Here is a 230,686-nt window from a genome sequence, read left to right on the forward strand (position 1 = left end):
ATTCTCCATTGCCCACAGCGGTGAGCATCAGACCGGGTGTGTTGATACTGTCCATCAGGATGTAAGCATAACAAAGGGTATCATTATTCCCATTGCCTTCAAAGTAATAACAAGTTGAGCTGGAGCAACCACTGGCATCGGTTAAAGTCACGCAATAATTACCGGCCTGCTGGACCGAAATGGAAGATGTTGAGGCTCCGGTGTTCCAGGCATAAGAGAATGGAGCGACACCGCTTCCTGAAGCAACCAGGTTCCCGGTGTTGGTCTCTTCAATCTCTACGGAGCAATCCACATTACAGTATAAAAATGTCACGGTAACCGATCCTGCCGGAGACCAATAAGCCATTTGCCCCTGGTAACTGTTGTCGCAGTCAAAAATGCCGATAAACATGGCACCTTGCGTCATATCTTGCGGCACCTCGACACTGTCGGAAAAATAGCCGTCCGCATCGGTCAATACGTCATTGAAATAGACAAAGTTGGTATCGGTCGAATCAATAGTGATATACACGGTAACATTTTCCACGCCATCGCCGTTGGTATCTAAAACAAATCCGTTGACGTTAACGGTAATCTGGCTGAAAGCCATTACTGCAAAGAGCAATAATGCAAATGATAATAGCAATTTCTTCATGATAAAATTTTTCTGATTATTGGTTTGTTTTTTCTTATATCTTAACTCACGTAGAAATAGAGGGGAAGGTTGGGAAATTTGATATTTTTTTTACCCTGATGTTATTTTCGGTCAATTCTTATCAATAACCTATTGATAATCAATGTTAAAATTGAAAGAATAAAATTCTATTTTTTAGAAAAGCCTTCTGGTGAAAAAAATCACACCTTAAACCGGATGTATTTAATCGAATCATCTCCGGAGATATGTAAGCCTTCATAATAAGTTTTTAACCCCAATTCAGGTATCGGTAGTGGTTTAGAATAGATATCGGCGTCCTGATAGAGTATTTCTGCTCCTTCGTAAGATTCCAGCACCTCCAGGGTGAATTCATAGAGTTGTGGGGAATCTGTTTTCAAATGGATCACCCCATCTTTTTTGAGTATTTTTTTGTACTGTTCGAGAAAAACGGGGGAGGTGAGGCGTCGGTTGGATTTGCTCTTGCGCAAAAAAGGATCCGGGAAAGTGATCCAGATCTCTTCCACTTCTTCGGGACCAAAGAAGTGAGCGATTTGTTCAATACGTGTGCGCAGGAAGGCTGCATTGTTCAGATTTTCCTCCAGGGCAATTCCTGCTCCTTTCCAGATGCGCGCGCCTTTGACATCGACTCCGATAAAATTTTTATCCGGCATCATGCGGGCCATACCGAGCGTATATTCCCCCCGGCCGCAAGCGAGTTCCAACACAATGGGATTATGGTTACCAAAGTGTTCTTGTGCCCATTTCCCCCTCCTGTCAACAGGCTCGGCATTGAACCCTGTCAACTGGGGATTTTTTGCTTCAAAATTTTCATAAACATTGGGGTACCCCAGCAGTTCCGCAAATTTTTGAAGTTTGTTCCGCTTGCTCATTATTTTGTTGATCTTTCTTTATTGTGGCGCAAAAATAAAGACATTTACATCAGTATTTCTAATAGCAGGCAGCAATTAAGGCCAAAATCATTAATTTAGGTACTTTATTTAAAAACACTCAACCGCCCGAGCAATAATTACGTTAAATTTCTAAAGCAGGAGCTATGAATAAGTTATTGAATTTTGACTGGACCCGGCAGGTTGTAAAGAGAAGACCTCAGAAAACCATATCCAGTCATTGGGAAATATCCCTTTGGAGTATATTTATTATGCTCCTCTGCTTCCCCCTTTTGCTGACGAGCCAGCAAATTACTATTTCGGAGGAAATTCCCGTTTTTAATGATGTTTCCTATGAAATAATCGGGGAGTTGGCGGGACAGACACTGCTCTTCCGGGATCGTACCACACATGTAGAGGTGCAAGGATTCAACAGGCAACTCCACCTGTCATGGGAAAAAGTATTGGAACTGGACAAAAGAAATCCCAAAACAATGGGAATAACGGCTTCAAAATTTGATTTCACCTTGTTTTACTATTTTAAAAACAAAGGAAAGACCATTCTCAAAGCACATAAATACGACCCTGCCGCCAACCTGCGGGATTCCGTGACCATCAAAGAGCTTTCAGCTTATGCTTTCACACCTGAATTTGAAATCATCCAGTCACAGGACAAGAGCAAGGTACTGATCTACTACCTGGAAAGACAGGAAGCATTCCAGATGTTGTGTTTTGATGTGGACAGCATGAAACTGATGTGGGAAAAAAGTTTTTCTCCTGAAAATTATTACAGGGAACAGCATTTTGCACAAATACTATTGAGCAATGACGGAAAAATGTTCATGGTACGCAGTAAGGACAATTTTTTTTCCAGGAGAAAGGATCATTATTACTTAGTTTATCATTATGACGGCTCTCAGGAGGAAGTATCAGAAATAAAAATTCCTTTGAAAGATATCCTGACTTATGATGTATGGTTTTCTGTGGATGACCTGAACAGACGACTGTTGGGAGGAGGTTTGTATTCCGATAAAAACAGGGAAAAAGCCATTGGTTATTTTTACCTTAATCTCGATCCTGAGACCCCTGAAAACTATCTGGTCCATTACGAGCCCTTTGACAATGAATTCATGGCCCGCTTTATGGACAAAAAACCCAAAAAGAATGTGGGTATAACCGAGGCGGAACTCAGAGAGAGTGTAATCAGAAGAGACGGAGGAATCCTTATGTTCGTGGAAAAAGTCAAAGAGTTTACACGTACCTCCTCAAATTATCCCAGGGCCAGCAGGATTCCTGATGGGGATTTTCGACAACCCAGCCGGGATATGTATTATGACAACATAATGGTCCTGTCGATCCACCCCTCAGGAAAGCTCCATTGGAAAACCATTTTGTACAAAAAACAGTATTCCCAAAATGATCAGGGTGCCTATTCTTCCTACTTTTCTTTTAAAACGGCAGAAAATATTAAATTGCTGTTTAATGACGAGATCAAACAGGAAAATACCATCAGTGAATACATTATAGACGGGTTGGGCCATGCTGACCGGAACAGTGTTATGAATACGGAAAATCTGGAATTGCGCCTTCGCTTCCGGGAGGGCCTGCAACTAGACAGCAAGCGCTTCCTCGTTCCCAGTGAACGCCGAAGCCGGCTTAAGCTGGTTCGTTTTGAATATTAGATACTTATTTCATAAAGTTTATCAACATGCGGGTAGTGATACAAAGAGTCAGCGAAGCCTCGGTGACTATCGAAGGGGAAATAAATGCCAACATCGAAAAAGGGTTGTTGGTCTTACTGGGAATTGAGGATACAGATACACAAGAAGATATCGAATGGCTGTGCAAAAAGATCAGCAACCTCCGGGTCTTTGATGATCCAAACGGGGTAATGAATCTTTCGATATTGGACATTGAGGGGGACATTATCGTCGTCAGCCAGTTCACTTTGCATGCCAGCACGAAAAAGGGCAACCGGCCGTCCTACATCCGGGCAGCCAAACCTGATTTTGCCATCCCGATGTACGAAAATTTCGTACAACAGCTTTCTGCCTCCACTGGAAAAACCATCCAAACAGGAGTATTTGGCGCCGACATGAAAGTTCGCCTGTTAAACGACGGCCCTGTAACGATCATCATCGATTCAAAGATCAAAGAATAATCAAACACATGACGATAAAAGAAGCACAGGATACCGTTGATCACTGGATAAAAACAATAGGGGTCCGGTATTACAACGAATTGACCAATATGGCCATTCTGACAGAAGAAGTGGGAGAGGTGGCCCGATTGATGTCCCGCCTTTATGGAGAGCAATCGTTCAAAACAGCAGAAATGGAGGTTAACGCCAAAGATCACCTGGGAGAAGAGATGGCAGATGTACTTTTTGTGTTGATATGCCTCGCCAATCAAACAGGTATTGACCTCACAGATGCCCTGCGCAAGAGCCTGGAAAAAAAAACCAGTCGTGATGCAGATCGGCATGCGAACAATAAAAAGTTACAGTAATTTTAAAGATCGAAGATCAACCCTTTATCCTTTAATTGCTGGTAGCGTTCCTCGTCAAAGCAATACAATTTCGCCGGGCGGTGAGCCACGTTCTGCTGGGTTTGATTGATATCCTTGAGCAATTTCATATTCAGGATTTTCTTCCGGAAATTGCGCTTATCCAGTTCAACCCCAAGTATTCGTTCGTACAAATTCTGCAGTTGTGAAAGGGTAAATTTTTCAGGCAGCAGGTTAAATCCTACAGGCTCTTCCCGAACGTGTTTGCGGAGACTTTTTAAAGATTCTTCCAGGATTTCATTATGATCAAATGCCAGGTCAGTGATATCGTCAATACTGTGCCAGTGGGCTTCATTATAAATATTTTGCCATTCTTTTTCCAGGTACCTTGAGGTGGTACTAATTTTATAATCACTGATTTTAACCAAAGAGTAATAAGCGATTGAAATAACCCTGCCCAACGGATGGCGATTTATTGTACCGAAGGTTTTGACCTGATCCAGGTACACATTTTCAAGGCCCGTCCTGTATTGCAAAATTCTGTCTGCCGCCTCATTGAGGCCTTCATCAATGTGTACCATATCCCCAATTAATGACCAAAGGCCAACATAAGGTTCCATGTTACACCTCATCAACAAGACTTTCAATTCATTTTCATCAAAGCCAAAAATCACGCAATCCACGGATATGGCTGCTTTGAAATAAGAATCGATAATTTTTAGATCAACATTAATATTCCCTGTGCTCACCGAATTATTAGTTGGTTTGAATGTAGGGTAAAGGTATAAAAAAAATGCTGCTATTGAGGGCATTCATTCCCTAAATAGCAGCATTTTAAAGTCAAAAAGAACAACTTAGTGTAAAAACTACTTTAATAGTTCATTTTTAGACTCCCATATTTCAACCGCACCTTGATGAAGGGAGCGTCAGTGTTTTTTCCCTGCATTCCTTTTACGGTGTAGGTGGTTGGGTTTTCCTCTTTAAAAGTAACAGACATTTGTTTGGGATAATTGACTTTCGCATAATCGGCAAATGCATCCAACTGGTAACGGATATCCGATTCGAGGGTTATTTTAAAATCAGAATTCTTGCCAATGATCTTTGCCTCTTTAAAGTTGGTTGAAAGTTTATTGATATTGGCATTGCAGTTATCAAGATCCAGGATGAGATATTTATTAATTTCATTAAAAACCACGTTGGAATAACTGGATTCCATAAAAACATCATCTGCGAAGCCAATTTCAACATTATCGAATTTACCATCATTATGGAACTCCGAGATGGTCCCTATGGAATAATTGTCATAACTTGTATTGGAAACAATGAGTTTGGCTTTCCCGATGTTGATCGTGGCCGATTTGCTGCCGATTTCCATATTATTGACAGAACCGATGTTGATAGAACCATTTTTGATCTGCAGGTTCATATTATTGACACTTCCGATGGAACCATTGCTGTTTCCGAGGGATGAATTGGAATTTCCTGAAAGGGCATCAATGATAAAATTGACGTACTTCAACGATAGGTCCACATTGCCTGAAACACTGCTCACATATACCTCTCCGTATTTGTTTTCCAGAGAAAGATTAGCCGACGCAGGCATAAAAACCTGGTAATTGATGGCATAATCCAACTGTCCTGAAGACCAGTCCCACCATTTGTTTTTCGTTTCTTCAATAATGGTGGTGGCACTTACGTCCGTACCGCCCGTTTTAAATTCCACGTTTACCCTGTTGAAAACCTTTTGTGCATCTGATTCATTACTTGCATTGACGATTATTTCCACCGTTATTTTGACCCTGTTTTTTTCCCATGTTCGGATATCAACCTGCCCGTATTTATTACTGACATGGATATTGCCGTGTGGCGTGATATTAAATTCTCTTTTTATTTCCTTTGTATATTCACGAAAATTTCCATCCGCCCACACCTCTAATGGCATCATTGCTAAAAGTACTCCGATTAGGAAAAACTTAAATGCTAATACTCTTGCGCTCATCTGTTTCTGTTTTTTCTTCTGTTTGATCATTTTGCATCCTCTCAAGCACCAAATCAAGGATTTGAATTTTTAATTGATAATTTTTAATAAGATTGTCAATAATTCTTTCTTCAGAACCTTTAGGGGCTTTGGCTAATTCCTGCTTCAACTCTTCGAGGAAAACATCTACCTGACCGAGATCATTTTCGATGGCAGCATCATGAGGCATGCTCGTCAGCTTTGCATATTTTTTCTGGAACTGTTGGGAATAAAAATCTTCCATTTCCTGTAATTCAGGATTTAAGGCGGCAACTTCTTTATGATCCGTGGATAAATAATTTCCGACCACTCCACCGGTCATCAGCAGGAACATTACTGAAGCGGCGACCCGTAAGTACATCCAGATTTTTCTTCGGCCAGATGACTTTTGTTTTGTGAGCTGACTGTCAATATCGGCCCAAACCTTCAGGGAAGGAATGGCGTCATCGAAATTTTCCCGATGTTGTATGATAAAATCTTCAAGACGATCCTGTGGCATTATAAATTGATTTTTATCTTTTTAGTTTAAATGTTTATGTTTTTTATTTGGGTAAAAGCTTGTTTTTTATTTAGCCTTCCATTTTTGTCGTTTTATTATATCCACGTCCTCAATCATTCAATAGGTCCCGCAACTTCTTTTTCGCTCTCGAAAACTGGGATTTGGAAGTAGCTTCAGAAATCTCGAGAATCTCGGAGATCTCTTTATGATCATATCCTTCCAACAGGTAAAGCGAAAAAACGATCCTGTAACCGTCCGGTAATTGCATCATTGCTTTTTTGACTTTTTCAATGCTTAATACAGGAAAATCGGAATTTTCCTCCTCCGGGGTTTCAATGCTCAATACATTGGTATTCATCTCAACAATAGACAACCGGCGGCGTTTTAGGAAATTGATACAGTTGTTAACTACAATTCTTTTGATCCAGGCACCTATAGAAGATTGATATCGGAAAGTATCCAACTTCATAAAGGCATCGACAAAAGAAGACTGGAGCACGTCTTCGGCATCCGTCTCGTTTCGTAACATCCGCAAGCAAATATTGAACATGGCCTTGGAATAAAGCCGATACAATTCAAACTGGGCCTTTCGCTGGCCACGTTTGCACTCTTCAATAAGCTCCCGGTGTGTGTTATTGTAGTCCAATCTTTTAAGAATAAAAAGAGTCAGGTGATTTCTAACACTATAGACAGATATAAGTAAAAAGGGTTGCAGCAGGAATAATTATAAAAATTAAAAATAAAAACACAAAATCACAAATAACTGATAAACAATCATTTACATTTATTATTGCTACATTTTTTTTAAAGATAAGTAAAAAAACAGCTACCCTCCGAATCGTTTTCTCAAAAAAGGATAACTAAATACACTGGCAATAATGATTAATCCTCCCAGATAAAAGCCCGGTGTAACCTCTTCACCATCCTTTAGGATCAGCCAGGCCAGTATGATGCCGTAAACAGGTTCAAGGTTTATAGTGAGATTGGAGGCAAAAGCAGATAAATGATGTAAAGCCCTCAAGGCAAGTACATAAGCGAAAGTAGTGCACAAAAGCGCCAAAACCAGCAAGTAAATCCAATCTGAGGGAGAAGGAATAAATTGAACGGGAGCAGCTCCGTTAAAAGTCATTACCAAAAGTACTATCCCCAGGAAAACCCAGGCACTACTCATCTCGATGAGGGTGATATTCATTTCACTGGCATGGGTGATGAGTTTTTTATTCAATATAGAAAAAAGTGAGGCAAAAAGGGCTGATGCCAGGCCGACCCAGATACCGGCCATCATGGAAAACTCAACATTATTGGCCACCAGGATCATGCCGGGAACGATAAAAACACCGAGCACAATTTCGTAAAAGCGCACCTTCCTGCCCAGGATTAAAGGTTCGAGCAAAGCAGTAAAAAAAGAAGTCGTAGCCATACAAACCAACGCGATGGACGCATTGGCCAGTTTTATGGAACCGTAAAAAGCCAGCCAATGCAGCCCTACAATTACCCCAATACCCGCATATTTCAGAAGCATATCTCTCCGCATTTTGAGCAGCGGAGCCCATTTGACCAGAAAAAGAAGGCTAATAGAAGTGATTAACACCCGCCACCAAACCAATGTCAGGGCGGATAATTGGATCAGGTCGCCCAGTATAGCGGTAAACCCAAAAAGGAATACGGCAATATGTAGATCCCTGTATGCTATTTTTTGTGGTGACAAGACTTTATATAGTTTTTTAATCCCCAAACCGGGTAGTCTCCACAAAGCTAATTCTTTCGATAGAAAAATTTATACTATCAAATATTAAGATCACTAAACAAAACAGGCTAAATATAGTTCCCTTTAAAACTCTGTGTGAAATCAGGAAAGCTTTTGTTTAAATATAATGTCCATTGGTAGATTTTTTTAAACCGCTCGTTTAATTCCTGTTTACTTTCGCACCGAATTTTCGTTTACCAATTGAAACCACCCATTACACCTTAAAATAATAATGCTTTAAAACCATGCTTAAAAAGATTTTAAACTCATTGATTTTATTCACCACGGTGATTTCCTTGCTTCCGGCACAGAACATTACCGTAAGTGGCTCCCTCTCCGAGCAGGCCACTGGAGAAACACTGATCGGGGCTTCTATTTATATTCCCGAAGTAGGGCTTGGAACGACTACCAATGAATATGGCTTTTATTCTATCTCCGTTCCCCGGGGCGATTCAATTTCAATACAATTCAGTTACATCGGTTTTCAACCCATATTGGTGCGAATTGCCTCTAATAAAGATCAAATCCTCAATATTGAACTCGGTTCGGGCGTCAACCTTGAGGAAATCGTGGTAAAAGCTAATTCTTACAAAGAGCAACTCTCCTCCACTGAAATGAGTGTAGAAACGATCACCACCAAGGAGGCCAAATTACTTCCCGTGCTGATGGGCGAGAGTGATATCCTGAAAACCATACAACTCAAACCGGGTATTCCTTCCGGGTCAGAAGGCACTACAGGACTGTTTGTAAGAGGGGGCAGCTCTGATCAAAACCTGATTGTTCTGGATGAAGCCATTGTCTACAATGCCAACCACCTGTTTGGCTTTTTCAGCACCTTTAACACCGATGCCGTAAAAGATCTTAAGATCTACAAAGGAGGGTTTCCATCTCAATATGGCGGCAGATTATCTTCCGTAATTGATGTCAAACTCAATGAAGGAAACAACAAAAAATTCTCGGGTACCGGTGGTATAGGACTCATCTCCTCAAGGCTAACCCTTGAAGGTCCTATCAAAGAAGGAAAATCCTCATTCATGGTTTCCGGCCGCCGCACCTACATTGACCTGATCACCAGCCAGATCAATAAAGCCAATGTGGACAATGAAAATTACAACCAGATTCCGGATTACTATTTTTATGATCTGAATACCAAAATCAATTTTCAGGTCAGTGAAAAGGACAAAATTTACTTAAGCGGTTATTTCGGTCGCGATGTTTTCGGATTTAACAGCGAGTTCTTCGACTTTAATTTTAACTGGGGCAACGCGACAGGGACTGCCCGGTGGAACCATGTTTTCAATCCGAAATTATTCGCCAATACCACCTTTACTTTTTCTGATTACCAATACAATATTACCAATAAAATAACCGGGTTTTCTTTTGATATCGGATCTAACATCAAAGATGCCAATTTCAAATCCGACTTTTATTATGCCGTCAATAACAAACACACCTTGCGCTTTGGCGGAGGAGTCACCTTCCATCTTTTTGGAGTAGGACGCCTGAAAGCGGGCAGCGATGATGGGGCGATTTCCTTCGAATCAGGAAAAGACTATGATGCGCTGGAAGGAGGGCTTTATATTTCCGACGACTGGGAGCTGGGGCCCACTACAAAAGTAAATATGGGATTACGCGTCAGTGGCTTCAACAATGACAGTACTTTTTACGGAGGCATTGAACCACGGATCGCTTTCCGTCAAAGCCTGAGCGACAGGATGGCTTTGAAAGCCAGTTATGCACGTATGAAACAATACGTTCACCTGGTGGCCAGTGCCGGAACGTCCCTGCCTACCGACGTTTGGTATCCTTCGACCGCAAATGTCAAACCTCAGAGTTCTGACCAGGTTGCTGTAGGACTTTCGTATTTATTAAACAAAGGCATTTTCTTTTCAGTGGAAGGTTATTACAAATGGTTGGGCAACCAGGTGGATTTCATCGATGGGGCGGATCTCTTTGCCAATGACAATCTCGAACAGGAATTTGCATTCGGAAAAGGACGCGGTTATGGCTTAGAGGTAAGCCTTGAAAAAAAAGAGGGCCGCCTTACCGGTTGGATTGGTTATACGCTGGCCCGCATAGAAAAAGGAGAATTCGAGACGCTTAAACCCAATGCCAGTTTTCAGCAGGATGGATATTTTTCTCCCATTTATGATCGTCGGCATGATCTTTCAGTCGTTGCCATCTATGATTTGAGTAAGCGACTTACCCTTTCAGCTACTTACGTCTACGGTTCCGGAGATCTCCGCTGGATGGCTCCGGGGAGGTTTTCTTTCCAGGATGTTTATGGATTACCCTTTCAGGCCGTTGTTCCTGACTATAAAGATCGTAATAACTATCGATTGCCTTACTACAGCCGCCTGGATCTTGGGCTGGTGATCAAATTTTTTCCAAAATGGGGAGAGAGCGATCTGAGTATCAATGTGGTTAATGCCCTGGACAGGAGAAATGCTTTTTTCATTTATCTCGAACCGGAATTCAGGGAAGTGGATACCGGGAATGGAAATGTCATCCAGATTCCGGAGAAAATTTCCGCTAAGCAGGTATCATTGTTTCCGGTACTGCCTTCCATTTCTTGGAACTTCAAGTTTTAATGAATAATCTCTTTGAACCATGATAAAAAATAATAAAATGAACTACTTTAAAATATTGGCTTTCACCTTTATAGCTTTTGCCATAGCATCTTGCGACCTTGAAAGAGAAGTTGAAATCGACCTACCTGATTACGAAGGCAGGCTTTTCCTGGAATGTTACCTGGAACCGGGGCAGCCCATGAATTTACTGCTCACCCGAACATCTCCCTATTTCGAAGCCTTCCCGACCAATACCATCGATTACCTGAATGGCATCCTGGAAGAGGACGCCACCGTTTCCATTTCCTATAACGGACAGGTTTATGCACTCGAAAACAACCTGACTTTCAACCCTTCAATACAAAAGATCTTCAATTACACTTCTGATGAAATTGTTCCTTTTGATTTTGAAAATGATTTTGATTTGCTGATCACGACGAAAGATGGAAAAACCATCACCGGGAAGACGAAAATAACGAAACCCATGACCATTGACAGTGTGGTGACCCAATTTGCTCAAAATGATACGCTCGCCCGCCTGCTGATCTATATGACAGACGATCCGACAAGGGACAATTATTTCCGAAGAGTACTTCACGAAGGCAGTCTGGACAGTATTCCAATCTGGAGTTTCCCGATTGATGACCGCGCCTCAGAAGGCACCATCATCTTCGGTTCGTTTTTTGATTATTCAGAAGGGGATACCATCATCAATACGATTTACAGTATTGAAGAAGACTATTTTGAATTTCTCCAAAGTATTGATTTCGCCAGCCAGTCAAATGGAAATCCTTTCGCCCAGCCCAGTCCGATCGTTTCAAATATCGGGGGCACGGCCAATGCGATCGGCATTTTTACCGGATTCACTTATGACAGGCGATATACGATCATTGAGCGATGACGGGGAAGGTTCAAAGGATAAAAAAAAAGCCGGAAGAATGAATCCTTCCGGCTTTTTTTATTGCTCCAGATTTGAAAGAATTAGTTTCCTTTCAATCCACCCAAATCAGGGTTAGGCAATACAACAGTTCTTCTGTTTGCAGCTCTTCCTTCACTGGTTGCGTTATCACCAACAGGAACACCGTCAGCTCTACCGGCTACAGAAATCTGAGAAGCAGCAACGCCTTTGTTCAACAAACGACGAGCAACAGAATTGGCACGCTGAATACTGAGATTCCAGTTATCGCTACCTGTATCAGCTTTAAATTTCTGGCTGTCAGTATGTCCTTCAATAACAATCTTAACAGCAGGATTAGCTTTCAAAGTTTCAGCCAAAGCATCAATAGCATCACGCTGATCTTTGTTCAGTCTTGCTGAACTGCTTCCGTAGTTTACAGGAGAATTTGTTACCACGTACAATCTGCCGTCTTTGTCTTCAAGAGAAAGTCCGCTGTTTGTATAAGCAGCAAACATACCGTTGATCTGAGCTTTGAGTTTGTCCAGCTCAGCCTGAGTCATATTCAGTTTCTCAGTCATTTGACCCATTTTGCTTGTTGCATCATTCAATTTAGCATCAAGGTCTGAAATCTTCCCGTTCAGGTCTGTTTTAGTTGACTGGAGATCTGCTGCGAGAGCATCTTTTTCTTCAGACAAAGATTTAACCTGCATTTGAGTTTCAGCTAATGCCTGGTCAGTAGCTTCTTTAGCAGCTGTAAGTTCATCATATTTCTTCTTAGAAACACAAGATGACAACAAACCGACCACTAATACAAAGACGAACAATTTGGATATAATACGCATGTTCTAATCGTTTTTAGTTAATTAATTAAGTATAAGATGAATAAATTTTATCGGCCAAATATAATAAAAAAAAAGAGCTTAATAGCTATCAAGTGCAAAGCAATTATATTTTTTGAACAAAACAAAGATAAAAAGAGTATTTTTGCACCTTATTTTTATAAATTTTAAACTAAAAAAAATGAGATCATTCCTTTTTATGGTCGTTGTTTTGCTCGCATTGAGTTGTAATACTCAAAAAGGCATTCCCTCCAATGAAACTCCAATAGTCACTGAAATCCGGGACCTCGATCCTATTGTTGTTACAGCTCCTGCATACGATGGCAGTGAGGAGGATTCGGAAATCGAGTACACGCTTCCCAAATACAATGAAACTTTTACTCAGTCAAATGACTTGCTCCACACTAAACTGGACCTTAAATTTGACTGGGGAAATGAAAAAGTTATAGGAAAAGCAACCCTGAAATTCAAGCCCTATTTCTACCCTACGGATGAATTGGTGCTGGATGCCAAAAATTTTGAATTCAAGGCCGTTCGTTTTGCAGATCAAAAGGAAAATTTAATCTATACGTACGACGGTAGCCAGATCAAAATAAACCTGGGACGGCTCTTCACCAGGAATGAAACTTATTCCCTGTTCATTGATTATGTGGCCACCCCTTCAGCTTCAGGTGGTAGCAGTGCTATCACTTCCGACAAAGGGTTATATTTTATCAACTCTAAAGGCGATGACCCGGAAAAACCTACACAGATATGGAGCCAGGGTGAAACAGAGGCCAACTCCCGCTGGTTTCCAACCATTGACAAACCTAAGGAAAAATCTACCGAGGAAATATACCTGACAGTAGATGATAAATACAAAACCCTTTCTAATGGTAGTTTTGTTTCCTCCACAAAAAATGAGGACGGAACCCGTACCGATTACTGGAAAATGGACCAGCCTCACGCTCCTTATCTTTTTATGATCGCCGTGGGCGATTTTGCGGTGGTAAAGGACAGCTGGGAAGGCATCCCGCTGTCGTACTACGTGGAACCAGAATATGAAAAAGATGCCAAAGCCATCTATTCGAACACTCCGGAGATGCTGACCTTCTTTTCTGAAAAACTCAACTTCAAATACCCTTGGCCAAAATTCGACCAGATCATCGTTCGGGATTATGTTTCCGGAGCCATGGAGAATACGACAGCGGTTGTTTTCGGCGAATTCATCCAAAAGCACGAGCGCGAACTGATCGACAACAATAACGATCTCATTGTGGCTCACGAGATGTTTCACCATTGGTTTGGTGATTACGTGACCTGTGAAAGCTGGGCCAACCTGACCCTCAATGAAGGATTTGCCAATTATGCTGAATTTCTTTGGCTGGAACATCAGGAAGGAATTGATGCCGCAGATCACCATATGATGGATGAACGATCCGGTTATTTTAATGCTTCCTACCGTGATATGCATCCTTTGATCGACTTCGGATACGACGACAAGGAGGATATGTTTGATGCGCATAGTTACAATAAAGGCGGAGCGGTATTACACATGCTTCGTAGTTACGTTGGTGATGACGCTTTTTTCGCTTCCTTGAACAAATATCTTACCGATAATGCCTATCGGCCGGTGGAAGTACACGACCTCAGGCTGGCTTTTGAAGCTGTCACAGGAAAAGACCTCAACTGGTTTTTCAACCAATGGTACCTCAGCCAGGGTCACCCGGCACTCGATATCTCGTACGACTACGATGAAACAAATATGCAGGCATTGGTAACCGTAGAGCAAACGCAGGATCCGGAAAGTATGCCGGCCATTTTTGTGTTGCCCACTTTTGTGGATATCTATATCAGCCCTACTTCCGTAATTCGCGAACCTATTGTCGTGAACCAGCGCATTCAAACGTTCACTTTTGATGTTCCCGCTGCACCGCAATTGATCAATTTCGATCCGGATCATGCCTTGCTGGCTACGGTGGAAGACGATAAAACAGTAGATAATTATATTTTCCAATTGTACAATGCGCCAAGATTTGCAGACCGTTACGAAGCCGTTTCGAATCTTCGTACCGATGATTCAAAAATCGCCACAATGGCCGTCCGTTCGGCCATTACCGATCCGTACTGGTTTATCCGACAGATGGCTATTTATGAGCTTCCTTCTTACGATATTGAAGAAAAAGACGTACAGGATCTCTTGTTGAACCTCGCCGAAAATGACCCGCATTCCGCAGTAAGGTCTGCCGCACTGGAAAAATTACGTGCCATCGGACGCGATGCTGAAGTGATTGAGGTTGCCAAACGTATTATCGACAAAGAACGCGCCTACCCGGTTATAGGTGCCGCCCTGGAGCTGCTGAGTGAAAAGGATAAAACTACAGCTGCCCTGTATGTCAAGAACCTTGAAAATGAAGATAATTGGGATATCATCAATTCCATTGCCAAAATTTATGTAGAATCTGGTGATGCCTCTCATCTCCCTTTTTTCGAAAACAAACTGAGTGAAGCAAATGGTTTTGACGCTATTCCTTTTTTCGGTGCCTATATGCAGTTGGCGGAAAAGGCCGGAACAACCTATAGGGATGAAGCCCTGGATAAATTGTTCAACATTGCCACCGATATGACTCTATCCTTATGGGGCAGGGTTGGCGCAGCTGCGGCGATCAGTAATGTGAAAAAGAATTTACCCTTCACCGATACCGCCACAATGGATAAGCTCGACAAGATGCTTTCTGACATAAAAGCCAGGGAAACCAATACTCAACTAAAAGCGATTTACGACCAGCAGTTTTAATTGCCTTTTTTTTAAGTAAAAACAACATGAGACATCCCGAATTTTATCTGATCAGATAAAATTCGGGATTTTTCTTTTATACAAAGTGATAAACCGAAAACCCTTCAAATAATCATGGAAATTCCAATATTAGGTTATTTGTTGAAAATTCGGGACATTCCATGTGTTTTTATCCTTAATGTCCATATGAGCCCGCCGCCGGTCGATTATGCCTAAAATCCCCAAGTCTCCTGATTCTATTGCTTTCATTTGCAACCTTTCTTTTGTAAATTGCATTAACTTGTCATAAAACCGCTGCAATTGACTGAACAGGAATTGATCAAGGCATGCAACAATGGAGAACGGCACGCACAGGAGTTGCTTTACCGTCGCTATAGCGCCAAATTGTATGGGGTTTGCCTTCGTTATGCGTCTAACAGAGAAGAAGCAGAAGATTTCCTCCAGGAGGGCTTTATAAAAATTTACAACAATCTTTACAAATACCAACCGACGGGATCCTTTTCGGCCTGGATGCACAGGCTCATGGTGAACGTAGCACTGGAAAAGATTCGTCAGAACCAAAAAAGAAAAAATCAACTAAGCCTCGATGACCTAATTTACGACCCCGAAGATTCCGATGATATTTTTAGCGACTTTGGTGCCCGGACAATCATAGAAATGGTGCAAAAGCTTCCGGAAGGATACCGTATAGTCTTCAACCTGTATGTGGTGGAAGGGTACTCGCATAAAGAAATTGGAGAAATGCTGGAAATTACCGAATCAACCTCAAAATCCCAACTGTCGAGAGCAAAAGCAACATTGAGAAAATTATTGGAGAAAGTGGTCTGAAAATACACCTTAAAGCCCGATTTTAAATCAAATTCCAACCCGGGTGAAAAGGTTTTTTGAAGGAAACTTTTTATGAAAAGACAAATCAAATAGAATATGGCAAACCGCTACAATAATGATGATCTGGAAGGGTTTTTCAATCGTAGAATGAAGGACTATGAAGAAGTTCCCCGACCTGAAATGTGGGACCGGATCGGAGCCTCAATTCCCCCTAAACCGCCAATCGCCTGGTGGAAAAAACAGCAATGGTGGCTTGGAGCGGTCTTGGCTTTCATTCTCCTGCTGAGCCTTTGGCAATATCAACGCCTGCTGCAATTCGAAAAAATAATCGATCAACAAAGAGCCGATATCGAAGCCCTTAAAAATGACCGATCCTCCCGGCCGGAAAAGGGGATTTCCGGTTTTGATGAAGTCAATCCTGCTGCTTCTGAAAATTTAAATGAAGCCTCCTATGGAGAAGATAAATTGCTGGAATCAAATTCCACCAATGGAAATCGCTTTAATAACCCCGTGGCAACAATAGCTAATGAACCCGGCAATCTTAATTTTATCCCCCATAAAATTTTAATTGCTCAGGAAACCTCCTCTGTGGAAACCCTTCCGACAAAAATAACGGAACTTCAACCCCAATTACCTCTTTTGCCCGAATCAGTGAAAAAGACAGGAAAGGTTAATTTCCTGGGTACCCAAAGATTCGCCATGCTTGAAGCCCCCGTTTTGCCCTTTGACCAAAAAGTGAAAATTGACCCGGTAAAAAGTAAAGCCGGCTTTTATTTTTCTTTTAATGGAGGCTCCCTGGCTACTTTCTACAACAATCCGCTTAATAAAAGTAAAAATGAAGTTACCGCTTCAGATGTTCCAGGATTTCATCTTTCGAATACTGTAAGAGATGAATTTACGATCCTTGCCGGAATCCAGTTCACCAAAAAATGGAGCCTGGAAACAGGTGTCGGATACCGGAACAATCGCCTTGGCCTGTTTGATTCCCAACAGTTTAATTATTCCGGCGAACACACGATCTCTTATGATGTAGACGGAAATCCCGTTGGATCTTACACCAACAACACAGACCAGTCTCCCGTATTCAGATACCAAATTGTCAACAACCTGCAATCCCAGGGAATGGATATCGAAGACGGAGAAACGTTTCAACTGGATGCATTCTTCAAATACAACAACAGATATCTTAGTCTCCCTCTTTGGCTTAGATATCGTATTGGTAACAAAAGACTACACCTATATGCTAAAACAGGAATGGCCTGGAATATCCTTACGGTAAGCCATAAAAACCTTGGGGACTCCAACTTGTCCGATGAAAGGCTCACTCTGGAGAAGGTTCAAATAAAAAATGATGCCCTGAATGAGTCATTCCTTGAATTAGGGATGGCTTCCGGGGTGGAATACGACCTGGGATTAAGATCTTCCATAGGTATGGAAGCTCTCTATTATCACTCCCTGGCTTCTGTATTAACGACTAAGCAAAATGCTTTCGGTCTTTCTCTTGCTTTGAAGTATCATTTTTAAACACTCAAAAAAAGTGAATCAATACATGCCATCCGAATTATATAAAAAATTAATTTCTGCCCTTGGAATAAGTGTTTTGCTTGCTTTTTTTACCCCGATACATGCCCAGCATTCAGTGGGCCTGCATTTTGCTGTCGGAAAATCTTATTCTTTGGCCCCGGTGAAACCTGCCGGCGAAAAAGGATATTATTCCGTGGCTCCGGGATTTGACTATCAATTTGCTTTTACGGAAAAATTCTTCCTTTATTCAAGTCTGGGATTATTATCCACCGGCAGGCATACCATCGACTCTCTGAAATGGGGAAGCGAAACCGATAACATGGGTAACTACGTGCCCGATCCTTCCCTTCCACATAAATCAGATGCCAGGGTCTTTCAATTATTCGGGGCCGTACAGACGGGCATAAAATATTATTTGACCGAAAAAAGACTTCGCTTATTTATCCAGCCATATCTGGAAGGGGACGTTTTTTTGAGTAACAGAAATACCACCCTTTACTTCCTGGACAATGGTGACCTGGACACAAAAACATCCACCGCCGAACCCTTTATCCCAAAACGGAAATTTGTCTTTTCCGCAGGCTTCGGGATAGGCGCTGAATGGGCTTTAAGCGACTTGTTCTCGGTTTACCTGATTGCCGATGCCAAACTCATGACAACAGATGTCACGCCTCTTGACAAAGCCAATTCTATCATCCCGGCGATTAAAACCGGCTTATGGTACAATCTTTAACCCCAAAAAAAATGGTTCCTCAACAAAAGCCAGGAACCAAAAAGTATGAAAGGGAACTTTTAGTAGTTCGGTATAAAATCGTTTCAAACCGAAACTCCTAAGACATTATTCTATCAGACCAGGGACTCGGAAAGCATAATTCAACAAGTCATAAGTCGTGAGGATGCCCACCAGTTTTTGGTGTTCATCAACAACAGGTATCGCGTGGAATAAATTTTCGCGAAAAATATCCACGGCTACAGAAATGCTCTCTGTTGGTAATAGGGTAACCACCTGTTTTGTCATCGCATCACTTGCGAGTAATGACCGCATTATCGCATCATTGTAGGCCTGGCTCTCTTTTGATCTAAAAAGAGTGAATCCATGCTCCAACTTGTGATAATCCGTTTTACTAATGATGCCGACCACTTTGTTCTCCGGATTCACAACGGGTATATGGTGGATTTCCTTGGAATTGAAAATCAGGCTTACCCGATCCATGGTGTCTGTAGCTTTCACTGCAACCACCTCAGTTGTCATTACATCCATAATTTTCACTAAAACAGTCATCACTTTTATGCTTTTTAGAAATGAATAAAAATGCACTTTACAACGGCGATGAAAAACAATAGGACAAAAGATCGTGTGTTGTTACAAGCCCGACAAGGGCATTGTCTTCGACAACTGGCAAAGCATGAAATTTATTGGTCATAAATACATCTGCTGCCAAGCCGATAGTATCGTCAGGATCGAGTAACAGGGGAGACTTAGACATGATATCCTTCGCCCTCATCGGGCCGTGCTTTGCATTTTTTGAATCAAAAGCGAGCAACTGAACCACCTTATTGATATCCTCTCTGCTAATCATTCCAACAAGTACACTTCCATTATCAACTACCGGCAAATGATGAAAATCATTGGCTTCGAAAATTTGTCGAATACGATTGACAGAATCCTCTACCCGGGCCGTGATCAACTCCGAGGTCATTATTTCTTTTATTGGGCTATTCCGATTCATCATTCCTTGATTAAGGTGTGTTTACATGCTTAAAATCTATACATCAAATATAGTTTTGGTACAGATTAGTTATGGTGACCAGTATCATTAATAAAGATTGATTTTTCTCAGTACAAATAATCTATATTTTTTCGTACTGTAGGTATGGGATAAAAAATTTCAAAAATGAATCAATTCCAAAACTATGTATCATTATCGACATGGTTAAAACAGAGAGGATGCCTGCAAAATAGGGTAAATTAAAGGATCCGAAAAATCCACAGATTTTAAAACCCCAAGGGGTATAATATAAAATCCCGAATTTTATCTCATGACAAAATTCGGGATTAAATGAATTCCTAAACGGTTAGGAGCTCCTCAACACCACAAACTCAGGCTTCCACAAACACCATCGTTACCTGGCGACGGTGGAGATCCGTATCCACTACCCTGACCCTCACTTTGTCGCCCATTTTGATGACTTGCCCGGATCGCCTTCCGGTAATATGTAACCTCCCGTCAGAAAGGTCGTAGGCTTCCTTCATGGTTTCGAAGCTCACTCTTCCTTCACAAAAATTCAATTCCAGCTGGATAAAAATTCCGCGTTCGCTAAACCCGGAAACAAATCCATCAAATTCATCTCCTTTATGTTTTTGAAGGTATTCTACCTGTTTGTATTTGACGGACTCTCTTTCCGCCTCCATGGCCCGGCGCTCCATCCGGGAAATATGTAAACATTCTTCTTCGAGTTGTTCTTTATTGGCTCGCCATGAACCGCCTAGGTTTCGGGCCAGCACCCTGTGGGAAAGCACGTCAGAATATCGTCTGATAGGAGATGTAAAATGGGTGTAATAACTAAAACCAAGGCCATAGTGACCAATGTTTTTGGTCGAATACACCGCTTTGGCCATCGTCCTGATGGCAAGTGGCTGAAGTAATTTCAACCCAGGATCTTTCTCTGCAGCCTCGGCCAGTTTGTTATAGGCACTGGCCGTTTGCTGGGGGGTGGCAGCCTTCATTTCAAAGCCGAGTTCCGCCGCAAAACGCACCAGTTCGGCCACGCGTTCCGGGTCCGGTTCATCGTGAATACGATAGACAAAAGGAATTTCATTTTCCTCTGATTTTCCCTTATTAAAAATATAAATGGCCACTTCCCGGTTGGCCAGAAGCATAAAATCTTCTACGAGAAGGTGTGAATCTTTTCGTTCTTTGACATAAACCTCCATGGGGACTCCTTCTTCGTCGAGGCGAAATTTAACCTCCTCCGTCTCAAAGTTTATCGCTCCATGTTTGAAGCGGATCTTTCTAAGATGTTTTGCCACCTTATTGAGTTTTTTGAGCTCGTCAGCGAACTCTCCTGACCCGTTTTCCAGAATCTCCTGGGCTTCCTCATAGGTAAATCGCCTGTCTGAATGAATGATGGTCCTTCCAAACCAGCGGTCAACGATTTTGTCGTCCTTATCAAAAGTAAAAACGGCGGAAAAGGTGAGCTTATCTTCCAGCGGGCGCAAAGAGCATAATTCATTGGATAATTTCTCCGGCAACATCGGCAACACCCTGTCTACCAGGTAAACGGAAGTAGATCGTCTGTAAGCCTCTTTGTCCAACGCGGTACCCGGCAACACGTAATGTGAGACATCTGCAATATGGATACCTACTTCATACTGCCCGTTTTCGAGGTATTGAATGGATAATGCATCGTCAAAATCTTTCGCCGTTTCAGGGTCGATGGTAAACGTGATGACTTCGCGCATGTCCCTTCGGCTTTGAATATCCTCCTTCGTGATTTCTGTGGAGAGTGCTTCAGATTCTTCGACCACCTCCTCTGGGAATTCAAGATTGAATCCATTGTTAATGAGAATGGCCTTCATATCAATGTCACTGCTTCCTTCAGCCCCCAGGACAGAAATTACTTTGCCTTTGATAACTTTATTGCGGCCTCCAATCCATTCGGTGACCTTAACGACCACCACATTCCCTTGTTTCGCTCCTTTGGTGTCTTCCAGGTTCACGATGATATCGATGTCGGCGCTCCCCTCAGGGATGACTATGGCATTGCTCTCGTATAAATAAATATTTCCTATAAATTGAGAGGTTCCCCTTTCCTTGACTTCAATCACTTCTCCTTCCATACGCCTTCTCCCTCTGGGGCGCCATGCCCGGATCAACACCTTATCCCCGTTAAGGGCTGAATTCAGGTATTTAGGGGAGACATGCACATCCTCATCCAGGTTATCGCAAACAATATAAGCCGAACCTGTTCGGGTCATATCAACCATCCCTGTATAAGTTTCTCCGTTGGACGAAGTGTCCGAACGACCGTTGTACTGATATTTATTTTCTTCCACCTTCAGCAACAGCTCTTTCTTGACCAGTCGGTCCATGGCTGCGCCTACTACATCGCTGTTGTTTCCAATTTTTAATTTAAGAATGACCTGTCTGGCCGTCATCCTTTTTTTAGGATGATGTTTGAGCATTTTGAGTATTTCATTTTGCAATTGTCCGGGAGCCAGCTTTTTGCCTTTAATTGGTTTTTTTCTATTCTTTGACATTTTTTTTGTTTTCTGTTTAATAATATCCCTAAAAAATAATTTGGGGTTCTGTAGCTTTTCACAGTATTTTGCTGACTGAGAAAAGCCAAAATGGGGACCTCTTATAGGCAACTTCAAAACAGTTGATTCCCCACAAACCTGGTCAACCTTTCTTTATCGACTACTTAATCATTCACAAAAGTATTCATTCGATGAAGGTCCGTTGCAATAATGCGGCATCTATTTTTCGTGTCGTCCACAGGAAAACAACACTCAACGGAAAGGAAAAGGTTTTCAGGCCGTTTTTCGAAGCGGAAAATATTGTTTTAATCCTTAACCCCGAGGGTTCTATGGGTATTTTAGCCTGACTTTCACCCTCCCAAAGAACCGGCATATCACTGAATAAAGGATTTTTATCAAAAAAAGTTCATTTTTTTGATAAAAATCGAATTTTCAGACAACGTTTTCCTAATTTCTGGTATCTGTGAATTATAACCCCCGGGGACTAGGGACCTAAAAACCAACAAAAATCGTTGAGTACCTGTGAGAATTTGATTGCAGAAAAAAGGAAGGGTACTTGAAATTTTGTGATTTTTCTTAAAATATCACAAATACACAAATTTAAAAACACTGTTTTCCTTCAATATTCAATGACCGCCGACTTCCGGAGTTGGTGGTCATTTTTGTTTATACCTGTCCACGAAATTTTTTAATATCCTCATAGGATAAATGATATTTTCCTTTTTTACCTTTTCAATCAATTCTTCGGCTTCCTCCGGCAAGAAATACCCTGCATTATTATAAGTTTTGATTCTCAGAAGAACTCCATCAATATCTAACTCGGGGTGAAATTGAGTAGCATAAATATTGTGCTTCACCCTGATCATATGCACCGGGCATTTTGCCGAACTGGCCAGTAATACCGATTGATCGGGGATTTCCTGCCAGGATTCTTTATGTCCCAAAAAAGCCCGAAATTCCCTGGGAACGCCTTTTAACAGAGGGTCTGTCTCTCCATCAGCCGTAAGTTTGATGGTTTCTGCTCCTGCCTGTTCCCCGAATTTTTCTTTTGACACTTTAACGCCAAGGTACTTCCCCAGAATACCCAGCCCGTAACACGCTCCCAAAAACGGGAAATCTCTTTCAAAAACCTCTTCCAGCAATCTGACCAGCTTTTTCTCAAAAGCCTTCTGCACGAGCGGCTTGACGGAATCCTCATCCGAAACGTTAGATTCTCCTCCGCCGATAATCATCCCTGCATAATGGTTCAGGTCAATCTCGGGAAAACTTTGAGACTCCATACGTATTCTGCGAACTTCTTCCCTTTGGAGGTGTCCAAATTTCAGAAAGGCTTCAAATTCATTATCTGAAGCCTTATCGTTTGCTCGAAGCTGGAGGATCAAAAAGGGCTTCTCCATAAAAATATCAAGGCTTTATTCTTCCCCGGTAGAGATAATTATTTTATCGGAATGGTCTATATAATGGATGAGGTCTTCCAGTTTCCAGGCTTCCTCTATCCTAAAATCGTTCACCTTGGTTCTGCGCAGTGCCGAAAGAAAGGCACCGCTTTTTAGCGCAATTCCAAAATCATTTGCCAGGGAGCGGATATAGGTTCCTTTACTGCAAACCACTTCAAAATCGACTTCGTTTCCTTCTACCCGGGTGAGCTTAAAGTCATAAATAGTCACTTTCCTGGATTTGATCTCCACCTCCTCTCCTTTTCTTGCCCGTACATAAAGCGGAACACCATCTACTTTTACCGCGGAAAAGATCGGCGGATATTGTTCTATTTCTCCTAAAAAACGCTGACGGGCGCTTTCCAGCAGCTCGGGGGTAATATGATTGGTCGGGAAGGTTTCATTAATCTCTGATTCGGCATCAAAAGAAGGCGTGGTAGCCCCAAGCTGAATGGTTCCGGTATAAGTTTTGGGCAGCCCCTGGAATTCATTGAGTTTTTTGGTAAACTTCCCGGTGCAAATGATCAACAAACCGGTGGCCAAAGGATCCAGTGTTCCCGCATGGCCAACCTTAATTTTCCTGACTCCCAGGCGATGTCTTATCGTATAACGCAACTTGTTGACCACATCAAAAGAGGTCCACCCGAGAGGTTTATCCACGAGTAGAATAGTTCCGGCTTTAAAATCATATTGAGGAAGAGAATCCATTGTAAAATATAAAAGGTAAAATATAAAACCGATCGCAGGGAAATCCCGTTAACGGGAAGCCCAAAGGGCCGGGATGACTCATGTTTTTTTAGTTCAATAACCATTTAAAATGGCCGGCTTTTTTAAAAAACACCAAAAGCTGCTGCCAGGGCTATGCTTCCGACGACCAGGCAATAAATGGCGAAGTAAGACAATTTACTGTTCTTTACCACTTTAAGCATCCATAAACAGGCAAGAGTTCCTGTAAGAAAAGCGGCGACAAATCCAATTCCGAGCGCAAGGGCATCATCCCCATTGGTGGTAAAGGCTCCGTCTAAAAGATCTTTCCCCATTTTGCCCAAAATCAAAGGAACCACCATGAGGAAGGAGAAACGCGCCGCGCGCTCACGATCGACTCCCAGCAATACAGAGGTCGAAATGGTTGCTCCGGATCTTGAAATCCCTGGAATAATGGCAATAGCCTGCGCTATTCCAATGATGAATGCATTGAGGTAACTTACCTTATGGCCGGTTCTTTTTGCACGATCCGCGAAGAACAAAAGCCCTCCGGTAAAGATCAACATGGCACCAACCAGGCCTATACGGCGGGTAAAAAATTGCTCTATTTCAGCTTCAAAAAACAACCCGATACATGCCGCAGGAATCATGGACAAAATAATCTTGAGGGAGTATTTAAGTTCTTCGTTCCAGCTGAACTGAAATAATCCACGTAATATTTCCATGATCTCCTTTCGAAATACGAGTATTGTACTCAATGCGGTGGCGCCGTGAAGGGTGACCGTCATGAGCATACTCATGGACGCCGCATTGTCATCTTTAAGGAGGTATTTTGCCAGTTCGAGGTGCCCGCTACTGCTTACAGGAAGGAACTCAGTCAACCCCTGGATTATTCCGAGAATAATCGCTTCTATGAGATCGTTCATGCCTTTATTTCTTGAAAATAGCGTAGATTTCCATCACCAGCCCGCCAAGGATGACAACAGGTGCCAAAACGGTTCTGCGAAAACTGTATATAAGATCAGGATCCCATGTATTGGGATCAGGCATTTTACCCCCTGACATCAAAAACAACCCCAAAATAATAAGCACCGCTCCTCCTGCCATCCACATGTAGTTTACCTTATTGAACAGCAATTCCTGCGTCGAGGAATTTTTCATACTGCCTCCAGTGGATCCCGCGGAAGTGGTGACCACTACTCTTTTCTTTTGACTTTTACTCATTTTTTATGGTTATAAATGTTCAATACAAATCATCTTCACGCATTTTTAAATATTTTTTGACAACGCTGTGCGTGCTTAAAGCGTTGATCAGGATTCCGAGCACAAGAAGGGCCAGAAATAACACTGCAATAAGATTCCAGTCCTGAAGTTCGCCCAACGCGGGAAGGCTCACTTCTGCCCAAAATAAAACCAGCACCAGTAATACTGCAGCGATCAGCGCGCTTAACAGTCCATGTTGCATGGCTCTGTAGATGTATGGCCTGCTGATGAACTCCCAGGTTGCCCCCACCAATTGCATATTCTTTATCAGGAAACGGTTGGCATAAAGTGCCAGCCGAACCGTATTGTGAATAAGCGTAATGGCCACAAAGATGAAAAAAAGACCGATGCCCAGGGTGATCCAGCTGAGTTTTTTAATGTTATCAGCAATCTGGTCCACAAGGTTTTCCTGGTAAAAAACATCATTGACAGCCGGTGAATCTTTAAGCCCCCCTTTGATATTGATCAAACTATCCCTGTTGGCATAACCTGCATTAACATTAAACGTGAGAATATCGTAAAACGGGTTGGGCATATCCAATTTTAAGAAATCTTCTCCAAAAGTCTCCTTCATGTCTTCTTCCGCCGATTCCTTATCTATATATTCAACACTTCCTGCTTTGGTGTAAGGCTTTCCCGATAAAGACTCCCTCAATGCCCCTACATCCTCGTCAGAAATTTCATCCTTCAATTCGATCACGATAACCACCTTCTCCTTAAATGACTTTACCAGGCGCTGTCCATGGGCAATGAGCAGGGCAAAAAAGCCGAGTAAAAACAATACCAATGCTACACTCATGATGGAGTATAAATAGTTCGGTCTTGTTTTAATTTTTAGCTTGTCAGGAAATTCAGACATATATGGTGGATACAATTAGGGGCAAAATTAACACTATTGTTTCGTTTTGTATCTATTTTTGTATCCAAACTTAATTTATAAGCCTGACGTTATGTCTTTTAAAGGCCTTTATTGCTTCGCTTACGCACTTACAACTGGACTGATGAAAAAATTTAATGCCCTTTTTTATGCCCTAATTCTTGTGAACGTGCTGCCCCTGCATGCTCAAACGAATCTGATCAATCCTTCTTTTGAGGGAGAACCCCAGGATGCCACCGTACCCGTAGCCTGGCATGCCTGTGCTCTCGGAACCACCCCCGATATCCTACCGGGAGTTTGGGGCGTTTACACAGAACCTTCGGATGGAGACACCTTTGTGGGGCTGATTACGCGCGATGACGGATCCTGGGAAAGCATTGGTCAGCGCCTGACCTCCCCGCTTAAAAGCGGTGACTGTTACACCTTTTCAATCGACCTGGCCCATTCCAAAACCTATTCCGGGTACAACGAGCCCATCAAATTGCGCGTTTGGGGCGGAAATACCAAATGCGACAAAAATCAATTGTTACTGGAAACGGATTTCGTAGACCATTCGAACTGGAAAACTTATCATTTGAAATTTTCTACCAGGGAAGAGATCAGATACCTTATCTTTGAGGCCTATTATAAAGAAGGGCCCTTTTCCCGCAGAGGAAATATTTTGCTCGACAACATTTCAACGATCAAAAAATGCCCGAGGGTTTAAAATGCCGCAACCCTGTAATAAAATTGTTTCAAAAAAAGCGAAAAAAAATAACATGATGTATAAATCAATCGCAGCATTAATGCTCCTTTTTATGTTTGCCTGTTCCACTGACCCCAAAGTCTCCAATACTTCAACAGCAGACCAGCCTGTTGCGGAACAAAAAATGCAGCCAAATGATCCGGCAGTTTCAACTCCATCCGCAAAACCTGAACATGAGGATGGACCGGGATTAAACCTGTGGGTCGGCAGTGGATCCGTTGCGAATGGAGCGGAAGTTTGTATCGATGTGACCAGTTCAAAGATCACAGGTTTATTATCGATGCAATATTCGATGCGTTGGGATCCGAAATTACTCGAATTTACCTCCGTAAAAGGATTTACCATTCCCACCATGGACCTCAATGATTTTGGAAGTCACAAGGCCGCTGAAGGATTTCTGACCGCTGTATGGATAGACGACACCCTCAATGGCGTGAATTTGGAAAACGGCGACCTGCTGTTCCAATTATGCTTTAAGGCTATCGGGGCATCAGGGGAAGAAGCTCCTGTCAGGTTCTGGAGCAACCCTACTCCTTATGAGGTGGTCGTATTGCCGGAGCAGGTAATTCCTCTGACCGCACATAAAGGAATCATCAAAATACTTTAGCCTTAACTTAACCTTAATAAGCCTCCGGCAATATTTGACGGAGATATTTCGTATTAAAAGCGATCCGCAATCGTAAAAAATAACCTTGCTATGAAAAAATTCATTTATTCATTTACATTTCTGCTGTTCCTGAGCCTAACGGTCACGACAGGTTCCTCCTGCAACAGGGGATATGGCTGTCCTTCCAATGAACTTGGCGTGAAAACAACTCGCAAGGGAGGGCTTTCCACCAAAAAAGGCCAATCCAATTTATTCCCGAAGAAAATGCGCAAAAATTAAAGTAACCGGATAATGGCTACCGCTTCTGCCGTGTATCCATCGCATCGGTAAGGCCTTCCCCTATAAGGTTAAAAAGGGTAACGGTGACAAATATCGCCAACCCGGGGAAAAGCGCAACCCACCAGGCTTCAAAAGCATTACGGGCCTCATTAAGCATGGTGCCCCAAGTGACCATATCAGCGGGCAAACCTATTCCGAGAAAAGATAAAAAAGCTTCGATCAACACCGCATTAGCGATCCCAAAAGCGATGGAAATGAGTACCGGCCCCATAGCGTTGGGCAGAGCGTGACGCAGGATAATGTATTTTTCACTGAACCCCAATGCCCTCGTCGCCTGAATGTATTCAAGGTTGCGGATACGCATTAATTCTGCCCGGATAAACCTCGCGATTCCCGTCCACCCTATCAACCCTATTATGATCATAACATTAAAGATGGACTGCTTCTGGATAATGGCCACGACCGATAAAAGCAAAAGCAAAGCAGGAATGGAGTTCATAATTTCGATCAATCGCATGATCAGCAGATCCGCCGGGAGTCTGAATCTTTTTTTCACCGAAGGTAATTTTTCCAGACCGCTGGCCAATAGGTTGAACAACACCATAACCATCGAAAAGATCAAAATGCCTTTAAAAAGTTCCCATCCGAGTTTTCCTTCGCTTAAAGCATAACTCCTGCTCAAAAAACCATAAAAAAGAGCGAGAAAAAATCCGGCGATGTTCATGACGATCCTTACTCCCGAAACCTTTAGTTTATCATCTCCGAAATACCCGGCTACCGCTCCGAAAAATATGCCGATCAAAGCCGCTATACTCATGGCAATGAATCCGGTCAGCAAGGCGATACGGGTTCCGTGCACCAAGCCTGCCACCACGTCCCTGCCCAGGTTGTCCGTCCCCAGCCAATGTCGCCATCGGCGGGAATCCACCCTTTGTTTATCAAAAGGTCCGACAAAGCTATTCATAAGGTCCTGGGTGTTGTAGGAATATGGAATGAACGGCATTAAAACCCGCTCAAAATTCTGATCTTTCCAGTCCCTGGAAACAAATTGACTCTCCCAATTCCCTATCCCCAGGTCGACTGCCATCTGCTTAAAAACAGGGAAATAGGTTTGCCCTTCGATTTTGCAATACAACGGTCTTTCATTGGCCAGGAAACTGCCAAAAACAGCAATAAATATCAGTCCTTTCAATAAACGCAAAGACCATACAGCCATCCTGTTCTTGCGGAACTGGCTGCGCACCATCTGACCGTAACTCAGCCCTTCGGCTTCGGAAGTTGGCCTGATCGATATGTCTTCGTTCTTTTCTTGCATTAAATTGTTTATTTAATTTCTTTCGTCCGTTTTTTTTATCGCTTACCCAATCGTATCCGCGGATCTGCGAGGGCATAAAGTATGTCGGCAAGCAATATCCCCACCATGGTAAGCACACTGGCCAGCATCAAAACAGCATAAACCAACGGCCAGTCGTCCCTGAAAATAGAATCCACGACCACCTTACCCATCCCGTGTATATTGAAAATCACTTCTATTACTACTGAACCCGCAATGGAGGCCGGCAACACCGAAGCAAACATGGTGATGATCGGAAACAAAGCATTCCTGAAAGCGTGTTTCCAGACAACGGCCTTTTCTTTCAATCCTTTTGCCCTGGCCGTTCTTACATAATCCTGCCGCAAAACATCTACCATAGAACCTCTCATCTGGCGGGATATAAAGGCGAGGGCGCCATAACTTAGGGCAAACACCGGCAAAACCATATGCCAGCCTCTTATGCGAATGACCTCCCAAAACGATGCCCCGGTAGGGATATCGCCAAGGCCGAGGGTCGGGAACCAGTCCATGCCATATTCCGGCGTCGTAAAAAACACGATCAGTAAAGTGGCCACCCAAAAACTTGGAAGGGAATGGAGCATAAATAAAGCGACCGAAGTAATCCGGTCAAAAGGTTTTCCCTGGCGCGTGGCTGCTATCACCCCTATGGGAATGGAAAAAAGATAGGCGATAAAAATGGCCACTCCGTTGATCAACAAGGTCCATTTCAGGGCCGACCATATTTTTGTAGCGACCGGCTGCCCGTTCATATAAGAAATTCCAAAGTCTCCTTTCAAAAATTTTCCGGCCCAGTGATGGTACTGATTATCAAAACCGTACCAGCGAAAAGCAGGAATAAAAAGCTTCCCTCTTGAAGGGTTCAATTTAACGGCTTCGTATTTTTGTTTCAGTGCTGTGATTCCGGATAACGCCTGATTGCCCACCGTGGAATCGGCCTGCAAGGCATTTTCCATTCTCCTCAATCTATTGAGAATGGAAGGATCCTTAAAATCTGTTTCCAACAATTTTAACTCAGGCAACACCTTTGCCCTGGCTTTTTCGCCCACTCCACCAGGAAGCAGGGCCAATTGATCCTCAAAATGATTTATCTGCAGGTAATATTGTTCGATCAGGGGCCAGTTGCCGTATTGGCCAATGAGTTTTTGAATGGCCTTCCTTTTATATTTTTTCACGAATTTATACAATGTATCCGGATATGCCGTTGCCGTAAAATCAACATAAAACGCCGGTTTGTCGAGCCCCAGTCGCCCGGCAGCCTGCCGGTAGCTTCGTTCCGTATGGTTCATGTCATCAGGCATCATATTTTCCACAGGATCGCCCGGCGTACACTTACTCAACCCGAACGCCAGGAAGGAAATGACGATCAGGGTCGGGATAAAAAGCAATACTCGTTTTACAATATATTTGAACATGGTTGCTGGTTGCTGGTTACTTGGAGCTCGTTGCTGGTTTTAATATAATAAGAAATGGTTTACTGACAAACAAGTGCCCCGACCAGGTCTTTTGTGTTTCAGGCTGAGCACAGCGAAATCATACCATTAGATCGCAGCGTTTCAGGGGTTCGATTAGTTGTGGTTTAGCTCCTGATTCCAACTGGTAACGGCAAGTAAATTTAAATTTTTCGCATCATCATCAACCCATCCCGAATGGGCAGGAGTACATTCTCCACCCGCTCGTCATTTTGTATTTTTTTATTAAAATCATCGATAGCCTTTGTGTCGGTATCTTTTTCCGGGAGCAGCACTTTCCCGCTCCAAAGGGTATTATCAGCCAAAATGATACCGCCCGGACGAACTTTATCGATGACAAGGTCGTAAAAAAGTCCGTATTCCAGTTTTCCCGCATCGATAAAAACCAGGTCAAAAATAAGATTAAGTTTCGGAATGATCTCCTCTGCTTTCCCCAGGTGTGCAATAATCTTGTCTTGAACTCCTGCTTTGGCAAAATATTCATCACTGATATGTTTTATCTCATGATTGGGATCAATGGTGTGTAATACCCCACCTTCGACAAGGCCTTCAGCGAGGCAGATCGCAGCGTATCCCGTGAAAGTGCCGATCTCAAGAATGATCCGTGGGCGAAGCATTCGACTGATAAAGCGTAATAAAGTTCCCTGCAGATGTCCCGATAACATTTGCGGTGAAAGGGTTTTCAAATGCGTTGCCCTCTCCAACTGATGCAACACCTCTGCCTGAGATGTCGTATGAGATTCACAGTAGGCGTTTATTTCATCTAAGTTACCCATTGTTAAAAGCTATTTTTATAGCTTTGCCCAACTGTTTAGCGCACAAGTTTCTAAAATAAAAACGGTGCAGAAAGGTGCAAAGCCGATTCAAATTCAAAAAAGGTTACGCGCTGGGCTGAAAATTAGAAAATGAAATACAAATTCTCCCAAAGCCTGCCGGTAATTCTTTAACCAGGAGCCAAAATCACGGTTTTGATTTAAAAAAACGAAGTTACGATGTTTGTACAAATGACAAATTGTAATTTCATGCGTTCTATACTTATACCACAATAGAAACAAAGATGTTGTCTTATTATCAAATAGTTATTAAAAAAAGTTTTATGCCGCTGTTGTGCCTGGCCGGGCTGTTCACTTCCTGCGTCAACAAGACCTCAGACATTGAAGATCTGTTGGAAAAAATGGAGGTCGGGAAAGAATTCGCAGAAGAGGTGGAGATCCTGTACAGTGACTCTGCCATTGTCCGGGCGAAAATAGTCGCCCCGGTAATGGTCATGGATCTCGACAGGAATACCGAAAGCCAGGAATTCCCAAAAGGAGTAGTGGTCGACTTTTTTGACGACTTTCAAAAGGTCAGTAGCAACCTTTCAGGGCTTTATGCCATCCGTTACATAAGGAAAGGGCAGGTCGTCGTGCGGGATAGTGTGGTTTGGCAAAGTGTTTCCGGGGATAAGCTGGAAACCCAGGAGTTGATATGGGACGAAAAAGCCGAAAAAATATATTCCGATAAATTCGTAGTCATTTCCCGACCGTCAGAAATCATTTATGGTCATGGTTTTGAAGCGGGTCAGGATTTTACCAATGCCCGGATCAAAGCTGTGGAAGGAAGAATATTACTGGACAAAGAATAAAAAATTATGCTTAAAATTGGAGTACTTGGCGCAGGCCATTTGGGGAAAGTACACCTCAAGTGTATTGGATTGACAGAAAATATTTACGATCTGGTCGGTTTTTTTGATCCGGATGCTGACAATGCCCGGGAGGTGAGCCAAACGTTTGGACTGAAAGCTTTCCCTGATATAGCCAGCCTTTTAGACGCCGTTGATGTGGTGGATATTGTAAGCCCTACCAGCGTTCACTATGAACTGGCTGCCGAAGCGATCAAAAGAGGCAAACATGTCTTCGTCGAAAAACCTTTGACCCATACCCTTGAGGAAGCCCGTGAATTAATCCGGCTGAGCGAAAAACATGGTGTCAAGGTTCAGGTGGGGCATGTTGAAAGATTCAACCCGGCCCTGCTGGCATTGGACGATATGGAGATTGCCCCTATGTTTGTCGAAGGACACCGTCTGGCGGTTTTTAACCCCCGCGGAACCGATGTCTCCGTTATACTGGATCTGATGATCCACGATCTCGACATTTTGCTCAGCATGGTCAATTCTCCGGTAAAACAAGTATCTGCCAATGGTGTTGCCGTAGTGAGTAATACTCCGGATATTACCAACGCACGTATCGTTTTCGAAAACGGCTGTGTCGCCAACCTCACGGCAAGCAGAATTTCCATCAAACAAATGCGCAAGTTGCGTTTTTTTCAAAAGGATGCCTATGTTAGTCTGGACTTTCTCGATAAGGAGGCGCAGGTCGTACGGTTATATGACGAACAAAGCGTAGATCCTGAAATAGCGAAAAACATGATGCACCTGGATACTGCCACCGGCAAAAAACTCATTCATATCGACATGCCCTCTATTGAGCCTGTCAATGCCATAAAAATGGAATTGGAAACTTTTGCAGAAAGCATCAATAATAATACGCCGCCACGGGTGGGCATTGAAGACGGGTACAGAGCCCTTGAACTGGCCCACATGATTATTGCCGAGGTAGAAAAATAAACCCTTGGAAAATTAATATTAGGGATGAATTTTAAACAAAAACAAGTGAGGAGAAAATATCGAATTTTTAACAATATACAATGGTTGATTGCCCCGGGCCTTTTAATCATAATGCTGAACAGCTGTGATATCATCAACCCTGAAGAGGATATTCCAGCGTACATCCGTATAGAAACAGTGGATGTAAAGACCTATATCGGAGAAGGCACTGATTCTCATAATATCACCGACATCTGGCTGTCCATCGACGGCAACTTCCTTGGGGTGTACCCGATCCCGGCCACCATCCCTGTTTTGGAAAAAGGAGAACACCTGGTTTCTCTTCAGCCCGGCATCAAGGATAATGGCATCAATGGCACGCCGGAAATTTACCCTTTTTATGCTCCCATTGAGATCACCATGAACCTTGAAGACAATGTAACACAAACGTTAACCCCTGTTTTTGAATACAGCGATAACGTTCAGTTTTCCTTTATCGAAGAATTTGAAGGCACGGGACATATATTTCAGGAGATCAGGATCGGTAATGAAGACGATAAGATAACCCTGACCACCTTGCCTGAAGATGTTTTTGAAGGGAATCATTCTGCCCTGATCAAACTGGACACTGCCAGCAGGATAATCGAGATTGGAACCATTTCAAGATACCAGACCCTGGGGGACAACGGCTACCAAACCTACCTCGAAGTCAATTACAAATCAGATGTCCCTGTTTTTTTCGGTTTGATCGGTTACGAGACCGTGGGAAGCTTTGGCGGTACCTCTTTATATGAAAACGGTTTTGTAGAAAGCAGTGGATGGAAGAAAATTTATTTCAACCTTGCAAAGCCTGTCTTAACAGAGGGTTTTGAAGAATACCAGGTAGGCTTCCAGGCATTCATTCCCCAGGAGGATGGAAATTATACGCAGGATAGTGCACGAGTATTATTGGATAATATTAAATTGGTACATTTTTAAGCCTTATTTTTAGGCCGGCTGATAGCAACTATACAAATATGACCCGTAAACAAAGAGACATCCTACTTTATCAGGTTGCGGATTTTCTTAGCGCAATGACTGCCTGGGCATGTTTTTTTGTATATCGCAAACAGATCGAAGGCGTAAAAATTACGGGAGAAGTTTTCAATGATATTCATTTTTGGTACGGCGTTTTGGTCATTCCTTTCGGCTGGGTTTTTTTCTACGCCGTTTTTGACAAATACAAGGACATTTACCGGCTTTCTCGCCTGGCAACCCTCGCGAGAACATTCTTTCTAAGTTTTATCGGGGTACTATTCCTCTTCTTCACCTTAATCCTCGATGATTTTGTCAGTGACTACCGCACTTATTACCGCTCCATTCTAACCTTGTTTTCTCTGCATTTTTTTCTTACAGCCACCGTCAGGATGTTTATTCTGACACGGGCGAGCAGAAGGCTTAAGTCGGGGGCAGTCACTTACAATACGCTCATCATCGGGGGCAATGAAAAAGCCATTGATCTTTACCAGGAAATTACCAATCGGGAAAAAGGCCTGGGGTTGAAATTCGTCGGTTTTATCGATGCCAATGGCAACAGCGCCAACGAACTGGATGCTTATCTTCCGAAACTCGGAAAAATAAAGAACATGGCAGAGGTGATTCGTGAACGCAATATCGAAGAGGTCATCATCGCCATCGAAACCTCTGAACATAACCGGGTACGGGAAATTCTCAACACCCTTTTTGATTTTGACACCAAAATCCTGGTTAAGATCATCCCCGACATGTACGACATCCTGCTGGGCACTGTAAAAATGAATCACCTTTACGGAGCGGTGCTCATCGAAATAAAAAGGGAACTGATGCCTCCCTGGCAAACCATCATAAAACGACTGATCGATATTTTGGTTTCCATCATCATGCTGGTGATACTTTCTCCCGTTTTTGCCTATACGGCCATTAGGGTAAAATTATCCTCCAAAGGACCTGTTTTTTACAAACAGGAACGCGTGGGATTAAATCACAAACCTTTCAATATTTACAAATTCCGCTCCATGTTTGTCGATGCGGAAAAAAGTGGCCCCCAGCTCTCCCATGATCATGATGACCGATGTACTCCCTGGGGAGCCATTATGCGTAAATGGAGACTGGACGAGTTACCCCAATTCTGGAATGTACTCAAAGGAGATATGTCATTGGTAGGGCCACGCCCTGAACGACAGTACTATATCGATCTTATCGTCAGTGAAGCTCCGCATTACAAGCACCTTTTTAAGGTCAGGCCGGGCATCACTTCATGGGGACAGGTAAAGTACGGGTATGCCTCCAATGTGGACCAAATGATCCAAAGGTTGAAATTTGACATCCTTTACATAGAAAACATGTCCTTGTCCCTCGATTTTAAAATCATGTTTTATACCGTCCTGGTATTGCTGCAGGGAAAAGGGAAATAAACCCAGGGGCTATTTAAACAAAATCCCCACTGTCACGCTAAAAGACTGGTCAGGCAAAAGACTATCAGAAAACGGCAACCCGTTTTGGGAAACCAGCACCTGTTCATTTTTAAGCGGCACCTGCTTTTTCTTTCTGAAAATCTCTTTTCGTTCCCACAGCCATATTTCCTGACTTTGATAAAAAGGCAGCATATAGGTTCCACGGACATACAACTCACGGTCAGGATTGAGCTCAAGGGAAAATTCAGCCGATAATCCGAGGTTGTGAGACCTGCTTCCATAATACATATTGATGTCGTCTGCTTTAAATTTTTTACCGTTGGCTTTGAATTTTCCGTATTCATTTTGAGCCTGCCCCACCTTTCGTGCATACCTCAGATGCTCGTATGTCGCTATTGCCTTAAAATAAAAAGGACGTTGTCTGGAAAGGTTCATCTGTAATCCCATGCCCAGGAATTTATCTTTGTAAATACTGTTGTAAAAATCAAAAGCCGCACCAAAACGAATGAAATAATTTTTATGGACAAAAACGTCAAAATTCCAATAGCCGATGACCTCAAAATCTCTCTTCGGAATATTATTTTCGATGGAAATGATGGTCTGTGGAAAATCAGGATCATCGGTCTGATAGGCAATGCCGAGTTGTTGTGCCTTTGTTGGTATAAAATGGCTGCCCAGCCCCATCATAAATTTAACCCGATCGTAAGGGCGTTTTTTCTTTTTAAATCCCGGTTCCCCGACCTCAAACCCCAAATCACGCTCCTCCCTTAATTCTGCCTGAGTTTCGAGTGTTTTTATCCTTTGAATGGAATCTCGCTGCTGCCTGAGTGAAGCCATATATTCGTTATCAAAAACCTCCTCGGCCTTCCGGCTGTTTTTGAATTGCTGCAAACTTTCTGCAAGGCCCTCACTTACAGGAGTAACATTATAGGATTTCCAAAAATTTTCATCATACTCCCCCGTCATCCGGGTAAATTCAACACCACGATCTATCCGGTCGAGGTATTCAATGGGTTCTGATTTTTCGGTTTTGACCTCCGTTATTTTTATCTCATTGGAATAGATTCCGCCGCCACCATAAATACCTTCCCTCAAAGCATCGCTGAAGTACCACTTATCTCCCAGTTGTCTGTAGTTTACTACGTAGCTGTTTCCCTTCCAACTCCCTGCGTACAAAGGATAATAATCATACACTTCGAGGCCTTTCGGGGTCATTTCAAACTCTGCCCGGATAAAAGCATAAGATTCTTTGTCTATATAAATGCGGCCCTTCATCCTGGCCTCGATGGTTCGTTTTTTCTTTTGAAACATTCGGAGCACTTTCATCAGGCCCTTTTCACCATTGCTGTCTTCCACTTCAATTTCCCCTTGCGAACCCGATACATTTTCATCTTTATCAAACCCGATGATGTAAACTGGTCGGTCATTATAGGTGGTGATGCTCTCAATCCAGTAATTGTAAACCTTAAAGAACCTGGGATCAATGAAATCTGTCCGGTTCTGAACAAAATCAAAACGGTGGGGAGCCATATGTCCTGAAGAAAACCCTGAATGCACCGTAGTGTCGAGTGGATTACGCAGGTTGATCTTACGCCCCTGTACCAGGCTCACGTAGCCTTCTTTTTTGCTCTTGTAACTTCTTTTATAAATGTTGAGGACGCCTTCTGCCAGGTAAATATAATTCAGGCTGTCATCCGTCCGGGATTCCCGATAAAAACCAAGGTAAGTGGTGCCGTAAGTCGGGTAATTAATTTTGATATTATTAACGGCTTTTCGGATAATATTTTCGACTCCGCCATCTGCCATTACGACTACTTCTCCAAGCATACTGGTGCTCTTTTGCAATCGAACCGTTACTGATCCTTTGATTTCCCCGATAGGCTTACTATAGGTTTTGTAACCGATATAAGAGACGATCATCTGAGAATTTTGATATTCATCAGGCACTTTAAACGTAAAAGCTCCATTACCTCCGGTAGTGGTACCAATACCTTTTTCAGGAATACCTACATGCGCATAAGGAACTCCCAAACCCGTATCATCATCAATAACTGTTCCGGTGATCGTAAATAAATCCTGTGCGGGTAAAAGAGAGGTAAATAAGATAAAGAAAGAAAAAAGGGTTAACCTTGTGGCCATTGGTCCGATTTTTATGATGGATTTCAGTTAAGGAGTGCCGGTTGGGCTACTCATAAATTGCATTATCAAGACGTTTCGAAGCTGATTTTGTTACAACCAACATTATAGAGACATGTCGAGTCCCAAATGGTTGAAAACCTCAGTTTTTATTTTCTTTTTTGTATAGGAGACCGCGATCCTCTACCTTTGTCTTCAAAATCCAATAAGATATGCCAAAGTATTTGCCGATATTCCTCTTTTTAATTTTTTCATTACCCCTCATGGGTCAGGACAACAAAAATGTTGATACCTCGCTGGAAAACCCCAACAACAGCATGTATGTCCACCTGTATTATCTTCAAACGGATTCGTACAAACCCTCGTTGGCCGCAAAAGCCCTTTTTCCTGAAGGTGATTCGACAACCCTTATTAAAAAATCCATACAGCTCAAGCAAATTTTAGACGGTGCCGGTCTGTTTGTTCATTTCAATAAAATCCCCACCAACCCTGATTATATCGATACCCTGACGAAGCGGGCAATATTTACCCCATTCCCGGAGGAAATGCCCGAAATCTACCTCGAAAAAACGAACGGGAGATGGTATTATTCTAAAGAAACCGTCTCAAACATCCCCAGACTCCACAAAAAAGTTTTCCCTTTCGGAGCGGACCTACTGCTCAATTCTCTTCCAAAAATGGGACAAACAAAAATCCTGGGGATGGCCTTGTGGCAATACCTGGGACTGCTCATTTTGATGTCATTAGGCCTGCTCTCTCATCTTCTATTGAGCAGAATTTTGAATCCCATTATACGAAGAATGAGCCGCTCGAAGTCAGATTCCACGTTCATTCGACCAAAATTGATTTCCAGAATCGCCAGGTTAGCCAGTGTGCTGATCATCCTACGGTTGATCAAATTGTTTTTACCCGTTTTATTGCTGCCGGTGACTGCCGGAATATTTGCCATAAACGTCATAAAAATCTTCAGCACCATCCTGATCGTGTTGATCGCTTTTGGTGTTCTTGATATTTTTATCGCCTATATCCGGAGGTTTACCCAAAGTACCAAAAGCAAAATGGATGAACAACTGGTGCCCATCATAAAACGGTCGGTACAGGCAGTTATCGTCATCGGGGGAATTGCCCAGTTGTTACAGATATTCGATATCAATGTCACCGCCCTGATCGCCGGTTTGTCCATAGGCGGACTGGCCCTGGCCCTGGCGGCGCAGGACACTGTAAAAAACCTGATCGGATCGGCAATGATCTTTGTGGATCAGCCTTTCCAGATCGGGGATTTTGTTGAATATGGAGGGATGACCGGGACGATTCTTGAGGTTGGCTTCCGGTCAACCAGAATTCAGGAGGCAGACTCTTCGATCATCAGCATTCCCAATGGCGCGATTGCCAATGCCGCTATAACCAATAAAGGGGTTCGTATTTTTCGACTTTTCAACATCAACATTGGTCTCACCTATGACACCCCTGTGACCCTCTTGAAAATTTATATCGAAGGGTTGAAAAAGATTATCGAAATCCACCCAAAGGCAAGAACCAGCGACAGTTTCATCTACCTGAACAGTTTGGGCGATTCTTCCATCAACATCATGTTCCGGGTTCCGCTGGAAGTTACAGATTATGGTTCCGAACTCCAGGTTAAGGAAGAATTGCTCTTCTCCATTATAGAATTGGCTAATGAAATGGGCGTACGTTTTGCTTTCCCGTCCACAACACTTTATATGGAAGAATTCCCGGGCAGAGACAGTATGGCACCTACTTATGAAACGAACCATGAAACGCTGAAAAGGCGTTTTGATGCATTTGTGGAGAGCAAAAAAACAACCTTTAATTAAGCCGGTTTCGACTGAATTAAAGGCTGTGGCGCGGGATGGAAATGATGAAGTTATTTTTTGGACTGTTTTTTACTTCACCTTCAATTTCATGCCCAATACAATATTATTATTGGTCAGGTTATTGAGTTTTTTAATGGCGTCAACCGTAGTATTATACTTTTGAGAAATATTCCATAAGGTATCTCCCTGCTGTACGGTATGAAAAACAGCCGCCGGAGATTGAGGTGCCGGGATAGTATCCGTTTTTGGAACGACCGGCTCATCGGTAAAATCGGGGGTAGAGGTTGATCCTTGTGTGGCCTTGGGTTCATCTTGCGGCGTTTCTGTAACAGGAGGAACTTTCTCCGGTGTGGGGGTCGGCTTAATGATAACCGGTACATCTACTCTTGGAGTTGGAGGTGTCACGAGTTTTGTCGAATCTGCCTTAGGCAAAACTTTTACTTTGTCAACAGGCTCAGGCATCTCCGTTTCCTGCTCCATTTCGAGGTCGGGTAATGGCAATTCTTCTTTTACTTCAGAAGCCAGTTTAGGTCTTTCTTTTACTTTACATCCCCTTAATTTGATCTGGGCGCCTTCCGCCGGATCCATATTTTCTTCAAGTCGGTTTCGTTTGAGCAATTTACTGAGCTTCACCCCATACAATTGGGAAACTTCAAAAAGTTTCTGATCGGCTTCCATAACATGCCATTTCTGGTGTTTGGCACGATACGCACTTCGTTTGGGTTGAATATAGACCCGTTCGCCCTCTTTAAGTTCCTGGTTGCCGTCATGTAATTGTTCATTGTACTTGAGAAGGCTTCTCAGAGAAGTATCGGTTCGTCTGGCAATATCGGCTACCGTTTCATTGGCATTAGCCGTTGCATATTTCACATCATTATTGACAAAAATGCCTGCTTCCAATACATCAGCTACCGGTGCATCCAGATCGTCAGACAACATTTGATCGTATTTGAACAATTCGTAACGTTCGATGAGGCTGATCAATTTATCGGCATAGGTCGCACTAGTGGCATACCCTGCTTTTTTAAGTCCCTCAGCCCATCTTTTATAATCCATTGGATCAAGCCTAAACAAAAAGCCATAGCGAAACTGCTTACTGGGGTCCCTCAAAAATTCAGAATGGGCAATATAACAAGCCTCCACGGACCGAAAGGACCGAAAACAGGACTCGATAAGTTTGCCCTTGTCATCATATTCGTCATCTTTTTGGTAAACCGTTTTTCCTTTCCAGTTGTCTCCACATTTGATGCCAAAATGATTATTGCCTTTTCTGGCCAGGGAGCTTCGCCCTGCATCCGATTCAAGCAGGCCCTGCGCCAATTTTATGCTTGCGGGGATACCCGCCCGTTCCATTTCGCGCAAGGCGTAATCTTTATTTTTTTCAATATATTTGAGATAAGCTTCATCGAGCTTTTGGGCTGAAACGTTTAAAACGGCGCATACCAGAATCAAAAATGAAAAGAGTTGTTTGAACATATTTCCTGTTATTAATTTAAGGGGTAAAAATGTTGTTTTTAAACGAACGATCCGGTGAAAAAATTAGATAATCCTGAATTATTTTTAAGTGATGAAGTTATTATTTGACTGTTTCTAAGCAAATAATATCACCAAAAAGGTCCCTACGGTTACGACGAACCCCACCATGAAAATATTATAAGAAACGGTGAGGTACCGATATTTTTTATCCAGTACTTTGCCCAAAAAATAAAGATCGCGGGTCATATTCCCCAATAGCAATGGCCCGTCTCGGTACAATTCGTCCATAGCCTCCTCGTATTCTTCCAGTTTAAGGGTAACAAAATTCCCAAAGAAAATGACGTTTTTACGAATTTCCATCAAATCCTTTTGACCGGCATTAAACTTTGTCACCTTGGGCCTTGCCGACAACACTGCAAAAGTCAGGGAGGCCAGTCCTGTCACCAGGAAAATGACCACCGGCAACAGGATCATAGGCGTATTCGTTGAAATATTCCTGTAAGAAAGAAAAGTGATCAATACACTGATGAGGATGGAATTCACACTTATCATAATATTGGCCTTATTGTCCGCTAAGGCACTCAGGTTGATATGGGTCCTGTAATTGACCCGAAAGAAAGTCTGGATGGTGCGCAGCGGCAAATTTTCTTCAATATTTCCGAAAAGTTCACCATTGCCCACGGTATTTGTCTCCTTTTGAATATTGCGCACTTCCTTTTCGATCCGTTGTTTTTGCATCAAAATGCTTTGCGCCAGTCCGGATTCAAAATACTGCCGGGCATAACCCGTGTATAATTTTTGCTGTAATAATTCCTGCATCTGCATTTGAGCCCATTCGCCTCTTTCCACCGTGAGGTTTTGCATAAATTCCCGTTCCAGTTTAAGCAAAGGGTGACGTTCTGCGTAATCCTGTACATAAGTGACAATGGTAGTAGCATCGGCGGCAATCTGGTCCGGCAAAAAATCAGGTCTTGCCCTCCCTGCTATGGCATCAATACTTCTTAATACGGCTCCAATGGTTTCCGCAGGAGCTTGTTCCATATTCATAAAAAGCTGCAACTGCTTTTTCCCTGCCACCTCGGGCTGTGCATAATCGATGACGAACCCTGCAAAATAAAACCCGGTAGCCAGCACGGCTATTTCCATCACTTCCCTGCCGGCACCCTCATGAACCCCTATTTCTTTGGCCTGGTTGATGGCGTGATTCAACACTGAATAATTATGAAATACGAGCCGTGAATGCTTGCGCTGGTCAAAGATGGCCTTCAGGAATTCCTCCGCTTTTTGCAGTAAACTGCTATCGTCGTCCAAAAATTGAATTGATTGATTTTTTTCCATGGTTTGTAACAAAAATTGTCCTTTCCTCAAAGTTATTGGAAAAAGTATTGGCCAAGGCTAAGATACAAAAATTAAAAAATAATCGTTTTTTACATATCTTTGCACAGCCTGCTGCCGAATCTATTGAATTAAGCTCCTTTGCAAACTATCTTACAAATTATTTCCAAACATCCGAAAAATACTTTAAACCGTCTGCGTTTAGTCATGGGAAAGAATATTTATGGGATAATTTTAGTATCCGGCCAACCTGCTGGAATAATGGTTCGTGTACAATAAAAAAAGGTTTATTTTATGAACAAAAATGATACAATGAATAAAAATTCAAAACAACTCCGCGGACTCTTGCTCTTCTTTTTGATCGCACTGGCCGGAGCCTGTACCCAATTGGGTGATTTTGGCGATATCGAAACCGTCAACAGCGATCCGGAATACGCCCTGCCTCTTATTACGGCTCGTTTTTCCATTGGAGATGTCCTGGATGGTTTTGAAGAAAACAATGTACTTTTCATCGACCCGGATGGACTCATCCGTTTCAAATACAGCGGGGATGTGCTGACCAAAACAACCGATGAAGTGTTTGCTGCCATCAATGCGACCCTCGGGCAGGATATCATCATTCCGCTCACCCAGGATACTTTTGCTTTACCTTTTTCTTTTCCTGACGGGCTGGAAGTAGACAGAATGGATTTGAAAGCGGGTCAATTTCTCTATAGCTTTAAAAGCAAGCACCCTTCTCCCGTCACCGTAAAACTGCGTGTCCCTCAATTTACAAAAAATGGCCAGGAATTAAGTTATCAGATTGAATTTCCTGCCTACAGCGGGACAGGGGATGCCATTTGGATGACCAACATTTTCACCCCTACAAATCTGGACGGTTACGTTATCCAACCGGCAGAAGATGGTTATTTGTATGTTATTAAAGAAGTGATTGCCCAGGACGGGAATCCCCCGCTCATTACAGAAGCAGGAGTAGGGCTGCAGGATCTCGCCTTTTCTTACGCAGAAGGTTACCTCGGTAATAATACCTATGATGAAAGCCGTGACACCATCTTTATCGACTTTTTTGACAAGTGGATCAATGGTGATATTTATTTTGCTGATCCGAAAATCACGATATTTTTCGAAAATTCTTTTGGTGTGCCGACGCGCTCTGTCGTCAATGTATTTGAAGTCTTTACCGTAAGGCAGGATGTTCTTCCGCTGGAAAGCGAGTTTATTACCGAAGGGATTGACTTCCCTTACCCTGATTTGAATGAAATTGGTGCGGTCAAATACAAAGAATTCAAATTCACCAAGGAGAATTCCAATATTGATGTGATTTTAGGAGCCGGCCCCCTTGCGCTGGACTACGATGTCGATGCTTTCACCAATCCGGACAATGACCCCAATATCCGTGGTTTCATTACCGACAGCAGTTATTACAAGGTAAGAATTGAGGTAGAACTTCCGCTCTATGGAAAATCGGTCAACTTTGCGGTACAGGATACTTTTGAAATTGACCTTTCTTCCTTCGATGCCGTAAGTGAGGCAGAATTCAAACTCATAGCCGATAATCAATTACCCCTGGAAATTGACGGCCAGGTTTATTTCCAGGATGCCAACGGGGTGACCATTGATTCATTGTTTGAGGCCGGAGCAACCCGGCTCGTAGAAGCCGCTCCGGTAGATAACGATGGTAACGCCAGCGGAACTGCTACCAAAGTTAACTACATTCCCGTTCCACCTGCCCGGTTTGAATCACTAAAGATGGCCAGCAGGCTGATTTTACTTGCAGACTTTTCCACTTATAACGAAGGAGAGATCAGCGCCAAAGTCCTCGCCAATCAGGAAATCAATATTCGGATGGGGCTGAAAGTAAAAACGCAATAGATTAGAAAAACCCTCCCAACTAAAAAATCATGCAAAAAAATATATTCGTATTCTTCGCCCTGCTGCTTTCTTGTTTTTCATTATCGGCTCAACAAGAACTGGGCACTCATTTTTTAACAGGAACGTGGCAATCAGGTTATACCAATCCGGCCTTGCTACCCAATGCTAAATTTGTCATCAGCGTGCCCGGTTTTTATAATAACCTGTCGATTTCCAATATTACTTTCAACGACCTGGTCACGGAAGACAATTCAGGCAATAAGGTATTGGATATCAACGGAGCCATCAACAAGATGGAGGATCAAAATTTATTGCGTGAAGATTTCAGTTTTGAAACGCTCGGGCTAGGCTTGAAATTAGGCAAGCTTTCATTGAGCTTCAATCATGCTTTGAAGTTTAAAGCTTTCCTCGATTACCCCAAAACACTTCCGCAACTAATCTGGCAGGGCAACGCCCAGTTTATTGGTCAAAAAGTGGCCTTTGGTCCGGACGTGGAACTCAGCGCCTGGCATCATTATGCTCTGGGAGCCGGTTTTGAACTCACCGACAACATTACCATCGGCGGGCGGGTGAAATTTTTGAGTGGCATTGCCCACGCTTCAACTGAAAAACACGACCTTAGCCTCACCACCAGTGACGATATTTACCAGCTTCAACTGGATGCCGATCTTTTGGTCAACGCCTCCGGCTCATTGGAATTCCAGGATTTTGAAAATTATTCTTTCACTTTTGATCCCGCAGGAACAGGTTTTAAAAACCTGTTTTCAAGTAACAAAGGCATCGCTTTTGACCTGGGAGTCAGTGCCCAATTCGGAAAACTGGATGTAGCCGCCAGTATCCTGGACATCGGAAAGATCAACTGGGAAAAAGACGTAAAAAACTATGCGGTTCAGGGTATTTTTGAATACCAGGGACTGGAGGTGGCCCAGGAAATTTTCGCAGACTCTACGGAGATCGGTTCTGTTATTGATACGTTGAAAGCCATTTATATGCCGGTCACCACTTCCAATAAATTTTCAACAGCGCTGCCTACCCAATTCTACCTCAGTGCAGGATACCAGTTGGGTGATAACCTTCATTTGGGAGCATTGTTTTATGCAGAAATGTTTAGAGGGACCACCTATCCTGCCTTTGCCCTTTCCGGAAGGTATAAAATTTCCGGTACGTTTGAAGTGGGCGCTATTTACGCCATCCGCAACAAAACGTTTGACAACCTGGGAGTGAACGCAGTCATAAATCTCGGCCCCGTTCAACTGGTTGCCATGACGGATAATTTGCTCACCGCCATTAATCCAAAAAACAGCCATAGCGCAAATGTAAGACTGGGATTGAATGTTGTTTTGGGAAAAGAGAAAGGGAAAAGTGGCGGACCATTGAATTTGTATTGAAAAATTAAATTTTAGTTCCATACAACTGCATCAGCACCCGCTCCGGCGTCATGGGAGCCACAGCAAAATCAGATTTAATTTCAGGGTTGAAAGCCATCATCGCATTTTTCAATGAAAACCACCCGCCGATACCGTAGAGCAGGGGTGGTTCCCCCACCGCTTTTGATTTAAAAGCTGCCATATCCGTTCCCGGCGTATTCAAAAAATGAACTTCAATATTTCCCGGGACGGAATAGATGTCCGGAATTTTGTAAGTGGACAAAGCATTGGAGAGCAGCTTTCCGGATGCATCATAAACCACCTCTTCCATTGTCATCCACCCCAAACCCTGCACGATGCCCCCTTCGGTCTGCCCAAGGTCGATCATCGGGTTCATGCTGGCCCCGAAATCATGTACGACCTTTACACTATCAAAAGTATATGTTCCTCGCAGGCAATCGACGGTACTGACAAAAATGGCCGTTCCGTAAACATGGTAGGCAAAGGGATGTCCCTTTTCGATCGTTTTGTCATAATGGATGACAGGAGTGGCGTAATGCCCTTTGGCGCTGAGATTCAGCCGCTGTAGCAAGGCTTGTTGCACCAGGGTTTCCCATTCCAGGTCAGTAGGTTTTCCATTGATCCAAACAGTTTCTTCTTTAATATTGAAATCCGTAACGCTTTTTTCTTTTAAAATTACCGAGGCTGCGTCCTTCAACTGTCCCATTATCTGTCGGGCCGCATCGATTAGGGCTTTTCCATTGAGATCAGTGGTAGAACTCGCTGCTGAAGGAGACGTATTGGCTACCCGTGTGGTATTGGTGGTTTCAATTTTTATTCTTTCCGGCTTGATGCCAAACAGTGCCGCCGCCATTTGCAACAATTTAGTATTGACCCCTTGCCCCATTTCCACAGCTCCGGTACTCACGCCCACACTGCCATCTCCATACACATGAACCAAAGCCCGCGCATTATTCATAGGCGTGTTGGTAAAAGAAATGCCGAAACAAATCGGCATCAGGGCGATTCCTTTTTTCAGCAACCTGTTTTGTTCATTGAATGCAGTAACCTCTTTTTTTAAGGATGCGTAATCGTAACGGCCAACAGCTTCGTTCCAGCAATTTTGAGCCTCACAGCCTTCAGTAATTTGCCCATAAGGAAATTCATCACCATCCTGCAGCAGGTTCCTTTGCTGGATCTCAAAAGCCTCTACGCCCAATGCCTGTGCGGCATGAGCGATAGCCGCTTCCATCACAAACATGCCTTGTGGCCCGCCAAATCCGCGGAATGCCGTATTAGGCGGCAGGTTTGTTTTACAGGAATGAGCCGTCACCGTAACGTTTGGCACAAAATAACTGCTGGTGGCATGAAAAAGGGTTCTTTCCAGTATAGCCGGTGAAAGGTCCGCCGCGGCACCGCCATTTTGATAAAACACAGCTTCGTAAGCTATTATCTTCCAGTTTTCATCCAGGCCAATTTTATAGTCACTGGAATACGGGTGACGTTTGCCGGTCATACGCATGTCATCCACGCGGTTCAGGATACATTTAACCGGCTTTTGAATCAGGAACGCCGCTAAAGCTGCCATGGCGCCCCAGGCGGAAGCCTGATCCTCTTTGCCCCCAAAACCACCGCCCAGTCGGGTCACATCGACTTCAATGTGGTGCATCCCTATACCCAATACTTTAGCAATGGTGCGTTGCACGACGGTTGGGCCCTGGGTGGAACTGATCACCCTGAGGTTTCCGTGTTCCAGCGGATAAGCGTAGGCTCCCTGGGTTTCGAGGTAAAGATGCTCCTGTCCTCCCGATTCGGCCTGTCCTTCGAAAACGTATTTGCAGGATTGGAAAACCGCCTCCGCTTTCCCAAGTCTGAAGGTCCTCGAACCGGATAGTAAAAATCCTTTTTCAAAAGCTTTCCGGGGGTTGGTGATTACTTCCAAGGGCTCAACTTCCATTTCAACCCTCCTGGCGGCAGCCAGGGCAGCTTCTTCGCTATTTGCTACAACCAGCAAAACCGGCTGTCCCCGGAAATGCACCTCCTTTTCCGCCAATAAGGGTTCATCTGCGATGATTCCCCCAATCTCATTTTGCCCGGGAATATCTTTGTGTGAAATGATCCTGATTACCCCTTCCATCCTGGAGGCCTTTTCAAAATCCACTTTTTTAACGATTCCATGGGCATAAGGAGAAGCAAAAACCGCTGCGTACAATGTGCCGGATAAAACAGGAACATCATCCACGTACAAAGAGCGGCCGGTCACGTGATTATTGGAATCAATGTTTTTCATAATATGGCTTTTTAAATTGTCTTGCAGTTTTAGGGGTTAATCAGAAATCATTGCATCGTATCCAGATCAGGTTCCAATTTCAGTAAATGTGCAAAAACCAATTGCCTCAACAGCAATCTTTTGTATTCCTTCGATCCGCGAACATCACTTATGGGACTTACCTCTGATTGCAATAATTCATCGACTTTTCCAATGGCCAACTCTGCTACTTTTTTACCTTTGAAATAAGCTGCTGTTCGTTCGAGGCATTTCGGAACAGGGGCTATTCCACCTGCAGAAAGGTGAGCACTGGTTATGGTGTTCTGGTCATCGAATTCGAGCAGACAGGCAGTGTTGACCGACGCAATATCCAGGTGGGTTCTCTTACATACTTTTTCAAAATTAAAGCGGTACCATCCTTTAGGAATGTCAAAAAATACCCTTTCAACAAACTCACCTTCTTTTTTATCCAATTGCTTGTATCCCTGATAAAAATCTTTCAGCTTAATCGTGCGCCGGAGCCCGGAATCGTTTAAAATGATGGAACTGTCCAGTGCCAGGAAAAAAACGGTCATATCGCCGATAGGAGAGGCATTGACAAAATTCCCGGCCAGGGTGGCCATATTCCTGATGGGTGTGGAAGAAACCAGTTTGAGATGTACCTTAAGGTCAGGAAAAATACTTTGCATGACATCTGATTCAGCAATTTCCGAAACAGTAACCGAGGCACCCAGGAAACATTTTCCTTCTTTCTCCTCAATGCCTTTCAATGCTGGATCATCAAACACGGGTACAAATGCCTCATGAGTCATTTCCTCCTGCCTCTGAACATATAGATCCGTTCCCCCGCCGACGAAGGAAGCTGTTTCCTGTTCACTTTTATGAGCTTTTTCGAGTTGGGTCAGTTTAGACTTGATGTCCAGGAAATATTTGGGAATAAACTCATTTTCCACAAGCCATTCCAGGGAACCGGCGGAAGGCTTTTGTGCGATTTTATCCGCTATTTCCATCGCCGCTCTTTCTATCGATTTATACCCGGTACAGCGACAAATGTTCCCATCGATGGAGGCGATGGCCTTTTCTCTGCCTTTTCCCGTAAGGGCAAATCCCGTGAGTGACATCACAAACCCGATAGTACAAAACCCGCATTGGGTCCCTCCATGACTAACCAAAGCTTCCTGGACCGGGGTAAGATGTTTGCCATTCACCCCTTCAACGGTAACAATGTGTTTTCCGTGAGCGTTGGCCAGGGGCATGAGGCAGGAAGTCATACTTTGATAAAGTAATTCGCTCTTTTTCAATGCGCCTACTAATACGGTGCAAGCCCCGCAATCCCCTTCCCGACAGCCTATTTTGGTACCGGTAAGCTGCTGATGCTTTCGTATAAAATCGAGCACCGTAGTTCCAGGGTGCGCGGAGGTTTCAATTTTCTTATCATTTAGATACAATGTGATCATAATTTTTTTGTGTTAATGCTAAGCGACTTTGTTTGGGTGTAAGGATGAAAATATGAGTCATCCCGAATTTTGCCGACCGGCAAAGTTTTGGGTTTTTTTCAATAAACTGATTGTCAGATAATTATAACTTTTTATGGTTTTTAAAATTTGAAACAGGTTACATTCAACTCTTTCAGAGTTGGTTTTTGTCCCTTTTTGGGCAGTATTTCATACTGCGTTATTGATATTTATCCCCATTCGGGGATAAATTTAATCTTCTTTTTAAAAATTAACTCTATTCTTAATCCATTTCCCGAAGGGAATTAACCTGCCTGCCTGCCGGTATTAATGGCAATGTATGTAATCCATTGGAAATCAAACAAAAACAATCTCAACTCTACCTGGCGTCGCCGGAAGACAGGTAGAGTTGAATATATTGCAGCTAAATATTGTTAATATATTTTCAGCATCCATTTGAATTAAAAAATTCGGGATGAACTCATGTTTCTTATATAAACGGTTAAAACTATTTCGTCATCTCCTCAATAAGTCTTTTTATTAAAACGACTCCTTTTTCCATTTGTTCGATGGTTATATATTCATTTGCCCGGTGGGCCTGGGCAATGGACCCCGGGCCGCAAATTACGGCTTCAAATCCTCCTTCGGCAAACTGACCTGCTTCAGCAGCATAAGCTACGGTATGCAATTGATCGTTTCCTGAAATTTTTTTGATCAGAGCGACGATATCCAGATGTTCCGGAGTATCTAAAGGCGGAACGGGCGGGTGGTGTTCCTTGTTGACTATTTTAAACCCCGGGAAACGTTTTCGTACCACAGTTTCGCGTTCCCGGCAATAAGCTTCAAAATCCTGGACGATTTCCTGAACGGAATCTCGAGGAATGACTCGCACATCCCAGTGAAAGACACACTCGCCTGAGATCACATTTGGAGCTATTCCACCATGGATGGTTCCCACGTGAAGGGAAGTATGATTGGGCACAAAGCGATCATCAATATGTCCGTCTTTGATCAGTTGTTCCATTTTGTTTTCCAGCCAAAGGATGAGCCTGGTCGCTTCGTGAATGGCGCTCACTTCCTGTTTGATTCGACTGCTGTGTCCTGCGGATCCATTGACAATCGTTTCGTAGATACAAATCCCTTTCTGACCCACCACAGGTTCCATCATAGTAGCTTCGCCTATTAGGGCAAATTGGGGTTTTTCATCATAAGTTTTAAGTATATCCTGAACCAGAGCGGGGGCTCCGAGACAACCAATCTCCTCATCGTAAGAAAAGGCAAAGTATATCGGCTTCCTGAGATCAGCCGACAGCATTTCAGGAAGGCAGGTCATGCAACATGCCAGGAATCCTTTCATGTCACAAGAACCTCTGGCGTATAATTTTCCGTCCTTTTCCGTCAATACAAACGGATCCGTATTCCAGGGTTGACCTGCCACAGGAACTACATCCGTATGCCCCGATAAAATAACCCCTCCATCCACTGCCGGGCCAATCCGGCAATGCATATTGGCTTTATTGCCTTCTTTGTTATAATTTAGATGACAAGTCACCCCATAAGATTCAAAAAAATCTTTGAGGAAAGCAATGATCTCCAGGTTGGATTCCCCTCCTAAAACCGGAAATGAAACGAGCTTTTCGAGGATACTTCTTGCTGTGTGCATGGGTTTTTGATTCTGTAAGTTGGAAATTGTTTTTTGTAAGTTGGAAATTGTTTTTTGTAAGTTGGAAATTGTTTTTTGTAAGTTGATTATGCTGGTCCCCAATGGATAAAAACGCTGAACAAAAGGGCGATCCAGGACACCAGCATCACCATACCTACCAATGGAAAAATAAATCGCAGCCACCGGTCAAAAGGAACCCGGCAGATGCTCAGCATAGCGATCAGGCCGCCGAGGGCCGGGTTGAATAAATTGGTCACGCCGTCTCCGATCTGAAAGGCGAGTATGGTGGTCTGACGAGTCAACCCCAGCACATCTCCGACGGGAATCATGATGGGCAAAGTAGCCAAAGCCTGACCACTTCCCGACGGGATCATCATGTTGATCACGGACTGTGCCAGGCTCATGGCTACCGCAGAACCATAAGTAGGCAACGTAGCCAGCATCATGGACAATTCATGGGCAATGGTGTCGCTGATATTGCCCATTTCCATAACCACCTTGATCGATGTGGCATAACCTACCATAAAAGCTCCAGGTGCCACAACGGCGATGGATTTCAGGGCCGTTTCGCTGAATGCACCGGGTTTCATCCGGGCAGCTATTCCACATAAAATGGAGATCATCAAAAAGATGGCTGATATTTCGTTGATGTACCAATGATGGACAAAAATTCCGTATAACATTACCACTATGCCTCCCAGGAAGATGCTCAGGATCAGTAAATTATTCATGGAAATTGAATACGTTTCTATCGGATGCGTAAGCGTTAAACCATCGGTATCGAGCCCTCGTCCGATACTTTTGGATTCGTCGTTGAGGATCTTTTTAAAATAGCGCACATTATACCAGGATAAAATACTCAAGCCCGAAAAGCACAATATACTTCGCAACAAAGCCCCTGAAAACATAGGCATTTCTGCAATAGTGTGCCCCGTTCCGACGGTATAAGGGTTGATGGGCGACAATCCGAACCCTACGGTGATCGCCGCAACGGAAATACCGGCAGCAAGGATGAGATCCCCTCCCAGTGCAAGGCTGATAACGGCTGCGATAGGCACCATGGCGATATTGTTTTCATATCCAACGGCTACCCCGAGAAAACCATAAATGAAGGTCATCAAAACAACCAGGAAATATTTTTTATCCAGTCCCAATTTTTTAATGATGGTTCCTACCGTATTTTCGACCATGCCTGACTTTTCCAGCACCCCGAACATGATGCCGCTGGCCAGAACGACAAAAATGATCCTGGAAGCCTCTATAAATCCCATAGGAATAGCTTTAAACAAATCCATCAACCCTACCGGTGTAGAGGTTATGGTTTTATAAGACCCGGGGATGACCAGCTGGCGACCATCCACCAGTTTTCTTTCATAGGTGCCGGCAGGCAATATATAACTCAAAAAGGCTGTAAAAACGATTATGATAAACAGCATCACCACCGGATGTGGGATGCTTTCATACCATTTCTTTTTTAGTTCAATTGACATGCCGGAAGAAGTTTTAGGTGTTCGATACGCAGTAAAAATAAACATTATCACGAAACTACCTCCATTTTTTATGGAATGTGATAAACATTACCAAACATCCGGAAGGCAAAAAGGTATTTTTAGACTTTAAAATTAACATTATGACAGGCAATAGTACTTTGGTAAATATAGTGATGATCATCATTGTATTACATTTCGTGGTAGGTTTTGTATTTTTAGCCAAGAAACTCAGCGGCAAACCTCAGGAGCATGACGAAGATCAAAACGAAGAAACCTAATCATAGAAGTCGCTGACAAAAAAGACTTAAAGCAAAAAGACATGAGATTTGACGAAGCAGCCAAAACGTGGGACGACAGCCCTGAAAGGACCGAAAGGTCGGTATTATTTGCCGAGCGGTTATCAGAAATGATCTCCGCCAACGGATACCGTACCGGGATGGATTTCGGGGCAGGAACAGGTGTAACCAGTTTTATGCTTGCCGAAACCATGGATTCCATTATCCTCATTGATTATTCCATTGGCATGGTGGAACAAATCAACAGAAAACTGCGGGAACGCGAGGTTAACAATTTACAGGCACATTGTATTGACCTCCTCGATCCGGGAGTTTCCCTGCCTGGGCCATTCGACATTATTTACTCCATTATGACTTTGCATCATATCCACAATACTGAAAATCTGCTGGATATTTTCCATCAATGCCTTAATCCGGGAGGCATGATCGTTCTTGTCGATCTTGATGAAGAAGACGGGAGTTTTCATTCAAAATATCCTGATTTTGACGGGCACCGGGGTTTTGATCGGATGGATCTTGGTTTAAAAATTCAAAAAGCAGGATTCCGGTCTGTTGAGTCCGACGATTTTTTTACTATAATAAAAGAAACAGAGGGTGGAGCATCCAGGGCTTACCCTCTGTTTTTGATCAGCGCCAAAAAATAATATTACTCGGAGATTCCGACTTTAGGTGTCAGGCTGCTTTTATGGGTATTGATAAAGAAGACTCCACTTAACAGGAGCACCGCTGCGATCATTGACTGCATGGTAATTTGCTCATTATTGAACATCCAACCCAAAAACAATGCTACGACCGGATTGATCAGAGTAGAGGTGGATACTTTATCCGGCGTCACTTTATGCAGTAAATAATTAAAGCTCGAGAAGGCTATGATGGAACCAAAAAAGACCAGGTAATTCCAGGCGAGGATTCCCTTTAGCGTCAATCGTTCAACAGAAAATTCACGATATTCCAAAGTTACAAAACTATAGATCAGTAATATTATACCTCCTGCGATCATCTGAACAGCAGTACTCATGCCTTTGGTTCGGGGTAATTCCACCCTGCTCACATAAATGGATCCAAGCGCCCAGCTGACCATGGAGATGGAAATCAGCCAAAGCCCTGTTTTGCTTTGATCATCCCTGATGAACGTTGGCTGGCCGATCAAAACAGCCATACCCAAAACGCCTAGTAAGATACCAAACAAATTGCGGCCTCCCGGGCGAATGTCCACCAGTATCCACATCAGAAAAATCAAAAGCAAGGGATCAAACGCCACGATAAGGGAAGTCAGGCCAGAGTCGATATATTTCAGGGCCATAACCAGGGCACCATTTCCCAACGACAGAAAAAGCACGCCAATAATGGTTCCATTTCGCCAATGCCTGAGCGTTGGATGAGCCTTTCCCTGCAATAGCATTAACCCATAAAGAAGTCCCCCTGCCACCAAAAACCGGGTGCCTGCCATCAAAAATGGAGGGATTTCACTAACGGCAACAGCATTGGCCAGATACGTGGAACCCCAGATAATGTAAATAGCTCCAAATGCACCTATGATGAGCCATTTTTCACTCATGGCTATTGTTGATCTTCGTCAGGGTTGAGGACAAGATCTTCAAATACTGTCAACATCCTGTTTGAAAAAATGGCCATATTTCTGTACTCCGCCAGGAGATTGAGGTACAAAATACTGTTCCTCGTTCCAATTTCATGATTTTTGATGCGCTTGATCTGATTTTTTCTGGCCACCCTGATCTTCTTGACAAAAGAAGGAAGCCGGTCTTTTAACATTTGAATCTGAGCGGAATCAAAATTCTTGAAAATATTGATGGTGATGACGAAACGATCTTTAAGCTGCTCATTGAGCCCTTTAAGTTCTTCGATTTGTTCTTTTAACAGCGGTTTGTGATTATTGTCGACATGGGCCAGACTTGATTTGACGATATCAACGACCACATCCCCCAGTTCTTTCAAATAATCCGAAATAATGATATACATGTGTCCGGCTTCAAGTTCGTCTGCATCGATAAGGTCAATCTTCTTGTTCGCAGAAGCCCGGATCCGCTCGCACTCCCTGCTTGCCTTTCTGCTTTCTCTATAATCATTGTTGAGCCCAATAAGATCCTCTTTCGACAAATGATCCAGGGTATTATCCAAAATCTGACTAAAAACCCCAAGAACATTGGTCAGGTTTTTAGTGCTTAGGTCGATGGCTATGGCTTTGGTCAGACTTCCTTCTTCAATGGATTTTTCAAAAGCCAGTTGTTCTTCCATCTTATCTGTGTACAATCTGTGGGTTCTGTAAATCAACACTCCGGCCAGGATTAAAATTAGAATAATGGCAATCGTGCCGCCAAAGTAAAAAATACCCGCCAGGACAAAAGCCACCGTAAAGGCAGAAATGGCCGTAAAGAACCATCCACCGATCACGGATAAAACTCCTGATACGCGGTAAACCGCACTTTCACGCCCCCAGGCCCCGTCAGCGAGAGAAGTTCCCATAAACACCATAAAGGTGACGTAAGTTGTTGATAACGGCAATTTCAATGAGGTACCCAATGCAATCAGAATACTTGCCACTACAAGCGTTACCGCGGCACGCAACATATCAAAAGAAGGTGCTTCTTTTCCCAAATGCATGGTACTTTTGATGAATGGACTCTGATCAAAACTATTCTCTACTCCGCGTTTTATCTTTTCCGGCAAAAAATTATTAATGCTGGTCGCCATTTTACCAAAGTTGCGAACAATACTCCTGGAAACAGCATAGGAGGCAAAACGCTCATAACCTTCTTCCTGTCGCCCGAGGTCTAAAGACGTTTGAACCACCGACCGGGCCTTTTTGGAAGTCCACAGAGTAATCACCATTACCACACCTGCCAAAAGCAACAGCAAGGTAGGAGTGGGTACTTTTCCAGCCAGGCCATCCATCAGGAAGCTCCCTGCCGGCGAGCCGCCTTCAATGAAAAGCAGATAAGAATTATATCCGGCCAGGGGCACTCCTATAAAATTGACGAGGTCATTTCCTGCAAATGCCATGGCCAGGGCAAAGGTTCCGACAAGTACGATTATTTTGAGAATATCTATCTTCGTAAACCATATGATCAACTGCAGGATTATTGTCCAACCTATGAAACTTACAAAAATGATCCTCGATGCATTTTCATTAAAAGCTTTTACCATGTTATCACTTAAAAAAGAAGCCCCCTTGGCTCCTTTGACAAGCATGAAATAAGTAATGGCCGCGATGGCCAATCCGCCCCAAACCGATCCGAAATACTTGAGCCTGCTCTTATAATCAAATGAAAAAAGTAGCCGGGTCAGATACTGAATGATCACACCGGCGGTAAATGCTATCACCACAGACACCAAAATACCCGAAATGATAGCAAGAGCCTTTCCGGAGTTGATATATTCTCCAATAGGTAATGCATTGGGATCCGTATATATTTTAATGAGAGAAAAAGCCACTGCCGCTCCCAATAATTCAAAAACAATAGACACAGTCGTTGACGTTGGCATCCCGAAAGTGTTGAATACATCCAAAAGGATTACATCCGTAACCATTACCGCCAAAAACAAAAGAATGATCTCTGAAAAATAAAAATACTCAGGATGAAAAATACCCTTTCTAGCCACTTCCATCATACCACTTGAAAAGGTGGCGCCAAGCAGTATCCCTAATGCGGCTACCAATAAAATCACTTTGAAAGAAGCCGCTTTAGCTCCTACTGCGGAATTTAAAAAATTAACCGCATCATTGGCTACGCCCACTACTAAATCCGAAATAGCCAGAAAAAAAAGAACAATGACGAGAATTAAATAAAAAGTCAGCATAGATATTGTTTGTCTAAAGAGTTGGTTTATATTGTAAATTTACAATAATATTACGGCAAAGGGCGCTAAAGTAAGCTTCAAATATGAACTGAATGTTAAGTCTTATTGTTTTTTTTTAAAAAAACCATTTACCCGAATTGTTACCATAAATTTACCATTAAATAAATATAGTCTTAAAATATGATAGTTTTAATTTCTCCGGCAAAAAGTTTAAATGAAGCTCCTGTCGATTATCACGATCATTCCACCCCAAGAATGTTGGAAGAAAGTCAGGTTTTGATAGATGTGCTAAAGAAAAAATCTGCCAATAGCCTTAAAAAACTCATGGGGGTAAGTGATAAGATCGCCGAATTAAATGCAGAAAGATTCCGGCAGTTTGAAACTCCTTTCACCACTGATAATGCCAAACCAGCGATCTTCACCTTCAGCGGAGATGTTTACCTTGGATTACAGGCCGGTACGTTCTCTGAGGAAGAACTGAATTTTGCCCAGCATCACCTCAGGATCCTCTCGGGCCTTTACGGACTGCTAAAGCCTATGGATCTCATGCAGCCTTACCGCCTGGAGATGGGCCTTCCGCTCAAAAACAGGCGCAAAAAAAACCTGTATGAATTCTGGGATACCAAAATAACGGAATTGCTCAACCAGGACCTGGAAGAAAACAAGGATAACATCGTGCTCAACCTCGCCTCTCAGGAATATTTTCGATCCATTAAGCCGGGTGCCCTCAAAGGGAGGATTGTAACCGTGAATTTTAAAGAAAATCGAAACGGACAATACAAGATCATTTCTTTTAATGCCAAAAAAGCACGTGGAACCATGGCCCGACAAATCATTCTGAACCGACTGAATGATCCAGGGCAATTAAAAAGCCTCGAAATTGATGGTTACCTTTATAACGATTCCATGTCTAATGCAACAGAAATGCTCTTCACTAAGGAATAGCATTAAAAACAAATATTCTATTTTGAACGGTCGATTGTATTTGGTTAATAATTTCTTATGAAATGTCTTATATTACAATTGTTTGAACGGAACAATCGTTGTATGCTAAGTAGACAAAATCGTTTACTGTTGAGTATTTATAATGCCGAACAGGTTTTATAACTTATTGATATACCTGATTTTAAATCATCAGAATATCATTTGAAAAATAATAATGCCATGAAAAAGATATTTTTTTCTTCCTTTTCATTATTCATGACCATGAGTCTTTTTGCCCAGCAGGACGGCTTTACCTATATCGATGGCCAGAAAATGGAATATATCATTGACAGCTGTGGTGACACCTTACTCGTCGCCAACCTGGATGACATTTCCATTTCTTCCCCTGAGCGATTTGAAAACGATGAAGAGTTCAAACGGTACCGCAAATACCGGCGTTATGCAGTGATTGTGCACCCCTACGCGGTGGAAGCGATTAAAATTTTTAAGGAAGTAGAGTATGCCACCAATAATATGAAACCCAGGAAACGAAAAATTTACCTTAGAAAGCTGCAGAAAGACCTTAAACAAGAATTTGCCGATCCGCTCAAAAAATTGTCTAAAACTCAAGGGTATATTCTGGTCAAAATGATCGAAAAAGAGCTGGATACCCCAATGTTTGAGCTGATCAAAGATTTGAGAGGAAGTTTTACCGCTTCTTACTGGAATACTTTTGGCCGAACTTTTGGGTATCACCTTAAAGATGGCTATAAACCCGGAGAAGATTTGATCCTGGATGCGGTGCTCAATGATTTGAACCTTTAACGCGAAATGTCCCTTCCATAAAAAAAGGTGCGACCAGTATTTGGTCGCACCTTTTTTTATGGAAAAGAAAAAAATTCAAATCTTCCGTGCAACGTATGGATAAATTTTGTCGTTTCCTCTAAGTTATTGCCCTTTACAGAAAAACATAGCCTTTACTCACCATGATGCAACAGGAACGTAATTTAACTCAAGACAAAATCATTGATTTCGTAAGCTGGCAACTAAATGTGCCCACCACCAACATTTTTCCTTCAAGCAACCTGAGTGCAGACCTCAACCTCGATCCATTTGACAAAATGTTACTTATTGCAGAATTGGAAAGCAGGTTAAATGTGTACCTCACCCCTGAAGAAGCCGACAATATCGAAACCATTCAGGATGTCAGTCGTTTTTTCAACCAGCACGCTGCTTAAGCATTATTGCGCTGGTTGTAATTTTTTCAATTTGTCTATTGCCATTTGGTAGTCAGGCTTAAAAGTCAGCGCCTGAACGTAATTTTTCCTGGCCTGATCAATATCTCCCAATGCTTCGAAAGCCACGCCACGGAAAAAATATGCCTTGGCATGCACAGGATCCACTCCAATGGTAATATCAAACATCTTTTTGGCTTGCTCCACTGAATCGAGTTCCATATACATCAACCCTGCATTAAAAAAAGCTTCTTCATATTGCTGATCTATCGCCCCAATACGCCTGTATAGGGCAAGCGCTCCTTTAATATCATCCTGATCCCGCAGAAAATCGGCCTTGGCATGAAGGACCAGGGGATCATCAGGATCAATATCCATAGCCGTATCAAAAAATTTCCGCGCCATAGCCGGATCGATCTCTGCGTAGAGCTGCCCCAGATTAATCCAGGCGTCCAGGAGATCCGGATCGTATTCCACCGCTTTCTGAAAACTGTTGATGGCCCGGTTACGGTCGCCCAGATCTTTAAAATTGACCCCCGACATAAAAAAGGCTTCTGCATTCTGAGGATCGATCCGGAGAATTTTGTCAATCGTTCCCAAAGATTCTTTATACATGGTAAGAATATGGTAGTATTCCGTTAGTTTCAACAGCGTGGGAATGCTGTCTGGATACATGGCAGCTACGTGCTCCATGGTTTCCAGTGCTTTTTTTGATTTGAAATAGTCCAGGTAAATATCGGCGAGCAAATGATAAAATCCGGCATTGGTAGAATCCAGTTGGATGGCTTTTTTCATATCTTCTATGGCCTCATCAAAACCTTCATTTTCATAAAAAACGGTAGCCCGCTGAGCATACAACCCGGGATTGTTGGGCATTTGGGCAATTTCCTGCGACAACTTATCAATAGTAGGATTTCCTGTCAGGTGTATTTCCTGTTGCGAAGTATTCCCTTCGTTATTGCAGGCAACCATCATCAGAACAAACAACAAGCTCGCGAAAAGCGTTATAGTCTTAATTTGCATTATACTTATTTTTAGCATTCATAACTTCACAAAGATACTACCTTACAACTTATGAACGGAAAACGCGCTAAAAAATGATAACAGGACGACTGAAATTGAATGTTATGGCTTTTTTATGCGGGCTTGCAGGGGCCACTTTTTTGGGAAACACCCCGACGTTTTCACAAACGCCTGCCAGGGTGCTTCAAATTGGAGGGGAAGGCATTGACAACCTGAGTCACATGAAGATAATGGATGGTAGTGACCTCATTATCGCCGGTGTATTTGATGATGACCTTGCTTTGGGAGAGACCATCCTGGCTCCTGTTGGAGAAAATGATGTGTTTCTCGCCAGGATCAATGGGAACAATGAGACTATGTGGGCGATGAGTATTGGCAGCGATTTTGATGATGACATTACCGGATTGGCCCTCGGGCTGAATGATGATATTTATGCCACCGGGAGTTTTTGGCTCGAAGCCCAATTGGGGGATTTCCCCCTGACCAGTACCCAAAGTCCAAAAAGTATTTTCCTGACCAAAATATCAGCCTCCACGGGAACCGTTGCCTGGGCCCAAAAAATTGAAGGATCGGAGGTCAAAGTTTCAAAAGACATGCTGCTGAATCACGAAGAGGATATTATCTTAAGCGGATTTTTCTCCGGCACTCTTTTTATAGGTGATACGACTTTACAGGCAGCGTCTCCCACTGATTTGTTTGTTGCTTCTTTTTATTCTGACGGCAACCTGAATTGGGCCCTGAACCTGGGAATCTCTGGAACCGCAAAAGCATTGACTTCCTGCATTTTATCCAATGACAACATCGTCCTGGGGGGCATTTTTAACGATACCTTGAAGATCGCCAATAACTCAATGGTGGCAGAGACCAGTGATGACGATGTTTTTATCGCCTGTTTTTCTCCGGAAGGAGAAGCCCTTTGGGCGACCAAAGCAGGCGGCGTTCATGAAGAATTCCTGACGGCCCTACAGGCGGATGATCTCGACAATATTTATGCCAGCGGTCATTTTGTGGGCGTCATCAACCTGGACGACGGGTCTTCCATTCAGAGCAACACGGGCTGGGCTGACCTTTTTATATTAAAATTTTCGGCAGCAGGCGAGGTGCTGAATGCCAAACGATTTGGAGGCCCTGAACTCCAACACAATACAGCCATGGAAGTCACCGACGATTTTATTTTCCTTACGGGAAATTTCCAGGGCGCCATGACGATTGGAGACAATAACTACGACGCCGGCAACCAAACGGCCGGGTTCATCACTCGCCTGGATCACGACCTGATTCCCCAGACCGGATGGACGTTGAAATCTGAGGTCAATAACGTATTTCCAACCTGTTTGACTTCAGATCAAATGGATAACATCTTTATCGGAGGAGCTTACGGTCATGACATTTCCGGTATTGAAGCCCTTGGACCTCCACTTGGCTTATTTGATATTTTCATCCTCGGCTATCCGGCAGGAACAGTCAATGCCCTTCCGGGAATAATGCCCCTTCCGGAAATAACTGTTTTCCCCAATCCCGCGGCTGAAAAAATTCAGATACGCACATCACTTAAGCACTTTGATATTCAAATGATCGATATCAATGGCAGGATACTTTGGCAGGGAAGCAATGTTTTTGAGATAGATGTTTCGAACTTGGCGGCAGGGCCATATTTTATCAAAATCAGGAGTGGAATGATGGAATGGCAGGGGAAGATTTTGGTAAAATAACTTTTTTTTCAAAAAAATAACAAAATGCTCTTGAGTCAAAAGATCAAATCAAAACTTGCAAACTTCCGTTTTTTTTTTACATTTGAGTTTGTTAGATAAAACTTACATTTGAGTTTGATTCAAATTTTCCTCCCGAATTTGAAAAGGACAACCTTAAAGAAAGAACTGAAAACTACTCCCTTCTTTCAATTTGTTTTCCGGATTTTAATTCGCAATCAGGGATAGTCGATAGAATCAGCCACCTCAAATGAAGCACAAATAAAGGTAGTAAGTGTGGTTGGCAATGTATTAGAAGAAACGAATTTAACTACGTCCCCTGATTGTGACGATGTTGATCCTGTTTTTGTTGAAGGAGAAGACTGGTTGGCCCGATACGCCGCGGGAGAAGGCAGGTGTAATGGAACAATGCCGGAATCCAATGCAGCGGAAGAACTGGAAAAAAAGCTCAATTATTATTATCCTTTGGCTCATCCAATTGTCAGCCCTTATCCTAATGCTGTTTATCATGTTGGCTTTTTTGATATTGTAGATCATAGCTGGATACCTATTGATGCACTTGGTTATCCGAATGAGTTTGATGAAACACAAGGGGACAACCATAGAGGTTTTTTAATGTATTATTCTAGTTCAGATGATCCAAATTATCAAGAAGCTCTTTGTATTTATCATGGTGACATGAACTGGTATTATTGCCAAATGTGGGGAATTATTGAAGGTTTGACCCCGGCTGGTAAAGAGTTTATTTCCGTTAATGCCTGGGCTGACGCTATTTTTAATGGTACTACTTTTAATATTCACAGAATGAATCCCTCTTATGGAACACCTCTTTTTATATCTGATATAGGTTGGGGACCATCATCAGGGCCATTCATTGAAGCAATAGATTTAACAGAAAGGATTTTAGATATTCCCTAATTAAAAATAATTCTCCTTTGACAAATCCCAGGATCAGTCAAAATCGCGGGATTTGTCACAGGACAAAAAAAAATAAAAGGTTGTCTAAACTTCCAGCCTAGCTCTAAACTTGATACCATGAAAAAAACGATCTCTTTCCTTTTGTTCTGCTGTACCATTTTCCCCTTAGCGGGTCAGCAAGGTTTTGAATTTGCCTCTCTATTAAATCTCGATCAGGAAGCAGTAGTCGTTGCTGAAAATTTAGACGGGCACTTTATTTTGGCCGTAACTGCTGACACCTTAAATGACCAGCAAGTTAAATTCATCGAATTGGATGAAGAAGGACAGATACTCCATTCACAAACTTTCTTCGAAGAGGGATGTGTGCTACATATTGCCCAAATTTTTTCAATGCCTGACCACTACATCACATTTGGGTATAAAGATTGTGAAAATTCAGGCTCTCGTCCTGTCTGGATTTTGAAATTATCTCCTGAACTGGAATTACTGGAGGAACAAGTTTATGAAATTTTGGAGAAAGATGGGAAATTTATTAATCCACGTGCCCGGTTAATAAGTGATTCCACTATTGCATTTAGCGCTATTTTTAGACCAGGAGGCCTTTATCGCCCGATGGGAGGCATCATTCATTTAGAGGAAGAAAATTTTGAGTATTCTATTTGGGCTAACAATTCTGATTATATAAATGATTTTTCATTCCGTTCGGACTCAGCAGGTTATGTTTTATTCGGAACACGATTATATTTTACAGATGCTTCCTTTAATGTGAATTATATTAGAGAAAATGTAGATAATAATTTTAGTATTGGGCAGCAAGGTGCTATTGAACACATTAACGATACTTTGTTTTTACTTTCCGGTAGATATAATTCATTGGATAAGGATGGTATTATTGTTGGGATATTCAATCACGATTTTCAGGTAATCCAATACGATACTATCGCAACATATCCAGAAGATGCTCCCATTAACTACCCTGCCCCCAAAGCCAGCCTCGGCATGGGATCGTCAGGCGATTACTTTTACCTTGGCGGTATTCTCAATATAGATATTTTTAGTTTCCCGTATAGCAATCATCTTTCTTCGTTTGTCTTAGCCAAATACGATATGTCGCTCGATAAATACTGGGAAAAAACATATGGGGGTGATGCTTATTACTTCATGCGCGGCCTGATTGCTACTTCTGATGGAGGATGCCTGATGTACGGATTCCGCTATCAGACTGGAAGTTTTCCGGAAGCCTATGCACTAAAAGTGGACGGAAACGGATTAATCACCGGAACGACGAGGATTCCGCTGCCGGAAAGCCCTTTTAAAATATTTCCCAATCCTTTTCAGCATACACTCGTTATTGATACTCCTCTCGAACAGGATTTTACGATACAACTTTTTGACAGTTCCGGTAAATTGGTTTTAAAATCGAATTTTCATTCCACACAGACACTTGATCTGTCTTTTTTGGATTCCGGCAGTTATTTTTATCAAATTTGGAAAGGGCAGGAAATATTAAAAACGGGGAAGGTGGTTAAAGTGGAATAAGGACTCCAAATAATAATTTGCATTATTTCGAAACCTATTACTTTTGAGGCAACCTGGAGGATCTTCACCTTCCTTCAAAAACCGCCCACAATTTTCTATCCTTCCCAAAACATTCCACCCGTTCAAATGGTGGAAACTCCGGTGCGAAGCGTTCTACCATATCAAAAGAAAAACTTTTCAGGCGGCAATACAGGTTATCGATATAATGAATTTCGCCAAAGGTGTTTTCAGCCAGGCAGCCGTATTCGGCAAAGGCGTTGACGTTGTTCAATTGTGCGTCGAGAAAGGTGAGAATATTGATGGTTGTATTTTTTTGTCCAATGTCGGTGGCCCATTCGCAAATATCCTGCCCTTCAGCTTTGCAAATATTAGCCCCGTCGCTGACCAAAAAAATGCTTCGTCTGACAGAGTCTGAAACGGAGAACAATTCTTCGGATGATTTAAGAATATTCAGCAAGGGTGTCGTCCCGTCGGGCGTCAGGAACTGCATATCCCAGATGAGGTCTTTTCGTGATTTAGTGCCGGTTTGTATCCATAAACGGGGTTCCGTTCCACAATCTCCCCCGATCGTTCCCACCCCAATTTTTATTTCCGGATCAATATTGCGCAAAAGATAAAGCACTGTTTCCCGCATCACTTCAAATCGGGTCTTACCCATGCAGATCACATTTTCCATGACCATGGACCCCGAAATGTCGAGCATAAAAACGATCTCGTCAAAAGACTGGAAATCTATAGAGCGAAAAACATCTTGTGGCAAAGAAACATAGGCCTGTTCAGCGCGTCGTTGCTCCATGGCTGTGCTGTCAAAAACCAGCGGATATTTCAATCCCAGGGTATCCGTCATCAATTTAAGATTTTTCCGTGCCGCAACGTTGCCCGGATCGTACTTTAAAGCTTCCTGGAGGGTTTCCATCGCCTGTTCCATATCCGATTCCGAAATATGAAAATGTCGTTCCACGGCTCCTTTGTCGTTACTGTTGCTCGACTGATTCATGAATTGGGCATAAGCCAGGGCATTGTAAAGTGCCCCGATCAATTTTGTATCCCCGAGTTTGATTTGAATATCAAGGCTCCGTTTGAAATAACCAGTAGCGATATTGTATTTTTTTGCCCCACAATAAATCAGGCCGCCCGAAAAGGCAAGGGTCGCCTTTTTTTGGTCATAATCCGGGTCGCGTTTATTAAAAAGCTGGCTGCAGTAGTCGAAGATACTGATGGATCTTTCCACCTCTCCCGACTGTGCCAGGCTTACCGCATAAGAAAGAGCGATACTGTAATTTCGGGGGAGTATCTCATTGGCCTTCCCAAAATGGCGGCTAGCTTCCCGATAAAGACCTTCCTCATAACTGATGGTTCCTCTAAAAAAATGTTTATAGGCTCTCTTCTGGCTGCCGGGAGGGGACAGGAAAGCAAAACATACCATAACCATAAGCATCAAAGAGGATCTATTCATATTTTTTTCAAAATTGCACACAAAGGAACGCTTTAAAAATAAAATGACCTATTGGGGGGTGACTTCTCTTTTGGGACGGGGTGAAACGACGGCAAATAAGTCAATTTATTTTTATCAAATCTCAAAGATAACAGACTTCAGCAGTTGACAGTTTAGAAGGATTGTCTTTACCGAGGCTTTTAATATGAAATAATCTGATCTAATGAATGTGTTACAAATTAGTGGCTAAGCCTAATTGCGAAAAAATGATCTGAATGTTATTTTTACCATGGATCATTTCGGCATAAAAAATACTTTTTCCATCTTAATTTGTTGATACTTAGTTCTTTTGTTGGTCAGAATAATATTTTGCCGTAAATTTGCGCGCTGAACGAAAAACATAATGGCTTCCCAATTGAATATAGGCGGAGCCATTCTTTTTGTAAAAACTTGAAAATCTTTAAATTATGACTATTGCTTACGCTATTCCAGTATTTGGAATAATAGCCTTGTTGTTTACTTTCGTCCGCTCAGGATGGGTAACCAAACAGGAGGAAGGAACTGATCGTATGAAGCGTATCGGTAAAAATATTGCTGACGGAGCGATGGCTTTTCTAAAAGCCGAATATCGAGTGTTGGCCATTTTTGTGGTGGTGGTTGCTGTTTTATTAGGATGGAGTGGTAGCCGCACGGAGAATTCATCTTCGTTGATCGCTTTATCATTTGTTATCGGGGCTGTTTGTTCTGCACTTGCTGGTTTCATCGGAATGCGTATTGCCACCAAAGCCAATACCCGTACCACTCATGCCGCCAGAACAAGTTTAGGGAAAGCGCTTGAAGTGGCTTTCGCTGGAGGTTCCGTAATGGGACTCGGCGTTGTAGGTCTGGGCGTACTCGGTTTGGGTTCTTTATTCCTTTTATATTCCAATGGGATGCACTGGGAACCCCTTAAAGTCATTAACGTATTGACTGGTTTTTCTTTTGGGGCCTCTTCTATCGCTCTTTTTGCACGTGTTGGAGGTGGGATTTACACCAAAGCTGCTGACGTAGGAGCTGACCTTGTAGGAAAGGTGGAAGCCGGAATCCCTGAAGACCACCCTTTGAATCCTGCTACCATTGCTGATAACGTTGGAGACAACGTTGGAGACGTTGCCGGTATGGGTGCCGACCTTTTCGAATCTTATGTAGGGTCAATCGTTGGTACTATGGTACTCGGAGCTACTTTTATCAACCTTCCACAATTCCAGTCCGGAAACTTCGGAGGATTGAATGCAGTATTGCTGCCTTTGCTGATCGCAGGTTTAGGCATCATAGCTTCTATCATCGGTACTTTTTTTGTCAAAGTTAAAGAAGGCGGTGACCCTCAAAAAGCATTGAACCGAGGAGAGCTGATCGCTTCTGTGCTTATGCTGGTAGCGACTTATGTTGCAGTAACCTGGATGCTCCCTGAGAGCTGGGAAATTGCCAAAGGGGCGGCCACAGGAATTACCACTCCATTAAAAGTTTTCGGAGCCGTTATTATCGGACTTGTTGCCGGATTGGGCATCGGATATATTACTGAATATTACACAGGAACAGGCACAAAACCGGTTACCAGTATTGTTAATCAATCCGTAACCGGAGCAGCCACCAACATCATCTCCGGATTGGGAGTGGGCATGCAGTCTACTTTTATTCCTATTTTGATCCTGGCTGCAGCCATCATTGGTTCATACGAACTGGCCGGCCTTTACGGTATCGCTATTGCTGCGGTTGGAATGCTTTCCAATACAGGTATCCAGCTGGCGGTTGATGCTTACGGTCCTATTTCTGACAACGCCGGGGGTATTGCCGAAATGGCCAACCTGCCAAAGGAAGTTCGTGAACGTACGGATAAATTGGATGCTGTGGGCAATACGACTGCGGCCATTGGAAAAGGATTTGCTATCGGATCTGCAGCCTTGACGGCACTGGCTCTTTTTGCAGCCTTTATGGAAGTGGCCGGTATCAACTCTATCAATATTGCCAACCCAAAAGTAATGGCCGGTTTATTCCTCGGTGGAATGTTGCCTTTCTTATTCTCTTCCCTGGCTATGGGCGCTGTTGGACGTGCGGCCATGGACATGATCCAGGAAGTGCGAAGACAATTTAAAGATATTCCGGAATTAAAGGCAGCCTTAGAGGTTATGCGCAGAAACGGAAAAAATGAATATGAGGATTGGAATAAGGCAGATCAGGATACTTTTGATGCTGCTGACGGAAAAGCAGATTATACCAAATGTGTGGATATCTCAACAAAAGCCTCTATTCGTGAAATGGTTCTTCCCGGAATGGTAGCGATTCTCTCTCCTATTCTTGTTGGTTTTACCGGAGGCGCTGAAATGTTGGGTGGATTGCTTGCCGGAGTAACCACAGCAGGGGTGCTGATGGCTATCTTCCAATCCAATGCCGGTGGTGCATGGGACAATGCCAAGAAGATGATCGAAGGAGGAGTAACTATTGACGGTGCGCAATACGGTAAGGGAAGTGATCCTCACAAAGCTGCCGTTGTTGGTGATACTGTTGGTGATCCTTTCAAAGATACTTCAGGACCTTCTTTGAATATTTTGTTGAAATTGATGTCTGTTGTAGCTTTGGTGATTGCACCAATGTTGTAGGCATAAATTTTACTTAAATATTTTACATAAAGTAAAACGATAAACAAGAGACATCCCGAATTTTATCTGATTAGATGAAATTCGGGATGTTTCTTTTACAAAAAGAGATAAACCGCAAAATGTAAAACAAGTAACCGCAAAATTTAGAAGTGTTTGGGTCATGGGTTAGGTGTTTTGAGACAAAAATTGACTTTTTCTCCAAAACCCACACGTTTTGCCCACTCACTTTTACATTTTAAATTCCTTGTTTTACACCTGCCTTCCTGCGTCTGCAGGCAGGTTTTACATTTAAAAAATACTTCAAATAATCATATAATTTCCAGTTCAGACAGTTTTTGAAATTCCGGGATGACTCATGTTTATGTTACCGGCGTGATAAAACTTTCATAATTATCGCGATTTATGACTTTGAATTCATTTTCGGGATATGCATTGGTGAACGTTTTTGAAAGACGTACTTTTTTACGTTCATTCCATTTGAATTCATAGGCGAACAATTTTCCATCTCTTTCTTCCAAATAATCCACTTCCTGTTGATCCTGAGTTCTCCAAAAAAATGAATTTGCCCAAACACTTCTGTAGTTTAAATATTTAATCCTTTCGCTTATTAAAAAATTTTCCCATAATGCCCCTATGTCCGTTCGTAATTCAGGTAATCTAAAATCGGCAATTAGAGCATTTCTTATCCCATTATCATAGAAATAGATTTTTCGTGCCCGCTTAAGTTCTTTTCTTAAATTACGGCTGAATGCCGGCAGGCGAAAAATAATAAAAGTCTGTTCCAATAATTGAATATATTTTTCTACGGTTTGATTGTCCAATCCTATTGTTTTCCCCAGTTCATTATAAGAAACTTCGTTGCCAAGCTGGAAAGCCAGGGCTTGCATAAGTTTCACTAATTTTTCTGACTTTTTAATATTCTCCCAAAGTAAAATATCTTTATACAAATAACTGTCGGTCAAATGCCTGAGTACTTTTTTTTCTGTTCCTTTTGCATTGATTACTTCAGGATAATACCCGTAAACCAACCGATGAGGCAGCATACGATTTTCTTCTAAAAAACCATGGTGAGCGACCATTTCTTCAAAGGATATTGGAAAAAGTTTATACTCCCATTTTCTTCCTGTAAGCGGTTCATTTATCTTATTAGCTAAATCAAAAGAGGAAGATCCGGAAGCAATTAATTGGATTTCCGGTATTTGATCGGTAATGAGTTTGAATTTTAATCCAACATTTTCAATACGCTGCGCCTCATCCACCACCAAAATACTATACTTTCCAAGAATAGCCCTTAACCTGGACGAAGAAGTATTTTCAAAAATAGCCTGTGTATCAACTTCATCCCCATTTAACCAAAGTACATCTTCTCTATGTCCAAAAATTGCCTGGAGTAATGTTGTCTTTCCTGTTTGTCTTGCGCCTAACAGTATAATAGCTTTTCGGCTATCTGCATTTCCTTCAATTTCCTTACGGAGGATTCTTTCTATCATAATTTAAGTTATTTTGCGACTGTAATCGCAAAAATAACGTTATTTTTGCGATTACAGTCGCAAAACAACTTTATTTTTTACACCATTACTCCTACGCATTGAAATTGAAACATATAAAAGGCCTTAAAATTATGTAAACTTAAGATTGTATGGACGCTGCAACTGCTTTTCCAATTCCCCGATACTTACACCTCCACTAAATCGGTAAAACTCCTTCCCTTCAAAAAATACCAAAATAACAGGAACGGTGAAAACACTGTAACTTGCCGCAACAGCAGGATTGTGCTCCACATCCACATAAGCAAAGGTGAGTTTGGGAAAGTGCTCCATAAGCAGCATTTCCACCTTTGGGCGTAAAATCTTACACACCCCACAATCGTCATGGGAAAAATATAAAAGCCCGTTAAATTCACCAGGCATTTGACCCGCTTCCGGAACCAGGGTTATTTTTGCGTCAACATCCTTCATGTATAAATTTTTTCCAAAGGTAGTGATCCCCTTTTCATAAGTTTATCCAATCGGGTTATTTTCTTCTTCGTACATTCCGTATCTTTGCACCAGGATGCCCTAACATCCTGCCAACCAAATTGAGCCTATGCAAAAAATAGAACCATACCAGCCGAAGCACAAAATTCGAATCGTGACTGCAGCGTCCCTGTTTGACGGGCATGATGCTGCCATAAACATCATGCGCAGAATTTTACAAAGTTCCGGGGCCGAGATCATTCACCTCGGGCACAATCGTTCGGTAAACGAAATCGTCAATACCGCCATTCAGGAAGATGTTCAAGGCATTGCCATCACTTCTTACCAGGGCGGCCATAATGAATTCCTGATGTATATGTATGACCTGCTCAGGGAAAGAGGAGCAAGTCATATTAAAATTTTTGCCGGCGGTGGCGGAACCATCTTACCGACGGAAATCGATGCCCTCCAACAATACGGTATCACGAGAATATACTCTCCTGACGATGGCCGGGAAATGGGCCTTCAGGGGATGATCAACGAAGTTTTGGAGCAATGTGATTTCCCCTTGGGAGTTCATCTGAACGGTGAATTAAAAACCTTCCCTTCACAAAATAAGAGCCTCCTGGCCAAAATGATTTCTGCCATAGAAAACTTTCCCGAAGAAAGCGAACAGTGGCTTAAAAAATTGCGCGAAGATCAAAAAGACCAACCCAAAGTACCTGTGATCGGTATTACAGGTACGGGAGGTGCCGGAAAATCAAGCCTCGTGGACGAAATCCTGCGCCGGTACCTATTGGATTTTCCCGAAAAAACGATTGCCATTATCTCCGTGGATCCTTCCAAAAGAAAAACAGGAGGTGCGCTGCTGGGGGATCGCATCAGAATGAATGCAGCCAACAACGACAGGGTTTATATGCGCTCCCTGGCTACCCGACAATCCAACCTGGCACTGTCTAAACATGTCAGGGGAGCGGTGGATATCCTAAAGGCCGCCGCCTTTGATCTCCTCATCCTGGAAACTTCCGGAATTGGCCAGTCAGATACGGAGATCATCGATCATTCGGATCTTTCGATGTATGTGATGACCCCTGAATACGGGGCCGCTACCCAGCTTGAAAAAATTGACATGCTGGATTTTGCCGACATCATCGCCATCAATAAATTTGATAAAAGGGGCGCCCTTGACGCCATCAGGGATGTAAAAAAGCAATATCAGCGCAACCACCAGCTTTTTGACCGGGACATGGAAACCATGCCCGTTTATGGCACCATCGCCTCTCAATACAATGATCCGGGTACCAACCTTTTGTACACCAAATTGATCGAGATGGTCGAACATAAAACAGGGATTCGCTTTGACTCCAGTATGAAATTGGACTCAGGGGAGAGTGAAAAAGTTTACATCATCCCTCCACAAAGAGTTCGTTATCTTTCTGAAATCTCCGAAAATAATCGCCGATATGACCAATGGGTCAATGATCAGGCAGATATTGCCCGTCGCCTCTTTGGCCTCAAAACTTCAATAGACGAAATCGAAAAGCAAAAATTTCCTGAAGGGGAAGCTACCCTTAAGGGGCTGCGAAAAGCTTATGAAAAGCTGGAGCGATCTCTTGACGGTCAATGCAAACTCATTATAGACCAATGGGAATCCAAAAAGGCAACTTACGCAGCAGATGAGTTCGTCTATTCAGTCAGGGGACGTGAAATCAGGGTGCCTACTTTCACCACCTCTCTTTCCCATTCCAGGATACCCAGGATTTCCATGCCAAAATTTAAGGATTGGGGAGAAATTCTAAAATGGAGCCTGCAGGAAAATGTGCCGGGGGAATTTCCCTTTACTTCGGGTGTTTTTCCGTTTAAGCGAAAAGGGGAGGATCCCACGAGGATGTTCGCCGGGGAAGGAGGACCGGAACGCACCAACAGGAGATTCCACTACCTTTCCCTGGGAATGCCCGCCAGCCGTTTATCTACTGCCTTTGATTCCGTAACCTTATATGGAGAAGATCCTGACCAACGGCCTGATATATACGGGAAAATAGGTAATGCCGGGGTCAGCATCTGTTGTCTGGATGATGCTAAAAAACTGTATTCGGGTTTTGATCTTTGCAACCCGAAAACATCGGTTTCCATGACCATCAACGGACCGGCGGCGACCATGTGCGCCTTTTTTATGAATGCCGCCATCGATCAGCAATGTGAAATTTATATCCGGGAAAACGGACTGGAGCCTCTCGTTGAAGCCAAACTTAAAGAAATTTACGATGAGCAGGGGATCGGGCGACCGGTTTACCATGGTGAAATCCCTGAAGGCAATAACGGATTAGGTCTTTTGTTGCTGGGGGTTACGGGGGACCAGATCCTCGAAAAAAATATTTACGAAAACCTGAAGGCAAAAGCACTTTCCTCTGTTCGAGGTACTGTTCAGGCAGATATTCTGAAAGAAGACCAGGCGCAGAACACCTGTATTTTCTCCACAGAATTTTCATTGAAACTGATGGGGGATATGCAGGAATTTTTCATTGATAAAAACATTCAAAATTTTTATTCTGTCTCCATTTCAGGTTATCATATTGCCGAAGCAGGTGCCAATCCAATTTCTCAACTTGCTTTTACCCTATCCAATGGATTCACTTTCGTCGAATACTACCTGTCCAGAGGGATGCATATCGACGACTTTGCCCCTAACCTTTCTTTCTTTTTCTCCAATGGGGTCGATCCGGAATATGCCGTAATCGGTAGAGTGGCACGACGCATTTGGGCCAAAGCCATGAAGCTGAAGTACGGGGCGAAAGAACGTTCCCAGAAATTGAAATATCATATTCAAACTTCAGGACGTTCCCTGCACGCCCAGGAAATTTCCTTCAACGATATACGCACCACCTTACAGGCATTGTATGCTATTTTCGATAATTGCAACTCTCTTCACACCAATGCTTATGATGAGGCCATCACCACGCCTACCGAAGAAAGTGTACGCAGGGCCGTGGCCATTCAACTGATCATCAACCACGAACTGGGCCTTGCCAAAAATGAGAATCCTCTTCAAGGAGCTTTTATCATTGAAGAACTCACTGAACTTGTAGAGACCGCCGTATTGCTGGAATTTGATCGCATCACCGACAGAGGGGGCGTTATGGGAGCAATGGAAACCATGTACCAGCGCACCAAGATCCAGGAAGAAAGCATGTATTATGAGGGACAAAAACTATCCGGAGAATTGCCCCTCATTGGCGTAAATACTTTCCTGGACAAAGAAGGTTCCCCTACAGTCATTCCTGAAGAGGTTATTCGTTCGACTGATGAAGAAAAAAAGGCACAAATCCGAACCCTCGAAAACCTTAAGGGAGCGATGGAAAACAGGGCCTCCGATGCCCTTAAAAAGCTTCAGCTGAAGGCATTGAACCACGATAATATTTTTGAAGAATTGATCGAATGCGGCAAATACTGCTCCCTGGGGCAAATCACCAACGCTTTGTATGAAGTCGGAGGACAATACAGAAGGAACATGTAAGAAAAATTATTTTCATACCTGTTATCATGCCAAAAAAATGTATTATCTTGCTCCTTATATACTGTATATATCACAAAATAAAAACAAAAAAAATGAAAAATTTACTACGATTGACACTCATTTTAGGCTTGTTTTTTGGTGGATTGGCCACTGTCGGCGCACAGGATTATTCCTCCTCTGTTGGTTTACGACTGGGCGCTCCTGCCTCCATTTCCTACAAAATGTTTTTAGGTGGCGGAAGCAATGCCATTGAAGCTTTTGCCAGTTACAGGAGAAGAAGTTATCTTAGTTCCTACAACTGGACTCAAATCGGAATTGGGGCCGGATATCAGATCCATAAAGATATTCCTTCCGTTGACGGTTTGATGTGGTACTTTGGCGCCGGAGCAAGTGTATTCTTCTGGAATTACAGTGATGCGGTTTACTTTGGCGATGCCAGTACCACTTCTTTTGGAATTTTGGGATTCCTTGGGCTGGATTATGCCTTTTCTGATGTGCCGGTCAACCTGAGTATTGACTGGGTTCCTACTTTCTTCATTAATGGTTACACCAATGGATTTGGTGCTGGTGGAGGTGCCCTCTCTGTCAGATATATTTTAGGCCGTTAAGAAGCCTTGTGGTCAAAAAACATGAGTCATCCCGAATTTCATCTAATCAGATTAAATTCGGGATTTTTCTTTTACAAGAGAAATAAACCGCAAAACCTGCCTTCCGTCGCGGCAGCAGGCAAGGTTTAAAACAAGGAATTTAAAACCTGCCTTCCTGCGTCTGCAGGCAGGTTTTACATTTAAAAAATACTTCAAATAATCAAAAAATTTCTATTTTAGACAGTTTTTGAAAATTCGGGATGAACTCATGTTTATTCCGCTGGTTTTACAGGAAAAAATTAGGCCTCTTTTTCATCATCAGCCTCTTCTTTTTCTGCTTTTTTCTTTTCTTCTTTAAACTCCTCTACGGCGTCTTCTATCTTATCTTCAATCACTTCTGCCGCCGCTTTCACATTTTCAACAACGTCACCAGCGACTTTTTTCAATTTGCCCAAAAAGCTTTCCTCCTCTTCTTGCCCAACAGCAGGCTCCTGATCTTTTTGTGAAGCTTTGGCCGCTTTTTCCTTTTTTACATCATCCGTGAATTTTTCTACCGCATCTTCCAATTTATCTTCGAAGACTTCAGCTGCCGCTTTCACCTTTTCAACAGCCTTGCCCATCTTATCCATAAAACCGCTGCCTTCTTTTTCAGAATCGTCCGATGCATCTTTTTTCATTTTATCTTCAATGTCATCGACCACTTTTTCAATCTTATCTTCCACGACCTCCGCAGCGGCTTTGATATTCTCAACGACATCACCAGCCATTTTCTTAGCCTTGCCCATCACGCTATCTTGCTCTTCGGCTGCCGCCAGGGGCTCATCATCGGCTACTTTCTTGGATTTACCTTTGAAATCCTCTACGGCCTTTTCTACCTTATCCTCCACCACTTCAGCAACGGCCTTCACTGTATCCACTGTATCTTCAAAGGCATCTTCTACCTTAGCCCTGGCAGATTCGAGCATTTCCTCCACTCTTTCCCCTGCTTTCTTTTTATCTGATTTACCTTTCTTCTTATCCTCGGCAATCGCTTCGGCCGCTTTTTCCAGTTGCTCGGCATTCCCCTCCATTTCCTTTGCTTTCTCTTTTATCTCCAGTGCGATTTTTGCTTCAGCTGCTTTTTTGGCCGCTTCCACATGCCTGCGTTTTTCTTCTTTTTCTTTTTCAGAAGCCATACGTTGCTCAAGCATATCTTTGGTTTTATACATATCCTCGAGTTTCTCTTCTTTCGATTTGACGCGCTCGTCAATCATGCGAATCTTAGCCTCGCGGATTTGAGCCTCCAATTGTCCATCCGTATCTTCTATCCTTTTATTCTGAAAATCGAGTTCTTCTTTATCGCGGCCGATAGACTGTTCCATTCTACCGATTGCAGACATCAGTCCATTGTAGCGTTTTTCAAGTCTGTTCAAATGTGACTGATCTGAATTATCACTTTCTCCAAAACGTTTTTCCTTTACAAGCTTAAAGCAGGCATCGAGTTTTGCCCATACTTTTGCACGATCCTCCCGAGTGAATTTAAAGTCGTGATATTTTCTCTGCAGATTTTTTAATTCATCGAACATGGGCTTTAAACGAAGGCCACTTTTTGCCTTTTCCTCTATTTCCTCAAGGGTCGCCATGAATTTCTTCATTTCAGCTTCAGAACTTTCCTTGAATTCATCCTCCACCTTATTTCTTAACTCTTTCATTTTGGAGAAGAGTTCGTTGGTGGAATCTCTCAGACCCCAAAAATGGTGTTTAAACAAATTACGATCACGGACTTGTGCCTGGACTTTAGCCCAGAAAGAGCGAAGGTTCTCCCAAACTTCCCCATCAAAACCCTTTAGATTGTCGATTTTTTCCTGTAATTCTTTCAACTCTGATTCATAAGCGGCATGTAATTTACTCGACAGCACCACAAAATTCCATTCCGTTTGTGCCCTTAGAATTACATCTGTTCTTTCGACTTTTATCTCATCAGGTAATATCCCCTCAGTTATAGTTAATTCCCTTTCGTATAATGTGTGATTTTCCGGAAAAGCATATTCATTGTCATCCCTCCATTCACTCATCATTTTCTGGTATTCTTCTTCAGTGACTTCACTTTCCGGAAAGGTATATACTTTAACCTTATTTTCGGCAATCACCAATTCTACTGCAACTAAAAGGCGTTCGTCCTGGGCGTTTGCTCCCCAAAGTACAAGCTTCGTCTTCATAATTTTCGCTGTTTCGTTATTATTATGCAATGTGACCGGGTAGTTTTATTAAAGCCTCAGGTGAAAAATTGCCTTAAGCGTCAATAAAATTCATTGTCCCTGTGTTATTCTAATTTTTATTCCTTATTCCATCGATTTCAAAACCTGTCAGATTATTTTTTTGGATTGCAAATACTCCGCGATCTGGATGGCATTGGTCGCCGCTCCTTTTCGAAGATTATCCGCAACAATCCAGAGGTTCAGGCCATTCTCAATCGATTCATCTCTTCTGATTCTTCCTACAAATACATCGTCTTTATTTTTAGCAAACAAAGGCATCGGATATTTGTTTTGTTTTACATCATCCAATACTGTCACTCCGTCTGCCGCTTCCAAAAGACGACGAATATCCTCGATTTCAAAGCTTTTCTCAAATTCAACATTCACCGACTCCGAGTGTCCTCCGTCTACAGGCACTCTCACTGCGGTGGCTGTAATCCTGATATCATCATCTCCAAGTATCTTCCGCGTTTCATGAACGAGTTTCATTTCCTCTTTAGTGTAGTCATTCTCGAGAAAGACATCACAATGAGGCAAACAATTTTCAAAAATAGGATAATGATAGGCCATTTCCTCTTTTTCCGGTTGTTCGCCCCGGGCCTCCGTTTTGTACTGATTGACCGCTTTTACTCCTGTTCCGGTAAAAGATTGATACGTTGAAATTACAAGGCGTTTAATTTTATAAACCTTATGTAATGGCGCCAATGCTGCAACCATCTGGATGGTTGAACAATTTGGATTGGCAATTATTTTATCCTCCGGCGTCAGTATGGATGCATTCACTTCCGGAACGATCAAGCGTTTCCCGGGGTCCATTCTCCATGCAGAGGAGTTATCGATTACGGTTATTCCTGCTTCCGCAAACCTTGGAGCCCATTCCTGGGAGGTGCCGCCTCCTGCAGAAAAAATAGCTACATCGGGTCTCCTGTCAATGGCATCCTGCATTCCGATAACGGAATAGGTCCGGCCTCTAAAAACAACCTCTTTTCCAATCGACCGGGCCGAAGCCACGGGAATAAATTCTTCCACCGGAAAGTTACGCTCCTCCAATACCCGGATCATTACTCCGCCTACAAGTCCCGTAACTCCAACTACTGCTACCTTCATTTTTTGGCTATTCATTTTTTTGCAGCCGCATAAAAATTATTAATTAAAATTCGCGGATACAATCAATTAAAGCCTGCAAATTTAAAACAAAAATACGGGCATTGTCACTTTATTGCTACTTTTGGCTATCTAAATATAATTTATTTGAAGAATGAAAGCAATTTTTTTTCTTTTTCTTCTCTTTTTCACCCTCAATCAGGGGGCTGCGCAGTTAATGGATGATTTTTCAGACAATAACTTTAGCGAAAATCCATCCTGGCAAGGCAATACGGATCAGTTTACCGTCAATGCCGGGGAACTTCAATTATTTGACCCCGCACCGGCATCCTCCAACACCTCTTTTTTAAGTGTTCCCGCCCTGACCTCCACCTCAGAAGCTACGACCTGGGAATTTTATTTCAGAATGGAGTTCGCTCCCTCAGCAAGTAATTTCGCACGTATCTACCTGAGCGCTTCAAACAGTGATCTAAGTGGCAGCCTGGAAGGTTATTATGTCAAGGCAGGTGGCATAACAGGAAGTGACGATGCAATCGAATTATACCGTCAGGATGGCAATAACAGCACATTGCTCTTTTCAGGCATCGCCGGCACCCTAGGCAATGCCCCCGCGACATCCAGTGTAAAAATCGTACGATCCACCGAAGGGGAATGGTCCGTTTTTACCGACTACAACGGGGGAACCGATTACCAGCTGGAAGGAACGTTTACGGATTTCACCTATCTGATGGGTAATTTTTTTGGTTTTTATTGCGAATATACCAGCACCCGAAGCGAAGATTTTTTCTTTGACAATGTTCTCATCGATCCACTTTATGAGGATGTTCAGCCCCCCTTGCTGATGGAAGCAGCAGCGCAATCGGCGACGAGCATTTTAGTGACTTTTAATGAAAATGTAAGCGTGTTAACTGCGGAAAATCCAGCCAATTATTTTATTGACAATGGCATTGGCAACCCGGTTCAGTGCACCCTGGTTCCGGGAAATCCCAACATGGTTTTGCTGGAAACCGCTACGCCCTTGATCAACCTGGTCAACTATTCCGTCACCGTTTCGAACATTGAGGATCTGGCAGGAAATGTTTTGACGAACCAAGCAACTGAATTTACTTTTTTAAATATTCAGCCTCCCGCAGAAAATGAAATCATTATTACTGAAATCATGGCAGACAATTCTCCTGCGCCCGCCGGTCTGCCCGGAGCTGAATACATCGAAATATTCAACAACAGCAACCAGGTTTTTCAATTATCGGGATTGAAATTTTCCGTGAACGGTTCACAAAAATCATTGCCTGAACATCTCCTGATCCCCGGGCAATATGTAACCATTTGTGATGATGAATTCCTGTCTGCTTTCGAAAATTTTGGTCCTGCCGTAGCTTTGGCCTCCTTTCCTCCGCTCACCAATGGCAGCGGGCAACTTTTGATCCTCGATGAAAATGGCGCCATTGTTTTTGAAGTCAACTATTCCGACACCTGGTACGGCAATAGCGGGAAGAGCGATGGCGGGTGGTCGCTGGAAATGATCGACCTGAATAACGTTTACGATTGTAGTGGCAACTGGAGGGCTTCCAATGATCCCGACGGCGGAACACCGGGCAAGGAAAATTCCCTTTTCGGCCAGCCCCTGGAAACCGAAGGCCCTGTATTGCGAACCGCCTTCGCGGAAAGCGGTTTCGAGCTGTTGGTCACTTTTGACGAAGCGATTGACGAAACCACCGTTTCTCCGACTTCTTTTTCCATTTCAGACGGCATTTCCATTTTTAATGCTTTTGTGCAGCATCCGGAAACCAATACTATTGTACTCACCCTGAGTACACCGCTTTCTTTGGGCGTGGTTTATTCCCTTACGGCTGCGGGAAGCATCGCCGATTGCCTGGGCAATGCCTTACAATCTGAAGGTCCTGTTTATTTTGGATTACCACAGGCTGCCGAAGCCAACGATATCGTTGTCAATGAAATACTCTTTGATCCGGAAACCTTCGGCGCGGATTTCCTTGAATTATACAATCGTTCCGATAAAATTTTTGACCTCGACGACATCTACCTGGTCAATTTTCAAAAAGAAGATACCGCTTATGTGGGAAGACACCTTTTGTTTCCTGGCGAATACGTTGTCTTTTCGGAGGTCCCCGAAGATATTCAGGAACGCTATTTTGTGGAATTCCCGGATCGTTTGGTAAAAAACGATTTGCCGGGCTTTGATAACGATGCCGGAAATGTGACGATAAAATACAACGACATCACCATCGACTCTTTTGATTACAATGCAAACATGCATTTCGGTTTACTGACAAATAAAGAAGGGATCTCCCTTGAACGACTCAGCCCGGAAGCTCCTACCCAAAGTTTCGGCAACTGGCACTCAGCCGCTTCGTCAGCGGGTTATGCGACGCCAACTTATAAAAACTCACAGTTTTCGGTTCCTGTTGAACCGGGAAGCAGTATCCTTTCCATTCCCAATACCACGTTCTCTCCTGACAATGACGGTTACGAAGATATCCTGCAGATCAGTTACGCTACCGATCAGCCAGGCTTTTTCATCAACCTGCATATTTATGATGCCCTCGGCCGGCCGATCCGGCAAATTGCAGCCAATGAATTGCTCGCCGCTGAAGGAGTTTACAAATGGGACGGCACCACTGAAGACGGCCAAAAGGCTCGTTTGGGCATTTATATCGTCTGGGCCGAATTATTTACCTCAGAAGGCAAGGTGGAACAATTTAAGGAAACCTGTGTCCTGGCAGGGCAATTGGATTGAGATAAGCCAGGAATTGTGTCCATTTAATATTTTTATTTTCCCCGGGTGATTTTTTTTTACGCCCAAACCCTACCACAAACCTTCAGAATGTGACCATTCCCTAATTGGCTCATTTTTTTTTCAAAACGGCAATACTTTTATAAAATAAGGGCCGTTTTACCATTCAAACGATTCAATGCGAATCACTACACATCCAATGTTTGACTTCCCCGGATGTGCGCTTGGGAAAAGCAAGAAGTTTTAACTTGTTACTTTTCTATGGTGCATGAAATGACTTCTTTTGCAACGAAGTCATGCAACCGAAATCCCCGCAAAATTATCCCCACACGTAAGCGTACATATTCTCAATCAGGAAATGGACTTAGTACACCCATTTTCAAGCAACAGAACCTCAACCCTTTTGAAAGCTGACTTTCTTATCTACCGGTGTATCCATTACACTGAAGATAAGGCGATTGAAACTTTACATTTATTTATTTTTTTGGAGATACTCGTTCGAGCTGAATGCAGGTACCATGGGCTTGCGTGGGCAAAAATTGGTTTTCTCCGTTTTCTCAAAGGGCAGCTTTTGAGCCGGCCCGGCAATGCAACTATTTATTTAAACAGGCTTGCTGTACAAAAAAAACACTTAGTTAATGGTCTTTTTTTGATCATTACCAAACAAAACGGCACAGCCAAAAACCGATTTAAGTATGAGATCTTTAATTTTATTCCTGCTGGGGATGACCCTGGCCTGGACGGGTATTGCACAATCTGTATACACGTCACTGAAGCCCGCCGAAATGATCCTCGAAAGTAAAAATGAGGGAAAAACTTTCAAGGCAGCTTCTCTTTTTGAGCCGGCTGCAAAACAGAAAACAGTCAATGGTGCTTTAAGCAAATATGAATCTTTAACCCTGGATATTGAAAAACTTCAGCGCCTGGCTTTTGAGGCTCCGGAGCAGATGAGTTTCATCATTCCCGCTGGTCAAAGAAATTCGATCGAGCTGGAATTGGTACAGGTAGACCTTTTCGATGGCCAGTTTTCGGTGGTCGAAAGTTCCTCCAACCGACCCATAAAAGTTGATCGTGGCTTGCATTACAGGGGCATTATCAAGGGAGATCAACATTCCATTGCCGCCGTCAGTATTTTCGAGGGAGAAGTCACCGGACTGATCAGCTCTACGGCAACCGGCAACCTTGTTCTTGCAAAGCTTAATCAAAAAAACAATCAAAGTGATTACGTTTTGTACAATGATGAGGATGTCGTCGATAGAATGGGAACTTACTGCGACACTCCTGATGACGGCCCCGGTTATACACGTGAGCAACTGGATTATAGTCCATCTGAGGACCGTGGCCCGGGAGACTGTGTGCGCATTTATTTTGAGGTAGATCATGACATTTATACTGACAAAGGAGGCACTACGGGTGCCGTGAATTACATCACGGCTATTTTCAACCAGGTGGCCACCCTTTATGCCAATGAAAATGTAAGCCTGGTGATTTCCGAAATATTTGTCTGGAATACCACCAGCCCTTATTCCGGTACCTCCAGCGGTACATTGCTCACGCAATTCCAGAATTATCGCACCAGTTTTAACGGCGATCTGGGGCAACTCATTTCCTACCAGGCCAGCGGTGGCATTGCGGTGTTATCAGGATTGTGTCACCCCTATGTGGCCGCGCGAATGAGTTTTGCCAGCGTCGGCAACTCTTTTTCAACCGTGCCCACTTATTCTTTTACCGTGATGGTCATGACCCACGAACTGGGTCACCTGCTGGGATCCCATCACACACATGCCTGCGTATGGAATGGCAACAATACGGCTATCGACGGATGCGCCGGGTACACTGAAGGCAACTGCAGCAATCCCGGTTATCCATCAGGCGGGGGTACTATTATGTCGTATTGCCATATCACCACCGCAGGCATTAATTTTAATCTTGGGTTTGGCATTCAACCTGGAAATGTAATCCGGAATATGATTGACAATGCCTCTTGTACACAACCATGCAGCAATGGCGGCGGTGGCGGTGGGGGCAACGACAACCCCACCGTATGTACAGGCAATGAACTTTTTGTAACCATCGTGCTCGACAATTACGGCTCCGAAAATACATGGGAGCTGAAAAACGGAGCAGGGACCGTAATGGCTACTGGCGGACCGTTCCCCAAGGCAAGTTCAGGGCTCATCGTCAGAGATACCGTCTGTGTTCCTGATGGTTGTTACACCTTCACCATGTTTGATAGTTATGGCGACGGCATGTGCTGTGATTATGGCCCGGGGTCTTACACGCTGAAGGATGCCGATGGAAATATGCTCGCCGAGGGTGGTGAATTTACCCTGGCTAAAATTACGGATTTCTGCGCTCCATTTCAGAGCGGTGGCGGTAATGAAGACTGCCTGGAAATCGATTTCAACACCTACCCAATCGTGACTTACGGAGGAAGCCAGGATGTCGGTTCGTATCAACTGCTGAGCAGCAACACCATACTGAAATTGGAAAATAATTCATGGAAAGCCGTTATGCTGGATTATACCGTTACTGAAAATACCATGGTGGAATTTGAATTCAGGTCAACCGCTGAAGGCGAGATCCACGGGATCGGGTTTGACAACAACGGGACTATTTCCTATAACCTGACCGTGAAGGTTCACGGCTCCCAGGCATGGGGTATTATGAATTATGATAACTATTCCGGAAACGGGGACTGGCAGTATTACGCCATCCCTGTCGGGCAGTTTTATACCGGGGAATTTGACCGTTTTTTCTTCGTAGCCGATCATGACAGCGGGCAACACAACGGCAATTCTTATTTCCGAAATGTAAAGATCCACGAAGGAGCCGGCTGCGGCAGCGGGATACTGGAAGACGGAGAAAGCGGGGTGCTTCCTGAGACTGGAAAGGTGCAACTGTTCCCTAATCCTGCCGGTGATCAGTTCCAAATAAATTTCAACAGCAAGGAGAACAGCCATTATTCGATTCAGATTTTCAATATGATGGGACAAATGGTCAAACAGGTGAACCTAGAAACTTCACCCGGGCAAAACAGCTCGACAGTCAATGTGAGTGAATTGCCACAAGGGACCTATCTTTTGAAAATGGGAGAAGGCGATGATATGACGAGTGAACGGCTCGTGATTACGCGATAATCAGTAAGATAATTAAATAGGGTTTCGTTTTGGACGGGGCATGCCACTTGGTATGCCCCTTTTGTTTTAAAATAGCTTACTTTTGCACCATCAATTTTTCAAACGAATGAAATTCACGTTACAACATAACGACCCGGCCTCTAACGCAAGAGCCGGATTAATCGAAACCGATCACGGAAAAATAGAGACCCCCATTTTCATGCCTGTCGGCACGGTGGGTTCCGTTAAAGCCGTGCATCAACACGAATTGAAAGAGGATGTAAAAGCACAGATCATCCTTGGGAATACCTACCATCTTTTCCTGCGACCGGGCACTGAAGTGCTACAGGAAGCCGGTGGTCTGCACAAATTTATCGGATGGGATCGACCCATTTTGACGGACAGCGGCGGCTACCAGGTATATTCCCTGAGCCACCGGAGAAAGATCAAGGAAGAAGGGGTCACTTTCCAGTCCCATATCGACGGATCGCGCCAGTTTTTTACGCCTGAAAATGTGATGGACATCCAGCGTCAGATCGGGGCCGACATCATCATGGCCTTTGACGAATGTCCGCCTTATCCAAGTGATTACCGGTATGCCAAAAACTCCATGGACCTGACCCATCGCTGGCTGAAAAGATGTTGTGATCGTTTCGACGAAACGGAAGGACTTTATGGCTATTCCCAAACGCTTTTTCCCATCGTACAGGGCAGTACTTATGGAGATTTGAGAAAAGAATCCGCCGAAACCATTGCTTCTTTTGAGCGGGAAGGCAATGCCATCGGAGGGCTTTCTGTTGGGGAACCCGCTGAAGATATGTACCGCATCACGGATCAGGTTTGTGCGTACCTGCCCAAAGACAAACCCCGCTACCTGATGGGTGTTGGTACACCTGTCAATCTTTTGGAATGCATTGCCCTGGGTATTGATATGTTCGACTGTGTATTACCGACCCGAAACGCCCGCCACGGGTTGCTTTACACGGCCAATGGCATCATCAACATCAAAAATGCCAAATGGAAGAATGATTTTTCTCCCATCGATGAAGAAGGCCCATGCCCCACCAGTCGTTTTTACACCAAAGCCTACCTCCGACACCTGGTGCACGGCAAAGAATACCTGGCGGCACAAATTGCCTCTATCCACAACCTGTCCTTTTTCCTGTGGCTGGTGGGTGAAGCCCGAAAACATATCATTGCCGGTGATTTTACGAGTTGGAAGAATGGTATGGTGAGTAGGTTGGATCAGCGGTTGTAGGGATTTTAATAATATTGTAAAAACGAAGTTTATAGTTAAAATAATTAATAATATTTATTGATTTTGTAAATATTATTTAGTAATTTTATAGCACAATAGAGACTTACTATGAAGCTTTTTTATGTGGAAACGGGCGACAAATTTGAAGCAGAAATTGAGCGATTGAAAACAGAGCAGGTAAAAAAGTTAAAAGGAAACAAAAATTTTGTTTTTGATTGGTCCCTTGAGTCTAATTATGATGTATACAGAATAAAACGAATCGACAAAGAGGAAACGCTCGGTTTAATTTCCTTGGCTGATATTCCTTCAGAATTAAGAATACATATTCGATTAATTGAATCTTCAAAAGAAAATAAAGGCCAATCAAAAATTATTGAAGGAATACCAGGCAGTCTCATTGGATTTGCCTGCAAAACAGCTTTTGAAAAAGGGTACGACGGTTTTGTATCCTTATTCCCTAAAACAAACCTAATTGATTACTACCATAAAAAATTTGGCTTTTCACATATGGGAACCCATATGGTGGTCTTTCTGGAAACCGCTCAATCCATCATTGAAAAATATTTGACCCATGAATAATTACGAAAAAATATATCAAGACCTTCTCAAGCAATATACCGTTGAAGAAATTGCGGAGTCCATGATGATTCCGGCAAACTTAACTGAGGATGAACAAAAAGAAGCCAATGAAGCTTTAAAGGCGTTTCGTTTCAAAGTATTAAGTGAACGCACTGAAGAACAACGGATATATTCTGACCTGCTTCGCTTTAGATATCAACTTGAAAATTACCTCCAAAATGAAACTTTCGACCCTGAAAAAAGTTTTGGCAAACAGGTTGAAGAATATGCCCGGATTTTAAAACGTACAAAAAAGAAATTATCCGAAGATTTAGACATCCATTACACAAGACTAAGTAGAATAATTAATGATCGGGAAGAGCCAAATATTGAATTAACCTATCGCCTGGAAAAACACTCCGGCATGTTGATTCCTGCCTTAACCTGGTGGAAATTAATAACTAAAAAACAAGAATATTTAATCAAACAAGATAATGAAGTAAGGAAAGAAGAAGCCTCAAAAGTTAAAGATGCCATGAAATTCAGGGCATAATATTTAGGGCATCTTTAAAATTCATCCTTCGTCGCATTTTGAGCTATTTCCCGCTGACATCTGATAGGTAGCTTAGAGTTTTGATAAAAAAATGACCTATTTGCCAACCGCTTCACCCCATGCAATGAGGAATCTGCACTCAAATAGGTCAATTTATTTTTTAAGCGTTTTCAAATCAATAAGATTATCGCGGCAAAGACTACATGTCTGGCAAAAAACCTAACTTTGCCCTGCATCGAAAACCGGGGTGGTTACGTTGTCTATTATGACCTTAAACGCCGACCCGATTTAAATGGATTTAATAGCTCTATGCTCAACCTTTTTGATAAATACATAGTTGTCAAGTTTTTTAGAACTTTCTTTTTTGTGGTCCTCATCTTTGCGATGATCGCCTCGGTGATCGATTTTAGCGAAAAAGTGGAAAAATTTATCGAAACCGACATTACCAAGAAGCAGATTTTCTTAGAGTATTATCCGAATTTTGTCATTTACATTTCCGGGCTTTTATGGCCGCTTTTTACCCTGATCAGCGTGATTTTTTTCACTTCCAGGATGGCCTTTAATTCGGAGATCATTTCTGTTTTTAATGCGGGGATCAGTTTCAGAAGGTTGCTTCGTCCTTATCTTTTCGTAGCGGTTATCCTTGCCCTGATGCAATTTGCCGGCAACCATTACTTTATTCCCAAAGGCAACAAAACAAGGCTCAATATTGAACGGCAATTCATCTGGCAAAATAATGACAAAGGCAAAACCAGTGACGTGCACATGTTTCTTTCGCCGGATACCAAGATATATGTAAACTCATACAACAAAAGAGACAGTTCGGCCCGAAATTTCATGATGGAACGATATAAAGACGGCCAGTTGGTCTATTTGCTTAAAGCCAATCCTGCCGAATGGCTGGGCGCTCCCAATCGATGGCGGCTGCGCAATTACCAGATTCGTACCTTCGATGATATGAATGAGTCTTTGATCATAGGAACGGGAAAACAAATGGATACTACTTTTAACTTAAGACCCTCGGATTTCGTGGACTTCCTCAACCAGCAATCTGAAATGACCACTCCTGAACTCACTACTTTCATCAATGACAAAAAAACGCGGGGCACCGGCGGCAGCGAAAAATATGAGATTGAACTTTACCGCCGGTCCGCCGAACCATTTACCATTCTCATCCTGACCCTGATCGGGGTATCGATTGCTGCCAGGAAAGTCAGGGGGGGCATCGGCTTCCACCTGGCCGTTGGAGTAGGAGTCGGCGCCATGTATATTTTATTGTCGCGTTTTTCAATCGTTTTTGCCACCGGACAGGTATTGCCTCCTTTGCTCGGCATATGGCTCCCCAATATCATCTTCGGAATTGTAGCGGCAATACTCCTGGCCAATGCCCAGAAATAGGAATTAACATCCATGGACTTCAAAAACAAAAAATTCTTTACCCGGAAACTCATGGAATGGTACGATCAAAGCGATCGCCCCCTTCCGTGGAAAGGCATCAAGGACCCTTACCTGATCTGGTTGTCCGAGATCATTCTTCAACAAACGCGCACGGAGCAGGGCACTCCTTATTATGAAAAATTTAAAAGGGCCTATCCTACCGTGCATGATATGGCGAAAGCCTCCGAGGATGAGATCATGAAATTGTGGCAGGGGCTCGGGTATTACTCCAGGGCAAGAAATATGCATCATACAGCAAAACACGTTTCCGTGGTGCTGGACGGGAAATTTCCGAACTCGCTTAAAGAACTTCAGGCACTAAAAGGGATTGGCCCTTACACCGCAGCCGCAATAGCTTCCTTTGCTTTTAATCTTCCTCATGCTGTGGTGGACGGCAATGTTTACAGGGTGCTGGCCCGTTTTTTTGGGATCGAGGTGGATATTGACGACCGTGAAGCCGCCAGGCTGTTTGGTGACCTGGCCCAGGAACTGGTCCTAACCGATCAGCCCGGCAAATACAACCAGGCGATCATGGATCTCGGGGCCACCGTATGTACCCCCCGGGCCTACAAATGTTCCAATTGTCTTCTCAGGGAACATTGTTTGGCCTTTGCCAGGGGCACCATCGATGCGCTCCCTGTGAAAAATAAAAAGATCAAAAAAAAGGTTCGCTATTTTCATTACTTCATTGTTGAGCATAATGCCAGGATTTTGATCCGGAAAAGGAAAGAGAAAGACATCTGGAAAAATCTGTATGACTTTCCCTTGTTTGAATCAACACATGCCATGGAGGAGGCAGAAATGTTAAAACCCGGTTTGGCCGGACATGAATTACTCAATTCCTTTCAGGGAAATGTCGCGGAATTGATTCATACCGGACAGCAACAACTGACCCATCAGAAAATTATCGCGAACTTTTGGAAAGTCAACAAAGAGATGCCCCGGGAGTATCCGGATGATTTTATTTGGGTTGATATTGAAAACTTGAGTAAATTTGCATTCCCGAGAATCATAACTTTGTTTTTAGAAGATATTTTTCTAAATTTAGGATAACAATAATCTAAATAAAACACACTATGGTTAATAAAGTGACCCTCATTGGAAATTTAGGCCGTGACCCTGAAGTGCGTCGTTTGGAGAATGGAGCAGTTGTTGCAAAATTTTCAGTTGCCACAAATGAAAACTACAGAGATAAAACCGGGACATGGCAAACCTTGACCGAATGGCACGATGTTGTCGTTTGGAGAGCCCTTGCAGAGAGAGCAGAAGCACAACTAAAAAAAGGAATGCAGGTTTATATAGAAGGTAAGTTAACCCATCGTTCCTGGCAGGATCAGGATGGAAATAGTCGCAAAACGACAGAAGTAGTGGCCAATTCTTTCAGAGTTCTGGGCAAGCGAGACGGTGATAAATCATATGAAGGGGGCGACAACTTCCCTTCTGCGGCCGATGAAGCCAATACTTTTCACGCTGGAAGGGCAGAAGAATCAGCCCCTGCAGCATCTCCTCCACCGGCAGACGAACCTCCTGTAATTGATGCAGGAGATGACGATTTGCCGTTTTAATATTTCATTTGAGCTCCCCTACGGGAGGCTCAGTATTTTTTGACTTAAGTCCTCATTTTGGAACCTGAACCGGATAGTTTTATACAGCTTTTTCAATTATCGTTATTCCTCTACAACGTACCTTCCGTTGACGTTATCATAGGTCTTTTGGCAATTATTTTAATGGTAATGAGTTCCGCTTTGATCTCAGGATCGGAAGTTGCCTTTTTTTCCCTGAGTCCTACTGATTTTGAAACATTAAAACAAGATAATAATCACAGGATAATTTCCCTGATGAATGAGCCCAGAAAACTTCTGGCCACCATCCTGATTGCCAATAATTTTATCAACATTGGCATTGTGATTCTATCAACATTTGTATTAAACAAGGTTTTACCTGAAAGTATTTTCAACAGCTGGTCGGAAAGCCTGATCGCTGCATTTCATCTTGACAACTTTCTTGAAAGCGCGAAACTGGCCAATGTCCTGAGTTTATTAATTACCGTTATTGGTGTAACCTTTGTCTTGGTATTGTTCGGAGAGATCGCTCCAAAGGTTTATGCGCGTCACAACAACATCGGACTTTCAAGAATAATGGCAACCCCTTTGTGGCTGCTCAGCAAGGTATTCCACCCCTTCAGCCTGGTACTCGTCAACTGGACCACCAGCATAGAAAAACGGCTGGAAAAACGCCGGCCCGGAGGTAGCCTTGCCAACCGTCAGGACATTGGTGAAGCCATTGATCTTACGGCGGATGCCAATCAAACCACCAGCCAAGAGGTACTGCTCTTAAAACGCATTGTCAATTTTGGCGAGGTTTCCGTCAGCCAGATCATCCGGCCCCGGGTAGATGTAGTGGCTATTGATGAATCCCTGGATTATAAAGAACTTGTCGAAATTGTGCGCGAATCGGGATATTCTCGAATTCCTGTTTTTGAAAAGGATTTCGATAATGTAAAGGGGATTTTGTACGTTAAAGACCTGCTCGGTCACTTGAATGAAGATAAAGATTTTGACTGGAAACTCCTGGTGAGAAAAAATATTCTTTTTGTTCCGGAATCAAAAAAAATTGATTCCCTGCTTAAAAAATTTCAAAAAGAACACATGCACATGGCCATCGTGGTAGATGAATACGGCGGCAGTTCCGGAATTGTGACGATGGAAGACATCCTGGAGGAGATTATCGGTGAAATCCAGGATGAATTTGATACGGAAGCCGATGTTGAATACAAAAAACTGGGTGAGGGCATTTTTATTTTTGAGGGTAAAACCCTTATCAATGATTTTTGCCGACAAGTAAAAATTGACACCATTACTTTTGAAGAAATCAGGGGAGAAGCAGATACCCTTGCCGGAATTCTCCTTGAAAAAGCAGGCAGATTACCGGAACTATCCGAAGAATTCGACATTCAGGATTTTAAATTTAAAGTCATAAAAGTCAATAATCGCCGTATTGAACAAATACGCATCGAACTTCCTAAAACTTTGTAATGGTGATCAAAAAAACGTTCCTTTTTTTCCTGTTAGCAGCCATCCTTTTTTCCTGCGCTGACGATGCTGGTTATACTCCCAAACCAAGGGCCTTCCCGCGTATTATGTTTCCCGAAAAGGGCTATAAACCATTTGAGGAAGGTTTTTGCGATTTTACCTTTATGGCTCCAGTGAGTGCCAAAATAATCCAGGACACTTCATTTTTTGACGAAGTTCCTATTCATCCATGCTGGTTTAATATTTATTACCCCGCTTTTGATGGAAGTATTCACTGTAGTTATCGAACCATCGACTCAGAAAATACCTTTGAACGCTTAAGGCAGGACGCCTTCAACCTGGCTGGCTGGCACAATAAACGGGCCAATTATATAGAAGAAATGCTTATTCAAAATCACAATAATGTGGGTGGTTTTGCTTTTGAAATGAAAGGCCCCTCTGCTTCCCCTTTTCAGTTTTTTCTGTCTGACACCACGAATCATTTTTTCCGTGCGGCACTTTATTTCAATACTCAGGCAAGACCGGATTCCCTGGCTCCTGTTTATGAATTTGTGCGCGAAGACATTATGAAAATGATTGAAACATTCGAGTGGAAATAAATTTATTCCTTGCCAAAAGTCTTTCTGCCCCAGAGCAAAACCTGGAACCCGTATGTTCCCAGCCAATAAGCCAATGCGGCAAAAGACAAGGCTCCTAAGGCCGCGTAAGGTTTTACCGTCTGCAGGTTGATATTGAGCAATTCATAACCTGCAAAATCTCCAACGATAAAAGCCGTATGGATCATAAAAAGAACGAACAATACCTGTATCAGTTTTTTTAAATAAAGTATTTGCTTCAGTGCTTTATTTTTGATTACCGTTTTTTGCCGTTGAATAATGTAGCGATATCCAAAGTACATGTAGGAGACAAAATTGACCAGGTACAAAAACTGTTCAAATGCCCCGTAAAACGGATTGTAAAAATGGCGGCCGACCTTGCTCTTAAATTCCACCGGCATAAAAAACATGATGACAAAAAATAAAAACTGTAAAACTGGCAACAAAAAATGTTTGACATCACTCGCCCTAAGCCTGTAGCCAGGGTACAACGACAATTTTACGTAATAAAAAAGGGATACTGGCAAGACATGGGTAAAATAGATCGGCAGGAATTTCAACCTTGGATATTGTTCATAAGTTCCGCTAATGATGAAAATATTGTGCAGTAAAGTCAGCCCAATAGCGATGAGTAATAAGCCGAAAAAATAATTGGCTCTTTTAACCCCTGATCGTTTAAAAAAGAAGAGGACCCCGACGGAAACACAATGCAATACCCCGATCGCCATAACGGCCACCAATAAATAAAAATATATAGTGTGGTCTTCCATTGTTCAAAAAGTTCTTCAAAAGCCGGGTCTTCAAAAAATATAGTGATAACTCCCGCAAGATATAAGATATTATTTACCCTTCAAAAAAGGTCAACGGCAAGTGTGACGAAATAAAGCATTTTTTTGTCTTTCTCCTGCTATTAAACAACACCAAAAAGCAAAAATTAATGATTCAAATAAACTACATTTGGTCAAGTTTTATTTTGAGTGCCCTTTTACCAGGCATTTTCTTACAAACAAAATTACCTTTTCTAGTATGAGATTAATTCAAATCCTCCTCCTATGCTTTCTTTTTACAGGAAGCATTTTCGCTCAACAATTCGATCAAAGGATTGCTCCAACCCGAATTCCTCTTTCATCCGTTGAAGTGGCAGAAATGCCTGCGCAGGATAACGATGCTTTAATGCAAGCCGAATTGGAAAGACGTGGCCCCGGGATTGCCCCCCATTTTGCGGTGGCCATCGAAGTGGACATAACGCCTGACACCCATGGAAACTGGGAGTTAATGGACGATGGTACAGCTGTTTGGCGCCTTCGCATAAAATCAACGGGTGCGAAAACCCTCAACCTGGGCTTTACCAAATTTTTTATGCCTCACGGCGGAAGCCTCATCCTTTATTCAATGGATAAGAAAAAAGTGATGGGGCCTTTTACTCCGGCCGACAATGAAGATCACGAACAATTATGGACCCCTGTTTTCGAAGCCGACGAATTGGTGATCGAAGTACAGGTGCCCGATGCCAACCGGGATCAACTGGAACTGGAACTAAAATCCGTTAATCACGACTTCATGGGATTTACTTCCATCGTTTCAGGATCCTGCAACCTCGATGTCATCTGCGGGGCAGATGATGGCTGGGGCATTGTGGATAATTATCGCGATATCATTCAGTCCGTTGCTGTATATGGAAATGGAGGAACTACCTACTGTACAGGGTTCCTTGTAAACAATACCCGTAATGATTGCACCCCGTTGTTTATGACGGCCAACCACTGCATGAGTGCCGGTGATGCCCCAACGTTGGTGGTTTACTGGAACTACTTCAACAGTGTTTGCCGACAGCCAAACTCTCCACAAAGTGGCGGCGGCGGCGATGGTTCCCTTGACGATTTTAACACAGGATCAATTTACCGTGCCAATTACCAGCCATCCGATTTCTTTCTTGTGGAGCTGGATGATGATGTTTCTTCGACGGCCAATGCCTTTTTTTCAGGCTGGTCCGCCGAGCCCACCTTACCTGGTGCTGACACCCTGATCGTCATTCACCATCCAAGTACTGATGAAAAACGCATCAGTTTTGAATTTGATGCCCCTCATGTGGGTACCTGGGGGAGTGGGTCAACAGAAGTCCCTAATGGCAACCACGTGGTCATTCCCGACTGGGACATTGGTACCACGGAAGGTGGATCATCAGGTTCTCCTCTCTTTGACAGCAACAAAAGAGTGATCGGCCAATTACATGGCGGAAATGCATCCTGCGGAAACGACGACTATGACATCTTCGGCTGGGTAGCCAGCTCCTGGGAAGGAGGAGGAACTCCAAGTTCCAGGTTAAGAGACTGGCTCGATCCTGAGAATACAGGCGTAATGGTGCTGGATGGCAGAAGCCAGGCTGTATGTAGTTTTGCCGTTATCGTCAATAACCCTAATATCAGCCTCTGCGCTTCCAACGATGCTACCTATAGCCTTAATATAAGCGAAGCATTTACCGAAGAAGTAACTTTAAGCCTTGAAGGATTACCGGGCGGAGCCAGTGCTTCATTTTCAACCAACCCTGCCGCTCCAGGTTCTGCTTTGACCTTAACGATCAGCAATACCACCGGCCTGGCTACAGGAGCCTATACCCTTACGATTACCGGAACGGGAAGTGATCAGACGGTTACTTCAAACGTGTATCTTAATGTTTTTGGAGGCATTCCATCGGCTGTTCAACTGTCCGCTCCAGTGAACAATGCAGCGGGAGAAGTTCTTGCTCCTGCATTCAGTTGGGAAGCCACTTCAGGTGCATCTTCCTACCATTTTGTATTGGCTGGCGATCCTGGTTTCACTGACATCATATTTGAATCCACAGGCACCTCAACCAGTGTTATGACCGGACTTCTGGATTCTGAAACGACCTATTACTGGATGGTCACCGGCTCTAACCTTTGCGGGGAATCCCCCCCTTCCGACATATATTCTTTTACAACCGCATCTATAATTTGCGGACAAATTACCCCCACCGATCTTCCTCTTGAAATTTCCGACTCAGGGGAAGTAACGGTAACCTCAGAAGTTGAAGTGAACTTACAGGGTTTAATTTCTGATGTAAGAATTGACGACCTGGATATTCCCCATAGCTGGATAGGAGACCTTACGGCAACCCTTACCTCTCCGGAAGGAACGACGATAATCATTTTTGAAAGACCAGGGGTTCCGAATAGTTTTTATGGATGTGATGGGGACAATATCAATGCAAATTTTTATGATACGGCTCCGAACAGTGCCGATGATTTTGAAAATTCCTGCGGGAACTCCCCGGCTATTGAAGGCGATTTTCAGCCGTTGAATGCGTTTAGTGCGTTTATAGGTGAAAACCCGACAGGGACCTGGACGTTAGCCGTTTCAGATGCTTTTAACCAGGATGGAGGAGAAATATCCAACTGGAATCTGACGATCTGCACCTCCGTACCTGATGAGGTTGCGCTTTTTTCCGGTACAGAAAGTTTCAGTTCATGCGTTGGTGAAATGCTGTCTTTTGAAATCCTTGCTGGTCTTGGGTTTCAGGGGGATGAAATAACCCTTTCGGCTGAAAACCTGCCTGACGGAGCCGTCGTTGAGTTTAGTGAAAACCCAATTGCACCGGGAGGGACGGCCACTGTTACCATTTCAGGAGCGTTCATTCCAGGAATTTACAATGTTTCTATTGTTGGGAATGATGGCACTGATATGGCAGCACTGCCGTTAAGTCTCAATTTGACAGGACCTCCTGCTTCAGCCATTGTAACTTCACCGGCCAACGGAACAGTTGACGCACCAATCGGCCTAACGCTGAATTGGGTAAATGGCGGTGATGCAACCAGTTATTTAGTTTCCATGGCAACCGATCCTGATTTTAACAACATTATTTTCAGCAATACTCAAACCAATACCAATTACAATCTTTCAGGTTTGCAATACGGCACCACATACTACTGGACGGTACAGGCCATTGGAGTATGTGGATCCAGCGACGCTTTGGAGGTTTTTAGTTTCACCACTATTCCGGATTTGAATGTTTCTGTAAATCCAACCAATGAATCGACTTGTCTGGCGGATGAACTGACATTTAATTTGCAGGTAGGTGCCGGGTTTGCCTCTCCATTATCCGTTACTTATTCGACTTCAACAGGAGAGAGCCTCAACGTGTCTTACAATGTTGATCCAGGTAACGTAACCCCGGGAACAACCATTACAGCTACCGTAAATGGATTTGCCGCAATTACATCGGACGTATTTACCATCACCTTTTCTTTTAATGATGGTACTTACCTATCAGAAGCGGCAACTTCCGTAACCTTGCAGTACGCGCCAAGTTTACCCGTTCAAACCTTCCCGGGCAATGGATCCACTTTCTTTGATCCTAACATTTCATTATTATGGGACGGCACAGAGAATACGGAGAATTATCTTGTTGAAGTTTCGACCAATGCCCTTTTTGACAATATTGTAGAATCTGCAGCAATACCGGGTACACTTTATACGCTGTCGAATATTACAGAGGCTGGATTATATTATTGGCGGGTTACCGCTTTGAATGAATGCGGTAGTGCCGTCACTTCAGCATTAACTTTCACCTATACTGTCAACTCAACCCAGGATCTGGGAGGTAAAAGGGTGACTTTATCGCCCAATCCGACTTCCGGAGACCTTAATATTGAATTATCATCGGCAGTAGAGGACCGGGTGGTCATTGAAGTATTCAGTGTTGATGGTAAAGCTTTGCAAACCCAATACATTGAAAAAGGACTACGCAAAACAAACCTTTCACTCGAAGGATATGCTTCCGGGGTTTACCTGGTTAAACTCACTGACGGAAGTGCCCGCTTGACAAAAAGGATCATTGTGCAGGAATAAGGATTTTTAAAAGATCATAATATGTTACAAAGGCTGTCGAAATATTTCGACAGCCTTTGTTTTTTTACTATTGCCATACGCCCAATATGCCGTTCTTTTCTAAATGTTTTACCTGTTCGACGATTTCCCGGTTGACTTCCGGGGCGAAGGCAGGAAGGGTTCCCCTATCGTCAAAAATATCCACGTGAAGCTCTTTGGCAAAAAGTTTGGCCAAATCGCCGAGGTTCCGGGAAAACCGATCACTTTTCCCCATCGCCATAAACAGATCGATCACGCCGGTTCTGATCATTTCATACTTGTCTGTTTTCATCAGTAATTTCCGGGTGGATTTGCCTTTGGCGGACGTTCCCGTAGTGGACATTTTTTCTTTTAACCTATCGATTGAATAACCGAGAATACTGGCGCGGTACGACCACCAGTTGGAAGCATTTCCACCATTCCTGTCCTCATAAACTTTGAGGTGTTGCTGTTCGCAGGCTTCCTGGCAGGAGACCAGTCCCAGGGTTTTGGTCAATTCAATAACGGCCACCACCTGATCATAAGTGAGCAATTCGGCATTCTCCACTTTATCCTCAATAGAGAACAGCCACTTGGCATATTTTTGCTTGACTTTACTGCGCGAATTCAAGGTAATCAGTTTGGCCAGTTCCACTGAAAGATAATAGTCGTCCAAAATAGGATTTTCATTAACCTTTCGGCGGGCAAAATCACGCATTTTCTCCGGCTTTCTGATGCCGTCACGAAATTCGTAAACATCATCGAGCCATTTTTTAATATTAATTGCAAAATGGTGATTCGCCAATTGTAACACAGCATGAAGATTGCTCGCTGTTACTACTTTTGTCCCTTTTTTACTGGTTAAAATCTCAAGATTCATAATGAGCTGTTATTGTTCCAATACAAATATAAACATTTTTGTTTTATTTATCAAGTATTTAAAACAATAAATTAAAAATAAACCCTATCGACTGGTTTTAAAGGCCTTACGCCCCGAAATCACACCATTTGTCGGATAGAATGAATAAATTTGAATCCCTTAAGGAAAAGCTTTTCCTTTATTCTTTACTTTTACCCGGCAATTGTCACCAAACAAATTAAGCTCAATCGGTATGAAAAAATTAATCGCCTTATTTGGCCTTTCCCTGCTGATCATGTGTTGTTTGCCTTCAAAGGGAATAACCCAAGCGATCGATCCTTCCAATATTGCAGAACGCTACCTCACACAAAATAAAGCCAAGTGGCAACTAACGCAGGATGATATTAAAAACCTGTACCTCAGCGATCATTATACCTCAAAACATTCCGGTATTACACATATCTATTTCACCCAGACTTATCAGGAGATCAGGGTGTATAATGCCATTGCCGGCATCCATATTACTTCCGAAGGAAATGTGGCTTTCGCAACAAACACATTTATTCCTGATCTTGCTTCAAAGATCAATACCTCCACTCCGGAAATCAGTGCCTTCCAGGCCATACAACTGGCAGCAGCTCATACCGGAAGCGGCCGTCACCAGGTGCATTTGATTAAAACCCTTTCTTCACAAGAATATCTTTTCGATGGCGGGAGTATTTCCAACAGCGACATAAGGGTTAAGCTAAAATTCCACCCCATTCAATCCACAGGGAAAGTCCGGCTATCCTGGCAACTCATGATCGATTCAAAAGATTCTCCCGACATGTGGAATATTCACGTAGATGCGGTAACCGGAGCAATAATTGAACAAAACGACCTTACCCTATATTGCAACTTTTCAACAGATGGAACATTACAAGACGATGATGATTGCACGGAAGTAGCAATACCTTATTCCCCGCAGGCAAAAAACTTTAATTTTACCGAAGGAAGTTATAATGTATTTCCGCTTCCGACAGAAAGTCCTATTCACGGGGATCGGGAATGGGTAATAGATCCGCACGATACCGCTGCCTCTCCTTTTGGATGGCATGATACTGATGGACAGGCTGGTGCGGAATATGAAATCACTAGAGGCAACAACGCCCATGCCTACCTCGACACGGAAGAAAATGATGCTTCAACAGGAGATGAACCTCAAGGGGGATCAGGCTTAATTTTTGATTTCCCATTCGATCCGCTTTTACAACCTGAAGCCAACCAGGAAGCTGCTATTACCCAACTTTTTTATACGGTTAATTACATTCACGATTTCTCTTTCCACTACGGTTTTGATGAAGCTGCCGGTAATTTCCAGACCACGAATTATTCCGGGGAAGGGTATGGAAGTGATCCGGTCAACGCGGAAGGCCAGGATGGTAATGGCACCAATAATTCAAATTTTTCAACTCCTGCCGACGGTGCACCGGGCAGGATGCAAATGTACCTGTGGAACTCTCCTGGCGGGCAGCTGCTCAATGTATTGGAGCCCACCAGTATTTCCGGTTTGTATAATACAGGACACGCCATTTACGGCCCGCCGCTTACCACGGAACCCATTATTGGGGAATTAGTTGAAGCTTTCGATAACAGCAACAACCCATCTCTGGGTTGTGGTACGATAATAAATGCCGATGAAGTAAATGGGAAAATTGCCCTGATCGACCGGGGCGACTGCGTATTTGAACGCAAGACACTCAATGCAGAAGCCGCGGGGGCTATAGCGGTGATCATCTGTAATTATCAACAGGGTACAACTACCATGGGAGGCAGTTTTAGTACGGAGGAGCCTACCATTCCCACCATAATAGTCGAACAATCCGCTTGCCAGGTTTTCCGTCAATTGATCGAAGAAGGCATTACTGTTTCACTCGGGGTGCAGGATGACGGCACACCCAACGTACTCGACGGGTGTTTTGATAACGGAGTGATCATTCACGAATACGGTCATGGCATTTCCAACAGGCTGACCGGAGGCCCTGCACAGGAAGCCTGCCTTTTTAACGACGAGCAAATGGGCGAAGGCTGGAGTGATTTTTTCACCCTGGTCAGTACCGTAAAACCCGGCGATTCAGGAACCACTCCGAGAGGAATTGGCAATTATGTCAACAAAAGCGGGGTCAACGGCAGCGGTATCCGCCGCTTACCTTATTCGACCAATATGAACATCAACAACCAGACCTATGATGACATCATTGGGACCGACAAGCCGCACCCTTTGGGAGAAATCTGGACTGATGTGCTTTGGGATTTATACTGGGCGATGGTAGATGTGTATGGTTTTGATGAAGATCAAACCACGGGATCAGGGGGTAATAACATGGCGATCCAACTGGTTATGGATGGGATGAAATATCAACCCTGTAACCCTGGTTTCATCGATGGCCGGAATGCCATTCTCGCTGCCGATGACATCCTTTTTGACGGTGCCAATGCCTGCCTGATATGGGAAGTGTTTGCCAGAAGAGGATTAGGTTATGATGCTGATCAAGGCTCCGTATTTGATCGAAATGACGGATTTCCAGGTTTTGAGGTGCTTCCCGAGTGTATTAAAGAATTGAAAATAGCCAAGGAGGTGACCCCAATTATCAATGCAGGAGATGAAATTACCGTTACTTTAACGGTGAGAAATCATAAAGAAGGGACCGTCAGCGGAATCATCGTCAATGATGAAATACCCGAAGGAGCTGAATTCATAAATGGATCCGCGACGGGAGCTACAGTTGAAATTTTGGACAACATGCTTTCCTTTGCAATTGGCGATCTGCCACCAGGAGATTCCAGAACGATTTCTTATAAACTAAGTACATCCATTACGCTTTTCTCCCAAAGCCAGTTTTTGGATGATGTTGAAGATGGGGACGGTAAATGGGTTTTTGATAACCTTACGGGAACCGCCATTTGGAATATCTCCGGTGCAGATCCCCATTCCGGCAGCTATTCATGGTTTGTGCCGGATACGGAAGAGCGTAATGACCAGGTGCTTTATTTTTTTGACCCCTTTCCTGTTTACGGCAACCAGCCTGTATTGCGTTTTTTTCACAAATATGACACCGAACCAGGAACCGATGGCGGTTACGTTGACATCTCTGTGGACGGAGGCGAAAGCTGGGAAAAAGTTTCCGCACAGGTGTTTAGAAACCCATACCGCGGAGGCATTGCATTTTTGACTTTTTCACAAACCAACGTAGATGCCTTTTGGGGCCAGAACCTCGAGTACAAGGAATCTTACATCGACCTGTCTCCCTTCCTCGGGGAGTATATCCTGGTTCGCTTCCGCTTCGGTTCGGATGGAGAAGAAGCCGGGCAAACAGAGGACGGTACAGGTTGGTATGTCGATGATATTGAGATAACGGATATGTTCAACTACCATACCGAAGCTTGCCTTTATTCTGATGAAGGAGATGTGGTTTGCGCCTTTGCCGATGGAAGAGGCACTGTCGTAAATGCAGGCGACCCCAACCCTGTTCAGGAAACTTTAGACAATAATCATTATGCTATTTTTCCGAATCCGGCCGGAGAAGTGGTTAACGTTGACTTTAATCTCAACAGGAATGCCTCGATGACTTTCGAAATAATTTCGGGAGATGGCCGTGTTTTGAGCAGAGAGGCGGGAGACTTCAACCCCGGCAGCCACCATATGGCACTGAATATATCTGCATTGCCCCAGGGCATTTACTTTATAAAAATCTGTTCTGGAAACGAGTTGTTTACTGAGAAAATTTTGGTTAAATAACACATTTGTTATGGTACTTTTTTTTAAAAAAATCAATTTTTTTTAAGTCAAAATTTATGAAAAAGATTTGGAGCAAGGGCTCCAAATCTTTTTTTTGAGATTTTATCCCTTTTTTTACAAATTTCTGATCTTTTTTGAATCCCAAACCCCTCCTTTTACGTATAAACAACCGTACTTCAAAGAAAGCAACAATGTCACACTATTTACACTACCCCTAATGCAGCAGATCTAGGATAGCGGGATCATAAAATTTAAAACCCTTATGATCTTCCTTATCCGAATCTACTGAAAACATACTACAGAACAAACTAAACCTTCAGAAATGCAACATGAGGAAACCTCTGACATCGCAAAAAAAGATTGGATGTCCCGTCAATTAGCACAACAAATTTTCTTTAAAGAAACAGGAAAAACCTATTTTAGAGCTGAAAAGCAAACCCTTGAAAAGGTTAAAGTTGGATCTACAGAAGAAAATTTAAGCTTGCCGGAACAAAAATTAAAAAAGAGCGAGGCACTTCAAAGTGCAATTCTCCAGGCATTGCCGGGAGCTAAATTCCTGATCAGCAACGAGGGTGAATTCCTCCATTGTTATCCCAGCAAGGAAATTGAAAATTTCATTTCCGGATCCGGGTCGTTAAAAGGTAAAAAACTGACCAAAGTATTTCCAACCTATATCACCCAGGCCATTCTTTCCAACATAAAAAAATCAATTGAATCGGGCGCTGTACAAACATTTGAATTTTTGATGCCCAAAAACGGCATCATGTTTCATTATGAGGCAAGAATTAACCTTGTATCTCCAACTGAAGTCATCGCCATTTTCAACGACATCTCGGAAATAAAACATGCCCAGGAGGCACTGAAAGAACATTTGAATGAACTCGATGAAAAAAACAGACAATTAAAAAAATACATTGACTCCAATCTCCAACTGGAAAATTTTGCCTACATCGCGTCACACGATCTCCGGGAACCACTTAGAACCATCAGAAATTTTGCAGAACTCCTCAAAAACAGATATGCCCAGCAACTCGATGAATCTGCTATCAATCATATTAACCTGATCGTAAGCGGTGCATCGCAAATGAACAACCTTGTCGAAGACCTGCTGACCTATTCCAGGGTAAATACAGAAAACCATAGTATTGAACCAATAAAAACCAAAGACTTGCTGAAAGAAGTTCTTGTAGGTCTTGAGGGTTATATCAAGGAAACAGGAGCCATGGTAAAAGTCAAAGAACTCCCGAAAATGATCTTCGCCAACCCGACCAAAATGAAGCAGTTGTTTTTGAACCTCATTACCAACGCCATAAAATTCAGAAAACCGGAAGTCCCTTCACAGGTAATCCTATCCATGAAAGATTTCGGCGACTACTGGAAAATAAGTGTCGCAGATAACGGCATTGGCATCCGTAAAGAGTTTCAGAAACAAATTTTCATGTTGTTCAAAAAATTGCACAGCAACGGCGAACACCCAGGAACCGGTTTGGGCCTGGCCATTTGTCAAAAGATTATTGAACAACACCAGGGAAACATCTGGGTGGAATCAGATGAGGGGCAAGGAGCTGTTTTCTGCTGCACCCTCAAAAAAGATCTGAAAAACGAGGAGGAAGCCTAAACAAACATGTGTCATCCCGAATTTTCAAAAACTGTCTGAAATAGAAATTTTTTGATTATTTGAAGTATTTTTTAAATGTAAAACCTGCCTGCAGACGCAGGAAGGCAGGTGTAAAAGTGAGTGGGCAAAACGTGTGGGTTTTGGAGAAAAAGTCAATTTTTGTCTCAAAACACCTAACCCATGACCCAAACACTTCTAAATTTTGCGGTTTATTTCTTTTGTAAAAGAAAAATCCCGAATTTAATCTGATTAGATGAAATTCGGGATGTCTCATGTTTGTTATTTTTATAACCCTTCCTGGCAAAATTATCCGGCTTCTGCCACAACTTCTTTTACCTCAGGAATCATTCTTTGCAACATTCCCTCAATACCCGCTTTCAACGTCATGGTCGAGGAAGGACATCCACTGCAGGAGCCTTGCATCAAAACAGTAACTCTTCCCTGGTCATAACCTTTAAATGCGATATTACCGCCATCCATCTCCACGGCAGGTTTTACATAAGTCTCGATAAGATCCTTTATTTTGGTGACGATCTCCGCATCACGTCCGGTGTAGTTATCGCCTTCACGCTCTGCAGCCATTTTCAACTGGGCATCGGCAAACCCTTCATTGATAATCGCTCCGTTATTGTTCAGGTAATTCTTAATAAATTCCTTGGCCACCAGCATGATATCTTCCCAGGAATAGTTAATCTCCTTGGTGATGGTGACATAATTATTACTGATATAAACGCCTTTGACATAAGGTTGGTCAAACAAAGATTTTGCCAATGGAGACCACTCTTCAGCCAATTCAACTGTATTAAAATCAGCCGTTCCGTTATGCAACATGCGGTTGGTTACAAACTTAAGTGTCTCCGGATTGGGTGTTTGCTCCGAATACAACATCAATGGGCGATTTTCTCCTTTATTTTCCATGATTTTTTCCTTATTTAGATTGATTCTACAAAGATAACGCTATTTCTTTTGCGAAGTTTAAAAAGATCAAAAAAAGTTGCGGGTTACTGTTCAAGAGCTAGAAAACCCCATGAACAGTAACCCGCAACTTTGAATTCTCAACTAAACTTTGTATCAATCAATAATTTCCACCACAAGAGTCGTCTCATCCACTGAAATTATTTTCCAGGTCAATTCAAGAGTACCGCCCCAATAAGTAGAGTTGATTTTTATGATGTCTTCTTCCTGCTCTTCCCAGGTTCCGGTAAAATCGCCATAACTGATGGGCGGGGTTCCGCACCATCCTTCATTTTTTCTTTCAAGAAGGGAACCATCCTCAAAAAAGGCAATCCCATACCCCTCCACAAAACCGTCAGCACGATCATAGGTGACCAACCCGCTATTGTCCCATTGAGGATTGATCCAATAACCCGCTAAATCCTGATCAGGAGTCAATTGATTTTTTTCACAGCCGAAGGCCGTAATAAGCAGCACAAACGATAACAAATAAATTTTCATAGCTTTTGTTTTAGATGATTAAGAAGGATCCTGAATTTGCCCCATAAATAAAACACTGTTGGTTACATTATCCCTGATAAAAAGGAGAAACGGGCGGTCCAGGATCATGTATGGTTTTGATGGCTCCGTTGATGTCGTTTCAATGCCAATGACCGTTACAGCAGCAGCTTCCGTTCCCTGCTCGTCGATCTCAAGGAAAGATTTATGCAAGACTTTGCTCACCACCAGCCCGCCCGGACCCAGTTTGGATAAATCAGCCCTTTCGGTAAACAAATCCTCCATGCCCAGGGCATACAGTATATCCTTGAGTTCATTTTTGTAGTCAAGTTTAAACTTCGGCATTTTGTATATCATCTCCTGGGAAGCGAAAGCACTTATCCAGCTATCCCAGTTTTCCTGATTGAGCAGAGGAACGATTCCGCCGATGCCAATATCGTTTTTCGGGAGCATTAAAGTCATGGAAAAAGTGCCATCACCATAAGGAAGATCCACGGCCTGGAAAAGGTCATTTTCAAAATACGAAAGAGCTGTTGTTCCTTCCCAACCCATCATATCCACAGGAACAGGATCACCCGCCGGGCGGTAAAAGTTTGTTTCGTAAGTTTGTTCTTCATCAAAGGTGTACTGCCAGTCTCCCTTAAAGTATATGGCATTGATCAGGTACATGATGGCGGCATCGGGAATTTCACTGAGTACCGTCGGGATTTTTCCATGTGTGTTATCGCTTACCCAGGTGTTGATCAGGTCAACGGTTGCCGGATTCCTGAAATCCGCATCCACAACTTCGCTATTGAAATAAGTGGCATTCACCTCCAAAAATTCCGGATAAACCGGATAGTCCTGGTGGTACCAGATGGAATTGGCCAGGTCTAGCTGGACGGAAGGATCCAGATCGGGTAAGGTGGTCAATAAATATTTATAAGCCTCATTGACTGCCTGTATATCAAGCCCCTGTGTTTGCAATACTTCCTGCATCTGGGTTTTGGTATTTCCGTCCGCCCCGTTCTGTGTCATGGTCAACGCCGTGCTGATACTCAAAGGAGAGATAAAAATATTTTCATCCGGGTTTTCATCGTGCAAAGCCTTGAAAATGTTGAAGCCGAACATGTTATTGGCATCCACCAAAACACAACCATCACTGTTTTCGCAATCAAAAGTGATTAAATTCGTATCATCACCAGGAGTGACATTTTCAGGGGTGCACTCGGAAAAAAGAAGAAACCCTAAAATCAAAAAGAACAAATAATTTTTCATAACCTAAATTTTTATCAAATGGAATTTTTTAACATCCTAACCTGTTAGACATTATATTACCAGGCTGAGGTTGGGACATTTTTCATCCTTTTACAAAAATAGCGGGGGCTCCAAAAAAAAACAATGACTTTTACAAAGGCAAAAGTTTGCTGAAACAAATAGCCACCTTGAAATAAATGATCCTTTTTCGAAATAAATGTGAACAGTATTTCTGGCTATCGGTATCATTCCCTTTTTTGTCTCCTAAAAAGTGACACCTTTGGACTCAAATCCCTATCTTTGCCCGCTTAAACAGAAAAGTATAAATCGATAATGAATATTTCTTTAAACTGGCTCAAAGATTACATAGATATAAACCTGGACCCCAAAAAAGTGGGTGAAATTCTTACCGATATCGGACTTGAAGTGGAGGGCGGAGAAGAAGTTGAATCCGTTAAAGGGGGATTGGAAGGGATCGTGATCGGTCAGGTCAAAACCTGCGGCAAACATCCCAATGCGGATAAACTTTCCGTAACGAAAGTAGATATTGGCGGAGAGGAAGACCTGGCTATCGTTTGCGGTGCCCCCAATGTCGCGGCCGGACAAAAAGTTTTGGTAGCCACCATCGGCACTACTTTATATGCACCTGATGGCAAGGCATGGCAAATTAAAAAGGGAAATATTCGCGGAGAAGTTTCCGAAGGGATGATCTGTGCAGAGGATGAATTGGGACTGGGGACCAGCCACGAAGGGATTATGATTTTGCCGGAAGATACCCCAATAGGGACTTTAGCAAAAGATTATTTCAATCTCGAAACAGATTATGTTTTTGAAATCGGGTTGACCCCCAACCGATCCGATGCCACCAATCATATTGGAACGGCCCGGGATCTTGCCGCTGCCTTGAAAGTTAATTATGGATACAGCGGTTCCCTTAACATGCCTAAAGTCGATGATTTTAAAATCGACAGCAACGACCTTTCTATTGAAGTCGTGGTGGAAAATACCGAAGCATGCCCTCGTTTTTCGGGGGTTGCTATAAGAAATCTGGAGATCAAAGCATCCCCCGACTGGCTCAAGCGGCGTATTGAAGCGGTTGGAGTAAAAAGCATCAACAATATAGTGGATATCACCAATTTCGTTTTACACGAATTAGGTCAACCGCTGCATGCCTATGATTTTCATGCCATAAAAGGACAAAAAATCATTGTAAAAACCCTTCCGGAAGGCACCATTTTCAAGAGTCTTGAAGGAACAGAGCGGAAACTCCGCGGGGAAGACCTGATGATCTGTGACGGTGAGGGCAAAGGCATGTGTATCGGTGGCGTTTTCGGAGGATTTGATTCGGGGATCAAGGAGGGAACCACAGATATTTTCCTAGAAGCGGCACACTTCAACGCAGGTTACATCCGCCGGTCGAGCATGAGCCACAATCTTCGTACCGATGCGGCAAAAGTATTTGAAAAGGGCAGTGACCCCAATGTCACGGTATTCGCGCTAAAGCGGGCGGCCATGCTCATCAAAGCCCTCGCCAACGGAGTAATTGCTTCAGACATCGTAGACATTTATCCGAAACCTATTGAACCGGTAAGGATCAAATCTACTTACGCCAATATCAATCGAATGATAGGCGTGAACATACCTCCTGAAAGAGTCACTTTCATTCTGGAGGCCATGGATATGGAAATTCTGGAAAAAGATGATCATGGGTTCATGGTTGCCGTGCCGACCAACAAAGCGGACGTCACCCGGGAAGCGGATCTAATCGAAGAAATTCTGCGAATTTACGGCTTCAATAATGTGCCCATTTCCGGTCATATTTCTACTGCTGTAATTACAGGACTGTACCCAGACCCGAATAATGTCCGGAATAAAATAGCCGATTACCTGGCGGCAAACGGATTCAATGAAATGATGGCGGTTTCGCTCTCAGAATCACGCTATTATAAAGATATCATGCATGATGTTACCGGGGAAAACCTGGTTTATATCAACAACACTTCCAATGTTCACCTGGACATCATGCGGCCACATATGGTGTTCAGCGGGCTGGAAGCCATTGCGCGGAATCAAAACCGCCAGAGTCCGGATTTGCGGTTATTTGAATTTGGAAAAGCCTACCGAAAAATAAATGACGGGTATAGTGAAATAGAACAGCTGACCCTTTTTATGACGGGCAAACGTCATCCTGAAAGCTGGCTTAATGACGGAAAAGCCATGACCAGTTACTTCACCCTCAAGGCGTTTGTCACCAATATTCTCAATCGCCTTGGCGTCACCACTTACCAGTCCTCAGCGATCCAAAATGATGTTTTTTCTTTTGGAATGCGCTATCACCGTGGAGAGCAGGAAATAGTCTCTTTTGGTAAACTGGCTACCCCCCTGATCAATAAATTAAATTTAAAAGGAGAGGTATTTTATGCTGAGTTCAACTGGGCTCCCATTTTCAAGGCATGCCGTAAACATAACATTATAGTTGAATCTCTAAATAAATATCCTTCCGTAAGAAGAGATTTGGCACTTGTTGTTGAAAAATCCGTAAATTTTATTGATATTGCATCAATTGCGGCGAAGACCGGGAAAAAATTGTTAAAAGACATCAACTTATTTGATGTCTATGAAAGCGAAAAGCAATTAGGCCCTGGTAAAAAGTCTTATGCCGTGAGTTTTATTTTCGAGGATCCTGAAAAAACAATGAAGGATAAGGATATCGAAAAAATTATGTCCCAAATGATCCAAAATTATGAGTCTCAGTTGGGAGCAGTAATTAGAAAATAAAAACAGATCGGGAAAAAACATTTTTTGTTTTCGATCTGTTGAACTGATCCCCGGGCACATAGAAAACTATGTGATTGGATTTTTAATTTTTTTTAAATTTAATTTACGCCACAGCGTCGATTATGTCAGTCACAGATTTATTTGAAAATATAGAACTAAAAATCAGGCAACTGGCCCTCAAGGTAGAGCGGCTGGAAAAAGAAAATTTATCCCTCAAAAACGAAAATGAAAAACAAAAAGTTGAACTGGATCTTCAAAGAGATACAGTGAATGCTTTGAACGAAAAATTACTGGATGCGCAAAAGGCAATTACCAGTAAAAAAAATGAGGACAGAGAGCATTCGGAGCAACTAAAACAGCAAATGGATCAATACATTAAAGAGATAGACAAGTGTATTGAATGGTTACACAATAATTAATTATGGACGGGCACGATGTTAAAAACATAACGGTTGTTATTGCCGGCAGACCCTACCCGCTAAAGGTTCAGGAAAGGGATGAACCGTCCATCAGAAAAATAGTGAATGAAATCAATGAAAAAGTAAATGATTTTCAATTGACATACACTAATAAAGACAAACAGGATTGCCTCGCGATGGCAGCACTAACCTTCGCAGTCGATAATTATAAAACCCGCTTGTCCAACGTAGCCCTCGAAGATGATGTTTTAGTTCAAAGGCTGGAAAATATTGATATTTTGCTTGAACAATTACTTAAATAAGTATTTGCTCAGTTCATCATTTAATATTACTTAGGCCTCTTTCCGAAAAAGTTGATTTTAATAATCCAATCTTTTCTCTCTTCTCATTTTATATTTTTTTTAAATTTCAGGGATTCAGGTAATTGTTTTACCTGCTGACTTTTTATATAAATACATAAAAACAAACCATTATGGATATAATATCAATAGGCATAGGGGTCGTCATTGGCCTGATTGTGGGTTTTATTGTAGCAAAATTCATCACCGGCAAGGCAAATAAAAGCAAGATCGAAGAGATGAATGCGAAAGCTGACCAGATCATCAAAGAAGCCCGAATTTCCGCCAGCAGAATAGAATCTGAGGCCGACATGAAGGTGGAAAAATTGATCAGCCAGGCTGAAATAAAAAATGAAAAGACCAAACAAAGAAAAATTCAGGAAGCCAAAGATAAATTTGCCCGCTACCGCTCAGAGTTCGAAAATTTCAAAAGCGAACAGAAGGTCGAAATGAAGGAGCGTGAAATGGAAATCAAGGCATTGGAACTTGAATTAAAGCAGAACCAGGAAAAATTTGAAGAAGGAAAAAGATCTTTTGAAAACCAAAAACTGGAAATTGAAGCACAAGAGGCCGAATTGAAAACCATCCGGGAGAATCTGGACACCCAGTTGAAAATTGTCGCCAAAAAGAAAGAAGAGTTAAGTGCTGCCAACGAACTCCATATCAAAGCCCTGGAACAAGTGGCAAAACTCTCTGAACAGGAGGCCAAAGAACAATTACTCGATGCCGTCAAAGCCAAAGCTGAAAATGATTCTCTAGCCTTGAGAAAGGAAACCATTCAGCAAGCCAAAACCACGGCCAATAAGGAAGCCAAAAAGATTGTCATCCAGACCATCCAGCGTATGTGCGCTGAATATACCATTGAAAATACCGTTTCCGTCTTCAACCTCGAATCGGATGACCTTAAAGGACAGATCATCGGTAGAGAAGGCCGTAACATTCGTGCCCTCGAAGCTGCCACAGGCGCAGAAATCGTCGTAGATGATACTCCGGAAGCGATCATCATTTCAAGTTTCGATCCGATCCGGAGAGAAGTGTGCCGGCTTTCATTGAAGAAACTGGTCGCTGACGGCCGTATCCACCCGGCACGTATTGAAGAGGTCGTGGCAAAAACCCGCAGCCAGATTGAAGAACAGATCATCGAAATCGGTGAACGTACCGTTATAGATCTTGATATTCACGGCCTTAATCCTTATCTCGTAAAAATGGTGGGCCGGATGCGCTTCCGTTCTTCTTATGGTCAGAACCTGCTCAAGCACTCTATGGAAACCGCTAATCTTTGTGCCGTGATGGCCGCAGAGCTCGGGCTCAATCCCAAACAAATTAAGCTGGCCAAACGCGCAGGACTATTACACGATATAGGTAAAGTAGTGGAAGAAGAAAGTGAAATGTCACATGCCATCCACGGTATGAAACTTTGTGAAAAATACAACGAACACAAAGTAGTTATCAATGCTGTGGGAGCCCACCACGATGAAATTGAAATGAATAACATCATTTCTCCGATCGTCCAGGCTTGTGATGCCATTTCAGGAGCCCGTCCGGGTGCCCGTAGGGAAATTCTGGAGAGCTACCTCAAGCGAATCACCGAACTGGAAGAACTGGCACTCGCTCACGAAGGGGTGCAAAATGCTTACGCAATGCAGGCAGGCCGTGAATTGCGCGTCATCGTTGAATCAGAAAAAGTTTCTGACCAATACGCAGATGATCTCGCATTCATGATCTCTGAAAAAATACAGGATGAAATGCAATATCCCGGTCAGATCAAGGTGACGGTCATCCGCGAAAAACGAGCTATTTCATTCGCGCGATAAATGATTTTATCTTCATCAGGCAAAACACCGGGCAGCGTTTGAGTTGTTCGGTGTTTTTTTTTCGCAATACCTTCAATCAAAATGAAAAATATGAAATCTCCAATACCTCATTGGGTTCGTTTACAACCCGCATTTTACGCTGGATTAATCGGAAAAAGTAGTTATGCTTAAAAACGCAGCCTTTTACCGCAGCCTGTTGGTCCTTTTTTTATTTTTTTTATCGACCCGTTTTTATGGACAACCCATTACGCTTATGCCAAAAGACTTTATTGCTGTGGATAAAACACAATTTTTCAAAAACGGCAAACCCTATTATTTCATAGGGACAAATTTATGGTATGGCATGAACCTCGGCATCGCTGATCATCAGGCCTACCGGGAAAGACTTACGCGGGAACTGGATCATTTACACTCACTGGGCATTAATAATTTGCGCATCATGGCTGCCAGTGAAGGCCCGGATTCCGAACCCTGGAGAATGTCCCCGGCGCTTCAGACGGCTCCAGGGGTATACAACGAAAATTTGCTCAAAGGGCTGGATTTTTTGTTGACAGAGATGGCAAAACGGGATATGAACGCTGTCGTTTGTCTCAATAATATGTGGCCATGGTCGGGCGGTTTTGCCCAATATGTCAACTGGGCAACCGGGATCCCAATTCCCTATCCTCCTCCGGCTGAAAATGGAAAGTGGCTGAAATACATAAAATATTCCAGCCGGTTTTTTAACAATAAAGCTGCCCGTACCGCTTACCTGGCTCATATTGACTACATCCTTCAACGCACGAACTCCATCTCCAACATTGCCTATAAAGAAGATCCGACCATCATGGCCTGGCAATTGGCTAATGAACCCAGAGCCTTCCTGAACAACCACGCATACCGGAACTGGATCAAAACCACCGCTGCTTTCATCAAACAAGCCGATGCCAATCATTTGGTGAGTATCGGAAGCGAAGGCAATGCCTTTTTACCTCTGAGCAGTAAATTTAAAAAAGAACATAAGATCAAAAATATTGACTATGCGACCATGCATGTATGGATTCAAAACTGGGGCTGGTACCAACCTGAAAACGCCGGAGAGTCTTTTCAAAAAGCACTGGACAAGGCCAAAAATTATATAAAAAAGCATGTTTCAATCGCCCAAAAGCTACAAATGCCGATTGTTTTGGAAGAATTTGGCATTGCCCGGGATCTTGAAAATTATGATCCTCACTCCTCTACCAACGAGAGAGATGTCTATTACAAAGAAATTTTCTCTTTAATCCATCAACTGGCGGAAGACGGACTTCCTGTTGCGGGAGGTAATTTTTGGGCATGGGCAGGAGAAGGCCGTCCAACCACGCCCAAAGCCGTCTGGAAAGCAGGGGATGATTTTATCGGGGATCCCCCGTTTGAATACCAGGGCTGGTATTCGGTTTATGATATTGATACTTCAACACTGGAAATTATAAAAACCTTTGCGAAAAGAATGGATAGTATCGGACAGTGAGGTGCCTTAAAACATAAACATGAGTTCATCCCGAATTTTCAAAAACTGTCTGAAATAGAAATTTTTTGATTATTTGAAGTATTTTTTAAATGTAAAATGTAAAACAAGGAATTTAAAACCTCGCCTGCTGACGCAGGAAGGCAGGTGTAAAAGTGAGTGGGCAAAAGGTTTGGGTTTTGGAAAAAAGTCATTTTTTGTCGCAAAACACCTAACACACGACCCAAACACTTCTAAATTTTGCGGTTACTTGTTTTAAACCTTGCCTGCTGCCGCGACGGAAGGCAGGTTTTGCGGTTTATTTCTTTTGTAAAAGAAAAATCCCGAATTTAATCTGATTAGATGAAATTCGGGATGAACTGTGTTCATCTCCAAATTTTTTTCGGAAAATCAGAAAATTTTATTTGGCAAAATAATGTTTTAGTCTGTATTCCGGATCAAATTTTTGTCCAGTTATAGCTATAGTGAAAGCGATTTTCAGCAACTTATTGGCCACCGCAATCATGGCTACTTTAAATGGTTTTTTCTTTGCAATATAGAGTCTTTCAAATAGTTCCTTACATACAGGGTTAAACCTTTTGGCACTTAAAGCACATTCATAAAGTAACTTTCGAAGATAGGATGACCCTAACTTGCAGATGTGTGAAGCTCCCTTAACACTTACTCCTGACTCGTATGTCCGAGGAGCTAACCCCACATAGGCTATCAAAGCTTTATATGATCCAAACTTGGTAAAGCCTCCAGTTATTAGGATTAAGGTGGCTACCGTTTTGGGACCTAAACCGGGAATTGATCGTAAAGAAGCCTCTAATTCTTTGTAATGTTCTTTAATGCTATTATTGATAAGGCATTGTATTTCTTGTAAATGTTTCTCTAATTTTACTATTTGGCACTTTATTATTTCAAGGGCTTCTTTACTGGGGTCTGGTACAAGTTCAAAGTTTTTTTGTTGATTGATTAATGCCGTCTTTTGTTTTGTTAATTGTGCAGAAACTGTCATTAACTGTTGAAGTTGTCTTAAATGTGTCGGTGGAGCTGTCCAACTTTCAGGCTTAAATACTTGGCCATACTGGGCAATAACATAAGCATCTACCCTATCTGTTTTTGCCCTCTTGAGATTCAATCGAGAAAAATACTTTACACGCAAAGGGTTGACTACACTAACACGTTTATCATGCTCAACTAAATATAATGCCAACCCTACATGATAAGATCCCGTTGCTTCTATTATGCATAAGTCCTGATCACTAAGGTTTTTAGCAAACTTTTGCCAACCTTGAGCATCATTATTAAAACGGCTTTCTTCTAATAGAGCCCCTTGTGATAAAACGCAGACATCAAAACTATCTTTTGATATGTCAATTCCTACAAAACGATCAGATTGTTTCATACTAAATCGGTAAATTTGTGTTGATAAAATAACTTCTGTTATGCCTCATCTATCTTACTCAGGCTTTTTGCCTAACAAACTGTCCGAGGTGAAACAGAGAAAAGGAAGCGGGACTGGCTATCCCGAACTGTCTTAATGACAAATGACTCATTATAGTCTTATGCCGCTTCCTTATTTTTTCATTTCAAATTTACCAAATTTAATTTCCTGCCCCTAAGGTAAGATGACTCATGTTTATGTTCCATGTAAAAGGGCAATCATTTTTTCGCTACCGTACACTTTTTTGTGTCACGCTGATTCCGCTGATTTTCGCTGATCATTTTCGAAAATTTTGCCTTGTTTTTCCGACTAAAGTACGGAATGTCATTATATTCCATCTGCGTTTTTCTGCGTTTTCTGCGAGGACCAACCATGCATTTTCAGGACTTCCCGCAAAAGTGTACGGTAGAGAAATCATTTTTCAAATCTTTACCTTGGAGCAAACTTCACCTTATTCCCCTAAAATTTCCGCTACCTTACTTTCCAGTGCTGCACCTCGCAATCCGCGCGCGATGATCTTGCCTTCCTGGTCGAGCAACACGGTATGAGGAATAGAGCGCACTCCATAAAGGGCTGCATATTCACTTTGCCATTTTTTAAGATCACTGATGTGATGCCAGTCCAGACCATCCTGTTCAATGGCTCCAACCCAACGGTCTTTGTTATCATCCAGGCTGATCCCGATGATGTCAAAACCTTTATCTTTATACTTATTGTACATTTTTACGACGTTCGGATTTTCCCGGCGACAAGGTCCACACCAGCTGGCCCAAAAATCGAGCAACACCAATTTGCCACGAAAATCAGAGAGTGTCAGGGTCTCTCCGGCAGGGGTCTTTCCACTAAAATCAGGAGCTTCTCCGCCTACCTGAAGTTGTTTTTTCCTGTTCAACTCACTTTGCATGCGTGCAGTGGTTTCAGGATCCTTTGTTTTAAACACATCGATAAACTTCTGGGTGAAGTAAGAATAGTTTTCATGGTTATTTTGATTCAGCGCCGCCATGATGCCTCCAATGGCCAGTTTATAGGCATCGCTTCCTTCGGGAACACGCTTGAGTGCTATATCCAGAATCTGTTGGTGCTTATCATTTGGCAGACCAACACTTGAAAGCGTAGTGGCATAACTTTTAAAAGCTTCGTAAGTCCATGGCAGCCGGCCATAAACCTCCTCCTTAAAATCCGCGAACTGGAAAAATTCATTGGCAAAATAATCGAGCCCGTTGGTATAATTTTGCCCATAGTTTTCGTAGCTCGGAAAAATATTCAACCCGACCACCCTGGCAAAATATGGATTTACTTTTTTTAGGGAATCCAGCAAATTCAATTGCTGATCATCGACGACTTTCAATTTAACTTTTAGATTATTGATGATGTCAGCATTTGTGGTTTGCTGGATCTGGCGAATCAATTGTTGCTTGTCGCGATTATAATCATTCAATTGGGTTTTGAGAATATCGTAATCCGTGTTCAGGGCAGAAGTGATCCGGGCAGAACGCATCCTGTCACACTTCCCCGAAATACTTACATTATCTTCCGTTCCTAAAATAACCGGTCTTACCATTTGCTCGTTCATTCCTACATAATAAAAAACAGGATTCGACTTCGGTACCTGGAAAACATATCCTTTGTCCGTCTTCTCTCCATTCATGACCACTGAAAAAGAAACGCCATCAAATCGATAAAGCTTTAATGTTGCAATACAACCATCTACTTCACAAACCACTTTAACATTTCCGGATTCAGGATATTTGATAAATCCGGTCATGATAAAAACAACAGCCAGCAGGCCAAAATAATATTTATTCATTTTTAAAAATTTTTCCAAAAATAGGTTTATTTAGGATTACTGTCAAAAAACAAGGCACACTTGTCTAACATAAGTCCAATCTTCTCAACAAAATCCTTAATTTTAGGTTGAATTAAGAAAAGGATAAAATTATCATGCAAGAAAGAAAAAATGAATTTAGCCTGGGCGGCAACTCGATCATAGGAGCAATAATTATGATCGTTACACTGATCGGCATTTATTTCCTTGCCGGTTTCGTTATCGCCTTATTGTATAAATGGGCCCTGCTTTTGCTCATCCCTACCGCAATCATTGATTATAAAGTCATAACAGGATATTTTAAATGGCTCGGTCGTTTGACAAAGAGTAACATGGCCACCGGTTTGACGGGTATTGTCTTTTCTGCGCTCTTTTACCCGTTTGTCACCCTTTTCCTTTTTGGGAAAGCTCTTTTTAAAAGAAAAATAAAACAGGTAGAAAAAGAAGCCGTCAAACAACGGGAAGGTGAATTTATCGAATACGAGGAAATGACAGAAGAACTCCCTTTAGAACTTCCTGAAGTAAAAACACCTGAAAAAGAAACCCGAAAAGGTGACTACGAAAATCTCTTCGAGGAATAATTGGATGGGGTACTTCCGAGAATGCCTTAAAACCGAAAAAGTCAAATGACTGACTTCTTTTTAGATATCTTTTCATGGATGAGTATTGGAGTAATTTTTATTTACCCAATACTCATTCGTCGTTATTTAGTTACCTGGAAAAGACTCCCTGAATGGCAAATCCCCAAAAACTGGCAACCCAAAACCTCTGTTAGCATCATTATTCCGGCCAGGAACGAGGAAAACAATATTGAAGCATGCCTCCAATCCATCCTCGGGCTAAACTACCCTGCTGTCTTATTCGACGTTATTGTGGTTGACGATCATTCTGACGATGGGACAAAAATGATCATTGAGTCATTTATTGAAAAATTCAGTAAGCCCGGGAGCCCTGAAATTTTCCTATTACCCTCCAAAGATCTTGACGGTCGTGGAAAAAAAGCGGCCCTCACAAGCGGCATTTCGAAAGCCAAAGGAACCCTTATCGTTACCACTGACGCGGATTGTATCGTTCCTGAAAACTGGCTCAACTACCTGGTTTCCTATTTTGAAGATAACAATGCAGCCTTCATCGCGGCTCCCGTAAATTTTTACCAGGAAAAGAATCTCCTCGAACAATTTCAATCCCTCGATTATATGGGCATGATGCTGATCACCGGAGCAGGAATTCACGGTAAATTCGGATGGATGAGCAATGGGGCCAACCTGGCCTATCCAAAAACTGTTTTTGAAACATTGAACGGTTTTTTAGGCGTGGATCACATCGCTTCGGGGGACGATATGCTTTTTATGCAAAAAGTCGCTGAACGTTACCCGGACCAGATCGGTTTTGTGAAAAGCAACAATGCCACCGTGTTGAGCATTGCAAAACCCAATTGGCACTCCTTTCTACAACAGCGCATCCGCTGGGCCGGAAAAACAGGGGCTTACCGTCAACCTCAATTGGTTTTTACCCAGTCCCTTGTTTTTATTTATTGTGCCTTTATTTTTCTTTGGATCCCTCTGCTCTTTTTTAGCGGGTGGACAAGACTATGGATTCTTGCCGGGATGATCGCCGTAAAATACCTTGCCGATTATTTTTTATTGAAAACGGCCAGCAGTTTTTTTGGCAGAAAAGAGCTGATGAAAATTTTTCCAAAAGCAGAATGGCTCCACACGATCTATATCTTTCTAACCGGCTTGTCGTCAATGGTTAAAAAAAAGCATGTGTGGAAAGATCGTAAAGTCAAATGAATCACCATTACAAGTCGAGCAGATTTCCAAACCGCTCATTAAACCCGCGAATGCCCTGTAAGCCTCCGGTATGTATGGCGAGCAGGGTGCTACCTTCAGCAAAATAACCTTTTTCTATCTGGTCAAAAATACCAAAAAGCATTTTGCCGGTATAAAGGGGTTCTAATTGAATGTTGTCTGTTTTTTTGAATTGGTTGATAAAGTCAATCAAGAGTGGTTGGTGTTTGGCAAACCCACCAAAATGATAATCGTCGCAGATTTCCCAGTCAGCAAATTGGTTCCCCAAGTGTTTTTTCAGTAAATTCTCCACTTCCGTTGTATGAAAACCGCCTTTCAGCGCGGCATATCCTATGGCCTTTGTCCGGCCCTTGGTTGCGGAAACGATTCCGGCAAAAGTTCCTCCTGTGCCGCAGGCGCAACAGATATAATCAGGAAGAGATTGATTGGGCACGAAGGAATGAAAGTCAGCTTCAATTTCATCCACAATTTCAGCACATCCTTTCAGGGCCAGCCCGTTGGTCCCCCCTTCGGGTAACAGGTAGAAGTCTCCGTATTGCCCATGTAGATTGCTGATGAATTCGGAATCATTTTTTTCCCGGTAAGCGGAACGGGACACAAATTCGAGTTGCATGCCGTATTCCAATACCTTCTTAAGCGTTGGATTCAGCACCGGTGGCCGTTCACCCCGAATGATGCCAATACTTTTGAATCCGAGAAGGTAAGCTGCTGCTGCCGTAGCGGCAATGTGGTTGGAATAAGCGCCGCCGAACGTCAATAAAGTATCCTGCCCCTTCCCCCTGGCGGCGATAAGATTGTATTTCATCTTACGCCATTTATTCCCGTTAAAATCCGGAGCCGTTTTATCCAACAACAGATCGTCGCGTTTCAGGAAAAGACGAATCCCTTTATCTGAAAACCGTTTTGATTGTAATTCCTGAACAGGAGTGGCCGCCCCATTAAGTCTTTCCATTAGACGCTTTGCTAAATTTATCATATGCAATGCCATCCTCCGTTGGCCGACTATCCAATAATTCCATCAATACCCAAAAACATCTTTCATGGTAAGTACCTTCACTTCCCCATAATTGGCGAGGTAGTCAAGGTCCACGCGCTTTTTATCGCCCAACACGATCATGGCATATTTTCTTCCTTTGACATATTTCTCATGGAATGCTTTCAAATCGTCACTCGTAACCGTTCTCATTCTCTCATAAACATCCTCGTACAGATCACGCTCGTACCCCAGATCTTTAACGGCACGATATTCCCAATACATTCTCGAGGGTGAGATTCGGTCGCTTTCCAGCCTTTTGTGAATAGAGAACCGCGCTTGTTCGATCTGAGCTTCTACTATCGGCATATTTTCAATAATCTCTTTCATTGCCGGAATGGCATCTTTCAATTTATCCGGTTGCGTCCCGACGTATGCCGACAGATAATGAGGCCTGTCCTTCTTTTTAGGGCTTCCGTAATAAGCATAAGTGGAATACGCCAGGGCTTTAGATTCCCTGATTTCCTGAAAAACAATGGAAGAAAGGCCATACCCGAAATACTCATTGTAAAGTTCGCGCATGATATACTCCTCAAGGCTGAAATGTGGTGTACCTTTAGAGAGCAACATCACATCTGTCTGAACGATAGGAAAATCGAGAAAATAAACCGCCTCTTCCGTATCCAACTCGGGAAAACGCCTGTTTACCGGGCAAGGTTGGATTTCATCAGGAGTATGATGGAGGCGTTCAATTATTTCAACGGCCTCTTGCAGTGGCCTCGGTCCGTAGTAGTACAAACAATGTTCTATCCCCGTCAAAGAACGAACGAGGGCTGTAAGGGCTTCTGCTTTTAAGGCTTTCAGTTCTTTTACTGAGTGCCTCCAGGTAAAAGGAGAAGCGGGTCCATATTTGGCATAATTCAACAAGGCATCGCGCAAAATGACACTCCGATCCTGCTTGTCGTTTTTACGTTTAACCAAAATATCTTCGATGACATTATCTAGCGCTTCCTGGTTGGGCACTGCGTTTTGAAGGATATGTTCAAGCAACTGAAGTCCTTCTTCAAGAGATTCATCGAGTCCCATCAGGGACAAGTACGCCCTGTCGGTATGGCAATAAGTATCGAAGCTCAGCCCCAGTCTGAAAAATTCTTTTTTGATCTCATCGGGAGCGTATTTATCCGTGCCGAGGTAGGGCAGAAAATCCATGGCAACCCCGAGGTCGAGGTTGGCCAGTTTCCCCATCTCAAAAACATAATCCACCCGAAAAAGTCCATTATTTTTATTGTGAACGTAATCAAAAATTATACCGTTGGAAAGGGATTGATTTTTGATTGACGCTTTAAAATCTGCAAAAACAGCCGTCATCGGCGGGGTTTGCTTTTCAAGAAAAGTTTTCCCGAAATCAGAGATTGCATGCCGATTCAGCTCTACCGGTGTAATAGGCGGTTTATCTACTTTTATCAGATCAGGAGATTCTCCCTGTCTTTTATACACCACAGCGTGATTGCCGTTCAGGTGTTGATTCGCAAACTTTACGATATCTTCTTTGGTAAGACTTTCGAAATAATTAAACCTTTTTTGAAAACGGGCCCAATCCACATTCAAAATGAACAAATTAGTCATCAACCCAACCCTGTGATGATTGTTTTCAAAAGACTTGGTCTCATTGAGTTTGAGATCCTTGATCACGGCTTCCAGCAGCCATTCCTCAAAATCTCCGCGTTTGATCTTTTCGAGTTCCTCTAATAATAACGCTTCCACATCTTCCAGTGATTGGCCTTCCCTGGGTTTTCCGTATAAGCCAAATACGCTATAATCTTCATAAAACCATGACCAGGATTCGGAATCAAGTACCTTTTGGGCCTGGTTGAGGTTGATATCCATCAACCCCGCCTGGTTGTTATACAAAAGACCGGAAATGATGGAAATCATAAAAGGATCGTCGGTCTGGCTGCTTCCCAACCTCCAGCCAAGCTCAAGGTAGGAGCTTTCTTTGCCAAAAACATCCTTGCGTACCGGCATTTTGATCTCTGGTTGATCGACATACCGGAAAGCAGGCAATTGTTTTGCAGGTTCCCCTCCAAAATATTTTTCGGCCAGCTTTACCACTTCATCTGGGTCAAAATCTCCGGCCATGATGATGGCCATATTATTGGCCACATAATAGGTTTTGAAAAAATTCTGGATATTTTTCATGGAAGGATTGCGAAGGTGTTCCGCTTTCCCGATGGTCGTTTGAGTACCGTACGGATGCCTGGGGAATAATAACTCACGCATCGCATTCGCCGCCTGGCGGGTATCGCTGTCCTGACCTATGTTGAATTCTTCGTATACCGTTTCCAATTCAGTATGGAACAAGCGCAAGGCCAGTACTTTGAATCGTTCTGCCTCCAGCATCATCCAGCGTTCAAGTTCGTTGGAAGGAATATCATTTACATATACTGTTTGCTCCACCCAGGTATAAGCATTGGTATTATCTGCTCCAAGGGCGCTCACCAGCTTATCATATTCATTGGGAGCGACCAATTTTGCCGCTTCATAGGATAGCCTATCGATTTCCGCATAAATTTCCTTCCGCTTTTCCTCATCGTCAGTAGAACGATAAGTTTCATAAAGATCCGAAATTTTTTCCAGCATCACACTTTCCTTTTCCCATTCCAATGCACCAATTTGCGTGGTTCCCTTGAAAAGCATGTGCTCCATGTAATGTGCAAGTCCCGTTGTATCTGCCGGGTCATATTTGGATCCGGCACGAAAAGCTATATTCGTAAAAATCCTGGGTTCATCTTTATTGATGCTCAGAAATAACTTCAATCCATTAGACAAAGTATACTTACTTACTTCAAAAGGATCATTTGGGAAAGTCTCGCAAATCGTTTGTGCATTCGATTTTATCACCATTTTTGCCTGTTTATTTTATGTGTAGTAAACACATCTTTTAAAATTCTGTTTCATTTTTTATCGATAAAAAACGAATTTCGGCAAAAGTAATTACTTTGGGCCTTATATGTACTTGAAAAACATAAAACAAACAACTTCCAGACTATTAAAGTCTAATTATTACCGGAATGCTTTCACGCTGATCTCAGGATCAGTGATTGCACAGTTGTTTTTATTTGGGATCACCCCGGTACTCAGCCGGATATTTACGCCTGAGGATTTTGGTCTTTATGCCTCCTTCCTGGCTGTAGTGGGTATCCTTTCCATCCTGGCTACCTTCCGGTATGAATTGGCCATTCTCCTTCCTGAAAAGTCCAGAGAGGCAATGCATGTTTTTATCCTGGCCACAATTATTTCTGTTATTTTCAGCCTGTTCATTTTTTTATTTGTTCCTCTGATCAAAAATTTCGAATGGATACGGGAAGTGACCAAGATCAACTCTACGGTCATTTTAATTTTCATCCCGCTGGGGATTTTTCTTTACGATCTGACCAAGACATCCTCCTACTTAGCCAACAGGAACAAAAACTACAACTGGCTCAGTTATGGCCGAATTTTCGGAAGTGTCGTCACAGGAGTACTAAGCGTGCTCTTCGGAGGGCTGGGCTGGGCAGCGACGGGCCTGGTTTTTGCAAAAATCATTGGATGGGTTGCTGAAGCGATGGCTTTCCTTTTTCCTTCCCGAAAATCCATGCTAAAAGCAATCCCGGAAACAAATTTGAAACATCTAAAAACCATTGCAGCCAGGTACCGGAATTTTCCAAAATATTCGACCCCTGAAGGATTGTTGAATACCGGCTTCAAACAGATGCCCATTTTATTGCTGACAGCATGGTTTTCTATTGAAATGGCCGGTTTCTACAGCCTTGCCTTTATGCTTTTGTCCAAACCCCTGGGCATGGTGAGTGCAGCCTTCGGGCAGGTGTTTTTCCAGCAGGGTGCAGCACTGGAAAAAAGCGATCAAAGTGCCCTCAGGAAACTCTTCAAAAACAATTTGAAATTCCTCTTTTACCTGGCTTTTATCCCTTGTATCATCATCGCTGTGTTTGCCCCGGTTCTTTTCACCTTTATCCTTGGTGATCAATGGCAGATGACTGGTATTTTCGTGCGCTGGCTCATGCCTTTTTCATTCATCACTTTCCTAAAAGGCCCTTTTTCGGCTATGGTGGATATCAAAAACAAGATCGGGCATAATGTTTTCTTTGAAATCGGCTTTTTTATCATTTCCGTCCTGGCTTTTTATTTCGGCCATTTGTGGAACGATGCCTTACTCGGGGTGAAAATTTTCAGTTTTGGCTGCACTTTCCTGGGATTGTTTCAGCTGAGGTGGTTTTACTCGTTAACGAACGTAAAAAGTAACTGGGGGTAAGATGAGCTCTTGAGTCACTAAAATTTACAATGGCGTAATGATCTGATTCTCCCGGGAAGACAATTGGAGCAACGGAACAATATTTTCGCGGATTTTTTCGGAAAGCAGGGAAAGTACCTGTTTTTTGACAAAATGTTTATGCGTTACGATCCCGATACTTCTCACCGGCACGGAACCGTTAAAATGACTGAGCCGCTGCCTGTCTTCCTCGGAAAAGTCGGCGGTGGCCAGGCAAGGAAGCAGGGTTATCCCATGATTTTGCTTTACGAAACGTATCAGGGTATCGATGGTCCCTGCCCTGAAATCCAGATTGACCGGAGCATTTTTATTCCTGATATCGCAAATTTTGATCACCTGGTTGCTTAAACAATGGCCCTCTTCCAGCAACCAGAATTTGTCATAATTAATGTCTTCTATTTTTACCGATGAGGACGGTTTGTTCGAAAAACAATCATAAAGCACAAATGATTCGTTGTATATCGGGTATTCAATGAGTGAATCATCTCCGAGGGGCAAAGCCGCTATTCCGATATCCAGCGCCCTTGATTTTATTTGTTCCACAATATTGTCGGTGGTTAATTCACTGACCGAAAAGTGCATTTTAGGGTAGTTGTTGACAAAATCCCCCAGGAATCTTGGTAAAACGTAAGGAGCGACTGTAGGAATAATCCCTATTTTGAGCTTGCCACTCACTTCCCCTTTCATCAATTTGACCCGCTCATTGAGGCTGTCCACTTCTTTTAAAATGATCTTGAGCTGAGGCAGCAACATCTCCCCCTCAAGGGTTACGGTTACCGGTTTCGTACTCCGGTCAAAAATACGTATGCCGATCTCCTCCTCGAATTTTCCGATCATGGTGCTCAAGGTGGATTGGGTGACAAAACACTTCTCCGCAGCCAATCCGAAATGATTGAATTCTTCCACGGCTATTATGTACTTAATTTGCTGGATAGTCATCAGATATCTCTATAATACAATCAAAAATATCGCTTTTATCAATCAAAGATAATGCTTGAATTCTGGAAAATCAGTAAAACCAGGTTTATGAAAAAAATTAATACTAAAATTTCCATTACAATGGAAAAATTACAGGTAACATTTACTCCTTCTATTTGATTTATAAAAAGATACTTTATAATTTTAGGGATAAACACACCACCATGAGAATCGCACTTCACCTATTGACCCTGCTTTTGACGTTCAACCTGGCCTATGGCCAATCCGATAATGACCCTTACATCACAACCCAAAAGGTAAGCGGCTACAGCAACAAAATTCAGTTTAAGATGGATAATTTGCCGACGCTCACCCCTATTCCGGGGGCTGTAAAAAAACCGGAGGTGAAATACCTTTGGCTTTTTGGCGACGGCGAATACAGTTTTGAGGAAGATCCGGTGCATATATACGATCGCATTCAGGCCGAAGCCTTCGAAGCAGAATGTTTTTTGACTTACACTTATACGGACGACGAGCAGGACCCGGAGAAGAAAAAACGCAAGCGAAAAAAAACCGCTGTCGCGATGAACGCCTTTGACAACAGGGCCCAGGCTCCAGTTTATGCCTCTTCTTTTAATCGGCAAAACAAAAATGCCGGCGACAAAAATGCCGTTTATCTCCAAACCAATCAATCCCCAAAAGCAGGCGAGGAATTCGTCGCCATTCTTTCCTACAGGAATACCGGAACACAGCCTTTGAACGGTAAAATAAAGCTCTTTTACAACGATTATAAAAGTTGTCCGGATTGTTTTACGCTGTCTGAAACACCCAAAACCTACCATGATGAACGCTATTTTTCTTCTGATATGGGCATGATTGATATTTTTGCAAATGCCCTGGCGAGTTCAGACAAAAAGCTGTTTTTTGCATCCACAGCAGCAGGCAGTTTTCCTGAAGATGATTTTGTAAAGGAAAATTACGCCAGCCGGGAAACCTGGGAAATCAATAACCTCGAAGTTGGAGAAGAGCACCACATTTTCATCATTTTAAAAACCAATGAACTCAAAACCGATACTTCACTGACTACTCCCGTTTTGGTGCGTTTTGAAGGGGCTGATGGACGGATCATTGATGACCACGAAATGGAACTAAAGCTCGTTTCTTCTCACGATCCGAATAATGTACTGGCCAAAAATTACAAGGGCCGTATGGAACGAAGTTTTGAGACACCCTGGAAAAAACGGGATAAATTATTTTACAAGGTCAATTTTCAAAATAACGGGGATGGCGCGGCATCCGAGATCAGGGTAGTGGTCAATATCCCGGCCTCCCTGGATACTGCAACCCTTGAGATTATTGAAGTCGGTGTAGGAAAAGATCGGAACATCCTTGAGGGGAAAAATCTTTTCAGTCACCGGGTTTTTGAGGACAGCATTGTTTTTTATATGCAACACATAAATCTTGGAGGCACTGGTGAGCAAGGCGTGAACAAGGCCAACTCCCGGGGATATGTAGCTTTTAGCATAAAAGCCAAACCGCGGAAAGCAAGGCGCGTAGTGACTCGCGCCAATATTTATTTTGACACCAATGAACCTGTAATCACCAAAAAGTCGAACATAAGACTGAGAAAATCTTCGCGTTTAACGCTTGAATTAGGCGTACAAATCCCACAGACACTGCCTGATTGGTCTATTCCACGGCAGGATTTTTCGTTCGACAACAAGTTCATTGGCATTGGCACTTCAACTTTGTTGCCCAAAAGGCGTCTAAGCTTAGACGCTTCCATTCGTTACGCTACGGAACGATATGCCTTTGCAGAAGCCACTGCCGAATTCAATTACCGCTTTAGATACCTGACCGCCAACATCATACCCCAGGTGGATGTTCTTCCTTTTTTGAGGGTCGGCGTGGGCGTTGAAGGCGGAGTATTGCTAAAAGCTTTTCAGATATTTCCGGGAGGACCTGAAACGGGGGTGGAAGAATTTAACCTTTTTGACCAGGCGCAAACACAGGACGAACGCTACGGTCCACTAAGATATGGAGGGATCGCACAATTAATTATCGGAGCTTCAAAAAAGAGAGGATTTGCCTTCGGAGCCGCCTACCACAGGTTTCATGACAAGATTCCGGTTGTATATCCTTTTATTACCCAGGTGGATACGCGCTGGCACAATGTTTTCAGGCTTTTCGTGAGGTATAAAATTTAACCATGAGTTCCCGCCAGTTTTAGAAAATTAATGGCCCTTTGCATTATCAGTATCCTGAAACCAGCTTTTTTAATACAGGTTGCGGGTATCGGGGCAAATGCCCCGATACCCGCAACCTGTATTATTTTGATCATCCTGACTATTTCCCAAATTTTAAATTTGGAAAAACTCCTGTACTTTTAGCAATACTTATCAAAAGCCATTTTCAGATTCTCGGCAATCATTTCAGCCATTCTTCCTTCAATCTGGTGTCTTTCGAGCACGTGTACCAATTGTCCGTCTTTGAACAGAGCAATCGAAGGGGAAGAAGGAGGATAAGGCAACATATGCTCTCTTGCTCTCGCTGTGGCATAATGATCCACTCCTGCGAAAACTGTTGCAAGTCTGTCGGGACTTTTGCTGTGGCGGGAAGCCAGTAAAGCTCCTGGCCGCGCATTAGCCGCGGCACAACCACAAACGCTGTTGACGACCACTAAAGTGGTGCCTTTGCTTGAAATAATTTCATCAACTTCTTCAACCGTCTTGAGGCTTTGAAAACCATTATCAGTGAGTTCCTTAGCCATCGGTATAGTCAATTGTTCCGGATACATAGATTCAATTTTTATGTGTTTTACATTTTAGGGTAAAAGTCCTGAACGATACATTTATATCGACTTCTACACTTTTTGATGCGTTACACTTTTGTTTAAAATTCAATATTTTGATGCAAATATAAATATTTACCTCTAATACCATTCGATAACAAACGTTTAGTCCATTTGGTTGACCAACAAAAACTTAGTTTAACAAAAAAAAAATCGCTTCTCCACCGGAAGCGTATTGTTTTAATTTATTTTTTCTAATCAATAAACCCAAGGGTAATAATAAGACAGGTTGATTTTAATCGATTTTAAATATTAAACCAGGCTTTTTGATTGATTGTAACAACCATTTATGTAAGATCTTCTCAATAGTTAGGAACGACAAAAAGCTCTCAAGAAATTCATCTCAAGAGCAGTGAAAAAAACAGCAGGATAATTGTGTTTGTGATAGCGTCCCCAGAGGTTCGACCGTACACAAACACAATTAAGTTTATAGATCGCTGATTTTACGAATAACCTGATAGAGGCGAGTATATTCATTAACCTCTTCCTCAAAGGGATCGTGTTCGAGGTGGTTGGCAGAAATGAGTTTTAGGTGGGTCACCCTGCCTTTATTATTCGTAATTTTTTGAACATACTTAACCCAAAGTAAGCTATTGCTTTTTACTGCATAGATTTTATTATCTTTCAATTCATGAACTCCGGCAATTTGATTGCAAATGACGATATCCCCGTCCTGGATGATGGGTTCCATACTATTCCCGGAGATCGGGAAAGCGACGAGGTTTCCTCTTGTCAACCCTGGGATTGAAAATCTTTCGTAGTCTTCCGTGGCAAAACTCCCGGCTTCTACGGTAGCACCAGCAAAGGCTTCGACAGAAGTAAACAGGATATTTCCCATGGAAGCCGTTTCGCCTTCCTGTTTGGTTTCCGGAAGATCAAATCCAAAAGGGGTACCCATTCCTTCCAGGAGATAAGCTTCATTGACCCCATACTCTCTGCAAAGGATCCTGGCCTGCCGATAATCCAGACAACGTTTATCACTGTCATTAAGATATGCCCGAACAATATGGCCGTAAGCACGATTTCCGAGGATTTTTTTGGCAAAATCTCCCATCCCTTTTCCTCCCCGGTCATTCTTTACAATGTCCCCTCGCTCTTCGAGCAACTTAAAAACTTTAATGAATCTCTTGTTTAATTCTATTCTGTCTTCTCTTATCATAAGGCAGTATTTTAATTTGACCGCAAGATAAAACAAAATATTTTATTAAACAAATAATTTTAAACTTTTTTAGTTTTAAAACAGTTAGCACACTTTAAAAAGTAAAGAGAAAGACCGGAGAGTATTAATATATTGTTTTGTTCATTTTTTTGATTTAATCCTGCGAAACCCTTTGAACATCTAAACTTTCAATCCTTTCCCTCCTTTTACCTTTGCATTACCATCTAAAATTGATATTATTGCAGATTAGTTTATTAATATGGCAAATAGAAAAAAGAAAAAAGGACAGCTTTCTCTAAAATTAGGCATCAATGATGAACGCATCCCAAAACTGATTGGGATATTGTGTTTGTTTTTCGGGCTCTACCTATTGATAGCATTCATATCCTATATTTTTACGTGGTCCATTGACCAGGATAAGGTCTTTCGATTTTCCTGGGCACAAGTCCTTCGGAGTGAAATAGATATGGCTAACTGGCTGGGAAGGCTCGGTGCCATTGTTTCCCATACTTTTTTCTTTTGGGGATTTGGTCTTTCAAGTTTTATTTTTGTCTACCTGCTGGGAAAATTGGGCTTTTGGCTTATCCAGCGAAAACCTATACTTAAATTCCTCCCCATTCTCAATAAGTCCGTTCTAATTTTACTGCTTTCCTCGATGATCCTTGAATTTTTTATTGGAAAATTCTCAGAATTCCCCTGGGGTGGCGCATTTGGAGAAGGCATAAGCCAGTGGATGACGAGTTTTGTAGGGACTATTGGACTTATCGTACTCTTTATATTTGCCATTGCAGGATTTTTGATGTGGCAACTCAATCCGAATTTCAATGACCTGACACCCGGTGGATTTTTCGAAGATCTTAAGGCCTATATCCGTAATGGGTTCAGCACCAATAAAAAGACCCTTGAGGACATAGACGCTATAAGAGCCATTGACAAACCGACCGGCTTGCGCCCTGGAGATCGGGGTGAAGACGAAAACGACCTTTCCGAGGATGCCGAACCTGAAAAGCCCAAAGAAGGCGTAACGGCAAGTCAGCTTGCTCTAAAACTGGTAGGCCTGCAGAAAAAACAACCGGAATCGCTTAAAGTAGGGGAAGGAGAACTCGAAATCCAATCCGGAGAAGATGATATTGACCTCGAAAATACGGAGGAAGATAATGCCCCACCTTCTCTTTCCGTTCTTGCTGAGAATAAGGATCATACAGAACCTTATGATCCAACATTGGAGCTTTCCATGTACGAATTCCCTTCGGTTCAGCTTTTAGATGATTATTCTGACAAAAAAGTAGAAATAGACCGGGCTGAACTGGAAAACAATAAAGACCAGATCATCGAGACCCTGCTCAATTACAAAATTGAGATCATCAAGATCAGGGCAACCATTGGCCCGACGGTAACATTATATGAAATCATCCCGGCACCGGGTGTCCGTATATCAAGGATTAAAAACCTGGAAGATGACATCGCTCTGAGTTTGTCGGCCCTGGGGATTCGTATCATTGCTCCTATCCCAGGTAAAGGCACTATCGGGATTGAAGTTCCCAATAAGAAACAGCAGATCGTTTCCATGCGCGAAGTGCTTCATTCTGAAAAATTCAGGCATGCAAAAATGGATCTGCCCATTGCCCTGGGAAAGACCATCTCTAATGAAGTGTTGGTGGCTGACCTGGCGAAAATGCCCCACCTACTCGTTGCCGGAGCAACTGGACAGGGTAAATCTGTCGGAATCAATGCCATTTTATTATCTCTGTTGTATAAAAAGCACCCTTCCCAGATAAAATTCGTGCTGATAGACCCTAAAAAGGTAGAGTTGTTCCCATACAGTAAATTACTGGAACATTTTCTCGCTTACCTGCCTGACCAGGAAGAGCCGATTACAACTGAAACCAATATGGTTATTCACACCCTGAACTCCCTATGTATTGAGATGGATCAGCGGTATGAATTGCTCAAAACAGCATCTGTCAGGCATATCAGGGAATACAATGAAAAATTTGTTTCCAGGAAACTCAACCCTGCCAAGGGGCATAAATTTTTGCCTTTCATTATTCTGGTCATAGATGAGTTTGCGGACCTCATCATGACCGCCGGAAAAGAAATTGAACTGCCCATCGGTCGTTTGGCTCAGCTGGCTCGTGCTGTAGGTATCCACCTCGTCATTGCTACGCAGCGGCCTTCGGTAAATATCATCACAGGAGTTATTAAAGCCAACTTCCCTGCCAGGATCGCCTATAAGGTAACGGCAAAAGTAGATTCACGGACCATCCTCGATGCAGGGGGTGCGGATCAATTGATCGGACGGGGAGATATGTTGCTTTCCGTTGGAGGAGAAATGGTGCGCCTGCAAGGTGCTTTTGTCGATACCCCTGAAGTGGAAAGAGTCATCGACTTCATCGCCAAGCAAACCGGTTATCCACATCCGCATTACCTGCCTGAATTCCATGGTGATGATGAGATCGGAGGAATTTCAAGCCTTAAATATGTTGACCTCGATCCCTCTTTTGAGGATGCAGCCCGCTTAGTCGTTCAAAACCAGCACGGATCAACCTCTATGATCCAACGACGACTGAAACTGGGTTATAATCGTGCAGGCAGGATCATGGATCAACTCGAAGCCATCGGTATTGTAGGGCCAAGTGAAGGAAGTAAGGCTCGTGAAGTATTGATGTACGACGAACGCGAACTCGACAGCTTCCTGGAAATGTTTAAAAATCAAAAGTAAAACGAGTAAATACCCGAAGCCTTTAATTACCGGGAAGAAAAAACACCAGGCAAAATAAATCCTAATGTGTTTTAATTTGTTTTTACATTTGTTAACCAGAAAAATCAGGGGAGAAATACCCCCCTGCAAATAAAAAGTACCAGTTTATGAATTTTGAAGATTTAGGATTGCATGATGACGTGCTGGAGGCTCTGGACTTTATGGGATTTGAAACCGCTACTCCTATACAGGAACAGACCATACCCAAAATATTGGAAGGTCGTGACGTCATTGCCTGCGCTCAAACAGGAACCGGCAAAACTGCCGCATTTATCCTCCCTGTCCTGCAACAAATTATTGAAGGAGGTAAAACAGGAACACAAGCACTGGTCATCGTTCCTACCCGCGAGTTGGCCATACAGATCGACCAGCAAATCCAGGGATTTGCCTATTTTATTCCCGTTGGATCTTTGGCTATTTATGGGGGAGGAAGCGGGGATGACTGGCAACAGCAAAAAATGGCCATTACAAAAGGGATCGACATCATTGTGGCTACGCCCGGCAAGCTGATTTCTCATCTCAATATGGGTTATGTCAATTTTGACACCATAAAATATTTCATCCTGGACGAGGCAGATCGTATGTTGGATATGGGATTTTTTGACGACATTCAAAAAATCATTTCCCATCTTCCAAAAAAACGACAAAACCTAATGTTCAGTGCGACCATGCCTCCTACTATTCGTAAGTTGGTCAAACAAACCATGGAAGAGCCTTTTGAGGTTTCCATTGCTATGTCTAAACCGGCAGAAGGAGTACTTCAGGCGGCGTATCTTGTATATGACAATCAAAAAACGCCCCTGATCAATGCCCTGATCGCTGACAAACCCAATTACAAAAGCATCCTCATTTTCACCTCGACCAAAAAGAAAGTCAATGAAATCGTTCGCGGATTAAAAGGTAAAGGGTATCCGGTTGAAGGGATTTCATCCGACCTCGAACAAACGGAAAGAGAAGAAATGCTGGGCCGCTTTCGATCAAAAAAAACACGGGTACTCGTTTCAACAGACGTTCTTAGCCGGGGAATTGACATCAAGGATATCAATCTGGTCATCAATTATGATGTACCACATGATGCTGAAGATTATGTGCACCGTATCGGCCGTACCGCCAGAGCCGATACTACGGGCGTCGCGCTGACCCTCGTCAATGAGCCGGAAATGCATAAATTCGACCGCATTGAAAAACTCATCGAGAAAAAAGTCATGAAAGCGCCCTTACCTGCCGATCTGGGCCCCGGTCCGGAATGGGATCTGAGTAAAAAATTTTATTCCCCAGGCAGAAAGACCGGAGGTAGGCCGGGGGGAAAGTCGGGAGGAAAAGGAAAATTCAAAAATAAGAGATAGCCAAAAGTCGAATTTTTCTTTTTTGCTGCATCATTTTTCTGAACATAAAGCCACATCCTTCATTTTTCAATCACTAAAAATGAAAGGTTATGCGATCAATCATCACCATTTTATGCCTGTTTCTGGCATGCACCAAACCCTTTTGTCAGGACAATCCTGAGAATGCCCTTGACTTTTTTCTGCCCGGATTTTCAGACCAGCAGATCAGCGTCAGGGATTTTGCGCTTTCTCCCGGAGGAGATGAAATTTACTTTTCTGTGGAAAGCGTCAAAAAAAATATTTCCTTAATCGTCTTTTCGAAAAAAGGAAAATCAGGATGGAGCCCTGCGGAAGTGGTTCATTTTTCGGGTCAATACCGGGACATTGAACCTTCTTTTTCGCCGGATGGCAACCATTTGTATTTTGCTTCCAACCGGCCGCTTGATCCAGCCGCTCAAGGCCCTAAAGACTATGACATCTGGATGGTTCACAGGAATAACCCTTCAGACAAATGGTCTGAACCGGAAAATCCGGGGTTCCCTGTCAACAGTGAGCAGGATGAATTTTATCCGTCGATCACAAATTCCGGAAATTTATATTTCACCTCCACACTGAAGGATTCCAAGGGAAGAGAAGATATTTATGTCTGTAAATTTGAGGCCGGTAAGTACCTCCCCGCTGAATCACTGAGCACTTCCATAAATACAGCAGCTTATGAATTCAACGCCTGGGTAGCGCCGGATGAATCTTTGATCATTTTTTCCTCTTATGGGCGGGAAGACGGAAACGGAGGGGGAGATCTTTACTACAGCACCAGGGATGAATACGGGAAATGGAGACATGCTCTTAATTTGGGTCTGCCGATCAATTCTTCTAAACTTGACTACTGTCCGTTTTATGATCTTAACACGCAAACCTTGTACTTCACCAGTGAGCGATCGGCTGTAAAAGAATATTATTCTGAAAAATTATCTTTTGAAGCCTTCCGAAAAGAAGTTACTCAATCGGAAAACGGGCTGGGAAGAATATACAGGATTCCATTTAAATTTGAGCATTAGTTGTTTTCCATTTGACGAATAGTTTAACTTAGTAAAAAATTATTCGTCAAATGAAAAACCAACCCGAAGACAGAACCTGCCTTTCCTGTCAAAATGCATTTTCAGGAAGCTACTGCAATCATTGCGGAGAAAAGGTCATTGGCCCAGAAGACAGGAAATTGAAAGTGCTTTTGGGCGAATTCGTCAGTGCTCTTTTTAATCTGGACAATAAATTTATTAAAACCATTGGCCTTATCATCAGAAAACCGGGCCAGCTCTCAGAAAACTATGCCGTCGGAAAAAGAAAGGCTTTTTTCAAACCAAGCTCTTTATACCTTCTGCTGACAGTCGTTTATTTCGTTTTTACTCCATTTGAAATATTTGTTCCAAAGTTGTCTGTCCACACAGAATCCACTGTATATGCTACATACGCTCAAGAGCAGGTAACAGTTCTTATGGCCGATAAATTTCTGTCCAGAGAAGCATTCGAAAATCGTTATTCCGCTCTGGCACCTGGAGTGGCTAAATGGCTGATTCTCTTTTATATACCTACCCTTGGAGCCATCCTTATGCTTTTATTTTACGGGCAGAGAACCTACCTTGCCGATCATTTTTTGCTATCGATAGAGATCAATATCTATAATATGTTTGTCCACTTTCTCTTACTGCCCGCACTACTGGTTTCCCTTTATTTTTTTTTGAACCTAATGGGAATAAAGGGCTTCAATGCAGGGGACTCCATTTTAGTTCCCCTGATAGGACTTTCCCTGATGCGTTTTTTCATCTTATCCTTTCGTAGATTTTATCGACAAAAATGGTGGATTACTGTAGCCAAATCCATCGTTTTTACCTTTGCATTGGGTAGTTTTGCTTTTTCATTCTACAGGCTGCTTTTATTTTGGATAACCATACGTTTGATTTAAGCACTTTTGCCGGATGATTTTGGTTCAATAAACAATGTAAAATAAAATGTTTAATTCATCCACTATTACGAATATAAAATACCTCCGTGCTTTTTTTAAGTTATTGACCCGGTTTAGAAAATCTGACAACACGTTCATGATCGTAATGGCCATTACGATAGGAATTATAGGAGGGTATGGAGCCATTTTATTCAGGAATGCCATTTCTTTATTCAGGTATATTTTCTTTGGTTCGTGGAGTATGAGCCTGGAACAGTTGGATGCTCTTCCCTGGCATATTAAATTATTTGTTCCGGCCATTGGAGGGTTGATTGTAGGACCCATTATCTATTTCTTCGCCCGGGAGGCCAAGGGGCATGGCGTTCCCGAAGTGATGGAAGCCATTATCTTAAGAGGAGGAGCCATCCGCCCGAGGGTCGCATTGGCTAAAATCATTGCTTCTGCCGTAACTATTGGTACCGGAGGTTCAGTGGGCCGTGAAGGGCCTATTGTTCAAATAGGTTCTGCAGCAGGTTCTGCATTGGGCCAGTTTATAAAAGTCAGGGGGTCACAGTTAAGAACCTTGGTGGCATGTGGCGCGGCGGCCGGTATTGCCGGCACCTTCAATGCGCCTATAGCGGGATCTATTTTTGCCTTAGAGATTTTATTAGGGGATTTTGCCATCGTCCAGTTCAGCCCTATCGTTATTGCCTCGGTAACATCGACCGTGATATCAAGACATTATTTGGGGGATTATCCCGCATTTATAGTTCCCAAGTACGAACTTTTAAGCGTTTATGAGTTCGTCCCTTATTCCATCCTGGGAGTGCTTTCGGCCCTCGTTGCCATGAGTTTTATCAATTTTGTTTATAAATCAGAAGACCTTTTTAATGCCTTACCTGTTCCGGCCTGGTTAAAACCAGCTATCGGAGGTTTGATCGTCGGGGGTATTGGAATCTTTTTTCCTCATATTTTTGGAGTAGGTTATGAAACCATGGACCTTGCGCTTTCGAACAGCCTGACCTGGTCGTTTCTGTTGTTGCTGATCATTTTAAAATTATTTGCGACTTCCATCACCGTTGGCTCAGGAGGCTCGGGTGGAGTATTTGCCCCTTCTTTGTTCTTAGGAGCCTGTCTCGGGGGACTGGTAGGCACTATTTCCAATATGTTGTTTCCTGAAATTTCCGCTACTCCGGGAGCATACGCCCTCGTGGGGATGGGTGCTGTAGTCGCCGCCACAATGCATTCTCCCATCACGTCCATATTGATCCTTTTTGAGTTGACGAATGATTACCATATCATTTTACCACTCATGGTTTCTATTATTTTGAGTGTGGTCATTAAAATGCATTTTCAAAAAGAGTCTATTTATACCCTAAAACTAAAGAGAAAGGGCTTGAAATTGAAGAAAGAATTCGAGCCTAATATTTTAAGTAATATTAAAATAGGTGGTATCTACAAAACAAACTGCCTTAAGGTTCAATCAGACACTACTTTTGAAGAATTATCGAAACTGGTGAAAGAAAAAATTAACCTGAATTATTTTGTGGTGGATAAAGAAGACAGCCTGATGGGGATTTTATCTCCCTATAAAATCAGGAACATGTCCATCAAAGATAAAACGGACTATAAGGACAAAAAAGCCATAGATCTGATCCTTGAATACAATATTTATTTCACCCCGGAGGACACGCTGGATATGGTCGGCTTGAATTTGAATAACATTATCCTTGATGAAATTCCCGTGGTCAATAACGAAACAGAGCGAAAGGTGATTGGTTATATTTCAAAAACCGAAGTGATCCATGCCTATAACAATGAAGTGATCAAAAAAGACATGTTACAATCGGTTTCAGGTTATATCACAGCTACCAATCGATTCAAAACATTAAAATTGCTGGATGGAGAAATTTTATGTGAAGTTGAAGTGCCGGGATCTTTTGTGAATCAAAATTTAAAAGACCTGAACCTGAGAAACAAATTCGGCATTGAAGTAATCCTGATCAAACAAAATTTTGATAAGGAAAGTGAGGAATCTGAAAAAGTGTTTGTACCCAAACCGGAATACAGCTTTGAATATGGAGATAAATTATTGATTGTTGGAAATGAATCCGAAGTCAACAGGTTTAATGAATTGTAATGAATTCAAAAATTTACTGCAAGGCTAAATTTTTCCTAATTGTGACCCGTATCACTGATACGTTTTTGCATCGCCTATATCTTTGCACCCGTTATCGTTTAGGAAAGCACTCAATGACAATTACATATTTTTAAACAAAAAGTAAAAAAATTTAAAAGAAATGGATATTCAAACAATTATTAACAACCCAAATGCTACGATCATTGACGTAAGGGAACCTTTTGAATTTGCAGGTAGAAATGCAGAGGGATCTATCAACATTCCTCTGGGAACTGTTGCCGCTCGTTTTGAAGAGATCAAAGCTATGCCCAAGCCTCTTGTATTTTGCTGTGCATCGGGAAACCGCAGTGGTATGGCCGCCCAGTTTTTTCAAAACAACGGTGTCAAAGAAGCATACAATGGTGGCAGTTGGGCCGTGGTGGATGCCATCAAAGTTAAAGCTGCATAAAAAAATTAAAATCGGAATACCGATCATGAAAGACCGGAAGCCGGAGCATTTGCCTGGTTTCCGGCTTTCTTCTTTTAGTAAGTCATTTTTACTAACCTTATTTTCAACCCTTCAATCGTTAATCAATGTTTGGATTTTTAAAAAAACTCTTTGGTGGTGCCGACATAAAAGCACTGCTGGACGATGGAGCGATCATCGTGGATGTTCGCACCAAAGCTGAATATAAAAACGGACACGTCAGTGGTTCGCTGCATATGCCGCTTCAGGTGATCGACAAACAGATCAAACAGCTCAAAAAATATAACAAACCTATCATCACTTGTTGTGCCTCGGGACGCAGAAGCGGGGTGGCTGCAACAAGATTAAAAGCTTACGGACTGGAAGCCTATAACGGAGGTTCCTGGACCAATGTCCGCCGACTAAAAGAATAAACAACGAATAAAGAGTTTGTTTTTTTTACAAAAAAGTTAATAAAAACAACACCCTTGTTTTATAGGCACTCCCTAAATTCACGCTTATAAGTCTATTTTCGAGCGTGATTTCGTGCATATTTTCAATTGTTTTCGGGAAAACGAAACTTAAAACTGTTAAAGTTTTAGGGTAATAGAAAAATAAACTTTCGGGAATCCTCTTTTTTTGTTATCTTTACTTATTATTTCCTGCAAAACAAATATGAAATATTCCCAATTGTTCTGCAGAAAATAAGTTTTTTTATCCTGTAAACTGGTTTAAAATAGCATACAAATGGGGAAATCAAAGAAAAAACTTGATGATCTCAAAAAAGATCTTAAAACCCTACAAAAAAAAGACATGAAGAAAATTGTCGGGGGTAAAAACGACAATAAAAAAAAGAAATGGAATAATGGCCTTGGCGGTATTGTTCCACAATAATAAAACTGATTTACACACACAAAGAGGGGCTTTTTCCAATTAGGGAACAAGCCCTTCTTTATTTTTTGGCAATGATGGTTAGCTTTTTAAATAAAATCGAAGAACTGGAGCAGAAACTCAGTCTCCAGGCTGATCCGCGTCAAAGGCTGGTGCTCATTGACCATCTGACCGCTCATTATTCCTTTACGGATGTAAACAGAGCATTATCCCTGCTTGAAGAACAGTTCAAGATTCTTGAAACGTATGATTACCCCGATTTTAAACTGAACTTCTACCTCAACAAAGCCATCGTCGAAAATCATCGGTATTATTTTGAAGAAGCCGAAAAATACTACCTCCTGGCCATGAAAATGCTCAAGGATATCGGTACCGTAAGACAACAGGCAGAAACCCTCATCGATTATGCAGGTACCTGCATGAATCTCCATCAGGCTGAAAAAGCCTCCGGGTTACTCGATAAAGCAAAAAATCTATTAAAAAAATTTCCTGACGAACCGTTAAGCGGACGTATAATCTGCCGCGAAGGGTATATCAATCTGCACTTAGGCAACTATTCAAAAGCCATCGAAGACCTCTTACTGGCCCAAAAAAAAATCGATAAAATAGGAGGCATTCTTTCCCTAAAGGATTATTACTTTCTCACCCTCATTTACAGCGGGCAAGGAAAAATTTTTGAAATAAATGACGAAAGAAAAAAAAGTGTCAAAGCATACCTTAAAGTAGTTGAGATGTGCGAGTCTCTTCAAATGCGTACCCGCCTTTCATGGCACTACCTGAACACCGGAAACGCTTACATGTCAGTAAATGATACAGATAATGCCATCACCTACTTTCTGAAAGCCATAGAAATCGATGACGATGTAAGTGAAAAAGCCCAGGCAAGCGCTTATGGAAACCTGGGATACATTTATTTTGAAGAAGAGCGATATATCGAAGCACTCGAACTTTTTGAACAGGCAGAATCCCTTTACCAGTCTGATCAGGAATTTTACAACCTTTCGATCATTGCAGCATGGAGAGGAAAACTTTATGCCGAAACAGGACAAAGGGGAAAAGTCCTGGAACAATTTGAACTGGCCTATGATTACGCAAAAAAGATAACAGATTTCAAACAGCTATCCAGTGTAAGCAAGGATATCGCGGCATTTTATGCTGAAGAAGGCAACTACAAAGAAGCCTATGAATTTCAGCTGGCACACGAACAATACCTCGAAAAATATAACGAACAGGTTGACAAGGGACTTCAAAAAGAACTGGAAGCCAAATACGATGCAGCGGAAAAAAGACAGGAAACAGAATTGCTGAAGCTGGAGGCGACTCGTCTGCGCCTCAAAGCGCTCAGGGCGCAGATGAATCCTCATTTCATGTACAATGCCCTCAATTCCATACAAAGTTTTATTACCTCAAAAGATCCGAATGCCGCAGCCAAATATCTCGCCAAGTTTGCCAAGCTGATGCGGCAAAGCCTGGATTATTCGGAAGTAGAGGTCATTTCCCTTGAAAAAGAAATTGAATTTTTGGAAACCTACCTTTATATCAACCAGAAACTTCGCTTCGAAGACAGATTGACTTATAAAATTGTAGTCGAAGAGGAAATCGAAGAAGATATCCTGAGCATTCCAGCCATGATCGTGCAACCCTATATTGAAAATGCCATCGAACACGGATTACGAAGTATAAAAGACGGAAAGCTTATCGTGACCTTTGGTTTGCTTGACGACGACACCATTTCCTGCACCATTGAAGACAATGGTATCGGCAGGAAAAAGGTCCGAGAACTGCAATTACAGGATGTCCGTTTCCAGGAGCATCGCTCCCGGGGTACTTCCATCACTGAAAAAAGACTGCAAATATTGATGCAGGCCAAAGGGATTGACGTGCATGTCAATACTATCGACCTGGTCAACCCTAAAACCGGTGAAGCTACCGGAACCCGGGTGGAAATAAAAATACCTATTGTTGAAGTGGATTTTAAATGATGTGCGAATAAAAAAATGGATGCGTAAGTCCACAGAAATCCATCCTGTAAATCCTAAAATCCCCAAAATCCTGATCCTGACAAAAAGTGGATACGAGAATGTATAAAGGAATTTTGATCAGTATTGTCTTTTGAAAAATTCATTGATGGCTTCAAAGGCCTCTTCCAGGGTTTCGTATTCGGTATTTTTGACATGAGGATTGCCGCTGAGCATGGCCGATAGTCGTTTTCCGGGCTGTTTTCTATACAGGCACAATACCGGCTTTTTAAACTCTTCAGCTTTTCCAATTTCGTATCCGACCCCCAAAGAAGGGGTGGTCACTTCAGCAACTACCACATCAGAAGACCTCAGCCATGACATATCCCGTTCATAAATGCCTTGATCGGATAACCCATCCTCTCCAAAGTCACTCAAATTTTCATCCCCAACGTGTTCGGTCAGTACTGTACCATGTTTTGCAAGATACCTGATAATCTGCATGTACAATGCCTTATCTTCTCTCCCTCCGCGTATGGAGCCGGCAAAATAAATTTTCATGCAGTAATATTTTAGCGCTAAAGATCAAGTAATAACGTAACAGGATCTTCCAGCAGTGCTTTAACTTTTACCAGGAAAGTCACTGAAGTACTTCCGTCAATCACGCGGTGGTCGTATGAAAGGGCGAGGTACATCATTGGTCTGATCTGAACTTCCCCGTTTACGGCTACCGGACGTTGCTGAATGGTATGCATCCCTAAAATGGCCGATTGAGGCTCATTTAAAATGGGCGTACTCATCATAGACCCAAACACACCGCCGTTGGTAATGGTAAATGTTCCGCCCTGCATTTCCTGTAAGGAAAGGGTGCCTTTTCTCGCTTTATCCGCCAATTCCTTAATGGCGAGTTCAATTTCGGCAAAATTGAGGGATTCCACATTTTTAACCGGAGGGACCACCAATCCTGTTGGGGTAGAAATAGCAATGGATATATCGGCATAGTCGTGATAAACGAGTTCTTCTCCGTCCAGCCGGGCATTGACATCAGGCATTTCCATCAGCACCTTGGCACATGCCTTGGCAAATAAAGACATGAAGCCCAGTTTAATCCCATATTTTTCAACAAACTTGTCCTGATATTTTTTGCGTAAGTCCATGATCTCGGTAAGGTCCACTTCATTGAAAGTGGTGAGCATGGCCGTTTCGTTTTTGGCTCTGACCAAACGAGTGGCAATGGTGCGGCGCATACGACTCATCTTCCTGCGGGTCTCTTCCCGGCTGAATGATTGAGCCGGGGTAACGGATGGAACAGCTTTTGGCGCTGCAGGAGCAGGAGCTGATGTTTTATGCTGAGCTGCCGTTTCTGCATCACTTTTGGTAATACGACCATCTTTTCCTGAGCCCTTAACGCTTTCGGCACTCAGCCCACTTTCTTTCATTATTTTTGCGGCAGCAGGAGAAGGGTGGCCTTCGGCATAGGATGATTTCGCAGGTTCTTTCGAAGTTGCGGCGGGTTGTTCTTGTTTTTCCTGTGTAGCGGGTTGTTCTTCCTTTTTAGGAGAATCGTCTGGTCTGGCGGCAGAAGTATCAATTTTTGCTACCAGCGCCCCGATCTCAAGATCGTCATTTTCAGCGGCCACGTGGATCAAAATTCCGGCAGCTTCTGCTGGAAATTCAAGGGTCGCCTTATCGGATTCAAATTCACAGATAGGTTCGTCCAGTGTTACATATTCCCCGTTTTGCTTTAGCCACTGAGACAGCGTCACCTCTGTTATGGATTCCCCGATCACTGGGACTTTCATTTCAACTATACTCATTATTTTGGTCGTTTTTTTGTCGCCACAAAAATCAGTCAAATATTATTAGTTTACAAACTTAGTAAAATTAAAAATGGAAAATGCGAATGGAAAGTTTAGATAGCGTCCAATTTTAAGAATACTGGAACTTTATTTAAGTGATTTTTGATCGTTTGGATGGGCTTATCATTTTTGTAAAGAGTCAGATTCCCTTAATGCTTCACCGAAAATTTATGTATCCTGGCCTTTCCCTCTTTCCCTTCGCTGGATAAATACATCGTACCATCAGAAGAAAAGCAAATACCTTCTGGTTGGGGATGGATGCTCTTTTTTAATTTTTCGATATACAGAATTCTACCCTCCGCTGAAAGTATGATCAATAATTTTTTGCTGGAAGACAGGATAAATATCTCTCCCGTCAGGGGCTGGATGCTTATGCCGGATGGACTAAATTCGAATACTTCAAGTTCTCCTGGCGGAAAGTATTCTAATAACTTTTCGATTTGATCCAAATCCGGAAAAGCAGCCATAAATTCCCGTACCGCGTTTAAACTCACTAACAAAACCGGCTCATATGCCAATCCCATGGTATCCAGATTAAAGGCATAAACGGCTCTCTCTTTATTCATTTCCTCCCCATCTATTCCTGGACTTCCTTTGCAAGCCAGCAATAACCTGTTATGGCCTACATCAAAGGTAAGTCCCTCTATATTATTTTTCGCACTCAGGAAGGTATTATATTTTTCGACCGCTTGGTTTGGTTCACCAAGATGGGAAACCCGGTAAAGCGTACCGGTATTTTTTGCAATATAAAATTCATTGCCGACCCTTGTGATTCCTTCATAATCGCCGTCTTTCCAAAAAGGAAATTTTTCAATGATACTTCCATCTTTAACCGATAGTTTGTAAATAATACCGGCTTCATCCTGTACGGCCCATAGATATTGTTCGGAAGCATCCATGCTCAATCCGGAAATTTCATTAAGTTCATCCTCCAGCTCGAAGGTAATGTCGGGCCGTTGAAGGTCGTAATTAAGTTGATACAGTTTAAAAGAATCCGTTTTTTCAACAACCGGATGTTTATCAGCGGACGAAAGATGAGGCGTTTTACATGCCCCAAAAACGGAAACGGCAGTCAGGCAGATAAACAACATTATCCTGACCGAAACCAGATACCCGAAAGGAGAAATTTTATGATAAGACATAATTGAATTTTCCATGATTTATACATAAGACCCAAAAACGAAAACTACGCCCCGGGTATTGTGAGGCATAAAGGATACCTCCGGGGCCGATGTGTATCTTCGCCTTTTTTGAATCGGGATCAAAATGCCGAGGTCTTCCTTGCCGCATCAGAAGATTTACGACTCTTTACGCCTGAAAACGAGGTATACACCCCATAAAATTAGCGGTATACTGAGCAACTGCCCTGTAGTCAATACGTTGCCAAAGTAACTTTGGATGCCGCCAAGATCTTCCTTGAAAAACTCCAGCATAAAACGTCCGCCCCAAATGAGTAAAAGGAAAAGGCCGAAAATATACCCTTCCTTCTTGCGTTTGTCCGTTTTCCAATAAACCAAATAGAGGATCACAAAACTAACCAGGTAAAACAGTGCTTCGTATAACTGGACGGCATGACGTGGTACCTGATCCACTTTTTCAAAAATGAATGCCCAGGGAACATCCGTTTGGCGGCCGATGATCTCGGAGTTCATCAAATTGCCCATTCGGATAAAAAATCCGGCCAAGGCTATTGCCGCTACCACTCTGTCAAATATCCAGAGCAGTGATTTTTTAGTGATTCTGCGGGAATAGAGCCACAAGGCCAATAAAATACCAATGGCCCCTCCATGGCTCGCCAGCCCTCCGTTCCATACTTTAATGATTTCGTCCAAATGCTGGCGGTAATACCCCCACTCGTAAAAAAATACATGGCCCAACCGCGCGCCAAGTATGGCACCTACTACCATGTAAATAAAGAGTTTATCCAACCAGGCTTCCGGAATATTTTCAGCGTCGAATTTTTTCTTTACCAGGAAAAGGCCCACCAGGAATCCTGTCGCAAAAAGTAATCCATACCAACGCAGGGTCAATGGGCCAAGGGTTACAATTTCAGGGGAAGCGTTCCAGTGGATGTATGCTAACATAGTGTATATCATTTTTTTTAGTATTAATAGCCCAATAATAATGAGATTTTACCACATTTTTCGGGTATAGACCCAATTTCACCAGGAAGTTATGGAAAGTTTCCCTATTAAGGAAGGTAGAAATGTTTTCTCCCTATTATATGCCATTAAACCTGTAACTTTGCATTCCAAGCAAAATACATGAAAAAGAAAGGATTATACGACAATCACGGCCGGCTGATCAACTACCTTAGACTAGCCGTTACAGACAGATGCAACCTCCGCTGTTTTTATTGCATGCCCGAAAAGGGCATCGATTTCGCAGATAAGAAAGAACTCTTCTCTTACGAAGAAATGAGAAGGACCGTCCAGTTTTTGGTCACTATGGGCATTGAAAAACTGAGGATCACGGGAGGCGAACCCTTTGTAAGGAAAGACATGATGGATTTCCTTTATGCCATGAGTAAACTCGAAGACCTTAAAAAGATCAATATTACCACCAATGGCACGCTTACGGAACACCTCGTTCCCGAATTCAAAAAACTGCGTATACATTCCGTCAATCTTAGTCTGGACACCATCGACCGTGAACGGTTTCACGAGATCACACGCCGTGACGAACTATCAACGGTACTCAAAACCCTTGATCAGTTGCTTTATCATGGCATCGACACCAAAATCAATACCGTGGTGATGGAGGGAAAAAATACTGAAGATATCATCCCCATGGTAGAATTGGCCAGGGAACTGCCTGTTAATGTCCGTTTTATTGAAGAAATGCCTTTTAACGGAAGCGGCGATCGCTACCCTGTGTTGAACTGGAACCATCATAAAATTCTCGATCACATAAGGCAGGTCTTTCCGGATTTGTATAAGATCGAAGATCCTTTGTATTCCACTTCCGCCAACTATCACATTCCCATGTTTAAAGGTACTTTCGGTATCATTGCTGCTTACAGCCGAACCTTTTGCGGGACATGCAACCGGCTGCGTATTACCTCTAAAGGCCTATTAAAAACCTGTCTTTACGATTCAGGAATTTTTAATATAAAAGATATGATGAGGGCCGGTGCAACGGATGCTGAAATAAAAGGCGCCTACTTTGCAGCCATTGAAAACCGGGCCAAAGATGGTTGGGAGGCAGAAAATTTACGCCTGCCGGGAAATGAGATATCTGAATCTATGACCAGTATCGGAGGGTGATCAATGCAGCACCATTACCGGCAAAGTTGAATTAAAAGCAAAAGCCGTAGTGGTACTCTTATGGAACAAGCTTTCCAAAAAATGCCGGTGGGGCGAAACCATTACCACAAGATCGATCTTTTTTTCCTCCGCATAACGGTTCAAACCTTCAACGATAGACTCACTGTTCACTTCCGTCATTTCGAAGGAATAGGAAGGGTCACCCTCTTTGAAGATAACGCTTAGGATTCTGTCTTCAACTTCCTTGAAAGTTGGGGTGGCCTCCTTATTCGTCTGAACATGAACAAAATGAATGTTCGCTTTGAATAATTGAGCAAATTGGGTAAGCCGCTGAATATTCTTTTCATCCACTCCTTCAAAATTGCTGGCGTAGAGAATGTGTCTGAAAGGCTTGAAAACGGTTTCTCGAGGAATGAGCATTACCGGGCAACTGGCTTTCCTGGCCACATAGGTTGAAATGGTTCCGAAGAGTTTCCCACTAATCCCATGAGAGCCGGAGGTACTCATAACCACCATGTAAGCATCTTCCTGGTTGGAAAATTTAACCAATTCCACTTCGGGGAAACCAAGGACGGCCTTAGTCGTCACTTGAGGTATTTTGCCCGAAGTGGCCTTGAAAGCGTCAACGCCTTTTTTTTCAAAATTTTTTAAATGCCTGACAATGGCTTCATGTTGGGTGGGTGCTGTTTGCATTATGATAGGCTGATCCGGACTAAAGGTTCCGGAATACACATGCACCAAATCAACGGAAGCCTCAAGTAAAGAAGCCATTTCCATTGCAAATTGGAACCCCTCCATGGAAGTGGTTGAAAAATCGGTAGAAGTTATTATTTTTTTCATAGGTGATGATTTCTCCTTATTGAATAAATTTTTCAACATTAACTCCAGGTCTTTAACCTCAGGAATTTCATTTTGAACCAATACTTCACCGTTTACTACAAGAGCGGGTATCCCATCCACATGAGTATTGACTAAAGCATCTACATCCGTAACTTCTGCAATTTGAACGTCCATTTCAAAATGCTCCAAGGCTTTTATCAAATTAGCTTTCAGAAGTTCCGTTTCATGATAACCCCTTAAACCGAGTATTTCAATACTAATCATTTAATTTTTATTGGCTTGAATCCTTATAATCCTTCAAGGTTATCGGCTCTTCCGCTAGTCTGCTTAGAATGTCGTAGGTAGTAATAATTCCAACCAGGTTTTCACCATCTACCACAGGCAATGCATGAAACAGGTTTTCTTTAAAAATTTCCAGGGCAACGTTAATTCTACTTCCTGGCTCCAGTTTTGCCAAACCTTTGGTCATAATTTTTTCACATGTGGCTGATTCCAGCGCATCAATACCCATGATTTTTCCTGTGTCCGTAAATCCGTGAAGGAAATACAGGAAATCCTGTTTACTGATTATTCCTACCATTTTTTTACCCTCTACTACCGGGATATGGTGGATTTTTTTTACATCAAAGATTTCCTTGACTTTTGTAATTTTGTCCTTTGGATTAACAGTTACCAGGTTGGTAGTCATGATTCTGGAAACGGGTGCTAAAAGATTCATAATAATTATTTATGTGGTTATTGGACGCAAGGTAAAAACATAAAGAATGGAGCAAAATGATTTCCATCATTTGACAAACTGATTTTTATCAATTTATTCCTAAATTAGCCCTATTAAAAAAATAGAATATTATTAAATTGGTTTTATTCAAAATTTATTTCATTTTATTTTTAATAAATCGTATTTTAGTATCGTCAATCCTTTTTTTTTCTTATTTATTCCAGTTTTGAAACGTAACAAACCAAAAATAGAAAAACATCCATAAAAAATTGCATAAACAACTCACTCAACAAGAATTACAGGAACTGGCGCTCCGACTGAACTCAGTAATTGAAACGGCTATAGACAGTATTATCACTATTGACTCCAGGGGGGTGATCGAAAGCATAAATCCTGCGGTAACCAAGCTTTTTGGTTATTCAAAAGAAGAACTTATAGGCCAAAATGTAAGCATCTTAATGCCTTCTCCCGACCGCGAACAACACGACAGGTATATCGGAAATTATATAGGCAGCCGGCAACCCAAGATTATTGGTATAGGCCGAGAAGTGGTGGCACGCAAAAAAAATGGCGTGCTTTTTCCTATTCGTTTGGCGGTTAGTGAATTTAAATTAAATGATAAAACCACCTTTACAGGAATCATTCACGACCTGACAGAAGTTAAACAAGCTGAGGAAAGAATCAAAAAACTAAATGAAGAGCTCGAACAAAAAGTGAATACCCGTACTGAAGAACTTGCCAGAACGATCAATAAATTGCTCAAATCCAATAAACAACTTGAGCATGAAATCATAGAGCGCAAGGCGGTAGAAGCCGCCCTTCGAAAAAGTGAAAGAGATTTAACCAAAGCCTTCGAAAAAGAAAAAGAACTCAATGCCATGAAAACGCGTTTCGTATCCCTTGCTTCTCATGAGTTCAGAACGCCTTTGAGTACTATTCTTTCCTCTGCAGACCTGGTAGAAGCCTATAAGGAAGAAGTTCATCAGACCAACCGCTTGAAACATACCCACAGGATCAAAGCTGCCGTAAATAATCTGAATACCATTTTGAATGACTTTCTTTCCCTCAGCAGACTTGATGAAAAGAAAGTTGAAGCCAAACCTGTAATGTTTTCCTTTTCCGAATTCAAAGAAGAAATTATTGACCAGATACAAGGATTCTTAAAGCAAGGCCAACGCCTTGTCCACACAAATGAACTGGAAACGGAATTACTTTGCCTGGATAAGCAATTACTTAAAAACATTCTTTTAAATTTGCTGACCAATGCCATTAAATATTCAGACGAAAACAAATCCATTTACTGCCGGTCTTACCTGGAAAACGATGATCTGGTCATCGAAGTGAAAGACGAAGGGATCGGTATACCGAAGGAAGAGCAAAAACACCTTTTTACCCGTTTTTTCAGGGCTAAAAACGTTGAAAACATAAAAGGAACAGGATTGGGATTGAATATCGTTAGAAATTACGTGGAATTGATGGATGGAAAGATTAATTTTACCAGTGAGGAAGGAAAAGGTTCCACCTTCATCATTACCATCCCTCTTGCGGAATAATTCGTTATTTTCCCCGGAAGCGAATCTTTTTTTAGACTAATAAAAAACCTAATAACAGATGAAGAAAATTCTCATCATTGAAGATAATAATGAAGTACGCGAAAATATTGAAGAGATTCTCGCCCTCGTAGGGTATGAAACTTTTGGTGCTGCTGACGGAACCAGTGGCGTGGAACTGGCCGTAAATGAAGAACCGGACCTCATTCTTTGTGACGTTATGATGCCAAAACTGGATGGATTCGGGGTTTTGAACATCCTTAGCAAAAAACCTGAAACAGCAGATATTCCTTTTATTTTTCTTACTGCAAAAACAGAAGCCAGTGACTTTCGCAGAGGAATGAACCTTGGCGCGGATGATTACATCACAAAACCTTTTCTGAAAGACGACCTGCTTCGGGTCATCGAAATCCGGCTCAATAAAAGCGAACGCCTGCAAAAGAAGTACGACCGAACTAAAGATGCCTGGATTTCCTTTATCAATGAACAGAAAGGTTATGATTCCATGATCAAACTGGCGGAGGAATACCCGGTTAAAACCTATCGAAAAAAGGAAGAATTATTTGAAGAAGGAAAACTGCCCCGCAGCCTTTTTTACATTACTTCAGGGAAGGTCAAAATTTATAAAACCAATGAATACGGCAAAGAATTTATTCTCAATATTCGAAAAGAGGGCGATTTTATTGGGTATTCGGCTTTGATAAAAGGCCAGGTGTACAATTTTGCGTCAGCGGCACTTGAAAATGTTGAAGCCAGGGTTATCCCAAAAAATGAATTCCTTAAATTATTTTTCTCCAATCAGCACGTCGCCCTGCATATGATAAAAATGCTGGCAGATAATGTGGCTGAAAAAGAAGAACAGCTTTTGACGCTCGCTTATTATTCAGTAAGAAAAAGGATCGCAAATGCATTATTGTTTCTTCATGGAAAATATTTCGAAGAGGGGCAAAAACAAACCGAGATCAGGATTCTTCGTGACGATCTGGCTCACCTGGTGGGGACTGCCAAGGAAAGTGTGATTAGAATGTTGACAGAATTCAAAGATGACGGATACATCAATATTGTCGAAGGGAAAATTATTATCCTGGATATGGAAAAACTCGAAAGCATCCCCGGATAAAAGTAATCCACAAGGATCTATTTTTCCGCGATCACGATATACTGGTAATCCAGGGCCGTATCGTTGGTCAGAATATTTTTATATCCTGCATCATACAACTCATTTTCGACCACAAAAAGGGGCTGCCTGATGTCTGATGGAGGCCCCACAGGGGTTCGTTTCTTTTTAAAATCTATGATGAGTAGCTTGCCTCCCTCTTTCATGCCTTTTTTTAATATTCTGAGGTAGTTGGGATGGTTTTCTATATACATAAAGGTATTGACGATTACGACCACATCAACTTCTTCATTCTGAAGGGCCGGGGAATCTGGGGTCGTCAAACGGGTCTCCAGTTTGGGTTGCAGATTTTCAGGCAACCTTCTTACCTTTACGCTGTCCAGGTAATTAATGAAACGCGGATCCACATCAATGGCGATCACCTTGTCTGCCGATTCTATCATTCTGAAAGTAAAAAAACCACTGCCGGCCCCGATATCGGCCACGGTCTTTCCTTTTAACCCTCCAAGCAGTTGCAATACAAGATCCGGTTTCTGCCAAATTTCCCGATAAGTATTGGAATAATCTTCCGTCAAACCACTGCCTTCGCCTTCACCATCCTGGGCAGGATCGACAAGGTCAGGATTTACCGGGGTCGGAACAGCTTTTTCTTGTGGATCAGTTCCACAGGACATAAAAGCAACGACGAAAAAAAGAACCAAGGCTAAAAATGCATTCCTTAATATCATTGTAGGTTAAATGTTTGAAGTAAAGTTAACTGAAGGAATTAAATAAGGCAAGGTTTTTAAATTATTAACAAAAAACTAACTCAATTGGAAGCCATCGAAAGGGAGTTGTTAATTTTTCGGCTATTCTTCGTCAGGTCGAAGTTGAAAACGCTTTGCCAGATCCTGTATATTGGGATTAATGCTTCGCATTTTGATAAACTTTCCTTTTGCATCGAGCGGCTTCTGGGGTTTTTCCAACACCGGTTTTTGAGATTCATCCACCTGCAGATCGAGCATTAATTCGTTGCACTTTAGTTCTTGTCTTAAGTATTCTATCAAACCTGTCTCCGTTTTAATGGTGTCCACCGCCAGCCTGGATCCCACTATCACCCTGATTTCCTTCTCCTGCACCTCCAAAAGAGCATTCGTTAACGTGAGCCTGAAAGTATCCGATTCCGATTCTGTTGCGTATTCGTCCCAGGCTTTTTGCACTTTTTCAATCTCCAATTCAATTTCCTGGTTCCGTAAATCCTGATCGTCGTTTACCTTAACTTCTGCCAGTAAATTATTGATGTCAATCTTTTCCACTCCATGTTTACTGGATGATTTTTTTAAGGTTTTTTCGGAATGGGAAGGTTTTAGATTGACCTCCTTTACAGGTGTTTCCCCGGGATCAGAGACTTTTAAGTCAGCCTTAGGCGATGGTTCTTCGGCCTGGGTTATGGCAATCGCTTCAGGATTTTTTTTTTCATCCTCCTTGCTAACCACCTTTTCCCCTGTCGATAATGAAGGTATTTCAACCACCCGCTGGATATAAAGCATCTTCAATAAAGCTATCTCTACATGAAGACGTTTGTTCCGGGCCATTTTAAATTCAATATCACAATCATTGGCAATATTGAGGGCCGTCAATAAAAAGGAATTGCTGCAAATTTCCGACTGGCGGGCATATCGCTGCTGCAGGTTTTCGCCTACTTCAAGGAGTTTTATGGTTTGACTGTCTTTGCATACCAACAAATTCCGGAAGTGCTCCGCCATTCCATTGATGAAAATATCAGGATCAAAACCCTTTTTTAATATTTCATCAAAAGTATTCAGGACGGAAGCCGAGTCCTCTGTCAAAAATGCTTCGGTCATTTTAAAAAAGTAATCATAATCCAAAATGTTCAGGTTTTGGATTACGTCATCATATTTTAATTCATTTCCTGAAAAAGCAATGATCCGGTCAAATATGGATAAAGCATCCCGAAGAGCGCCATCTGCCTTTTGAGCAATTACATGCAAAGCATCCTCATCGGCTTTAATCGATTCCTTCTGACAAATTTCCTGGAGGTGCTTTACGGTATCTCCCACCTGTATTCTTCTGAAATCAAATATCTGGCAACGGGATAAAATGGTAGGAATAATCTTATGCTTTTCGGTAGTCGCCAAGATGAATACAGCATAAGAAGGCGGTTCTTCCAGGGTTTTTAAAAAAGCATTAAATGCCTGTTGCGATAACATATGCACCTCATCAATGATGAAGATCTTATATTTCCCCTGTTGGGGTTGAAACCTTACCTGTTCAATCAGGGCCCTTATGTGTTCGACACTGTTATTGGAAGCCGCGTCAAGTTCCGTAATATTGAATGATGTATTTTCCTTAAAAGATTTACAGGATTCACAGGTATTACAGGGTTCGAAATCCGTTGTGGGACTTTTACAATTGAGTACTTTGGCCAATATCCTGGCACAGCTCGTCTTTCCTACTCCACGAGGACCACAAAACAAAAAGGCATGAGCCAGGTGATCACTCTGAAGGGCATTCTTCAAAGTATGGGAAACGTGCTCCTGCCCAACGATTTCATCAAATCTGGTCGGTCTGTATTTTCTCGCCGATACGACAAAGTTACTCATGTAAAATATTTATGTACCAAAGTTAAGGTGTATATATTGATTAGTAGAAAAAATGAACCACTTTCCTTAAAACCAATAATTATTTATTTTAAACATGCAGAAAAAACATCATATTATAAATAATGTCTGAAAAAATATTTCACTTTATTATTTTATTTAATATATTTGCTCTGTGTTCATCTTAAAACACAAAATTTAAACAGTACTCACCCATAAATCTGACCAGCCAACTTCTGGTCAACTGTTTACTTTTTAGGCTACCTACTCTATTATCTATTCGTTTATTATTGTCAACAATAGATAATATACCTTACACAAAATATTTCTCAAATCCTCCTGCTTTACAAGGAGGAGAGTTTCTTTTTGTTTTCAGCAAAACAGTATAATCTTTGAAAAATTTCAGGATTATTAAAGCATTTTAAATACCTAAAACACTATAAAGGGATTGTGGTACTACCCCTTACACTATGTATTTCACTAATAAAAACCGTCTGGCCGTTTTGTGTTCAGGCGGTTTTTTATTTTAAAATCGGCAATGTTTTATATTAAATAAAAATCGGTATCGAAAATGCATCCGATACCGATTCTTATTTTTTTCAGCCTGAAAGAGGTGGTCATTGATTAAATAACACCTTAATCTTATCTTCAAGTTCATATTCATTGCCCGGAGAATATCCGGAATGTACATCTACGATATTTCCATTTTGATCCACTAACAGGGTATGAGGAATGGATTGAAAATTCAAGGTATTTTTCAAAGCCTGGTTAGCATCTGACAAAATGATGTATTCCCATCCTTTTGATTCCACAATTGGCTTCACTTTTGCAAGAGCCCGCTGAGTATCTATGGTGATAGCAATAAGTTGCATATCGTATTCTTCCTGCCACTCGTCATATAAATCAGCAATGGCATCCAGTTCAGTCTGGCAAGGTTTACACCATGATGCCCATAAACTGATTACCGTAATTTTACCTTTTTCAGCATCCGATCCAACATATTGAGTTAGATTGGTCACCTGGCCGTCCAGGGTTCTGATCTCCGTATCGGGAAGCTTTTGATTTCCATCATGCCTAACAGCCTGGTCGTCAGACTGAGAAAAAAGTGAAAAAGAAAAAGTACTCAAAAAAAGTACGGCAAGTAAAAATTTGTTTAATCTCATTTTAATTCTTTTTATTTTCTAAATTTAGAGTCAATTCGTGTTTGCAAAATGACTAAATTGGGTGTTTATTTTTTTTACCGCTAAATTTTAAGGAAAATTACACCCTCAACCATAAATTTGACGGATAATATGGTAATCGTCACGAAAGAAACGAAAACAAAACTAAACTATTCTAATGAAACAGATTAAAGTTTTCTTAAAATCGCTTTTCCTTCTGTTATTTTGTCACCTGGCCAACGCTCAGGAAAACTCAGGAGGGCGAATTTCGGGTAATCTGGAGGCAAACAGCAACTTTTTTATTAAAGATACCAAAATAGGGGCTTTTAATACGCCTCAATACGAACATGAGTTGTTCGGAGCCGATGCCTGGATGAATCTCAATTACAGCAATTGGGGATTTGATTTCGGCCTGCGCTTTGATATTTATAATAATTCTTTTCTTCCTGACCCTAAAAATTCCTTTACGGATGAAGGAATTGGTCGCTGGTATATTACCAAAAAAATCCAGGACCTGGAAATTTCAGTAGGGTACCTCTATGACCAGGTTGGCAGTGGGATCATTTTCAGGGCTTATGAAGAAAGACCTCTTTTTATTGATAATGCATTAAAAGGGATCAGGCTGACTTATGATCTTACTCCTGACTGGAAGATCAAAGCTTTCACCGGAAGGCAAAAAAATGTTTTTGATGTTTATCAATCCGTTATTAAAGGAGGAAGCATAGAAGGATATTTTAACGGAGGAGAGGAAAGCAACTGGTCCAGCGCCCCGGGTTTAGGAGTGGTTGGGCGCACCCACAGTAAGGAATCCATTGACCAGTTGTACTCCACCATTGGCAGTTACACGTCTCAGGATACGGTAAGCATCCAGTACAATACCTATGCCTTTTCAATCTACAACACCCTCACTGTAGGCAAACTGGGATGGTATGCCGAAGCAGCCTATAAAACGGAAGAAGTATTTTTTGATAATTATGCTGAAAAACACAATTGGGATGGCAAAATTTCCCAGGGAAAATTTGTTCGTCGCCCGGGTACGGTATTTTATTCGAGCCTGAGTTATGGGACAAAAGGGTTTGGAATCAATGTCGAAGGCAAACGAACTGAAAATTTTACCTTTAGGGCCAATCCTTTTCTACAGCTCAATAAAGGGATGTTGAATTTTCTTCCGCCCATGACCAGGATCAATTCTTACCGGCTGACCTCAAGATATGCTGCGGCTACCCAGGACCTTGGAGAACAAGCTTTCCAGGCAGATATTAATTACAACCCTTCGAAAAAGCTAAATTTCAACTTAAACTTATCCAATATAACGGATCTTCACAATCTCCAGTTGTATAGGGAATTGTATTTTACGGCCAAGTATAAATACAAAAGAAAATGGGAACTGCTCGCCGGCATTCAGTTGCAGCGATACAACCAGGAAGTTTATGAAATCCATCCTGGAGTTCCCATCGTCGAAACGCTCACTCCGTTTTTTGACTTCACCTATAAAATATCCAGGAAAGAGGCACTCAGAATTGAAGGTCAGTATATGAAAGTCGGTCAGGACGACCACAATGGTGGAAAGCAGGACTACGGAGACTGGCTTTTTGGGTTGGCAGAATTTACCATCGCTCCCAAATGGACCTTCTCTGTTTCAGATATGTTTAATATAAATCCCGGAGTAGCTTCCCCTGAGAATGTGAATGGGGAAAAAGAATCCATACATTATCCGAGGTTCGATATTTATTTCACGCAAAATGCCAACAGATTTTCGCTGAGTTATGTCAAACAGGTGGAGGGGATTGTTTGTTCGGGAGGTATCTGTCGTTTAGAACCGGCATTCAGCGGAATAAAATTTACCGTAAACTCCTCTTTTTAATTTAACAAAACAAGGAAGTATCATGCAAAAAATAAAAATATTCCTACTGGCCATTCCATTTATATGTTTTTCCTGCCATGAAACCATTGTTCCCATTACCATCATTCAACCTGAAGGAGACCGCGTTGTTTTGATGGAAGAATTTTCCGGAGGAAGTTGTGTACCCTGCGCCAATGCACACGCGGAAATCCAAAACCTGTTGGCTGTTTATCCGGACAACCTGATCGTGATAACCATGCATACTTTCGTAGGCGGACAAGGAAATCCGGTACCGGGCAGTACCTATGATTTCAGAAACCAGGAAGCACATGACATCCTTGAAAATTTGGGTTACCCGGAAGGAATTCCCTCCGGAATCATCAACAGGAAATTATTTGACACTGAACCAGATCTTCAACTGGGTCTTCCAAGTTGGCCTGGATATATTGCCTCAGAAGTGGAAATCCAACCGAAATTGAGCGTTTATGTTGAAAATGAGTACGATCAAAACACGAGAAACCTGGTCATACGCGTTAATCTTTTACCCCTGGAAGACCTGCAGGGCGATTTACGTTTGACGGTCGTAATCACAGAAAGTGGTATCATCAATAAACAACAGACCCCAGATGGTGTTGTAGATGATTATGTACACAATCATATTTTCAGGGATGCCATTTCTTCCACGGAAGGGGACGTATTGGGAACGCTAAAATCACAAGAAGAAAAATTGGTAACTTATTCTTATACTTTGCCGGAAGCAGATGGATCCGGTCCGTGGATTCCTGAAAATTGTGAAATCATTGCCTTTGTGAGTTATGCAGGCCAAGGCGGTGGAATAAAAGATGTATTGCAGGCGGGACACGCCAAAGTCATTGAATAAAAATTAATTGATGAAAGGAACCTTCAGGATTGCTACCATTTCAGGGATACCGTTAAGGATGCACTGGACTTTCCTTTTTATTTTGGCCTGGGTGGGCCTGGCAGGGATGGATAACCAGGGGCAGTTGAAATGGGGCCATTTATCCAATTTACTTCTATCTGTTCTTACCCTTTTCGCCTGTGTCATTTTACATGAACTGGGACACGCCTTAATGGCGCGCAGGTATGGAATAAAAACCCAAAATATAGTTTTGCTCCCCATTGGTGGAGTGGCCATGCTGGAAAGACTACCTGTTGAACCGAAACAGGAATTATTGGTCGCATTTGCCGGCCCAGCGGTTAATTTTTTAATAGCGCTGATCTTTTTTCCCTTTTTACTTACCATGGATCCAGCCCTGTTAAAGGATATGACCTCCTTTTTATTCAATATTAAAGAAGGCGCTTTTCCACCTTTTAGGGTCACTTTTATTAACTGGTTCTTATTTTTCCTGGTTTCCCTAAACATTATTGTGGGAATTTTCAACCTGATCCCGGCCATGCCAATGGATGGAGGAAGAATTTTAAGAGCCCTGCTTGCCATAAAATTGCCTAGACATAAGGCAACTCAAATTGCTGCTACCATCGGGGCAATTATTTCGGGTTGCATCGTAATATTTGGAGTATTTGAATTTAACTGGATTCTGGTTTTGGTTGGATTGTATGTTTTTACTTCCGCCTTCGGAGAATTCAAAACTATTAAGAATGAACTTTTCTTAATGGAAAATAAAGTGAGCCAGTTGATGGACACAAATTTTACAACGGTAAATGAAAATACCTCTCTTTCAAAGATATTGGAAGCCTTTTCCAATCAAGACCTCAATTACATCATTGTAAATAATGAAGAAGAACGGGTGGTAGGCATTCTAACCGAAAAAACGGTTTTGGAAGCGGTAAAAAATGCCGTAAATCAAAATACAGCAATCGGTTCCTTTTTTCCCTTTCCCGTATTGCAAACAGAGATAAATGAAAGCCTACAAAATGCTTTACATTCCATGTACAAAAATGAAAAATCAGCTCTAACGGTAATGAATGGAAAAGAACTAATAGGTGTAATAGACCGTGAAACCATTCATCATTTTTTAAAATAAACTGACATTAGTTAAGCCCAAGCTTTGCAGCAACGAATACCATAATATCCTCTGATTCCTCAGCAAAAAGTATGGCATTAAAAACGCTTGAGTCAAAAACCATAATATATCCCTGATCCTTTGCTACGGAATTAATAGCATTTTGGGCTTTTTCCATAATGGGTTGTAATAGTTCATTTCTTTTTTCCTGAATCTTTTGGGATACCTCCTGTTCATAAGCCTGAATATCCGTTTGCTGCTTTTGCAAAGCCTTCTCAAGATCAGCCTGTTCTTTTGGCGCCAAATCACCAGCTTGAACTTGATCATAATAATCCGTCACCTTCTTTTGAAAATCGCTTGCCATTTTCTCTCCTTTCGCTACAAGTTGTTTTTGATACTCTTCCAAAGTTTTGTCAGCAGCCTTGGTCTCTGGCATGGCAGAAAGTAAATTTCCAAAATTTAAATGACCATATTTTTGGGCAGAACCTATAGATACTGAAACCAATATAATAGAAAATAAGAGCAAAAGCTTTTTCATGATAATCTGATTTGATGATAATAAAAATCAAAGATAATTTAAGTCAGAAAGTTAATCTACTATTTAACATTACAATAACTCATTTAATAAAACAAAAAGTTTGTTTAAATTAGCAATTTTAAAACATAAAGTTTATATTTGTAAAACTAATCGTTTTAAAAAAGGAGTTATGGCCAATAAATATTTACAGATCATCCAATCAAAAGTCAACGATCAGATTGATGAAATAAAAATTAAGGTCCGGCAAATCACCGAAAATATCCGACAGCTTGTAAGAGCCTATTGGTTCAAAACCGTCATGCTTGGTATCCTGGTATGGATGTTTCTCATTAAAGATGTAAGCATTAATTTGAACTTAAAGGCCCAGGCCGGAAATAATGCTGCTATTCAATATATTGAAAGCCCTTCGGGATTTCAGGAGGATCAAGCTATCCCACAAAATACCTCCCTGCTAAACAGAGATGAAAATAGAACTGGAGAAAATACCCGTTTTGAGACCGGGAAAGCAGACAACCCCATGAACACTTATTCAAATCTTCCGTTTTCTGAAAATTCATTAGACCTGTCTGAATCGGAATTAAAAAAACTGGAAAAAATAAAGAAGCAAAAAGCCTATGTAAAAAAATATTCGGCAATGGCTAAGGAGGAAATGAAAACTTACGGCATTCCGGCCAGTATTACCCTGGCTCAAGGTTTATTGGAAAGTAATGCGGGGGAAAGTAAACTGGCCGTAGACAACAATAATCACTTCGGATTAAAGTGTTTTTCCCGGCAATGTAAAAAAGGACATTGCAGTAATTTTACAGATGATTCACACAAGGATTTTTTTAAAATTTTCAAGGAACCTGCGGACAGCTATCATGCGCACAGCAAGTTATTAAAAAACGGAAGCCGATATTTCTCCCTGTTTAAAATTAAAAAAGCTGATTATAAAGGATGGGCAAAAGGCCTTAAAAAAGCCGGATATGCAACAGACCCGAATTATGATAAAAAACTTATCCGCCTGATTGAGGAATTGAAGTTGTATAAATATGATAAATAATATCAATATATTTAAATTTCAAATTAAACACTTTGTAGTAAAAAAATCGCTTTAAAAAGCCATCCATCGCCCTGTGCTTTATGCTGCCTGACGCGGTAGGAAGCCAGGCTAAGGAAATACAAAAAAACAAAGCTACAGGGCTTTCAGCCCTTTCTTGTGGCCGTTTATTGATTTGACTTAAAGGCCAGGGGTCCTGATGATATTTTACCCAGTGCCTGCCTGACGCCGCTGGTTACTGTATATACATAACTTACTTTTTACTGAGGTTCAATTTAATTCAACCCATTTCAGGGTTGTTATTCTTTTTGTTTGACGCAGCATTTCATACTGCGTTATTAAAATTAATGCCCGTTAGGCATTTTATGTGAAGGTTTACCCATTTGTGTAGGCCAATACCGTTTTTTTCTCAAGCCTATTCCCGACAGGGAATCAACCTGCCGCAGGCAGGTATTAATGGCAATGGATGAAATCCATTGTTTAAAAAATTAATTTGGCAACCCTGCCTGGCAAAGCCGACGGCAGACAGGCATGAAAGGGTTGAATAGTATCTACCCAAAAGTAATATTTGTGTATATACGGTAGACACCGCAGGCAGGCTAAAGCACTGGACAATGAAAATATCGCTAAAGCCCCGGGCAATGAAAATTTTATTCTTATCTAATCTCTTTAATCCTTTCTGGTTCACTAAAAAGAAACGGCTATCATTTTGCTGGCAAAATTTTTCCGGAAGCTTCTCCAAATCCTATCCTGACCCCATCTTTTTCGCACCATCCTTTCATTACAATGGTATCACCATCCTGAATAAATTTCCGTTCACTGCCATCGGGCATTTGAATCGGTTTGGTTCCTCTCCAGGTAAGTTCCAGCATGGAACCGAAGGAACCTGGATCTTTTCCACTAATCGTACCTGAAGCATAAAAGTCCCCTACGTTAATATTACAACCGTTCACGGTATGGTGTGCCAATTGCTGACACATATTCCAGTACATATATTTAAAATTCGATCGGGTAATGACTTTACCTTGCCCGGCTTCAGGATGAATTTCCACTTCCAGTTGAATATCATAATTTTTGGCCCCTTCAAATTGTAAATAGGGCAGAACCTCCGGTTCCTGTTTTGGACCGGTCACCCTGAAAGGTTCCAGGGCTTCGAGGGTAATCACCCATGGGGAAATCGTGGAAGCGAAATTTTTTCCCAGGAAAGGTCCCAGGGGTACGTATTCCCAACTCTGAATATCTCTTGCCGACCAGTCATTGAATAAGATCAACCCAAAAATATAATCTTCGGCCTCACCGATGGCAACGGAATCTCCCAGTGCTGTTGGCTTGCCAATAACAAATCCCATTTCTAATTCATAATCCAACAATTTACTGGGTCCGAAAACAGGATGGTCATTTCCAGGAGGCATCATCTGTCCTTTGGGCCGGTGAAATGGAGTACCGGATACTACAATAGAAGAAGATCGACCATGGTATCCAATGGGTATATGTCGCCAATTGGGCATTAGGGCATTTTCAGGCCCCCTAAACATAGTGCCCACATTAGTGGCATGTTCAATGCTTGAATAAAAATCAGTATAATCACCGATTTTTATGGGCAATTGCATGTCCACATCCTTCATGTTTACCAGAAATTGATTCCTTTTCGACTCACCATTCCACTTGCCGGGAATGTCCTGCAATATTTCAGAAAGCCTGTTTCTTAATTCAGAAGTTTTATCTTTCCCCTGAGCCATGAAATCATTCAAATAGTCATTTTCAAAAACAGAGGTTTTTATACTCAGGCCATCCAACAACCCCAGGTATTCAACCTCTACCAGGTCAACTACGTATTCTCCAATCGCTGAACAAACTCTTTTCTCTCCAAAGGTGGTTTCAAAAATGCCAAATGGTAAGTTTTGGATAGGGAAATCTGATCCCGGCAGAACGTCTACCCAGGATTTTAAATTTGGATGATTCGCTTTTATCATTTCTTTGCTTTTAGAATAATTTGGTTAATACATTGGGCAGCCACAATCCGCTACCCGACAGGCCGAAATAGTCATTATTATGATGATTAATATTATCAGGTTCCACCTGTATTTTTTGATATTCATAATGCTGAATTTTGCACCTTCAATTAATACCTTTGAGGCTGACGATGGATAAAATGATAAAGGTAAAATGATAATTTATCAATTTAAAGTATTAGTCCATAATCCCCGTTCATAAAATTAGCTGGCCTTAAAAAAAAGGTTTTTACTGGCCTGATTCATCCAAAAATTGAAATCAATTTAAAAATTTGAAAAAATTACCTGCAAAAATTCTTGTTTCACCCTTGGATTGGGGGCTGGGTCACGCTACCCGCTGTATTCCTATTATTGAAACTTTTATTGAAAATGGAACAGAAGTCTTGATTGCCGGTAACGGAAACTCTCTTGAATTATTAAAAAAAGAATTTCCAAATTTAACCTATTTTCAACTGCCCGGTTACCATATCCATTACTTTTCCAATAATATGTTTATTAATATTCTGCTTCAACTCCCAAAATTATTCATAGGGGTGGTTGGAGAATATTTTGCTATCCAGAAAATTATTAGAAACCATTCTATCGAATTATTGATTTCGGATAATAGATTTGGTTGTTTTTCAAAGAAAGTAAAAAGTGTTTTTATCACCCACCAGGTCAATATCCAAATTCCTTTTACACCACTGAAATTTTTGGTAAATTTTTTAAACAGATCCTTAATAAGCCAATTTGATGAATGTTGGGTTCCTGATTCTCCGTCGATTCGTTTGAGTGGAAAATTATCAGAGCCGAAAAACCTGGAAAATGTAAGGTTCATTGGTCTGCTTAGCCGTATGAAAAAAATTTCAATAAAGGAAAAATGGGATCTGGTAGTTGTCCTTTCCGGTCCTGAACCTCAACGAACACGGTTTGAAAAAATGATTTTGGAGCAAGTCATTCCCCTGAAAATTAATACCATAATAATACAAGGCATTGTAGAAAAACGCGTTCAAAAATCTGTTTCCGAACACGTCAAAATAATTTCATATTGCACCACAAGAGAATTAAATGAAGTGATGTCCGCGGCTAAAATAATCCTTTGTCGATCCGGATACAGCATCCTGATGGATTTGGTAATGCTACAAAAAAAGGCCATTCTCGTGCCCACGCCTGGTCAAACGGAGCAGGAATATCTTGCGGAGTATTTGTTTGAAAAAGGTATTTTTTACCGGCAAACGCAGAAAAACCTGGATATTAAAATAGCCCTTGCCGAAGCTGAACATTTTTGCGGGTTCGATGGAATGTCAGCAAAAAATAAATTTCGTATATTGTAAATCAAAATCCTAATGATGAAAAAATCATTTTTAAAAGGCCTTGTAATATTGAATATGATTATGCTATTCAATCAATGTACGGAGTCTTCGAACGTTCCTCAAATTAATGAAACCGCAACGGCGGAAAAAAGTGATACCACTTTATTTGACGAAGCATTGGCCAAAAGGTTGGAGGCTGATGAATATGGTATGCATTCTTATGTAATGGCCTTTTTAAAAGCGGGGCCAAACCGCTCCCAGGATAGCCTTGAAGCGGCAACATTACAACGTGCCCATCTCGATAATATCACCAGAATGGCTGAAGAAGGAACCCTGGTAGTTGCCGGGCCATTTTTAGATGATGGGGTAGTGAGAGGAATTTATATTTTCGATGTAAAAACCATCGAAGAGGCCCGTGCACTAACCGCAACGGACCCGGCTATCCAGGCTGGCAGGTTGGAAATGGAGCTTCATCCCTGGTATGGCCCAGCTGCCTTAGGATTGGTCCAAGAAATCAGTAAAAAAATTGCTACAAAAGGAATTTAAGGACTGTCTGAAAAATAAATTTATAAGTGTATTATTGGGTTAAATCATACTGGATCAAATCCTGGCCCAAAACCTATTGCTTTATTCCCCTTTTTTATTGAACTGGGTCATGGTATGGTCCAGACCAATGGTGGCAAAACTCTTGACGGTTTCCGCTGCAGTTTTTAAAATTTCAGGAAGCTTGTCTTTTTCGGAATCAGACCATTCTCCTAACACAAAGTCTACCTGGCCTTTCCTGGATTGATCTCTTCCGATGCCAATTCTCAACCGCGCATAATTATTCCCTCCACACATCTTGTCAATATCTTTGAGTCCGTTATGCCCGCCATCGCTGCCTTTTCCTCTTAACCGCTGAACGCCAAAATCCAGGTTGAGATCGTCAATAATGACCAAAAGATTTGATTTTTCAATTTTATGCTTTTGCAGCCAATACCTCACGGCCTTGCCACTTAAGTTCATATAAGTGGATGGTTTGAGTAAAATAAAGGTTCTTCCCTTGAATTTAAATTGAGCAATATCCCCGAGTTGGTCGTTTTTGAATTCCACTTCAAATTCCTTAGCCAGAGCATCTACTACCTCAAAACCGATATTATGCCTGGTGTTATCATATTTAGCCCCCATATTACCGAGGCCTGCAATTAGGTATTTCATTGGATCAGGTTCTATTTCTTTTATGCCAAAAAGTCTTTTTAGCCAATTCATGAAAGTTTTTTATTTTTTTTTGCAAAAATAGAATGTTTTAAATGAAAACGGCGTTTATTCCACAAGGTTTCCCTTTTCCCTCCATACGAATACACCATAATCATAACGAAAATTTTTTATTCATGCGTAACATCCAAATAGCCCTCGTTGTTTTTGTTTTACTCCTGCCCAATTTTTGCAGATCCCAGGAAATACCTGAATGGTTAAACGGCGTCTGGGAAGGAGTGGGTTACCAGGCTCCCACCAACAGCACCTGGAGAATTGATCTAAGCTATGATAAAAGTAAAGATTCAATCTCTATTGGCTACCCTTCCCTGAATTGCAGCGGACATTGGGAATTGCTTGACGCCCGGGAAAACAGACTGGTATTTGTGGAAAAAATTACTGAAGGGGTTGACAATTGCGACAATAATGTAAAGGTTGTGGTCAATTACGTGGATGAAAATTATATCAGTATAGCCTACTTCATTCCTTTAATTTTCGATAATGTTGTGGCCTATTCCGTATTGAAAAGAAAGCAAAAAAAAATAAAGAAAGTCTGATTTAAAAATCAAATAAGGTTGGCGTTTCAGGGGTTCGGTTGTGTAGTTCAGGAAAATTGTTCCTCACTGAATTTACCTTACCGGATACCCTGTAAATATCCAGTAGGCCATCGGAAGGTGTTTTTAATATTTCCAAAACTTTTTCCAAAGGTTGATCTTTCAGCCAGGACTCCCAGACTTCTTCTGTTTCAAGAATTACCGGCATCCTGTTATGGACTGTGGACATTTCCCTGTTAGGTGGCGTTGTAATGATGGAAAAACTTTTTACAATGGTTTTGCCATCGGTCCAGCTGTCCCAAATTCCGGCCATAACCATCAGTTGATCCTCCTTCATCCTGATACGGTAAGGTATTTTTTGTCCTGCTAACCTTTTCCATTCATAAAAACTATCCACCACTACCAGGCAACGACGATTTTTGATGGGCGTTTTAAATGAAGGCTTGTTTTCAATTCCTTCCCTCCTGGCATTGATCAATTTTCCGCCTCCGGAACTGTCATTGGCCCAATAGGGCACAAGTCCCCATTTAAAAGACTGAAGCTTTTGAGGCTGATCATTTGTAATCACATAACTATCCTGGGTTGGAGCTATGTTAAAATTTATCTTTAAGTCATGATCCAATTCCAGTGTTTCTCCAAAAGTTTCTTTTATTTTTTTTGCTGATACAGCAAACGAAAAGCGTCCGCACATGTTTAAAAATGTTTATTAACAAGTTAAAAATACAACTATTATAACACATTATGAATCAGTTCCTTACAAAAAAAATTATCCACATGGATTTTGTGGATTAACGTTAATCTAACCATTAATTGTCCACACTAATCCACAAAAGGATAAAATAAGGGAAAAGTGATCGGTGGAAAACTTTTATTATGGGGAAAAGCCGGGATGATATCCACAGAAAACAAAAGTTATCCATAATGGTGGATAAATATATTTATCAAGATTAGGACAAATCAACAGGCTGTGCATAAGTTTGTAATTTATTAGTAATCAGCAGTTCTATATGTTAACCCAATGTGTATAAATTGTAAATGACCATGGATAACTTTTTGAAAAAATTTATGTCACTTTATTTATCCACGAATTCACATCAGTAATAATAATAGGGTTTTTTAAAATTATATTAATAAAGATTATTAAAGGGGATTATGAAAAATGAAATTGAATCAAAAAAAAATAAAGACTACGCTAGTATAGTCCGGTTGTGGCTGATCGTAGGATTGATCATGATATTTGTGCAGGTTATCCTGGGCGGGATTACCCGTTTAACGGGCTCAGGGTTGTCTATAACGAAGTGGGACATAGTAACCGGAACCCTACCTCCACTTAATGCCGAACAATGGACTGAGGCCTTTGAGTTGTACAAGGCGACCCCTCAATACGAAAAGATCAATGAAGGCATGGAACTGGGACAATTCAAATTCATATTCTTTTGGGAGTACTTTCACCGGCTTTGGGCACGATTAATGGGGTTTGTATTTATCATTCCATTCCTTATTTTTTGGGCCAAAGGGATGATAGACAAAATTTTAATGAAACGCCTGGGCACGGTATTACTGCTGGCGGCAGTGGTTGCCTCTTTTGGATGGATCATGGTGGCCAGCGGGCTGGAGGACAGGCCATGGGTCAATGCGTATAAGCTGTCCCTGCATTTATCGCTGGCTTTTATCCTTTATAGTTATTTGTTATGGGTCATTTTTCAGACGCTTAATATAAAAAAAGAGGTTATCAACAACAAGGTGTTGAAAAGGAATACTTTAGCCATTTTGGCGATAGTTGCAGTTCAAATAATTTTAGGAGGAATCAACTCGGGAATGAAGGCAGGATTGTATTATCCTACCTGGCCGGACATGAATGGATTTTTTATTCCTTCCATCCTGACCAACAGCGCGAACTGGACTGTTGAAAACCTTGTGAATTACGATCAATTCTCCTTTATGCCGGCTATCGTTCAATTTGTACACAGGTTGATAGCTTACTTATTGATAATCATTGGTTTATGGTATTTTTTAAAGGCAAGAACATTAGAAGTTTCAACACGTTTTAAGGCCGGGTTGTTATTGTTCGTAAGTATGTTGATCATCCAGGTATTGTTAGGAATATTTACGGTAATCTATTGTTTGGGCAAGGTACCATTAACGCTTGGAGTACTGCATCAGGCAGGTGCATTATTATTGTTAAGTATTTTACTCTTTTTGTTGTATTTGCAAGGCAAAAAGAACACTTAGTTTTTAGTGTGGATAAGCTGTGGATAAGTGTAAGTTTTCAACGTTATCCACATAAATAAAAAGGGCTGACAATTTTAATTGCCAGCCCTTTTTATTTTGTACGAGGAATTTATTATTTAAACTTGTCAGGCAGTAATCGATTCCGCGATCTTTTGATAGACGCCCTCTTTTAATTTAACGGCAATTTCCTTGAAAGCTTCGATGGTAATTTCGATTTCTTCTTTGGTATGCACTGCTGTGGGGATCAATCTCAAAAGGATCATTCCTTTTGGAATCACAGGATAAACCACCAGGGAACAGAATATATTATAATTTTCACGCAAGTCTTTTACCAGGACAGTCGCTTCAGGAATGGATCCGTCCATGTAAACAGGCGTGACACAGGCACTGGTATTTCCGATGTCAAATCCGTTTTCAACCAATCCTGTTTGCAAAAGTCTAACATTCTCCCAAAGCTTTGCTTTGAGTTCAGGTTTTGTTCTCAGCAGCTCAAGACGCTTCATGGCACCAATGACCAATGGCATAGGGAGCGATTTGGCAAAAATCTGTGAACGAACATTGTAACGCAGATATTCAATGACATCTTTTTCACCACCTACAAAAGCACCAATGCTGGCCATGGATTTTGCGAAGGTGGAAAAATACAGGTCAATACCATCCTGCACACCTTGTTCTTCCCCTGTGCCAAATCCTGTTTCGCCCTGTGTACCGAAACCATGGGCATCATCTACCAACAAACGGAAATCAAAACGATCTCTGAGTGCTACAATTTCTTTGAGGATTCCCTGCTCTCCTCTCATTCCGAAAACGCCTTCGGTAATTACAAGAATTCCTCCGCCACTTGCCTCAGCTATTACTTTGGCCTTTTCCATTTGTTTTTCGAAACTCTTAATATCATTGTGTTCGAATGGAAGACGCTTGGCCAATTGCATGCGAATGCCATCATAAATACAGGCGTGATTATCTTTGTCATAAACCACTACATCATGACGATCCAATAAGGCATCTATGATGGACATGATTCCCTGGTATCCAAAATTGAGCAGCATAACTTCTTCTTTTTGGATAAAATCGGCCAGTTGACTTTCGAGTTGTTCGTGGTATTTGGTTTCACCTGTCATCATCCTTGCCCCCATTGGAGCAGCAAGTCCCCATTCTTTAGCGGCTTCGGCATCTGCCTTCCTGACTTCAGGATGGTTGGCAAGGCCAAGGTAATTATTGACACTCCACACAATTCTTTCTTTTCCCTGGAATGTCATACGGCTTCCTATCTCTCCTTCCAATTTTGGAAAAGTAAAATAACCGTGTGCATAAGAAGCCCATTTACCTAAAGGGCCTCTCTCTTCTCTGAGCTTTTGAAAAATATCCATTATAGATGTTTTTATTTTTCTGTTTAATTTTATCAAAGATGAAGTGAATATTTACACAAACACCTGTTTATAAATGAAATGCAAAATTAGCCATTGGCGTGAATATTAGTGATTTTTAAGGGGTTTATTTTTAAGGAGCTATTCCGATTTCAAAGGCAATAAAAAAAGGCAGGCTGGCCCGGAATCCCATTCCGAACCAGCCTGCCTAGGTTGAATTTTATGAATTACCAGGTTTTTTCAGCTTTGGTTTCATCTACCCATTGGCTCCAGTTTTTATTGTAAGTATGAACCTTACGGGTAATTAGTCCATTTTTGTCGACAACATTATTGCCGCGGTTTACCCATTCAAAAATACTGCCGTATAAATTATTGACATCTGTGTAGCCCATTTTTTGAAGCCGTTCTCCGATCTTTTCACTTCGATACCCCACGGAGCAATACACTACAATTTTGGAATCTTTCGGTATTTGCTGAAGAGCGGTGGAATCGAAATGATCAAAGCCAATCCATTGAGCTCCTTCTATATGGCTGACGTCGTATTCTACCTTCTCCCTTGCATCCAGAATCACTACCTTTTCTTTTTCATTTTTTAGCTGATCCACATCCATTACGGGTACACTGTAACTTAACAGCTGGTTTACTTTTTGATCAAATTTTTCATCCATACAACCGGCATTTAATTGCGGATCTTTCTGAGCACATCCCGAAAACGGAAATGTAAAAATCAATAAAAAAAGAGAGATGAATGTTAATTTCATTTTTCCTGCTTTGGTATATTTTTTAGACGTTCATTAGAAACGACCGGGTACAATAATCCACAAAAAAATCAGGTCAGCCATTTCATTCCAGCTGTAAGGGACCCCGGCCGACATTGTCTTTTATCCACATCCCGTTTTCGCAAAATGGGGCAAGTGATGATGTAATAAACTCTTGTACCTGGTTTTTTATTTCATGGGGGTATAAAAGATGCAAATTAGGGCCGGCATCCAGACTAAAATACAAAGGGAGTTTCGTCTCTTCCCTAAAGCGTTGAATTTTTTCAATTAATAAAAGGGTGTTTGGTTTAATTAGAATATAAGGCGGATTTGAACTCATCATCAGGGCGTGTAAAACGAGGGCTTCACTTTCTGCTATTTTACCAAAGGCCTCTACATCTCCATTGCGTAAAATTTGCTGAAGATTGTGTAATCTGCTTCTCGCCTGGGCATATCGGTTTTCTGCATAAATATTTCCGTCCATCAATCCATGTCCCGCCCGACTGGAAACGGATTTCTCTCCCTTGCTCACAATGAGTATGTCATCATGGTAGGTAGTGAAAACAGCATGGGGATCTTCAATTGGAATGGCAAAAAGATCAGAGGATCCTTCCCATTCATTGGCCTGTCCCCAAAGCGCCAGATTTGGGTAAATGGAACGACAGGCACTTCCAGATCCCAGGCGTGAAACGAAAGAAGCTTTTTGTCTGAAAGCGACATCATCTTCGAGTGTTCCGAAGAATTGATGTTCCAGGCTACAAAGGCATAATGCCAAGGCACTCATACCTGATGCCGAGGAAGCAATGCCGGCGGAATGAGGAAAAGAATTGGAGGATTGGATATCGAATTGTAATTGACGCAAAAAAGGAAAAATGTCGGTGATACTTTGAAAAAAAGCTGTCGTCTTTTTTTTGAATGTTTCATTTGAACTGCCGTCAAAAATAAAATTGACTTCTATTTCATTGGAGGCATTTTCTTTTGGTCGGTAAGAGAGCGTTGTTTCCGAATAGGCATTTTCCAGGGTAAAACTAATGGAAGGATTTTTAGGAAGTTGTATTCCGTGTTTTCCCCAATATTTGATGATGGCAATATTGGAAGGACTCCTCCAGGTGATTTTGCCTTCTTTGACTTTTGCCGATTCTATGATGAGTTGTGAATTATTATAAGTAAGCATGGTTATAAATTTTAACAAAGATACTTTTTTACAAAATCAAGAAGAGGGAAAAAATGTATACGAAATATATATAAGTAATAATAATATAATTATTATTTAATGTATTATGGGAAATTTTACCGTAAAAAACAGAAGTCAAAAATCATTATTTTTCTCGTGTTCACACAGAATACCATTCTTAGGGGTGATAAAGGCTATGAAATATGGAAAATACTGAGAAAAATAGATTTTTTTCATTTTTAGTAAAGTTTACATTTTTGATTGTTTTTTGTAGAAATCACTAATTTGAAAATAAAAGAGGAAATTAAAATTTTCAAAAAGATCATTTTTTTGAAAATACGGCTTTTTGAAAATAAAAATAAAAATAGAAAAAGGTAATTTTATACTTACGGTCTCTTTTACAAATCTGTTATTTGGACTGGAAATGATAAGAAGGCTTCTTTATTTTTTGATTGTTCCTTATTTTTCATGACTCTAAAAAGAATGTCTGAATGAGGCCACACTTTTATTCATAAATGATGTTACAGGTTAATTATGGTTTAACAAATATTTTTTTATTTTTTATTAGGTCCCCCCAAAAAAAATTGTTCCATCTGCGTAACAAAAAAGTATTGGTTTATGACATTTAAACTATATAAATAAACTTTCGGAACACCAGTTGATCATACTATTTTTTTAAAAAACAGATGGCTGTGCACAACAATCAGCTCTAGTTTTAAGGACAGGAAAGGTTTCTATAAAAAGAAAGAATGAGCAAATTATGTTCAATTCATTCTTTAGTTACCCGAATGTTCCACGTGGAACATTCGGGTATAAATCAGATCTTGGTGAATTATTTAGATATTTCAAAAAAGAAAGTAGGGGAAAAGGGGAGGGTTTAGAATTTATCCAGGAGGAATTTCTTGAACGAATCAAAGTCAACAGACATTTGAAAGGCCTCTTTTTTTAAGGAAGTCAAACTGTTTATTCGTTCCGGAACTTCAATTTCATGCCCTAAAATATCTTCCATGTCGTCTTTGAATTTAGAAGGGTGGGCTGTTTCGAGAATGATTCCCGTGGTATTTTTATGCTCCTTTTGATATTCTTTTAGGGCTAAGTATCCAACTGCTCCATGTGGATCCAGAATGTAACCATAAGAATCTTCCACTTCTTTGACGGCCTTTCTTGTTGCGGAATCATCAAAAGCATAACCAGTAATGGCTTCTTTCATAATGTTCCACGTGGAACATTCATCACCATTTACCGCTTTAAAAAGGTCAAGCATACGGGCGAAATTGGATGGATTGCCCACATCCATTGCATTGGAAATGGTTCTGATGGAAGGTCTGGGTTCAAATTTTCCGTTGTCCAGGTAGGCAGGTACAACATCATTGACGTTAGTGGCGGCGATAAAATGATGTACAGGTAATCCCATTTTTTGAGCCAAAAGCCCTGCGGTGAGATTGCCAAAGTTACCGCTTGGGATGCAGAAGACGACGTCCTTTCCATAACCTTTGACTTGTTTCCAGGCTTCGAAATAATAAAAAGACTGGGGAATAAGCCGTGAAATATTGATGGAATTGGCCGAGCTAAGTTGAAGATTGCTGTTCAATTCGTGGTCTAAAAACGCTTGTTTTACCAGCGCCTGGCAGTCATCAAAAGTGCCGTCGATCTCTAATGCGGTAATGTTTTTACCCAGGGTGGTCAATTGTTTTTCCTGAAGCATACTGACTTTTCCGGAAGGGTAGAGGATGACCACCTGGATGCCGGGAGTATCGTAAAATCCTGCAGCCACAGCGCCGCCTGTGTCACCAGAGGTAGCAACAAGGATGATCAAATCCTGATGCTCATCCTTGTAAAAATAGCTCATAAGCCTTGCCATGAAGCGGGCACCGAAGTCTTTAAAAGCTAAAGAAGGTCCATGGAATAACTCCAGTATATGTTTCTGTTCATCCAGTTTAACTACCGGGGCGGGGAAATTGATCGCTTCCTCCACCATTTTTTTGACCGTTTCATCAGGAATGCTTCCCTGGAAAAGAGCTTTGCATACTTCATAACCAATCGCTTCAAAGCTATAATCGTCAATATTTTTAAAGAAAGATTCAGGTAATTTGGGAAGGATGGAAGGCATAAATAACCCCTTATCTTCAGGTAAACCTTTTAAAACAGCTTCCTTTAAAGTCACTATATTGGATGGGTTATTGGTTGAATACAATTGCATCGGTGATATGTTTTTACAAAAAATGGAGTTCTTTTCTTTATATGTTTTAACCAGTTTTTAATACTTTATAGCCCCTTCCTGGTTGATCTTTGAGACATAAAGGGTGTGCCCGATTTTAGCATTTCTGAAGATTTCCTTCATCACTTCTCCTACATTTTCAGCATCCAGGCTGTTTGCCGAAAGGGCAAAAATAGACGGGCCTGCTCCTGAAATGCTGCATCCCAAAGCACCGGCTTTCATTGCCGCTTCCTGGACTTCGTAAAAATGAGGAATCAATTTTGCCCGCTGAGGTTCTACCAATACATCTTTTAAAGACCTTCTTATGAGTTCCAGGTCGGCATTATACAGGCCAATGATCAGGCCACCAAGATTACCTCCCTGGCGAATAGCCTCCTTAAAAGGTACTTTATCGGAGAGCATGGTGCGGGCGTCTTTGGTGAGAATATTCACTTCGGGGTAAATAACACTGGCATATAAACCGGCCAAAGAAGGAAGTCTGTGTACATCAAATGTGGCGTTGTCGCGAATAAAAATAATGCCCCCGATTAAAGAGGGAGCAACATTATCAACATGGATTGAACCACTCGCGAGTTCTTCACCAAGGGCCGCAAAAGGAAGTAGTTCTCTTTTTGAAAGTGGTCGTTTTAGCAGTTCGTTCACCGCCATAACACCGGCTACCGCACTGGCGGCACTTGATCCCAAACCACTTCCAAAAGGCATTTTTTTATGGATCTCTAATTCTATGCCGCGATTTTGTTCTCCCAGGTGTTCCAATAATTTTAGAGCAGCCAGGCCGGCAGTATTTCTTTCCACCTCATAAGGCAGTTTTCCATCAGCTCCGGTTATCTTCGTAATACGTAATCCTGGCTTATCGGAAAGTCGGGCAATGATCTCATCTCCCGGTTTTTCCAGGGCAAATCCCAATGTATCAAATCCGCAAGCCACATTAGCTACAGAAGCGGGCGCAAAAACCTTAATTCCAGTACTCATTTATCTTAAGTTATTGGTCATCAATTTTTCTAATAAAATCAGGTGATGAAATTTCCAATTTTGATCACCTCGGCAAAAACCCCTGCTGCGGTTACTTCCGCCCCGGCCCCTGGTCCGCGTACTACCAACGGTCTTTCCTTGTAACGTTCCGAGGTAAAAACGATCATATTGTCGCTTCCATCCAAAGTGTAAAACGGATGGGTTTGATCTACTTCCTCTAACCCTATGGTCGCTTTACCGTTTTCGAGTTTAGCCACCATTCTCAATACACAGTTTTTATCCGATGCCTTTTTTAGCATTTGATCGAAATAATCATCCGCTTTTTTTAGCTCGACAAAAAAGTCATCCACTGATTTTGCCTTACTACATGCTTCGGGCAGTATGTTTTTTATGACGACATCTTCTGCTTCAATATTCAATCCTGTTTCCCTGGCGAGAATGATCAGTTTTCTTCTGACGTCAATGCCGTTGATATCAATTCTCGGATCGGGTTCAGTAAATCCTTTTTCTTTGGCAAGCGTGACCAATTCACTGAATTTCGTTCCTGCTTTGAAATTGTTAAAAATAAACGAAAGTGAACCCGATAACACCCCTTCAATTTTTAGAATAGAATCTCCGCTGATCATCAGGTCGTTCAAGGTTGAGATGATCGGAAGTCCGGCTCCGACGTTGGTTTCATACATAAACTGAACCCCACGTTTTGCCGCTATATTTTTTAGTCGACGGTATTGAAGATAGGAAGAGGAGGTGGCAATTTTGTTTGGGGTGGAAATAGAAATGCTCGAATCCAATATAGACTCGTAATGCCCAGCGATCATTTCATTAGCCGTATTATCCACAAAGATGGTATTGGATAAATTATTGTCCTTCATTTGTTGGATGAAGGCGGGTATATTACTGTGCTGTGCTGAATTTTGTAAGTCTTCCTGCCATGTATTTAAATTAATGCCATTTTCATTAAATATCATCTTTTTGCTATTAGAAAGGCCGACGACTTTAATTTCAATGGATTGTTGTGATTTCAGGTGGTCAGCATGTGCTTTGATCTGTTTCAATAACGTACTTCCGATCAAGCCCACCCCGATGAGGTATAAATGAAGTTCCTTGGTATCGGAAAGAAAGAAAGCTTCATGCAGGGAGTTTAGGGCTTTAGCCTCGTCGGGCCGATCAATGACAACGGATATGTTTAATTCAGAAGATCCCTGTGCAATGGCGGTAATGTTGATCCCGTTTTTACCAAGTGCCTGAAAAAGTCTTCCTGCGATCCCCGGGGAGTATCTCATATTTTCCCCAATGATGGCGATGACAGAAAGGTTGTCTTCCACTTTTACCGGATCGATCATTCCGGCTTTCATTTCGTATTCAAACGTTTTTTCTATATGTCGTTTTGCTTTTTTTGCCAAAGAAGGCTGGATGGCAAAACTGATGGAATGCTCTGAAGATCCCTGGGTGATAAGAATGATATTGATATCGGCCTGGGCAAGACATCCGAAAAGCCGGCCTGCAATACCCGGTACCCCAAACAAACCACTACCTTGTAAGGTGAGCAGGTCCAGGTCAGTAATAGAGGAGATTCCTTTTACGGGAAGGTCTGTTTTGTCACCTTTGTCCGTAATTAAGGTGCCTGGGTTATACGGTTCGAAGGTATTTTTAATTTGCAGCGGAATGTTTTTATTCAATGCAGGTTGGAGCGTTGGCGGGTAAATGACCTTGGCGCCAAAGTGTGACATTTCCATAGCTTCGGCATAAGTCATGGAAGGAATGGTAAAAGCCCTTTTTACTTTTCGCGGATCTGCGGTAAGTACGCCATTGACATCAGTCCATATTTCCAATAGGGCAGCATTCAGTCCGGCAGCCAGTAAGGAGGCTGTATAGTCAGATCCCCCACGACCAAGGGTGGTAGTAAGATTGCCTTTAGAAGAGGCGATGAAGCCTGTAACTACCTGTACCTCGGGGTGTGAATTAAAATACTCCTTTATATTCTTAAAGGAGAGTTCCATGTCGACATTTGCCGCGCCAAAGTGTTTGTCTGTTTTAATTATTTTACGGGCATCGAGGAACGAAGAGGGAATCCCCGCCTGCTGTAAGGCTGCCTGGATGATAAAACAGGAATTGCGTTCCCCAAAGCTCAAGACATAATCCATGGTCCTGGCCGAAGCTTCCCTTACGAGGAATACACCATGAAGCAGGTTTTTTAATACTTCATGATTTTTCTCCAGTTTTGGCCTTGACATTTTGGCGTTTTCTTCATTCAAAAGGTCATCAATAGTATCGAGGTGTCTTTTGCTGAATGCTCCAAAAAGTTCAAGATACCTTTCATCCCCTTTTGATGCCAGGCGACTCATTTCGATTAGTGAATCTGTTACTCCTCCGAAAGCTGAAAATACGACTGCAAATTTTTCTCCTTGCGTATAATAATCTTTCAAGATGTCAAGTATCATCCGAATGCGCTCTGGTTTGGCAACGGATGATCCTCCGAATTTTAATACCTTCATGATGTGAATTTTTATGACCGGTCAGGACTGAAGTGCAAAAGTATATTTTTTTTTGGAGTAATGCTATATAGGGCGAGGACCTACAAGGTGATTGAGATCAAAAATTGTGTGGAGTTACGAGATTCAGGAATTTTATTTATGATGTTTCAGTAGGAGAAGAGCTTCATCTTCTTTTTCTTTCATAATCTTTTGCTCTTCTTCAGTTTTATCACCATAACCACAAAGGTGCAGCACTCCGTGAATGATGACCCGATGGAGTTCGTTATTGAAAGAAGTGTTGAAAATTTTAGCATTATCTTCGACCCTTTCAACGCTGATGAAAATGTCGCTATGGACGACAGGAGGGTCGCAATAAGGAAAAGTAATGATATCAGTGAGGGTGTCGTGGTTGAGATATTCCACATTCATTTTATGCAGGTATTCGTCATTGCACAAAATGAAATTGAGTTGACGAAGGGAATTATTTTCTTTAGAAATAATTTTTTTTATCCAGTCGGAAATAGCGGCCTGGTTGCCGAGGTTGAAATCGGTTTCTTCTGAGAAAAATTGGATGGTATCACCCCCTTCTTCTAAAATATCATCAAATTCTGGAAAAAAATCTTCAGTCATTAGCGAATTTTGAATTGCATTTCTACTGTTCGACCTTCATTGAGATATTGTATTTTATCGGAAAGTTCACGCATAATGAGCACTCCGCGGCCGCCACACTCCTCAATGTTTTCCATACATCGTGGATCACTTACCTGTGAAGGATCGAAGCCTCTGCCCTGATCGGAAACACTGATGGCAAGTTTGTCTTTTAACCTGCGTAACTGAATTTGAACTTTCTTGGATTCGTCTTTAGAGTTGCCATGAATTATGGCGTTATTGACGGCTTCGGTAAGGCTTATTAAAATGTTGCCGTATTGATTTGGACTTAATTTGTATTCTTCGACGAGTTTTTGGACAAAGCCATCAATCATTGAAATATTTCTAGGGTTTGACCTCAATTCAATGTTCAACAATCCCGATCTCATCATGTGTTTAGAAGTTTTTGTTTGTAATTCTAAAGCAATCTATGTGCCAAAGTATATAACACACTAAGGGTCAAATATGTTCATGAAGAAAATGTGTAGGATTATGACGCCCGGAACAAAAATTCCAAAACGCGATTACAAATGTAAGGGTTTTTAAGGATAAACGCAAGGGGATTTCTTCGGTGGGTGGTGTTTAACCAGGCTTTTTGTTAAAAAAACACTAAGGTATCAGGGTAGCGGCTAAAAAAACATGAGTCATCCCTAATTTTCAAAAACTGTCTGAAATAGAAATTTTTTGATTATTTGAAGTATTTTTTAAATGTAAAACCTGCCTGCTGACGCAGGAAGGCAGGTGTAATACAAGGAATTTAAAACCTGCCTGCAGACGCAGGAAGGCAGGTGTAAAAGTGAGTGGGCAAAAGGTTTGGGTTTTGGAAAAAAGTCATTTTTTGTCGCAAAACACCTAACCCACGACCCAAACACTTCTAAATTTTGCGGTTTATTTCTTTTGTAAAAGAAAAATCCCGAATTTAATCTGATTAGATGAAATTCGGGATGAACTCATGTTGTGATGTGATGGAATTTTAAAATCTTTGCTGACTCGGATTAATTTTCTTTCATCGATTTGAAATACTCATCCACCAATTGTTTATAGTATGGTTTCAGGGAAGGAGAGACCGATTTATACAATTCTATTTCTGCTTCCCGTTTTTTAATGTATTCCTGCAAGGAAGGAGGCATTTCTCTTTTGAATTGCTGGGCTACTTCCGCTTTTCGTTTTTGATCAAATTCTCTCTGCCGCTCTGCTTTTTCGTGTTGCAATAAGCGAGTGAGAATATCTTGTTGGCGGAGCAACATTTCATTGGTCAGTTTTTTGTTGACAAGATCTGTTTCAGTTTTATTCATCTCATCAATAAGTTCCTGAAGTTCCTTGCTGCCTTTCCCTTGTTGCTGTAATTTTTGTTGTTTTTCTCTGAGTTCTTTTCTCATGGCAGCTTGCTTGGCGGCCATTTCAGCAAATCCCTGGCTGCCGCCTCCTTTTCCGTTTTTCATTTTTTCCATCATCTCTTTCATCTGCTCATTGAGTTTCTCCTGCCCCTGGCTGATTTTGTCTTTGGGTTTCCCCCCGGGCCCATCGCCCCCGGGTTTTTTACACATTTGGGATCCGGGCATCATACTGGACATTTGCTGCTGCATCTGATTCATCGCTTCGCTGAGCATCAGGGCAAGGTCATTCAGATTTTTCATGCTTCTTTGCTGATGGTCCGTTGCATTGGGGATTTGTCTTTCTTCAAGTTCCTCAATACTTTTACGCATATTGCCTTTGATGTCCGCAACTTTTTCAGTCACAAAAGACTCTATTTGCAGCACCCGCTTACTCAATGCCTGGAGGCTGTCTTCCACCAGTTTGAAATCATCCTGTAACTTAAACTGTTCCTGAACCAGCTGGATGTACCTTGGAGTATTGATCTGGGTGATCCCAAATTTATCCATGAGGTCTTCCTGGTCAAAGGAAAGATTTACCAGGTTCTCGAGCAATTGGCGCAGGGCCTTCATATCTTCTTCCATCTGCTCCATCTCTCCTGCCTGCATTTCCATCGCCATGGACTGAGCCATTTTTTTCATCTTATCGGAAGCCTTCTTTTGAGATTTGGAGGCACTTTTATTTTCCTTTTGATCCAACTGCTCCTGGCTGTCATCCATTTGCTTTTCAATATCTTCCATTTCCTCGTCGTGATCCCCCATGTTTTTGGGACTTTCCAGCTCCTCGTTTTTCTTTTCTGTATCTTCCAGCTTTTTCTCTAAATCTTCAAACTTTTGCTGAAGATCCTCTTGTTTTTCCTTGAGTTCCTCCTGGGGCAGTTCTTCGTTTTCTGTTTGCTCGCTCAGCTTTTCCTGCTCTTCCGCCAGTTTTTCAAGCTCCTCCACGGCATCCTGCATTTCTTTTTCCACTTCCAGTTGCTTATACAATTCAAGTAACCGATCGAGTTCTTTCTCCATTTCTTCGTCGTTGAACTGCATTTCTTCCATCATCTCCAGGGCGCTGTCCTTTTCAAGTTCCTGCATCATTTCCTCTATCTGCTTCATGAGCTCCTTCATCTCTTCACTGAGCACTTCTTCAAAGAGTTGCTGGAGTTGTTCCTGCTTCTCTAATATTTTTTCATCGGCTTTATTGTATTCCTGCTCATTTTTCATGTTCTCTTTGAAAGCTTCTTTGGCCTGCTCAAATTGTTTTTCGAGTTCCTTTTGTCTTTCGAGCATTTTTTCGAGATCCTCCTTATCTTTCCAGTCCAGGTCTTTTTCCTGGAGTAGTTTTTCCCTCATTTTTTTCATTTCCTCCTGGATCTTTTTCGCCTCTTCTATAGATTTGGAAAGATCATCTTTGATTTTCTGATCATTTTCCTCCGCCATGGCTTCGAACTCCTTAATGGTTGGAACAGCATAAACCATCATACTGGTACGGGAGGATTTGTGACCATTGACACCATCATTGTCATAGACTTCAAAAAAGAAGGACACTTCATCCCCTGGAGTCAATTCAATTTCATTGATGTCAAAAGTATAATCGTACCTTATTTTTTTGGTATCCGCTTTTTTAACAGGAATTGATTTAAGTTCTTCTTCCCGCTCATTTTCGTGTTTAATGCGATAGTTAAAACTGAGGTTGGTCAGCCCGTAATCATCAGAAGCATCACCGATAAAAAAGAACAATTTTTTATCGGTGCTGTCCTGAAATTGCTCTACACTGATTTCCGGATAGAGATCAGGGATGACAGAAATGGAATAACTGATGGAGTCGGATAATGGTAAAGATTCATTGGAAACGAACAGTTTGTAGGTCTGATCCTTGAGTACCCGCTTTTTGTGTGAAAAAAGATCATCGTCGAAACGTTTGGCTTCGATCGGTGCTTCATCCGAAAAAGCGATTTTAATGGAGGACGTATTCAGGGCATTGAAAACCCAGTTGATATTGGTGCCCGCAGGAACCACCAGGTCCCCCACACTATTGAGGTCCTCATCTTTTCTGCCGGTATAAGCCGGATAATCAAGGGATACATCAAAACCTGCTATATTGGGTTTTTTCAATACATTCAGCGTAAAATCTTCTGACGACACTCCGCTGGAAAATAAATTGAATTCAGTTTCTTTTTGAACGTTGCTGAATCGGTAAGTAAAAGAATCCACGGCTACTTTTGTCAACCGATACTGGTAGTTATCTACATTGATAAACACCTCGTTCGGAAATTCATTGCCTTCTATTTTTATGCCAAGCGGGTAATCCTCAAACTGGATCACGTTCAAATCCTCTTTGTTCAAAACAAATGAAAAAGGAGCCGGTTTTTTAAAATCTTCATTGTTTTTGATCAATCGGGTAGCGCTATCGCTGATCAGGCTGGGGGCTGTAAACAAAATAATCAACAACAATAATAAAGGTGGCAGGGCATAACGCAGGTATTTCCTGTTTTGTCTAAGATTGATCGCCGACTTAAAAGGGACTATTTTGATATTATCTGATTTCTGATCTATACTCGCGAGAATCAGATCTTTTTGATCCGTTTTGCTTTCAGCCTGTGCCCGCAATTGAAGGATATTGAGCAATTTATCTTTTACATCAGTAAAGTGATCCCCAATAATTCCTGCCGCCTGTTCATGGGAAATTACTTTACCCAGGTGGAAGTATTGTAAAAGCGGAGCAATCACCCAATATCCCAACGCTCCTGCACTACCCAGGAGAAAGGAATAAAACATGGTTTTTCTTACCACAGCACTGAAATAGAAATAATTTTCCATCAGGCTGATGAACAGAAAAGCCAGTAAAATAAATCCTATACTGTAAAGGCTACCTCTGATCAGTCGGTTGAGGTAATATTTACGAATGAATGAATCTAATTTTTCTATGAGTAGCGAATAATTATCATTAACGTTCATCTAAGTAAAAAGCTTTTGTTAAAAGACATTTGTCTTATTTGCAGGATGCATGGATCTGCAAAATACACAGTTTTAAAACAATGAAAATGGTATGGGGGCCTCTTTTTTTGTTACAGTCTTTCAATAGAAAAGAGCTGCTGGAAAATAACAAGGCTTAAATACTTTAACGTGCAATTTATTAAAAAGATTTATCACGTGCCAGAAATAAATATTATTTAGCAAAATCCGGACGAAATAGAGCTTGTCAAATGAATATTATTATTTTTTTTAAAAATTTTCGATGCATAATTCATTGATGTTCAGACTATCCTGTGAAACAAAATTAACATGCGGCATTCAAAGGAATACATTATTTGAGGAGTGTATTTTTCTCCTCTGTGGCAGGAATAAATAATGGAATAAAATTCATTGTCATAAAAAAGTAACAAAAACTTTACAGGCCAAACAAATTGTAATATATTGCAGTCTTTATGAAAATACAAGTTAAAATCCTTTTGCTAAATTAATAGTAAAAATAATTCTATACCCTGATTAATATGAAATTGGCGAGTTTTATTGAACATACTATTCTGGGTGCAGCCTGTACAAAAGAAGACGTAGAAAATAAATGCAGTGAAGCTTTGCAACACGGCTTCTATTCAGTGTGTGTACCCCCTTATTGGGTAAGCCATGCCGCTCAGATTCTTGAAGAGAAACCTCCTAAGGTAGTCACGGTTATCGGATTTCCTTTAGGATACTCAGCTACTGCAGCCAAGGTGGAAGAGATCAAAAGAGCCATTGATGACGGAGTGGATGAGGTGGACGTTTCCATTAATATTTGTGCCGTAAAAGAAGGCAACTGGAGTTATGTTTATAATGATATCAATAGTGTAACCACGGCAGCCCATCTCAGGGGAAAAGTGGTCAAGATCATTTTGGAAACAGATTTGCTAACCAGCGAAGAGATCAAAAAAACCTGTAAAATTTGCATGGAACTCGATACCGATTTTGTGAAAACATCTTCGGGTAAAAACGGAACAGGAGTCTCGGTCGAGCATATTCAATTCCTTAAAACATTGCTGACTAAAAAAGTTAAAATCCAGGCTTCAGGCGGAATTAGAAGTAAAGAAGTCGCGCAGCAGTTACTGGAAGCCGGGGCACACCGGATCGGAACTTCCTCCGGGTTAGATTTCATTTAACCCGAAATTTTCTTTTTTAATGTGAAATATGGTTTGAACGATAAGCAAGGTATCGTCCAAAGACTATTTTGTATGGTATAGCAAGCAGGATGTTATACAGATTAAATAACATCAAAGGATTTGGCCAAAAAGGTTCCCACAAATGGGAATGTCAGCCAGCACCATTCTGGTTTGAACATCAAAAATGCGGCTAAAGCAGCAAGTGAAGCTAAAGTAAGAATCCAGTTCATCCCGGCAGCAGAATTTTTCGTTGTGCTCATTTCGTTTTATCTTTCTTGTTTTTAGAATGACGCAAAGCTAATATTTTCAACTTAACTATCCTAAGTACCCAAACTACTTTTTTAACATCTAATTTTTTTACATCAGTATAAAAATTAAATTTGCAAGGATAACAGGCCCCCGGCACTTTATATTTACTATCCTGAAACATGCTAAACTTTTGCCAATGATAACTAAAAGCTTTTTCTTCTTTTTTCTTTTTTGGTTTCCCATACTGGTTTCGGCCCAGGATATGCCCGAGTATGCATTTTTTAAAATCCCCAAGGCATTGCTTAATGATGCGAGGGAAGTGGTGCGGGAAGATTATGGGGAATTTACCGTAATTTCCGAAGAAAAGGGAGTCGGTAAATTCAAAAAAGTGGTTACCCTGCTCAACGAAAAAAGCAAAGCGGGCGAGCTCTACTTTTCATACAGCAACCAGGTGAAAGTCGATCATATTTCCATCCGTATTTTTGATGCCTTCGGCAACCTGGTCCGGAAGGTAAAAAGTTCTGACCTTTCCGACCATAGCGCCATTGACGGTTTTTCCATTTACCTCGATGAACGTTATAAATATTACCGGGCCAGCCATCCTTCCTATCCTTTTACGATAGAATACTCCTATGAAAGTACTTATTCGGGAACGGCCTTTGCCTCCTTCCCCAACTGGTACGTGCAGCCGTCGTTTTATTGTTCCGTTGAAAATTCAACTTTTGTGGTGAAACTGCCCAAAGGGATGAAATTTCACTACGAGGTTTTAAACATTGAAAAGGAGGTGACCCTCGAAACGGAAAAGAATATGGATGTTTATTCGTGGTCTTTTCATCAATTACCGGCATTGCTTTACGAAGAGGATATGCCTGTTGCCGGAAAAGTATTCCCGATCATTATGACGGCGCCCGATCATTTTAAGATCGATCAGTACGAAGGGGGGATGAGCACCTGGGAGGAATTCAGCGGGTTCGTAAAAAAATTATACGCCGGCCGCGATAAATTGCCGGAGGAACTGGTGGAACAGATAAAAGATCTTACCAAAGACGCTTCATCGGACGTTGAAAAAATAAGAATCCTGTACCGCTATTTGCAGGAAAACATGCGGTATGTAAGTGTACAGTTGGGCCTTGGAGGATGGCAACCTTTTGATGCGGAATACGTCTACCGCAATAAATACGGAGATTGTAAGGCGCTGACCAATTACATGTACGCCATGCTGACGGAAGTTGGGGTGGATGCCCGGCCGGCATTGATCGGAAGTGGAGATAGAAATTACCAGGCCTCGGAAGCATTTACCACGTCCTATTTCAACCATGTCATCCTTTATGTGCCTTCCGAAAATTATTGGCTGGAATGCACCAGCACGGATTTTCCGCCCAACTATATCGGATCGAGCAATGCCAACCGTTATGCTTTATTGATCCAGGAAACTGGCGGGCACCTGGTCAAAACGCCCGAACTGGCTTTTGACAAAAACGTACAGGAAAGCAAAACCGTTATAAATTTCAGTCCGGATGGTTCGGCAGAGATTGAGCAAACCATAAAGGCCACCGGCAGCAGACACGAAATTTTCCGGGCCATCGAAAATCAACTTTCAGAAACGGAAACAAAAACCTGGCTGGAAAGGAGTACCGCTATTCCATCGGCCAGTTTCTCATCGTTCCATGTGGCCACGGAAAAAAATGCTCCCCAAAGCACTTTTTCCTACCAGGCTCACTCGAGACGGTATGGATCCAAGGCGGGAAAACGCATTTTCCTGCCATTGAATGTGATCAACACCTATGAGGATATTCCGCCCAGGAAGGAAAACCGAATCCATCCTATTATCATCAACGAAGGGTTTATTGAATTGGACACCATTGTGTTCATGCTGCCCGAAGGTTATGCGGTGGAAAGTGTGCCGAACGAAAATGTGTCGTTGGAAAATGACTACGCCCATTTTTCCATGACCGTCGAACAGCAATCCGGACAGCTCATCCTCACCCGAAAGCTGGAGCTTCATCGCAAAGAATTACCGCCTGAGCAATACACCACATACCGTGATTTTTTCAAACAAATCGCCAAAGCAGATAACATGAAGGCGGTGTTGGTGCAGGAGTAGGTACTTGTATAATGGCAAGGAGTATAATGAGGAGATAGGTTGGTATGACTATGGGAAAAGATATTTTGACCCTAGTATCGCTCGATGGGGACAAATAGACCCAGAATCTGAAAAATACACCCCATGGTCTCCTTATAATTACGTTTTAAATAATCCTATTGGTAACATTGATCCTCAAGGGGATACAGTTTGGGCCTATACAGAAAGGGTAATGCATGAAATTGGCAATACCGGTATTCAAGTACAGGTTGGCCGGCACACTTTCCTTAGGGTAAAGACTGATTCGCAAGATAAAATCGTAGAACTATGGGAACCAGCTGAAGGTCAAAAAACAGGAAGGCCAAGAATTGATGATTATGGTGGAAATTTTGGAGGCAGGATTGATGTCTTCCCACTAGTTGTAAATAGGCCAGAAGGGGTTCCCGAAGGAGATTATTCTTTTGAAAACCAAATATTAGAAGATGCTCAACTTTTTCAAGTTGAAGGGGCTGACCAAGAAGGACGGACTCCAAATTATATTAATCTTCCTGACTATAATGCAACAGGGCCTAATTCAAATGGATTTGTCAATGCATTAGTCAAAAATGCAGGAGGAGAAATTACATCAATTATTTGGAATGTTTGGGCTATTAATAAAACTGCTGAGTATGATAAAGTAATTAATGAAAATAGATGTGAAGATGATGAAAACTAATCGATTGGCAATTGCAGGTAGCATGATTTTCTTTGTCATTAACCTATTAAACTTAGTTGTCTTTTTTGACGGAAGACATGGTGGGTTTAACCTTTTTGCGTACTTATTAGCACAGGAATTATGGCCATTTAAAGTGGGCATAGTGTTCCAATTAACATTTTTGTTGATTGAATCATTTATCGTATTTCTTATTTTAAATTCAATAAAAAGAATATGGATTGGAATCCTTTTGATCATTATACTGTGCTTTTTATCATGGCCAATTTTGGATTTTAGTGGACTTTGATTCCATTCCTGATACCCAACGCAAATCGAGTTGTTAATCGTCTCCTGATGTCCGAAGCATGTCGACAAAAAAATAAAAAAAGGTCGATGGACAAGGCTTATAGCTTTGACCGGAATATGCCTGTAAGGCTTTCAGCCTGTCTAAAGCCAGGTAAACCTGGGCGATCTGAATTACTTTTATACTGAAACAAAAACATAAGGCTGACCACCTTGGGCATTGGATTTTTGTGCTTTGGTAGAATGTGGAAATTTTGGATTTTCGGAATAATATTGGATATATTGATTTGTGAAAAGGAATGGGTTATTTTTGGTCGGGTGGATATGATGAGCGTATAGGGTCGAAGCTGAAAGCTGCGACCATCGGGGGGATAAAAAGATATTTAACCCTGAATATATAATTGTTGATCAAAATCAAAAGAAGGATGAGTGAAAAAATAAAATTTATGACAGGTTTGTCTCGCACCCTAGTTTTTCTATTTTTACTTACAGGATTCGTACTTGTTTTACTTGGGACTAATGTATATGTTTCATTAATTGGCAATTTGTTCTATTTTTTTGCGGGATTCTTTGCTTTGATCCCTTTTGGTTTTAAAAAGAACCAATTTAAAATTAATTGGATTTTTTGGACTATTTTGATTTTTTCTATTTTTTTTATTGCAAATTATCGAATTAGTTATCTCGATTTTGTTAGAACCAAATTTGAGCAACCCCCATTTGTATTTTTTATCTATAGGTCAATAATTTGCATAATGTTGTTTTTTGGTTTCTGCTTCCGTTCTCCTAAGCCTATTGACAAGAAATGAAGAACTGTCAATTATTAAGACCCCTGATGTCCGAAGCATGCCACAAAAATAAAAAAGGTCGATAGGTTAAGCGTTTTCGCTTAAGCGGGCTACGCTTGTAGAGCTTATAGCTCGGGCGTTTTCAAATACATAAACAATGAAACAAAAGCCTGGCCCCTGATGGCTGAAGCATGTCCCTCTAATCGATGGTCAATGCTTGTAGCATTGGCCGAGGTACACACTTAAGGCTTGCAGCCTGGGCGTTAAAAATACACAGACACTGAATTAAAAACAAAAAGCCTGGCCGCACCCCCTGATGTCCGAAGCATGCCTACCAAAAAATAAAAAAGGTCGATCGGTTAAGCGTCATCGCTTAAGCGGGCTACGCTTGTAGAGCTTACAGCTCGGGCGTTTTCAAATACATAAACAATGAAACAAAAAGCCTGGCCGCGCGTCGGGCTTTTTGCCTCCTGATGTCCGAAGCATGTCGACAAAAAAAATAAAAAAAGGTCGATGGACAAGGCTTATAGCTTTGACCGGAATATGCCTGTAAGGCTTTCAGCCTGTCTAAAGCCAGGTAAACCTGGGCGATCTGAATTACTTTTATACTGAAACAAAAACATAAGGCTGACCACCTTGGGCATTGGATTTTTGTGCTTTGGTAGAATGTGGAAATTTTGGATTTTCGGAATAATATTGGATATATTGATTTGTGAAAAGGAATGGGTTATTTTTGGTCGGGTGGATATGATGAGCGTATAGGGTCGAAGCTGAAAGCCTTATCCTGTCCCATAAATCATGGCGGTTTAGTTTTCAGCATATAACCTAATTTCATGGCTCGTAGTAATTTTAAACTTTGCCATAATAATTTTTCTCCAGGCAAAGGTTGAACTTTTGATTTTGCAAAACCTGATAAAGAACCTAAGGCTAAAATAAAATCTGTTACTGTTTTTATTTTTACTCCAGTATATTGTTTCAAAATTTCAATTTCAATTGTATCAAAGACCTCTGCTGCTATTGCATTGGGCTTAGCTTTCCCTATATATGCTAACCACAATAGCTGCCAGGCGACTAAAGAACAAACTTCTAAAGCATGTTTTAACCTAATGAAAACATCAAATTGCAAACGCTCCACTTTTAACCCTGATTTGAGTACTAAATGAAACCGTTCGATAGGCCAGCGTAAAACATAAAAATGTAATACTTCATATGCCTCATCAAAATTATTTACTTCTAAAGTCGTCAATAAATACCATTCAACAGGTGATTTTATTCCTTCCTTTTCTATTTCTTTAACATGGACTAATGTTAAGGAATGGGTTTTACCTTTTTTATGATAAGCAGGGGGATATTCTATTTTTGCTACTCGAAGGGATAACTGCGCCTTCCTTTTTTTTCTGTTTTTTTGACGAGGAATGGTTACTTCTAGCTTCCCTAATTCTTCTACCAATTCTGGGATTTTTGATACTTTAGTTTTATTTCCCTTATAAAAAATATTGCGATTAAGGTGTTGTGCTCGAATTAAAAGTTCAATCGACTGTTTTCGTGACCATGAAAAATGTTCATAAAAATCAGCCTCCCTGTCTCCAACTACAATTACCTGGCCGTGATAGTCCTCAAACCATTCATTAACCCAGTTTTTTGTTCGAATCCATTTGAAACTTTCCTTTTCTTGTATTGAATAGTTATGGTTTTTCTTCTTTCTCCCTGAAGCTCTAGGAGCCCAAATATATTGACCAATCAATCCTAATGGCTCTGCTTCTGTAGTCAGAACCATCGCAGAATGAATATTTAGCCCTTTTGTATTTTTTCCACCAAGACCACCAAGACCTTTAGTGCTTTTGTGGCTACTATAATTCAAATCAGCTGTATCCTCAATTACTAAAATCCGGTTGTGATTTTTACACCGCTCTAGCGTTTTGTGCCGATGCCCAAGTTGAATATCAATTGATTCTTCTTTTGAAAAAAGACGATGTGCTGATTTTCTCACGACTTCTCCACATGCAGATGAAAAAGAATGTTCTGGCTTCTCTTGCAAAGAATGGCACATCTTTACCAAGTTTGATCGAAAACGTTCATCAGGTAATTTTGAATACTCGAGTTCTTCGCTCCAAAATTCTAAACTAGCCGTATTTTTATGCATAATAAACACTTGTATTTGACATAAAAATAAACTTTTTTAAATTTATGGGACAGGATAAGGCTGAAAGCTGCGACCATCGGGGGTGATGTAAAAGGTGCTGTTGATCGTAACTATGCGTTAGGTTATCTAGTTGCACATGAATTTCTTCATCAAATATATGGAAAAGCTAGTTTTAAAAATAAAGGAATAAGCCCTTCAAATAGCCATTCCTCAGGATTGAACACTCCTGGAAGGTGGGCATTAAAATCAGTATTGGGGATGAAACCATCAAAGACTCTTCGCCCTCTCGAAACCATCCCGTCAGAAAAACTACAACTAATAAAAGAGTATTTAAAGAACCTTTAAAACACTAACATAGTATGGTTAAATTATTTTTATTTGTTCTGCCACTAGCATTTTTCATTTCAAGCTGTGGAGCAATTAATGGGAGTCAAAAAAAATCTGAAAGTGTTTACTTTGAAATAATAAATCATAATAAACAATCTTTTGAAGATTTAAACAGAGAATATGACTATTATGGTAAAGAAGATTTAAGAGAACAAATTGATACTTCATTAAACTTCATTTTAATAAGAGTTAATAATAATTCTGATGATACTACTTATGTTTTTTTAACAAAGTTTAGATATATAAGTACTCATTATTTTTATGCGGTGAATAATGGAAATCGTGAATACCTTGGTTATAAGGGGGGGGCAGATTGGGGACAACAGTTTTATTCACTCGAACCTAATAAGTCAGAAATATTTCTAGAAAGTTATCAAAATCCTCCAGAAATTAGTGCTGATGAAATTGATTTTGTTTTTGAATTTTCGCTTGAAAAGCCTTTAGTAAATAAAAAAACTCTAACCAAAAAAATAACTCTAAAGTTAGATTAATAATGCGAATCAAGTGCTAAAAGGCTTTAAGTCGGCATTAGGTACAAAGACAACGAAGAAACCAAAAAGTCTGATCATTAATTTGGTCGGGCTTTTTGTGTTTTATGTCTTGACAGGATGAGCGATAATGGCCAAGCTACCCCCCTGATAGCCAAAGCATGCCAACAAAAATATAAAAAGTCCGATCGTTTAAGCGTTTTCGCTTAAGCGGACTACGCTTGCAAGGCTTGCAGCCGATCTAAAGCCAGGGCGATAGTTTAAGCGTCCCCCTGATGTCCGAAGCATGCCACAAAAATAAAAAAGGTCGATCGGTGGCAGTCCCCTCACGACAAAGTAGAGCGCTTCACGGACGTCCCACGTCTTGCAACCCCTCAAAGCAGCCTCACCACTTAGAGCCTGTTCGCTGTGCTCGCTGCTCTTTCTCCTGCGGCCGTGCCACTTCAACTGCACAAAAGCCAACGCAAGTGGCACCGCCTCGTCGGGACTCGCTTAGCTCGCGGATATTGATTACTTACCGGATACTTTCCAAACATGACATGCAAGCGTCCCATGGAATCCCGACAAGGGTGTCGGGAAGCACCATTTGAATAATGAAGCCGTAACTTCATTATCCAAATAGTGCGATGTAACTTTTTCTTTTAACTGAGGGAATTTAATTGAATAGCCGGACAAAAGTCCTTATCTTACAGGGTGTTTACAGGCCAAAGGGCCAGTAAAAAAGTAATCCAGGAGCGAATAACTACTTGTATAATGGGAAGGAGTTTAATGAGGATATAGGATGGTATGATTATGGGGCGAGGTGGTACGATCCGGCTATTGGGAGATGGAATGCTGTGGATCCAATGGCGGAACAATATGCGGCTTGGAGTCCGTACAATTATGTGATGGGGAATCCGATTAGTTTGGTTGATCCGGATGGGATGAGTGTTGAAGAAAGTGATTGGGTGCCAGAGGTTGATTGGCAAAACAAACAATTAACATTAAGGAAAGAGGAAGGTGATAATGAAAGAACTTTAGCTAATTTTTTAGATATATCACGTGGAGAGGCCGAGAATTTATTTCAAAATGTAGATTCTGATGGAATATTAGCACTGCCTGAAAGTGTTCGAGGTGTTGGTTCTATTAATAAAGCAATAAAATCCGCTGCCGAGATCAATGACAATGCGATTTTCGGTTGGGGAGATCACCCATATAATTGTTATTCTTCAGCAATTGATGTTTCATTAAACAGTGACCCTAGTAACGGAATTCAAATGAGTTTTGAAGAATTTGAAGGAGCACTCAGAAGGTCGTTTACAGAAGTTACAGGTAATGAAAATAGTTACCGGTTTGGGGAATCAATAATGACATTTGGAGAAACTTCCCCCCTTAGTTCTGATGTCAATGTCACCCATGCGGCTGTTTATTTAGGCAAGTCTCAAAATGGGACAATATATACCTGGTCAAAAAACGGACAATCTAAAACTCCAGGTATATCAACTGCAAGTGGATTAAAAACCAAATATGCATCAATGTGGATTTTTGGAGGGATAGGAGGAGTATATAACCGAAGATAACACACATACATTATGACTAAATTTAAAAAAAAATCACCAATGGCTTGGGTTTTTCTTATCCTAATTCTATGTACATTAATAATTGAAACTCGAATTGATTTAAAATTGAAACATTCAGTAATCCCTTTAGTTTTAAGCTTTTTATTCTTCGTACCTAATAAGACAACATGGAAAATTGGGATAATATTAAGTTGTTGGGGAGTTATAAATCTTTTAGTTACGGATCAGTATGCAGCAGAACCAACGATTTTCCACTTTGGGTACTTCCTGATGAACTACCATCTGAGTTTTCAAGGTGTTTCGTTGGATGTATTAATGCTTTGGTGGTTCCCCATATATTTTTATATCGGATCGGTTATAGTATTTTTAAAAATAAAAAAGTCGATTGTTTAGTCCGCTTGGCTAAAATTAATAAGTATGCATGCCGAGTTCTCAATTCAGGTTGGATTAGAAGAGATACTTAGACAATGAAAAACAAACGGTTGTCTCTTAATCAGAGATGGCCGTTTTGTTTTTTCTGCGGGTAGGCAGCATGGCCCATAATGGCCAAGCTACCCGCCGTGAGACTAACAGGAGCATGGTCGAGGTAGCGTCCATTATGGTTCGTGCTTTGGGTTGGGCTTCGGAGGAATATTTAGGGATTCTTACATTACGTACCTGACGGCACTACCTTTTTTATCAAGGCAGGGTGTTACCGATATTACGTCTCTACCAGACTGGAGGTTTTGGTCGATGGGCTATCCCTGAGTCCCTTCGGGACGGAATATCGGTAACAATACCGATATGTAGGTGCTCGAGTGCCGTCAGGTACGTAATGTGATACAGCAGTTTCCAGTAACAAAAAAACTTAACACAGAAAGAAAAACCCCCCGATGACCGAAGCATGCCGGCCAAAAAATAAAAAAGGTCAGTTCAAAGCTGAAAGCTGCAGCCATCGGGAAAAAGCTTCGCTCTATTTACATTTATCATTTTACATTTTACATTCCGAAGAATCCTATCTTTGCATCAATGACGATCTTAAAATCGATTTACGAAGCCAAAAAAGGCAATCGCAAACAATTTGCCTTACTCATCGATCCGGACAAATGTGATCCGGAACAACTCTCCTATTTGGTGGACAAGGCCGTTCATGCCAAGGTTGATTTCATTCTCGTGGGCGGCAGTCTTTTGTTGAAAGACCGGGTGGATATTTGCATCAAACAGATCAGGCAAAGGTGTAATATTCCTGTCCTCTTGTTTCCGGGTAATGTGTTGCAGATCAGTAAATATGCTGATGGTATTTTGTTCTTGTCCCTCATTTCCGGGCGCAACCCCGATTTTTTGATCGGACAGCAGGTGATTGCGGCACCTTATCTCAAACAAACAAACCTGGAAGTCCTCCCCACCGGATATATGCTGATCGATGGCGGCGTGCCAACCTCGGTTTCCTATATGAGTAATACCACCCCCATTCCCAATGAAAAAAAAGAGATCGCCTACAGCACTGCCCTGGCAGGAGAAATGCTCGGGTTGAAACTGATTTATCTCGATGCCGGCAGCGGGGCCGTCAGGTCGGTGGATAAAAAAATGATCACCTATCTGAGTGATCGCCTGTCTGTTCCCATTATTGTTGGTGGGGGCATCCGGACACCACAAGATGCTTATGATACTGTGGCCGCGGGTGCAGATATTGTGGTGGTAGGCAATGTATTGGAAAAAGATCCCGACCTTTTGGAGCAAATGGTTAGCGCCGTCCACCAGGTTCATAAAAAACAGAAATAAAGAAACGTGAAGAAAGGAGTCGTCATAAAATCAACGGGAAGCTGGTATATCGTCAGAATTGAAGATGGCGGAACGGTAGAGTGCCGGATAAAAGGGAAATTCAGATTGGAAAACCTGAAACTGACGAATCCGGTAGCGGTGGGGGATGAAGTGGAGATCGAAATGGAGGAAGATGATACAGGTTCCATCATAACCATCCTGCCACGCAAAAACTATGTACTCCGTCAATCACCCCGAAAAAAACATTCCCTCCATTTACTCGCCAGCAATGTCGATCAGGCCATTTTGATCGTCACCATCATAGAACCCAACCTGAAACAGGGCTTTATCGATCGCTTTTTGCTGATGACCGAACCCTATAACATTCCGACCATCATCGTTTTTAATAAAGCGGATCTTTATGGGGAAGGGGCGCTGGAACTCTATGAAGACCTAAGGGATATTTATGAAACCATTGGGTATCAATTTAAGTTGGTTTCGGCCATAGATGGAACGGGTATGGAGGATCTGAAAACTATGCTGGCCGGAAAAACGAGTTTATTGGCCGGCCAGTCCGGGGTAGGGAAATCGAGCCTGATGAATGCCATTCAATCAAATCTGGATCTGAAAATACAGGATCTTTCCGACGCTTCCGGAAAAGGACAGCATACCACTACTTTTGCAGAAATGTTCCCGCTTGATTTCGGCGGAACGATCATCGATACTCCCGGGATAAAAACCCTGAGTTTTAGTCACCTTGAACCGATGGACCTGGCCCATAATTTCAGGGAATTCTTTTTATTGTCTTCAGCCTGTAAATTCGGCGGCAGCTGCCTGCACCGAAACGAGCCGGGCTGCGCCGTAAAAAAGGCCGTTGAGGAAGGGGAAGTGAGCGAATTGCGGTATATGAATTACCTCGCCATCATGGAGGAAATCGAAGACCAGAACTACTGGGAAAGGCATAAAGACTATTAAAAGGGAAAAGACTAAAGGGAAAAGGCTAAAGGGTGTAATGCCATATCCTGGTAATCCTTAAATCCTGTAAATACTGATACAGACAAAAAAAGGCCCCGATTTTGCATCAAGCAAAATCGGGGCCTTAATCATTATATCGTTATTTCAGTTTTACCGGATGACGACAAATTTCTTCGTGATCCGACCTTCTTTAGTGGCAAGGTTCAGGAAGAAAATGCCCTGTCCAAATGCACTGGCATCGATATCCGTGCCATAATTTCCCGCATTGATCTGAATATCCTGGGAAAGTACCACCTGGCCCATGATGTTGGTAACAATCAACTGAACGTCTGAGGTTTTTTCCATATTGAAAGACACCCTCATCAAACCGCTTGTCGGGTTAGGGAATAACTGAAGATCCTTAATATTCACGGCATCTTCCACACCTCTTTCAATCGATGTATTATCGGATTCGTCCATATCAGCAAAAATATTTTCGCCGCTTTCTCTGTTGCTGTTCAGGCAACCGGAGATCACAACATCGTCGATATACACATAATCCGAATTACCGGAAGCATCACAGCGGAAACGCAGCCTTGTGTTGTTTGAGAAAGTCCCCGGGATCACAACAGATTCGAAATAACGGGTGTTATTTACAAATTCATTGTTACTGCTCCAGCTTTCTACTGTGGTATAGGAAGCACCTCCATTGGTTGAAACCTGCAGCCAGAAATCTTCATTGTTTTCCATGCTGTTGGTGATAAAGGTAAAATCGACGGTCAATTCATCGTAGGCCGTGAGGTTCATATTATCTGTAGTCATCACAGAAGTGGAAGTATTGTCCACCAGGCGGATGCAGTAAGCTCCGGAATTGGCATAGGCAGCATCCCGTACACTTCTTCTACAATCTGTACCGCCATCGTTCCAGATGCCCCAGCCGCTATCAAAGTTATTGCTGTCTATACTGACGTAACTGCAGCTGCCGCCGCCACAAGGTGCACAAGAACCACCACAATCCACACCGGTTTCATCCCCGTTTTGGATGCCGTCATTACAAGTAGGACAAGGAGCACAGGAACCACCGCAATCTACACCGGTTTCATTGCCATTTTGAATACCATCATTACAGGTAGCACAAGGGGCGCAAGAACCGCCGCAATCTACACCGGTTTCATCTCCGTTTTGGATACCATCCGTACAGGTAGGAGCAGGACCGCCACCAAAACAGAAGTTTGTACTTTGGGAAGAACCGAAGTTTCCACCGGCGGCCAGTACGTTATTGTTAGCATCGGTTACGGAATAAGAACCGTTTCCATAACCACAGCAAATACCATCGCCGTAGGCATCATAAATATTGAAATCATAACATCCATCTACCAGGCAGAGTGTCACGCTAACCGTAGAACCGTCTGGCTGACTGCCATAAGTTCCGCCGGACGCCACAATATTATTATTTGCATTGGTTACTGTCCAGCTGGTTTCTTCAGGATAGTTGTCCAGATTAATGGTTATGTTCACTTCATTATTTACACAGGAAGTAGGACAGGACGGACAATTTGAACCCCCACAGTCCACGCCGGTTTCATCCCCATTCTGGATACCGTCTGAACAGGTAGGAGCCGTTCCCTGGCCACATCCGTTTGAAGTCAGCAGGCTCACACGGGCGCCGCCCACATCAAAAAGGGCTCTCATCCTTGTATTCTGGCCAGCGGTAAAAAGGTTCATACAAGCATCATCCGAATAATCCATGTAATTCTGAACCATGTCGGCAGTGCCGCAGGAAACATGTCCTATAGCACAGCCATAGTTGGCAGCATCTGAAGTAGGAGTATCGGTAACAAAATCGTCCACACTACAGCCACCGTCCCCCCAGATGTGGCGAAGGTTTAGCCAGTGGCCTATCTCGTGCGTAGCAGTTCTTCCTAAATCAAAAGGATAGGAGGCAGTTCCGATCGTTCCCATATATTGATAGTCGATCACCACCCCGTCCGTAGAAGCTGATCCTCCTGGAAATTGCGCATAACCGAGAATGCCACCACTGATGTCACAAACCCAAAGGTTCAAATATTTGCTGGCAGGCCACGCATCTTTACCTCCGGAGGAGTTGAATTTCATTTGGTCATTAGTGCCAAAAGAAGTCTTACTGGTTGAAGTTCTTGTAATACCACTAGTCGCATTACCGGAAGGATCAACTGAAGCCAGACAGAATTCAATTTGTGAATCAGCTGCCTGAGGCCATACATTATCCGCATCGCTGTTCATTCTTCTGAAATCCTCGTTCAACACAGTGATTTGAGAAAGAATCTGGGCATCGCTAATATTTTCCGCAGAAGTATTATAAACGACATGAACCACAACCGGAATGGTTATTACTCCGGTAACACGGTCGGAATTTTCAATAAAATCATTAGTGAATCGTTCGATGGCTTCCATTTTAGCCGCTCGTTTGGGATCGCTTTGCAATTGCTCTTCCAGGTAATCCATGGAGCCGCAATTTCTTTGGGCCATTAGCCCTGTGCTAAAAGCCGTGATAAGCAGGAAGCTGAACAGCAAGTGAATTTTTTTCATTCTTTAACTTTTTTAAATTTAAGATAGTAAATAAATCGCCTTAATAATTAAGGTCAGGAATGCCTGAATGCCTCGTCGGTACAGGGCACTTCGTAACATTAATTATTAAAATTAATTAGAGAGCGTAATAAAATTATTGGAGCCGGGGGATAGAAATTTTGTATTTCAATTCAAATATATACAGTTATTTCGAATTGAAATAAAAGACAATGGAGAAAATGTCAGTTGGTTGGCAAAATGATTTATTATTCTGTTTTGGGTAGAAAAAAAGGCAACTAACCAAAGATTAGTTGCCCGTTTTTAAAAATCTCCGTAATCGACCTGCAAGCAGACCAGCCCAAGTTCCTTCCTCCACATATCGACTACCTGGTTCCTGTCGTCCAGTACAAACCGCACATAATACTTATCGCGAATGTGCTCGTCAAATAATCTGCGTTTGATGACCGAATCTTTTTCCTTGTTGCCTTCGGGCCGGATGAACAAGTCATCAAAGTGAATTTTATTTTCGGTTAACCATGTTTTGGTATCCTCTTCGCAAATGCCGTCACGACCAGTGAAAATGATGATCCTCGTATCTGACCTGTACCGGTTAACGATCTCCAGAATCTCTTCTTTAACGGTATCCTCCATGATCTTTTCCCAATCGAAAGGGCTGCGGGTTCCTCTATCCGCAAGGGTGCCGTCCACATCAACAATGATGGCCGCCGGTAATTTTGTATCCTGTTCCAGTTTTTTGAATTTCATCGCTCGAATTAATAGATCAAAGATATTTTGTTTTTTGCAGTAATGTAGTTGAATAAGCCGTAAAATAGGGAAATGGTTCCGGTGGGCCGTTTTTTTTGTGAATGGATTTGTTTCTGTCACCCGACTAAGTACCTGGACTAAGTTAAACGAACAATGAATTCTATTCAGCAGCTCCGACCTTCAGGTCGGGGCTTAAGAAGTAACCAGAAAACCCAGGCCTTCAGGCCTTTTATTATTGAATTTTCCACTAACAAAGGCCTGAAGGTCTCGATTTATTTGGTTTTAAATTACACAGACCAGAAAGCCTGCCCCGCACCATCGGTCGGGGGGCGGCGTAGCTGAGTATCTAAGGTTTATTCGGTTAATTTATTCCAATGCAAATCTAAAGGGAAAAACCATCTGGCATTTGATTGGTTTTCCCATGGAAATGCCTGGTTCGAATTCATATTTCATTATTAGGGCTAAAAGTTGCTTGTCGATTTCAGGTAAAAAACTCCTTTTAATTTCCGCAGATTCAACTTTACCGGTTTCATTCACAACAAAAACAAGGAATGTTCTTCCCTGGATACATGATTCCTCAGGATATCTAATTTGTGAATGGATTATTTGAATGAGTTCTTCATTTGTCCCAAATTTATATATCGGAAGAGTATCCCGGAGTCTAACGCAAATGAAAGTATTTTCCTTTTTGTCCTGAAGAAATTTCGAACCGTCATTGGTGTTGAAAATGCTTCTGTCAGGAATGGATTGGCCAATATTGATAACAATAAAACCAAATTGGATTACATTAATCAAAAAAAATATCTTTTTCATATTGTTTTTATTAAAAGATGTATCCCGGCTTTCGAATGGTGTGAAATAGTAATCTACCGGGCACTTTTTTTGTCACGCTGACGGAACGAAGTAAAAAAACGTACCTCTTCGTCTTTATTTCGCTGATGATTTTTGAAATCATTCCGCTTAATCTGTGTTTTTTAAGACAGGAGGTACGGAATGTCTTAAAATTCCATCAGCGTTTTACCGACCTTAGGTACTGTATGTCACTTTGTTCCATCTGCGAGAACATTGTGAACATTTTTATATATTTTCCCCTCACAGTTTCTATTTTTACAAAAACATTAATTTATGTCGGAAAACATTCATCCGGTATTTCATAAGCTGGTGGGGCGGAAAGAAAAGGAACAGCGTCTGAACCAAAAGAGTAAAGTCATTTGGTTGACCGGCTTGTCGGGAGCGGGGAAAAGCACCATTGCTCTTGGACTGGAGCAGCTTTTGTTCCATGAAGGATTTTTGGCAGAAGTACTGGATGGGGATAACATCAGGCACGGAATCAATAAAAACCTCGGGTTTAGCCTGGATGACCGGCTGGAGAATATCCGGCGAATATCCGAGGTGGCGAAATTGTATTTAAACAGCGGGTTGATTACCATTGCCGCCTTTATCAGTCCTACCCGGGAAATACGGAAGATGGCCAGGGAATTGATCGGACAGGATGATTTTATTGAAATTTATCTGAGCACTCCGCTCGAAATTTGCGAAAAGAGAGATGTGAAAGGGCTTTACCAAAAGGCCCGGCGGGGAGAAATTGCCGGGTTTACCGGTATTGACTCTCCTTACGAAACCCCTAAAGCCCCCAATGTCATCATCAACACAACGGACCAGGAAATCCAGGAATCGGTAGCGCTGGTTTTTAATTACATTCGCCCATTCATCACGTTAACACCATGACTTATTCCCTGAACCACCTGGAAGAATTAGAAGCCGAATCCATTTTCATTTTCCGTGAGGTGGCTGCCCGTTTTGAAAACCCGGTCTTATTGTTCTCCGGCGGTAAGGATTCCATATTGCTGGGGCACCTGGCCCGAAAAGCTTTTCATCCGGCTAAAATTCCTTTTCCTTTTTTGCATATAGACACGGGTCATAATTTTGAAGAAACGATTCTTTTCAGGGATGAGTTTGTTGAAAAATTCGGCATCAAAATGATCGTAGCTTCGGTAGAAGAGGCCATCGTTGCTGGGCAGATCACGGATGAAAAAGGATATTATGCCTCAAGAAATTTACTTCAGACGACAGTTTTGCTGAATAAAATTGAAGCGGAAAAATATGACGCGGCCATTGGCGGCGGTCGCCGGGATGAAGAAAAAGCCCGGTCCAAGGAACGATTCTTTTCTCACCGCGATGAATTCGGTCAGTGGGATCCCAAAAATCAGCGGCCGGAATTGTGGAACCTTTTCAACAGCAAAAAACATTTTGGCGAACATTTTCGGGTATTTCCCATCAGCAACTGGACGGAGCTGGACGTATGGCAATACCTGGAAAAAGAAAAAGTTGAATTGCCCACGCTCTATTTCGCCCATAAACGAAAAGTCTTTGAACGGGAGGGAATGCTCCTGGCCGACAGTCCTTACATCAATAAAAAACCGGAAGAAAAAGTGGTCGAAAAAATGATTCGATGCAGAACCATCGGAGATATGACCTGCACCGGAGTATGGGAATCCTCCGCCGACAGCATTGAAGCCATTATCAAAGAAATAGCCTCCTCCCGTTTAACAGAAAGAGGCGGCCGGACCGATGACAAACGGAGTGAAACCAGTATGGAAGACCGAAAAAAAGAAGGCTATTTTTGAGGTTCAAAACCAGATTCCCCTTTTTTGCGTTATTGTTTTGTCAAGGCTCAAGTTTTTTGAGCTCCAATAAAAATTTACCAACATGCACAAAAAATTTGTTCTTCTTTTTTTATCGGTCATTATGATCACATTAGGGTTAAAAGCCCAGACGGAATCAAGCGGGGATGCCCCTACTGAAAAATCCCTTTTATGGAAAATAGAGGGGAACGGACTGACAACCCCTTCATATCTTTTTGGAACCATCCATATGATAGGAGAAGAAGACTTTATCCTTCGCGAAAATGTAAAATCGGCCCTGGAAAATGCGGCTCAGATTACATTTGAAATCAATATGGATGATATGACCGACATGGCGGCTATGCTTCCCCTGGTCATGAAAATGTTCATGAAAAATGATACGACCCTGCGTGATCTGCTCGTTGAAGAAGATTACCTGTTGGTGAAGGAGCATTTCAAAAAAAGCGACTTGCCGTTGCCCATGTCTTTTCTCGAAAAGATGAAACCGATGTTTCTTACCATGCTCGATCCGGAAGCTATGGGAGGAATGAGCATGGAAGACGGGGAAGTGGTTTCCTATGAGATGGAACTTTATGAAATGGCTCAAAAACAAAATAAGGAAATTGGCGGCCTGGAAACGGCAGAATACCAGATGAGTGTTTTTGATAAAATCCCTTATAAAGCACAAGCGGAAATGTTGGTCCAGGGCATCAAATCTACCGAAGATACGGCGGCCATTGACCAGTTGAAAGTCATGGTGGAAATGTATAAAAATCAGGACATCCAGGGAATGCAGGAAATGATGCAGGGAGAAGGTTCCGACGTTAAAGGATACGAGGATGTCCTCCTGTTGGATCGCAATAGAAACTGGATTCCCGTCATGCAAAAAATGATGAGTAAAAAGCAGGTGTTTTTTGCTGTAGGGGCTGGTCATCTTGGCGGAGAGGAAGGCGTAATCGCCCTGCTGAGAGATGCCGGATACACCGTAACTCCTGTGGAGTAAAAGTTCCCGTAAAAAACCTGTCATCTGCGCCCGTTTTTTATTAAATTGCAGGGTCGCTTCTTTGAAAAACCAAAACGCCTATGCTCGTTAAAGACATTTCACTCGATGACTTCATCCTGCTTGATGCTGGTCTGACTGTTGCCCAAGCCCGAAAAAAGCTTGAAGCCTCAGATGCTCATTTCGTCATTATAGAACGAAAGGAAGGGCAGGAAATTTATCATTATTTGTACCAAAAAGCAGAAGTGCTTTACAGGATCGATTCTTTTAAAGGGGATCAAAATCTTACGGTCGCCTTAAATCTCCACGAATATACGTCCGTAGAAACAGTAGATCCCGATCAGTCGGTGGATATGCTGTTTCCGGATGAGCCTTATATCATTCTCGACCGCTCCGTACCGGTGGGTTACGTGATTCCAAAGCAGGAGGAACTGGAAGAGGTGGTGCTTCCGGATAGCCCGTTTGATGATGTGATTGGGGAAGAGGATTTTGACTTTATGGAGCCGCCGGGTGCACCAGATAGCGGAGGCACCAAAGGAGCAGAACCCGACGAGGAGGAGGATAATTCGACAGATACATTTGAAGCCTATCCAAGCATCAGTGATCCGGGTAAAATTGAAAAGAGTGAAAAGTTTAAGGTTTATGTAGGGTTTAGCAGTGAGCTGGATAAAACCTTGCAGGATGTTCAGAAGGTGGTGATTGAAAAACCAAAGGAATCGGCTTCTGTTCAGGTTTCCTTAATGGCGATAGGCGCTACGGTTTCTACAGGAAAAATGAAACCCCTCGCTTTGCATCCCGATGCACAGGTACTTTTTGAATGTACCGTGAACCCGGATGCGGAAGAAGTCAATTTGATAGCGACCTATTTTTATGAGTTTCAGCCGGTAGGTACAGCCCGGAGAAATATTGTAGTTGGAAAATCCTCCCGGGAGGCAGACCATAAAACGGATGATGAAGAAAAAGGATGCAGCATCAATCTTGATGGCATCCTTACGCAGGAAGGTAAAGTCGATCTGACGGTTACCATCAAAAAAGATGAAGCTGCGGGTCAATTACACTGGAAGATTACGGCTCCGGATCCCGAAATTGATGCCTTTAAAAAAGTGTCTTACGGGGATGCCCAAAGTTTTGCCAAAACATTGGGAGGTGAACTCAAAAAGGAAGATTTTAAATCACGCATCGCACAGAATGCCCTGATCACGCTGGGGCAGGATATCGCAGATTTGATTCCTGCTGAATTTTTTGATGCTTTCAAAAAGGTTAGTCTTGCTATTGACCGCACCCCACGCATCCTGATCTGGACCGATGAGCCCTACATTCCGTGGGAGCTGGCCTTTTCCAATAAATTTTCTCCCGATAATAAAACCTCTGATTTTTTGGGCATTCAGGCTATAGTCGGCAGATGGTGGTTGCACCAGCGTGTGGTGAGTCCGCCTCCGACGGGAATAGAAGTGCATCGCATTACCGCTATAGCAGCAGATTATCCTTTTGGTTCCAAGGTCAAACAATTGGAAGAAGCGATCAAGGAAAAAGAATTTCTGAAAGATAATTTCGGGGCAACCATTATAGAAGCTAAAAAAGATGCCATCCTCGATATGACGGGTGAAACGCCTCCGGTCAGCGGGCATATTTTACACATGGCACTCCATGGTTATAGTGACCCCACTCACAACGAACAAAAGATCATCGTGGAAGACGGAGAACTCAGCCCCAACGCCTTGATCGGTGTTTATAATTGCGGAGATGTTCCGCCCATTTCCTTTATGTTCTTAAATGCCTGCCAGGTGGGAACAGCGGGGGCTTCCCTCGGGCAGGCCAGCGGATTTCCGGGCATATTGCTCAAAAAAGGGATGATGGGATTCGTTGCTCCGCTTTGGGAGGTTCATGATACCCATGCCCGGGCTTTCGCCGAAAATTTTTACAGGGAAACCCTGGAGAACAAACGACCTGTAGCGGAAGTCTTACTCGAACTCCGTAAAAATTATAATTATAAAGAATCCCTGACCCCGTTGGCCTACCTTTTTTATGGCAACCCGGCATTGACTTTGAATTATAAAAAAGGAACAAAGTAACATTCAGAATATGGACAAAATAAATAGTTGAATAATTTTAAATTGTTCTGTATTTCAGTTCAGAGCGAATGGAAAAATAAAAATAACAAGCCTTTTTAAGGCCAAAAAGTTAATCTAAAACATTCATCATGGAAATCAAATTAAGCGGCAGCAGTGAGCCCATTCAAATTTCAGCAGCCTCCGGTTTTTCCCTTCATGCCCCCGGAATGTATGGGATGATCAAGGAAATGGATACTTCGGAAATGACCACCCGCGGACCCGGAATCGAAGATGAGATGCATAAAAAGATCATGGCCTCCATGGCCTCGAATGAGGTGCTTCTTTTTAATCAATTTGAAATCGAAATCGAAAAGGATGAATACGAGGGGGCGGATGAAAGTACTACCCGTGCCGCAGGGATAACCAGGACGACGGAATTAGGGGAGCCGGCCATGGTCCTCAATACCCCTAAGACCCGAAAAAATATGATGTGCGCCGTACTGCATACGGATGAAAACGGGGAGAACAGGTGGGTGTTTCCGGAAGAACATGATGATGATAAATTCAGTTTTATGCTCCCCCGGGAAGGGGCTGAACCCATGCCGGAAAAAGGAAGTAACGTTCGGGGAAAAATCACCAAAGGGATCAGAAGACTGGTCAAAGTTTTTGCCTGGCTCGCCGATGATCTTATAGAACTTGGAGCGCTTGCGCTGGTCAAAAAATGGGAATCTAAAAACCGACCCTACGGACTGAATTTGATGGCTCCCGGAAATACGGAAGGCCTGGAGATGGATTGGGACAAAATAGCCGGAAAGCGATCCCTTTTGTTATTGCATGGTACCTTCTCCACCTGGCAGGCGGCTTTTGACGGACTGATCAAAAGTGATTGGATGAATCGTCTCAACGATTATTATGATGGAAGGATTTTTGCCTTCAATCACCCCAGTCTGCATCATTTTCCCGCCGATAATGTCAAGGAATTTCTCAAAATGAAACCTTCGGGAGCGGACCTCGATCTGGATATGTTGACCCATAGCCGGGGAGGGCTCGTTGGGCGTGAAATGATCGAAAGGCTGGATCAGCTGGACGGGAAAGAGCACAACATCAAAGTCAATAAAGCCATTTTTGTGGCCGGACCTCATCAGGGAACCATTCTTACAGATAAGGACAACTGGGTTAAATTGATCGACTCCTATACCAATCTGCTCACCTCACTGCCTGATAATACGGCCACCATAATACTGGAAAGCCTGATCACTCTTATTAAGGTCGTCGGTGGCGGCGCGGTAGCTTCGATCCCCGGATTACAGGCCATGCAGCCAAAAGGGGATTACATCAAAAGATTGAACAGTTCCCCAAAAGTGGATACTACCTACTATACCATGGGGGCCAATTATGTTCCTTATGATGAAAAACTGCTGGTTCGTTTTGGTAAGAAATTATTGATGAAAGTATTGGCCAAAGTTTTTGGGGAAGATAACGATATGGTGGTGCCTACCCTGGGAAGTTTTGATAGCGGGGCCGCCGCCGGAGGATTTCCGATCCCTTCCTCAAGGCAGATCAAATATGAAATGGATACCGATCTCAATCATTTGAATTACTTTACGGATGATGTCGTGAATAAGCAAATTTTCAAATGGCTTAATGAATCATAATGTTAACCACCTTTTTAGTCAAATCCTTTGCAAGCCAATGGACAATTAAATATGGGATTTAAACTCAAGACTATTAACGAAATATGTATTTTTGTGTCCCTACGCTGTATTTCTCTTTTGTTATTACACAAAAAAATAAATGCTTATGAAAAATCATTTACAATTTATTCAGCTCATAATGCTGAGTTTTTTTTTGGGCCATACTGCTCTTGCCCAGGATTTTATTTTCACCCAGGTGCCTAATCCGACAGATAGGTACTACGATGGGTACGTAGGTCAGGAAGAAGGACTTGCCTATGTTGTTTACCGAAACAATAACTACGACCGGTTTTTGTATTCTTTTGATGGGGATGATCTGGTAGAGATTGATATGCCGGAAGGGTTTATGTATAACTGGAATCTTACCAACCAGAATGGCGTTTTTTACATGACTTTCTACGATGTTGACTACAACACTGTACTCATGTCTTATCAGGATGGGGTGTTTTCCCAGATTGAAGCTGACTTTCCTAATGAAGGGCTGGGTTCTTATGCCTTTAACTATGATGGACAAGTATATGTGACTTATTATAGCTTTCTTAATTTTTTGAATTCGCTTAAGGTAATAAACGGCAATACGGTAGAAAACGTTGATTTACCGGAAGGATATAATTTTGGAAGTTCGGTAGGATCCGTTAACGGCAATATGTACGTCACCCTGAACGATGTCAACTGGAACAGTTATTTGTTTCAGTTTGACGGCACAAATTTCGAACAGGTAACACTTCCGGAAGGAACGATGAGTCCCTATGCCATCACCACTACGGAAGATCTCTTATATTTGAGTCTTTATGATGCCAACTTCAATTCGGCCATTTATACTTTTGACGGGACCACTTTTGAAGCCCTGACCCTTCCCGAATGGTGTATGGGAGTTGGCTTCGTAGGAGAGTTAAATGGAAATCTTTATTTCAGATTAGATGATGCCAATTACCAGGGAATTTTGTACGAACTGGACGGAAATACCTGGGTGGAGATTCCCAATCCTGCTGATTTTTACCTGGCGTATAACCCGGGGACTTCGGAAAACGCACTCTATCCGGCTTATAACAATAACCTAACCTTTGAGTACAACATGGCCGTTTATGATGGAACGGACCTGACCCTGGTCGATCAACCGGCTCCCGGTTACACTTACAGTAATTTTTTTGCGGATAACCAGGATGGCGCTTTTGTCACTTATTACGATCCCGATTACTACCAGTTCCTGTATTTCTATAACGGAACGGAATTGCTGGAGGTACCTATCCCTGCCGGAGAAGATGCGCTGAACTACTACGAGTTTGCCATGGATGCTTCCTCTGATAAAATTCTGTTTTTCTCCTTCCGGGACAACAATTACAATTCAACCCTTTATTGGTTTGGAGAACCCAATGAGGCACCTACAGCCCAGGACAATTTGGTCTATACCCTGTTGGAAACACCTTATAGTTTTCAAGCCCAGGATTTTAATTTTTCAGATCTGGACCTGGAAGATACGCTTACAGCCATTCAGATCGTGGAAAAACCTTCACTGGGAATACTCCACCTCAATGGAGCCAATTTAGCTACCGGCCAGGTAATCAATGCAGAATACCTTGAAGACCTGACCTATGTTCCCATGAACGACGGACTGGGTGAGCCCTACGATAGTTTTAAGTTCAGGGTTTTTGACGGGGATGATTTCAGCGAAGCCGTTTATACCATGTTTATCAATGTGGTCGAATCCATTGTTTCTGCGGAAGACCTGGAGCTTTCGGTTTCATTAAATATTTACCCGAATCCGGCGAGTGATTTCATTGAAATTGATCTGGGGGATTATCCATCTCCGGAGAAGGTTCGAATGTATTTTTATAATAATAACGGAGTTGCAATAAGAAATGAATTATTGACCTCCGGTTTATCCGAATTCAATGTGAGCGATCTTCCCAAAGGAATTTACCACCTCGTTTTCAAAACAGAAAACTCTCTTTTTAGCAGAAAGGTGATCTTGCAATAATAACCTTAGACTCTAACCGGTGCTGCTGTTCAAACCATTTCAACGGCAGCACCGGAAATTTTTCCCACCCTTTTTTTTAGATTTTCCAAATTGACTTCGTGCTTTATTCTGTTTGAACAGACCCGTATTCTGGTTATATTTTATTAAATTAGCCTTGATGCAGCTGTCATTCTTCAATCAAAAAATTCGGAACATATTTCCAAAATTTTTGTGCATCCCGAAAATTCTGATGTTGTACTCGTAGCCGCCCAGGGCCCTTTGTGGAGCAAAGGTGGCGACCGAGGGTTGTATAAAACGACCGATGGAGGAGAAACCTGGACGAAGGTTCTCGGGGATGATGAATGGGTTGGCGTAACCGATGTCGTAGCCGAACCGGGCAATCCGGATATTCTTTATGCAGCCACCTGGCAACGGCAACGGACTGTAGCGGCTTTCATGGGTGGAGGCCCGGGGTCAGCCATTTACAAAAGTACCGACGGCGGGGATAACTGGGAAAAACTGAAAACAGGATTGCCCGGTTCTAATCTCGGTAAGATAGGCCTTGCCGTTTCGCCTCAACGACCCAATGTGGTGTATGCAGCCATTGAGCAGGACCGGACTAAAGGAGGTGTTTATCGCTCTGAAGATAAAGGGGCCTCCTGGCAGAAAATGTCCAATACAGTATCGGGAGGTACCGGCCCGCATTATTATCAGGAGCTTTATGCTTGTCCCCACCAATTTGATCGCCTGTATCTGATGGATGTAAGGGTACAGGTTTCCGATGACGGCGGAAAAACTTTCAGAACCCTTTCCGAAAGGGATAAACATTCCGATAACCACGCCCTGGCTTTCCGGGCCAATGATCCCGATTACTTGCTTATCGGAACAGATGCAGGTATTTACGAGAGTTTTGATCTCGCCGAAAACTGGCGTTTCATCGCCAACCTGCCTATAACCCAATATTATAAGGTAGCCGTGGATGATCGTTTGCCATTCTATCATGTTTTTGCAGGAACTCAGGACAATGGCTCACACGGAGGCCCTTCCAGGACTGATTCTAGGCAGGGCATTACCAACCGGGATTGGTACAAAACGCTGGGGGCCGACGGACATCAATCTGCCACCGAACCCGGAAACCCTGACATCGTTTACGCAGAAACCCAACAGGGTGGACTACATCGGGTGGATCTGAAAACGGGCGAACAGGTATTTATTCAGCCCCAACCCCGGAAGGGAGAGCATTTTGAGCGTTACAACTGGGATGCGCCTATTCTGGTCAGCCCGCATAATCCTGCCAGGTTGTATTTCGCCTCCCAGAGGGTCTGGCGTTCTGAAGACAGGGGCGACAGTTGGACCAGTATCTCCGGGGATCTCACCCGTAACGAAGAACGGATGGCCCTGCCTATTATGGGAAGACAACAAAGCTGGGACAATCCATGGGATCTTAGAGCTATGTCTAATTACAATAGCATCACCTCGCTGGCAGAATCCCCCGTTCAGGAGGGACTGCTTTATGCCGGGACCGATGATGGTATCATACAGGTTTCCGAAGACGGAGGGAACATTTGGCGAAAAATTGAAGTGACCCGGTTGCCAGGTGTGCCGGAAAGAGCTTTCGTCAACGATATTAAGGCTGACCTTTACGATGCCAATGTGGTTTATGTAGCCCTGGACAATCACAAAAACGGTGATTTTCATCCTTATTTATACAAGAGTACCGATAAAGGTAAAACCTGGAAATCCATCGTTGGGAATATCCCCGAACGAACCCTGGTGTGGAGGACAGTTCAGGATCATGTAAAGAAAGAATTATTGTTTGCAGGAACAGAGTTTGGCATTTACGTCACACTGGATGGCGGCGGCAGTTGGGAAAAATTGTCGGGCGCACCCACCATCCCTTTCAGGGATCTTACCATACAAAGAAGGGAAAATGACCTGGTAGGGGCCTCTTTCGGTCGTGGATTTTTTATTCTCGACGACTATAGCGTACTCAGGGAAGCGACAAAGGAAAAACTTGAAGCCGAAGCAGCCTTGTTTTCAGTCCGGAAGGCTTTGTGGTATGTTCCAAGATCAAATGCGCCCGATGGAGGGGCCAGTGAATACACGGCCGATAATCCACCTTTCGGGGCCGTATTCATTTACCATCTTGCCGAGACTTATAATACGTTGAAGGATGAGCGGAAAAAAGAAGAGAAAAAGCTCGAAAAGGAAGGAAAAGACATTCCTTTCAAAGGCTGGGAGGCCCTTGAGGCCGAACGAAAGGAGGAATCGCCACGGATCTGGCTTACGGTAAAGGATGAGGGAGGTAATGTCGTCCGCAATATCCAGGCTCCGGCCAAAAAAGGGATGAACCGGATCGCATGGGATCTCCAGTATGCTTCCTCGAGAAGTATTGATCCGGATAGCGGAGGAGGTTCTTCCAGGTGGTCAAGAGGGGGAGATTTTGCCCCTCCCGGAACCTATTCGGTTACTTTGTATAAAGAAATTGACGGCGTCGTAACTTTCCTTGCAGGCCCTGTCTCTTTTGAGGTTGTACCGTTGCGACAACCTACTCTGAAAGGCGCACCGTTTGCCGAATACCGTTCCTTTGGAGAGGAAATCAGTGTGGTCAGGGATCAACAAGCCGCGATCGCCAATTTGCTTTCCGAAAGCAGGAAAAAGATAAACGCAATGGAAACGGCCCTGGAAAGGACGAGCGTTGAGCCCGGAGCATTAAACGGGAAGCTTTTCCAACTTAAACAGGAGTTGTATGAACTTGAAGAACAACTGAACGGAAATACCTCCCGGGATGAGATCGGTGAAAGGAATCCGCCAACGATCAGCAATCATTTAAGGGTGGCTTCCCGCGGGATTTCGACTACTTATGGCCCTACCCCGCTACACAGGCAAAGTCTGGAAATCGCCAAAAAAATGCTGGGGGAAGTCATGGGTGATGTGGAACGGTTCAGCAAAGTGGCCATTCCGGAAATGGAATCCGCCCTTCGGGAAGCCGGGGCGCCTTACATTATCGGACAGCCCATACCCAAAAAATGATCTTTTGAGTAGCCCGCTTCACGGGAGCATTTTGGCATAACAATTGCCCGGGGTGCATGGATAGACTGTGCAACCCGGGCAATTGTTCATTTCATTGAAATATCTTCTTCAATTTTCTTGCCGACATAAACCAGAAGGTCCCCCGCCTCAACGTCTATTTTTTCACAATTGGATGGCAGGATCAGTAATTTTCCGGTTTTATTCTTTTTGAGGAACAACGGGATGGAATATTCTTTTTGATTGATCATGTTGACGATCTTTTCGAATTGTGCTTTGGAGGATAACGGGTGTTCGTGGATTACCGGATAATCCCTGACGACCTCACTCAGGTTGAGATAATCATCGACACAGGAAAACAGCCCGTCTTTTGGAATCAGGTTTTTGGGACCCTTTAATTCATCCTGGCTGATAAGGCGGTGGACTTTATCCTCACCAAGGCTTTTGGCAAATCTTTTCACCGCAAACAGGTTGACATCTGTACTCCCGGTCATGGCCAATACTTCGCCGATCTCCAGTAATTCAAAATTATCGATCAGTGTTTCAGAGTAAATATCTTCTTCAATGGCATTCAGGCCCTCGGCTTTGGCTCTTGCCACAAGATTGGCTGCCCTGTCGATGATCACCACGGATCGTCCTGATTTTTCAAGATAAGCGCCGATAAGTCTTGCGGCCTTATTAGCACCAACGATAAGGATACCTTCCGCTTTTTCTTTCACGACACCCAGCCATCGGGCCACAATCCGGGCAGTGGTGGCATTGATGAGTACCGTTCCGGAAACTACCATAAAAACCAGCGGAGCAATGTATTCTGCCCCCGGAACCTTGCCTGTTAGTTTGATCCCGAAAAGAGAAGCAACCCCTGCGGCTACTATTCCCCGTGGGCCTACCCAGGCAATGAATGTTTTTTCACTGAAATTGAGTGTTGATCGAAAACTACTGGAATAAATGGATAGCGGCCTGAGTACAAGAATGATAAACAAAAAGAGGTACAATACCTTCCATTCCAGTAGCAGGTAAATATCGTCAATATCAAAATTTGCGGCAAGTAAAATGAACAAAATTGAAATGAGCAGAACGCTCAGGGATTCTTTAAAATCGAGAATGTTTTTCAATTGAGGAAGGTCCAGATTTCCAAGTACCATTCCCATGATCACCACAGAAAGTAAACCCGATTCATGCTCAAGCTGGTCAGAGGCTACAAAAACGCCCAAAACCAATGCGAGGGTAAAAACATTAAGCAAATAGTGAGGGATGAGGTTGCGTTGGATCATCAGGTTTAGCAAGTGGGCTGCTGTAAATCCCAGGCTTATCCCTACAATTACAATTCTCAGGAAAGAAATGATGGCATGGACGGTGAACATCTGTTCCTCTCCGCTTATGATAAAATCATAAACGAGTACCGCTACCAGCGCGCCTATGGGGTCAATGAGAATACCTTCCCATTTCAAAACGGTAGTTACATTCTTTTTGAGGGGGAGGTTTCGTAAAATAGGCGTAATCACGGTAGGGCCTGTTACAATAATAAGGCCTGAGAACAAAAAACATATTTTCCAGCTCAGTTCTAACAGAAAATGTGTACCAATGGCACCTCCAACAAATGTTATCAATGAACCCAGGGTAATGATACGCATGATCGTTGGGCCAACGACTTTTACTTCCTTAAGTTTTAAGGTCAATCCTCCTTCGAATAAAATGATGCCAATAGACAGGGAAACAAAATAAAACAGGCTTTCGCCGGGAAAGAGCCCCTGCCCTATGGCGGGATCGTAAACCGGTTCGATCCATTTTGCGCCGCCTTCCTCAAAAAGGGAAGAAACGGGGCCAAAAAAAAGACCGATGAGGATCAAAGGTAGGATAGCTGGCACCTTGGTTCGCCATGCAATCCATTGAGCGGAGATACCGAGGATGACCAGTCCAGCAAGTTCAAGCATTTATGTTTTTTTAAACGTAAAAATAATACAATATAACGACGGAAATCCCTCATTGTTTAGATTGACCGGAATGGTTCGATTTTTTCAGACCGTTAAAATCGTTGGCGCATGACTTCATAAAGCATAATCCCTGCGGCAACGGAAACATTAAAAGAATCCGTAGTGCCTACCTGCGGAATGATAAACAATTCATCTGCGTTCCTTTCCACCCCGGTACTGATTCCCTCTCCTTCTGATCCGACGATCAATGCTATCGGAGCGGTAAGGTCAAAATCGAAAATCAGTTTTGTGGCTTCAAGGCTGCTGGCCAACACCTGGATGCCGGATAATTGCATGGTTTCAATAGCGGTGACCAGGCTGTTTTCGCGGCAAACCGGGATTTTTGTAAGGGCCCCCGCCGAAGTTTTTAAAGCTTCTTCATTGATGAATGCGCTTCCCTTTTTTGGTACGACCAGGGCATGTGCTCCGCTGATTTCCGCCGAGCGGGCTATGGCACCAAAATTTCTTACATCCGTAACGCCATCAAGAATCATAATGAGCGGATTCTGGTTTTTTTCGTAAATGGATGGAAGCAAATCTTCGATCTGGTAATAAGGTATAATGGCCACCAAACCTACAACACCCTGGTGATTGGCATTGGTGAATTTATTGAGTTTTTCCTTGGGTGCAACAGTCATAGGTATATTATGGCTGGTGCACAAATGGCGCAGTTCTTTTTCAAATTCTCCACGAGTACCCTGCTGTAAAATAATTTTATCAAAGTTGGTTCCCTCTTTGATCGCATCAATTACAGGATGTCTGCCGTATATCAGTTGTGTTTTTTCATTTTTCATCGCAGGAAAGGTCGTAAAAAAAGAGGAGTTGTGCAAGAACTATGCGGAGATGAACCAAAATTTAAAGAAGGAGAATCATAAATTCCTGTTGGGAGTGCTGAATAGGGAACACTGATTAACGAATAAAGAAAAAAATCAAGGCTTGGCATATTACGAACCTTGTTTCATACTCCATTCATTTGCTCAAAGCATCAACTCTTTCAGGTGTCCCCGGCCAAAGAAAAATGATAATAGAGAAATGTAGTGATGGGCTATATTTTTTTTATTTTAGAGGTAATGATCTCATCATATTCGGCCAGAATCCTTTCTAAATTTTGATACCGGTATCCGCGCTTTCCGATTTTTTGCGCCAATTCGGGAGCTTTTTCTTCAATGAGCCTGGAAAATTTGTTTTTAAAATGCTTGCGCTTTAAGACAAAAAGAGATTTTTTATCATGTTTGATCCAGAATGTTTTTTGATTGGCCGAATAAGAATTTACCTGCTGACCCCGAATGACCCAATTTACCTGGATCTCAGGATATTTAAAAAGACTGATTTCCTCCCCCTGGTACAATAATTGTAAAAAAATCCATCGACCCTGGTAATAAAGGCTTTCGAAAACAAATTGATCGTTTCCTTTTAGATACACAAACCCTTTTATGAGGGCCGGGTTGTAATGGTAGATGGTGCCAAAATCATTGATAAAAGCTACCGCCACATTAAACTCGGAACTATTCACTTGTTCAATGGTTCCAGAAATATATTTTCCGTCAAGGGTGATGACATATCCTCTTAAGGATTCACTTTTTACCGTAAGGAAACCACCACAAAAAAGGAGCAAAAGGGTCAATTTACGCATGGCATTGAGATGTAGAGTGAAATAACAAACATCAAAATACAAAAAAAATAAAAATGATGCACGGCTTGCTTGAATAAAATGTCGGCAAAATTTGAATTAACAATGTTTATGCAAAATAAAGTCTATGTTTTTTTTTATGATAAGGAAGGATGGTTGATTTTTTTGATCTTTTATTGTCCGGGAAGTTTGAAACGTACCGAAAGATTAAACCTAACGTTTACGGGGTTGCCTCTTTGTTTTCCGGGAATCCAGAGGATACCATTTTCATTCATGCTGTTGACTATTCTTACGGCTTCGGCCCCACAGCCGCCTCCTATATCTCTTATGACTTTTATATCCTTTAAAGTTCCGGTTTTAGTGACCATAAAACTCAGTACGCAGGTACCTTCAATGCCGTTCGCTTTGGCTTCTTCAGGGTATTTAATGTTGGCATAAATATAATCATTCAATTTTTCATTGGCACAGGCCTGTCTGTCGGCCGCCGGTTCAACCGGATTTTCACAACCGGGAAACCTGGGCATATTTTCCGCTACCTTGAAAATTTTCTCTGTTTCGGAAGGTGGAGGAGGGGGCGGGGCAATTGGAATTTCCTCCAGGTCATTTTCGGAAATGGTCTCGGCTTCTATCATCTCAGTTGTTTTTTCCTGGTTAGCAGTTATTTCTTTTTTTCTGATACTACAGGAAAAAACCAATAAAAAAGAAAGGTATACCAAAACACACGTGAAGAGTTGATTCATGCTATAGTTTTTTTGATTTTAAACGCAAAGAGCGCCAAGAAGGTGCAAATGGAACATCCCTACCGTTAGGTCGGGAGCACGCAGCGTATTTTTCTGAACACTCCTATTACGATTAAAAAATAAAAGAAGGTTCTGTCAGGTATGGAGATAAATATGACCTTGTAGTTTCCAGGAGTTTTTCGGCCACGGCGAGATCATAACTTTCTTCCGTAATTTTTTTTATTTTGCAGTCAGCATAATACTCTCCTGAGGTCAAATCCTTAACCGGCGTTTCCACTAAATTCAAAAGAGTACGTGCCCCTTTTTTCGGGGATTTGCCCATCAGCCGGAAAATCGCCTTCGCCAACCTATTAAAATCCCTTCCGAGTTCTGTTTTTACAAGTCCGGGATGCTGAGAATAAATGTTGATATTTTTCTCAGCAAGGTATCTGCTAATTAGGATAATTCCCAATTTGGATTGCCTGTAAGCATCAAAACCTGTGAATTTCTTCCTGGATTCCAGGTCTTCAAAATGAATGATGCCCTGGTGTAAAGCGGAAGCGGTATTGATTATTTTGGGTTCCGGGGATTGCTCCAGCATTCCAGAAAGCAAATGAATGATTAAAACCGGGGCCAGCAAGTTGATTTGAAAAGTTTGTTCAATATCGTTGGCGGATGCTCTGAAATTAAAATTCATGACCCCCGCATTATTGATGATCATATCTAAACGATCATACTTTTTCTGTACTTCATGGCAGGCGGAAACGATGGACTCAAAGGAATCGAGGTCGCATTTAATGAGATCGATCTGCCCTTTGCCATCCGGATAATTTTTAAGGTATGAGGCCAAAAGTTCATGGCCTTTTTCCTGGTTTCTGGATGTGGCTACCACCAGAGCTCCTTGGCTGGCCATGTGACAGGCAGCCACTTTACCAAAACCCGAAGTTGCCCCGGTCATGAAAATTATTTTATTTTTTAATTTCATTTGTATTTATTCGATAAATAGCTGAATTCACATTTAAGTAAGTCATTAAGGTACCGCATTGGGCGGCGTATGATTCATAAGGTACTGTGTCAAAAGGGTATAGAGATGCCTGCGGGTATTGGGGCCTTCATAAATGCCATGAGACCGGTTCGGGTAAGGCATTACCTGGAATTGTTTGTTTTGTTTTACCAGTTCGTTGATCAGCATTTCGGTGCCCTGGTAATGTACATTGTCATCCCCGGTACCGTGAACAATCAGAAGGTTGCCCTCCAGGTTCCTGGCATAGGTAATGGGAGAACCTTTGATAAAATCTTCCATATTTTCCTGCGGCAGGCCCATATATCTTTCCTGGTAAATATTATCATAAGCCAATTGATAGGGAACCGGGGCAACAGACATGCCGGTTTGGTAGATATCCGGATATTTAAACATCAGGTTTAAAGTCATGGATCCGCCCCCGCTCCATCCCCAAACGGCTGTTCTTTCCTCATCCAGATAATCAAGTTTCAGCATTTCCTTTGCCGCCAGGGCCTGGTCTTTTACATTGATGTCCCCTATTTTGCGATAAATGATTTTCCTCCATTTGCTGCCTTTCAGACAGGGCGTGCCGCGGTTGTCCATATCAATGATGAAGTATCCTTTTTGCGCCATCATTATTTCCCATAAACCGATAGGGGTATCCAGGGCTACCTGGCTCCATGGTTCTCCGTAAACATGGAAAAGCACCGGGTATTTTTTATTGGGATCGAAGTTGACGGGCATGACCATTTTGACATCCATTTCAATCCCTTCTTCAGTAGTGACCGTGGTAAATTTTACTTCCGGAAGGGCAAGGGTGGAAAGTTTCTTTTTAAAGGCTTCATTATCCACGAGGGTAGTGATGGTTTTATGGTCGGGCAAACTGATCAGCCTCACGGTCTGGGGCGCGTTGGTACTTTGATGATAGTGTATGGCATAAGCTCCGTTAGGCGAAATGTCATAAGTATTGATCCCTTCAAAAGATTCAGGGGTCAGGCGTCTGGGTTTGGCGTTTCCGGCCAAAGTCACACTAAAAAGATAACGCTGGGTACTATTGTCGGGAGAAGCGATAAAAAAAAGAGTGCCGTCGGTGGCGGTGGACATTGAAGCGACATCGTAATCCCCTGGTGTGACCAGCGTTTTATTTCCCGTGGCAATATCCACTTTGTACACATGACGCCACTCGTCGTTTTCTGTCATTCTGAGGAAGGCGGTTTTTCCGTTTACCAGGGGCAAATCATTGTTGCCCCATCCATTGGCAGATATATCCGGATAACTGATATCTACCCAGGTATCCTCTCTTTCGGTATATATTTTTTTCAGTGTTTTTGTAGAAGGCTGATAACTCCAGACGATCAGCTGGTTTTGTTTTCGGTTCATCTGTTGAATGAGCAAGAGGTCATGATTCACCCATTGCATGCCGGGAATATAATTTTCCCTCAAACCACCTTCCAGCGGAACCCAGTGAATTTTATTATTGGATAAATTGACCAGGCCGATTCGGGCGGCAGAGGGTTCTTCTCCCACTTTTGGATATTGAATGGGAATAGGCCGGGAGTAAATAGAGTCCGTATTGTTGATCATGTAAAAGGTGCCCGTATTGGAGGCATCCAGTTGCCAAAAGGCAATGTTTTTTGCATCCGGGCTCCAGGAGAATCCGTCTCTTTTGCCAAATTCTTCCTCATAAACCCAGTCGAAAGTACCGTTGATGATGTCTTTATTACCATCGTGTGTTAATTGGGTTACCTTTCCGGTTGAAAAGTCTTCTTTATAAATATTGAATTTTTGAACGTAAGCGACGTACTTATTGTCTGCAGAAAATTTGGCAAACATCAGGGAGGAAGATTCAAATGTTTTTCCCAGTTGTTTTAATTGTTTGCTTTCCAGGTCATATACCCAGTAATCCCCTTTGGTATTGGAACGCCATACACGGCTCGAATTGGTAAAGATCAACACTTTGGTGCCGTCAGGAGAGAGAGAGAAACTTTCAATAGGTAAGCTTTTCCCGGCTATTGTTAAGGCTTCAGCGCCAACAAAAAGCGTTCTGTTTTGTGTTTTGCTGTCGTACCGAATTAATTCATCTCCTCCTGCTTCAGTACTGGACGATTCTATGGTAACATAAGCCGCTCCGTTTTCTATCCACTGAATGGGCCGTTGAAAGTCTCTCCGGAATTCTCCGGAATTAAAAATGCGGTCAATGGTGAGCATGCTTGATTCCACAACCTCCTGGGCTTTGATGAGGTGGGACGTGGATAACAAAAGGCAGCAAAAAATGTATAGAATTTTTTGACGATTCATAATGGTGATAATATGATGGTTAAAAAGAGACATCATGTAAATATACGCAAGCCCTTTTTAAAATCAGTCCTTTTCGATTTTGTATCTCAGTCCAAGGTAAATCTCCCGTCCCCTCGTAGGGCCCCAGGCAAAAGAGGTGTCGAAATTAGGACCAAAAGGATCTTCCCAACTGATGATGGGGCGTTGCTGCCGGAAGTCAAAAATATTCTCGCATCCGGTGTACACTTCGAAGGCTTTTAACTTATAGGTGAATTGCGCATTGACTACTGAGAACGGTTCCGAATGATCAGGTCTTTGGAAGGCGGCATCACTGGATTCTGTGTCAGGCAATCGTTGTTGGCCGTACCAGTGCATGTTGATATCTATGTGGAATTTGCGAGACAATGGCTTGAAGCTGAAAGTCGCCAGGAATTTGTGGGCGGGATTAAAGGGCAGTGCTTGTTTTGTGCCTTCTACCATACGGTAAACGTCGAGGAAAGTATAACCGGTCTTCCATTCGAAACGTTCCAGGATGTGGAGGAACAATTCCGCCTGGAATCCATTACTGGTGCTGTTGCCCGTAAAATTTTTAACAATGGCTTTTGTAGGGTTCGCATCATAATCGGGGAATATCTGGTTCTGGAAATCGGTACGGTAAAAATCGGTGCTCAGGTAACCGGAGAAATTGGCGGCTTCAAATTTCTGGGTATAGTTGATCCCATAGTTCAGGGCCCGCTCCGGGTTCAGGTTTTCTGCAAAAACGATGTCCCGGGAACTCACGAGCAGGTTGATGTTTTCACTGAAAAGATTCACGGTCCGCCAACCGGTTCCAATATTGGCCCGAATAACGGCCTGGGGGGTAACGTTGTATTTTAGCAAAGTTCTCGGCGTAAGGCTAAAACCAAACTGGTTATGATGGTCGCCGCGGATTCCGGCGATCCAGGTGAGTTTGTTGTCGAAAAATCGCATCGTATTTTCTACAAAACTTCCCGGAATGCGTTCTGTTTTTTTGTATTCGCCGGCAAAGGTTCTTTCAAGGCTATTTTCTGTAAACGAAATATTCTCATCGAGATTCAAATAACGATAGCTCACCCCGGTCTTTAATTCGTGTGCCTTGCCATAATTAAGTTCATATTGTAAATTGCCGTAAAAATTATTTTGACCGGCCAGGTATTTCGTGGTGCCAAAGTAGGATTCCTGGTCCTGGTGAAAAGCGGACATATGAAGCACGATGCCGTGAGTGTCGTTGAACCGGTAGTTTGTTTTTGTAAGGATTTCAGCATGGTTGATCTTCACGGTTTGTCCATAAGCAATGGAACTGCCCTGGTCATTTTCCGGATCAAAAAAGGTCTGTCCGCCAACCCGTTTTTCATTCATCAATTTTACGCCTATCGTCGAACTCCATCCCCATTCGGTGTCTTTCCTGTATTTGAATTTTTCGGAAACGGAATACCGGGTGATGAGCGGCAAGTCCAGAAAATAGTCGTTATCCCGATCTGTTTTTTTACCGGGTTGCGCGGTATGCAGGGCGATGAGGTTGCTCCACTTTTTTCCCGAATAGGCCACATTGGCATTGAATTGCTTTTCGAGGAAACTGTTCATATAAACATTGAGCAGCAGCTTGTCTGTATTGTCCGGGGATTTGGTTAATACATTGATCTGTCCGGTGATGCTTTCAAATCCCTGCAATACGCTATTGGCTCCTTTCGCCACAAAAATATTGTCGACCAAAGTTCCCGGCACACTGCTGATGCCATAGGTATAGGAAAGCCCCTGGATGACCGGAAAGCCGTCGATCAGCACCTGATTGTACACCCCCGACAACCCCAGGATGCGCAGTTCCTTGGAATTGGTAATAATATTTGTCGTTTGCGGCTGTACGGTAAGTTGTGATTCAAAACATCCGGCCAGGTCACAACAGGCTGCTTTGCGCAGTTCAGTCTGGGTGATCTGTTGGGTTTTTATGGGGTCGATACTTGAAATGATGACTCCCGGACGTTCCCCTTTTACAACAACTGCTTCAAGTGTCTTAGAAGATCCCAGTGTAAATGTGATCGGTGCCGGTCCCGAAATATGAACCGTGTCAGGTTCATATCCCACATAGCTGGCCGAAAGCTTCTGACGCTTTTCAACCTGTCGGATTTCAAAAGTTCCGTCTGCTTCCGTAAATACCCCGACATTGGTGTCCAGCCAAAATACATTTGCTCTGACAACAGGTTCACCATTGTCGTCCACCACTTTTCCTATAATCGTTTGTGCATGCAAACAAAAAGGAAAAAGCAATAACATCACAAAAATATACTTTGACATGAATTATTTTTTTAAACCAACCCATCAAACCTGGTAAAACCCAGCAACCAGCAACCCCTTTACCCCTTTACCTTGTAAGGTCTGTCGTTGGGATTCTCGCATCCCGGCGTATCCTCAATGGCTGCCCGAATTTCTTTTTCGGTAACCACGGCAGGATTGAATGTAATGATAAAGGTGGAAGTAGGACCCATTTTGCCTTCTTCACAACTGCTCACCCCATCGAGCTTTTTTACGTTGGCGGCAATGTCTTTGAGGTCATTGGCGCAACCCACCCCTTTTACCTTGACGGTGATGGTTTCTGTTTTGTCTGCCAGTACTGTGGGGGAAGTGTTTTGAGCGGTGGCGGAAAAGCCGGAAAAAGCCATGGTCATAACGACCAGGAGAAGCGAAGGAATAAATTTCATGTGTTCGATTTTTTAATTTAGTGGTGCAAAAATAAGGGATTGTTGTCAAAGGGGAAAGCCTTTCGATGGATTTACATGTTGGCCGCCTGTCATTTCATGCGTTATGCCTGAAATCTGGCCGCTGCTTTTTTCCTGGAATGGAAATAATCATTTTTTAAAGAATCCGCGCTTATTTTGGTACGGAATCAACTGCGTTCAACATTGCACTATTTTAACATGGAACATTGAACAGTTCCCTTTACCTCCAACGAAAGTCCACCCAGGTTTTCTGTTGATGGGGCGACAAAAAAGTCCAGGCCAGTATCCTGCTTTTTTTATTCCCGTGAGCCATTGGAATGGTTTTGATTTCAGCGGCTTTGACAATCTTCAGCGATTCATAAGCACTTTTTAGGTTAGTCTCTTTTGAGATCAGGGAAGAAAACCAAAAGCAACGGGAAGCAAAAGTTTTACTTTGCCTGATCATGTCTTCGACGAATTTTTTTTCACCTCCTTCACACCAGAGTTCGTTTTGGGTGCCGCTGAAATTACGCAGGGGCCTGGCTGTTTTAGGGGCGTTCAGGTTTTTTAGTTTACGTGTTGTAGCCGATAGTGCTTCCTTTGCAGACGCATGAAAAGGAGGGTTGCATATCGAAAAATCGATGTACTCCCCTTTTTGAATCATACCCTGATAAATTTCTTTCGGGTTGGCTTGTAACCGGACGTCAATTTTTCCTGTTAATGCAGCATTGGCTTCGATGATAGCCCTGGCAGAAGTTACCGCAACCGGATCAATGTCAGCTCCGATAAACGACCAGCCATAAGTTGTGGTGCCTAAAACAGGATAAATGCAATTGGCGCCAACACCAATGTCGAGTCCTTTAATTTTATCCCCCGTAGGAATACGTTGATTATTACAAGAGGCTAATAAATCTGCGATGTGGTGAACATAATCGGCCCGGCCGGGGATGGGGGGACATAAATAACCAGTGGGAATGTCCCAGGAGTCGATGTGGTAAAAATGCCTGAGTAAGGCTTTGTTTAGCATTTTTACGGCCTCGGGGTTGAAAAAATCTATAGATTCGTCCTGGTGATCATTCAAACGGACAAAGGGCTCCAATTCCGGACAATTGCCAACCAGCGTTTTGAAATCATAACGTCCGCGATGTGGGTTACGGGGATGTAAACCCGGTTGCTGTTTTAGTTTCTTTTTATCCTTCATTTTTGCTTAGTGAAATAATCCTGTCAATCATCCTGGCAGGCCCGTCAGGAAACCAGAGGTTGGCCATCCAGGTTGGCAGACTACTTACGGGTTGAAATTTGGATTTTAGGGTGATCTTTATTTTCCCGTTATCCAGTTTGGTGAAAATATAGTCAGTATTATAGAGTAATATTCTTTTTACATCCTTTCTTCCTATTTTATTCGGACTGGCCGTAGAAACAAAAGTGGCGGTCTGTCCATCATTGCTAAATAAAAATCGGGTGACACTATCCGAATTAGGTAAGGGCCACGGCATATCCGTATAGTAATAATTATACCACTCTGATTCGCTCTCTTTCTCCAGCATTTCGGTTTTTGCTGTATAATCAAAGATTTTTTTGTGCAAGGCCGTGTTTTTCATAACCTTGATACAGGATTCAAAATTTGCTTCCACTTCGGCTATCGCTATGTATTCAATGGTTTGTACGACTTCGCCCCCCGGGCCGGGTTGATCGCTGATCAATGATTTGACTTCGGTATTTCTTATTTTGGAAATTTCCGTCGTCCATTTTTTATTTTGTGCCCCGGCCAGATTTACAGCCCCAAAAAACAGGGTGAACAAGACTATTGTTTGTTGAGATGGCACGATTTGTATTGATGCTTTATTTATTAAATGAAGATTAAGCTACTCGCAGTTGGAGTTTGATCTGCAATTGCCGGAGTAGCTATATTATGCACAGTTTTTATTTCCATACTTTTTCCGCCTTCTTCAGCATCTTTTTTAATATTTTATGTGATTTGAGTTTTTTGTTAATCTTCCAGTTTTCTGGCTCATATTTCTTATTTATCATGTAGTTATCAAAATATTTAATTCCTTCATTTTTGCCAAATTTATATTTTATTTGGATGAAACTCGACGCCACAACGCTGTTCGTTTTGTATTCTTCATTTTCGAGCGTTTTCAAGTTCTTATTAAGAAAAACAAACAAATTATTACTAGTTAACAATTTAGCTGTATGAATTTTACAACAACTTATTTTTTGTATATATTTTTTGGTACCAATTTCCCAAATGTAAAATCGAAAAATGTTATTTCCTTTGCAAATGCATGTATCTGAATTTTCTGTCACCAAATAATCCCCAGAATGGTTTCCTGAATATAATTCAATTATTGTATCGATGTTTTGATTAATTAAAGAATCCCATTTTATTTTTCCGAACTCATGCAAGTCTATACTTAAATTCAAGTTTTCTTGGCTTTGAATTGAGTTGCAAATGGTAAAAGTACCAATGAAAATTAAGATATACTTGATCATTTTTTAATTGTGTATACTATTATCGTGTAACAAAAATAATCGCTTTAAATAAAATTTCGATTGCCCAGTGCTTATTGAAATTAAATAATGAACCGCCGAATTAAAATTAGGTGCAGAGCACCTTAATCTGTGTTGGCAAACACAGATTAAGGAGATTCAAGGTGCAGCGCACCGCAACCTAAACCTTCGAACATCGAAAGAATGTTGCGGTGCGCTGCACCTTAGATAGATTTTTTAATCTTTTTACAACAAATTTTTCGGTGCTCTGCACCTATTATAATTTTCTGCGGCGTCAGGCAGGCTAAAGCACAGAGCGATGGATGGCTTTACAAAAATTAAATTTCCAGGAGAAATCTGTAAAATTTCTTTATTCAAAAAATATAATTAATCTTTTGTTACACAGTACTATGCCCGTAAACAAAAATAGCGGATTATCTACCATTTGTAAATAACCCGCTATTTTTTGAGCAAGAATGCTGTGCTTAAAACTCAGCCGTCTTCGGTGCTCTCGGGAAAGGAATCACATCCCTGATATTGCCCATGCCCGTGATGAACTGTACCATCCGCTCAAAACCCATTCCGAAACCGGCATGGGGCGTGCCGCCGAAATAGCGCAACTGGAGGTACCACCACAATTCTTCTTCTTCAATGCCGATGGCTTTCATTCTTTCGATCAAAACATCGGCTCTTTCCTCCCGCTGAGAACCGCCGATCACTTCTCCTATATAAGGGAAAAGCACATCCATGGCGGCTACGGTTTTGTCATCATCGTTCAGTCGCATATAAAAGGCCTTAATTTCTTTCGGATAATTCGTTACGATGACCGGTTTTTGGAATTTGCTTTCAACGAGCCAGCGTTCGTGCTCCGCCTGCAAATCTTTACCCCACTCTACCGGAAATTCGAATTTTCCTTTTTTATAAGGCTTGGAATTCCTTAAAATGTCAACGGCCTCTGTATAGGTAATTCTTTCAAAATCATTGTCCACCACGAATTTCAGCATTTCGATCAATCCCATCGGTCTGCGCTCCTCCTTTTTCATATTTTTCTCCAGGTCCTTGATGCGCTGATCCAGGAAAGCGAGGTCATCGGGATAGTTGTCGAGAATGAAATTGATGAGGTATTTGGAAAAATCTTCCGCGAGGTCCATATCGTCATTGAGGTCAGCGAACGCAATTTCCGGTTCTATCATCCAAAACTCGGCGAGGTGTCTGGAGGTATTGGAATTCTCGGCACGGAAAGTGGGACCGAAGGTGTAAACCTTGCCCAAAGCCATGGCACCAATCTCTGCCTGGAGCTGCCCTGAAACCGTCAGGTTGGTCGCTTTGCCAAAAAAGTCCTGGGACCAGTCGACATGCCCGTCTTCCGTTTTTGGCATGTTTTCCGGGTCAAAATTGGTTACCCTGAACATCTCCCCGGCGCCTTCAGCATCACTTCCGGTGATGATGGGCGTATGCATATAATAAAAACGATTTTTATGGTAATACTCATGGACGGCAAAAGCCACGGCATGACGGATGCGGAATACCGAACTGAAAGTGTTGGTACGCATACGGAAATGAGCATTTTCACGCAGAAACTCCATCGTCTGATGCTTAGGCTGAAGCGGGTATTTATCGAGATTGGTTTCTCCGATCACTTCAATGGTTTCGGCCAATACTTCCACCGACTGCCCGGCTCCCATGGATTCTACCAGTTGACCAGTTACTTTGATGCTGGCGTGGAAGCCTACTTTTTTGAGCAGGGTTTCATCAAATTTATCGAGATCCACCACCACCTGCAAATTATTGGCGCAGGATCCGTCGTTGAGGGCTATAAATCGGTTGGATCGAAAAGCACGTACCCATCCCATGACGGTTACTGTTTCGTTCAATTGTGGCGCAGCCAAAACCTGCGCAATTTCTGTCCTTTTGCTCATTGATCTAAGGTTAAAAGTCTAATGTCAAAAATCTATCATCTCAAAACAAGTCGCGAAAATAGCGAGTATTTACTAATACATCAAATTATTTGCGATAAAGGCTGGTTTATGAGGTAAAACACCGCTTTTTAATAAAAAATTCCCCTGGTCGTGTCAAATCATTACTTAAAATAATTGACTGGATAAACCCCGGAATATCCTGTTTTTTAAAATTATATTTTACCGGGCATTGCCATGGGCTGAATCAATAAATTCAGTAAAAAAATCTTTTAGAAGCCTTCAGAAACCAAATAGCGAGGGGAAAATAAACCGACAAAATTTATTTATAGAGCAATTTTAAGTACCTTCCTTTTTGTTTGCGTTAAAATAAATGTTTTTTATTTCGGTTTTTTCTTGAAATATAGATAGATAAATAGTTGGAAAAGGTGTTATTATATATTGAAATTAACATAAAAATGAAATAAAGTTAGAATGCCAATTGTCTTATTTTTTACCTAAAATGATTTATTATGAAAAAATTTTTTTTACTATCGATTTCACTTTTCCTTTTTTCTTTGACATGGGCTCAGACAACTGTTTCCGGAATCGTCACGGGTGGTGATGAAGGAGCGCTAATCGGGGCAACTGTACAGGTAAAAGGAACCTTAATCGGAACAGTCACCGACTTCGACGGAAATTATTCCATCCAGGTGCCTGAAGGGTCAAAAAAACTGGTCGTTTCCTATATTGGTTTCGCTACTCAGGAAGTTGAAATTACCGGAAATGTCGTAAATGTGGAATTGTCCAGCGGGGAATTGCTCTCCGAAATAGTCGTACTCGGATCCAGAAGTACAGGGCGTACCAAGCTCGAAACTACAGCCCCGGTGGATGTTCTGGATATTAAAGATATTGCCAATAATGGCCCCCAGACGACGGTGAATGAAATCCTCAATTATGTAGCACCATCCTTTTCCTCCAACAAACAAACGATCTCGGATGGAACGGATCATATTGATCCTGCCTCCCTTCGTGCTTTGGGGCCTGACCAGGTGTTGGTGCTTATCAACCGAAAACGCCGGCATACCACCTCCCTGGTCAACGTCAACGGAACTTTCGGCCGGGGAAACGTTGGAACAGATATGAATGCCATTCCGGTGGCAGCCATTGACCGTATCGAGGTTTTGAGAGACGGTGCCGCTGCACAATATGGCTCGGATGCCATCGCAGGGGTGATCAATATTGTGCTCAAGCAGGACAAGGGGGCCACTTTTTCAATAGGTACTGGTGCGTATATGACCAGTGAATTGCCGGAAGCCGATAAAGACAACGGGGTTGGTCTGGCGAATATGGATGGAGAGTCGGTTCAGATGAGTGTGAATTACGGTGCAGCCTTGGGAGAAAAAGGAGGATTTATCAATTTGACTGGTTCGTATGATCAGCGTAATTATACCAACAGAATGAAAGAATTGACCGGAAGAATCTTCTCCGGGTACAATAACCCAGACTATCAAGGTGATCCGGGGGATGACATTACCGAATCCGAACTTGCCCTAAGAGGGTTAACCCGTTCCGATTTTAATATGCGGGTGGGTCAATCCGCATTACGCGCAGGTGGGGCTATGATGAATATGGAGCTGCCCGTTGGGAAAAATGCAACATTGTACGCTTTTGGAGGAGTGAATTACCGTCGGGGAGAGGCTACCGGGTTTTACCGCCTGCCTTACCAATCCAGAAACGTAATCGAAGTGTATCCAAACGGTTTCCTCCCGGAGATCAACTCCAATATTGTGGATAAATCCATTGCCATTGGTGTTCGTAACCGTGTTGGGAACTGGGATGTGGATTTTAGCAATACCTACGGTTCAAACGCCTTTGATTATTTGATTACCAATACATTAAATGCTTCATTGGAAACCGCTTCACCCACTTCTTTCAATTCCGGAGGATTTAGTTTTGCTCAAAATACGACCAACTTTGATATCCGCCGTTATTGGGATGATGTGATGTCAGGGTTCAACCTGGCTTTCGGGTCTGAGTTTCGTCTTGAAAATTATGAAATCACGGCCGGGGAAGAAGCTTCCTATACCAATTACGGACTGGCTACCTGGTATGAAACCCTGAATGGAGACTCTATTCTCATTCAGGATGGAAAAGGCCCGGTGAGTACAATTTTCGGCCCTGACGGGAGTGCTCGTCCGGGAGGAGCACAGGTATTCCCAGGCTTTAGCCCTAATAATGCTTTGAATGTCTTCAGAAACAGCATTGCTGCTTATGTGGATATGGAAGCAGACATTACCGATGCTTTCCTCGTGGGCGCCGCCGCTCGTTTTGAAAATTACAGTGATTTTGGATCTACCCTGACGGGTAAATTGTCTGCCCGGTATAAAATTTCAAACAATATGTCCATACGGGCCACAGGAAGTACCGGTTTCCGGGCTCCTTCGTTGCACCAACTGTATTTCAATTCGACTTCTACCCTTTTTGTTGACGGAATCCCCAATGAGGTGGGTACGTTTTCCAATGACAGCCGTCCTGCAAAATTGTTGGGCATTCCACAGTTGAAAGAAGAAACCTCAACCAGTGTGAGTGCCGGGATTACCGGACAGGTACCCGGGGCGAATTTAACCTTCACTCTGGATGGTTTTATTGTGAATATTGTGGATCGCGTGGTATTGACAGGGAGCTTTTCCGGCAATCAGAATGGTTCTGCTGTAGATCAGGAAATTTACAGCCTATTGCAACAGGCAAACGCCAGTAGTGCGACCTTCTTTGTCAACGCGATCGACACAAAAACCAGCGGTATTGATGTAGTATTGACGCATAATGCCAAAATAGGAAGCGGAAAACTGAGGACTTCCCTTGCAGGGACTTTTTCCAAAACAGAACTTGGGGACATTAAAACATCAGAACAATTGAAAGGAAAAGAGAGCACCTATTTTGATGAGACGAGCCGGATTTTCCTTGAATCTTCGGTTCCTAGAACCAAGGTCAACCTGACGTTTAATTATTCAGCAGGAAAATTCCATGCGTTACTGAGAAATGTATATTTCGGAGAGGTGCAGGAAGCTACCAATAATGAAGCCAACGCACAGATATTCGCAGCCAAAGTGGTGACCGACCTTAGTATCGGATATCAACTGATGGATAATTTGAACCTGACGATTGGTGCGAATAACCTTTTGGATGTTTATCCTGATATGAATATTGAAGCCAACCAGGGCAGCGGACAATTCTTGTACTCCAGACGTTCACAGCAGTTTGGATCGAATGGCCGCTACGTATTTGCCAGGTTGCAATTTGCCATTAAGTAAGTATCGCAGGGGTTAATTCCTGAAGTAAAATAAAAACGGGCGGCCTTAATGGTCGCCCGTTTTTATTTTACTTCAGGATCAGTTCTTTTCGGTCAGGTCCGGTAGAGACCATGCTGATGCGCACGTTGAGTTCCTGCTCCAGGGTGGAGAGGTAACTGCGGGCATTGTCGGGAAGATCTGCATACTCGGTTATCCCGGTCAGCGCCTTTTCCCATCCAGGATAGGAGGTGTAAACCGGAATAGCCGATTCGTCACAAAGATCAAACGGCAGTTGTTTTGTTGTTTTTCCGTTAATCTCATAAGCCCCGGCTGCTTTGATTTCAGAAAATTTATTCAGTACGTCAATTTTGGTGATGACCAGCTGGGTCACCCCGCTCAGCATGATGCTGTATTTCAACTGCGGTAAATCAATCCATCCGCAGCGGCGCGGCCGGCCGGTGGTGGCCCCGAATTCAAAACCTTCCTTGCGCAGGAATTCTCCTGTTTCATCGTTTAGTTCTGTTGGAAAAGGGCCAGATCCTACCCTTGTACAATAAGCCTTTGTAATACCGATAACCTCTCCTATTGAACTGGGTGCAACGCCCAGGCCGGTGCAAACACCTGCCGTAGTCGTATTGGAAGACGTGACAAAAGGATAAGTACCGTGGTCGATGTCGAGCATAGACCCCTGGGCGCCTTCCGCCAGAACTTTCTTGCCTTCGGCGAGGGCATTGTTGATAAAGTATTCCCCGTCCACATGAATAAGTGACCTGAGGGTTTCAATGCATTCGAACCATTGTTTTTCTTCCGTTTCCAGGTCAAAATCTATTGCGGGGAACAAGCTGATCAGGTTGAGGTGTTTTTCTTTCAGCGCATCGTATTTGGCTTTGAAATCATGACTGGTAAGGTCTCCAACGCGCAGTCCGTTCCGCCCCGTTTTGTCCATATAGGCGGGGCCGATGCCTTTTAAAGTGGAGCCGATCTTGCCTTTTCCTTTGGCATTTTCAGAAGCCGCATCAAGGTAACGATGGGTAGGCAGGATCAAATGGGCTTTGCGGGCGACAAACAAACGGTCCTGGTAGGAAACGCCTGCTGCGCTGATATTGGTCAGTTCCCTGGCAAGGGTGATGGGGTCAATGACCACTCCGTTACCGATCAGGTTTAATTGTTCCTTTCTGAAAATGCCGGAAGGCACGGTGTGGAGTACAAATTTCTTGCCGTCGAAGATCAGCGTATGCCCAGCATTGGGCCCTCCCTGGAAGCGGGCCACGATATCGTAATTCGGTGCGAGGAAATCCACGATCTTTCCTTTTCCTTCATCTCCCCATTGTAATCCAAGTATTACATCAATTGCCATTGGTTAGCTTTGTTTGGTGACCTTTAAAAACGCAGCGTAGTATTTTTGGAAAAACTGGTTTGATGTCAAAGTTGCGGGTTACAGGTTTTGATCACCCGTAACCCGTAACTAACCGACAATAAATTTCCGGTTAAATTTACTCCGTTTTATAAAGGAAACGATTTACTGAATCTATTTCGTTGCAAAAGTAGGGAATTCTGTATTGTGGAACGTGAAAATAGCTTGTATTCTTTTACTTAAATTTGGGGGCAGGAATGTATTATTCCCCGGATTCCCCCGCCAGCGACTTCTTCTTATCACAAGCTCCGTTACACTGACCGTACAAATTCAGGGAATGGTGGGTAATGCTGAATTTGAGGACATCGCCCATCATGTCTTTTATTTGCTGAATACGCGGATCGCAGAATTCAAAGACCTTTCCACAGTCCACACAGATGAGGTGGTCGTGTTGTTTGAAACCGTAGGATTTTTCGTATTGGGCTATATTTTTTCCGAACTGGTGTTTTTTTACCAGGTCGCAATTGACGAGTAGTTCCAGGGTGTTGTAAACGGTAGCGCGACTCACCATATAATTTTTGTTTTTCATATGGATATAAAGCGCCTCGGCATCAAAGTGATCACTGCGACGGTAGATTTCTTCCAGAATAGCATAACGTTCCGGGGTTTTCCTCAGGCTGTTTTTCTCCAGGTGCGAAGAAAAAATATTCTTTACTTCTGTGATTACGTTGTCCGGAGAGTGATGATTTTGATTCACAATTGTTGTTTTTGGTGTTAGCACTCAATTATTCTATTCTTTTAACAGTAGAAACGATCTCAAGGTTTTGCAAAACCTTGATCGCCATATTCAATTGGTCCTTATTGGATACCAGAACACTGATATTTCCTTCGTAAAAGCCTTCATTTCCGGCAATGGAGAAGGATCGGATATTTAATCCCAGGAGCGTGGATAACTCATGGCTTAGTTGTTCAATCACCCCGGGGCCGTTATCGACTCCGGTGATTTCCAGGCTGGCCACGAATTGCGATTGCGGGCTCATAATCCATTCGGCTTTCATCACGCGATAGCCATAATGGGCCATCATGTTGGTGGCATTGGGGCAGTTGATGCGATGGATCTTCAACCCGGCAGTGGTAGTGAGGAAGGCAAATATTTCATCACCCTGAACGGGATTACAGCAGGTGGCAAAGGTAAAGTCAAAACGGTTGGCATCCTCCCCGTTGATGAGCAAACGCGGCTTGAAAGCGTCTTTTCTGGGCCGCTTGATCGCTTTGTCTTCCTCTTCTAATTCAGCAATATGGTTGATTTCTTCATGCTCAATGACCACCAGTTTGCCATGTTCCGCCTTGAATTTTTTCGATATCTCCATGATACTGAAATGATTCATGGCAATATCGTAGTACAGGTCAGTATGGGATGGATACCTGTAGTGGTTGACCAGCAGTTCCACTGCTTCTTCATAATCCACTTTCAGGTGCCGGAATTTTCTTTCCAGCGCTTCTTTTCCAAACTCTCCTTTTTTGCGGCGTTCCTCCTTCATGGCTGAACGTATCTTGGATCGGGCTTTGCCGGTGATCACCATTTTGAGCCAATCCTCGCTAGGCTTTTGGTTTTTATTGGTGATGATATGCAATTGATCTCCATTTTGCAGTTTGTACCCCATGGGCACGAGTTTGCTGCCCACTTTGATGGCGCTGCAATGGTAACCAACGTCGGTGTGGATGCTGAAAGCAAAATCCAGAGCCGAAGCCCCTTTCGGCAAAATTTTCATATCGCCATTGGGGGTATATACATAGACTTCTTCATGGAAGAGGTTATTGGCTTTAAAATCACCAAGAAACTCAACGGCATCACTATTTGGATCCTCCAGGATTTCCCGAACGCTGTCCAGCCATTGTTCATAAACGTCTTGCTGACTGCCGGTAACGCCTTTGTATTTCCAATGGGCGGCAAATCCGCGTTCTGCGATTTCGTCCATTCGTTCACTCCTGATCTGAACCTCCACAAAACGTCCGTTAGGGCCGATGACGGTTGTGTGGAGGGATTCATAACCGTTTGATTTTCGGGTGGTAATCCAGTCCTTGAGTCTTTCGGGAATCGGGATGTGTACGTCTGTTACGATGGAATATACACTCCAGCACATGGCTTTCTCCTTTTCAAGAGGTACGTCCAAAATAATGCGTACTGCAAATAGGTCATATATTTCCTCAAAGGGAACCCCTTTGGTTTTTAGCTTGTTCCAGATGGAATAAATGGACTTTGGGCGCCCGAAGATCCTGTAAGGTACTCCGAGTTCATCGAGGTGGCTCTTTAAGGGTTGGATAAAGGCCTCGATATAAGCTTCCCGGGCTCGTTTTGTCGCAGCCAGTTGTTTGGCAATGTTCTGGTATTCTTCACGTTCCGTGATTTTCATGCACAGATCGAGGAATTCGGTTTTGAAGGCATAAAGCCCCAGCCGGTGTGCCAGTGGGGCGTAAACGTAACTCGTTTCAGCCGCGATTTTCAGCTGTTTATGGGCCGGCATAGATCCTAGTGTCCGCATGTTGTGCAAACGGTCTGCCATTTTTATTAAAACCACCCGCACATCTTCGACGAGTGTACTCAATACTTTTTTGAAATTTTCCGCCTGAGGGCTGGAGGCGTTATAAGCGCTGTCCAATTTGGTGAGCCCGTCCACCATTGTGGCGACCCGTTCTCCAAAGGCGGCTTTGATATCAGATAGGGAAATATCGGTATCTTCAACAACATCATGGAGTAAGGCGCTGACAATGGCTGTCGGTCCCAGTCCAATCTCTTCAGCACATATCTTTGCTACAGTAATGGGGTGGAAAATATATGGCTCACCCGATTTTCTGCGTTGCTTGCTATGCGCGTCAAAGGCTAATTCATAGGCCTGTCGGATATGTTTCCGGTCTTCTTCATCCATTTCGGATTTAATTGAAGCAACCATATCCGCATAGGCTTCCTCAATTGCCGCTCTTTCTTCGTCGTTAATCGGTATCACTGGCTTCTTATCGGTCATCTTCAATTCCATTTAAATTTTTTTTATACCAGGCACGGTTGCGGGAATATCCCATCCCATTTGTCCTTTTGGTTTCCTAAAAGGAAATAGAATATAAAAATCGGGAAATTTAGGGAAATATTCATTGATAATGAAGTAAAATTAAAGGAACACCCCCAACATTTATCATTATTCATACTCGTACTGTATTTTTTAAAAAAAGATTTTATCTTTGCACCGCTTTTGAAAGCCTGTCGGAATTTTTGATATATATCAAATTTTTCGCATGTTTTTAGCCAAGCCAAGAATTCTGGAATTTTTTCCTTCCAAATGTTCTTGATGCGGGTGTGGCGAAATTGGTAGACGTGCCAGACTTAGGATCTGGTGCCGCAAGGCGTGGGGGTTCGAGTCCCTTCACCCGCACATTTTGAAAAAGAGGATAATGCAGATAGAAGGGACGAGAAGTTTATCCCGTCATAGAAAAACAAGGAGCGCAGCGAATATGTTTTTCATGAACCGGGAGTCCCTTCACCCGCACATTAAAAAAAAAGAGGAATTCTTCAATCGGTGTTCGATACCCGCCTCCTGACGAATGGAGGTCAGGTTCTGTAGTTCTGACTCGGTATGACAGGAACGTCGGAATACTAAATATCGAATAGCTAATATAGAAGTTTTTCCATATTTAACTTTTGCCAAGAACAAATACCTTGTCCTCGTTGTTGAGATGAGGATTGTTTTCAACCCAATTTACTTTCCACGTAATATTTTTTTATTTAAAGTACAGTCATATGCCACAGGTTGTCAGAAAAGATGTCGACAATTTAAATACCGAAATTACGGTATCAATATCCAAAAACGATTACGAGCCTAAATTTCTCGAAGAGCTGAATAAATACAAGCAAAAGGCGAGTATGAAAGGTTTCCGTAAAGGAAAAACGCCTCTCAGTGTTGTAAAAAAGATGTATGGAAATTCCGTGTTGGCCAATATCATCAACGATATGCTTAACCATGAACTCGATACCTTTCTAAAAGATCAAAAACTCTCTATCCTCGGACAGCCTATTCCAAGTGAGGATTCTCCTGAAGTTTCTTTTGATGCCAAAAGTCTGGAAGACATGGAATTTAAGTTCGATCTCGGCCTTGCGCCGGATATCGAAATCCAGGGGCTCAACAAGAACAAGAAATTCACCAGGTATGTACCTGTCGTCGCAGATGCTGAGATCCAAAAAGATATTGATAATGCGCTGAAACAGATGGGGCAACGGGAAAGCATCACGGAGGATATTCGTGAAATAGATGCACTGACCGTTACGGTTAAGGAAATGGACGGCAAAAAGGTAAAAGAGGATGGGATTACCAACCAGTTTACCGTGTTGGTGGAAAAGCTTACCAAAAAAGCCAAAAAAGAATTTTTGTCCAAAAAAGCCGGAGATACCTTCAAGGTGGATATTTTCGATCTGGAAGACGGGCTTAATGAATCCGCAGTGAAGCGGTATTTCCTCAAAATAGAAGATGATACCATTCCAGTTGGAAAAGATTTTGAATTGACGATTGATGAGGTGAGCCGCGTCACGCCGATGGAATTCAACGAAGATTTTTTCAATAAATATTTTGGAGAAAACGCCGTTTCCAATGCCGAAGAGGCCAAAGACAGATTCCGCGCACCTATTCATAATCATTACAAAAATCACGCTGAAGCCTTACTTTTCAGAGACTTCCAGGAGTATCTCATTGATAAAAATCCAATTGAATTGCCGGAAGAATTTCTCAAGCGTTGGTTGTTGTTGTCTAATGAAGAACTCACCAAGGAACAATTGGAAGAGGAGTTTGGATTTTTTACCGAAAACCTTAAATGGGACATTATCAAAGGTAAAATTGCCAAAGAGAATGATATCCAAATTACAGCGGAAGAAATCATCGCCAATGCCCAGACCAAAATCATGGGTTATTTTGGCGGCAGCGCCCTGCCTCCTGACATGATGAAAGACATGACGGATCGTATGTTACAGGACGAAAAAAGCCTTCGCCAGATTCAGGAGGAGGTAATTGCCAATAGACTATACGAGGTGCTGGAAACAAAATTCGGT

General features: G+C 42.3%; 177 protein-coding genes and 1 tRNA gene (2 of these 178 only partly in view). 90 read left to right on the forward strand and 88 right to left on the reverse strand.

Annotation, left to right across the window (positions count from 1 at the left end; all coding sequences use genetic code 11):
* Positions 1–634 carry the 5' end (the start) of a DUF2012 domain-containing protein gene (locus H6571_13595; GenBank protein ID MCB9324767.1) on the reverse strand. The gene continues 1,454 nt to the left of window position 1, outside the view, so only the first 634 of its 2,088 coding nucleotides appear in the window; it begins with the start codon at positions 632–634; its stop codon lies beyond the left edge, outside the window.
* 200 nt (positions 635–834) lie between these two features.
* Positions 835–1,524 carry a tRNA (guanosine(46)-N7)-methyltransferase TrmB gene (gene trmB, locus H6571_13600; GenBank protein MCB9324768.1) on the reverse strand — a complete coding sequence of 230 codons (690 nt, stop codon included), beginning with the start codon at positions 1,522–1,524 and terminating at the stop codon, positions 835–837.
* 164 nt (positions 1,525–1,688) lie between these two features.
* Between trmB and H6571_13605 the strand changes: the two genes are divergently transcribed.
* The 3 genes from H6571_13605 to H6571_13615 are packed head-to-tail and all read left to right on the forward strand — an operon-like array spanning position 1,689 to position 4,029.
* The gene (locus tag H6571_13605) at positions 1,689–3,203 is read left to right on the forward strand and encodes a hypothetical protein (protein MCB9324769.1); all 1,515 of its coding nucleotides are present in this window, start codon (positions 1,689–1,691) and stop codon (positions 3,201–3,203) included.
* A gap of 26 nt (positions 3,204–3,229) precedes the next feature.
* A complete protein-coding gene (locus H6571_13610) occupies positions 3,230–3,682 on the forward strand; it encodes a D-tyrosyl-tRNA(Tyr) deacylase (GenBank protein MCB9324770.1) in 453 nt (150 codons plus the stop codon).
* Positions 3,683–3,690: 8 nt separating this feature from the next.
* Positions 3,691–4,029 carry a nucleotide pyrophosphohydrolase gene (locus tag H6571_13615; protein MCB9324771.1) on the forward strand — a complete coding sequence of 113 codons (339 nt, stop codon included), beginning with the start codon at positions 3,691–3,693 and terminating at the stop codon, positions 4,027–4,029.
* Between the two features lie 2 nt (positions 4,030–4,031).
* On the opposite strand, the gene H6571_13620 is transcribed toward H6571_13615, so the two are convergent.
* The 5 genes from H6571_13620 to H6571_13640 form a co-directional block, all read right to left on the reverse strand.
* Entirely contained in the window at positions 4,032–4,838 is an 807-nt protein-coding gene (locus H6571_13620; GenBank protein ID MCB9324772.1) for an NUDIX hydrolase, read from the reverse strand.
* Positions 4,839–4,897: 59 nt separating this feature from the next.
* Positions 4,898–6,025 carry a hypothetical protein gene (locus H6571_13625; protein ID MCB9324773.1) on the reverse strand — a complete coding sequence of 376 codons (1,128 nt, stop codon included), beginning with the start codon at positions 6,023–6,025 and terminating at the stop codon, positions 4,898–4,900.
* The gene (locus tag H6571_13630; GenBank protein MCB9324774.1) at positions 6,000–6,542 is read right to left on the reverse strand and encodes a hypothetical protein; all 543 of its coding nucleotides are present in this window, start codon (positions 6,540–6,542) and stop codon (positions 6,000–6,002) included. The genes H6571_13625 and H6571_13630 overlap by 26 nt, the downstream gene beginning before the upstream one ends.
* Positions 6,543–6,651: 109 nt before the next feature.
* Positions 6,652–7,200 carry a sigma-70 family RNA polymerase sigma factor gene (locus H6571_13635; GenBank protein ID MCB9324775.1) on the reverse strand — a complete coding sequence of 183 codons (549 nt, stop codon included), beginning with the start codon at positions 7,198–7,200 and terminating at the stop codon, positions 6,652–6,654.
* A gap of 168 nt (positions 7,201–7,368) precedes the next feature.
* A complete protein-coding gene (locus tag H6571_13640; GenBank protein MCB9324776.1) occupies positions 7,369–8,250 on the reverse strand; it encodes a DMT family transporter in 882 nt (293 codons plus the stop codon).
* Between the two features lie 284 nt (positions 8,251–8,534).
* On the opposite strand from H6571_13640, the gene H6571_13645 reads away from it, so the two are divergent.
* The gene (locus H6571_13645; GenBank protein ID MCB9324777.1) at positions 8,535–10,880 is read left to right on the forward strand and encodes a TonB-dependent receptor; all 2,346 of its coding nucleotides are present in this window, start codon (positions 8,535–8,537) and stop codon (positions 10,878–10,880) included.
* 37 nt (positions 10,881–10,917) lie between these two features.
* Positions 10,918–11,760 carry a DUF4249 domain-containing protein gene (locus H6571_13650; protein ID MCB9324778.1) on the forward strand — a complete coding sequence of 281 codons (843 nt, stop codon included), beginning with the start codon at positions 10,918–10,920 and terminating at the stop codon, positions 11,758–11,760.
* An 80-nt stretch (positions 11,761–11,840) separates the two neighbouring features.
* On the opposite strand, the gene H6571_13655 is transcribed toward H6571_13650, so the two are convergent.
* Complete coding sequence (locus tag H6571_13655; GenBank protein MCB9324779.1) at positions 11,841–12,599, reverse strand: OmpA family protein; 759 nt, start codon at positions 12,597–12,599, stop codon at positions 11,841–11,843.
* 178 nt (positions 12,600–12,777) lie between these two features.
* Here H6571_13655 and H6571_13660 point away from each other — a divergent pair, with 178 nt between their 5' ends.
* The 4 genes from H6571_13660 to H6571_13675 all read left to right on the forward strand — a co-directional run bounded on the left by H6571_13660 (position 12,778) and on the right by H6571_13675 (position 18,457).
* Entirely contained in the window at positions 12,778–15,372 is a 2,595-nt protein-coding gene (locus tag H6571_13660) for a M1 family metallopeptidase (protein MCB9324780.1), read from the forward strand.
* A 285-nt stretch (positions 15,373–15,657) separates the two neighbouring features.
* On the forward strand, positions 15,658–16,200 hold the full coding sequence (locus H6571_13665) for an RNA polymerase sigma factor (GenBank protein MCB9324781.1): 543 nt from the start codon (positions 15,658–15,660) through the stop codon (positions 16,198–16,200).
* Between the two features lie 96 nt (positions 16,201–16,296).
* Complete coding sequence (locus H6571_13670; protein MCB9324782.1) at positions 16,297–17,724, forward strand: outer membrane beta-barrel protein; 1,428 nt, start codon at positions 16,297–16,299, stop codon at positions 17,722–17,724.
* A gap of 25 nt (positions 17,725–17,749) precedes the next feature.
* Entirely contained in the window at positions 17,750–18,457 is a 708-nt protein-coding gene (locus tag H6571_13675) for a hypothetical protein (protein ID MCB9324783.1), read from the forward strand.
* A gap of 105 nt (positions 18,458–18,562) precedes the next feature.
* Here the strand turns inward: H6571_13675 and H6571_13680 are convergent, their stop codons facing one another.
* The 8 genes from H6571_13680 to H6571_13715 all read right to left on the reverse strand — a co-directional run bounded on the left by H6571_13680 (position 18,563) and on the right by H6571_13715 (position 26,248).
* Positions 18,563–19,009 (reverse strand): CBS domain-containing protein, encoded by a 447-nt coding sequence (locus H6571_13680; protein MCB9324784.1) that lies wholly within the window; start codon positions 19,007–19,009, stop codon positions 18,563–18,565.
* Between the two features lie 34 nt (positions 19,010–19,043).
* Complete coding sequence (locus H6571_13685) at positions 19,044–19,457, reverse strand: CBS domain-containing protein (protein ID MCB9324785.1); 414 nt, start codon at positions 19,455–19,457, stop codon at positions 19,044–19,046.
* Positions 19,458–19,825: 368 nt separating this feature from the next.
* Positions 19,826–21,985, reverse strand: a complete 2,160-nt coding sequence (gene rnr / locus H6571_13690) for a ribonuclease R (protein ID MCB9324786.1) — start codon at positions 21,983–21,985, stop codon at positions 19,826–19,828.
* Between the two features lie 656 nt (positions 21,986–22,641).
* The gene (locus tag H6571_13695; protein ID MCB9324787.1) at positions 22,642–23,382 is read right to left on the reverse strand and encodes a glutamine amidotransferase; all 741 of its coding nucleotides are present in this window, start codon (positions 23,380–23,382) and stop codon (positions 22,642–22,644) included.
* Positions 23,383–23,397: 15 nt separating this feature from the next.
* Positions 23,398–24,129, reverse strand: a complete 732-nt coding sequence (truB, locus tag H6571_13700) for a tRNA pseudouridine(55) synthase TruB (protein MCB9324788.1) — start codon at positions 24,127–24,129, stop codon at positions 23,398–23,400.
* A gap of 122 nt (positions 24,130–24,251) precedes the next feature.
* Entirely contained in the window at positions 24,252–25,052 is an 801-nt protein-coding gene (locus H6571_13705; protein ID MCB9324789.1) for an undecaprenyl-diphosphate phosphatase, read from the reverse strand.
* Between the two features lie 4 nt (positions 25,053–25,056).
* Positions 25,057–25,350 (reverse strand): DUF3098 domain-containing protein, encoded by a 294-nt coding sequence (locus tag H6571_13710; protein MCB9324790.1) that lies wholly within the window; start codon positions 25,348–25,350, stop codon positions 25,057–25,059.
* Positions 25,351–25,369: 19 nt separating this feature from the next.
* A complete protein-coding gene (locus tag H6571_13715) occupies positions 25,370–26,248 on the reverse strand; it encodes a hypothetical protein (protein MCB9324791.1) in 879 nt (292 codons plus the stop codon).
* Between the two features lie 142 nt (positions 26,249–26,390).
* On the opposite strand from H6571_13715, the gene H6571_13720 reads away from it, so the two are divergent.
* The 3 genes from H6571_13720 to H6571_13730 all read left to right on the forward strand — a co-directional run bounded on the left by H6571_13720 (position 26,391) and on the right by H6571_13730 (position 27,897).
* Entirely contained in the window at positions 26,391–26,972 is a 582-nt protein-coding gene (locus H6571_13720) for a hypothetical protein (GenBank protein ID MCB9324792.1), read from the forward strand.
* Between the two features lie 52 nt (positions 26,973–27,024).
* Positions 27,025–27,618: a hypothetical protein gene (locus tag H6571_13725; protein ID MCB9324793.1), complete on the forward strand. Its 594-nt coding sequence runs from the start codon at positions 27,025–27,027 to the stop codon at positions 27,616–27,618.
* A gap of 90 nt (positions 27,619–27,708) precedes the next feature.
* Complete coding sequence (locus H6571_13730; protein MCB9324794.1) at positions 27,709–27,897, forward strand: hypothetical protein; 189 nt, start codon at positions 27,709–27,711, stop codon at positions 27,895–27,897.
* Between the two features lie 16 nt (positions 27,898–27,913).
* Here the strand turns inward: H6571_13730 and H6571_13735 are convergent, their stop codons facing one another.
* The 3 genes from H6571_13735 to H6571_13745 all read right to left on the reverse strand — a co-directional run bounded on the left by H6571_13735 (position 27,914) and on the right by H6571_13745 (position 31,478).
* Entirely contained in the window at positions 27,914–29,212 is a 1,299-nt protein-coding gene (locus tag H6571_13735; protein MCB9324795.1) for an ABC transporter permease, read from the reverse strand.
* Between the two features lie 35 nt (positions 29,213–29,247).
* Positions 29,248–30,645 carry an ABC transporter permease gene (locus tag H6571_13740; GenBank protein MCB9324796.1) on the reverse strand — a complete coding sequence of 466 codons (1,398 nt, stop codon included), beginning with the start codon at positions 30,643–30,645 and terminating at the stop codon, positions 29,248–29,250.
* 200 nt (positions 30,646–30,845) lie between these two features.
* Positions 30,846–31,478 carry an O-methyltransferase gene (locus tag H6571_13745; GenBank protein ID MCB9324797.1) on the reverse strand — a complete coding sequence of 211 codons (633 nt, stop codon included), beginning with the start codon at positions 31,476–31,478 and terminating at the stop codon, positions 30,846–30,848.
* Between the two features lie 320 nt (positions 31,479–31,798).
* Between H6571_13745 and lptC the strand changes: the two genes are divergently transcribed.
* From lptC to H6571_13765, 4 genes are read left to right on the forward strand one after another with little or no spacing between them, the layout of a single operon-like run.
* On the forward strand, positions 31,799–32,326 hold the full coding sequence (gene lptC, locus H6571_13750; protein ID MCB9324798.1) for an LPS export ABC transporter periplasmic protein LptC: 528 nt from the start codon (positions 31,799–31,801) through the stop codon (positions 32,324–32,326).
* Positions 32,327–32,332: 6 nt separating this feature from the next.
* The gene (locus tag H6571_13755) at positions 32,333–33,307 is read left to right on the forward strand and encodes a Gfo/Idh/MocA family oxidoreductase (protein MCB9324799.1); all 975 of its coding nucleotides are present in this window, start codon (positions 32,333–32,335) and stop codon (positions 33,305–33,307) included.
* A gap of 24 nt (positions 33,308–33,331) precedes the next feature.
* The gene (locus H6571_13760; GenBank protein ID MCB9324800.1) at positions 33,332–34,264 is read left to right on the forward strand and encodes a hypothetical protein; all 933 of its coding nucleotides are present in this window, start codon (positions 33,332–33,334) and stop codon (positions 34,262–34,264) included.
* A 38-nt stretch (positions 34,265–34,302) separates the two neighbouring features.
* Positions 34,303–35,718, forward strand: a complete 1,416-nt coding sequence (locus H6571_13765; protein MCB9324801.1) for a sugar transferase — start codon at positions 34,303–34,305, stop codon at positions 35,716–35,718.
* A gap of 9 nt (positions 35,719–35,727) precedes the next feature.
* Here the strand turns inward: H6571_13765 and H6571_13770 are convergent, their stop codons facing one another.
* Entirely contained in the window at positions 35,728–37,857 is a 2,130-nt protein-coding gene (locus H6571_13770) for a carboxypeptidase-like regulatory domain-containing protein (GenBank protein ID MCB9324802.1), read from the reverse strand.
* A gap of 209 nt (positions 37,858–38,066) precedes the next feature.
* Here H6571_13770 and H6571_13775 point away from each other — a divergent pair, with 209 nt between their 5' ends.
* The gene (locus H6571_13775; protein ID MCB9324803.1) at positions 38,067–39,689 is read left to right on the forward strand and encodes a mechanosensitive ion channel family protein; all 1,623 of its coding nucleotides are present in this window, start codon (positions 38,067–38,069) and stop codon (positions 39,687–39,689) included.
* Positions 39,690–39,758: 69 nt separating this feature from the next.
* Here the strand turns inward: H6571_13775 and H6571_13780 are convergent, their stop codons facing one another.
* Both H6571_13780 and H6571_13785 read right to left on the reverse strand, forming a co-directional pair.
* Positions 39,759–41,165, reverse strand: coding sequence for a LysM peptidoglycan-binding domain-containing protein (locus H6571_13780; protein ID MCB9324804.1), 1,407 nt, complete (start codon positions 41,163–41,165; stop codon positions 39,759–39,761).
* A 114-nt stretch (positions 41,166–41,279) separates the two neighbouring features.
* Positions 41,280–42,503, reverse strand: a complete 1,224-nt coding sequence (locus tag H6571_13785; GenBank protein ID MCB9324805.1) for a hypothetical protein — start codon at positions 42,501–42,503, stop codon at positions 41,280–41,282.
* Between the two features lie 35 nt (positions 42,504–42,538).
* On the opposite strand from H6571_13785, the gene H6571_13790 reads away from it, so the two are divergent.
* Genes H6571_13790 through H6571_13800 form a run of 3 tightly spaced genes read left to right on the forward strand, consistent with a single transcriptional unit; the run spans position 42,539 to position 45,760 of the window.
* Complete coding sequence (locus H6571_13790; GenBank protein ID MCB9324806.1) at positions 42,539–42,808, forward strand: hypothetical protein; 270 nt, start codon at positions 42,539–42,541, stop codon at positions 42,806–42,808.
* 4 nt (positions 42,809–42,812) lie between these two features.
* Positions 42,813–44,372 carry a hypothetical protein gene (locus H6571_13795; protein ID MCB9324807.1) on the forward strand — a complete coding sequence of 520 codons (1,560 nt, stop codon included), beginning with the start codon at positions 42,813–42,815 and terminating at the stop codon, positions 44,370–44,372.
* Positions 44,373–44,401: 29 nt separating this feature from the next.
* The gene (locus tag H6571_13800; protein MCB9324808.1) at positions 44,402–45,760 is read left to right on the forward strand and encodes a hypothetical protein; all 1,359 of its coding nucleotides are present in this window, start codon (positions 44,402–44,404) and stop codon (positions 45,758–45,760) included.
* Between the two features lie 4 nt (positions 45,761–45,764).
* On the opposite strand, the gene H6571_13805 is transcribed toward H6571_13800, so the two are convergent.
* From H6571_13805 to H6571_13820, 4 genes are all read right to left on the reverse strand, one after another.
* Complete coding sequence (locus H6571_13805) at positions 45,765–48,029, reverse strand: molybdopterin-dependent oxidoreductase (protein ID MCB9324809.1); 2,265 nt, start codon at positions 48,027–48,029, stop codon at positions 45,765–45,767.
* A gap of 47 nt (positions 48,030–48,076) precedes the next feature.
* Positions 48,077–49,465, reverse strand: coding sequence for an FAD binding domain-containing protein (locus H6571_13810; protein MCB9324810.1), 1,389 nt, complete (start codon positions 49,463–49,465; stop codon positions 48,077–48,079).
* 505 nt (positions 49,466–49,970) lie between these two features.
* Complete coding sequence (gene argE / locus H6571_13815; GenBank protein MCB9324811.1) at positions 49,971–51,125, reverse strand: acetylornithine deacetylase; 1,155 nt, start codon at positions 51,123–51,125, stop codon at positions 49,971–49,973.
* 86 nt (positions 51,126–51,211) lie between these two features.
* Positions 51,212–52,615 (reverse strand): YfcC family protein, encoded by a 1,404-nt coding sequence (locus H6571_13820; GenBank protein MCB9324812.1) that lies wholly within the window; start codon positions 52,613–52,615, stop codon positions 51,212–51,214.
* 140 nt (positions 52,616–52,755) lie between these two features.
* Here H6571_13820 and H6571_13825 point away from each other — a divergent pair, with 140 nt between their 5' ends.
* Positions 52,756–52,893, forward strand: a complete 138-nt coding sequence (locus H6571_13825) for a hypothetical protein (protein MCB9324813.1) — start codon at positions 52,756–52,758, stop codon at positions 52,891–52,893.
* A 41-nt stretch (positions 52,894–52,934) separates the two neighbouring features.
* The gene (locus tag H6571_13830; protein ID MCB9324814.1) at positions 52,935–53,555 is read left to right on the forward strand and encodes a class I SAM-dependent methyltransferase; all 621 of its coding nucleotides are present in this window, start codon (positions 52,935–52,937) and stop codon (positions 53,553–53,555) included.
* Between the two features lie 2 nt (positions 53,556–53,557).
* Here the strand turns inward: H6571_13830 and H6571_13835 are convergent, their stop codons facing one another.
* Positions 53,558–54,469, reverse strand: coding sequence for an EamA family transporter (locus tag H6571_13835; GenBank protein MCB9324815.1), 912 nt, complete (start codon positions 54,467–54,469; stop codon positions 53,558–53,560).
* A 2-nt stretch (positions 54,470–54,471) separates the two neighbouring features.
* Positions 54,472–56,730, reverse strand: coding sequence for an inorganic phosphate transporter (locus H6571_13840; protein MCB9324816.1), 2,259 nt, complete (start codon positions 56,728–56,730; stop codon positions 54,472–54,474).
* 180 nt (positions 56,731–56,910) lie between these two features.
* Here H6571_13840 and yaaA point away from each other — a divergent pair, with 180 nt between their 5' ends.
* The 3 genes from yaaA (at position 56,911) to H6571_13855 (ending at position 58,892) form a co-directional block, all read left to right on the forward strand.
* Positions 56,911–57,675, forward strand: a complete 765-nt coding sequence (gene yaaA, locus H6571_13845) for a peroxide stress protein YaaA (protein MCB9324817.1) — start codon at positions 56,911–56,913, stop codon at positions 57,673–57,675.
* A gap of 219 nt (positions 57,676–57,894) precedes the next feature.
* Complete coding sequence (locus H6571_13850) at positions 57,895–58,479, forward strand: DUF4294 domain-containing protein (protein ID MCB9324818.1); 585 nt, start codon at positions 57,895–57,897, stop codon at positions 58,477–58,479.
* 161 nt (positions 58,480–58,640) lie between these two features.
* Complete coding sequence (locus tag H6571_13855) at positions 58,641–58,892, forward strand: acyl carrier protein (GenBank protein ID MCB9324819.1); 252 nt, start codon at positions 58,641–58,643, stop codon at positions 58,890–58,892.
* Positions 58,893–58,895: 3 nt separating this feature from the next.
* Here the strand turns inward: H6571_13855 and H6571_13860 are convergent, their stop codons facing one another.
* Positions 58,896–59,912, reverse strand: a complete 1,017-nt coding sequence (locus H6571_13860) for a tetratricopeptide repeat protein (protein MCB9324820.1) — start codon at positions 59,910–59,912, stop codon at positions 58,896–58,898.
* 74 nt (positions 59,913–59,986) lie between these two features.
* Here H6571_13860 and H6571_13865 point away from each other — a divergent pair, with 74 nt between their 5' ends.
* The 3 genes from H6571_13865 (at position 59,987) to H6571_13875 (ending at position 64,078) form a co-directional block, all read left to right on the forward strand.
* On the forward strand, positions 59,987–61,624 hold the full coding sequence (locus tag H6571_13865) for a T9SS type A sorting domain-containing protein (protein ID MCB9324821.1): 1,638 nt from the start codon (positions 59,987–59,989) through the stop codon (positions 61,622–61,624).
* Between the two features lie 273 nt (positions 61,625–61,897).
* Positions 61,898–62,539, forward strand: a complete 642-nt coding sequence (locus H6571_13870) for a hypothetical protein (protein MCB9324822.1) — start codon at positions 61,898–61,900, stop codon at positions 62,537–62,539.
* A gap of 117 nt (positions 62,540–62,656) precedes the next feature.
* Positions 62,657–64,078: a T9SS type A sorting domain-containing protein gene (locus tag H6571_13875; GenBank protein MCB9324823.1), complete on the forward strand. Its 1,422-nt coding sequence runs from the start codon at positions 62,657–62,659 to the stop codon at positions 64,076–64,078.
* A 64-nt stretch (positions 64,079–64,142) separates the two neighbouring features.
* Here H6571_13875 and H6571_13880 read toward each other — a convergent pair whose 3' ends face one another.
* Entirely contained in the window at positions 64,143–65,534 is a 1,392-nt protein-coding gene (locus H6571_13880) for a VWA domain-containing protein (protein MCB9324824.1), read from the reverse strand.
* A 446-nt stretch (positions 65,535–65,980) separates the two neighbouring features.
* Here H6571_13880 and H6571_13885 point away from each other — a divergent pair, with 446 nt between their 5' ends.
* The gene (locus tag H6571_13885) at positions 65,981–68,149 is read left to right on the forward strand and encodes a sodium-translocating pyrophosphatase (GenBank protein MCB9324825.1); all 2,169 of its coding nucleotides are present in this window, start codon (positions 65,981–65,983) and stop codon (positions 68,147–68,149) included.
* Positions 68,150–68,508: 359 nt separating this feature from the next.
* Here the strand turns inward: H6571_13885 and H6571_13890 are convergent, their stop codons facing one another.
* Together H6571_13890 and H6571_13895 are read right to left on the reverse strand one after the other, a co-directional pair.
* The gene (locus H6571_13890; protein ID MCB9324826.1) at positions 68,509–69,639 is read right to left on the reverse strand and encodes an ATP-binding protein; all 1,131 of its coding nucleotides are present in this window, start codon (positions 69,637–69,639) and stop codon (positions 68,509–68,511) included.
* Between the two features lie 129 nt (positions 69,640–69,768).
* Positions 69,769–70,059: a thioredoxin family protein gene (locus H6571_13895; GenBank protein MCB9324827.1), complete on the reverse strand. Its 291-nt coding sequence runs from the start codon at positions 70,057–70,059 to the stop codon at positions 69,769–69,771.
* A 175-nt stretch (positions 70,060–70,234) separates the two neighbouring features.
* On the opposite strand from H6571_13895, the gene H6571_13900 reads away from it, so the two are divergent.
* The gene (locus H6571_13900) at positions 70,235–73,618 is read left to right on the forward strand and encodes a methylmalonyl-CoA mutase family protein (GenBank protein ID MCB9324828.1); all 3,384 of its coding nucleotides are present in this window, start codon (positions 70,235–70,237) and stop codon (positions 73,616–73,618) included.
* A 92-nt stretch (positions 73,619–73,710) separates the two neighbouring features.
* Entirely contained in the window at positions 73,711–74,226 is a 516-nt protein-coding gene (locus H6571_13905; protein ID MCB9324829.1) for a hypothetical protein, read from the forward strand.
* A gap of 278 nt (positions 74,227–74,504) precedes the next feature.
* On the opposite strand, the gene H6571_13910 is transcribed toward H6571_13905, so the two are convergent.
* Entirely contained in the window at positions 74,505–76,403 is a 1,899-nt protein-coding gene (locus H6571_13910) for a hypothetical protein (GenBank protein MCB9324830.1), read from the reverse strand.
* Positions 76,404–76,550: 147 nt separating this feature from the next.
* Positions 76,551–77,549 carry an aspartate-semialdehyde dehydrogenase gene (locus H6571_13915; protein ID MCB9324831.1) on the reverse strand — a complete coding sequence of 333 codons (999 nt, stop codon included), beginning with the start codon at positions 77,547–77,549 and terminating at the stop codon, positions 76,551–76,553.
* A gap of 151 nt (positions 77,550–77,700) precedes the next feature.
* Here H6571_13915 and H6571_13920 point away from each other — a divergent pair, with 151 nt between their 5' ends.
* From H6571_13920 to H6571_13965, 10 genes are all read left to right on the forward strand, one after another.
* Positions 77,701–80,304 carry a lamin tail domain-containing protein gene (locus H6571_13920; GenBank protein ID MCB9324832.1) on the forward strand — a complete coding sequence of 868 codons (2,604 nt, stop codon included), beginning with the start codon at positions 77,701–77,703 and terminating at the stop codon, positions 80,302–80,304.
* A 692-nt stretch (positions 80,305–80,996) separates the two neighbouring features.
* The gene (locus H6571_13925) at positions 80,997–83,441 is read left to right on the forward strand and encodes a T9SS type A sorting domain-containing protein (GenBank protein MCB9324833.1); all 2,445 of its coding nucleotides are present in this window, start codon (positions 80,997–80,999) and stop codon (positions 83,439–83,441) included.
* Between the two features lie 106 nt (positions 83,442–83,547).
* Positions 83,548–84,678, forward strand: a complete 1,131-nt coding sequence (gene tgt, locus H6571_13930) for a tRNA guanosine(34) transglycosylase Tgt (GenBank protein MCB9324834.1) — start codon at positions 83,548–83,550, stop codon at positions 84,676–84,678.
* Positions 84,679–84,786: 108 nt separating this feature from the next.
* Positions 84,787–85,257 (forward strand): hypothetical protein, encoded by a 471-nt coding sequence (locus tag H6571_13935; protein ID MCB9324835.1) that lies wholly within the window; start codon positions 84,787–84,789, stop codon positions 85,255–85,257.
* On the forward strand, positions 85,250–85,789 hold the full coding sequence (locus H6571_13940; GenBank protein ID MCB9324836.1) for a hypothetical protein: 540 nt from the start codon (positions 85,250–85,252) through the stop codon (positions 85,787–85,789). The genes H6571_13935 and H6571_13940 overlap by 8 nt, the downstream gene beginning before the upstream one ends.
* Before the next feature lie 309 nt (positions 85,790–86,098).
* Positions 86,099–87,187, forward strand: a complete 1,089-nt coding sequence (locus tag H6571_13945) for an LptF/LptG family permease (GenBank protein MCB9324837.1) — start codon at positions 86,099–86,101, stop codon at positions 87,185–87,187.
* 12 nt (positions 87,188–87,199) lie between these two features.
* Positions 87,200–88,279 (forward strand): A/G-specific adenine glycosylase, encoded by a 1,080-nt coding sequence (mutY, locus tag H6571_13950; protein MCB9324838.1) that lies wholly within the window; start codon positions 87,200–87,202, stop codon positions 88,277–88,279.
* A 23-nt stretch (positions 88,280–88,302) separates the two neighbouring features.
* The gene (gene ssb, locus H6571_13955; protein ID MCB9324839.1) at positions 88,303–88,791 is read left to right on the forward strand and encodes a single-stranded DNA-binding protein; all 489 of its coding nucleotides are present in this window, start codon (positions 88,303–88,305) and stop codon (positions 88,789–88,791) included.
* Positions 88,792–88,953: 162 nt separating this feature from the next.
* Positions 88,954–90,261, forward strand: a complete 1,308-nt coding sequence (gene gldE / locus H6571_13960) for a gliding motility-associated protein GldE (protein ID MCB9324840.1) — start codon at positions 88,954–88,956, stop codon at positions 90,259–90,261.
* A 5-nt stretch (positions 90,262–90,266) separates the two neighbouring features.
* Positions 90,267–90,857 (forward strand): hypothetical protein, encoded by a 591-nt coding sequence (locus H6571_13965; protein ID MCB9324841.1) that lies wholly within the window; start codon positions 90,267–90,269, stop codon positions 90,855–90,857.
* 2 nt (positions 90,858–90,859) lie between these two features.
* On the opposite strand, the gene H6571_13970 is transcribed toward H6571_13965, so the two are convergent.
* A complete protein-coding gene (locus tag H6571_13970; protein ID MCB9324842.1) occupies positions 90,860–91,624 on the reverse strand; it encodes a hypothetical protein in 765 nt (254 codons plus the stop codon).
* A gap of 256 nt (positions 91,625–91,880) precedes the next feature.
* Here H6571_13970 and H6571_13975 point away from each other — a divergent pair, with 256 nt between their 5' ends.
* On the forward strand, positions 91,881–95,720 hold the full coding sequence (locus H6571_13975) for a proprotein convertase P-domain-containing protein (protein MCB9324843.1): 3,840 nt from the start codon (positions 91,881–91,883) through the stop codon (positions 95,718–95,720).
* Positions 95,721–95,787: 67 nt separating this feature from the next.
* Here the strand turns inward: H6571_13975 and H6571_13980 are convergent, their stop codons facing one another.
* The gene (locus tag H6571_13980) at positions 95,788–96,597 is read right to left on the reverse strand and encodes a hypothetical protein (GenBank protein ID MCB9324844.1); all 810 of its coding nucleotides are present in this window, start codon (positions 96,595–96,597) and stop codon (positions 95,788–95,790) included.
* Positions 96,598–96,829: 232 nt separating this feature from the next.
* On the opposite strand from H6571_13980, the gene H6571_13985 reads away from it, so the two are divergent.
* Together H6571_13985 and H6571_13990 are read left to right on the forward strand one after the other, a co-directional pair.
* Positions 96,830–100,354, forward strand: a complete 3,525-nt coding sequence (locus H6571_13985) for a T9SS-dependent M36 family metallopeptidase (protein MCB9324845.1) — start codon at positions 96,830–96,832, stop codon at positions 100,352–100,354.
* 364 nt (positions 100,355–100,718) lie between these two features.
* Positions 100,719–101,972, forward strand: a complete 1,254-nt coding sequence (locus tag H6571_13990; GenBank protein ID MCB9324846.1) for a hypothetical protein — start codon at positions 100,719–100,721, stop codon at positions 101,970–101,972.
* Positions 101,973–102,278: 306 nt separating this feature from the next.
* Here the strand turns inward: H6571_13990 and H6571_13995 are convergent, their stop codons facing one another.
* From H6571_13995 to H6571_14005, 3 genes are all read right to left on the reverse strand, one after another.
* Positions 102,279–102,890 (reverse strand): NifU family protein, encoded by a 612-nt coding sequence (locus tag H6571_13995; GenBank protein ID MCB9324847.1) that lies wholly within the window; start codon positions 102,888–102,890, stop codon positions 102,279–102,281.
* Positions 102,891–103,043: 153 nt separating this feature from the next.
* Positions 103,044–103,427, reverse strand: coding sequence for a hypothetical protein (locus H6571_14000; protein ID MCB9324848.1), 384 nt, complete (start codon positions 103,425–103,427; stop codon positions 103,044–103,046).
* Positions 103,428–103,445: 18 nt separating this feature from the next.
* The gene (locus tag H6571_14005) at positions 103,446–104,681 is read right to left on the reverse strand and encodes a serpin family protein (GenBank protein ID MCB9324849.1); all 1,236 of its coding nucleotides are present in this window, start codon (positions 104,679–104,681) and stop codon (positions 103,446–103,448) included.
* 312 nt (positions 104,682–104,993) lie between these two features.
* On the opposite strand from H6571_14005, the gene H6571_14010 reads away from it, so the two are divergent.
* From H6571_14010 to H6571_14030, 5 genes are all read left to right on the forward strand, one after another.
* Positions 104,994–107,438 carry a phenylalanine--tRNA ligase subunit beta gene (locus H6571_14010; protein ID MCB9324850.1) on the forward strand — a complete coding sequence of 815 codons (2,445 nt, stop codon included), beginning with the start codon at positions 104,994–104,996 and terminating at the stop codon, positions 107,436–107,438.
* Between the two features lie 122 nt (positions 107,439–107,560).
* The gene (locus H6571_14015; GenBank protein ID MCB9324851.1) at positions 107,561–107,857 is read left to right on the forward strand and encodes a hypothetical protein; all 297 of its coding nucleotides are present in this window, start codon (positions 107,561–107,563) and stop codon (positions 107,855–107,857) included.
* Between the two features lie 2 nt (positions 107,858–107,859).
* Positions 107,860–108,159 carry a cell division protein ZapA gene (locus H6571_14020; protein ID MCB9324852.1) on the forward strand — a complete coding sequence of 100 codons (300 nt, stop codon included), beginning with the start codon at positions 107,860–107,862 and terminating at the stop codon, positions 108,157–108,159.
* 170 nt (positions 108,160–108,329) lie between these two features.
* Positions 108,330–110,009 (forward strand): ribonuclease Y, encoded by a 1,680-nt coding sequence (rny, locus tag H6571_14025; GenBank protein MCB9324853.1) that lies wholly within the window; start codon positions 108,330–108,332, stop codon positions 110,007–110,009.
* A gap of 163 nt (positions 110,010–110,172) precedes the next feature.
* The gene (locus H6571_14030; GenBank protein MCB9324854.1) at positions 110,173–111,498 is read left to right on the forward strand and encodes a hypothetical protein; all 1,326 of its coding nucleotides are present in this window, start codon (positions 110,173–110,175) and stop codon (positions 111,496–111,498) included.
* Positions 111,499–111,895: 397 nt separating this feature from the next.
* On the opposite strand, the gene H6571_14035 is transcribed toward H6571_14030, so the two are convergent.
* The gene (locus tag H6571_14035; GenBank protein MCB9324855.1) at positions 111,896–112,885 is read right to left on the reverse strand and encodes an IS110 family transposase; all 990 of its coding nucleotides are present in this window, start codon (positions 112,883–112,885) and stop codon (positions 111,896–111,898) included.
* Positions 112,886–113,375: 490 nt separating this feature from the next.
* On the reverse strand, positions 113,376–114,422 hold the full coding sequence (locus tag H6571_14040) for a TlpA family protein disulfide reductase (protein ID MCB9324856.1): 1,047 nt from the start codon (positions 114,420–114,422) through the stop codon (positions 113,376–113,378).
* Positions 114,423–114,865: 443 nt separating this feature from the next.
* On the opposite strand from H6571_14040, the gene H6571_14045 reads away from it, so the two are divergent.
* Positions 114,866–115,330 (forward strand): hypothetical protein, encoded by a 465-nt coding sequence (locus tag H6571_14045; GenBank protein ID MCB9324857.1) that lies wholly within the window; start codon positions 114,866–114,868, stop codon positions 115,328–115,330.
* Between the two features lie 45 nt (positions 115,331–115,375).
* Complete coding sequence (locus H6571_14050; protein ID MCB9324858.1) at positions 115,376–116,542, forward strand: glycosyltransferase; 1,167 nt, start codon at positions 115,376–115,378, stop codon at positions 116,540–116,542.
* Positions 116,543–116,549: 7 nt separating this feature from the next.
* Here the strand turns inward: H6571_14050 and H6571_14055 are convergent, their stop codons facing one another.
* Positions 116,550–117,512, reverse strand: a complete 963-nt coding sequence (locus H6571_14055; GenBank protein ID MCB9324859.1) for a 1-aminocyclopropane-1-carboxylate deaminase/D-cysteine desulfhydrase — start codon at positions 117,510–117,512, stop codon at positions 116,550–116,552.
* A gap of 66 nt (positions 117,513–117,578) precedes the next feature.
* A complete protein-coding gene (locus H6571_14060; GenBank protein ID MCB9324860.1) occupies positions 117,579–120,437 on the reverse strand; it encodes an insulinase family protein in 2,859 nt (952 codons plus the stop codon).
* A gap of 106 nt (positions 120,438–120,543) precedes the next feature.
* On the opposite strand from H6571_14060, the gene H6571_14065 reads away from it, so the two are divergent.
* Positions 120,544–121,845, forward strand: coding sequence for an oligosaccharide flippase family protein (locus H6571_14065; protein ID MCB9324861.1), 1,302 nt, complete (start codon positions 120,544–120,546; stop codon positions 121,843–121,845).
* Between the two features lie 24 nt (positions 121,846–121,869).
* On the opposite strand, the gene H6571_14070 is transcribed toward H6571_14065, so the two are convergent.
* Positions 121,870–122,802 carry a LysR family transcriptional regulator gene (locus H6571_14070; GenBank protein MCB9324862.1) on the reverse strand — a complete coding sequence of 311 codons (933 nt, stop codon included), beginning with the start codon at positions 122,800–122,802 and terminating at the stop codon, positions 121,870–121,872.
* 203 nt (positions 122,803–123,005) lie between these two features.
* Here H6571_14070 and H6571_14075 point away from each other — a divergent pair, with 203 nt between their 5' ends.
* Positions 123,006–124,988 carry a hypothetical protein gene (locus tag H6571_14075; GenBank protein ID MCB9324863.1) on the forward strand — a complete coding sequence of 661 codons (1,983 nt, stop codon included), beginning with the start codon at positions 123,006–123,008 and terminating at the stop codon, positions 124,986–124,988.
* 179 nt (positions 124,989–125,167) lie between these two features.
* On the opposite strand, the gene H6571_14080 is transcribed toward H6571_14075, so the two are convergent.
* Together H6571_14080 and H6571_14085 are read right to left on the reverse strand one after the other, a co-directional pair.
* Positions 125,168–125,578: a BrxA/BrxB family bacilliredoxin gene (locus H6571_14080; protein ID MCB9324864.1), complete on the reverse strand. Its 411-nt coding sequence runs from the start codon at positions 125,576–125,578 to the stop codon at positions 125,168–125,170.
* A 481-nt stretch (positions 125,579–126,059) separates the two neighbouring features.
* On the reverse strand, positions 126,060–126,791 hold the full coding sequence (locus H6571_14085) for a S24 family peptidase (protein ID MCB9324865.1): 732 nt from the start codon (positions 126,789–126,791) through the stop codon (positions 126,060–126,062).
* Between the two features lie 259 nt (positions 126,792–127,050).
* Between H6571_14085 and H6571_14090 the strand changes: the two genes are divergently transcribed.
* From H6571_14090 to H6571_14130, 9 genes are all read left to right on the forward strand, one after another.
* Positions 127,051–129,513, forward strand: coding sequence for a DNA translocase FtsK 4TM domain-containing protein (locus H6571_14090; protein ID MCB9324866.1), 2,463 nt, complete (start codon positions 127,051–127,053; stop codon positions 129,511–129,513).
* A gap of 146 nt (positions 129,514–129,659) precedes the next feature.
* Entirely contained in the window at positions 129,660–130,898 is a 1,239-nt protein-coding gene (locus tag H6571_14095; GenBank protein MCB9324867.1) for a DEAD/DEAH box helicase, read from the forward strand.
* Positions 130,899–130,987: 89 nt separating this feature from the next.
* Positions 130,988–131,935 carry a PD40 domain-containing protein gene (locus H6571_14100; GenBank protein MCB9324868.1) on the forward strand — a complete coding sequence of 316 codons (948 nt, stop codon included), beginning with the start codon at positions 130,988–130,990 and terminating at the stop codon, positions 131,933–131,935.
* Positions 131,936–131,985: 50 nt separating this feature from the next.
* On the forward strand, positions 131,986–132,837 hold the full coding sequence (locus H6571_14105) for a DUF3667 domain-containing protein (GenBank protein MCB9324869.1): 852 nt from the start codon (positions 131,986–131,988) through the stop codon (positions 132,835–132,837).
* A gap of 46 nt (positions 132,838–132,883) precedes the next feature.
* The gene (locus H6571_14110) at positions 132,884–134,956 is read left to right on the forward strand and encodes a chloride channel protein (GenBank protein MCB9324870.1); all 2,073 of its coding nucleotides are present in this window, start codon (positions 132,884–132,886) and stop codon (positions 134,954–134,956) included.
* A gap of 160 nt (positions 134,957–135,116) precedes the next feature.
* Positions 135,117–135,404, forward strand: coding sequence for a rhodanese-like domain-containing protein (locus H6571_14115; GenBank protein ID MCB9324871.1), 288 nt, complete (start codon positions 135,117–135,119; stop codon positions 135,402–135,404).
* 125 nt (positions 135,405–135,529) lie between these two features.
* A complete protein-coding gene (locus tag H6571_14120; protein ID MCB9324872.1) occupies positions 135,530–135,835 on the forward strand; it encodes a rhodanese-like domain-containing protein in 306 nt (101 codons plus the stop codon).
* A gap of 313 nt (positions 135,836–136,148) precedes the next feature.
* Positions 136,149–136,295, forward strand: coding sequence for a hypothetical protein (locus tag H6571_14125; protein MCB9324873.1), 147 nt, complete (start codon positions 136,149–136,151; stop codon positions 136,293–136,295).
* Between the two features lie 71 nt (positions 136,296–136,366).
* Entirely contained in the window at positions 136,367–138,274 is a 1,908-nt protein-coding gene (locus tag H6571_14130) for a histidine kinase (GenBank protein ID MCB9324874.1), read from the forward strand.
* A 117-nt stretch (positions 138,275–138,391) separates the two neighbouring features.
* Here H6571_14130 and H6571_14135 read toward each other — a convergent pair whose 3' ends face one another.
* The 4 genes from H6571_14135 to lgt form a co-directional block, all read right to left on the reverse strand.
* The gene (locus H6571_14135; protein MCB9324875.1) at positions 138,392–138,811 is read right to left on the reverse strand and encodes a nucleoside 2-deoxyribosyltransferase; all 420 of its coding nucleotides are present in this window, start codon (positions 138,809–138,811) and stop codon (positions 138,392–138,394) included.
* Between the two features lie 17 nt (positions 138,812–138,828).
* Positions 138,829–140,067, reverse strand: a complete 1,239-nt coding sequence (odhB, locus tag H6571_14140) for a 2-oxoglutarate dehydrogenase complex dihydrolipoyllysine-residue succinyltransferase (GenBank protein ID MCB9324876.1) — start codon at positions 140,065–140,067, stop codon at positions 138,829–138,831.
* Between the two features lie 191 nt (positions 140,068–140,258).
* Complete coding sequence (locus H6571_14145; protein ID MCB9324877.1) at positions 140,259–141,266, reverse strand: SdiA-regulated domain-containing protein; 1,008 nt, start codon at positions 141,264–141,266, stop codon at positions 140,259–140,261.
* Between the two features lie 141 nt (positions 141,267–141,407).
* A complete protein-coding gene (gene lgt / locus H6571_14150; protein MCB9324878.1) occupies positions 141,408–142,205 on the reverse strand; it encodes a prolipoprotein diacylglyceryl transferase in 798 nt (265 codons plus the stop codon).
* Between the two features lie 168 nt (positions 142,206–142,373).
* On the opposite strand from lgt, the gene moaA reads away from it, so the two are divergent.
* Positions 142,374–143,375 (forward strand): GTP 3',8-cyclase MoaA, encoded by a 1,002-nt coding sequence (moaA, locus tag H6571_14155; protein MCB9324879.1) that lies wholly within the window; start codon positions 142,374–142,376, stop codon positions 143,373–143,375.
* Here the strand turns inward: moaA and H6571_14160 are convergent, their stop codons facing one another.
* Together H6571_14160 and H6571_14165 are read right to left on the reverse strand one after the other, a co-directional pair.
* The gene (locus H6571_14160; protein MCB9324880.1) at positions 143,376–144,479 is read right to left on the reverse strand and encodes a universal stress protein; all 1,104 of its coding nucleotides are present in this window, start codon (positions 144,477–144,479) and stop codon (positions 143,376–143,378) included.
* Between the two features lie 7 nt (positions 144,480–144,486).
* Complete coding sequence (locus tag H6571_14165; protein ID MCB9324881.1) at positions 144,487–144,933, reverse strand: CBS domain-containing protein; 447 nt, start codon at positions 144,931–144,933, stop codon at positions 144,487–144,489.
* 269 nt (positions 144,934–145,202) lie between these two features.
* On the opposite strand from H6571_14165, the gene H6571_14170 reads away from it, so the two are divergent.
* The gene (locus H6571_14170; protein MCB9324882.1) at positions 145,203–146,486 is read left to right on the forward strand and encodes a PAS domain-containing sensor histidine kinase; all 1,284 of its coding nucleotides are present in this window, start codon (positions 145,203–145,205) and stop codon (positions 146,484–146,486) included.
* 58 nt (positions 146,487–146,544) lie between these two features.
* A complete protein-coding gene (locus tag H6571_14175; GenBank protein MCB9324883.1) occupies positions 146,545–147,603 on the forward strand; it encodes a response regulator in 1,059 nt (352 codons plus the stop codon).
* A 17-nt stretch (positions 147,604–147,620) separates the two neighbouring features.
* Here H6571_14175 and H6571_14180 read toward each other — a convergent pair whose 3' ends face one another.
* The 3 genes from H6571_14180 to H6571_14190 all read right to left on the reverse strand — a co-directional run bounded on the left by H6571_14180 (position 147,621) and on the right by H6571_14190 (position 151,363).
* The gene (locus H6571_14180) at positions 147,621–148,328 is read right to left on the reverse strand and encodes a class I SAM-dependent methyltransferase (GenBank protein ID MCB9324884.1); all 708 of its coding nucleotides are present in this window, start codon (positions 148,326–148,328) and stop codon (positions 147,621–147,623) included.
* A 120-nt stretch (positions 148,329–148,448) separates the two neighbouring features.
* Complete coding sequence (dnaX, locus tag H6571_14185) at positions 148,449–150,203, reverse strand: DNA polymerase III subunit gamma/tau (protein MCB9324885.1); 1,755 nt, start codon at positions 150,201–150,203, stop codon at positions 148,449–148,451.
* 614 nt (positions 150,204–150,817) lie between these two features.
* Positions 150,818–151,363 (reverse strand): TlpA family protein disulfide reductase, encoded by a 546-nt coding sequence (locus H6571_14190; GenBank protein ID MCB9324886.1) that lies wholly within the window; start codon positions 151,361–151,363, stop codon positions 150,818–150,820.
* A gap of 175 nt (positions 151,364–151,538) precedes the next feature.
* Between H6571_14190 and H6571_14195 the strand changes: the two genes are divergently transcribed.
* From H6571_14195 to H6571_14205, 3 genes are read left to right on the forward strand one after another with little or no spacing between them, the layout of a single operon-like run.
* A complete protein-coding gene (locus H6571_14195) occupies positions 151,539–153,224 on the forward strand; it encodes a hypothetical protein (GenBank protein ID MCB9324887.1) in 1,686 nt (561 codons plus the stop codon).
* Between the two features lie 22 nt (positions 153,225–153,246).
* The gene (locus tag H6571_14200) at positions 153,247–154,083 is read left to right on the forward strand and encodes an Omp28-related outer membrane protein (protein ID MCB9324888.1); all 837 of its coding nucleotides are present in this window, start codon (positions 153,247–153,249) and stop codon (positions 154,081–154,083) included.
* A 10-nt stretch (positions 154,084–154,093) separates the two neighbouring features.
* Positions 154,094–155,209, forward strand: coding sequence for a site-2 protease family protein (locus tag H6571_14205; protein MCB9324889.1), 1,116 nt, complete (start codon positions 154,094–154,096; stop codon positions 155,207–155,209).
* Between the two features lie 7 nt (positions 155,210–155,216).
* Here H6571_14205 and H6571_14210 read toward each other — a convergent pair whose 3' ends face one another.
* Positions 155,217–155,726 (reverse strand): OmpH family outer membrane protein, encoded by a 510-nt coding sequence (locus H6571_14210; protein ID MCB9324890.1) that lies wholly within the window; start codon positions 155,724–155,726, stop codon positions 155,217–155,219.
* Between the two features lie 169 nt (positions 155,727–155,895).
* Here H6571_14210 and H6571_14215 point away from each other — a divergent pair, with 169 nt between their 5' ends.
* Complete coding sequence (locus tag H6571_14215; GenBank protein ID MCB9324891.1) at positions 155,896–156,768, forward strand: glucosaminidase domain-containing protein; 873 nt, start codon at positions 155,896–155,898, stop codon at positions 156,766–156,768.
* Positions 156,769–157,469: 701 nt separating this feature from the next.
* Here the strand turns inward: H6571_14215 and fahA are convergent.
* Positions 157,470–158,738: a fumarylacetoacetase gene (fahA, locus tag H6571_14220; protein ID MCB9324892.1), complete on the reverse strand. Its 1,269-nt coding sequence runs from the start codon at positions 158,736–158,738 to the stop codon at positions 157,470–157,472.
* Positions 158,739–159,049: 311 nt separating this feature from the next.
* On the opposite strand from fahA, the gene H6571_14225 reads away from it, so the two are divergent.
* A complete protein-coding gene (locus tag H6571_14225; GenBank protein MCB9324893.1) occupies positions 159,050–160,090 on the forward strand; it encodes a glycosyltransferase in 1,041 nt (346 codons plus the stop codon).
* Between the two features lie 54 nt (positions 160,091–160,144).
* Positions 160,145–160,615: a hypothetical protein gene (locus H6571_14230; GenBank protein MCB9324894.1), complete on the forward strand. Its 471-nt coding sequence runs from the start codon at positions 160,145–160,147 to the stop codon at positions 160,613–160,615.
* An 81-nt stretch (positions 160,616–160,696) separates the two neighbouring features.
* Here the strand turns inward: H6571_14230 and H6571_14235 are convergent, their stop codons facing one another.
* Positions 160,697–161,266: an aminoacyl-tRNA hydrolase gene (locus H6571_14235; GenBank protein MCB9324895.1), complete on the reverse strand. Its 570-nt coding sequence runs from the start codon at positions 161,264–161,266 to the stop codon at positions 160,697–160,699.
* A gap of 173 nt (positions 161,267–161,439) precedes the next feature.
* Here H6571_14235 and H6571_14240 point away from each other — a divergent pair, with 173 nt between their 5' ends.
* Positions 161,440–161,859 (forward strand): hypothetical protein, encoded by a 420-nt coding sequence (locus H6571_14240; protein MCB9324896.1) that lies wholly within the window; start codon positions 161,440–161,442, stop codon positions 161,857–161,859.
* A 1-nt stretch (position 161,860) separates the two neighbouring features.
* Here the strand turns inward: H6571_14240 and H6571_14245 are convergent, their stop codons facing one another.
* Positions 161,861–162,547 (reverse strand): SOS response-associated peptidase, encoded by a 687-nt coding sequence (locus H6571_14245; GenBank protein MCB9324897.1) that lies wholly within the window; start codon positions 162,545–162,547, stop codon positions 161,861–161,863.
* Between the two features lie 461 nt (positions 162,548–163,008).
* Here H6571_14245 and H6571_14250 point away from each other — a divergent pair, with 461 nt between their 5' ends.
* Positions 163,009–164,088, forward strand: coding sequence for a COX15/CtaA family protein (locus tag H6571_14250; GenBank protein MCB9324898.1), 1,080 nt, complete (start codon positions 163,009–163,011; stop codon positions 164,086–164,088).
* 125 nt (positions 164,089–164,213) lie between these two features.
* Here the strand turns inward: H6571_14250 and H6571_14255 are convergent, their stop codons facing one another.
* The 9 genes from H6571_14255 to H6571_14295 form a co-directional block, all read right to left on the reverse strand.
* Complete coding sequence (locus H6571_14255; protein ID MCB9324899.1) at positions 164,214–165,458, reverse strand: pyridoxal phosphate-dependent aminotransferase family protein; 1,245 nt, start codon at positions 165,456–165,458, stop codon at positions 164,214–164,216.
* Between the two features lie 224 nt (positions 165,459–165,682).
* Positions 165,683–166,216: a rhodanese-like domain-containing protein gene (locus H6571_14260; GenBank protein ID MCB9324900.1), complete on the reverse strand. Its 534-nt coding sequence runs from the start codon at positions 166,214–166,216 to the stop codon at positions 165,683–165,685.
* A gap of 82 nt (positions 166,217–166,298) precedes the next feature.
* Positions 166,299–167,387, reverse strand: a complete 1,089-nt coding sequence (locus tag H6571_14265) for a diphosphomevalonate decarboxylase (protein ID MCB9324901.1) — start codon at positions 167,385–167,387, stop codon at positions 166,299–166,301.
* Between the two features lie 877 nt (positions 167,388–168,264).
* Positions 168,265–169,587: a threonine synthase gene (gene thrC, locus H6571_14270; protein MCB9324902.1), complete on the reverse strand. Its 1,323-nt coding sequence runs from the start codon at positions 169,585–169,587 to the stop codon at positions 168,265–168,267.
* A gap of 57 nt (positions 169,588–169,644) precedes the next feature.
* Positions 169,645–170,577 carry a homoserine kinase gene (locus H6571_14275; protein MCB9324903.1) on the reverse strand — a complete coding sequence of 311 codons (933 nt, stop codon included), beginning with the start codon at positions 170,575–170,577 and terminating at the stop codon, positions 169,645–169,647.
* 38 nt (positions 170,578–170,615) lie between these two features.
* A complete protein-coding gene (gene thrA, locus H6571_14280; protein MCB9324904.1) occupies positions 170,616–173,072 on the reverse strand; it encodes a bifunctional aspartate kinase/homoserine dehydrogenase I in 2,457 nt (818 codons plus the stop codon).
* Between the two features lie 132 nt (positions 173,073–173,204).
* Entirely contained in the window at positions 173,205–173,624 is a 420-nt protein-coding gene (ybeY, locus tag H6571_14285) for an rRNA maturation RNase YbeY (protein MCB9324905.1), read from the reverse strand.
* Between the two features lie 56 nt (positions 173,625–173,680).
* Positions 173,681–174,088, reverse strand: coding sequence for an ATP-binding protein (locus tag H6571_14290; GenBank protein ID MCB9324906.1), 408 nt, complete (start codon positions 174,086–174,088; stop codon positions 173,681–173,683).
* A gap of 606 nt (positions 174,089–174,694) precedes the next feature.
* On the reverse strand, positions 174,695–178,018 hold the full coding sequence (locus tag H6571_14295; protein MCB9324907.1) for a DUF4175 domain-containing protein: 3,324 nt from the start codon (positions 178,016–178,018) through the stop codon (positions 174,695–174,697).
* A gap of 536 nt (positions 178,019–178,554) precedes the next feature.
* Here H6571_14295 and deoC point away from each other — a divergent pair.
* On the forward strand, positions 178,555–179,196 hold the full coding sequence (deoC, locus tag H6571_14300) for a deoxyribose-phosphate aldolase (GenBank protein MCB9324908.1): 642 nt from the start codon (positions 178,555–178,557) through the stop codon (positions 179,194–179,196).
* 101 nt (positions 179,197–179,297) lie between these two features.
* On the opposite strand, the gene H6571_14305 is transcribed toward deoC, so the two are convergent.
* The gene (locus H6571_14305; protein MCB9324909.1) at positions 179,298–179,456 is read right to left on the reverse strand and encodes a hypothetical protein; all 159 of its coding nucleotides are present in this window, start codon (positions 179,454–179,456) and stop codon (positions 179,298–179,300) included.
* A 185-nt stretch (positions 179,457–179,641) separates the two neighbouring features.
* Between H6571_14305 and H6571_14310 the strand changes: the two genes are divergently transcribed.
* Positions 179,642–181,549 (forward strand): DUF3857 and transglutaminase domain-containing protein, encoded by a 1,908-nt coding sequence (locus H6571_14310; protein ID MCB9324910.1) that lies wholly within the window; start codon positions 179,642–179,644, stop codon positions 181,547–181,549.
* 4 nt (positions 181,550–181,553) lie between these two features.
* Positions 181,554–182,243, forward strand: coding sequence for an RHS repeat-associated core domain-containing protein (locus H6571_14315; protein ID MCB9324911.1), 690 nt, complete (start codon positions 181,554–181,556; stop codon positions 182,241–182,243).
* 1,863 nt (positions 182,244–184,106) lie between these two features.
* On the opposite strand, the gene H6571_14320 is transcribed toward H6571_14315, so the two are convergent.
* Positions 184,107–185,453: an IS4 family transposase gene (locus tag H6571_14320; GenBank protein MCB9324912.1), complete on the reverse strand. Its 1,347-nt coding sequence runs from the start codon at positions 185,451–185,453 to the stop codon at positions 184,107–184,109.
* Between the two features lie 359 nt (positions 185,454–185,812).
* Between H6571_14320 and H6571_14325 the strand changes: the two genes are divergently transcribed.
* From H6571_14325 to rsgA, 4 genes are all read left to right on the forward strand, one after another.
* Positions 185,813–186,331 (forward strand): hypothetical protein, encoded by a 519-nt coding sequence (locus tag H6571_14325; GenBank protein ID MCB9324913.1) that lies wholly within the window; start codon positions 185,813–185,815, stop codon positions 186,329–186,331.
* Positions 186,332–187,074: 743 nt separating this feature from the next.
* Positions 187,075–187,887 carry an RHS repeat-associated core domain-containing protein gene (locus H6571_14330; GenBank protein ID MCB9324914.1) on the forward strand — a complete coding sequence of 271 codons (813 nt, stop codon included), beginning with the start codon at positions 187,075–187,077 and terminating at the stop codon, positions 187,885–187,887.
* 1,008 nt (positions 187,888–188,895) lie between these two features.
* Entirely contained in the window at positions 188,896–189,648 is a 753-nt protein-coding gene (locus H6571_14335; protein ID MCB9324915.1) for a geranylgeranylglyceryl/heptaprenylglyceryl phosphate synthase, read from the forward strand.
* A gap of 6 nt (positions 189,649–189,654) precedes the next feature.
* The gene (rsgA, locus tag H6571_14340) at positions 189,655–190,602 is read left to right on the forward strand and encodes a ribosome small subunit-dependent GTPase A (GenBank protein MCB9324916.1); all 948 of its coding nucleotides are present in this window, start codon (positions 189,655–189,657) and stop codon (positions 190,600–190,602) included.
* Positions 190,603–190,752: 150 nt separating this feature from the next.
* Here rsgA and H6571_14345 read toward each other — a convergent pair whose 3' ends face one another.
* The 3 genes from H6571_14345 to H6571_14355 all read right to left on the reverse strand — a co-directional run bounded on the left by H6571_14345 (position 190,753) and on the right by H6571_14355 (position 194,706).
* Positions 190,753–193,149, reverse strand: a complete 2,397-nt coding sequence (locus H6571_14345; GenBank protein MCB9324917.1) for a T9SS type A sorting domain-containing protein — start codon at positions 193,147–193,149, stop codon at positions 190,753–190,755.
* A 300-nt stretch (positions 193,150–193,449) separates the two neighbouring features.
* Entirely contained in the window at positions 193,450–193,893 is a 444-nt protein-coding gene (locus tag H6571_14350) for a polynucleotide kinase (protein MCB9324918.1), read from the reverse strand.
* Between the two features lie 366 nt (positions 193,894–194,259).
* A complete protein-coding gene (locus H6571_14355; protein MCB9324919.1) occupies positions 194,260–194,706 on the reverse strand; it encodes an energy transducer TonB in 447 nt (148 codons plus the stop codon).
* 312 nt (positions 194,707–195,018) lie between these two features.
* Here H6571_14355 and cysC point away from each other — a divergent pair, with 312 nt between their 5' ends.
* From cysC to H6571_14390, 7 genes are all read left to right on the forward strand, one after another.
* Entirely contained in the window at positions 195,019–195,621 is a 603-nt protein-coding gene (cysC, locus tag H6571_14360) for an adenylyl-sulfate kinase (GenBank protein MCB9324920.1), read from the forward strand.
* Positions 195,618–196,520, forward strand: a complete 903-nt coding sequence (gene cysD / locus H6571_14365) for a sulfate adenylyltransferase subunit CysD (protein MCB9324921.1) — start codon at positions 195,618–195,620, stop codon at positions 196,518–196,520. Before cysC ends, cysD begins: the two co-directional genes overlap by 4 nt.
* Positions 196,521–196,602: 82 nt before the next feature.
* Positions 196,603–197,520, forward strand: a complete 918-nt coding sequence (locus H6571_14370) for a TraB/GumN family protein (GenBank protein MCB9324922.1) — start codon at positions 196,603–196,605, stop codon at positions 197,518–197,520.
* An 80-nt stretch (positions 197,521–197,600) separates the two neighbouring features.
* Entirely contained in the window at positions 197,601–199,589 is a 1,989-nt protein-coding gene (locus H6571_14375; GenBank protein ID MCB9324923.1) for a CHAT domain-containing protein, read from the forward strand.
* Between the two features lie 128 nt (positions 199,590–199,717).
* A complete protein-coding gene (locus H6571_14380; protein MCB9324924.1) occupies positions 199,718–201,223 on the forward strand; it encodes a hypothetical protein in 1,506 nt (501 codons plus the stop codon).
* Between the two features lie 145 nt (positions 201,224–201,368).
* The gene (locus H6571_14385) at positions 201,369–203,240 is read left to right on the forward strand and encodes a T9SS type A sorting domain-containing protein (protein MCB9324925.1); all 1,872 of its coding nucleotides are present in this window, start codon (positions 201,369–201,371) and stop codon (positions 203,238–203,240) included.
* A gap of 210 nt (positions 203,241–203,450) precedes the next feature.
* Positions 203,451–206,252, forward strand: a complete 2,802-nt coding sequence (locus tag H6571_14390) for a glycosyl hydrolase (protein ID MCB9324926.1) — start codon at positions 203,451–203,453, stop codon at positions 206,250–206,252.
* Positions 206,253–206,338: 86 nt separating this feature from the next.
* Here H6571_14390 and H6571_14395 read toward each other — a convergent pair whose 3' ends face one another.
* From H6571_14395 to asnS, 12 genes are all read right to left on the reverse strand, one after another.
* The gene (locus H6571_14395) at positions 206,339–208,183 is read right to left on the reverse strand and encodes a sodium:proton antiporter (GenBank protein ID MCB9324927.1); all 1,845 of its coding nucleotides are present in this window, start codon (positions 208,181–208,183) and stop codon (positions 206,339–206,341) included.
* 92 nt (positions 208,184–208,275) lie between these two features.
* On the reverse strand, positions 208,276–209,016 hold the full coding sequence (gene rlmB, locus H6571_14400) for a 23S rRNA (guanosine(2251)-2'-O)-methyltransferase RlmB (GenBank protein ID MCB9324928.1): 741 nt from the start codon (positions 209,014–209,016) through the stop codon (positions 208,276–208,278).
* Between the two features lie 251 nt (positions 209,017–209,267).
* Positions 209,268–209,855, reverse strand: coding sequence for a hypothetical protein (locus H6571_14405; GenBank protein ID MCB9324929.1), 588 nt, complete (start codon positions 209,853–209,855; stop codon positions 209,268–209,270).
* A gap of 170 nt (positions 209,856–210,025) precedes the next feature.
* Positions 210,026–210,592: an energy transducer TonB gene (locus tag H6571_14410; GenBank protein ID MCB9324930.1), complete on the reverse strand. Its 567-nt coding sequence runs from the start codon at positions 210,590–210,592 to the stop codon at positions 210,026–210,028.
* A gap of 112 nt (positions 210,593–210,704) precedes the next feature.
* Positions 210,705–211,556 carry an SDR family NAD(P)-dependent oxidoreductase gene (locus H6571_14415; GenBank protein MCB9324931.1) on the reverse strand — a complete coding sequence of 284 codons (852 nt, stop codon included), beginning with the start codon at positions 211,554–211,556 and terminating at the stop codon, positions 210,705–210,707.
* 45 nt (positions 211,557–211,601) lie between these two features.
* Positions 211,602–213,872, reverse strand: a complete 2,271-nt coding sequence (locus H6571_14420) for a DPP IV N-terminal domain-containing protein (protein MCB9324932.1) — start codon at positions 213,870–213,872, stop codon at positions 211,602–211,604.
* A 63-nt stretch (positions 213,873–213,935) separates the two neighbouring features.
* A complete protein-coding gene (locus H6571_14425) occupies positions 213,936–216,161 on the reverse strand; it encodes a TonB-dependent receptor (GenBank protein MCB9324933.1) in 2,226 nt (741 codons plus the stop codon).
* 59 nt (positions 216,162–216,220) lie between these two features.
* Entirely contained in the window at positions 216,221–216,574 is a 354-nt protein-coding gene (locus H6571_14430) for a heavy-metal-associated domain-containing protein (protein MCB9324934.1), read from the reverse strand.
* Between the two features lie 229 nt (positions 216,575–216,803).
* A complete protein-coding gene (rlmF, locus tag H6571_14435) occupies positions 216,804–217,763 on the reverse strand; it encodes a 23S rRNA (adenine(1618)-N(6))-methyltransferase RlmF (protein MCB9324935.1) in 960 nt (319 codons plus the stop codon).
* On the reverse strand, positions 217,753–218,388 hold the full coding sequence (locus H6571_14440; protein MCB9324936.1) for a hypothetical protein: 636 nt from the start codon (positions 218,386–218,388) through the stop codon (positions 217,753–217,755). Before H6571_14440 ends, rlmF begins: the two co-directional genes overlap by 11 nt.
* Positions 218,389–218,485: 97 nt before the next feature.
* On the reverse strand, positions 218,486–219,058 hold the full coding sequence (locus tag H6571_14445) for a hypothetical protein (GenBank protein MCB9324937.1): 573 nt from the start codon (positions 219,056–219,058) through the stop codon (positions 218,486–218,488).
* 482 nt (positions 219,059–219,540) lie between these two features.
* Positions 219,541–220,974, reverse strand: coding sequence for an asparagine--tRNA ligase (asnS, locus tag H6571_14450; GenBank protein ID MCB9324938.1), 1,434 nt, complete (start codon positions 220,972–220,974; stop codon positions 219,541–219,543).
* A gap of 509 nt (positions 220,975–221,483) precedes the next feature.
* Between asnS and H6571_14455 the strand changes: the two genes are divergently transcribed.
* On the forward strand, positions 221,484–224,264 hold the full coding sequence (locus tag H6571_14455) for a TonB-dependent receptor (protein MCB9324939.1): 2,781 nt from the start codon (positions 221,484–221,486) through the stop codon (positions 224,262–224,264).
* Positions 224,265–224,331: 67 nt separating this feature from the next.
* Here H6571_14455 and H6571_14460 read toward each other — a convergent pair whose 3' ends face one another.
* The 3 genes from H6571_14460 to H6571_14470 all read right to left on the reverse strand — a co-directional run bounded on the left by H6571_14460 (position 224,332) and on the right by H6571_14470 (position 228,620).
* The gene (locus H6571_14460; protein MCB9324940.1) at positions 224,332–225,600 is read right to left on the reverse strand and encodes an adenylosuccinate synthase; all 1,269 of its coding nucleotides are present in this window, start codon (positions 225,598–225,600) and stop codon (positions 224,332–224,334) included.
* Positions 225,601–225,859: 259 nt separating this feature from the next.
* The gene (locus H6571_14465) at positions 225,860–226,321 is read right to left on the reverse strand and encodes a transcriptional repressor (GenBank protein ID MCB9324941.1); all 462 of its coding nucleotides are present in this window, start codon (positions 226,319–226,321) and stop codon (positions 225,860–225,862) included.
* 61 nt (positions 226,322–226,382) lie between these two features.
* Positions 226,383–228,620, reverse strand: coding sequence for a bifunctional (p)ppGpp synthetase/guanosine-3',5'-bis(diphosphate) 3'-pyrophosphohydrolase (locus tag H6571_14470; protein MCB9324942.1), 2,238 nt, complete (start codon positions 228,618–228,620; stop codon positions 226,383–226,385).
* A gap of 320 nt (positions 228,621–228,940) precedes the next feature.
* On the opposite strand from H6571_14470, the gene H6571_14475 reads away from it, so the two are divergent.
* Both H6571_14475 and H6571_14480 read left to right on the forward strand, forming a co-directional pair.
* A tRNA-Leu gene (locus H6571_14475) sits at positions 228,941–229,022 on the forward strand.
* A 365-nt stretch (positions 229,023–229,387) separates the two neighbouring features.
* Positions 229,388–230,686 carry the 5' portion of a hypothetical protein gene (locus H6571_14480; protein MCB9324943.1) on the forward strand. 75 nt of this gene lie beyond the right edge of the window, so the window shows 1,299 of its 1,374 coding nt (coding positions 1–1,299); it begins with the start codon at positions 229,388–229,390; its stop codon lies off the right edge, out of view.

This window comes from Lewinellaceae bacterium (assembly GCA_020636105.1).
Taxonomy (GTDB): domain Bacteria; phylum Bacteroidota; class Bacteroidia; order Chitinophagales; family Saprospiraceae; genus BCD1.

What these genes read in the sequence shown, in the direction of transcription:
- H6571_13670 (MCB9324782.1), top strand. Translation starts at nt 16,297, where the DNA reads ATGGCAAACCGCTACAATAATGATGATCTGGAAGGGTTTTTCAATCGT.
- H6571_13715 (MCB9324791.1), bottom strand. Translation starts at nt 26,248, where the DNA reads ATGTCTGAATTTCCTGACAAGCTAAAAATTAAAACAAGACCGAACTAT.
- H6571_13985 (MCB9324845.1), top strand. Translation starts at nt 96,830, where the DNA reads ATGAAAAAATTAATCGCCTTATTTGGCCTTTCCCTGCTGATCATGTGT.
- trmB (MCB9324768.1), bottom strand. Translation starts at nt 1,524, where the DNA reads ATGAGCAAGCGGAACAAACTTCAAAAATTTGCGGAACTGCTGGGGTAC.
- H6571_13835 (MCB9324815.1), bottom strand. Translation starts at nt 54,469, where the DNA reads ATGAGTGAAAAATGGCTCATCATAGGTGCATTTGGAGCTATTTACATT.
- H6571_13630 (MCB9324774.1), bottom strand. Translation starts at nt 6,542, where the DNA reads ATGCCACAGGATCGTCTTGAAGATTTTATCATACAACATCGGGAAAAT.
- H6571_14215 (MCB9324891.1), top strand. Translation starts at nt 155,896, where the DNA reads ATGGCCAATAAATATTTACAGATCATCCAATCAAAAGTCAACGATCAG.
- H6571_14020 (MCB9324852.1), top strand. Translation starts at nt 107,860, where the DNA reads ATGGACGGGCACGATGTTAAAAACATAACGGTTGTTATTGCCGGCAGA.
- H6571_14115 (MCB9324871.1), top strand. Translation starts at nt 135,117, where the DNA reads ATGGATATTCAAACAATTATTAACAACCCAAATGCTACGATCATTGAC.
- rnr (MCB9324786.1), bottom strand. Translation starts at nt 21,985, where the DNA reads ATGTCAAAGAATAGAAAAAAACCAATTAAAGGCAAAAAGCTGGCTCCC.
- H6571_13890 (MCB9324826.1), bottom strand. Translation starts at nt 69,639, where the DNA reads ATGATAGAAAGAATCCTCCGTAAGGAAATTGAAGGAAATGCAGATAGC.
- H6571_13980 (MCB9324844.1), bottom strand. Translation starts at nt 96,597, where the DNA reads ATGAATCTTGAGATTTTAACCAGTAAAAAAGGGACAAAAGTAGTAACA.
- H6571_13765 (MCB9324801.1), top strand. Translation starts at nt 34,303, where the DNA reads ATGACCCGTAAACAAAGAGACATCCTACTTTATCAGGTTGCGGATTTT.
- H6571_13615 (MCB9324771.1), top strand. Translation starts at nt 3,691, where the DNA reads ATGACGATAAAAGAAGCACAGGATACCGTTGATCACTGGATAAAAACA.
- argE (MCB9324811.1), bottom strand. Translation starts at nt 51,125, where the DNA reads ATGCACACAGCAAGAAGTATCCTCGAAAAGCTCGTTTCATTTCCGGTT.
- cysC (MCB9324920.1), top strand. Translation starts at nt 195,019, where the DNA reads ATGTCGGAAAACATTCATCCGGTATTTCATAAGCTGGTGGGGCGGAAA.
- H6571_14235 (MCB9324895.1), bottom strand. Translation starts at nt 161,266, where the DNA reads ATGAAATACCTAATTGCAGGCCTCGGTAATATGGGGGCTAAATATGAT.
- H6571_14405 (MCB9324929.1), bottom strand. Translation starts at nt 209,855, where the DNA reads ATGCGTAAATTGACCCTTTTGCTCCTTTTTTGTGGTGGTTTCCTTACG.
- H6571_13855 (MCB9324819.1), top strand. Translation starts at nt 58,641, where the DNA reads ATGATGCAACAGGAACGTAATTTAACTCAAGACAAAATCATTGATTTC.
- H6571_13685 (MCB9324785.1), bottom strand. Translation starts at nt 19,457, where the DNA reads ATGATGAATCGGAATAGCCCAATAAAAGAAATAATGACCTCGGAGTTG.
- H6571_14110 (MCB9324870.1), top strand. Translation starts at nt 132,884, where the DNA reads ATGTTTAATTCATCCACTATTACGAATATAAAATACCTCCGTGCTTTT.
- H6571_14015 (MCB9324851.1), top strand. Translation starts at nt 107,561, where the DNA reads ATGTCAGTCACAGATTTATTTGAAAATATAGAACTAAAAATCAGGCAA.
- H6571_14050 (MCB9324858.1), top strand. Translation starts at nt 115,376, where the DNA reads ATGACTGACTTCTTTTTAGATATCTTTTCATGGATGAGTATTGGAGTA.
- H6571_13850 (MCB9324818.1), top strand. Translation starts at nt 57,895, where the DNA reads ATGAAAAAGATATTTTTTTCTTCCTTTTCATTATTCATGACCATGAGT.
- H6571_13725 (MCB9324793.1), top strand. Translation starts at nt 27,025, where the DNA reads ATGATGTATAAATCAATCGCAGCATTAATGCTCCTTTTTATGTTTGCC.
- H6571_14120 (MCB9324872.1), top strand. Translation starts at nt 135,530, where the DNA reads ATGTTTGGATTTTTAAAAAAACTCTTTGGTGGTGCCGACATAAAAGCA.
- H6571_13995 (MCB9324847.1), bottom strand. Translation starts at nt 102,890, where the DNA reads ATGGAAAATAAAGGAGAAAATCGCCCATTGATGTTGTATTCGGAGCAA.
- H6571_13895 (MCB9324827.1), bottom strand. Translation starts at nt 70,059, where the DNA reads ATGCCTGGTGAATTTAACGGGCTTTTATATTTTTCCCATGACGATTGT.
- H6571_14195 (MCB9324887.1), top strand. Translation starts at nt 151,539, where the DNA reads ATGAAACAGATTAAAGTTTTCTTAAAATCGCTTTTCCTTCTGTTATTT.
- H6571_14060 (MCB9324860.1), bottom strand. Translation starts at nt 120,437, where the DNA reads ATGGTGATAAAATCGAATGCACAAACGATTTGCGAGACTTTCCCAAAT.
- H6571_14345 (MCB9324917.1), bottom strand. Translation starts at nt 193,149, where the DNA reads ATGAAAAAAATTCACTTGCTGTTCAGCTTCCTGCTTATCACGGCTTTT.
- H6571_14350 (MCB9324918.1), bottom strand. Translation starts at nt 193,893, where the DNA reads ATGAAATTCAAAAAACTGGAACAGGATACAAAATTACCGGCGGCCATC.
- H6571_13915 (MCB9324831.1), bottom strand. Translation starts at nt 77,549, where the DNA reads ATGAAGGTAGCAGTAGTTGGAGTTACGGGACTTGTAGGCGGAGTAATG.
- H6571_14040 (MCB9324856.1), bottom strand. Translation starts at nt 114,422, where the DNA reads ATGCGTTCTGCCCGGATCACTTCTGCCCTGAACACGGATTACGATATT.
- asnS (MCB9324938.1), bottom strand. Translation starts at nt 220,974, where the DNA reads ATGAGCAAAAGGACAGAAATTGCGCAGGTTTTGGCTGCGCCACAATTG.
- H6571_14210 (MCB9324890.1), bottom strand. Translation starts at nt 155,726, where the DNA reads ATGAAAAAGCTTTTGCTCTTATTTTCTATTATATTGGTTTCAGTATCT.
- H6571_13860 (MCB9324820.1), bottom strand. Translation starts at nt 59,912, where the DNA reads ATGCAAATTAAGACTATAACGCTTTTCGCGAGCTTGTTGTTTGTTCTG.
- dnaX (MCB9324885.1), bottom strand. Translation starts at nt 150,203, where the DNA reads ATGAGTAACTTTGTCGTATCGGCGAGAAAATACAGACCGACCAGATTT.
- H6571_13735 (MCB9324795.1), bottom strand. Translation starts at nt 29,212, where the DNA reads ATGCAAGAAAAGAACGAAGACATATCGATCAGGCCAACTTCCGAAGCC.
- H6571_14410 (MCB9324930.1), bottom strand. Translation starts at nt 210,592, where the DNA reads ATGAATCAACTCTTCACGTGTGTTTTGGTATACCTTTCTTTTTTATTG.
- H6571_13990 (MCB9324846.1), top strand. Translation starts at nt 100,719, where the DNA reads ATGTCCCGTCAATTAGCACAACAAATTTTCTTTAAAGAAACAGGAAAA.
- H6571_13810 (MCB9324810.1), bottom strand. Translation starts at nt 49,465, where the DNA reads ATGATCACATTGTATCTAAATGATAAGAAAATTGAAACCTCCGCGCAC.
- H6571_14460 (MCB9324940.1), bottom strand. Translation starts at nt 225,600, where the DNA reads ATGGCAATTGATGTAATACTTGGATTACAATGGGGAGATGAAGGAAAA.
- H6571_14010 (MCB9324850.1), top strand. Translation starts at nt 104,994, where the DNA reads ATGAATATTTCTTTAAACTGGCTCAAAGATTACATAGATATAAACCTG.
- H6571_13825 (MCB9324813.1), top strand. Translation starts at nt 52,756, where the DNA reads ATGACAGGCAATAGTACTTTGGTAAATATAGTGATGATCATCATTGTA.
- H6571_14250 (MCB9324898.1), top strand. Translation starts at nt 163,009, where the DNA reads ATGAAAAATGAAATTGAATCAAAAAAAAATAAAGACTACGCTAGTATA.
- H6571_13940 (MCB9324836.1), top strand. Translation starts at nt 85,250, where the DNA reads ATGAATAATTACGAAAAAATATATCAAGACCTTCTCAAGCAATATACC.
- H6571_13865 (MCB9324821.1), top strand. Translation starts at nt 59,987, where the DNA reads ATGATAACAGGACGACTGAAATTGAATGTTATGGCTTTTTTATGCGGG.
- H6571_13880 (MCB9324824.1), bottom strand. Translation starts at nt 65,534, where the DNA reads ATGAATAGATCCTCTTTGATGCTTATGGTTATGGTATGTTTTGCTTTC.
- H6571_14105 (MCB9324869.1), top strand. Translation starts at nt 131,986, where the DNA reads ATGAAAAACCAACCCGAAGACAGAACCTGCCTTTCCTGTCAAAATGCA.
- H6571_14205 (MCB9324889.1), top strand. Translation starts at nt 154,094, where the DNA reads ATGAAAGGAACCTTCAGGATTGCTACCATTTCAGGGATACCGTTAAGG.
- H6571_14090 (MCB9324866.1), top strand. Translation starts at nt 127,051, where the DNA reads ATGGCAAATAGAAAAAAGAAAAAAGGACAGCTTTCTCTAAAATTAGGC.
- H6571_13650 (MCB9324778.1), top strand. Translation starts at nt 10,918, where the DNA reads ATGAACTACTTTAAAATATTGGCTTTCACCTTTATAGCTTTTGCCATA.
- thrC (MCB9324902.1), bottom strand. Translation starts at nt 169,587, where the DNA reads ATGCAATTGTATTCAACCAATAACCCATCCAATATAGTGACTTTAAAG.
- H6571_14385 (MCB9324925.1), top strand. Translation starts at nt 201,369, where the DNA reads ATGAAAAATCATTTACAATTTATTCAGCTCATAATGCTGAGTTTTTTT.
- H6571_13795 (MCB9324807.1), top strand. Translation starts at nt 42,813, where the DNA reads ATGAATAAAAATTCAAAACAACTCCGCGGACTCTTGCTCTTCTTTTTG.
- H6571_14275 (MCB9324903.1), bottom strand. Translation starts at nt 170,577, where the DNA reads ATGAGTACTGGAATTAAGGTTTTTGCGCCCGCTTCTGTAGCTAATGTG.
- H6571_13695 (MCB9324787.1), bottom strand. Translation starts at nt 23,382, where the DNA reads ATGGAGAAGCCCTTTTTGATCCTCCAGCTTCGAGCAAACGATAAGGCT.
- H6571_14420 (MCB9324932.1), bottom strand. Translation starts at nt 213,872, where the DNA reads ATGAATCGTCAAAAAATTCTATACATTTTTTGCTGCCTTTTGTTATCC.
- H6571_14370 (MCB9324922.1), top strand. Translation starts at nt 196,603, where the DNA reads ATGCACAAAAAATTTGTTCTTCTTTTTTTATCGGTCATTATGATCACA.
- H6571_13770 (MCB9324802.1), bottom strand. Translation starts at nt 37,857, where the DNA reads ATGGCCACAAGGTTAACCCTTTTTTCTTTCTTTATCTTATTTACCTCT.
- H6571_14100 (MCB9324868.1), top strand. Translation starts at nt 130,988, where the DNA reads ATGCGATCAATCATCACCATTTTATGCCTGTTTCTGGCATGCACCAAA.
- H6571_13645 (MCB9324777.1), top strand. Translation starts at nt 8,535, where the DNA reads ATGCTTAAAAAGATTTTAAACTCATTGATTTTATTCACCACGGTGATT.
- H6571_14080 (MCB9324864.1), bottom strand. Translation starts at nt 125,578, where the DNA reads ATGTATCCGGAACAATTGACTATACCGATGGCTAAGGAACTCACTGAT.
- H6571_14095 (MCB9324867.1), top strand. Translation starts at nt 129,660, where the DNA reads ATGAATTTTGAAGATTTAGGATTGCATGATGACGTGCTGGAGGCTCTG.
- thrA (MCB9324904.1), bottom strand. Translation starts at nt 173,072, where the DNA reads ATGAAGGTATTAAAATTCGGAGGATCATCCGTTGCCAAACCAGAGCGC.
- H6571_14070 (MCB9324862.1), bottom strand. Translation starts at nt 122,802, where the DNA reads ATGACTATCCAGCAAATTAAGTACATAATAGCCGTGGAAGAATTCAAT.
- H6571_14265 (MCB9324901.1), bottom strand. Translation starts at nt 167,387, where the DNA reads ATGCTTACTTATAATAATTCACAACTCATCATAGAATCGGCAAAAGTC.
- H6571_13820 (MCB9324812.1), bottom strand. Translation starts at nt 52,615, where the DNA reads ATGTCAATTGAACTAAAAAAGAAATGGTATGAAAGCATCCCACATCCG.
- H6571_14230 (MCB9324894.1), top strand. Translation starts at nt 160,145, where the DNA reads ATGATTATGCTATTCAATCAATGTACGGAGTCTTCGAACGTTCCTCAA.
- H6571_13775 (MCB9324803.1), top strand. Translation starts at nt 38,067, where the DNA reads ATGCCAAAGTATTTGCCGATATTCCTCTTTTTAATTTTTTCATTACCC.
- H6571_14085 (MCB9324865.1), bottom strand. Translation starts at nt 126,791, where the DNA reads ATGATAAGAGAAGACAGAATAGAATTAAACAAGAGATTCATTAAAGTT.
- H6571_14260 (MCB9324900.1), bottom strand. Translation starts at nt 166,216, where the DNA reads ATGAAATTAACATTCATCTCTCTTTTTTTATTGATTTTTACATTTCCG.
- cysD (MCB9324921.1), top strand. Translation starts at nt 195,618, where the DNA reads ATGACTTATTCCCTGAACCACCTGGAAGAATTAGAAGCCGAATCCATT.
- H6571_13840 (MCB9324816.1), bottom strand. Translation starts at nt 56,730, where the DNA reads ATGCTGACTTTTTATTTAATTCTCGTCATTGTTCTTTTTTTTCTGGCT.
- rlmB (MCB9324928.1), bottom strand. Translation starts at nt 209,016, where the DNA reads ATGAAAAATGAAAAAACACAACTGATATACGGCAGACATCCTGTAATT.
- H6571_14145 (MCB9324877.1), bottom strand. Translation starts at nt 141,266, where the DNA reads ATGGAAAATTCAATTATGTCTTATCATAAAATTTCTCCTTTCGGGTAT.
- H6571_14165 (MCB9324881.1), bottom strand. Translation starts at nt 144,933, where the DNA reads ATGAATCTTTTAGCACCCGTTTCCAGAATCATGACTACCAACCTGGTA.
- H6571_13945 (MCB9324837.1), top strand. Translation starts at nt 86,099, where the DNA reads ATGCTCAACCTTTTTGATAAATACATAGTTGTCAAGTTTTTTAGAACT.
- H6571_14445 (MCB9324937.1), bottom strand. Translation starts at nt 219,058, where the DNA reads ATGATCAAGTATATCTTAATTTTCATTGGTACTTTTACCATTTGCAAC.
- H6571_14335 (MCB9324915.1), top strand. Translation starts at nt 188,896, where the DNA reads ATGACGATCTTAAAATCGATTTACGAAGCCAAAAAAGGCAATCGCAAA.
- H6571_14295 (MCB9324907.1), bottom strand. Translation starts at nt 178,018, where the DNA reads ATGAACGTTAATGATAATTATTCGCTACTCATAGAAAAATTAGATTCA.
- H6571_13605 (MCB9324769.1), top strand. Translation starts at nt 1,689, where the DNA reads ATGAATAAGTTATTGAATTTTGACTGGACCCGGCAGGTTGTAAAGAGA.
- H6571_14200 (MCB9324888.1), top strand. Translation starts at nt 153,247, where the DNA reads ATGCAAAAAATAAAAATATTCCTACTGGCCATTCCATTTATATGTTTT.
- H6571_13875 (MCB9324823.1), top strand. Translation starts at nt 62,657, where the DNA reads ATGAAAAAAACGATCTCTTTCCTTTTGTTCTGCTGTACCATTTTCCCC.
- mutY (MCB9324838.1), top strand. Translation starts at nt 87,200, where the DNA reads ATGGACTTCAAAAACAAAAAATTCTTTACCCGGAAACTCATGGAATGG.
- H6571_13720 (MCB9324792.1), top strand. Translation starts at nt 26,391, where the DNA reads ATGAAAAAATTTAATGCCCTTTTTTATGCCCTAATTCTTGTGAACGTG.
- H6571_13655 (MCB9324779.1), bottom strand. Translation starts at nt 12,599, where the DNA reads ATGCGTATTATATCCAAATTGTTCGTCTTTGTATTAGTGGTCGGTTTG.
- H6571_13885 (MCB9324825.1), top strand. Translation starts at nt 65,981, where the DNA reads ATGACTATTGCTTACGCTATTCCAGTATTTGGAATAATAGCCTTGTTG.
- H6571_13800 (MCB9324808.1), top strand. Translation starts at nt 44,402, where the DNA reads ATGCAAAAAAATATATTCGTATTCTTCGCCCTGCTGCTTTCTTGTTTT.
- odhB (MCB9324876.1), bottom strand. Translation starts at nt 140,067, where the DNA reads ATGAGTATAGTTGAAATGAAAGTCCCAGTGATCGGGGAATCCATAACA.
- H6571_13705 (MCB9324789.1), bottom strand. Translation starts at nt 25,052, where the DNA reads ATGAACGATCTCATAGAAGCGATTATTCTCGGAATAATCCAGGGGTTG.
- H6571_13785 (MCB9324805.1), bottom strand. Translation starts at nt 42,503, where the DNA reads ATGGAAAAAAATCAATCAATTCAATTTTTGGACGACGATAGCAGTTTA.
- H6571_14180 (MCB9324884.1), bottom strand. Translation starts at nt 148,328, where the DNA reads ATGATATTAAGGAATGCATTTTTAGCCTTGGTTCTTTTTTTCGTCGTT.
- H6571_13970 (MCB9324842.1), bottom strand. Translation starts at nt 91,624, where the DNA reads ATGGAAGACCACACTATATATTTTTATTTATTGGTGGCCGTTATGGCG.
- H6571_14320 (MCB9324912.1), bottom strand. Translation starts at nt 185,453, where the DNA reads ATGCATAAAAATACGGCTAGTTTAGAATTTTGGAGCGAAGAACTCGAG.
- H6571_14355 (MCB9324919.1), bottom strand. Translation starts at nt 194,706, where the DNA reads ATGAAAAAGATATTTTTTTTGATTAATGTAATCCAATTTGGTTTTATT.
- H6571_13625 (MCB9324773.1), bottom strand. Translation starts at nt 6,025, where the DNA reads ATGAGCGCAAGAGTATTAGCATTTAAGTTTTTCCTAATCGGAGTACTT.
- H6571_13910 (MCB9324830.1), bottom strand. Translation starts at nt 76,403, where the DNA reads ATGAAGACGAAGCTTGTACTTTGGGGAGCAAACGCCCAGGACGAACGC.
- moaA (MCB9324879.1), top strand. Translation starts at nt 142,374, where the DNA reads ATGAAAAAGAAAGGATTATACGACAATCACGGCCGGCTGATCAACTAC.
- fahA (MCB9324892.1), bottom strand. Translation starts at nt 158,738, where the DNA reads ATGATAAAAGCGAATCATCCAAATTTAAAATCCTGGGTAGACGTTCTG.
- H6571_14380 (MCB9324924.1), top strand. Translation starts at nt 199,718, where the DNA reads ATGGAAATCAAATTAAGCGGCAGCAGTGAGCCCATTCAAATTTCAGCA.
- H6571_14255 (MCB9324899.1), bottom strand. Translation starts at nt 165,458, where the DNA reads ATGGATATTTTTCAAAAGCTCAGAGAAGAGAGAGGCCCTTTAGGTAAA.
- H6571_14130 (MCB9324874.1), top strand. Translation starts at nt 136,367, where the DNA reads ATGATGGTTAGCTTTTTAAATAAAATCGAAGAACTGGAGCAGAAACTC.
- H6571_14325 (MCB9324913.1), top strand. Translation starts at nt 185,813, where the DNA reads ATGGTTAAATTATTTTTATTTGTTCTGCCACTAGCATTTTTCATTTCA.
- H6571_13935 (MCB9324835.1), top strand. Translation starts at nt 84,787, where the DNA reads ATGAAGCTTTTTTATGTGGAAACGGGCGACAAATTTGAAGCAGAAATT.
- H6571_13745 (MCB9324797.1), bottom strand. Translation starts at nt 31,478, where the DNA reads ATGGGTAACTTAGATGAAATAAACGCCTACTGTGAATCTCATACGACA.
- ssb (MCB9324839.1), top strand. Translation starts at nt 88,303, where the DNA reads ATGGTTAATAAAGTGACCCTCATTGGAAATTTAGGCCGTGACCCTGAA.
- H6571_14245 (MCB9324897.1), bottom strand. Translation starts at nt 162,547, where the DNA reads ATGTGCGGACGCTTTTCGTTTGCTGTATCAGCAAAAAAAATAAAAGAA.
- H6571_13805 (MCB9324809.1), bottom strand. Translation starts at nt 48,029, where the DNA reads ATGAAAAACATTGATTCCAATAATCACGTGACCGGCCGCTCTTTGTAC.
- H6571_14055 (MCB9324859.1), bottom strand. Translation starts at nt 117,512, where the DNA reads ATGGAAAGACTTAATGGGGCGGCCACTCCTGTTCAGGAATTACAATCA.
- H6571_14415 (MCB9324931.1), bottom strand. Translation starts at nt 211,556, where the DNA reads ATGAAATTAAAAAATAAAATAATTTTCATGACCGGGGCAACTTCGGGT.
- H6571_13620 (MCB9324772.1), bottom strand. Translation starts at nt 4,838, where the DNA reads ATGCCCTCAATAGCAGCATTTTTTTTATACCTTTACCCTACATTCAAA.
- H6571_14425 (MCB9324933.1), bottom strand. Translation starts at nt 216,161, where the DNA reads ATGTCAAAGTATATTTTTGTGATGTTATTGCTTTTTCCTTTTTGTTTG.
- truB (MCB9324788.1), bottom strand. Translation starts at nt 24,129, where the DNA reads ATGGATTCTCTTCCTCAATATGATTTTAAAGCCGGAACTATTCTACTC.
- H6571_13610 (MCB9324770.1), top strand. Translation starts at nt 3,230, where the DNA reads ATGCGGGTAGTGATACAAAGAGTCAGCGAAGCCTCGGTGACTATCGAA.
- H6571_14005 (MCB9324849.1), bottom strand. Translation starts at nt 104,681, where the DNA reads ATGAAAAATTATTTGTTCTTTTTGATTTTAGGGTTTCTTCTTTTTTCC.
- deoC (MCB9324908.1), top strand. Translation starts at nt 178,555, where the DNA reads ATGAAATTGGCGAGTTTTATTGAACATACTATTCTGGGTGCAGCCTGT.
- H6571_13925 (MCB9324833.1), top strand. Translation starts at nt 80,997, where the DNA reads ATGAGATCTTTAATTTTATTCCTGCTGGGGATGACCCTGGCCTGGACG.
- H6571_13905 (MCB9324829.1), top strand. Translation starts at nt 73,711, where the DNA reads ATGAAAAATTTACTACGATTGACACTCATTTTAGGCTTGTTTTTTGGT.
- H6571_13710 (MCB9324790.1), bottom strand. Translation starts at nt 25,350, where the DNA reads ATGAGTAAAAGTCAAAAGAAAAGAGTAGTGGTCACCACTTCCGCGGGA.
- lptC (MCB9324798.1), top strand. Translation starts at nt 31,799, where the DNA reads ATGCCGCTGTTGTGCCTGGCCGGGCTGTTCACTTCCTGCGTCAACAAG.
- H6571_14160 (MCB9324880.1), bottom strand. Translation starts at nt 144,479, where the DNA reads ATGATTAGTATTGAAATACTCGGTTTAAGGGGTTATCATGAAACGGAA.
- H6571_13755 (MCB9324799.1), top strand. Translation starts at nt 32,333, where the DNA reads ATGCTTAAAATTGGAGTACTTGGCGCAGGCCATTTGGGGAAAGTACAC.
- H6571_14135 (MCB9324875.1), bottom strand. Translation starts at nt 138,811, where the DNA reads ATGAAAATTTATTTTGCCGGCTCCATACGCGGAGGGAGAGAAGATAAG.
- H6571_14030 (MCB9324854.1), top strand. Translation starts at nt 110,173, where the DNA reads ATGCTTAAAAACGCAGCCTTTTACCGCAGCCTGTTGGTCCTTTTTTTA.
- rlmF (MCB9324935.1), bottom strand. Translation starts at nt 217,763, where the DNA reads ATGAAGGATAAAAAGAAACTAAAACAGCAACCGGGTTTACATCCCCGT.
- H6571_14375 (MCB9324923.1), top strand. Translation starts at nt 197,601, where the DNA reads ATGCTCGTTAAAGACATTTCACTCGATGACTTCATCCTGCTTGATGCT.
- H6571_13760 (MCB9324800.1), top strand. Translation starts at nt 33,332, where the DNA reads ATGAATTTTAAACAAAAACAAGTGAGGAGAAAATATCGAATTTTTAAC.
- H6571_13675 (MCB9324783.1), top strand. Translation starts at nt 17,750, where the DNA reads ATGCCATCCGAATTATATAAAAAATTAATTTCTGCCCTTGGAATAAGT.
- H6571_13740 (MCB9324796.1), bottom strand. Translation starts at nt 30,645, where the DNA reads ATGTTCAAATATATTGTAAAACGAGTATTGCTTTTTATCCCGACCCTG.
- H6571_14035 (MCB9324855.1), bottom strand. Translation starts at nt 112,885, where the DNA reads ATGAAACAATCTGATCGTTTTGTAGGAATTGACATATCAAAAGATAGT.
- H6571_13730 (MCB9324794.1), top strand. Translation starts at nt 27,709, where the DNA reads ATGAAAAAATTCATTTATTCATTTACATTTCTGCTGTTCCTGAGCCTA.
- H6571_13830 (MCB9324814.1), top strand. Translation starts at nt 52,935, where the DNA reads ATGAGATTTGACGAAGCAGCCAAAACGTGGGACGACAGCCCTGAAAGG.
- gldE (MCB9324840.1), top strand. Translation starts at nt 88,954, where the DNA reads ATGGTAATGAGTTCCGCTTTGATCTCAGGATCGGAAGTTGCCTTTTTT.
- H6571_14395 (MCB9324927.1), bottom strand. Translation starts at nt 208,183, where the DNA reads ATGCTTGAACTTGCTGGACTGGTCATCCTCGGTATCTCCGCTCAATGG.
- H6571_14125 (MCB9324873.1), top strand. Translation starts at nt 136,149, where the DNA reads ATGGGGAAATCAAAGAAAAAACTTGATGATCTCAAAAAAGATCTTAAA.
- H6571_13900 (MCB9324828.1), top strand. Translation starts at nt 70,235, where the DNA reads ATGCAAAAAATAGAACCATACCAGCCGAAGCACAAAATTCGAATCGTG.
- H6571_14075 (MCB9324863.1), top strand. Translation starts at nt 123,006, where the DNA reads ATGAGAATCGCACTTCACCTATTGACCCTGCTTTTGACGTTCAACCTG.
- H6571_13975 (MCB9324843.1), top strand. Translation starts at nt 91,881, where the DNA reads ATGAGATTAATTCAAATCCTCCTCCTATGCTTTCTTTTTACAGGAAGC.
- H6571_14290 (MCB9324906.1), bottom strand. Translation starts at nt 174,088, where the DNA reads ATGAGATCGGGATTGTTGAACATTGAATTGAGGTCAAACCCTAGAAAT.
- H6571_14310 (MCB9324910.1), top strand. Translation starts at nt 179,642, where the DNA reads ATGATAACTAAAAGCTTTTTCTTCTTTTTTCTTTTTTGGTTTCCCATA.
- yaaA (MCB9324817.1), top strand. Translation starts at nt 56,911, where the DNA reads ATGATAGTTTTAATTTCTCCGGCAAAAAGTTTAAATGAAGCTCCTGTC.
- rny (MCB9324853.1), top strand. Translation starts at nt 108,330, where the DNA reads ATGGATATAATATCAATAGGCATAGGGGTCGTCATTGGCCTGATTGTG.
- H6571_14175 (MCB9324883.1), top strand. Translation starts at nt 146,545, where the DNA reads ATGAAGAAAATTCTCATCATTGAAGATAATAATGAAGTACGCGAAAAT.
- H6571_14190 (MCB9324886.1), bottom strand. Translation starts at nt 151,363, where the DNA reads ATGAGATTAAACAAATTTTTACTTGCCGTACTTTTTTTGAGTACTTTT.
- H6571_13780 (MCB9324804.1), bottom strand. Translation starts at nt 41,165, where the DNA reads ATGTTCAAACAACTCTTTTCATTTTTGATTCTGGTATGCGCCGTTTTA.
- H6571_14065 (MCB9324861.1), top strand. Translation starts at nt 120,544, where the DNA reads ATGTACTTGAAAAACATAAAACAAACAACTTCCAGACTATTAAAGTCT.
- H6571_13660 (MCB9324780.1), top strand. Translation starts at nt 12,778, where the DNA reads ATGAGATCATTCCTTTTTATGGTCGTTGTTTTGCTCGCATTGAGTTGT.
- lgt (MCB9324878.1), bottom strand. Translation starts at nt 142,205, where the DNA reads ATGATATACACTATGTTAGCATACATCCACTGGAACGCTTCCCCTGAA.
- H6571_14470 (MCB9324942.1), bottom strand. Translation starts at nt 228,620, where the DNA reads ATGACCGATAAGAAGCCAGTGATACCGATTAACGACGAAGAAAGAGCG.
- H6571_14455 (MCB9324939.1), top strand. Translation starts at nt 221,484, where the DNA reads ATGAAAAAATTTTTTTTACTATCGATTTCACTTTTCCTTTTTTCTTTG.
- H6571_13920 (MCB9324832.1), top strand. Translation starts at nt 77,701, where the DNA reads ATGAAAGCAATTTTTTTTCTTTTTCTTCTCTTTTTCACCCTCAATCAG.
- H6571_14000 (MCB9324848.1), bottom strand. Translation starts at nt 103,427, where the DNA reads ATGAAAATTTATTTGTTATCGTTTGTGCTGCTTATTACGGCCTTCGGC.
- H6571_14305 (MCB9324909.1), bottom strand. Translation starts at nt 179,456, where the DNA reads ATGAGCACAACGAAAAATTCTGCTGCCGGGATGAACTGGATTCTTACT.
- H6571_14045 (MCB9324857.1), top strand. Translation starts at nt 114,866, where the DNA reads ATGCAAGAAAGAAAAAATGAATTTAGCCTGGGCGGCAACTCGATCATA.
- H6571_14240 (MCB9324896.1), top strand. Translation starts at nt 161,440, where the DNA reads ATGCGTAACATCCAAATAGCCCTCGTTGTTTTTGTTTTACTCCTGCCC.
- tgt (MCB9324834.1), top strand. Translation starts at nt 83,548, where the DNA reads ATGAAATTCACGTTACAACATAACGACCCGGCCTCTAACGCAAGAGCC.